This is a genomic window from Delftia acidovorans SPH-1 (assembly GCF_000018665.1).
Classification (GTDB): domain Bacteria; phylum Pseudomonadota; class Gammaproteobacteria; order Burkholderiales; family Burkholderiaceae_C; genus Comamonas; species Comamonas acidovorans.
Genome location: NC_010002.1, coordinates 1,756,605 through 1,981,220, shown reverse-complemented (window position 1 = coordinate 1,981,220; position 224,616 = coordinate 1,756,605). Strand labels below are relative to the sequence as shown.

The 224,616-nt window shown below is 63.2% G+C and carries 219 protein-coding genes, 1 tRNA gene, 4 pseudogenes, 1 riboswitch and 1 other annotated feature (2 of these 226 running past the window's edge); of the genes and pseudogenes, 94 read left to right on the top strand and 130 right to left on the bottom strand.

Annotation, left to right across the window (positions count from 1 at the left end):
• From DACI_RS08865 to acs, 21 genes are all read left to right on the top strand, one after another.
• Positions 1–326, top strand: the final stretch of a protein-coding gene (locus DACI_RS08865; protein ID WP_012203708.1) for a methionine ABC transporter ATP-binding protein. The gene continues 868 nt to the left of window position 1, outside the view; the window shows 326 of its 1,194 coding nt (coding positions 869–1,194); the start codon falls outside the window, past its left edge; its stop codon occupies positions 324–326.
• On the top strand, positions 298–960 hold the full coding sequence (locus tag DACI_RS08860; protein WP_012203707.1) for a methionine ABC transporter permease: 663 nt from the start codon (positions 298–300) through the stop codon (positions 958–960). The genes DACI_RS08865 and DACI_RS08860 overlap by 29 nt, the downstream gene beginning before the upstream one ends.
• Before the next feature lie 83 nt (positions 961–1,043).
• Positions 1,044–2,336, top strand: a complete 1,293-nt coding sequence (locus tag DACI_RS08855) for an SfnB family sulfur acquisition oxidoreductase (protein ID WP_012203706.1) — start codon at positions 1,044–1,046, stop codon at positions 2,334–2,336.
• A 5-nt stretch (positions 2,337–2,341) separates the two neighbouring features.
• Positions 2,342–3,619: an SfnB family sulfur acquisition oxidoreductase gene (locus tag DACI_RS08850; RefSeq protein WP_012203705.1), complete on the top strand. Its 1,278-nt coding sequence runs from the start codon at positions 2,342–2,344 to the stop codon at positions 3,617–3,619.
• Between the two features lie 25 nt (positions 3,620–3,644).
• Entirely contained in the window at positions 3,645–4,469 is an 825-nt protein-coding gene (locus DACI_RS08845) for a MetQ/NlpA family ABC transporter substrate-binding protein (protein WP_012203704.1), read from the top strand.
• 25 nt (positions 4,470–4,494) lie between these two features.
• A complete protein-coding gene (locus tag DACI_RS08840; protein WP_012203703.1) occupies positions 4,495–5,859 on the top strand; it encodes an LLM class flavin-dependent oxidoreductase in 1,365 nt (454 codons plus the stop codon).
• Between the two features lie 152 nt (positions 5,860–6,011).
• Positions 6,012–7,322 carry an acyl-CoA dehydrogenase family protein gene (locus DACI_RS08835; protein WP_012203702.1) on the top strand — a complete coding sequence of 437 codons (1,311 nt, stop codon included), beginning with the start codon at positions 6,012–6,014 and terminating at the stop codon, positions 7,320–7,322.
• A gap of 271 nt (positions 7,323–7,593) precedes the next feature.
• A complete protein-coding gene (gene msuE / locus DACI_RS08830) occupies positions 7,594–8,223 on the top strand; it encodes an FMN reductase (RefSeq protein WP_012203701.1) in 630 nt (209 codons plus the stop codon).
• Entirely contained in the window at positions 8,220–9,401 is a 1,182-nt protein-coding gene (locus DACI_RS08825; RefSeq protein WP_012203700.1) for an acyl-CoA dehydrogenase family protein, read from the top strand. Before msuE ends, DACI_RS08825 begins: the two co-directional genes overlap by 4 nt.
• A gap of 9 nt (positions 9,402–9,410) precedes the next feature.
• Complete coding sequence (locus DACI_RS08820) at positions 9,411–10,571, top strand: sigma 54-interacting transcriptional regulator (RefSeq protein ID WP_012203699.1); 1,161 nt, start codon at positions 9,411–9,413, stop codon at positions 10,569–10,571.
• The gene (ssuD, locus tag DACI_RS08815) at positions 10,568–11,722 is read left to right on the top strand and encodes an FMNH2-dependent alkanesulfonate monooxygenase (RefSeq protein WP_012203698.1); all 1,155 of its coding nucleotides are present in this window, start codon (positions 10,568–10,570) and stop codon (positions 11,720–11,722) included. Before DACI_RS08820 ends, ssuD begins: the two co-directional genes overlap by 4 nt.
• 101 nt (positions 11,723–11,823) lie before the next feature.
• Entirely contained in the window at positions 11,824–12,738 is a 915-nt protein-coding gene (locus DACI_RS08810; protein WP_012203697.1) for a LysR family transcriptional regulator, read from the top strand.
• A 167-nt stretch (positions 12,739–12,905) separates the two neighbouring features.
• Entirely contained in the window at positions 12,906–14,279 is a 1,374-nt protein-coding gene (locus DACI_RS08805; protein ID WP_012203696.1) for an SLC13 family permease, read from the top strand.
• 65 nt (positions 14,280–14,344) lie between these two features.
• Positions 14,345–16,027: a malonate decarboxylase subunit alpha gene (gene mdcA, locus DACI_RS08800; protein WP_012203695.1), complete on the top strand. Its 1,683-nt coding sequence runs from the start codon at positions 14,345–14,347 to the stop codon at positions 16,025–16,027.
• Between the two features lie 10 nt (positions 16,028–16,037).
• Positions 16,038–16,370 carry a malonate decarboxylase acyl carrier protein gene (gene mdcC, locus DACI_RS08795; RefSeq protein ID WP_012203694.1) on the top strand — a complete coding sequence of 111 codons (333 nt, stop codon included), beginning with the start codon at positions 16,038–16,040 and terminating at the stop codon, positions 16,368–16,370.
• A complete protein-coding gene (locus DACI_RS08790; RefSeq protein ID WP_012203693.1) occupies positions 16,367–17,284 on the top strand; it encodes a biotin-independent malonate decarboxylase subunit beta in 918 nt (305 codons plus the stop codon). Before mdcC ends, DACI_RS08790 begins: the two co-directional genes overlap by 4 nt.
• A gap of 5 nt (positions 17,285–17,289) precedes the next feature.
• Entirely contained in the window at positions 17,290–17,991 is a 702-nt protein-coding gene (locus DACI_RS08785) for a biotin-independent malonate decarboxylase subunit gamma (RefSeq protein WP_012203692.1), read from the top strand.
• A gap of 14 nt (positions 17,992–18,005) precedes the next feature.
• Positions 18,006–18,701 carry a malonate decarboxylase holo-[acyl-carrier-protein] synthase gene (gene mdcG / locus DACI_RS08780; RefSeq protein ID WP_225971063.1) on the top strand — a complete coding sequence of 232 codons (696 nt, stop codon included), beginning with the start codon at positions 18,006–18,008 and terminating at the stop codon, positions 18,699–18,701.
• The gene (gene mdcB / locus DACI_RS08775; protein ID WP_012203690.1) at positions 18,698–19,558 is read left to right on the top strand and encodes a triphosphoribosyl-dephospho-CoA synthase MdcB; all 861 of its coding nucleotides are present in this window, start codon (positions 18,698–18,700) and stop codon (positions 19,556–19,558) included. Before mdcG ends, mdcB begins: the two co-directional genes overlap by 4 nt.
• On the top strand, positions 19,555–20,466 hold the full coding sequence (locus DACI_RS08770; RefSeq protein ID WP_012203689.1) for an acyltransferase domain-containing protein: 912 nt from the start codon (positions 19,555–19,557) through the stop codon (positions 20,464–20,466). Before mdcB ends, DACI_RS08770 begins: the two co-directional genes overlap by 4 nt.
• A gap of 106 nt (positions 20,467–20,572) precedes the next feature.
• Positions 20,573–22,555, top strand: coding sequence for an acetate--CoA ligase (gene acs, locus DACI_RS08765; protein WP_012203688.1), 1,983 nt, complete (start codon positions 20,573–20,575; stop codon positions 22,553–22,555).
• A gap of 35 nt (positions 22,556–22,590) precedes the next feature.
• Here the strand turns inward: acs and DACI_RS08760 are convergent, their stop codons facing one another.
• The 4 genes from DACI_RS08760 to DACI_RS08745 form a co-directional block, all read right to left on the bottom strand.
• Positions 22,591–23,928, bottom strand: coding sequence for an MmgE/PrpD family protein (locus tag DACI_RS08760; RefSeq protein WP_012203687.1), 1,338 nt, complete (start codon positions 23,926–23,928; stop codon positions 22,591–22,593).
• Positions 23,929–23,999: 71 nt separating this feature from the next.
• A complete protein-coding gene (locus tag DACI_RS08755) occupies positions 24,000–26,102 on the bottom strand; it encodes an acetate--CoA ligase family protein (protein WP_012203686.1) in 2,103 nt (700 codons plus the stop codon).
• A 4-nt stretch (positions 26,103–26,106) separates the two neighbouring features.
• On the bottom strand, positions 26,107–26,898 hold the full coding sequence (locus tag DACI_RS08750; protein ID WP_012203685.1) for an enoyl-CoA hydratase/isomerase family protein: 792 nt from the start codon (positions 26,896–26,898) through the stop codon (positions 26,107–26,109).
• Positions 26,899–26,931: 33 nt separating this feature from the next.
• Positions 26,932–27,909: a tripartite tricarboxylate transporter substrate binding protein gene (locus tag DACI_RS08745; RefSeq protein ID WP_012203684.1), complete on the bottom strand. Its 978-nt coding sequence runs from the start codon at positions 27,907–27,909 to the stop codon at positions 26,932–26,934.
• A gap of 276 nt (positions 27,910–28,185) precedes the next feature.
• Here DACI_RS08745 and DACI_RS08740 point away from each other — a divergent pair, with 276 nt between their 5' ends.
• Both DACI_RS08740 and DACI_RS08735 read left to right on the top strand, forming a co-directional pair.
• Positions 28,186–28,974, top strand: coding sequence for an IclR family transcriptional regulator (locus tag DACI_RS08740; protein ID WP_012203683.1), 789 nt, complete (start codon positions 28,186–28,188; stop codon positions 28,972–28,974).
• Between the two features lie 348 nt (positions 28,975–29,322).
• A complete protein-coding gene (locus tag DACI_RS08735) occupies positions 29,323–31,458 on the top strand; it encodes a helix-turn-helix domain-containing protein (RefSeq protein WP_012203682.1) in 2,136 nt (711 codons plus the stop codon).
• Between the two features lie 173 nt (positions 31,459–31,631).
• On the opposite strand, the gene DACI_RS08730 is transcribed toward DACI_RS08735, so the two are convergent.
• The gene (locus tag DACI_RS08730; RefSeq protein ID WP_012203681.1) at positions 31,632–32,792 is read right to left on the bottom strand and encodes an IS30 family transposase; all 1,161 of its coding nucleotides are present in this window, start codon (positions 32,790–32,792) and stop codon (positions 31,632–31,634) included.
• Positions 32,793–32,992: 200 nt separating this feature from the next.
• Here DACI_RS08730 and DACI_RS08725 point away from each other — a divergent pair, with 200 nt between their 5' ends.
• From DACI_RS08725 to DACI_RS31090, 4 genes and pseudogenes are all read left to right on the top strand, one after another.
• Positions 32,993–34,270 (top strand): hypothetical protein, encoded by a 1,278-nt coding sequence (locus DACI_RS08725; protein WP_012203680.1) that lies wholly within the window; start codon positions 32,993–32,995, stop codon positions 34,268–34,270.
• Positions 34,267–34,722 (top strand): three component ABC system middle component, encoded by a 456-nt coding sequence (locus DACI_RS08720; RefSeq protein ID WP_012203679.1) that lies wholly within the window; start codon positions 34,267–34,269, stop codon positions 34,720–34,722. Before DACI_RS08725 ends, DACI_RS08720 begins: the two co-directional genes overlap by 4 nt.
• Positions 34,719–36,569: a DUF3732 domain-containing protein gene (locus DACI_RS08715; RefSeq protein WP_012203678.1), complete on the top strand. Its 1,851-nt coding sequence runs from the start codon at positions 34,719–34,721 to the stop codon at positions 36,567–36,569. Before DACI_RS08720 ends, DACI_RS08715 begins: the two co-directional genes overlap by 4 nt.
• A gap of 302 nt (positions 36,570–36,871) precedes the next feature.
• A pseudogene (locus DACI_RS31090) lies at positions 36,872–37,590 on the top strand (IS3 family transposase); the annotation flags it as partial.
• Positions 37,088–37,218 (top strand) — a sequence feature (AL1L pseudoknot). (Overlaps the previous pseudogene by 131 nt.)
• Before the next feature lie 366 nt (positions 37,591–37,956).
• Here DACI_RS31090 and DACI_RS08705 read toward each other — a convergent pair.
• Together DACI_RS08705 and DACI_RS31895 are read right to left on the bottom strand one after the other, a co-directional pair.
• Positions 37,957–38,457, bottom strand: a complete 501-nt coding sequence (locus DACI_RS08705) for a hypothetical protein (protein WP_012203675.1) — start codon at positions 38,455–38,457, stop codon at positions 37,957–37,959.
• 70 nt (positions 38,458–38,527) lie between these two features.
• The gene (locus tag DACI_RS31895) at positions 38,528–38,764 is read right to left on the bottom strand and encodes a hypothetical protein (RefSeq protein WP_012203674.1); all 237 of its coding nucleotides are present in this window, start codon (positions 38,762–38,764) and stop codon (positions 38,528–38,530) included.
• Between the two features lie 942 nt (positions 38,765–39,706).
• On the opposite strand from DACI_RS31895, the gene DACI_RS08700 reads away from it, so the two are divergent.
• Both DACI_RS08700 and DACI_RS08695 read left to right on the top strand, forming a co-directional pair.
• The gene (locus tag DACI_RS08700) at positions 39,707–41,878 is read left to right on the top strand and encodes a GNAT family N-acetyltransferase (protein ID WP_012203673.1); all 2,172 of its coding nucleotides are present in this window, start codon (positions 39,707–39,709) and stop codon (positions 41,876–41,878) included.
• Entirely contained in the window at positions 41,862–42,347 is a 486-nt protein-coding gene (locus tag DACI_RS08695; RefSeq protein ID WP_012203672.1) for an ASCH domain-containing protein, read from the top strand. The genes DACI_RS08700 and DACI_RS08695 overlap by 17 nt, the downstream gene beginning before the upstream one ends.
• A 368-nt stretch (positions 42,348–42,715) precedes the next feature.
• On the opposite strand, the gene DACI_RS08690 is transcribed toward DACI_RS08695, so the two are convergent.
• The 5 genes from DACI_RS08690 to DACI_RS08670 all read right to left on the bottom strand — a co-directional run bounded on the left by DACI_RS08690 (position 42,716) and on the right by DACI_RS08670 (position 49,195).
• On the bottom strand, positions 42,716–43,090 hold the full coding sequence (locus DACI_RS08690; RefSeq protein WP_012203671.1) for a hypothetical protein: 375 nt from the start codon (positions 43,088–43,090) through the stop codon (positions 42,716–42,718).
• A 66-nt stretch (positions 43,091–43,156) separates the two neighbouring features.
• Positions 43,157–46,288: an efflux RND transporter permease subunit gene (locus DACI_RS08685; protein ID WP_012203670.1), complete on the bottom strand. Its 3,132-nt coding sequence runs from the start codon at positions 46,286–46,288 to the stop codon at positions 43,157–43,159.
• A 17-nt stretch (positions 46,289–46,305) separates the two neighbouring features.
• On the bottom strand, positions 46,306–47,415 hold the full coding sequence (locus tag DACI_RS08680) for an efflux RND transporter periplasmic adaptor subunit (RefSeq protein ID WP_012203669.1): 1,110 nt from the start codon (positions 47,413–47,415) through the stop codon (positions 46,306–46,308).
• On the bottom strand, positions 47,412–47,996 hold the full coding sequence (locus tag DACI_RS08675; RefSeq protein ID WP_012203668.1) for a hypothetical protein: 585 nt from the start codon (positions 47,994–47,996) through the stop codon (positions 47,412–47,414). Before DACI_RS08675 ends, DACI_RS08680 begins: the two co-directional genes overlap by 4 nt.
• Positions 47,993–49,195 carry a TolC family protein gene (locus DACI_RS08670; protein WP_012203667.1) on the bottom strand — a complete coding sequence of 401 codons (1,203 nt, stop codon included), beginning with the start codon at positions 49,193–49,195 and terminating at the stop codon, positions 47,993–47,995. The genes DACI_RS08675 and DACI_RS08670 overlap by 4 nt, the downstream gene beginning before the upstream one ends.
• A 586-nt stretch (positions 49,196–49,781) precedes the next feature.
• Between DACI_RS08670 and DACI_RS31080 the strand changes: the two genes are divergently transcribed.
• Positions 49,782–50,834: a DMT family transporter gene (locus DACI_RS31080; protein WP_012203665.1), complete on the top strand. Its 1,053-nt coding sequence runs from the start codon at positions 49,782–49,784 to the stop codon at positions 50,832–50,834.
• A gap of 588 nt (positions 50,835–51,422) precedes the next feature.
• Here DACI_RS31080 and DACI_RS08655 read toward each other — a convergent pair.
• The 3 genes and pseudogenes from DACI_RS08655 to DACI_RS31075 all read right to left on the bottom strand — a co-directional run bounded on the left by DACI_RS08655 (position 51,423) and on the right by DACI_RS31075 (position 54,538).
• Entirely contained in the window at positions 51,423–52,271 is an 849-nt protein-coding gene (locus DACI_RS08655; protein ID WP_016453766.1) for an HNH endonuclease, read from the bottom strand.
• A complete protein-coding gene (locus DACI_RS08650) occupies positions 52,264–53,718 on the bottom strand; it encodes an ATP-dependent nuclease (protein ID WP_012203663.1) in 1,455 nt (484 codons plus the stop codon). Before DACI_RS08650 ends, DACI_RS08655 begins: the two co-directional genes overlap by 8 nt.
• Positions 53,715–54,538 (bottom strand): annotated as a pseudogene (locus DACI_RS31075) (IS5 family transposase). Before DACI_RS31075 ends, DACI_RS08650 begins: the two are co-directional and overlap by 4 nt.
• A 170-nt stretch (positions 54,539–54,708) precedes the next feature.
• Positions 54,709–54,775: riboswitch (Fluoride riboswitch) on the top strand.
• Between the two features lie 77 nt (positions 54,776–54,852).
• Between DACI_RS31075 and DACI_RS08640 the strand changes: the two are divergent.
• From DACI_RS08640 to DACI_RS32495, 3 genes and pseudogenes are all read left to right on the top strand, one after another.
• A complete protein-coding gene (locus DACI_RS08640; RefSeq protein WP_012203660.1) occupies positions 54,853–56,148 on the top strand; it encodes a voltage-gated chloride channel family protein in 1,296 nt (431 codons plus the stop codon).
• On the top strand, positions 56,148–56,558 hold the full coding sequence (locus DACI_RS08635; RefSeq protein ID WP_017405063.1) for a DUF190 domain-containing protein: 411 nt from the start codon (positions 56,148–56,150) through the stop codon (positions 56,556–56,558). Before DACI_RS08640 ends, DACI_RS08635 begins: the two co-directional genes overlap by 1 nt.
• Before the next feature lie 186 nt (positions 56,559–56,744).
• Positions 56,745–56,998: pseudogene (locus DACI_RS32495) on the top strand (chromate transporter); the annotation flags it as partial.
• 171 nt (positions 56,999–57,169) lie between these two features.
• On the opposite strand, the gene DACI_RS31070 reads toward DACI_RS32495, so the two are convergent.
• Together DACI_RS31070 and DACI_RS31890 are read right to left on the bottom strand one after the other, a co-directional pair.
• A complete protein-coding gene (locus DACI_RS31070) occupies positions 57,170–57,793 on the bottom strand; it encodes a winged helix-turn-helix domain-containing protein (RefSeq protein ID WP_225971062.1) in 624 nt (207 codons plus the stop codon).
• 122 nt (positions 57,794–57,915) lie between these two features.
• Positions 57,916–58,323, bottom strand: a complete 408-nt coding sequence (locus DACI_RS31890; protein WP_012203656.1) for a hypothetical protein — start codon at positions 58,321–58,323, stop codon at positions 57,916–57,918.
• A gap of 109 nt (positions 58,324–58,432) precedes the next feature.
• On the opposite strand from DACI_RS31890, the gene DACI_RS31065 reads away from it, so the two are divergent.
• The 3 genes from DACI_RS31065 to DACI_RS30715 all read left to right on the top strand — a co-directional run bounded on the left by DACI_RS31065 (position 58,433) and on the right by DACI_RS30715 (position 62,158).
• Positions 58,433–59,241, top strand: a protein-coding gene (locus tag DACI_RS31065) for an IS5 family transposase (protein ID WP_085930546.1) whose coding sequence is annotated in 2 segments (ribosomal slippage) — positions 58,433–58,763 and positions 58,763–59,241 — 810 coding nt in all. Because the reading frame shifts where the segments join, the coding sequence is not laid out codon by codon here.
• Positions 59,242–60,651: 1,410 nt separating this feature from the next.
• A complete protein-coding gene (locus DACI_RS08615; RefSeq protein WP_012203653.1) occupies positions 60,652–61,698 on the top strand; it encodes a porin in 1,047 nt (348 codons plus the stop codon).
• Positions 61,699–61,831: 133 nt separating this feature from the next.
• Entirely contained in the window at positions 61,832–62,158 is a 327-nt protein-coding gene (locus tag DACI_RS30715; protein ID WP_012203652.1) for a CzcE family metal-binding protein, read from the top strand.
• A 44-nt stretch (positions 62,159–62,202) separates the two neighbouring features.
• Here the strand turns inward: DACI_RS30715 and DACI_RS30710 are convergent, their stop codons facing one another.
• The 10 genes from DACI_RS30710 to DACI_RS08590 all read right to left on the bottom strand — a co-directional run bounded on the left by DACI_RS30710 (position 62,203) and on the right by DACI_RS08590 (position 75,086).
• Positions 62,203–62,616 (bottom strand): diacylglycerol kinase, encoded by a 414-nt coding sequence (locus DACI_RS30710; protein ID WP_012203651.1) that lies wholly within the window; start codon positions 62,614–62,616, stop codon positions 62,203–62,205.
• Entirely contained in the window at positions 62,591–63,199 is a 609-nt protein-coding gene (locus tag DACI_RS30705) for a phosphatase PAP2 family protein (protein ID WP_225971096.1), read from the bottom strand. Before DACI_RS30705 ends, DACI_RS30710 begins: the two co-directional genes overlap by 26 nt.
• Before the next feature lie 249 nt (positions 63,200–63,448).
• Positions 63,449–65,917 carry a heavy metal translocating P-type ATPase gene (locus DACI_RS08610; RefSeq protein WP_012203649.1) on the bottom strand — a complete coding sequence of 823 codons (2,469 nt, stop codon included), beginning with the start codon at positions 65,915–65,917 and terminating at the stop codon, positions 63,449–63,451.
• A 72-nt stretch (positions 65,918–65,989) separates the two neighbouring features.
• On the bottom strand, positions 65,990–66,265 hold the full coding sequence (locus DACI_RS32780; RefSeq protein ID WP_012203648.1) for a double zinc ribbon domain-containing protein: 276 nt from the start codon (positions 66,263–66,265) through the stop codon (positions 65,990–65,992).
• A gap of 28 nt (positions 66,266–66,293) precedes the next feature.
• On the bottom strand, positions 66,294–66,683 hold the full coding sequence (gene flgB / locus DACI_RS30700) for a flagellar basal body rod protein FlgB (protein ID WP_012203647.1): 390 nt from the start codon (positions 66,681–66,683) through the stop codon (positions 66,294–66,296).
• 101 nt (positions 66,684–66,784) lie between these two features.
• Entirely contained in the window at positions 66,785–68,479 is a 1,695-nt protein-coding gene (locus DACI_RS08605; RefSeq protein WP_080518178.1) for a phosphoethanolamine transferase, read from the bottom strand.
• 170 nt (positions 68,480–68,649) lie between these two features.
• Positions 68,650–69,000: a DUF4148 domain-containing protein gene (locus DACI_RS30695; protein ID WP_012203645.1), complete on the bottom strand. Its 351-nt coding sequence runs from the start codon at positions 68,998–69,000 to the stop codon at positions 68,650–68,652.
• A 188-nt stretch (positions 69,001–69,188) separates the two neighbouring features.
• Positions 69,189–72,377, bottom strand: coding sequence for an efflux RND transporter permease subunit (locus DACI_RS08600; RefSeq protein WP_012203644.1), 3,189 nt, complete (start codon positions 72,375–72,377; stop codon positions 69,189–69,191).
• 20 nt (positions 72,378–72,397) lie between these two features.
• Positions 72,398–73,768: an efflux RND transporter periplasmic adaptor subunit gene (locus DACI_RS08595; RefSeq protein ID WP_012203643.1), complete on the bottom strand. Its 1,371-nt coding sequence runs from the start codon at positions 73,766–73,768 to the stop codon at positions 72,398–72,400.
• Positions 73,769–73,784: 16 nt separating this feature from the next.
• Positions 73,785–75,086 (bottom strand): TolC family protein, encoded by a 1,302-nt coding sequence (locus DACI_RS08590; RefSeq protein ID WP_016453760.1) that lies wholly within the window; start codon positions 75,084–75,086, stop codon positions 73,785–73,787.
• A gap of 185 nt (positions 75,087–75,271) precedes the next feature.
• Between DACI_RS08590 and DACI_RS31050 the strand changes: the two genes are divergently transcribed.
• From DACI_RS31050 to DACI_RS08585, 4 genes are all read left to right on the top strand, one after another.
• Positions 75,272–75,955, top strand: a complete 684-nt coding sequence (locus DACI_RS31050; RefSeq protein WP_012203641.1) for a response regulator — start codon at positions 75,272–75,274, stop codon at positions 75,953–75,955.
• Positions 75,952–77,340, top strand: coding sequence for a heavy metal sensor histidine kinase (locus DACI_RS31045; protein ID WP_012203640.1), 1,389 nt, complete (start codon positions 75,952–75,954; stop codon positions 77,338–77,340). Before DACI_RS31050 ends, DACI_RS31045 begins: the two co-directional genes overlap by 4 nt.
• A gap of 36 nt (positions 77,341–77,376) precedes the next feature.
• Positions 77,377–79,032, top strand: coding sequence for a sulfatase-like hydrolase/transferase (locus DACI_RS31040; protein ID WP_012203639.1), 1,656 nt, complete (start codon positions 77,377–77,379; stop codon positions 79,030–79,032).
• 202 nt (positions 79,033–79,234) lie between these two features.
• Positions 79,235–79,516: an H-NS histone family protein gene (locus DACI_RS08585; protein WP_012203638.1), complete on the top strand. Its 282-nt coding sequence runs from the start codon at positions 79,235–79,237 to the stop codon at positions 79,514–79,516.
• Between the two features lie 386 nt (positions 79,517–79,902).
• Here the strand turns inward: DACI_RS08585 and DACI_RS32485 are convergent, their stop codons facing one another.
• The 11 genes and pseudogenes from DACI_RS32485 to DACI_RS08545 form a co-directional block, all read right to left on the bottom strand.
• Entirely contained in the window at positions 79,903–80,229 is a 327-nt protein-coding gene (locus DACI_RS32485; RefSeq protein WP_012203637.1) for a hypothetical protein, read from the bottom strand.
• 111 nt (positions 80,230–80,340) lie between these two features.
• Positions 80,341–81,477, bottom strand: a complete 1,137-nt coding sequence (locus tag DACI_RS08575) for a hypothetical protein (RefSeq protein WP_012203636.1) — start codon at positions 81,475–81,477, stop codon at positions 80,341–80,343.
• A 277-nt stretch (positions 81,478–81,754) separates the two neighbouring features.
• Complete coding sequence (locus tag DACI_RS31035; protein WP_012203635.1) at positions 81,755–82,240, bottom strand: DUF6328 family protein; 486 nt, start codon at positions 82,238–82,240, stop codon at positions 81,755–81,757.
• Between the two features lie 1,234 nt (positions 82,241–83,474).
• Entirely contained in the window at positions 83,475–84,059 is a 585-nt protein-coding gene (locus DACI_RS08560) for an HAD domain-containing protein (RefSeq protein WP_012203634.1), read from the bottom strand.
• Positions 84,060–84,510: 451 nt separating this feature from the next.
• The gene (locus DACI_RS32775; RefSeq protein ID WP_016453758.1) at positions 84,511–85,278 is read right to left on the bottom strand and encodes a TniQ family protein; all 768 of its coding nucleotides are present in this window, start codon (positions 85,276–85,278) and stop codon (positions 84,511–84,513) included.
• Positions 85,275–85,631, bottom strand: a complete 357-nt coding sequence (locus DACI_RS32480; RefSeq protein ID WP_012203632.1) for a hypothetical protein — start codon at positions 85,629–85,631, stop codon at positions 85,275–85,277. Before DACI_RS32480 ends, DACI_RS32775 begins: the two co-directional genes overlap by 4 nt.
• A gap of 234 nt (positions 85,632–85,865) precedes the next feature.
• A pseudogene (locus DACI_RS32770) lies at positions 85,866–86,327 on the bottom strand (TniQ family protein); the annotation flags it as partial.
• Entirely contained in the window at positions 86,239–87,207 is a 969-nt protein-coding gene (locus tag DACI_RS08555; protein ID WP_012203631.1) for a TniB family NTP-binding protein, read from the bottom strand. The pseudogene DACI_RS32770 and the gene DACI_RS08555, both read right to left, overlap by 89 nt.
• Before the next feature lie 2 nt (positions 87,208–87,209).
• Positions 87,210–89,162, bottom strand: coding sequence for an integrase catalytic domain-containing protein (locus tag DACI_RS31020; RefSeq protein ID WP_012203630.1), 1,953 nt, complete (start codon positions 89,160–89,162; stop codon positions 87,210–87,212).
• A complete protein-coding gene (locus DACI_RS08550) occupies positions 89,128–89,787 on the bottom strand; it encodes a TnsA endonuclease N-terminal domain-containing protein (RefSeq protein WP_016453756.1) in 660 nt (219 codons plus the stop codon). Before DACI_RS08550 ends, DACI_RS31020 begins: the two co-directional genes overlap by 35 nt.
• 151 nt (positions 89,788–89,938) lie before the next feature.
• Positions 89,939–90,208, bottom strand: a complete 270-nt coding sequence (locus DACI_RS08545) for a DNA-binding protein (protein WP_126313170.1) — start codon at positions 90,206–90,208, stop codon at positions 89,939–89,941.
• Positions 90,209–90,263: 55 nt separating this feature from the next.
• Between DACI_RS08545 and DACI_RS31015 the strand changes: the two genes are divergently transcribed.
• The 3 genes from DACI_RS31015 to DACI_RS08530 all read left to right on the top strand — a co-directional run bounded on the left by DACI_RS31015 (position 90,264) and on the right by DACI_RS08530 (position 92,674).
• Entirely contained in the window at positions 90,264–90,734 is a 471-nt protein-coding gene (locus DACI_RS31015; RefSeq protein WP_012203628.1) for a helix-turn-helix domain-containing protein, read from the top strand.
• A gap of 1 nt (position 90,735) precedes the next feature.
• Positions 90,736–91,401, top strand: a complete 666-nt coding sequence (locus tag DACI_RS08535; RefSeq protein WP_225971061.1) for a hypothetical protein — start codon at positions 90,736–90,738, stop codon at positions 91,399–91,401.
• A 316-nt stretch (positions 91,402–91,717) separates the two neighbouring features.
• Entirely contained in the window at positions 91,718–92,674 is a 957-nt protein-coding gene (locus DACI_RS08530; RefSeq protein WP_012203626.1) for a helix-turn-helix domain-containing protein, read from the top strand.
• Between the two features lie 420 nt (positions 92,675–93,094).
• On the opposite strand, the gene DACI_RS31010 is transcribed toward DACI_RS08530, so the two are convergent.
• Positions 93,095–93,541, bottom strand: a complete 447-nt coding sequence (locus DACI_RS31010; RefSeq protein WP_225971060.1) for a helix-turn-helix domain-containing protein — start codon at positions 93,539–93,541, stop codon at positions 93,095–93,097.
• A gap of 177 nt (positions 93,542–93,718) precedes the next feature.
• Between DACI_RS31010 and DACI_RS08525 the strand changes: the two genes are divergently transcribed.
• Positions 93,719–94,150, top strand: a complete 432-nt coding sequence (locus tag DACI_RS08525) for a hypothetical protein (protein WP_012203624.1) — start codon at positions 93,719–93,721, stop codon at positions 94,148–94,150.
• Here DACI_RS08525 and DACI_RS31005 read toward each other — a convergent pair.
• Positions 94,114–94,449 carry a helix-turn-helix domain-containing protein gene (locus DACI_RS31005; protein WP_197968063.1) on the bottom strand — a complete coding sequence of 112 codons (336 nt, stop codon included), beginning with the start codon at positions 94,447–94,449 and terminating at the stop codon, positions 94,114–94,116. The two genes, DACI_RS08525 and DACI_RS31005, sit on opposite strands and share 37 nt — an antisense overlap.
• Positions 94,450–94,515: 66 nt before the next feature.
• Between DACI_RS31005 and DACI_RS31000 the strand changes: the two genes are divergently transcribed.
• From DACI_RS31000 to DACI_RS08480, 10 genes are all read left to right on the top strand, one after another.
• Positions 94,516–94,992, top strand: coding sequence for an HAD domain-containing protein (locus DACI_RS31000; protein ID WP_012203623.1), 477 nt, complete (start codon positions 94,516–94,518; stop codon positions 94,990–94,992).
• 1,308 nt (positions 94,993–96,300) lie between these two features.
• A complete protein-coding gene (rpoH, locus tag DACI_RS08520; RefSeq protein ID WP_012203622.1) occupies positions 96,301–97,245 on the top strand; it encodes an RNA polymerase sigma factor RpoH in 945 nt (314 codons plus the stop codon).
• Between the two features lie 97 nt (positions 97,246–97,342).
• Positions 97,343–98,335, top strand: a complete 993-nt coding sequence (locus tag DACI_RS08515) for a Bug family tripartite tricarboxylate transporter substrate binding protein (protein ID WP_043780969.1) — start codon at positions 97,343–97,345, stop codon at positions 98,333–98,335.
• A 19-nt stretch (positions 98,336–98,354) separates the two neighbouring features.
• Positions 98,355–99,101, top strand: coding sequence for a sterol desaturase family protein (locus DACI_RS08510; RefSeq protein ID WP_012203620.1), 747 nt, complete (start codon positions 98,355–98,357; stop codon positions 99,099–99,101).
• Complete coding sequence (locus tag DACI_RS08505) at positions 99,098–100,033, top strand: fatty acid desaturase (protein ID WP_012203619.1); 936 nt, start codon at positions 99,098–99,100, stop codon at positions 100,031–100,033. Before DACI_RS08510 ends, DACI_RS08505 begins: the two co-directional genes overlap by 4 nt.
• Before the next feature lie 15 nt (positions 100,034–100,048).
• Positions 100,049–102,001, top strand: coding sequence for a StlD/DarB family beta-ketosynthase (locus DACI_RS08500; RefSeq protein WP_012203618.1), 1,953 nt, complete (start codon positions 100,049–100,051; stop codon positions 101,999–102,001).
• Positions 102,001–102,978 (top strand): DUF6999 family protein, encoded by a 978-nt coding sequence (locus DACI_RS08495; protein WP_012203617.1) that lies wholly within the window; start codon positions 102,001–102,003, stop codon positions 102,976–102,978. Before DACI_RS08500 ends, DACI_RS08495 begins: the two co-directional genes overlap by 1 nt.
• A gap of 235 nt (positions 102,979–103,213) precedes the next feature.
• On the top strand, positions 103,214–103,897 hold the full coding sequence (locus DACI_RS08490) for a Crp/Fnr family transcriptional regulator (protein WP_043780967.1): 684 nt from the start codon (positions 103,214–103,216) through the stop codon (positions 103,895–103,897).
• Between the two features lie 47 nt (positions 103,898–103,944).
• Positions 103,945–104,241 (top strand): type II toxin-antitoxin system RelE/ParE family toxin, encoded by a 297-nt coding sequence (locus tag DACI_RS08485; RefSeq protein ID WP_012203615.1) that lies wholly within the window; start codon positions 103,945–103,947, stop codon positions 104,239–104,241.
• Positions 104,238–104,534, top strand: a complete 297-nt coding sequence (locus tag DACI_RS08480; protein ID WP_012203614.1) for an addiction module antidote protein — start codon at positions 104,238–104,240, stop codon at positions 104,532–104,534. Before DACI_RS08485 ends, DACI_RS08480 begins: the two co-directional genes overlap by 4 nt.
• 28 nt (positions 104,535–104,562) lie before the next feature.
• Here the strand turns inward: DACI_RS08480 and DACI_RS08475 are convergent, their stop codons facing one another.
• The 5 genes from DACI_RS08475 to DACI_RS08455 form a co-directional block, all read right to left on the bottom strand.
• Positions 104,563–106,320 carry a putative bifunctional diguanylate cyclase/phosphodiesterase gene (locus tag DACI_RS08475; protein ID WP_012203613.1) on the bottom strand — a complete coding sequence of 586 codons (1,758 nt, stop codon included), beginning with the start codon at positions 106,318–106,320 and terminating at the stop codon, positions 104,563–104,565.
• Positions 106,317–107,894 carry a methyl-accepting chemotaxis protein gene (locus DACI_RS08470; RefSeq protein WP_012203612.1) on the bottom strand — a complete coding sequence of 526 codons (1,578 nt, stop codon included), beginning with the start codon at positions 107,892–107,894 and terminating at the stop codon, positions 106,317–106,319. The genes DACI_RS08475 and DACI_RS08470 overlap by 4 nt, the downstream gene beginning before the upstream one ends.
• Positions 107,895–108,055: 161 nt before the next feature.
• Entirely contained in the window at positions 108,056–108,670 is a 615-nt protein-coding gene (locus DACI_RS08465; protein WP_012203611.1) for an SCO family protein, read from the bottom strand.
• 209 nt (positions 108,671–108,879) lie between these two features.
• Entirely contained in the window at positions 108,880–109,569 is a 690-nt protein-coding gene (locus DACI_RS08460; RefSeq protein WP_043783264.1) for an SCO family protein, read from the bottom strand.
• Entirely contained in the window at positions 109,556–110,329 is a 774-nt protein-coding gene (locus tag DACI_RS08455; protein WP_012203609.1) for an SURF1 family protein, read from the bottom strand. The genes DACI_RS08460 and DACI_RS08455 overlap by 14 nt, the downstream gene beginning before the upstream one ends.
• 29 nt (positions 110,330–110,358) lie before the next feature.
• On the opposite strand from DACI_RS08455, the gene DACI_RS08450 reads away from it, so the two are divergent.
• On the top strand, positions 110,359–110,601 hold the full coding sequence (locus tag DACI_RS08450) for a twin transmembrane helix small protein (RefSeq protein WP_012203608.1): 243 nt from the start codon (positions 110,359–110,361) through the stop codon (positions 110,599–110,601).
• 75 nt (positions 110,602–110,676) lie between these two features.
• Here the strand turns inward: DACI_RS08450 and DACI_RS08445 are convergent, their stop codons facing one another.
• From DACI_RS08445 to DACI_RS08415, 7 genes are all read right to left on the bottom strand, one after another.
• Entirely contained in the window at positions 110,677–111,558 is an 882-nt protein-coding gene (locus DACI_RS08445; RefSeq protein WP_012203607.1) for a cytochrome c oxidase subunit 3, read from the bottom strand.
• 70 nt (positions 111,559–111,628) lie between these two features.
• Positions 111,629–111,841 carry a DUF2970 domain-containing protein gene (locus DACI_RS08440; protein WP_012203606.1) on the bottom strand — a complete coding sequence of 71 codons (213 nt, stop codon included), beginning with the start codon at positions 111,839–111,841 and terminating at the stop codon, positions 111,629–111,631.
• Positions 111,838–112,458, bottom strand: coding sequence for a cytochrome c oxidase assembly protein (locus tag DACI_RS08435; protein ID WP_013803985.1), 621 nt, complete (start codon positions 112,456–112,458; stop codon positions 111,838–111,840). Before DACI_RS08435 ends, DACI_RS08440 begins: the two co-directional genes overlap by 4 nt.
• Before the next feature lie 24 nt (positions 112,459–112,482).
• Complete coding sequence (locus tag DACI_RS32470; protein ID WP_012203604.1) at positions 112,483–112,590, bottom strand: cytochrome oxidase small assembly protein; 108 nt, start codon at positions 112,588–112,590, stop codon at positions 112,483–112,485.
• Positions 112,591–112,613: 23 nt separating this feature from the next.
• The gene (gene ctaD, locus DACI_RS08430) at positions 112,614–114,284 is read right to left on the bottom strand and encodes a cytochrome c oxidase subunit I (RefSeq protein WP_012203603.1); all 1,671 of its coding nucleotides are present in this window, start codon (positions 114,282–114,284) and stop codon (positions 112,614–112,616) included.
• Between the two features lie 35 nt (positions 114,285–114,319).
• Entirely contained in the window at positions 114,320–115,501 is a 1,182-nt protein-coding gene (gene coxB / locus DACI_RS08425) for a cytochrome c oxidase subunit II (protein WP_043780962.1), read from the bottom strand.
• 664 nt (positions 115,502–116,165) lie between these two features.
• Positions 116,166–117,068, bottom strand: a complete 903-nt coding sequence (locus DACI_RS08415) for a class I SAM-dependent methyltransferase (RefSeq protein WP_012203600.1) — start codon at positions 117,066–117,068, stop codon at positions 116,166–116,168.
• Between the two features lie 89 nt (positions 117,069–117,157).
• Here DACI_RS08415 and DACI_RS08410 point away from each other — a divergent pair, with 89 nt between their 5' ends.
• The 3 genes from DACI_RS08410 to DACI_RS08400 all read left to right on the top strand — a co-directional run bounded on the left by DACI_RS08410 (position 117,158) and on the right by DACI_RS08400 (position 118,931).
• Positions 117,158–117,892, top strand: a complete 735-nt coding sequence (locus tag DACI_RS08410; RefSeq protein WP_012203599.1) for a ComF family protein — start codon at positions 117,158–117,160, stop codon at positions 117,890–117,892.
• 52 nt (positions 117,893–117,944) lie between these two features.
• A complete protein-coding gene (gene trmL, locus DACI_RS08405; protein WP_012203598.1) occupies positions 117,945–118,442 on the top strand; it encodes a tRNA (uridine(34)/cytosine(34)/5-carboxymethylaminomethyluridine(34)-2'-O)-methyltransferase TrmL in 498 nt (165 codons plus the stop codon).
• 183 nt (positions 118,443–118,625) lie between these two features.
• On the top strand, positions 118,626–118,931 hold the full coding sequence (locus DACI_RS08400; RefSeq protein WP_012203597.1) for a DUF4148 domain-containing protein: 306 nt from the start codon (positions 118,626–118,628) through the stop codon (positions 118,929–118,931).
• 154 nt (positions 118,932–119,085) lie between these two features.
• Here the strand turns inward: DACI_RS08400 and DACI_RS08395 are convergent, their stop codons facing one another.
• Together DACI_RS08395 and DACI_RS08390 are read right to left on the bottom strand one after the other, a co-directional pair.
• The gene (locus DACI_RS08395; RefSeq protein WP_034390662.1) at positions 119,086–119,550 is read right to left on the bottom strand and encodes a MaoC family dehydratase; all 465 of its coding nucleotides are present in this window, start codon (positions 119,548–119,550) and stop codon (positions 119,086–119,088) included.
• Between the two features lie 341 nt (positions 119,551–119,891).
• Positions 119,892–120,521: a LysE family transporter gene (locus DACI_RS08390; RefSeq protein WP_012203595.1), complete on the bottom strand. Its 630-nt coding sequence runs from the start codon at positions 120,519–120,521 to the stop codon at positions 119,892–119,894.
• Positions 120,522–120,818: 297 nt separating this feature from the next.
• Between DACI_RS08390 and kefC the strand changes: the two genes are divergently transcribed.
• Entirely contained in the window at positions 120,819–122,702 is a 1,884-nt protein-coding gene (gene kefC / locus DACI_RS08385) for a glutathione-regulated potassium-efflux system protein KefC (protein ID WP_012203594.1), read from the top strand.
• Between the two features lie 10 nt (positions 122,703–122,712).
• Here the strand turns inward: kefC and DACI_RS08380 are convergent, their stop codons facing one another.
• Positions 122,713–123,603, bottom strand: a complete 891-nt coding sequence (locus DACI_RS08380; RefSeq protein ID WP_012203593.1) for a LysR family transcriptional regulator — start codon at positions 123,601–123,603, stop codon at positions 122,713–122,715.
• A gap of 106 nt (positions 123,604–123,709) precedes the next feature.
• Here DACI_RS08380 and DACI_RS08375 point away from each other — a divergent pair, with 106 nt between their 5' ends.
• Together DACI_RS08375 and DACI_RS08370 are read left to right on the top strand one after the other, a co-directional pair.
• Complete coding sequence (locus DACI_RS08375) at positions 123,710–124,309, top strand: short chain dehydrogenase (RefSeq protein ID WP_012203592.1); 600 nt, start codon at positions 123,710–123,712, stop codon at positions 124,307–124,309.
• A gap of 78 nt (positions 124,310–124,387) precedes the next feature.
• On the top strand, positions 124,388–124,846 hold the full coding sequence (locus DACI_RS08370) for a DUF1841 family protein (RefSeq protein ID WP_012203591.1): 459 nt from the start codon (positions 124,388–124,390) through the stop codon (positions 124,844–124,846).
• 92 nt (positions 124,847–124,938) lie between these two features.
• On the opposite strand, the gene DACI_RS08365 is transcribed toward DACI_RS08370, so the two are convergent.
• Positions 124,939–125,613: a c-type cytochrome gene (locus DACI_RS08365; RefSeq protein ID WP_012203590.1), complete on the bottom strand. Its 675-nt coding sequence runs from the start codon at positions 125,611–125,613 to the stop codon at positions 124,939–124,941.
• A 116-nt stretch (positions 125,614–125,729) separates the two neighbouring features.
• On the opposite strand from DACI_RS08365, the gene DACI_RS08360 reads away from it, so the two are divergent.
• The 6 genes from DACI_RS08360 to DACI_RS08335 all read left to right on the top strand — a co-directional run bounded on the left by DACI_RS08360 (position 125,730) and on the right by DACI_RS08335 (position 134,939).
• Complete coding sequence (locus tag DACI_RS08360) at positions 125,730–126,584, top strand: AAA family ATPase (RefSeq protein WP_012203589.1); 855 nt, start codon at positions 125,730–125,732, stop codon at positions 126,582–126,584.
• Positions 126,585–126,595: 11 nt separating this feature from the next.
• The gene (locus DACI_RS08355) at positions 126,596–127,306 is read left to right on the top strand and encodes a GNAT family N-acetyltransferase (RefSeq protein ID WP_012203588.1); all 711 of its coding nucleotides are present in this window, start codon (positions 126,596–126,598) and stop codon (positions 127,304–127,306) included.
• Between the two features lie 31 nt (positions 127,307–127,337).
• The gene (locus tag DACI_RS08350; RefSeq protein ID WP_012203587.1) at positions 127,338–128,525 is read left to right on the top strand and encodes a vWA domain-containing protein; all 1,188 of its coding nucleotides are present in this window, start codon (positions 127,338–127,340) and stop codon (positions 128,523–128,525) included.
• A gap of 4 nt (positions 128,526–128,529) precedes the next feature.
• Positions 128,530–130,452, top strand: a complete 1,923-nt coding sequence (locus tag DACI_RS08345; protein WP_012203586.1) for an autotransporter assembly complex protein TamA — start codon at positions 128,530–128,532, stop codon at positions 130,450–130,452.
• Between the two features lie 2 nt (positions 130,453–130,454).
• Positions 130,455–134,786 carry a translocation/assembly module TamB domain-containing protein gene (locus DACI_RS08340; RefSeq protein ID WP_012203585.1) on the top strand — a complete coding sequence of 1,444 codons (4,332 nt, stop codon included), beginning with the start codon at positions 130,455–130,457 and terminating at the stop codon, positions 134,784–134,786.
• 78 nt (positions 134,787–134,864) lie between these two features.
• Positions 134,865–134,939 (top strand) — tRNA-Arg (locus tag DACI_RS08335).
• Positions 134,940–135,099: 160 nt separating this feature from the next.
• Here DACI_RS08335 and DACI_RS08330 read toward each other — a convergent pair.
• The 32 genes from DACI_RS08330 to DACI_RS30675 form a co-directional block, all read right to left on the bottom strand.
• Positions 135,100–135,369: a hypothetical protein gene (locus DACI_RS08330; RefSeq protein WP_012203584.1), complete on the bottom strand. Its 270-nt coding sequence runs from the start codon at positions 135,367–135,369 to the stop codon at positions 135,100–135,102.
• Positions 135,366–135,644: a hypothetical protein gene (locus DACI_RS08325; RefSeq protein WP_012203583.1), complete on the bottom strand. Its 279-nt coding sequence runs from the start codon at positions 135,642–135,644 to the stop codon at positions 135,366–135,368. The genes DACI_RS08330 and DACI_RS08325 overlap by 4 nt, the downstream gene beginning before the upstream one ends.
• The gene (locus DACI_RS08320) at positions 135,641–135,925 is read right to left on the bottom strand and encodes a hypothetical protein (protein WP_012203582.1); all 285 of its coding nucleotides are present in this window, start codon (positions 135,923–135,925) and stop codon (positions 135,641–135,643) included. Before DACI_RS08320 ends, DACI_RS08325 begins: the two co-directional genes overlap by 4 nt.
• On the bottom strand, positions 135,922–136,287 hold the full coding sequence (locus tag DACI_RS08315; RefSeq protein ID WP_012203581.1) for a hypothetical protein: 366 nt from the start codon (positions 136,285–136,287) through the stop codon (positions 135,922–135,924). Before DACI_RS08315 ends, DACI_RS08320 begins: the two co-directional genes overlap by 4 nt.
• Entirely contained in the window at positions 136,284–136,760 is a 477-nt protein-coding gene (locus DACI_RS08310) for a glycoside hydrolase family 108 protein (RefSeq protein WP_012203580.1), read from the bottom strand. Before DACI_RS08310 ends, DACI_RS08315 begins: the two co-directional genes overlap by 4 nt.
• Entirely contained in the window at positions 136,757–137,056 is a 300-nt protein-coding gene (locus DACI_RS08305) for a hypothetical protein (RefSeq protein WP_043780949.1), read from the bottom strand. Before DACI_RS08305 ends, DACI_RS08310 begins: the two co-directional genes overlap by 4 nt.
• On the bottom strand, positions 137,053–137,448 hold the full coding sequence (locus DACI_RS08300; RefSeq protein WP_012203578.1) for a hypothetical protein: 396 nt from the start codon (positions 137,446–137,448) through the stop codon (positions 137,053–137,055). The genes DACI_RS08305 and DACI_RS08300 overlap by 4 nt, the downstream gene beginning before the upstream one ends.
• Before the next feature lie 69 nt (positions 137,449–137,517).
• Entirely contained in the window at positions 137,518–138,225 is a 708-nt protein-coding gene (locus tag DACI_RS30990; RefSeq protein WP_012203577.1) for a hypothetical protein, read from the bottom strand.
• On the bottom strand, positions 138,222–138,893 hold the full coding sequence (locus DACI_RS08295) for a DUF2793 domain-containing protein (RefSeq protein ID WP_012203576.1): 672 nt from the start codon (positions 138,891–138,893) through the stop codon (positions 138,222–138,224). The genes DACI_RS30990 and DACI_RS08295 overlap by 4 nt, the downstream gene beginning before the upstream one ends.
• Positions 138,890–142,612: a phage tail protein gene (locus DACI_RS08290; RefSeq protein ID WP_225971058.1), complete on the bottom strand. Its 3,723-nt coding sequence runs from the start codon at positions 142,610–142,612 to the stop codon at positions 138,890–138,892. Before DACI_RS08290 ends, DACI_RS08295 begins: the two co-directional genes overlap by 4 nt.
• Positions 142,612–143,022, bottom strand: coding sequence for a C40 family peptidase (locus DACI_RS30690; RefSeq protein ID WP_012203574.1), 411 nt, complete (start codon positions 143,020–143,022; stop codon positions 142,612–142,614). The genes DACI_RS08290 and DACI_RS30690 overlap by 1 nt, the downstream gene beginning before the upstream one ends.
• The gene (locus DACI_RS08275) at positions 143,019–143,951 is read right to left on the bottom strand and encodes a DUF2163 domain-containing protein (protein ID WP_012203573.1); all 933 of its coding nucleotides are present in this window, start codon (positions 143,949–143,951) and stop codon (positions 143,019–143,021) included. Before DACI_RS08275 ends, DACI_RS30690 begins: the two co-directional genes overlap by 4 nt.
• A gap of 1 nt (position 143,952) precedes the next feature.
• The gene (locus DACI_RS30685) at positions 143,953–144,567 is read right to left on the bottom strand and encodes a DUF2460 domain-containing protein (protein WP_012203572.1); all 615 of its coding nucleotides are present in this window, start codon (positions 144,565–144,567) and stop codon (positions 143,953–143,955) included.
• 3 nt (positions 144,568–144,570) lie between these two features.
• A complete protein-coding gene (locus tag DACI_RS08265) occupies positions 144,571–147,045 on the bottom strand; it encodes a hypothetical protein (protein ID WP_012203571.1) in 2,475 nt (824 codons plus the stop codon).
• Position 147,046: 1 nt separating this feature from the next.
• Positions 147,047–147,298, bottom strand: coding sequence for a phage tail assembly protein T (locus tag DACI_RS08260; protein WP_012203570.1), 252 nt, complete (start codon positions 147,296–147,298; stop codon positions 147,047–147,049).
• 56 nt (positions 147,299–147,354) lie between these two features.
• Positions 147,355–147,717 carry a hypothetical protein gene (locus DACI_RS08255; RefSeq protein ID WP_012203569.1) on the bottom strand — a complete coding sequence of 121 codons (363 nt, stop codon included), beginning with the start codon at positions 147,715–147,717 and terminating at the stop codon, positions 147,355–147,357.
• Positions 147,714–148,367: a phage tail tube protein gene (locus tag DACI_RS08250; protein WP_012203568.1), complete on the bottom strand. Its 654-nt coding sequence runs from the start codon at positions 148,365–148,367 to the stop codon at positions 147,714–147,716. The genes DACI_RS08255 and DACI_RS08250 overlap by 4 nt, the downstream gene beginning before the upstream one ends.
• Positions 148,368–148,433: 66 nt before the next feature.
• Positions 148,434–148,817 carry a DUF3168 domain-containing protein gene (locus DACI_RS08245; protein WP_012203567.1) on the bottom strand — a complete coding sequence of 128 codons (384 nt, stop codon included), beginning with the start codon at positions 148,815–148,817 and terminating at the stop codon, positions 148,434–148,436.
• A complete protein-coding gene (locus tag DACI_RS08240) occupies positions 148,814–149,272 on the bottom strand; it encodes an HK97-gp10 family putative phage morphogenesis protein (RefSeq protein WP_012203566.1) in 459 nt (152 codons plus the stop codon). Before DACI_RS08240 ends, DACI_RS08245 begins: the two co-directional genes overlap by 4 nt.
• A complete protein-coding gene (locus tag DACI_RS30680; RefSeq protein WP_080518175.1) occupies positions 149,265–149,603 on the bottom strand; it encodes a phage head closure protein in 339 nt (112 codons plus the stop codon). Before DACI_RS30680 ends, DACI_RS08240 begins: the two co-directional genes overlap by 8 nt.
• 1 nt (position 149,604) lies before the next feature.
• Positions 149,605–150,084 carry a head-tail connector protein gene (locus tag DACI_RS08230; RefSeq protein ID WP_012203564.1) on the bottom strand — a complete coding sequence of 160 codons (480 nt, stop codon included), beginning with the start codon at positions 150,082–150,084 and terminating at the stop codon, positions 149,605–149,607.
• A complete protein-coding gene (locus tag DACI_RS32345; RefSeq protein WP_192812312.1) occupies positions 150,081–150,527 on the bottom strand; it encodes a hypothetical protein in 447 nt (148 codons plus the stop codon). The genes DACI_RS08230 and DACI_RS32345 overlap by 4 nt, the downstream gene beginning before the upstream one ends.
• Positions 150,524–150,790: a hypothetical protein gene (locus tag DACI_RS31885; protein ID WP_157059635.1), complete on the bottom strand. Its 267-nt coding sequence runs from the start codon at positions 150,788–150,790 to the stop codon at positions 150,524–150,526. Before DACI_RS31885 ends, DACI_RS32345 begins: the two co-directional genes overlap by 4 nt.
• Positions 150,791–150,854: 64 nt before the next feature.
• Positions 150,855–152,072: a phage major capsid protein gene (locus DACI_RS08220; protein ID WP_012203563.1), complete on the bottom strand. Its 1,218-nt coding sequence runs from the start codon at positions 152,070–152,072 to the stop codon at positions 150,855–150,857.
• Positions 152,073–152,081: 9 nt separating this feature from the next.
• Positions 152,082–152,945, bottom strand: a complete 864-nt coding sequence (locus tag DACI_RS08215) for a head maturation protease, ClpP-related (RefSeq protein ID WP_012203562.1) — start codon at positions 152,943–152,945, stop codon at positions 152,082–152,084.
• Positions 152,946–152,948: 3 nt separating this feature from the next.
• Complete coding sequence (locus DACI_RS08210) at positions 152,949–154,145, bottom strand: phage portal protein (protein ID WP_225971057.1); 1,197 nt, start codon at positions 154,143–154,145, stop codon at positions 152,949–152,951.
• A gap of 89 nt (positions 154,146–154,234) precedes the next feature.
• Complete coding sequence (locus DACI_RS08205; protein WP_012203560.1) at positions 154,235–155,995, bottom strand: terminase large subunit; 1,761 nt, start codon at positions 155,993–155,995, stop codon at positions 154,235–154,237.
• On the bottom strand, positions 155,943–156,380 hold the full coding sequence (locus DACI_RS08200) for a hypothetical protein (RefSeq protein ID WP_012203559.1): 438 nt from the start codon (positions 156,378–156,380) through the stop codon (positions 155,943–155,945). The genes DACI_RS08205 and DACI_RS08200 overlap by 53 nt, the downstream gene beginning before the upstream one ends.
• A 225-nt stretch (positions 156,381–156,605) precedes the next feature.
• Positions 156,606–156,866: a hypothetical protein gene (locus tag DACI_RS08195; protein WP_012203558.1), complete on the bottom strand. Its 261-nt coding sequence runs from the start codon at positions 156,864–156,866 to the stop codon at positions 156,606–156,608.
• 3 nt (positions 156,867–156,869) lie between these two features.
• Positions 156,870–157,097: a DUF2158 domain-containing protein gene (locus tag DACI_RS08190; RefSeq protein ID WP_043780933.1), complete on the bottom strand. Its 228-nt coding sequence runs from the start codon at positions 157,095–157,097 to the stop codon at positions 156,870–156,872.
• 10 nt (positions 157,098–157,107) lie between these two features.
• Positions 157,108–157,428: an ogr/Delta-like zinc finger family protein gene (locus tag DACI_RS08185; protein WP_012203557.1), complete on the bottom strand. Its 321-nt coding sequence runs from the start codon at positions 157,426–157,428 to the stop codon at positions 157,108–157,110.
• Positions 157,429–157,439: 11 nt separating this feature from the next.
• Positions 157,440–158,201, bottom strand: a complete 762-nt coding sequence (locus tag DACI_RS30675) for an HNH endonuclease (protein ID WP_012203556.1) — start codon at positions 158,199–158,201, stop codon at positions 157,440–157,442.
• Between the two features lie 207 nt (positions 158,202–158,408).
• On the opposite strand from DACI_RS30675, the gene DACI_RS08175 reads away from it, so the two are divergent.
• Positions 158,409–158,963: a hypothetical protein gene (locus DACI_RS08175; protein ID WP_157059634.1), complete on the top strand. Its 555-nt coding sequence runs from the start codon at positions 158,409–158,411 to the stop codon at positions 158,961–158,963.
• A gap of 149 nt (positions 158,964–159,112) precedes the next feature.
• On the opposite strand, the gene DACI_RS08170 is transcribed toward DACI_RS08175, so the two are convergent.
• The 9 genes from DACI_RS08170 to DACI_RS08140 all read right to left on the bottom strand — a co-directional run bounded on the left by DACI_RS08170 (position 159,113) and on the right by DACI_RS08140 (position 164,946).
• A complete protein-coding gene (locus tag DACI_RS08170) occupies positions 159,113–159,790 on the bottom strand; it encodes a hypothetical protein (protein ID WP_012203554.1) in 678 nt (225 codons plus the stop codon).
• Positions 159,753–159,986: a hypothetical protein gene (locus DACI_RS31880; RefSeq protein ID WP_157059633.1), complete on the bottom strand. Its 234-nt coding sequence runs from the start codon at positions 159,984–159,986 to the stop codon at positions 159,753–159,755. Before DACI_RS31880 ends, DACI_RS08170 begins: the two co-directional genes overlap by 38 nt.
• Positions 159,987–160,311: 325 nt before the next feature.
• Entirely contained in the window at positions 160,312–161,241 is a 930-nt protein-coding gene (locus DACI_RS30670; RefSeq protein WP_012203553.1) for a PriCT-2 domain-containing protein, read from the bottom strand.
• Entirely contained in the window at positions 161,238–162,800 is a 1,563-nt protein-coding gene (locus tag DACI_RS08160; RefSeq protein ID WP_080518174.1) for a DEAD/DEAH box helicase, read from the bottom strand. The genes DACI_RS30670 and DACI_RS08160 overlap by 4 nt, the downstream gene beginning before the upstream one ends.
• Positions 162,797–163,711 carry a hypothetical protein gene (locus DACI_RS08155; protein ID WP_012203551.1) on the bottom strand — a complete coding sequence of 305 codons (915 nt, stop codon included), beginning with the start codon at positions 163,709–163,711 and terminating at the stop codon, positions 162,797–162,799. Before DACI_RS08155 ends, DACI_RS08160 begins: the two co-directional genes overlap by 4 nt.
• Positions 163,708–163,884, bottom strand: a complete 177-nt coding sequence (locus DACI_RS31875) for a hypothetical protein (RefSeq protein WP_157059632.1) — start codon at positions 163,882–163,884, stop codon at positions 163,708–163,710. Before DACI_RS31875 ends, DACI_RS08155 begins: the two co-directional genes overlap by 4 nt.
• Positions 163,881–164,366, bottom strand: coding sequence for a phage regulatory CII family protein (locus DACI_RS08150; RefSeq protein WP_012203550.1), 486 nt, complete (start codon positions 164,364–164,366; stop codon positions 163,881–163,883). The genes DACI_RS31875 and DACI_RS08150 overlap by 4 nt, the downstream gene beginning before the upstream one ends.
• Complete coding sequence (locus tag DACI_RS08145; RefSeq protein WP_043780927.1) at positions 164,363–164,689, bottom strand: hypothetical protein; 327 nt, start codon at positions 164,687–164,689, stop codon at positions 164,363–164,365. Before DACI_RS08145 ends, DACI_RS08150 begins: the two co-directional genes overlap by 4 nt.
• Before the next feature lie 2 nt (positions 164,690–164,691).
• Positions 164,692–164,946, bottom strand: a complete 255-nt coding sequence (locus tag DACI_RS08140; RefSeq protein ID WP_012203549.1) for a helix-turn-helix domain-containing protein — start codon at positions 164,944–164,946, stop codon at positions 164,692–164,694.
• A gap of 82 nt (positions 164,947–165,028) precedes the next feature.
• Between DACI_RS08140 and DACI_RS30665 the strand changes: the two genes are divergently transcribed.
• The 14 genes from DACI_RS30665 to DACI_RS08075 all read left to right on the top strand — a co-directional run bounded on the left by DACI_RS30665 (position 165,029) and on the right by DACI_RS08075 (position 175,864).
• The gene (locus DACI_RS30665) at positions 165,029–165,742 is read left to right on the top strand and encodes a LexA family transcriptional regulator (protein WP_012203548.1); all 714 of its coding nucleotides are present in this window, start codon (positions 165,029–165,031) and stop codon (positions 165,740–165,742) included.
• Between the two features lie 9 nt (positions 165,743–165,751).
• A complete protein-coding gene (locus tag DACI_RS08130; protein WP_043780924.1) occupies positions 165,752–166,291 on the top strand; it encodes a hypothetical protein in 540 nt (179 codons plus the stop codon).
• Between the two features lie 262 nt (positions 166,292–166,553).
• Complete coding sequence (locus tag DACI_RS08125; RefSeq protein WP_043780920.1) at positions 166,554–166,832, top strand: hypothetical protein; 279 nt, start codon at positions 166,554–166,556, stop codon at positions 166,830–166,832.
• Positions 166,829–167,275, top strand: a complete 447-nt coding sequence (locus DACI_RS08120; RefSeq protein WP_043780918.1) for a hypothetical protein — start codon at positions 166,829–166,831, stop codon at positions 167,273–167,275. The genes DACI_RS08125 and DACI_RS08120 overlap by 4 nt, the downstream gene beginning before the upstream one ends.
• Positions 167,272–167,406 carry a hypothetical protein gene (locus tag DACI_RS32700; protein WP_264080304.1) on the top strand — a complete coding sequence of 45 codons (135 nt, stop codon included), beginning with the start codon at positions 167,272–167,274 and terminating at the stop codon, positions 167,404–167,406. The genes DACI_RS08120 and DACI_RS32700 overlap by 4 nt, the downstream gene beginning before the upstream one ends.
• Before the next feature lie 17 nt (positions 167,407–167,423).
• Entirely contained in the window at positions 167,424–168,218 is a 795-nt protein-coding gene (locus tag DACI_RS08115) for a hypothetical protein (protein WP_043780913.1), read from the top strand.
• 81 nt (positions 168,219–168,299) lie between these two features.
• The gene (locus DACI_RS08110; RefSeq protein WP_012203544.1) at positions 168,300–169,115 is read left to right on the top strand and encodes a hypothetical protein; all 816 of its coding nucleotides are present in this window, start codon (positions 168,300–168,302) and stop codon (positions 169,113–169,115) included.
• On the top strand, positions 169,112–169,930 hold the full coding sequence (locus tag DACI_RS08105) for a hypothetical protein (protein WP_012203543.1): 819 nt from the start codon (positions 169,112–169,114) through the stop codon (positions 169,928–169,930). The genes DACI_RS08110 and DACI_RS08105 overlap by 4 nt, the downstream gene beginning before the upstream one ends.
• Positions 169,917–170,324, top strand: a complete 408-nt coding sequence (locus DACI_RS08100; protein ID WP_043780909.1) for a hypothetical protein — start codon at positions 169,917–169,919, stop codon at positions 170,322–170,324. The genes DACI_RS08105 and DACI_RS08100 overlap by 14 nt, the downstream gene beginning before the upstream one ends.
• Positions 170,325–170,331: 7 nt before the next feature.
• On the top strand, positions 170,332–171,243 hold the full coding sequence (locus tag DACI_RS08095; protein WP_050771828.1) for a ParB/RepB/Spo0J family partition protein: 912 nt from the start codon (positions 170,332–170,334) through the stop codon (positions 171,241–171,243).
• Complete coding sequence (locus tag DACI_RS08090; RefSeq protein WP_012203541.1) at positions 171,240–171,782, top strand: hypothetical protein; 543 nt, start codon at positions 171,240–171,242, stop codon at positions 171,780–171,782. The genes DACI_RS08095 and DACI_RS08090 overlap by 4 nt, the downstream gene beginning before the upstream one ends.
• A gap of 217 nt (positions 171,783–171,999) precedes the next feature.
• The gene (locus tag DACI_RS08085; protein WP_012203540.1) at positions 172,000–173,127 is read left to right on the top strand and encodes a site-specific integrase; all 1,128 of its coding nucleotides are present in this window, start codon (positions 172,000–172,002) and stop codon (positions 173,125–173,127) included.
• Positions 173,128–173,614: 487 nt separating this feature from the next.
• Positions 173,615–175,096: a tyrosinase family protein gene (locus DACI_RS08080; protein ID WP_012203539.1), complete on the top strand. Its 1,482-nt coding sequence runs from the start codon at positions 173,615–173,617 to the stop codon at positions 175,094–175,096.
• A gap of 9 nt (positions 175,097–175,105) precedes the next feature.
• Positions 175,106–175,864 carry a copper chaperone gene (locus DACI_RS08075; RefSeq protein WP_012203538.1) on the top strand — a complete coding sequence of 253 codons (759 nt, stop codon included), beginning with the start codon at positions 175,106–175,108 and terminating at the stop codon, positions 175,862–175,864.
• 19 nt (positions 175,865–175,883) lie between these two features.
• Here the strand turns inward: DACI_RS08075 and DACI_RS08070 are convergent, their stop codons facing one another.
• A complete protein-coding gene (locus DACI_RS08070; protein WP_225971056.1) occupies positions 175,884–176,456 on the bottom strand; it encodes a helix-turn-helix domain-containing protein in 573 nt (190 codons plus the stop codon).
• Positions 176,457–176,563: 107 nt separating this feature from the next.
• Here DACI_RS08070 and DACI_RS08065 point away from each other — a divergent pair, with 107 nt between their 5' ends.
• The 3 genes from DACI_RS08065 (at position 176,564) to DACI_RS08055 (ending at position 178,193) form a co-directional block, all read left to right on the top strand.
• Positions 176,564–177,244 carry a hypothetical protein gene (locus DACI_RS08065; protein WP_012203536.1) on the top strand — a complete coding sequence of 227 codons (681 nt, stop codon included), beginning with the start codon at positions 176,564–176,566 and terminating at the stop codon, positions 177,242–177,244.
• A 79-nt stretch (positions 177,245–177,323) separates the two neighbouring features.
• Positions 177,324–177,947 (top strand): glutathione transferase, encoded by a 624-nt coding sequence (yfcF, locus tag DACI_RS08060; protein WP_043780904.1) that lies wholly within the window; start codon positions 177,324–177,326, stop codon positions 177,945–177,947.
• A 21-nt stretch (positions 177,948–177,968) separates the two neighbouring features.
• Positions 177,969–178,193 (top strand): hypothetical protein, encoded by a 225-nt coding sequence (locus tag DACI_RS08055; RefSeq protein WP_012203534.1) that lies wholly within the window; start codon positions 177,969–177,971, stop codon positions 178,191–178,193.
• A 36-nt stretch (positions 178,194–178,229) separates the two neighbouring features.
• On the opposite strand, the gene DACI_RS08050 is transcribed toward DACI_RS08055, so the two are convergent.
• A complete protein-coding gene (locus DACI_RS08050; RefSeq protein WP_012203533.1) occupies positions 178,230–179,234 on the bottom strand; it encodes a Bug family tripartite tricarboxylate transporter substrate binding protein in 1,005 nt (334 codons plus the stop codon).
• Positions 179,235–179,294: 60 nt separating this feature from the next.
• A complete protein-coding gene (locus DACI_RS08045) occupies positions 179,295–180,233 on the bottom strand; it encodes a dihydrodipicolinate synthase family protein (protein WP_043780901.1) in 939 nt (312 codons plus the stop codon).
• A gap of 92 nt (positions 180,234–180,325) precedes the next feature.
• Between DACI_RS08045 and DACI_RS08040 the strand changes: the two genes are divergently transcribed.
• Positions 180,326–181,138 (top strand): IclR family transcriptional regulator, encoded by an 813-nt coding sequence (locus tag DACI_RS08040; RefSeq protein ID WP_012203531.1) that lies wholly within the window; start codon positions 180,326–180,328, stop codon positions 181,136–181,138.
• Positions 181,139–181,160: 22 nt separating this feature from the next.
• Here the strand turns inward: DACI_RS08040 and DACI_RS08035 are convergent, their stop codons facing one another.
• Positions 181,161–181,694 (bottom strand): DUF2939 domain-containing protein, encoded by a 534-nt coding sequence (locus tag DACI_RS08035; RefSeq protein WP_043780899.1) that lies wholly within the window; start codon positions 181,692–181,694, stop codon positions 181,161–181,163.
• A 487-nt stretch (positions 181,695–182,181) separates the two neighbouring features.
• Here DACI_RS08035 and DACI_RS08030 point away from each other — a divergent pair, with 487 nt between their 5' ends.
• Positions 182,182–183,789 carry a methyl-accepting chemotaxis protein gene (locus DACI_RS08030; protein WP_012203529.1) on the top strand — a complete coding sequence of 536 codons (1,608 nt, stop codon included), beginning with the start codon at positions 182,182–182,184 and terminating at the stop codon, positions 183,787–183,789.
• A 95-nt stretch (positions 183,790–183,884) separates the two neighbouring features.
• Here DACI_RS08030 and DACI_RS08025 read toward each other — a convergent pair whose 3' ends face one another.
• From DACI_RS08025 to DACI_RS07975, 11 genes are all read right to left on the bottom strand, one after another.
• Positions 183,885–184,916, bottom strand: coding sequence for a GGDEF domain-containing protein (locus DACI_RS08025; protein WP_012203528.1), 1,032 nt, complete (start codon positions 184,914–184,916; stop codon positions 183,885–183,887).
• A gap of 170 nt (positions 184,917–185,086) precedes the next feature.
• Positions 185,087–186,550 carry an ATP-binding protein gene (locus DACI_RS08020; protein ID WP_012203527.1) on the bottom strand — a complete coding sequence of 488 codons (1,464 nt, stop codon included), beginning with the start codon at positions 186,548–186,550 and terminating at the stop codon, positions 185,087–185,089.
• Complete coding sequence (locus tag DACI_RS08015; RefSeq protein ID WP_012203526.1) at positions 186,547–187,221, bottom strand: response regulator; 675 nt, start codon at positions 187,219–187,221, stop codon at positions 186,547–186,549. Before DACI_RS08015 ends, DACI_RS08020 begins: the two co-directional genes overlap by 4 nt.
• A gap of 60 nt (positions 187,222–187,281) precedes the next feature.
• On the bottom strand, positions 187,282–187,686 hold the full coding sequence (locus DACI_RS08010; RefSeq protein WP_012203525.1) for a hypothetical protein: 405 nt from the start codon (positions 187,684–187,686) through the stop codon (positions 187,282–187,284).
• A gap of 36 nt (positions 187,687–187,722) precedes the next feature.
• Complete coding sequence (locus DACI_RS08005) at positions 187,723–189,246, bottom strand: phosphatase domain-containing putative toxin (RefSeq protein WP_012203524.1); 1,524 nt, start codon at positions 189,244–189,246, stop codon at positions 187,723–187,725.
• Between the two features lie 308 nt (positions 189,247–189,554).
• Positions 189,555–191,117 carry a Do family serine endopeptidase gene (locus tag DACI_RS08000; RefSeq protein ID WP_012203523.1) on the bottom strand — a complete coding sequence of 521 codons (1,563 nt, stop codon included), beginning with the start codon at positions 191,115–191,117 and terminating at the stop codon, positions 189,555–189,557.
• Positions 191,118–191,212: 95 nt separating this feature from the next.
• Positions 191,213–191,581 carry an arsenate reductase (glutaredoxin) gene (gene arsC, locus DACI_RS07995; RefSeq protein ID WP_043780895.1) on the bottom strand — a complete coding sequence of 123 codons (369 nt, stop codon included), beginning with the start codon at positions 191,579–191,581 and terminating at the stop codon, positions 191,213–191,215.
• A 31-nt stretch (positions 191,582–191,612) separates the two neighbouring features.
• Positions 191,613–192,929 (bottom strand): nucleobase:cation symporter-2 family protein, encoded by a 1,317-nt coding sequence (locus DACI_RS07990; protein WP_012203521.1) that lies wholly within the window; start codon positions 192,927–192,929, stop codon positions 191,613–191,615.
• A gap of 206 nt (positions 192,930–193,135) precedes the next feature.
• Positions 193,136–194,521 (bottom strand): 8-oxoguanine deaminase, encoded by a 1,386-nt coding sequence (locus tag DACI_RS07985; protein ID WP_012203520.1) that lies wholly within the window; start codon positions 194,519–194,521, stop codon positions 193,136–193,138.
• A gap of 111 nt (positions 194,522–194,632) precedes the next feature.
• The gene (locus DACI_RS07980; RefSeq protein ID WP_012203519.1) at positions 194,633–195,541 is read right to left on the bottom strand and encodes a LysR family transcriptional regulator; all 909 of its coding nucleotides are present in this window, start codon (positions 195,539–195,541) and stop codon (positions 194,633–194,635) included.
• A 57-nt stretch (positions 195,542–195,598) separates the two neighbouring features.
• The gene (locus tag DACI_RS07975; protein WP_012203518.1) at positions 195,599–197,245 is read right to left on the bottom strand and encodes an ABC transporter permease; all 1,647 of its coding nucleotides are present in this window, start codon (positions 197,243–197,245) and stop codon (positions 195,599–195,601) included.
• Positions 197,246–197,457: 212 nt separating this feature from the next.
• Between DACI_RS07975 and DACI_RS07970 the strand changes: the two genes are divergently transcribed.
• From DACI_RS07970 to DACI_RS07955, 4 genes are all read left to right on the top strand, one after another.
• Positions 197,458–198,555 (top strand): ABC transporter ATP-binding protein, encoded by a 1,098-nt coding sequence (locus DACI_RS07970; protein ID WP_043783243.1) that lies wholly within the window; start codon positions 197,458–197,460, stop codon positions 198,553–198,555.
• Positions 198,556–198,652: 97 nt separating this feature from the next.
• Entirely contained in the window at positions 198,653–200,032 is a 1,380-nt protein-coding gene (locus tag DACI_RS07965) for a SpoIIE family protein phosphatase (protein WP_012203516.1), read from the top strand.
• Complete coding sequence (locus DACI_RS07960; protein ID WP_012203515.1) at positions 200,029–200,661, top strand: DUF6272 family protein; 633 nt, start codon at positions 200,029–200,031, stop codon at positions 200,659–200,661. Before DACI_RS07965 ends, DACI_RS07960 begins: the two co-directional genes overlap by 4 nt.
• Positions 200,662–200,698: 37 nt before the next feature.
• Positions 200,699–201,085 carry a DUF1987 domain-containing protein gene (locus tag DACI_RS07955; RefSeq protein ID WP_012203514.1) on the top strand — a complete coding sequence of 129 codons (387 nt, stop codon included), beginning with the start codon at positions 200,699–200,701 and terminating at the stop codon, positions 201,083–201,085.
• A 26-nt stretch (positions 201,086–201,111) separates the two neighbouring features.
• On the opposite strand, the gene DACI_RS07950 is transcribed toward DACI_RS07955, so the two are convergent.
• The 7 genes from DACI_RS07950 to DACI_RS07920 form a co-directional block, all read right to left on the bottom strand.
• Positions 201,112–201,588 (bottom strand): GNAT family N-acetyltransferase, encoded by a 477-nt coding sequence (locus DACI_RS07950; RefSeq protein ID WP_012203513.1) that lies wholly within the window; start codon positions 201,586–201,588, stop codon positions 201,112–201,114.
• 14 nt (positions 201,589–201,602) lie between these two features.
• Positions 201,603–202,352: a lysophospholipid acyltransferase family protein gene (locus DACI_RS07945; RefSeq protein WP_012203512.1), complete on the bottom strand. Its 750-nt coding sequence runs from the start codon at positions 202,350–202,352 to the stop codon at positions 201,603–201,605.
• A gap of 2 nt (positions 202,353–202,354) precedes the next feature.
• Positions 202,355–203,650: a dihydroorotase gene (locus DACI_RS07940; protein WP_012203511.1), complete on the bottom strand. Its 1,296-nt coding sequence runs from the start codon at positions 203,648–203,650 to the stop codon at positions 202,355–202,357.
• 244 nt (positions 203,651–203,894) lie between these two features.
• On the bottom strand, positions 203,895–204,857 hold the full coding sequence (locus DACI_RS07935; protein ID WP_012203510.1) for an aspartate carbamoyltransferase catalytic subunit: 963 nt from the start codon (positions 204,855–204,857) through the stop codon (positions 203,895–203,897).
• Between the two features lie 2 nt (positions 204,858–204,859).
• Positions 204,860–205,378 (bottom strand): bifunctional pyr operon transcriptional regulator/uracil phosphoribosyltransferase PyrR, encoded by a 519-nt coding sequence (gene pyrR, locus DACI_RS07930; RefSeq protein ID WP_012203509.1) that lies wholly within the window; start codon positions 205,376–205,378, stop codon positions 204,860–204,862.
• Complete coding sequence (gene ruvX, locus DACI_RS07925) at positions 205,375–205,833, bottom strand: Holliday junction resolvase RuvX (RefSeq protein WP_012203508.1); 459 nt, start codon at positions 205,831–205,833, stop codon at positions 205,375–205,377. The genes pyrR and ruvX overlap by 4 nt, the downstream gene beginning before the upstream one ends.
• Positions 205,830–206,429 carry a YqgE/AlgH family protein gene (locus DACI_RS07920; RefSeq protein WP_012203507.1) on the bottom strand — a complete coding sequence of 200 codons (600 nt, stop codon included), beginning with the start codon at positions 206,427–206,429 and terminating at the stop codon, positions 205,830–205,832. The genes ruvX and DACI_RS07920 overlap by 4 nt, the downstream gene beginning before the upstream one ends.
• A gap of 24 nt (positions 206,430–206,453) precedes the next feature.
• Between DACI_RS07920 and DACI_RS07915 the strand changes: the two genes are divergently transcribed.
• Positions 206,454–207,935, top strand: coding sequence for a cryptochrome/photolyase family protein (locus DACI_RS07915; RefSeq protein WP_012203506.1), 1,482 nt, complete (start codon positions 206,454–206,456; stop codon positions 207,933–207,935).
• A gap of 63 nt (positions 207,936–207,998) precedes the next feature.
• Here DACI_RS07915 and DACI_RS07910 read toward each other — a convergent pair whose 3' ends face one another.
• From DACI_RS07910 to DACI_RS30980, 6 genes are read right to left on the bottom strand one after another with little or no spacing between them, the layout of a single operon-like run.
• Positions 207,999–214,418 (bottom strand): Hpt domain-containing protein, encoded by a 6,420-nt coding sequence (locus DACI_RS07910; protein WP_043780891.1) that lies wholly within the window; start codon positions 214,416–214,418, stop codon positions 207,999–208,001.
• Between the two features lie 50 nt (positions 214,419–214,468).
• Entirely contained in the window at positions 214,469–216,718 is a 2,250-nt protein-coding gene (locus tag DACI_RS07905; RefSeq protein WP_012203504.1) for a methyl-accepting chemotaxis protein, read from the bottom strand.
• An 18-nt stretch (positions 216,719–216,736) separates the two neighbouring features.
• Positions 216,737–217,264: a chemotaxis protein CheW gene (locus tag DACI_RS07900; protein WP_012203503.1), complete on the bottom strand. Its 528-nt coding sequence runs from the start codon at positions 217,262–217,264 to the stop codon at positions 216,737–216,739.
• A gap of 15 nt (positions 217,265–217,279) precedes the next feature.
• Complete coding sequence (locus DACI_RS07895) at positions 217,280–217,645, bottom strand: response regulator (protein WP_012203502.1); 366 nt, start codon at positions 217,643–217,645, stop codon at positions 217,280–217,282.
• On the bottom strand, positions 217,645–218,043 hold the full coding sequence (locus DACI_RS07890) for a response regulator (protein ID WP_012203501.1): 399 nt from the start codon (positions 218,041–218,043) through the stop codon (positions 217,645–217,647). The genes DACI_RS07895 and DACI_RS07890 overlap by 1 nt, the downstream gene beginning before the upstream one ends.
• Positions 218,044–218,090: 47 nt before the next feature.
• Complete coding sequence (locus tag DACI_RS30980) at positions 218,091–218,243, bottom strand: rubredoxin (protein ID WP_013804031.1); 153 nt, start codon at positions 218,241–218,243, stop codon at positions 218,091–218,093.
• 115 nt (positions 218,244–218,358) lie between these two features.
• On the opposite strand from DACI_RS30980, the gene thiD reads away from it, so the two are divergent.
• Both thiD and hemL read left to right on the top strand, forming a co-directional pair.
• Positions 218,359–219,315 (top strand): bifunctional hydroxymethylpyrimidine kinase/phosphomethylpyrimidine kinase, encoded by a 957-nt coding sequence (gene thiD, locus DACI_RS07885; RefSeq protein ID WP_012203499.1) that lies wholly within the window; start codon positions 218,359–218,361, stop codon positions 219,313–219,315.
• A 60-nt stretch (positions 219,316–219,375) separates the two neighbouring features.
• Positions 219,376–220,692, top strand: coding sequence for a glutamate-1-semialdehyde 2,1-aminomutase (hemL, locus tag DACI_RS07880; RefSeq protein WP_012203498.1), 1,317 nt, complete (start codon positions 219,376–219,378; stop codon positions 220,690–220,692).
• Positions 220,693–220,763: 71 nt separating this feature from the next.
• On the opposite strand, the gene DACI_RS07875 is transcribed toward hemL, so the two are convergent.
• The 5 genes from DACI_RS07875 to purH all read right to left on the bottom strand — a co-directional run.
• A complete protein-coding gene (locus tag DACI_RS07875) occupies positions 220,764–221,162 on the bottom strand; it encodes a hypothetical protein (RefSeq protein WP_012203497.1) in 399 nt (132 codons plus the stop codon).
• Positions 221,163–221,581: 419 nt separating this feature from the next.
• A complete protein-coding gene (locus tag DACI_RS07870; RefSeq protein WP_012202886.1) occupies positions 221,582–222,769 on the bottom strand; it encodes an IS481 family transposase in 1,188 nt (395 codons plus the stop codon).
• 236 nt (positions 222,770–223,005) lie between these two features.
• A complete protein-coding gene (locus DACI_RS07865) occupies positions 223,006–223,605 on the bottom strand; it encodes a DNA-3-methyladenine glycosylase I (protein WP_012203496.1) in 600 nt (199 codons plus the stop codon).
• Positions 223,606–223,607: 2 nt separating this feature from the next.
• Positions 223,608–224,147: a c-type cytochrome gene (locus tag DACI_RS07860; protein WP_012203495.1), complete on the bottom strand. Its 540-nt coding sequence runs from the start codon at positions 224,145–224,147 to the stop codon at positions 223,608–223,610.
• A protein-coding gene (gene purH, locus DACI_RS07855) for a bifunctional phosphoribosylaminoimidazolecarboxamide formyltransferase/IMP cyclohydrolase (protein ID WP_012203494.1) crosses the window boundary here: on the bottom strand, positions 224,147–224,616 show its 3' portion. Its footprint extends 1,129 nt past the window's final position; the window shows 470 of its 1,599 coding nt (coding positions 1,130–1,599); its start codon lies off the right edge, out of view; the stop codon is at positions 224,147–224,149. Before purH ends, DACI_RS07860 begins: the two co-directional genes overlap by 1 nt.

Sequence of the window (224,616 nt, the reverse complement as noted above, 5' to 3'; positions counted from 1 at the left end):
AGCACGGCCTGCCCGACGACCTGCGCCAGCGCCTGCTGCCCGACGCGCCCGCAGGCCGCCACGAACGCATCCTGCAGCTGACCTACCGCGGCGAGGACGGGCTGGAGCCCGACTTCCCGCGCATCGCCCAGGCCCTGGGCGGCCGGGTGCGCCTGCTGCATGGCGGCGTGGACCGCATCCAGGGCCATGCCCAGGGGCAGCTGCTGATCGCGCTGGGCGGCGGCACGGCCGCGCATGACTGGCACACATTGACGCAGGGCCCGGCGGCCATTGCGCATGACATCAAGGATCTCGGATATGTCGCTGAATCTGTCCATTCCCATTGAGCGCTACGGCAACGCGCTGGCCGACACGCTGATGATGGTCGGCGTCTCGGGCGGCATCGCGCTGGCGGCGGGCATTCCGCTGGCGGTGCTGCTCATCGTCACCGCGCCCGGCGGCTTCCTGGCCTCGCCGCGCACGCACCGTGCGCTGGGCAGCGTGATCAACGGCTTCCGTGCCACGCCATTCATCGTGCTGCTGGTGGCGCTGATCCCGTTCACGCGGCTGGTGACGGGCACCACCATCGGCGTGTGGGCGGCCATCGTGCCGCTGGCCATCAGCGCCACGCCGTTCTTCGCGCGCATCGTCGAGGTCAGCCTGCGCGAGGTCGATCCCGGCCTCATCGAAGCCGCCCAGGCCATGGGCTGCCGCAAGTGGGACATCGTGCGCCACGTCTACCTGCCCGAGGCCCTGCCCGGCATCGTGGGCGGCTTCACCATCACCCTGGTGGCGCTGATCAGTTCCTCGGCCATGGCCGGCGCCGTGGGCGCGGGCGGCCTGGGCGACCTGGCCATCCGCTACGGCTACCAGCGCTTCGACACCCAGGTGATGCTGCTGGTGATTGCCGTGCTGATCGCGCTGGTCACCGTGGTCCAGGTGCTGGGCGACCGCTACGTGCGCCGGCTGCGCAGCCGCTGACGCTGAAAACAGGCACCACGCCTTTCCCTCCGGGGCCGCCGCCTGGCGGCCCTCTCCCCACCGACTCAGCAACGAGGCACGGAATGACCACACCGGATGCCCTGGGCGCAGCCTTGCCCGGCAACACACACCACACCCCGGGCGGGGCGCTGCGGCGCCTTCCCCTGCCGCCCTCCACCCCGCACCGCATCACCAGCGAGGCCGAGGCCCTGCAGGCCGCCCAGACCCTGGCCGATGAATGGCGCGTGGACGCAGCCGCCCGCGACCATGAGCGGCGCCTGCCCTGGCAGGAAATCGAGCGCTACACGGCCAGCGGGCTGGGCGCCATCACCGTGCCCCGCGCCTACGGCGGCCTGGGCGCTTCCTACGAGACGCTGGCCCAGGTCTTCGTCACGCTGTGCGCGGCAGACCCTTCGCTGGGCCAGATTCCGCAGAACCATTTCGCCGTGCTGCAGAACCTGCGGGACATGGGCAGCGAGTCCCAGAAGCGCCGATGGTTCGCCGACGTGCTGGCCGGCCACCGCCTGGGCAATGCCGGGCCGGAGCGCAAGGGGCGCGCGGCCCATGTGCTGGAGGCCACGGCGCGCCTGTCGCGCGATGCCGCAGGCGGCCTGCGCGTCAGCGGCACGCGCTTTTACTCCACGGGCTCGGCATTTGCGCACTGGGTGCCGTTTCGCGCCCAGGACGAGGAAGGCTGCATCGTGCAGGTCTGGGTGCGGCGCGATGCGCCGGGCGTGACCGTGTTCGACGACTGGGACTCCTTCGGCCAGCGCACCACGGCCAGCGGCAGCGTGCAGCTGGACCAGGTGCAGGTACAGCCCGAGGACGTGGTGCCTGCCTGGCAGTTCGAGGCCACGCCCTCGCTGTCCGGCCCGGTGTCGCAGCTGATCCAGGCCTCCATCGACGCGGGCATTGCCCAGGGCGCGCTGCGCGACGCGGTGGACTTCGTGCGCGACAAGAGCCGGCCCTGGATGGACTCCGGCGTGGCGCGTGCCAGCGACGATCCCCACCTCATCCACGAGGTCGGCCAGCTGCAGATCGAGGTGGACGCGGCCCATGCCGTGCTGCTGGAGGCCGCGCGCACGCTGGATGCGCTGGCTGCAGCGGCTGGTGGCGCGGTGGACGAGCAGGCCAGCGCCCAGGCCTCGGTGGCCGTGGCCGAGGCCAAGATCCTCACCACCGAGGCCGCGCTGCAGGCCGGCGAGCACCTGTTCGCGCTGGCCGGCTCCTCGGCCAGCCGCGCCGCCCACCGCCTGGACCGCCACTGGCGCAACGCCCGCGTGCACACGCTGCACGACCCCGTGCGCTGGAAATACCACCTGCTGGGCAACTACCTGCTCAACGGCGCCCTGCCGCGCCGCCACCAGTGGAACTGACCGCCATGACACAGACATCGACCCAAGAGTTGCAGGCCCTGGCCTCCACGCCGGGCAGCCAGCCCGCGCCCGCCGCGCCTCCCGCCCGGCCCGCCCACATCATCGGCAGCGAGGCCGAGGCGCTGGAAGCGGCCCGCAGTTTTGCCGCCCTCATCGCCCCCGGCGCCCTGGCGCGCGACCGCGACCGCCTGCTGCCCTGGCAGGAGGTGGAGCAGTTCAGCCAGAGCGGCCTGTGGGGCATCACCATTCCCCGGGAGTACGGCGGCGCGGGCGTGTCCACGGCCACGCTGACGCGGGCCATTGCCCTGATCGCGGCGGCCGATGGCAACTTCGGCCACATTCCGCAGAACCACTACTACTCGCTGGAAGTGCTGCGCGTGGGCGGATCGCCCGCGCAAAAGGCCTTCTTCTATGACCGTGTGCTGCGCGGCGAACGCCTGGGCAATGCGCTGGCCGAGATCGGCCACCGCGACTTCCAGCGCCGCACCCGGCTGCTGCGCGACAGCGGCGGCTGGTTCGTGCAGGGGCGCAAGTTCTATTGCACGGGCGCCCTGTTCGCGCACTGGATTCCCACCCTGGTCAGCGCGCAGGAAGAGGCGCCGGGGCAAGGCGAGCGCATGTATCTGGTCTTCATCCCGCGCGATGCGGCCGGCGTCACCGTCACCGACGACTGGGATGGCTTCGGCCAGCGCGTGACGGGCAGCGGCTCCGTGCAGTTCGACCGCGTGCGCGTGGAGCCCGAATGGGTGGTGCCCTTCACCAGTTCCTTCGAGCGGCCCACCACCATCGGCCCCTTCGCCCAGATCATCCATGCCGCCCTGGACGCGGGCATTGGCCACGGCGCACTGCAGGCCGCCCTGCCCTTCATCCGCGAGCATGCGCGGCCCTGGGTGGACGCGGGCGTGGCCAGCGCCACGCAGGACCCGCTGCTGCTGCAGCAACTGGGCAATGTCCACGTGCGCCTGCGCGCCGCCGATGCCCTGGTGGCCCGCGCGGCCCTGGCCGTGGACGCCGCCCAGCGCACGCCCACGGACGACAGCGTGGCCGCTGCCTCGGTGGCCGTGGCCCAGGCCAAGGCGCTGAGCACCAGCGCCAGCCTGCTGGCCGGCAGCAAGCTGTTCGAGCTGGCGGGCACGGCCTCCACCCTGGCGGGACAGGGCCTGGACCGCTTCTGGCGCAACGCGCGCACCCACACCCTGCACGACCCCGTGCGCTGGAAATACCACGCCGTGGGCAACTACGTGCTCAACGGCATACGCCCGCCGCGCCATGGCGCGCTCTGACCTTTATCAACGACACAGGAATGCAATGATGACAACGACCTCCCCCACTCTCTGGCCCCGGCTGGCCGCCTTCCTGGGCGCTGCCCTGCTCGCGGGCAGCGCCCTGGCCGCTCCCCTGAAGATCGGCGTGGTGCCGGGCATCTTCGCGGACTCGGTGGAAGCCGCCGCCAAGGAAGCCAAGAAGCAGGGCCTGGACGTGCAGGTGGTGGAATTCACCGACTGGGCCACGCCCAACGTGGCGCTGGACGCGGGCGACATCGACCTCAACTACTACCAGAACAGCAACTACCTGGCCAATGCAGCGCGCAGCAAGGGCTTCAAGTTCACCAGCGTGCAGGCGGGCATCCTGTCCTACCTGGGCCTGTACTCCACGCGCCACAAATCCCTGGCCGACCTGCCCACGGGCGCCAAGGTGGCCATTGCCAGCGACCCCGTCAACGTGGGCCGCGGCCTGCGCCTGCTGCAGCACGCGGGCCTGATCACGCTGCGCCCCGACACCGGGCTGCTGGGCACCCAGGCGGACATCGTCTCCAACCCCAGGAAGCTGCAGTTCGTGGAGATCGAAGGCCCGCAGCTGGCGCGCACCACGCCCGACGTGGACCTGGCCCAGGGTTTTCCGTATTTCATCATCGCCTCCAAGGCCTTCGATGCCAGCAAGGGCCTGGCCTACACCAGCTACGAGGACGACTCCTGGGCCATCCAGTTCGTGGCCCGCAGCGACCGCGCGGCCGACCCGCGCATTGCCCGCTTCCTGGACATCTACAAAAACTCCGACGTGGTGCGCAAGACCATCCACGCCTTCTACCTGAACGACCAGAAGCTCTACCGCCTGGCCTGGTTGAAGAACTGACGCAACGGACTGCAGGACCCGCCCCATGACGCAAGCCAAGCGCCACATCCACGTCAACGCCTTCAACATGAACTGCGTGGGCCACATACACCACGGCCTGTGGACCCATCCGCGCGACCGCTCCACCGAGTACGGCACGCTGGCCTACTGGACCCACATCGCCAGGGTGCTGGAGGAAGGCCTGTTCGACGGCATCTTCATCGCCGACGTGGTCGGCTACTACGACGTCTACCAGGGCGGCGTGGACCTGACCCTGCGCGAAGGCATACAGCTGCCCGTCAACAACCCCTGGCTGCTGGTCTCGGCCATGGCGGCGGTGACGCGGCACATCGGTTTCGGCCTCACGGCCACCGTGGGCGCGCACCAGCCCTATACCTTCGCGCGCGACGTGACCACGCTGGACCAGCTGACCAACGGCCGCATCGGCTGGAACATCGTCACCGGCTATGTGGACAGCGGCGCGCGCGGACTGGGCCAGAACGGCCTGGCCGAGCACGACAGCCGCTACGACCGGGCAGACGACTTCCTGGAGCTTTCCTACAAGCTCTGGGAAGGCAGCTGGGAAGAGGGTGCCGTGATCGCCGACAAGGCGCGGCGCATCCACGCCCTGCCCGGCAAGGTGCACCCGGTGGTGCACGAGGGGCCGTTCTACCGCGCCAACGCCATCCACATGAGCGCGCCCTCGCCCCAGCGCACGCCCGTGCTGTTCCAGGCCGGCACCTCGCCGCGCGGGCTGCGCTTTGCGGGCCGGCATGCCGAGGGCATCTTCATCGGCGCGCGCACGCCCGAGGCCGCGCGCGAGGCCTCGCGCCAGCTGCGCCAGGCCGCCGTGGACGCGGGCCGGCGTCCCGAGGACATCAAGATCTACGCCGGCGTGGCCGTGGTGCCCGGCCGCACCGAGGCCGAGGCCCGCGAGAAATACGCCGACTACCTGTCCCACGCCAGCGCGGAAAGCGGGCTGGCCCACTTTGCCGCCAGCACCGGCGTGGACTTTGCGCAGTACGGGCTGGACGACCCCATCTCCTTCGGCAACACCAATGCCATCCAGTCGGCGGCCCAGGCCGCGCAGAAGCAGGGCTGGACCACGCGGCGCAAGCTGCTGGAGCAGTTCACGCTGGGCAGCCGCTACGCCACCATCGTGGGCGACCCGTCCCAGGTGGCCGACGAGCTGGAGCGCTGGATCGACGTGGGCGAGATCGACGGCTTCAACCTGACGCGCATCGTCGCGCCCGAGACCTGGGAAGACTTCGCCCGCCTGGTCGTGCCCGAGCTGCAGAACCGGGGCCGCTACCGCACCAGCTACGGCGAGGACGCCACGCTGCGCCAGCGCCTGTTCGGCCAGGGCGACCGCCTGCCCGCCAGCCACGCCGCCGCGCGCTGGCGGCGTTGAAGGCGTTGAAGGCGTTGAAGGCGTTGAAGGCGTTGAAGGCGTTGAAGGCGCTGGCAGCGTTGCAGGCCTTCGCCCCCCTCTCCCCACCGGCCCGTGGCCCGGCCCTGCCTTGCAGGCAGGCCGGGTTGGCGGGCCTTTGAATTTGCAAAGCCATGACCACCACCCTCCCCTGCGCCACCGAGCCTGCGGCCTACGCGGCGCCCGGCCCAACCACAGACGGCCCGGCCGATCCCGACGCGCCCTCGCTGCCATCCCTGCAGGCGCGCTTTCGCCCTGTGTTCGACCGCATCGCCCAGGGTGCGGCCGAGCGCGAACGCACGCGCAGCCTGGCCCATGAACCCATCGCCTGGCTGCGTGACAGCGGCTTCACCGCGCTGCGCGTGCCGCGCCGCCTTGGCGGGGCCGGCGCCAGCGTGGAGCAGCTGTTCGCGCTGTGGACCGAGCTGGCCGAGGCCGACTCCAACGTCGCCCAGATCCTGCGCCCGCACTTCGGCTTTCTGGACCGCGTGCTCATCGACCGCGATGCCGCCACCCAGGCCCGCTGGCTGCCGCTGGCCGCGCGCGGCGCCGTGTTCGGCAATGCCACCACCGAGGTCGGCGCAGGCACCCTGGGCACGCTGCAGACCACCCTGGTGCCCGATGCGCAGCCCGGCTGGTGGCGGCTGGACGGGCGCAAGTTCTACAGCACGGGCACGCTGTATGCCGACTGGGTGACCGTGGTGGCGCGCGCGGTGGAGCCGGGCAAGGAAGACCAGACCGTGCACGCCGTCGTGCCCACCTCGGAGGCCGGCGTGCAGCGCTTCGATGACTGGCGCGGCTTTGGCCAGCGCCTGACCGGCTCGGGCACCACCGTGCTCAGCCAGGTGCGCGTACCCGACGACGCCGTGATCCGCTTCCCGCGCGCCCAGCCCACGCCCCTGGTGGCCTATTTCCAGCTGGCCCACCTGGCCACCCTGGCCGGCATTGCCCGGGCCTTGCAGCGCGATGCCATCGCCTATGTGCAGGCGCGCCGCCGCGTGTTCAGCCACGGCAGCGCCACCCTGCCCAAGGACGATCCGCTGGTGCAGCACATCGTCGGCCAGCTGGCCGGCACGGCCTACATCGCAGGCCTGGCCGTGGCCGACGTGGCCGCCGAGCTGGGCCGCATCGCGCGCGAGCGCGAGGCCGGGCGCGAGGTGCCGCTGCAGCAGCTGCATGCCCTGGAGCTGCGCACGGCCCAGGCCCAGGTGGCCGTGGTCGATCCCGTGCTGCAGGCGGCCGCGCGGCTGTTCGAGGTGGGCGGCTCCAGCGCCCTGTCCGAAGACCTGGCACTGGACCGCCACTGGCGCAATGCGCGCACCCTGGCCTCGCACAACCCCGTGCTGTACAAGGCCCGCTCGGCGGGCGACATCCTGCTCAACGGCGCCGACCCCATCTACTACTGGCACGTGGGAGTGGCGGGCGTGGCGGCAGTGGCGGGCTGAAGGCCCTTGCGCGGCCGCGCTGCGCAGGGACGGGCGCAACGGCCGTGCCCATATCGCCAGAACGCATTAGCACATGCCATGCGCCACAAAATTCCTTTCAGAAACAAGCACTTGCCAAGGCACCCAAACCGATAAGCAAATGCGTTAAGTTTCTTTCGCCATACCGGCGTTCGGCCCTGTAATGAAGGCATCCATCCCACCTCGTCCGGGCTGGCAGTCTTCGCAAACCGCATGCCGCGCTGCCTCCTGGAACCCACGCCAAGGAGTTTCCATGAGCCGATCGCTGAAGACTGTCATCGTCAATGGCAGCCTGAGCCGCCCCTCCCGCACCCGTGTCCTGCTGGACGCCCTGCATGCCCGCCTGGGCCAGGAGCTGCCGCTGCAGGCACAGGTCATCGACCTGCTGGACCTGCAGCCCCACCTGGGCGCGGCCCTGTCCAAGAACGACCTGCCGCCGGCCACGCTGCAGGCCATCGAGGCCATCGAGCAGGCCGACTTCCTCATCGTCGGCGCGCCGGTCTTCCGCGCCAGCCTGCCGGGCCTGCTCAAGCACCTGTTCGACCTCATCGACCTGGACGCGCTGCAGGGCACGCCCGTGCTGCTGGCCGCCACCGGCGGCAGCCCGCGCCACGCACTCATCCTGGACCACCAGCTGCGCCCGCTGTTCGGCTTTTTCTCGGCCCTCACCCTGCCCATTGGCGTGTACTCGACGCCCGAGGACATCCAGGACGGCCAGGTCCACAGCGAATCGCTGCGCCAGCGCATCGAGCTGACCGTGCAGCTGTCGGCCCCGGTGCTGCGCGGTGCGCTGCAGCAGCTGGTGCAGGCCCAGGCCCAGGCCGAGGCACAGCGGCCCGTTCCCGAAGCCGCCGACCTGGCCCTGGCCGGGCAGCCCGCGTGAGCCAGGCAGAGGCCGTCCCTGCGGACCCGATAGCCACTGCGCAGGATCTGGCGCAGCGCCTTGCCGCCACGGCGGCCCGGCGCGATGCCGCAGGCGGCACGCCCAAGGCCGAGCGCGATGCGCTGCGCGCCAGCGGCCTGCTGGCACTGAGCATTCCGCGCGAGCTGGGCGGCCTGGGCGCGGACTGGGTGCAGACGCTGGAGACGGTGCGCATCCTGGCCACGGCAGACGGCTCGCTGGCCCATGTCTACGGCTTCCAGCACCTGCACCTGGCCACCGTGCAGCTGTTCGGCCAGCCCGCCCAGTGGCGGCCCTGGCTGCTGCAGACGGCACGCCACCGCTGGTTCTGGGGCAATACGCTGAACCCTCTGGACCGCCGCACCACGGCCACGCGCCAGCCCGGCCACTGGGAGTTCTCGGGCAAGAAGAGCTTCACCTCGGGCGCGCTGGACTCGCAGATGCTGGTGGCCTCGGCCATCGATGCCGACAGCGGCCAGCTGCTGATCGGCGTGGTGCCCACGGAGCGCACGGGCATCACCTTGCTGCGCGACTGGGACAACATGGGCCAGCGCCAGACCGACAGCGGCTCGGCCCTGTTCGAGCGCGTGCGCGTGGAGGCGGCCGAGCTGCTGCTGGACCCCGGCCCGCTGTCCACGCCGCATGCCGCGCTGCGCCCGCTGCTGGCCCAGCTCATCCTGGCCCATCTGTTCCTGGGCATTGCCCAGGGCGCGCTGGAGCAGGCGCGCGGCTACACGCTGAACGAGGCGCGGCCCTGGTTCAAGTCCCCTGCCGATGCGGCCGGCGCAGACCCCCACATCCAGGCGCTGTATGGCGAGCTGTGGGCCGCGCTGGAAGGCGCGCGCCTGCTGACCCTGCAGGCCGCGCAGCGCTTTGACGCCGCCTGGCGCCGGGGCCCGGCGCTGACCGCCCACGAGCGCGGCGAAGTCGCCGTGGCCGTGACGGCCGCCAAGATTGCCACCACGCGCTCGGGGCTGGACCTGTCCAGCCGCATCTTCGAGGCCACGGGCGCGCGCGCCACGCACGCGGCGCTGCGCTTTGACCGCTTCTGGCGCAACCTGCGCACGCAGACGCTGCACGACCCGCTGCACTACAAGCTGCAGGAGCTGGGCGACTGGGTGCTCAACGGAACCCATCCGCAGCCCAGCTTCTACTCGTGACGCCGCGCCATGAACACCCGTCTGCCCACCTGGCCGCCCGGCAAGTCCTCGGCAACACCTGCGCCCGTACCTGCGCCCGCGCCCGCAGCCTCTGCCGCGCACGATGACGGCGCCGCGCCCGCGCCGTGGATACTGCAAGACCCGGCCTCGCAGGCCCTGCTCAAGACCATGGGACAGGTGGCCGCCAGCGAGGCCGGCGTCCTCATCCTGGGCGACAGCGGCGCCGACAAGGAAATGGTGGCCCGCCACATCCACCGCCTGAGCCCGCGCCGCCGTGGCCCCTTTGTCGCCGTCAACTGCGGCGCGCTGTCCGAGGCCCTGATCAACGCCGAGCTCTTCGGCCATGAAAGCGGTGCGCTGACGGGTGCCTTCGGCAACCTGCCCGGCCGCTTCGAGGACGCCCACGGCGGCACCCTGCTGCTGGACGAGATCGACGACCTGCCCCTGCACATCCAGAGCAAGCTGGTGCGCGTGCTGCAGGACAAGGCGGTCACCCGCATCGGCGCCAGCCAGCGCACGCCGGCCGATGTGCGCGTGCTCGCGGCCAGCAGCGCGCCGCTGCACACCAAGGTGGCGGCGCGGCGCTTTCGCGAAGACCTGTACTACCTGCTCGATGTCGTCACCCTCACCGTGCTGCCGCTGCGCCAGCGCCCGGCCGACATCCTGCCGCTGGCGCGCCACTTCATCGCGAGCTACTGCCAGCGCATGCGCTACGCGCCCATGGCACTGAGCCAGGACGCGCAGCGCAAGCTGCTGGAGCACGACTGGCCCGGCAACAGCCGCGAGCTGGAGAACGTCATCCACCGCAGCCTGCTGCTGACCCAGGGCATGCACATCGGCGCGGGCGACCTGCACATCGCCAGCAGCCAGGGCGAGCCCGATCCCGTCCCCACACGCGAGGCCGAACACGGCGCCCAGGCCGCCGCCGCCGAACTGGCCCTGGGCGAAGCGCTGGACAGCCTGTGCGACGTGCATGCCGAAGGCCTGGAGCAGCACGTGCTGGGCGCCCTGCTGCTCAAGGCCTGGCAGCGCAACCGCGGCAACCAGGTGCAGACCGCACGCCAGCTGGGCATCAGCCGCAGCGTGGTGCGCGCGCGGCTGCAGCGCCTGGGCCAGGTGCCGGGCGAGGCCGCGCCACCGTCTTTCCCATCGTCCCCGGAGATCCCATGAGCCAAGACCCCCACGCATCGCCAGACATCTTCTGGTTCCTGCCCACCTCGGGCGACACGCGCTACCTCGGCACCTCCGACTTCGGCCGCGCCCCCACCAACGCCTACATGCGCCAGATCGCCGTCACGGCCGAGGAGCTGGGCTACGACGGCCTGCTGATCCCCACCGGCAGCTCCTGCCTGGACCCCTGGGTGGTCGCCTCCAGCCTGGTGCCCGTCACGCAGCGCATCAAGCTGCTGGTGGCCCTGCGCACCTCGCTGGGCGCGCCCGTGTCCAGCGCGCGCCAGGCCGCCACGCTGGACCAGGCCCTGGGCGGGCGCCTGCTGCTCAACGTGGTGCCAGGGGGCGATGCCACCGAGCTGGAGGCCGACGGCATCTTCCTGGCCCATGACGAACGCTATGCCTATGCCGATGAGTTCCTCACCATCTGGCGCCGCCTGCTGGCCGGCGAGGCCGTGGATTTCGACGGCAAATACTTCAAGGTCAAGCAGGGCCGCAACTTCTTTCCTCCGGTGCAAAAGCCGCATCCGCCGCTGTACTTCGGCGGCTCCTCGGACGCCGCCCACGACCTGGCCGCGCGCCAGGTGGACGCCTACCTCACCTGGGGCGAGCCCCCCGCCGCCGTGGCCGAAAAGTTCGCCGACATCCGCCGCCGCGCCGCGCAGCAGGGCCGCCAGGTCCGCCTGGGCGTGCGGCTGCACGTCATCGTGCGCGAGACCAACGAGGAGGCCTGGGCCGATGCCGAGCGCCTGATCAGCAAGCTCACCGACGAGGACATCGCCCGCGCCCAGGCCGGCTATGCGCGCATGGACTCCGTTGGCCAGTCGCGCATGGCCGCGCTGCACGGCGGGCGGCGCGACCGGCTGGAGGTGGCGCCCAACCTCTGGGCCGGCGTGGGCCTGGTGCGCGGCGGCGCGGGCACGGCCCTGGTCGGCGACGCGGCCACCGTGGCCGAGCGCCTGCGCGAGTACGCCGCGCTGGGCGCGGACAGCTTCGTGCTCTCGGGCTACCCGCACCTGGAGGAGTCCATCCGCTTTGCCGAACTGGTCTTCCCCCTGCTCGGCAAGCGGGCCGTCACCACCAGCGACCAGGCGCAGACCGGCGGCGCCTTCGACATCCGCAGCATCCAGCGCAGCCAATCCGCATCGTGAGCCGCCCGGGGCCCCGGCCCCCGGACAGACCGGAGTCTGTGCACGCAACGCGATCAACGCCACAATCCGCCCGTCCCCCACGATGAGAGCGTGACGTTGCCATGAGCCTGAGAATCGATGACGAAATAACCTTCCGCAGACTGGAGGTGCTGCTCGCCTTCCTGGAGACAGGCAATCTCGCCAAGACGGCGGAACGGCTGGAGACCAGCTCGGTCAGCGTGCACCGCGCCCTGCACGCGCTGGAGGCCGGCATGCGCTGCGCCCTGTTCCGGCACGAGGGGCGCAACCTCAAGCCCACCGAGGCAGCGCAGACCCTGGCCGATGTCGCCAGGGAAGTGCTGGCCACCATGTCCGAGGGGATACGCGCCACGCGCGAGGTCGCGGGTTACTCGGCGGACCGCATCCGCATCGGCTCGCTGTACTCCCTGACCAACCGCACCGTGCCGGCGCTGGTGATGGCGCTGAAGCTGCGCCGCCCCGATCTGCAGACCGAACTGGTGCTGGGCTCGAACGCCGGCCTGCTGGAGCGGCTGCGCAACGGAACGCTGGACGCGGCGCTGATGGCCATGCCGGACAACGCCGCCGACATGCAGACGCAGCTGCTGTTCGAGGACGACATTTTCTTTGCCGCGCCCGTGGGCTCGCCCTATGCGCATCTGGCCGAGGTCGATCTGGGCGCCATGGCGCGCGAGAACTTCGTGAGCCTGGGCGAAGGCTTTGCGACCTATGGCGGCTTCATCGAGTCCTTCCGGGTGGCCGGCTTCACGCCCAACGTGGTGATGAAGACGGATGACATCTTCTCGCTGATGAACCTGGTCAGCGGCGGCGTCGGCTACACGCTGCTGCCCGGGCGGGTGCGCGGCGTGATGCCGCAGAAGGTGCAGCTGATACCGCTGCAGGCCAGGTACCTGATGCGCCAGACCATCGTGCTGACCTTTTTGCGCTCCCGCGAACGCGACCCCAACCTGCTGGCCCTGCTCAGCGTGTGCCGCCTCGCGGACGGGCAGCTCGGCTGACCCGCCATACCGAGGGCGACAGCCCCGCTTCGCCGGGTTAACCCTTCATTGTTTCTCTCTGCGTAATTGTTGGCGCTCGCGCTTTATTGATGCGCTCCGGGCCGCCGCGTACCGTGCATACCAGCATGCACACGTATTGCAGGCGCATAAAAAACCGGAGACATCGCATGAATTCCCATTGGATATCGATTGGCGCGTTGATAGGCATGTTCGTCCTGGCGACGGCACTGCCCATCAACATGGGCCTGCTGGCCTTTGTCGGGGCCTTCCTGGTCGGCACCCTGGTGGCCGGCATGGGGACCAAGGCCATCATTGGCGGCTTTCCCGCCGACCTGTTTCTGACGCTGGCGGGCATCACCTACCTGTTCGCGCTGGCGCAGAACAACGGAACCATCGACTGGCTGGTCCGCATGGCGGTGCGCGCCGTGCGCGGGCGAATTGCCGCCATACCGTGGATCATGTTCTTCATTGCGGCCCTGCTGACGGCGGTGGGCGCCGTCAGCCCTGCGGCCGTGGCCATCATCGCGCCCATTGCCCTGGGCTTTGCCGCCAAGTACGGCATCAATCCGCTGATGATGGGTCTGCTGGTGATCCATGGCGCGCAGGGTGGCGGCTTCTCGCCCATCAGCATCTACGGCGGCATCACCAACAAGATCGTGGCCAAGGCGGGCCTGCCGCTCAACGAGATGGCGACCATGCTGGCCAGCATGGGGGTCAACCTGGCCGTGGCCGTGCTGCTGTTCTTCCTGATGGGCGGCGCCCGGCTGATGCGCATGAAGGCCGATGCCGATGGCAGCGTGCCCGCCACGCCGCGCGTCTCGCATGCCCAGGGCGGCGCCCAGGTGTATGGCGACGCCGAAGGCGAGGCCCTGTCCGAGGAGCGCAACACGGCTGCACGCTCCAGCGACTCGCTGATGCGCGCCGCCCCTGAACAGGACGCCGCCCCGCAATCGCGCAGCTACCAGGTGGCCACCGTGGTCGGCCTGCTGGCGCTCGCGGTCCTCACCCTGTTCTTCAAGCAGGACATCGGCTTTGTCTCCATCACCATCGGCCTGGTGCTGACGCTGATGGCGCCCAACCTGCAAAAGCGCGCGCTGGGCCAGGTGTCCTGGCCCGAGATCATGCTCATCGTGGGTGTCAGCACCTATGTGGGCGTGATGGACAAGATGGGCACCATCGACTTCGTAGGCCACAGCGTGGCGCAGCTGACCTCGCCCCTGGTGGCGGCCTTGCTGCTGTGCTTCGTGGGCGCCGTGGTGTCGGCCTTCGCCTCCTCGACGGCGGTGCTGGGCTCGCTGATTCCGCTGGCCGTGCCTTTCCTGCAGGGCGGCTCCGATGTGAGCGCCGTCGGCTTCATCGCGGCCATGGCCGTGTCCTCGACCATCGTGGATGTCAGCCCCTTCTCGACCAACGGCGCCCTCGTCCTGGCCAATGCCAAGGGCGTGGACCGCGACCGATTCTTCCGCCAGCTGATGGTCTACGGCGGCCTTGTCACCCTGGTGGCGCCGCTGCTCGTGTGGCTGCTGTTCGTGGTCCTCTAGCCAGGCACTTCGACCGGGACGCCCGCCCCCTGCCCCCTCCATGTCACGCCAACCCCTGATATCCCATGACTGACCCCTCCTGGAACCTCAAAGCCGGGGAGCGCGCCGCCAGGCTGGCGCGCGCCCGGGCCGCCCTCGGGCCGCGCCTGGCCGGCAAGCGCGTCGATGCCGGCGCCATCACCGAGCTGCTGCACGCCGTGCTGGCGCCCGGCGACCGCGTCTGCCTCGAAGGCAACAACCAGAAGCAGGCCGACTTCCTGGCCGGCGCCCTGGTCCAGCTCGATCCGCAGCAGGTGCACGACCTGCACATGGTGCAGTCGGTGCTGGCGCTGCCGGAGCACCTGGATGTGTTTGAAAACGGCATCGCGCGGCGGCTGGACTTCAGCTTCTCCGGCCCGCAAGGGGCGCGGCTGGCCAAGCTGGTCTCGGCCCGGCAGCTGGAGATCGGGGCCATCCACACCTACCTGGAGCTGTTCGCGCGCTACTTCGTGGACCTGACGCCCAAGGTGGCCCTGGTGGCGGCCCACGCGGCCGATGCCCAGGGCAACCTGTACACCGGCCCCAACACCGAGGACACGCCGGCCATCGTCGAGGCCACGGCCTTTTCGGGCGGCATCGTCATCGCCCAGGTCAACGAGATGGTGGATGGCACCACCACGGCGCTGCCGCGCGTGGACATTCCCTCGGACTGGGTGCATTTCGTCGTGCAGGCGCCCCGGCCCAACGTCATCGAGCCGCTGTTCACGCGCGACCCGGCCCAGATCAGCGAAATCCAGGTGCTGATGGCCATGATGGCCATCAAGGGCATCTACGCCGAGTACGAGGTCCAGCGCCTGAACCATGGCATCGGCTTCGACACGGCGGCCATCGAGCTGCTGCTGCCGACCTATGGCGAATCGCTGGGGCTGAAGGGCCGCATTGCGCGGCACTGGGCGCTGAACCCGCATCCGGCGCTGATACCGGCCATTGAGGCCGGCTGGGTGGAGTCCATCCATTCGTTCGGCTCCGAGCTGGGCATGGAGGACTACATCCGGGCGCGCTCGGACGTGTTCTTCACCGGCGCCGACGGCAGCCTGCGCAGCAACCGCGCCTTCTGCCAGGCGGCGGGCCACTATGCCTGCGACCTGTTCATCGGCTCGACGCTGCAGATCGACCTGGACGGCAACAGCTCCACCGCGACGCTGGGGCGCATTGCCGGCTTCGGCGGCGCCCCCAACATGGGCGCGGACGCGCGCGGCCGGCGCCATGCCAGCGCCGCCTGGCTCAAGGCCGGGCGCGAGGCGCGGGCGGGCCGCAGCGGCGCGGCAGGCACGCCGCGCGGGCAAAAGCTGGTGGTGCAGATGGTGGAGACCTTCCGCGAGCACATGCAGCCCGCCTTCGTGGAGCGGCTCGATGCCTGGACGCTGCAGGAGCAGGCCGGCATGGACCTGCCGCCCATCATGATCTACGGCGAGGACGTGACCCACATCCTGACGGAGGAAGGCATTGCCAACCTGCTGCTGTGCCGCAGCGATGAAGAGCGCGAGCAGGCCATCCGCGGCGTGGCCGGCTACACGGCCGTGGGCCTGGCGCGCGACCGTCGCATGGTGGAGAACCTGCGCGACCGCGGGGTGATCCGCCGTCCGCAGGACCTGGGCATCGACCCGCGCCAGGCCACGCGCAATCTGCTGGCCGCGCGCAGCATGCGCGATCTGGCCCAGGCCTCGGGCGGGCTGTACCAGCCTCCCCGCCGATTCAGGAACTGGTAGGAGAGACGATATGAGCGAGATACCCGCAGGGCTGGAGTCCCTGAGCTATTGCTTCGCAGGCGGCCGGCCGGCCGGCGCCTTTGCCCCCGTCCTGGTCGGCGTGGTCGGCTCGGGCAACCTGGAGGTGATGCTGGAGAGCACGGGCGGCGATGGCTGCGAAGTGCAGGTGCAGACCTCGGCACACGGCTTCGGCGCCATCTGGCAGGCCGTGGTGGAGGATTTCCGCGAGCGCCACCCCGTGGGCGGCGTGCGCGTGTCCATCAACGACATGGGGGCCACGCCGGCCGTGGTCAGCCTGCGGCTGGACCAGGCCCTGGCCGAACTGCAGGGAGGCCAGCCATGATCAGCTACGCGGAATGCACGGCGCGCGAGCGCCTGGCGAAGCTGCTGGATGCCGCCAGCTTCCATGAATGGCTGCCGCCCTCCGAGCGGCTGACCAGCCCGCATCTGGCACAGCTGGGCGTGCCCAGCGCCTTTGACGACGGCGTGGCCATCGGCCGGGGCCTGCTGGGCGGGCGCACGGTGTTCGTGGCCGCGCAGGAGGGCGAATTCATGGGTGGCGGCGTGGGCGAGGTGCATGGCGCCAAGCTCGTGGGCCTGCTGCGCCGCGCCCTGCTGGAGCGGCCCGCGGCCGTGCTGCTGCTGGCCGAGTCGGGCGGCGTTCGGCTGCATGAGGCCAATGCCGGGCTGATCGCGGTGTCGGAGGTCATGCGCGCCCTGCTGGACGTGCGCGCCTCGGGCATCCCTGTGGTGGTCCTCATCGGCGGGGCCAACGGCTGCTTCGGCGGCATGGGCATCGTGGCGCGCTGCGCCGACCAGGTGGTGATGAGCGACATCGGCCGCCTGGCCATGTCGGGACCGGAGGTGATCGAGGCCTCGCACGGCGTCGATGAATTCGATGCGCGCGACCGCGCCCTGGTCTGGCGCACCACGGGCGGCAAGCACCGCTGGCTGTGCGGCGACTGCGATGCGCTGGTGGCCGACGATGTCGAGGCCTTCCGCGCCGCCGCCATCGCCGCGCTGGACCACTCCCGTCCGGTGAGTCTTGAAGGGCTGCTGCAGGAGCATGCGCTGCTGCGCGCGCGGCTGGACACCCTGGACGCCCTCAAGGCGGGCAGCGCCATCGGCCCGCAGGACGAGGCCATGCGCCTGTGGCAGGCCCTGGGCGTGCCCGACGCCTGGCGCGTGCCCGACCTGGACGCCGCCGCCGTGCGTGCCTTGCGCACGACGCCCGCCACGGGCATTTCACAGGAGTAGCCGCCATGCAATGGAACACACTTGCCGAGCACCTGTTCGGCCCGGGCCACCAGATCCACGCCAACGGCGATTTCCTCGAAGGCCACGCCGTGTTCGATGGCCAGACCCTCGCCATCGTCGGCACCACGGGCCACGCGCCCATCGGCGTGCGGCTGGCCCTGGCCCAGGCCCGCGTGGTGCTGGAGACGGTCGGCGCGCACCCTGGCCGCCCCATCGTGCTGCTGATCGACACGCAGGGCCAGCAACTGCGCCGCCATGACGAGCTGCTGGGCATCAACCGCGCCATGGCCCACCTGGGCACCTGCATCGACCTGGCACGGCGCCGGGGCCACCGCGTCATCGGCCTGGTCTATGACCAGGCGCTGTCGGGCGGCTTCATCACCTCGGGCCTGATCGCCGATGCCTGCTACGCCCTGCCCGAGGCCGAGATCCGCGTGATGCGCATCCCCGCCATGTCGCGCATCACCAAGCTGCCCGAGTCCCTGCTCAATGCCCTGTCCGAGTCCAACCCGGTGTTCGCCCCCGGCGTGGGCAACTACGTGGCCATGGGCGGCGTGCGCGGCCTGTGGCAAGGCGACCTGCAGGCGGCGCTGCGCGACGCCCTGGCCCACAGCCCGCGCGAGGACATGCGCGCCCTGGACGGCGCCGAGCGCGGCGGCCGCAAGCTGGCCGCCGAGGTGGTGCAGCGCGTCCTGGCCGCTGGATGAAGGCAGGCCGCAGCATGCTGGACACCCTGCACCGCCACCAGCTGGTGGACCTGGGCCCGCAGGCCTGGGCGGACCTGCTGGAACGCCCCCGGGATGCGCAGGCGCGCGAGATCCTCACGCACTGGCGCGACCATGCACTGCCGCTGGTGGTCGCGCGGCAGTCGGCCGAGCATGCCGCCGCCGGCCTGATGGCGCTGGGCCTGCCTGCGCCCGGGCGCTGGCAGCGGCGGCGCATGGGCTTCGATGTGGCGCGCGGCGCGGCCATCGGCACCCGCGAATTTCCCTCGCTGGACGAGCTGATGGCCTCGCCCCTGGCGGTGTCCGGCGCCCTGCAGCAGGCGCTGGACTCCTTGCAGCAGCGATTGCATACGGCCGGGGCGACGGGCTTTGTCTTCGGCAGCCACGGGTGGCAGTGCATCACGGGCCTGCCCTATCTGCGGCCCGGCTCGGACATCGACCTCTGGGTTCCGGTCGATGGCGCCGAACAGGGCGATCGGCTGGCCCGCCTGCTGCAGGCCATGCCGCAGGAAGGCCCGCGCGTGGATGCCGAGCTGGTGTTTCCCGGCGGCTGGGCCGTGGCCTGGCGCGAATGGGCCGCCTGGCGTGCAGGCGGGGTGCGATCAGTCCTGGTCAAGGGCCTGCACGGGGTGGCACTGCGTGAAGACCATGAATGGTGTGCGTCGGCTGCGGCGCCTGGAGTTCCTGCATGAAATCTGCCCTTCTCCACCCTGCCCGGGCCTTGCCATCGACCGGGCATATCGGCCGAGCGGCCACGCTGGCCCTCTACGACGAGCTGTCGCTGACGCCCAAGCCCGGCCTGGTGACCCTGGTGGACCGCGGCAGCCATGACGACATGGATGCCCACAGCTTCATGCGCAGCCTGTTCGCGCTGCGCAGCTACTTCCCCAAAATGGCCCAGGCGGGCAGCCAGGGCGCATCGTTTCCCGTGCTGGAGCGCCTGGGCATCGAGGCGGAGCAGCGCATGCTGGCCGCCACCGGCGGCATCAACACCCACCGTGGCGCCGTCTTCATGCTGGGCCTGCTGTGCGCGGCCGGCGGCGCGGTGCTGGCCGAGCAGGCCTGCATTCCCGGCGCTGCATGGCTGCGCGAGGCCCTGTGCCGCCACTGGGGGGAGGCGCTGCACCAGCGCAGCCTGCGGGCCTCCGCCCTGCCCGGCGGCATCGCCGCGCGCCGCCACGGCCTGCGGGGTGCATCGCAGGAGGCGGCCCTGGGTTTCCCCGTCCTGTTCGAGACCGCCGTGCCGGCGCTGGCCAGAGCGCATGCCAGCGGGCTGCCCGCTCCTTTGGCGCGGCTGGAGGCTCTGTTCCACATCATGGCGGTGCTGGACGACTGCAACCTGGCCCACCGCGCGGGCATGCAGGGGCTGCGCCATGGCCAGGATGCCGCGCGCCGCTTTCTCCAGGCCGGCGGCTGCGCGCATCCCGAAGGCCTGTCCAGGGCGCAGGCCATTTGCGACGATTTCGTGGCGCGCCGCCTTTCACCGGGCGGCGCGGCCGATACCCTGGCGGCGGCCTGCTGGGTGCTGCGTGTCTGCGAGCGGCCATGAGCTTTGCACTGCTGTTTTCGGGCCAGGGTACGCAGCATCCCGCCATGCTCCCCTGGCTGGCGGACGATGCATGGACACAGGCAGTCTGCGAACAGCTGCAGGTTGCGCACTGGCGCGACAGGTTGGCCGATGCGCCGTGGGCCGAGTCCAACGCCGTGGCCCAGCCGCTGCTGGCGGGCCTGGCCATGGCCGCGTGGATGCAGCTGTCCCCGCAACTGCCCGCGCCTTCGGCCGTGGCGGGCTACAGCGTGGGGGAACTGCCCGCATTCGGTGCCGCGGGCGCGCTGGATGCCTGCGACATCGTTGCCCTGGCCGCGCGCCGCGCGGCGGCCATGGACCGCTGCTCGCAGCAGATGCCCGGCGGCGGACTGCTGGCCGTCAGCGGCCTGCCGCCCGCACGCATGGCCGCCTTGCTGGAGACGACCGGGCTGGCCGTGGCCATACGCAACGGCCCCGAGAACCTCATCCTGGGCGGCCCCCATGCGGCGCTGGAGCAGGCGCAGGCGCTGGCGGCCCGCCAGGGCGCGCATGCCACCCGGCTGCGCGTGCAGGTGGCTTCCCACACCCCGTGGATGCGACAGGCCGCACAGGCCTTCGCAAAGGACCTGGGCCAGGTGGCCGTGCACGCGCCCGCCGTGGCGCTGTTCAGCAACACGGCCCGGCGGGTGCGTGACGCCGCAGGCGCCCGGACGGCGCTGTCAGAGCAGATAGCGGGCACGGTGCACTGGGACGACTGCATGGACAGCGTTGCCGCACGCCAGGTGCGCTGCGTTCTGGAAATCGGCCCCGGCCAGGCGCTGGCACGCCTGTGGAACCAGCGCCATCCGGACATTCCGGCCCGCTCCTGCGACGACTTCCGCAGCGCGGCGGCCATTGCCAGCTGGATAGGCCGGCACTGCGGGGACTGACGCCCCGGGGCCTTTCGCCTGAGCCTTTGCGCCGAAGCCTTTGCGCCGGAGTTTTTTTGCGCCGGCTTCGTGCCACCTTGATTTCTAGACCCAGGAGACAACCACCATGAGCCAAGACCTTGCACCGTCCCTTGCACCGTCCTATCCCCCATCTGCAGAGCTGGCCCGCAATGCGCGCGTGAGCGGGCGCGCCGCCTATGACCGGCTCGTCGCGGAGGCGGACGCCGATCCCCAGGCGTTCTGGGGCCGGCTCGCACGCGAGTTCGTCGCGTGGAAGCGCCCGTTCACGCGAGTGCTCGATGAAAGCCGCGCCCCGTTCTACGAATGGTTCAATGACGGCACGCTCAACGCCAGCTGGAACTGCCTGGAGCGCAACATCCAGCGGGGGCTGGGCGAGCGCACGGCCCTCATCTTCGAAGCCGATGACGGCGCGGTGACGCAGGTGACCTATGCGCAGCTTCTTGTCCGGGTCAATCGCCTGGCCAACGCCCTGCGCAGCCTGGGTGTCGGCAAGGGCGACCGCGTCGTCATCTACATGGCCATGTCGATTGACGGCGTGGCCGCCATGCAGGCCTGTGCACGCATAGGCGCCATTCACTGCGTGGTGTTCGGCGGCTTCTCCGCCACGGCGCTGCGCGACCGCATTGCGGACACGGGGGCCTGCGCCGTCATCACGGCAGACCAGCAAGTGCGGGGAGGACGGCAATTGCCCCTCAAGAGCATCGTGGACGAGGCCCTGGCCCAGCCCGGCTGCGAGCAGGTCCGCCACGTGCTGGTGGCACGGCGCACGGGCGGCGCCATCGCCATGCACCAGCCCCGGGACCTGTGGCTTGAAGAAATCACTGCAGCCCAGAGCGATGTCTGCGAACCGGAATGGGTGCAGGCCGAGCATCCGCTGTTCCTGCTCTACACCTCGGGCTCCACCGGAACCCCCAAGGGCGTCCAGCACGCCACGGGAGGCTATCTGCTGCATGCCGCCGTGACCTGCGCCTGGACCTTCGACCTGCAGCCCTGCGATGTCTTCTGGTGTACGGCGGACATCGGATGGGTGACCGGCCATACCTATATCGCCTACGGCCCGCTGGCGCTGGGCGCCACGCAGGTGGTGTTCGAGGGCGTGCCCACCTACCCGGACGCGGGACGCTTCTGGAAAATGATCGAGGCCCATGGGGTGACGGTCTTCTACACGGCGCCCACGGCCATTCGCTCGCTGATCAAGGCCGCCGACGCCGATGCGCAGGTGCATCCCGCGCGCTACGACCTGGGCAGCCTGCGCATCCTGGGGTCCGTGGGCGAGCCGATCAATCCCGCCGCCTGGCACTGGTACCACGAGCAGGTGGGCGGGGGCCGCTGCCCCATCGTCGATACGTTCTGGCAGACGGAGACGGGCGGGCACATGATCACGCCGCTGCCCGGAGCCACGGACCTGGTGCCCGGCTCCTGCACGCTGGCCTTCCCGGGCATTGCCGCCGCCGTGGTGGACGAGGCCGGCAACGAGCTGCCCTGGGGCGACAGCGGCATCCTGGTGATCAAGCGCCCCTGGCCCTCCATGATCAGGAACATCTGGGGCCATCCCGAGCGGTTTGTCGCCAGCTACTTTCCCGAAGAATTCAAGGGCCGCTACTACCTGGCGGGAGACGGCGCGGTCCGCGATGCGCGCACCGGCTACTTCACCATCACCGGCCGCATCGACGATGTGCTCAACGTCAGCGGCCACCGCATGGGCACGATGGAGATCGAGTCCGCCCTGGTGGCCATGACCGACCTGGTGGCGGAGGCCGCCGTCGTGGGGCGGCCCGATGACACAACAGGAGAGGCCATATGCGCCTTCGTCGTCCTCAAGCGTTCGCGGCCCAGCGGCGCCGAGGCGGCAGACATCGCCCGGCTGCTGCGGGAGTGGGTGGCCAAGGAGATCGGGCCGATCGCCAAGCCCAGGGACATCCGGTTCGGAGACAACCTGCCCAAGACCCGCAGCGGCAAGATCATGCGGCGATTGCTGCGCAGCATTGCACGCGGCGAGCCCATCGTGCAGGACACCTCCACCCTGGAGAACCCGGCGATCCTGGAGCAGCTGTCACAGGCCTGCTGAAGACCAGGCTGCAATCCACAAGCGATGCAGCCCTGTCAGGCTGCGAGGCCTGCAAGGCAGCCCGCCCGTTCAAGCTCCCAGATGTTGGAAAGCAGCTGCCGGGCACGTCCCTCGCCGGCGACGGGCGCGGCAAGCTCGATGAACTTGTCCTCCAGCTCCCCATCCGACAACGGCAGCTCGGGATCGCCCTTGCGGTCCGGCTGGAACCAGCCATGGCAGCGGCCATCCCTGGTGACGATCTCCACGCGCGCCGATCTCTTGCCAGGGAAGGCCCGGTCGATCTGCGGGTCCACGGCCACCTGGACGCGCTCGAGCATCGCGCGCACGGCAGGATCGGCCAGGCGCTCCGGGGTGTACGCCGAAAGCCGCACGCTGCCATGGACCAGGGCCGTGGCCACCACGAAACGAAGACTGAAGCGGGCTTCGTTTTCCGTCGCAGGATCGGTGTAGCAGGCGATATCCAGGGCCGGGCCATAGGTGGCCACGGCCACGCTGCAGATGTCGTCCGCCCGCAGGGCATGCTGGCTGCGCAAGGCCAGCGCGGCGTCGATGGCGGCGAACGCATGGCCGCAGCCGACGTGGTTCTTGAAGGTGAGCCGGGTGATGTGGAAGTCGCTGCCCAGCGTCGCACCGATGTCTGACCAGTCGGGTCCGTCGCTGACTGCGCGGCCCAGGCCCAGTTCTCCATCCAGCACGTCCAGCGATCCCGTCACCCCCTGGTGCGCAAGCTGCGCGGCCAGCAGGCCGGCCTCCGCTGCGCGCCCGGCATGCAGGGGCTTGGACATCGAATCCATGCGAAATGCCTGCTGCAACCCGGCAGAGAAGGTGGCCGCCGTGGCCAGTGCATGGGCGAATTGCCCTGCATCCAGCCGCAGCGCATACCCTGCGGCAGCCGCTGCCCCGAAGACGCCCACGGTGCCGGTGTTGTGCCAGAAGCGGTAGTGGGCCCGGCCCAGGGTCACGCCGATGCGGGTGGAGACCTCATAGCCCAGCACCACGGCACGCAGGAAGTCCAGGCCCCTCGCCCCTGCCTGCTGGCTTGCCGCCAACGCCGCCGCAATGGTTGCGGCCCCGGGGTGGTACATGGCATCGCGGAAGCTGTCGTCCACCTCGGCGGCATGGGCCGCCGAACCGTTGAACAGTGCCGCCGCCCGCGCCGTGGCCATGCGGCCGTTTCCAAGCCGGCAGGAGCCGCGGTCCAGGTCCTCGGCAAGCACCTGCTCCAACTGTGCAAGAGGGGCCGCGCCCAGCCCCGGGAACAAAGCGGCATACCAGTCGATCACGGCACGCTTGGCATGGTGGATGACGGTTTCGGGAAGCTCGGTACGGTGGTATCGAGCGGCAAACTGCCCGAACACTTCGGTCGCATGCATGTGTGGTTTCCTTGGATTGGCCCTCAATGAGGCCGTCTTTTTCTGGAAGAAATGTGCAGTACCTGGCACCCTCAGGCCAGAACCAGCACACCATCGGCAGCGCACACGCCCTGGCCCTGCGGCAGCACGAACACCGGGTTGATCTCCGCCTCGATCACGCGGTCGCCCAGTTCGGCGGCCATCGCAGAGAACGCGACGATGGCATCGGCCAAGGCATCGACATCCGCCTTGGGGCGGCCACGAAAGCCGTCCAGCAGCGGCCAGGTCTTGAGCTCCCTGGCCATGTCCAGCGCTTCTGAGCGGCTCAGCACACCCAGTTGTGTCCCATCGTCCGGCAGCAGGCGCAGCGTGGTGTCCTGGAACAATTCGGCCGCAACGCCCCCCATGCCCAGCATCACGGCGGTGCCCAGCGCATCCTTGTGCAGGCCAAGAATCAGCTCGGTGCCACCGGCCACCATCTGCTGCACCAGGAACCGGTCCGGGCGCACGCCCGCCCTGGCCTGCACGTCGGCCACCATCGCGCCCAACCGGGCACCTATGGTTTGCGCCGTCAGGCCGACGGCGACACCGCCCACATCGCTCTTGTGCGTGATCCGGGACGAAAGGATCTTGAGCACCACCCGGCCGCCCAGTTCGCGCGCGGCGGCTTCGGCCTCTTCGGCGGTGCGCACCACACGCTCGGCCGCGCACGGCACGCCGAAACGGCGGAAAACGGCCTTGGCCTGCGCTTCATCGAGGCAGCCAACGGGCAGGTCCAGTTCCTGCAGGGTGTCCTTGCCGACGACCGGCTCGGAAGGCGCACCCTGGAAGCCGTTGACGTGCAGCATGCCCGCCAGCGCGGCCGTGCAGCTTTCCGCCGCAGCGAAGGCCGGCACGCCGCGTTGCGTGAGCAGCGCGCCGATCTCCGGCGCATGCGGGCTGACGTAGGCCAGCACCGGCTTGTCGGAGTGGGGCAGGCAGTCCTGGATGGCACCGGCCAGCAGCTCGGGCATGGCCAGGCTGGAGGAGCCGACGATGATCACCAGCGCGTCGTAGCTCGGGCTTGCCAGCAAGGCATGGATGGCGCCGCGCAGCAGGTCGGGACGCAGGCCCGCCAGGGTCACGTCGATGGGGTTGCGGTCCAGCACGGCCTCGCTGCCGGTCTGCAGCGCGCGCAGTGCATCGGCGGTCGCCTGGTCAGGGGCCGGCGTGTCGAATCCGGCCACGCCCAGATCGTCCGACACCAGGGTGCCCGCACCGCCGGTGGACGTCAGGATGGCGATGCGCCTGCCGCGCAGCCTGCGGCCCGTGGCCAGCGCAGCGGGCACGTCCAGCAGGTCGGCAAAGCTTTGCGCACGGATCACGCCGACCTGCCGGAACAGCGCGTCGTACATGCGATCCGCTCCGGCCATGGCGCCCGTGTGCGATACGGCAGCCTTGGCGCCGGCCTCGGAGCGGCCGATCTTGAAGGCCACCACGGGCTTGCCGGCACGCGCGGCCTTCAGGCAGGCGGCACGGAACCTGGCGGGATGGCGCACCGTCTCCACATACAGCGCGATCACCTTGGTGGCCGGGTCATCGGCCAGGTGGTCTATGAAGTCGGCCAGTTCCAGATCGACTTCGTTGCTGGTGGAGATGAGCTTGGACAGGCCGATGCCACGCGCGGCGGCGCGCGACAGCAGCGAGCCCAGGATGCCGCCGCTTTGCGAGACGACGCCGATGCCTCCGACGGGGAACTCGTCCATCTCCAGCGCGCCCGAGGGAGACAACACGATCCGGTCGGTCAGGTTGACCAGCCCGATGGTGTTGGGCCCCAGCAGGCGCATGCTGCCCGCCGCCTCGATCAGCTGCCGCTGGCGGTGCGCCCCGTCCTCGCCCGTTTCCGTATAGCCGCTGGCCAGCACGATGGCTGCCGCGCAGCCCAGCGCCGCCAGCTCCCTGACGGCCTGGTGCGCACGCTCGGCGCCCAGCAGCACCACGGCCACATCAGGCACTTCAGGCAACGAGGCCACATCGGGATAGCAGGCCAGATCGCCAATGCGCTCCACGCGCGGATTGACGGGAAGAATGCGGCCGGCAAACCCGTGCTTTTGCAGGTAGGCCACCGGGCGGCCCGTGGTCTTTTTCAGGTCGGCGGAGGCGCCTATGACGGCGACGCTGCGCGGCGACAGCAGCTTGGCAATGGCTTCGCTCATGGCATCACTCCTTGCCGGCCGTCTTGGCCAGGAAGGCCTCCACCGATGCGCGGTGTTCACTGCTGGTGTAGCAGATGCCCTGGGCCTGGCTGCCCTGGGCGAAGACATCGTGCGAAGACAGCTCGAAGCTCTGGTTCAGGATGGTCTTGGTCAATGCCAGCGCGGTGGAAGAAGCCGAGGACAGCTCGCGCGCCCAGGCCTGGGCGTCTGCCACCAAGGTCTCGGCACTGGCCTGGCGGTCCACGATGCCCAGGGCCAGGGCTTCCGGCAGCTTGACCTGGCGCCCCGTGAAGATCAGCTCCTTGGCCTTGGCCAGGCCCACGCGGCGCGGCAGGAAGTACATGCCGCCGCCGTCCGGGATGATGCCGCGCAGCACATAGCTCCACGCGAAGCTGGCCCATTCGCTGGCGATCACGAAGTCGCAGGCCAGCGCCGTGTCCGCCCCCAGGCCCGACGCTGCGCCGTTGACGGCGGCGATCACGGGCTTGGGCATGGTGTGCAGCAGGGCCTGGACATGGTGCACGCGCTGCTGGCGCTGCCAGCCGTTGAAGCCCACCTCGCCCGCAGGAGCATTCATGCGCCTTTGCATTCCGGCAATGTCCCCGCCTGCGCAAAATCCCTTGCCCGCGCCCGTCAGCACCAGGGCCTTGATGGCCTTGTCTGCCGCCACGCGCTCCAGGGCATCGATGAACTCGGTGCGCATGTCGTCACTCATGGCGTTGCGCTTGTCGGGGCGGTTCAGGGTCAGGGTCGCCACCGCGTCGGCGACATTCAGTAGGATCAGTTCGTAGTTCATGGCGTGCTCTGAAAGCGATCGCAGGCCGTGCGATCAATCGGGATGGATGTTGTTTTGCTTGACGATCTGCGCCCAGCGCTTTTCCTCGGCCTGCACATAGGTGTCCAGTTCCGCCGCAGGTCCGGCATTGACCATCAGGCCCTCGTGCTCCAGCTTGCGAACGAACTCCGGCGATCGGGCCGCCTTGCGGGCTGCGGCGTTCAGGCGATCGATCACGGCGGCGGGTGTGGCTGCCGGCGCGTACAGGCCGTACCAGCTCTCGACGCGGTAGCCCGGGACGGTGACGGCGATGGGTGGCACGTTCTTGAAGGCCGCAGACGGCTCGGCCGTGGTGACACCCAGCACGCGCAGCTTGCCGTTGTCGATGAAGGTGGATACCGCCGCCGCCGTGGCGAACATCATGTCCACCTGCCCGCCCATGAGATCGGTGAGCGCCGGGCCTGCGCCGCGGTAGGGCACATGGGTGAGCCGGACCTTGGCAAGGTTGGCAAACAGCTCGCCCGCCAGATGCGCCGAAGTCCCGGCGCCCTGCGAGGCATAGGTCAGCTTGTCGGGACTGGCCTTGGCGGCGGCCATCACGTCCGCCACCGTCTTGTACGGGCTGGCGGCGGGCACCACCAGCACGTTGGGGCCGCGGCCGATCAGGATCACCGGGGCAAAGGCCTTGTTGCTCCCGTACGGCAGCTTGGCCTGCAACGCCGGATTGACGGCGTGCGCGAACGAAGCCACGACCACGGAGTAACCGTCCGGCGCACTCTTGGCAACGTTGTCGGTGCCGATGATCGTGCCGGCACCGGGCTTGTTGTCCACGATGACGGGCTGGCCCAGGTCCTTGGCCATCTCGGCCCCCAGCGTGCGGGCGATCAGGTCCGTTCCACCGCCTGGCGCAAAGGGCACGACGAGGCGCACGGGCTTTTCCGGGAAGGCTGCAGATGCTGCGCTGCAGACGGTCGCGAGCACGGCAATGAACGCAATGGCCCTTGCACAACGGCGGGCGGCGAAACTGGGCATGGTGTGTCTCCTGGTTCTATGGACAGAGGTCCGGTCACTGCGCCAGCGTTGCGATGACGTTGGCGACTGGCTTGTGAAAGCTTAGGGAAACGCACCGCGCTTGTGACCCCCCATGTTCCAACCAGTGAAATTCCAAAGCAGGCGCGCCAGAGCCTGCGGCTGCATTTCCCTTGCATTCGGTGGAATACTTGGCTTCCATCAGGCGCCCGTACCCGGGCAGGAAGAACACAGCTTTCGACACCGGGGCAAGCGCGTCCTCCCACCAGCGGCAGCAGCATGACGAACAGGCGATCCCCCATCCTCCATGACAAGCCGGGACAGTCCCCGAGCAACCGCTCCCTGGAAAGAGGCGTCGAAATACTCCGTGCGTTCAGGCCCGGCTCGGAACTGCTGGGCAACAGCGACCTGGCGGAACGCACCGGCCTGTCCAAGGCCACGGTCACCCGGCTGACGCAGACCCTGGTGGGCTGCGGCATGCTGCAGGCCGACCACCCGAGCCGGGCCTTTCGCCTGGCCCCGGCGGTCCTGAGCCTGGCGCACGCCATGCGCACGGGCTCGACGGTGCTGTCGATTGCGGCGCCCCTGATGCGCACACTCGCCGAGACACGCAGGATCAACGTGGGCCTGGCATGTCCCGACAGGGACGAGATGGTCTACCTGGAATCCATCCGCTACAACCGCCGGATCGTGCTCAGGCATGTGGTCTCGGGCCAGCGCGTTCCCATGGAACTGACATCACTGGGGCGCGCCTACCTGGCAGCGGCGCCATCGGCCAGGCGCAAGGCCTTGCTCGACAGCTTCAGGCTCAAGAGGGGCGCCCAATGGCCTGCGCTGGAGCAGCAGATCCAGGCGGCGATCAAGTCCGTGAAAAGCCAAGGCTTCTGCGCCGCATCGTGGCAGCCGGAAGTGGTTGCGCTGGCCACGCCGCTGGTGACACCCGATGCCATCTATGTACTGAACTGCAGCGTCTCCACCACGGAGCCTTTGCCGACCATCGTGCAGGAGCTGCACCCGGCCTTGCTGCAACTGGGCCGGCAGATTGAAAGCCTGCTGGAAAAACTGTAATTGTCGAGTCTCTTCGAGGCTTGAACCTTGAATCAAGGTAGATCAACCACTTGGCTTACCTCGAGCAGCATAGTTTTGAACTCCCGGATCGCTCAGTTTTGAACTTCACCAGAAGTTTTTCACTAAGTTTTGAATTCTTCCTTCACCGAATACTGACGTCAGTCTTTTCGTTCTCGTCGATAGCGCTTGGCTTTACCTGGTAGTGGTGCGGCAGCTCTACGCTCGCAAGTCATGGCGCAGAGCGCAGCCGGCGGCATGTATGTATGCGAGCCCGAAGACATAGAAACGTTGCCATTGACATTGCAGCAATGTTGCAGGATGATTTCCAAACAATTTCGGAGGGCATCCATGACACGCGACATCGCCGTTGGAAAATACATCGCCACCCTGCGCGAGCAGGCGAGACTGAAGCAAGCCGAACTCGCACGCAAGCTCACCTGGAGCCCCGCCGTACTGTCCCGCGTCGAGAGCGGTGAGCGCACGCTCGGCGGCGACGAGCTGGCTACGATCCTCAACGGCATCGGCACTCCCGAAGCTCTCAAACTACAGGAAATGCTCGCCCGTGAATGGAAGATCCTTTCTGAACCTCCGCTCGGCGACCCGGATGCCGACCTCCTATGGAGCGCTGAGCAGACGGCCCAACAGGTTCATGACCTGGCCGAGCGGCCGGACGTCAAGCAGTTCTTCGAGCGCCGCCTGGTACGTTATCAGGACGAGCTGAAAACAGCCGCCGCGCGCGTGGCCGACAAACGCTTCCGCGCCGCCTTCATCGGCACCATCGCCGTCGGCAAGTCGACAGCAATCTGCAGTGCGCAGGGCCTCGAGATTTCGACGGGAAAGGGCTTGCCAAAAGCGGTGCTTGAGACCGGCACCGGGCGCATCACGCTTTGCGAGGTTCACGTCCGGCAGGGTCCAGGCTACGGCCTGATGGTCGAGCCCTGCAGCGATGACGAAATCCGCCGCCACGTTTCTGACTTTGCGAGTTTCCTGCTCCGACCGACGCAACCGGTGCCGCAGGATGACGACGAAAGTGAATCCGCTTCACCTGGCGTGTCCGGCGAGATTGAGCGCGCCATCCGCAATATGGCAGGCCTGCGCCGCCGCCGAGCGGAGCGGAAGCAGGACGGCACGGTCGTGCCCGCCAGCGACGAAGCCCGGGCGCTGGCAGCAACGCTGACAGACTCGAAGGCGCTCGCGGTCGAAATCCTCTCGCGCATGGAGCTGCACCGGCGCGCAGAGCGCGATATGTGGCACAGCGCCGACAGCGGCACAAACCCGCTGGAGTGGCTACAGGACGCGTTCGAGCGCATCAACAACGGCCGCCACTCGGATTTCACGCTGCCCCGGCGCATTGAACTATTCGTACCGCAGACCATCCTGCAGGAGAGTGAGGTCGATCTCACTCTGATCGACACGCGCGGCATCGATGAGTTGGCGGAGCGTCGCGACCTTGAGCAGCACTTTGACGACCCGCATACAGTCGTCGTGCTGTGCAGCCGGTTCGATGAAACCCCAGCTCTGCCGGTCCGGCAGCTGCTGACGCGCGCTAGGGAGGCCGGGGTACGCACCCTGGAGAGCCACGCAGCGATCCTGGCGCTGCCGCGGCCGGGCGAGGCGACGATGGTCAAGGAAAACGGCGTCTTGGTCCAGGACGCGGCGGAAGGTCGCGAGGTCAAGGGCTTCGAGGCTGCAGATCGTCTCCAGCAACTCGGCGTTGGCACAATACCGATCGAGTTCTTCAACGCATCGGAGGATGACCCGGAGGATCTACGCAGCTTCGTCTGCAGGCGTATCCGCGTAGTCCGGCAGTGGCAGCGCGACGCCTTGGAGGAGATCATTTCGGGAGCGCAGGCGCTGCTAGAAAACCATGAACGGGCCCAGGCCCGCGAGGCGATGCAGGCCGCAGCGCGCAGACTGCAAACTTGGCTCGAAAACAATGCCGCGCTGCCCAAGAGCACAACGCGGCACGTGCATGACAGCCTCGTCAAGGCGGTCGAGGCCGCCCATCCGCGGACGGTCTACGCTGCCATCGTGCGCGACGGGGATTGGTTGAACCTGCACTACGGGCATCAATTGAGTCACGGCGCACGCCGGCTCGCCGCAATTCTCACAGAGCCGAAGCTAAACGAGTTTCGGGCGATTGCGAACAACCTGCTCCAGGACGATCAGTTCGCCGACGCACACGGCCTCGTGCATCAGACCATCAGGTCCGTGGAGGCCGGCTTTGACGCAGTGATCCGCAAGGCCCAACTGGTCGGCGAAAGTGTGCACGCCGACGAGATGCGAGGGGACTCCGACTTCTGGCGCGATTGCAGCAGCCAGTGGGGTCTGGGGAAAGGCTATCGGGAGCGAATCAATGTGCGCAATCATGACTGGTTTTGCGTCAAGCACGATGGCGAGGCGGATGCGCGAGTGCTGGCCGCGGTTACAGAGGCCTGGGACGACGCGATGGCATCGGTGCGCCATCTGCTGATCCAAGGCTGAACCCGGGCGGCCGTTGCCGTTCGCCTAGTTGGCAGCAGTCCCTCGCGCCAAACAAATCTTCAGTCCGCACTGTAATCCGCAGCAGTCGTTGAAGCCTTAGGCTGAGTGTCCGAAATCAGTTCTGGGGCCGCCGGTAGCGGCTTTGGGGCGAAAGACTGCTGACGGCGGTGGATTCAACCGGTCAACGCAACACACTCATCAAACATTTCAGCAGGTGTGCTGAACCCCAGTGTCTTCCTGGGACGTTGGTTCAATTGCCTTGCAATCGCATCCAGTCCTTCCTGCGAGTAGCCTGACAGATCAAGCCCTTTGGGGAGGTACTGCCTGAGCAACCCGTTCGTGTTCTCGTTGGTACCCCGCTGCCATGGATGGTGCGGGTCACAGAAGTAGACCTGGATGTCGGTCGCCAACGTGAAGCGCTTGTGCCCTGCCATTTCCGAGCCGCGATCCCAAGTCAAGGAGCGGTAGAGCTCATGCGGCAGGCTCCTGGCATGCCTGGCCAGGGCCGCAGCCACGGTGTACGAGTCTTTGTCCACCAGCTTGATCAGCATCACATAACGCGTGTGTCGCTCCACCAAGGTCGCGATCTGGCTATGGGCATCGCCGAACAGCAAGTCTCCCTCCCAATGCCCCGGCACGGCTCGGTCCTCAATGCAGGCTGGGCGTTCAGCGATGGGAACGGCATCGACGATTCGGCCATGAATGCTGGTCTTCTGCGTGTAGTGCCGTGAACGACGCATGCCTCTGGTGCGCCGCAGATGCTCGAGAAGTTCCTTCTTCAAGGCACCCCGCGTCTGGACAAAGAGCGTGCGATAGATGGCTTCATGCGACAGCTGCAAGTCCCTTTCCCCCGGGTAAGTCTGTTTAAGCCATCCTGCGATCTGTTCCGGCGACCATTGATGCTGCAGTTTGCCCGCTACGATCTGTGCCAGGGCTGGATTGCTCGCCAGCTTGCAAGGCTTGTGGCGGTGTGCACGCTCCCAGGCAGCTTCGTCGGCCCGAGCAGCCCTGTAGCAAGTCTTGCCACCGTTGCGGTGAAGCTCACGGCTGACGGTGGATGCGGCTCGACCCAAGCGTGCAGCCACGCAGTGAATGGATTCGCCCACTGCCAGAGCTCGCGAGATCTCCTCGCGCTGAGTGAGGGTCAGTGCCAATCGGGACCGATGGCGCGCTGGCGAGCGGATTCCGCCGGTTGCGGCCAGGATGTTCTGAATGGAGGTATGTGGTCGATCGAACAGCTTGCCGATCTGGTGCAGGGTATCGCCCTTGCTCCAGCGATCCCACATCATCGCTTTCTGTACTTCGGTGTAGTAGATCCGAGGTCTTTGCTGCATGGCCAGCACTCCTTGCGCCAGGTGCAGTCATTGTGTTGCATCGACCGGTTGAATTCGCAGCCAGGAGCGGCCGATTGATTCCACCGCTAACTGGTCATCCAGGCGGCGGCTTCACGACGGGAAGCGGACACTGAGGGGCTAATGCACGCCTGGACGGTACCTGTGGTCATCATGCATAGCCACGCGTCGATCCGGACGTTATGATCGATCATGCGATATTGCGCCTGCGTTCGCAGCATGGGCATCATTCATTAAAATTGCTGTACAACGATATAACAAATATGGGCCATCTAGACGCAGTTTCGGCAGACAAAACCTCACTCGGCTTTGAATTCCAGGATCTAGTGTTTATCGAAAAACTCCTGGAACTCAAGCCTGGCGAATCACTGGGGCTCGAAGTCTTAGATGACATCCACCTCGAGACGATATCCAGCAAGTTCCTCCTGTATCAGGTCAAGCATAGCCTGTCCGGAGGCAACATCACTGATCGTGACTGCGACCTGTGGAAAACGCTCGCCAACTGGCTTAAAGCGTTACCCGAACTGCCGCAGCACGGCGAGGTCGGTTTTCGAATATATACGAATAAGGCGTTGAACAGCCAGACACTTATCAGTCTGCTCAAGGCACCCAAAAAAGACATCGAAGCGATCATCACGCATATTCGTGAGACACACCATGACATCGCTGCTACAGACGCGCAGAAAGCCCCCGAGGCATCTCCCAATCCAATCGCGGGCTACGCCAGGGCACTGGCGCAAGCATCCGATGTCGACCTGTGCTTTCTTTTCGAACGCTTCGAGTTCCATGCGGACAACAGCGGGATCCTCGCACGAATCGACTCGCTCCTGACCTACCTCTCAGTGCCGGATAGCCGGCTCCTAGCGACCCGCCAAGCCTTGATCGGGGCTTTCAAGGAGTACAAGTTCAAGACCATCTGTGCCAACGAGAAGGTTAGCATTTCCTTCGATGATTTCCGAAAACGGATGGGATTCAGGCTGATTCTGACGGCCGCGAGGACTGACGAAGCAAATTTTGAGGAGTTTGTGGATCGCCATTATTCTTATCGCCGTCCGCAAGAACTGTCCTTCTTGAACAGTAAGTTCCAGGCGCAGCTTGCCGCGCTCAATATCGCATCCGAAGAAATCATCGATCGCGGCATTGAGATGAAGGTCGCCGAAGACTTCATCGAGGAACTGTGCGACCGCGGACTTTTTGGGCAAGTTGAAAATCTTCGGCTGGAAAACAGCGCGCACGGTATCTGGACAGAGATCCATCGGGATACTCACCGCGATGCGCATGCCGACGAGGCAGCACACCGCCAAGCGGCTTATGCCTGCTACAAGCAAACCATCAAGGAGTCGCTGACTGCCAATAAAAATTCGCTGCCGATCGCCATGAGCCGTGGCAAGTTCATTAGCCTGTCGGATCAGCCGAGAATCGGCTGGACGAAGGACTGGGAGGCGAAATTCAAATCATGAGTACCCTGTCCACCAACGAATTGCTCGGTGCAGTTGCACTGCAGACAGCTCTGCAGTACGCACCAGACAGGCGACTCCCGCTCTCCAAAGCGTTCCTCGTCTTGCCTCTCCTGTTCGACCGCAGCATTCGCAAAATACTCAAGGATCAGCGCAGCGCCATCGTGAGTTGCAAGGATCTAATCCTGTCGCACCCCGAAGCTTTCACCACCGTCAGCGCACGCTTCAGCGATCTGTCTCTGACCTCACTCAACACTATATTGCTTGCCTGCGAGATGGGCATGACCCAGCTGGTTAACAGTGAAATTGTGCTTGAGAAAGTCTTTTTCGACGATAACAAGCCGGCACGCGTCGGCAAGACTGCCAGTGACATCATGGGCGCCGGTCCGCACCTGGCCACACTATTGCGGGAGCCAGCCGTTGATCTGTATCAAACCTTTCGGATAGCGCTGTGAGCAACATTCAGATATCGAACATTCTCCTTTGGCAGAAAGACCAGCAGTTCAGAAATCTGGAATTTCGACACAACCACGTCAACGTAATTACCGGTGATGCGGGCAAGGGAAAATCGTCCATCCTGTTCATCATCGATTATTGCCTGCTGGCCAGTGAAACCAAGGGTATATCCAAGACCAATATCGATTCCAAGGTCGACTGGTATGGCATCAGGCTTACCATCGACGGCAAGGAACTGGTCATCGCCCGCCCTTCGGAGGCGCAACAGGACAGAGATCGCGCCTACTTCAGTGAGGATGGAATCATCCCAGAGCGGCCGACACCGAATATCCGTATCGATAACCTCAAGCGGGTCCTCAACAAGGCTTTCGGGATCGATCCCGAGTTGAAGGTTCCTTACGGCGGCAAGTTCATACAGGCTGGTCAGAAGGTCTCGTTTCGCAACTTCCTGGCGCATTGTTATCAGGATCAGACGACCATCATCGCCCCAGATTATCTGTACATTCGTCCAAGTGATGGCCGATACCAGGAAGGGATCGAACGGACTTTTCGCATGGCCATCGGTGCAGAGAACGTCAAGACAGCGCTCGCGCGCAGTCAACTGGCTGACCTCGAACGCAAGAAGGCCGCGCAAGCGAGAAAGCAGGGGATTTATGACAAGGCGGTCCACGCGTTCTCCGACGAGCTTGAGCAGCTCGGCCGGGAAGCCATGTCTTTTGGCCTAGTCGACAACTTCCCGGATACGCCTACGGAACAGATCAATGCACTCCGGCTAGCGCTCGACATGGCCGATATCTTGCCAGCACAACTCTATGAAGAAGATCGAATTGAGGCCGAGATTTTTGAGCTACGCACGAAGAACCGCCGGTTGGTGGCTTTCGTCGAAAACGGAGACCACCATAAAGGTGCGCTCCGGAACATGGCCGATGCGCTTAAACCGGCCAGCATATTCGACGCCGATTTAGAGCAGGTGTTTCCGTCGTTCCTGGCCCATCAGGTGGTTTCGCGCCTTCAGAGGGAACTGAACGATATTCAGCGAACTATCCGCAGCCGCGACACCTTCCCCTTTCTCAAGGAGGTGCAAACGCTGATCGATGATAACGAAAGGCGCATCGTCGATCTACGTGCTAGACAGGCGGAATTACAGCAAAGTCAGGCGATGCGCCGGAGTCCGCAGACCTACCATCGGTATCTTGGCCGGCTCGAGTCGAAGCTTGAGCTCTACGCCAGACGCGACGACTTGCGCCAACCAGTTATCAACGACGACCTCGATGCGCCGATCCGAGAACTGCAGGAAGCAGTCGACGCTAACCTGCAGAAGACTGCCCACACCAAGGAAGAACTCAACCGACGCATCAACGCACGTTTGACGCGGCTGAAACTCAAGGGTTACGAGGGCTTTTTCGCGCATCTTGCCGAGCGGGAACGCCTGATCACCCTGTACTCCCCGGATCTCTCGCAGACAGAGAAAATGCCGGACATTGGCAGTGCGTCGAACTACCTCTACCTACATGTCGCCTATTTTCTTGCACTGCACGAGATCGCCAAGCTTCAGCGCGTACCCTGGATGCCATCGTTCTTGGTGCTGGACCAACCCAGTACGCCGTATTGGACCGACGGAAAGCCGACCGACGATATCGTCAGCCTTGACGTCGTGCTAAGCGAACTCAACGGCTTCGTCAAGGAAATGGACGCGCATGGAGGCTTTCAAATCATCGTGCTGGAACATATCGAAGAGACTCATTGGACAGGCCTGGGGTTGGAACGATTCCACCTAGTTGATCGTGAACTGCGCGAGGATTATGGATTGATCCTACGCAGACCCGCCTCTCCAGCGAAGGAATAGTTGTCTTGGTCAAGCCGGTGAGCGGCACCAAACCGCTCACTACGAATACGACCGACCTCTTCGTGGCGCAACATCCCGAAGCGAGCTGAACATGGTTAGTCGCGCGCTCAACTAAGAGTGGCTAACACCACTGCCCCAGAGGGTCCGTCAGAGTGGTTATGCTCAATGCCCTCATAGCACGACGACCGGTAAGCAAAGAACTGAACCGCCCCGGTTTTCGCAGATGCTCAACACTCTGAGAGGATTGAGCCACGAGCAAATCGAACAAGTTCTCGCCCGAGGTCCGTGAGCGTCCGGGGAGGATGGTTCGGGAGCACCGTGGGGAATACCCGTCGCTGTGAGCGACCATCGAGTCCATCGCTCTCAAGATTGGCTGCGTGCCGCAGACCCTGAACGAATGGGTCAAGCGCGCCGAGGTCGATGCCGGCGCGCGTGAAGGCATCACGACCGGCGAGACGCAGCGGATGAGGGAACTGGAGCGTGAGAACAAGGAACTACGCGGGGCCAACGAGATATTGAACGTTTTTCGCCCAGGCGGAGCTCGACTGGCAAGCCCCCTACGCCGACTGAAGTCGTAAAGGCTTTCATCGACCAGCACCGCCACGCCTTCGGGGTCAAGCCGCTCTGCAAGGTTCTGCAGGTTGCTCCGTCGGCATATCGGCGGCATGCCGCGCTGCTGCGCGAGCCCCACAGGCGCTGTGCCCGAGCCAAACGCGAAGAACTACTGCTGATGCCGCAAATTCAGCGCGTCTGGCGGGCCAACATGCAGGTCTAAGGTGCCGATAAGGTGTGGCGACAGATGGCACGCGAAGGCGTCGTCGTGGCCCGCTGCACAGTCGAGCGGTTGATGCGCAGCATGGGACTGCGCGGCGTGACGCGCGGCAAGGTCGTGCGTACCACCATCGGCGATGCCAAGGCCCCATGCCCACTGGGCCGGATGAACCGGCAGTTTCTTGTCGAGCGGCCCAACCAGCTATGGGTCAGCGACTTCACGTACGTCTCTACTTGGCAGGGCTGGTTGTCCACGAAGCACTGCTGAAATTGGCGGCAGCGATCATCTGCACACGCTTCGTGGATCGGTGGTGTTAGCCAGTCTTAATGGAAGGACAAGGTGCCCGTGCCACGCCGCTCAATGTGCCCCGCCTACTTCTTTTGAATTGCACGTTGTGTCAGTGCCGAACCCGCAGCAGTCTTTGTCGACTTGCTTGATCCCGCGCTACGCAACGCGGCAGATGCGGCAGTCGCTGCCTTTGTGGATGTGACCTTTGGTGGTGCTTTGTGCTGAGACAAGGCAGATCCGGCAGCGGATTTCGCAGATTTACTTGAATCGCTGCTTCGTAGCACTTTGGAAGCGGCCGTAGCGGCACGCTTGCCGGTGACTTCGGGCCTAATTGCCATGTTCCACTCCTACGGAAGATTGATTTGACTTCTTCACCATTTCGACTGGAGATGTGTCATTGAACACCAGGAATGCGACCACGGTGAGGATGGCTGCAAACAATAGTGCGCTAGTAAGACCGCCCGCCACGTTTACTCCGAACTGCGGCCAGAACTGCTTCAGCTCTTTGATCTCGCCGACCACGATTCCGTTTTCGATTTCTTTCCGATACTCCGCATCTAACTCGGCGGAAACCTGTTCTGAGTATGCAAGCAAGGCATTCTCTGCAGTACCCTTTGCACGCAACAGGGCGCCCGGTGGTTGCTGCTCGTACCAGCCATGAACCTGATCCGCAGTCGGCAGAGCGCCGTGGCTCTTCTCGTAGTGTCGCATCCATTCAACGCGCTGCTCTTCAACGACAGCAAAAGCTACGAGACCCAAAAGCCAACTCTCATTTGATTCTTCGACGAGTTCGCGATAAGTGTCTTGCGCGCCTGCATATTTGGTCATCTTGCATCCACCTCCTGTTTGCGGTGTCGCCGATCTGATCTCGAGTACCTAACGCTTGAGTGAAGCCGCTTCAACGACGAGCCTCAAGATTTGCCCTCAAGGCATCAAGCGCAGCCACCTGGTGGGCTGGCATTGCTGCGCTGTTATACAACAAATTCGTATCTAGGTAACCCACTACATTCTCGACCTGGTCATCCGGAATGCCTGATGAGCAAACTTCCGAGAGGGCTGAATCGATGATCCTTGCATCGTCTGCCGTGATTGAGCCGCCATCTTTTGAGGCGAAGAGAATGCTTAGGCCAGTCATGAATTTATCCTGCGGCATAACGGATTATGGATCGCAAAAAACGCAGATCATATCTGATGCTTGCGATCTAAATCGGCACTTAAAAGAAGCAGCAAGCGGCTTGTAGCCTGGCCTTGTTGCAGGTGTGCTGAATGAAAATACAGTACCAAACGCAGCCATAAAACCCACCGCATCTCCTATGTTACGCACCACGTAGTTGTTGAATAAGATCTGCGAGCGAATTCGTAACAAGCACTATAGCCTACGCACGGAGCAGGTCTATGGTAACAGCGCGGCAATCCCATGTTGACCGTCGCAGGCAACACAGGCATTGATCAGGCGGCGCCCTCAGCCTGCCAGCGATACAGCAGCAATTCTTCGGTCCGGCTGGCACGTGTGTGGGCAGGCGCGTGAGCACGTCCTTCAGGTAGAGGCATAGGGGCCATGCCCGTTCAACCCCGCTCCCGCTCCGCAGAAGAACGCCTTCGTAGCGGCAGAGTCTAGGGGCTGGGTTTGGTGTGCATCGCTCCATCGGCAACCAAGCTCGAGAGCTCGCCGTCCTGATGAAGCTCCCGCAACACAGCAATGAGGTCTTCGGCTTGGCGATGGGGCGCCCCTGTCCCGGTCGCGCCGCCTTTAAGCGGGAGCTCTGCACCAGCTTGATGCTCTTCGGACTTGACCAATGTACTGTATTTATATACAGTTACCTCTATGGAAGCATCACCCATACCAAAACCCTCTCCGGGATCTGTATGCGTGACAGGCCGCCAGCGCGGTCTCAATCAGGCGTTGGAGGTACCCACATGCAAGCATAAGGTGAGAGCTTCTAAAGGCAAGCGCATCTATCGCCTCCCGACTTTGATTCATTGCAGCTTAGCGCCCCTTGCTCTACTGGCGGCTTTCATACGTAACAGCTTTGATACAGTCCTGCCCATCGACTTAAAAAGGTGGAGCGTTGACTGCATGGAAACCCAAAAGCTCACGATCGACTTACTTTCGAAACGCCAAGATGTCCTGCCATATGTTGCTCAGGTGGTTGAGGCCGCTGAAACTGTCCGTGATGCGTTGGGTTGGTTCCCGTTCAAGGTCTACAACGAAGCTGCAACCGGTGAACGGCTTATCGTGGCGGTTGCTCGCCAAGCTAATGAGGCACGTTATGCGGGGCACCTTCTGTTTGCTACGCGGTTTCCGCGGGGCTACGTCATGCAGATCCATGTCGATTCGAGGTGCCGCCGCCACAACGTCGCAAAGACAATGCTCGACTCGCTCAAGGCACATTTGAGCGCGTTGAACTACATCGCCATTGATGCTCGGGTCGCTGAAGACCTTCGCTCCTCCCAGGAGTTTTGGCAAAGCCAGGAGTTCTATGCATATCGCACCACGCCAGGAGGGAAGACAAGGGGCCGGACGCTGGTGGTGCGCAGCCACGAACTACCGACCCAGCAGCTTTTTGCGCCCAGTGGACTGAACCATCGAGATCCTCTGGGCCTTGCTGTCGAGCCCTCTGCAGCCACCAAACTCTATCTGCTGGACCTTAACGTCATGTTCGACCTGGGTCCGCGCAGAGCACGGCATCAGGATGTTGTCGACCTGTTTGCGCTAGAGCGCTTGGGCGTGTGCCGCCTCGCATTGAGCACCGAGTTTGATACAGAGCTCAAGCGGTCGGCAACAAGCGGAAAGACCGACCCCATGCAGGGTCTAGGACAAGTTTTCCCGAAGTTCGCAGTGCCCCCTGGCGATGTCATGACGCAGCTCACCAACGAACTTGCTCCCGTTATTTTTGCGGAGCGTTTCGCAGCAGGTGCCCTGACAGCAAACGACCTCTCTGACCTGCGGCACCTTGGCACAGTGATACATCACAAGTTAGCAGGGTTGGTGACCAGCGATGGTTCCATTCGCGATGCATCGGCCATGCTTCGCCTGCGGTATGGAATCGAAGTGCTCTCCCCATCTGCGTTTCAGATTTTGGGGGAGATTGACCCGGAGCTTGGCGCCATCACAGCCAGCACACGTGACACGCTGGAGCTGAAGGAGCTCACCTGTGGCAACGAGGTTGCGGTCCGCGAACTCCTTGCGCGCCTGGGCGTAGCTCTGGTTGATCAGTCCACTGCCTGGGCTGCAGATGATGGCAACAGCCGGGCCCGCCATCGCTACATCGTTGTGCAAGAGGATCAAACTATTGGGTATCTGATGTGGCCCAGTGGTCTCAGAGGAGGCACTTGCGATGCCTACCTCGCGGTCGATGAACGGGTTACGTGCGCACATGACGCAGCACGCCTGATGCTCGTTCACTTGATGGGAAGGGCTGAAAAAGAGGTTCAACGCATTCGGCTGAACCTCGCTCCCCAGCAGGCGTCTGTCAGGGAGGTTGCACTTGAGATCGGCTTCACCGGCACGAACAAGGCGCAGGAGCTGCACAAGGTATCGCTCTACAGCGTGGTCCTTGCCCAGAACTGGTCTACACACCGCTCGAAACTTCAAAGCGCGAGCGAAATCGGCCTGCCAACGTCGATGCCGATTTTCCGAGATCCAGACCAATACATCGAACTCACTCGGCCCGATGGTCAACGCACCCAGCTGACAGCTTTCGCTTTGGAAACTTTGCTCTCGCCAGCGCTGATTTGCATGCCTGGCCGACCTGGGGTGCTCGTGCCTATCCTGCGAGACTATGCAGAACATTTGCTGGATCACCTAGATCAGATGCAGCTGCTGCCGAGCGCCAAAGCTCTGCTCTACCAGCAACGCCACTATTTGAGTTCGCCGCAGACCCTAAAGGCGTTCCGACGTGGGAGCTTGATGTTCTTCTACGAATCTGGGCGCCACAAAGGACTCAAAGCCGTGGTGGCTGTTGCACGGGTGACAAACGCTTACCTGAGTGCTGAGGGGATGGTCGACAAAGGGGACTTGGACCGATCGGCGCTTGAGGAAGTCGATCTATCAACCATCGGCAAGTCAAAAATCAAGGCCGTCGTGGCCTTCAGCAACCTTAGAAAACTGCCAAACCCTGTGCCGCTGGCGCGCCTTAAGAGGCTCGGTTGTGGCGAGCCTACCCAACTGCTGACAAGTCGATCGCTCACATCCGAGCAGATCGAAAACATTCTCCTCGAAGGATTTCCGCATGAACGCCCCGCATAACTTCCTGATCTCTCTTGAAGAACGGCATGCGAACAGGATTCTGCAGGGCACCAAAACCGTTGAGCTCCGTCGTCGGCCTATGCACGTAGCCCTTGGATCAACGGTCTGGTTCTACGTAAAGATGCCGGTCGGCAGCATCGTCGGCTGCGCCACTGTCACAGGCCTGCACACGCTCGCCCCCAGCACACTGTGGAGGCGATTTGGCACCGTATCGGGCCTCAAGCGCCAAGAATTTTTCGAATACTTTTCAGGTATTTCGAAAGCCTTTGCATTGGGCCTGAGTGAGCCTACTGAGCTCACGTCCCCCATCCCGCTGAGCAAGCTGCGCGACGTGTCGGGAGGCTTTCACCCACCACAGTTCTTCGCCAATGTCGCAAATGATGGACCTTTACTGCACGTGATGAGCCAAGCTCTTCACGGCAGGCCCGCGACGTCGCAAAATCTGCAGACTGAGCTGGAACTGGCCTGAGGCGCCCCATGGAAACAAACGCCTCAAACACCCTCAGGCTCTGCTACGGCCTGAGCGAGCTTGCGTTTGCAGTATGGAACCATCTGCGCGATGAGATCTTTACAAACCTCGAAAGCATTCAACACCTCAGAGGGTGAGGTGCCGGGTGTATAGAACTTCCCGCCTTCCTCGATCAGGCCTAGCTTGGGGCGAGCACCGGCAACTGCGGAAGTCATCTCGCTGATGGGAAATTCTGGCGGTATGCCTGGATAGTTGGCTCGCTCAATGGTCTTGTCCGCTCCTTGCAAGACTCCCCTAGAAACGCATCTGGCACAGAAGTGCAAAAAAACTGATTTCGGGCTGTGGACTTCTGCCCCGATGCGCCCAGCTTACTTGGCTTTGAATCGGACCGTGATGACCTTGCCTTCAGCCGTGGTCACCGTCGCAACGACGCGAGCACCAGACACCAACTTCGTCGTAGCCTCGAGCTTGTTGCCCCCGACCGGTTTGAGTTCGACCTCGCTCTTCTCGGTGCCATTCAGAATGGCCAGCTTGCCACTCATTTTGCTGGCGTCTGCAGGCGCATCGTGGTCCACGATGTACAGCGCAGCCTTATCGCCTTCGTTCGCAAGCTCAAACGACAGGTCGCTAGCGGTCTGAACCACGCCTCCATATTGGGCCTTGCTAGGGCCATGGGCGGAAGCATTGAAGGCCAACGCAGACAAGCCGAGCATGACGGCCAGGGCAGTTTTACGATTCATCATTTCCATCTCCAAGTTTCAAGTTGACCGCAAGTTGAGGCTGCGGTGTCGCCTATCTGAGTGCACGCGTCAGTACGCGTGTTGAACGTCGTGAGATTCTTCCGGTTGGTCGGTGATGAGACGCTCTGTCGCCTTGCGACCGAACCGCAGGTACATCAGCGGTGTCATCAATGTGTCGAGTAGCGTTGAACTCACCAAACCGCCGAAGATGACGACAGCCACTGGGTGCAGAATTTCCTTGCCGGGTGCGTCGGCAGACAGCAGCAAAGGAGTCAGAGCAAACGCGGCAACGAGCGCAGTCATCAGGACTGGAGTCAATCGTTCCAGTGAGCCGCGTACAACCATGGCCTGGTCAAACGTCTCCCCCTCGAACTTGCAGAGGTTGATGTAATGGCTGACCTTGAGGATGCCGTTGCGCGTCGCGATGCCGGCCAGCGTGATGAAGCCCACCATTGAGGCAACAGAGAGGCTGATGTCTCCAATCCACATGGCGACCACACTGCCTATCAAGGCGAGGGGGATGTTCGCCATGATGATGGCCGCCAGCGTGACAGACTTGTACCGGGAGTACAGGACCAGGAACACCAGCAACAGGGACAGCACGGATAGACTGGCAATCAGTTGCGCGGCCTGCTCCTGAGCTTGGAACTGTCCCTCAAGGCTGATGAACGCGCCAGCCGGCAGCGTCACCCCGCCAATCACGCTCCGGATATTGCTCACGATGGAGCTCATATCGTTGCCATCCGTGTTCGCGTAGACAACAATGCGGCGCCTCCCGTTCTCCCTGCCAATCTGGTTTGGGCCGTCGTTCTGCTCGACCGTCGCGATGGAAGACACAGGGATACGTCCCGACGGAGTATCGATGAGGGTACGCTCCAGGTCCTGGGGCGTTCGAGCCCCATCTGGCAAACGCAGCACCAACTCGTACCGCTTTACGCCATCGACAATTTGCGCGCTGTGTGCTCCATCTGTCAGGGCTTGGAGGATACGGACGGCTTCCCCGGGAGAGATGCCTGCCTGCGCTGCCTTGCGCTGGTCGATGCGCACCGTGATTTGGGGAATAAGCACCTGTTTCTCAACAGACAAGTCCACCACGCCAGGAATGGTCGACATCCCCAGGCGTAGTTGCTCCGCCAAACCACGTAGGGTGTCAGTGTCGTCACCGAAAACTTTGACTGCAATCTGCGCGCGAACGCCCGACAAGAGATGGTCCAACCGGTGTGAGATGGGCTGGCCAACGGCAACTTGCGCGGGCAAGACGGAAAGCTTGCCGCGGATGTCAGCCATGATGGCTTCTCGGTCCCGCTGACTACGGCGAAGGTCGACATCGATTTCTGCAGAGTGCACACCCTCCGCATGCTCGTCCAGCTCCGCACGTCCGGTACGACGCCCCACCTGCGTTACCTCTGGAACCTCCTTGATGAGTGTTTCAGCCAGTGAGCCCATCCGGTTAGCCTCTGCCAGTGATGTCCCGGGGTTGAAGACCATTCCGAGAACCAGGGAGCCTTCGTTGAAAGCCGGCAGAAACGCCCTCGGGAAGAATGGCACGCTCGCTGCTGCACCGGCAACGGCCAAAGCTGCCGCGCAAAGCAGTATCTTGGTGCGCGGAAAGGACCAGCTCAGCAGCGCCTCATCCCAGCGCTTCAAATGCGTGACCAATGTGCTGTCACCATGGTCAATACGGCGCATCTTTGGCAGCAGGTAGGAGCTCATCACCGGCGTGACGGTCATGGACACCAGCATCGATGCCAGGATGGAGACGATGTAGGCAATGCCCAGCGGTGTGAAGAGCCGCCCTTCGATGCCGGGAAGAGCGAACAGAGGAACGAACACCAGACACACGATGATGGTGGCGTAAACGATGCCTGAGCGCACTTCGATACTGGCGTGGCGTACCACCTCCATGGTCGACAGTGGCCTGGGCAACTGGCGGTTCTGCTTCAGCCGTCGCAGGATGTTTTCCACGTCCACGACAGCATCGTCGACCAGCTCGCCAATGGCGATGGCCAGGCCTCCCAATGTCATCACATTGATGGACTGTCCGAGCAGCTTGAAGACTACCGCCGTCACCGCCAGCGAGAGCGGGATGGCGACGAGGGAGATAAGTGTGGTCCGCGCTGATAGCAGGAACGCAAAGAGCACGATGGCTACCATGATGGCGCCGTCACGGAGCGCTTCACTGACGTTCCCCACGGACGCCTTGATGAAATCCGCCTGCTTGAACAACACACGCGGCTCTTGCAGGCCAGCTGGGCGGCCTTGCTTGAGCTCTTCCAAAGCCGACTCGATGGCTTGCGTCAGAACGACTGTGTCGCCCGCAGGTTGCTTTTGCACACTGACGACCACAGCAGGCGCGCCGTTGTAGCCGCCATCACCACGTTTCATACCAGCGGCAAAGGAGACCTGTGCAACCTGCTCCAAGAGAATGGAGCGACCGTTTCTCCATGCAACAGCAATGCCCTGCAAGTCTTCAACACGGTTCGTTCGTCCTACATGCCGAATGAGGAACTCACGACTGTTCAGGTCGATAAAGCCGCCCCCCGCATTGGACGAGAACCCGCGCAAGGCGTCCTCGACCTCCGTGAGCGACACTCCAAACTGCGCCATCCTTGCGGTGTCGGGCTCGACCCGGAGCTGACGTACATCGCCCCCGATGGGGATCACCTGTGAGATGCCAGGAATCGACAACAGCCGTGGTCGCAGCACAAAGTCGGCGTACTCCCGTGCCTCCATCGGCGTGGCCGTTCCTCCCTCAGTGCCCTGCAGCGGAAGCGCGAGCAGCATGATTTCGCCCATGATGGATGAGACTGGCCCCATCATCGGATTGACGTCGGCAGGGAGTCGCTCGCGAGCGAGTGAAAGTCTCTCCGATACCAACTGTCGGTTGCGGTATACGTCGGTGCCCCAGTCGAACTCTGCGTAGACGATGGACAGACCCACTCCGGACATGGAGCGAACCCGTGTCACGCCGGGCATCCCGTTGAGCGCCGTCTCCAACGGAAAGGTGACGAGTTGCTCCACTTCTTCAGGGGCCATGCCGCCGGCCTCGGTGAGGACGGTGACAAGCGGCTTATTGAGGTCCGGGAACACATCCACCGGCGTGCGCCAAGCGGTAATGGCTCCATAGACCAGCAAAATGGCCGCAAAGACCAGTACGAACAGCCGGTTGTGGAGGCTATTTCTAACGACCCAGTTGAACATGAGTGTGTCTCCTGGGCTCAGCGGATTTGTGCAATCAGCGGTGCACCCTGGACCACGACCCGGTTGTCGCTGCCCAGACCTTGCGTGACCACCACGCGCTGGGCATCCAAGGGGCGAAACTGCACTGGCTGCGGTATGTACCGCTCGGCTCCGGACTTAATCCAAACGACGGGCTCATTCGCAGCGTTCCGGGTAACAGCTTGCGCCGGCAGGACATAGCCCTTGGTCGTGTCTTTGCGGGTGGCCAGCACTGTGACCGGCTGACCCACAGCCACGGCAAGCGCCTGCTTGGAGCTCAATCGGAACGTGAGTGGCAACACGCCATCGCGCAAGGCGCGCGCGGCTCCAATGAGTTGGAGTTCGGCATCTGGAATGCCTGACAAGGAGGCGGAGGACAGCTTGCCCGCCAGCGCTGCATCGGCTGTCGATGCCTCCACCAGTACACGGCCCGGGTCAACAATCTCATACACCACATCGCGTGGCTCAATGAACTGTCCTGCCACGGCATCCGCGCGGGAGATCACTCCGGTTATCGGAGCCACCAACCTCTCCCGTGTGCTCAGGCTGGCCCCCACTGCGGATGACCGAGCTTCCAGACCTGAGCGTTCCGCTCGAGCTGCGTCAATGTCTTTGCGAGGTACAGACCCTTCGAGGCCTTCAAGCCGTTTGACTCGTTGGCGAGCCAATTCCAGGCCGCTGCGGAGCTCTGCCAAGGCTGCATGCTGGTTCGCCAGTGCGATGGGGTCTGGCTGGTGCGCGACAACGGCGAGGACATCTCCTTTGCGTACCGCTTGCCCCGCGACAGGCAACCCTCTGGGACCTGCCTCAATGCGGCCGCCCAGCGCCGTCTGCACTCGACCACCTGCATTGGGGTCCATGACAATGCGAGCAGGCAGTTGCACCGTCACGCCGGCATCCTGCTCGGTGATGAACGTGGTCCGAATCGCCAATCGTCGTTGGGCGAGCATCGGTACGTTGACGCTACCGTCAGGCAATCGGCTCAGGCTATTGGACGTTGTGGGGACGGAGGGGCCGTCAAGATGCTCGCCATTGGGGCCATGCGCACCAGGAGCGGCGTGAACGGAGGCGCACAGTGCGACCATGAGAGCTGAAAGGAAGTACTTCATTGGGAAACTCCAGCCTTCTTGGCGGTAGCTTTCCGACGCATGACTGCCCAGCCAATCAAGAACAAAAGTGCCAGGCCTGCAACGATGGCAGCCTTGATGGCGTTTGACATGTGGTGACCGTGGCCGTGTTCGGCACTTTCTGACAGAACAACCAGCGTTCCGTCGAGCAGGTCTGCCTCATTGCCTGCCGTGACCATGATGACCATCGCGTGCTCACCAGGGGCGGCAAGCGCTTTGAGGAAGGCCTCGTCAGCGACTGCATAGTCCCCTTGGTCTGCATGGAATGGCGCGGTGGCCTTGAGGTTGCCCAGCTCCAGTTCCACCTGCGCATTCAGCACGGGCTCGTTGGTCTCATACCGATTGATGAACATAGAGAATTCGCTAACGCTGAGACGCCCAACCATTTCGAACGACTCGGAGCGTGTCTCCAGGCGCGGAGCGCTGCTGCCCTGGACCTGAGTAGCGGGCCCGTCAAGATGCTCGCCATTGGGACCATGGGCACCAGGGGCCGCGAGACTGACATCGGCGAATGCAAACAGGGCTGCAGCAACGTACCCCATGCAGTGTTTTTTGAAATTCATGGGGTAACTCCTAGCGCTTGCAATACCTTGGCACGGGCAAGACCAACCGCCGCCTCCTGGCGCTTGGCTGCTGCGGCAGCGTCCTGCGCTGCGGACAGGGCCCTCAGCGTCTCAGGCAGCGCGCCTTCACCAGCCGCGAATGCCCGCTCCATCAGTTGGGCCCGCTCAGACAACAGGGCCGCCCGCTTGCGGTCGTCTTTCAGTTGTCGTTGTGCGTTGGCCTCGGTCAACCTTGCCGTTGTCAGTGCCGCCTGTTGCCGGTCCTTGAACTGGCGCTCGGCCGCCTCAGCGACATTGAGCGCTGTCATTGCCGCTTCGACCAATGGCGCGTTGCGTTTGGATGCTCCGAGGGGAATGCGCACGGCCAGTCCAAACGAATGGCTGCTGGCCTCGGCTCGGCCGGAGGTGTCTTGACGGACTCGGGCAATGAGCTCCGGTGATGCCGTCGACGACGCAGACACTGCCTTCAGGCGGCGTTGCGCCGCTTCGACATGCAACCGGGCGAAGCGCAAGGCTGGATGCTCTTCCGGACCGATGACATCAGGCTCAAGCGTCGGTTCCGGTATTGCGGTCAAGCCTGTTAGCACTGACCACTCCTGGGTTGCAGCCTGGAGTTGCTGCTCTGCGGCCAGAACAGCAGCTTGCGCTCCTAGCATCTCTGCTCGCGCCGCCAAGCCATCGGCCCGAGCCAACTCTCCTGCGTCGACTCTTCTCCCAACGTCCGCACTGAGGGACCGCAAGGCTGACTGCCGTGCCTTGGATACCTCTAGCTCGGCTCGCTGGATTGCGATGTTCCATGCTGCCTCGCGTACGGCGCCTGCCGTACGCAATCGGCCCGCTGCTATGGATGCTTCTGCGGCATCTCGGTCTGCCTGCGCTGCGTCCAGGCGGGCGCCGCGCTGTCCAGGCCTCCACAACGGAAGCGCTATGCCGAGTTCGGTCTCCTTCGCTCCGCGGTTCGATTGCAGCCGGTCGTCTCGGTGGCCAATCTCAAGTGTGGGAGCGGCTGACCAGAAGGACCTGGCGACCTCCAGCTCAGCACCTGCACGACGGACCTGGCCAGATGACTCCTGTGAGTCGGTGGTGCGCTGCCAAGCCGCATCAACAGCTTGCGACAACGTCACATATTGGGCGTTGGCAAAGGGCATGCCAGCGCCCAGGCCGATGGCGATGCCAAAGGCCAATAAAACGGATTTCAAGGTACACCTCGTGACTTAAAGCAGTGACGAGCACGCGTTCAAACGCGCACGCCACGGGCTCGGCAAGCCATCAGGCATGCCGACCAATAAGTTCAGAGGAGGAGACGGGGAGGTCTTCGCAATCGGTGCGGAGACGGGCTGGGGAACGCAGCGTCGTGCAGCGTCAGCACCTGCCCAGCATCTGCAGGAGGAAGACTGAGAGACATGGAGGGCAGCAGGGCCGAGAGGCTCAACACTGCGTCCAGAGCGACGTGCTGGCTGGCGTCGTCCGAATCAGCTTCGTGGAAGGACCCATCATCGTGATGATGGTGTCCTGCCTCAGACCAGTGCATGAGCGTGTGCTCGAAATCCTCTCCATAGACAGCCGAGCCTGCTATGGCAAGACTTTGCCAGAGCATCCCGAAGAGCACTGCTACGAGGATGAGTGATTTACGCACGGGGAGGGAGTCTACCTGTTCGTGTGCAAAAAGCTGTATGCCAATGACTCGCTAGGGCCATTTTGGCAAACGGGGTATGCCGAACATCGGGCAGGCCCTTCGGTGGGGGACCCTTAGGATTGAGAGCAATCAGCTCCAAAGTTCATCCCATGTCCGTCCGCTCAGCATCTCCTGCCCTGGCTGCGGCCCTCCTTTTCGGTGCCAGCACACCTTTCGCTAAGCTCCTCGTTGGAGATGTGCCGCCATTGTTGTTGGCGGGACTGCTGTACCTCGGAAGCGGCATCGGTCTTGGTGCATTGCTCGCCATCCGGCAACTTTGGGACAGGCCCGACCAAGCGCCGGCGGTTGGTATCTCGAAGAAGGACATCCCATGGCTCCTTGGCGCAGTACTGTTCGGCGGGATGCTGGGCCCGGCGCTTCTGATGTGGGGCCTTACCGAGACATCGGGTGCGACAGCATCTTTGCTTCTTAATGTCGAAGGGGTGCTTACCGCCGTGATTGCATGGGTCGTTTTCAAGGAAAACGCTGACCGGCACATCGTGCTCGGCATGGTCGCCATCGTCGTGGGTGGTGTGCTCCTTTCCTGGCAACCCGGTGGCGCTTCACTTTCGCCCCATGCATTGCTCGTCGTGGCTGCTTGCCTTTGCTGGGGCATCGACAACAACCTCACGCGCCAAGTGTCTTCGAATGATGCAATGGTCATTGCGTGCTGCAAAGGTCTGTTGGCCGGAGTCTGCAACACTGCGTTGGCTGTCTACATGGGAGCTCAGCAACCCGAGCCCGCAGCTGTCATATCAAGCATGGCTGTGGGGTTCCTGGGCTATGGACTCAGCTTGACTCTCTTCGTTGTCGGACTCCGAACCCTTGGCACCGCTCGTACCGGCGCGTACTTCTCCGTCGCACCGCTGTTCGGTGTGGCACTGTCGTTCGCCATTTTGCAAGAAGCGCCCTCCACGCTGTTCTGGGCGGCGGCAGTGTTCATGGGCATCGGCGTTTGGCTTCACCTGCGAGAGCGTCATGAGCATGAGCACTCGCATGAGCCGATCGTGCATACGCACAGCCACCGACATGATGAGCACCATCAACATGGCCATGGCGCTGAATGGGGCGGCAAAGAACCTCATGTCCATGCCCATACGCACGAGGTGCTGACTCACAGGCATCCGCACTACCCGGACATTCATCATCGGCATGTGCATTGAGCAATGCCTGCTCGACGTTGCGCAAGATTCTCGCATCGTGATTGCAGCCTCCTGTCCCGCAGGGGTAGAGGGTGTCACGCTCCAGCGCTGGAGATGCTCAATGGAGTTTCCAGCGCGCTCAAACGGTTGCTTTAGCCGCAAGCCGACGCTATGCCCGCGCCGGCTGTTCTTGGGTTAATTGGAAACTGGGATCCAGCATTCATGCGGCCTTCGTACGTCCGCGACGATCGATGGGCCTAGCTAATGTCGGAAACACAGGCAGACATCCGCCGCACGCAGCATCACCTGCTGTGCCGAGAGCAAATCGCACAGAGGATGGATGATTTAAAAAACGCAACCATCGGCGAAGCTCCCCGCCACTGCTACCTCTGACCGGCGCTAGATCTGAGACGCTTGAACGCGCCTCGGCTTGAGGCTGGGGTTTGTCTACTAGACCGGGACCACTCCATATGGCAGCGCTGCAGCTGTTCTTTGAGCTCCCGCTGAACGTCGGTATCGGACAGACCCGCCGTTCCGTCGCAGGCGATCGGGTGGTGCCGATACACCGCAGGCCAGTCTCCCCTATCAGGGACAGTCCAAACTGTTAGCCTATGGCTTGAGGCAAGTCTGCAGGAAGTCTGTGTGTGCAATCAGCGCTCGGTAGAGCGAGATGCGCCAGTTCAACGGTCCCAAAGTCTGCTCCCAATTCTTGACAAATTCTCCCAAAAACCGACGCAGCACCACTACAGTCTTCGCCTCTCTGGAAAGCGCAGCATTTCGAATGGCAAGGAACTCAGTGTGCGCCTGGTCCTTGTACCTTGCGAGCAAACCCAGCTTCTGGAAGTGATTCGAGACGAGCTGGAACTCAGCTGCTCCAAACCCAGCTGGACAGACTAACTGAAATATCGACACCGGGACGAGCTTGCCGTTCTTCACTGACCATTGAACCGTGACGTCGAGCATCGGCACTGCAGGCAAAGAGTCGAGATAAAAATTGATGAATGTCCGGGTGTTGTTGGGCTGCAGCCAGATATCGGCCTTCTTGCCATTGCAGACGCCACAGCACGGCACCAAGTTGTACGAGTGGACGCTGTACTCGGGGAACTTCTCTTTTGGCAAATAGTGGTCAAACTGCCTGGGGCCACCGATGCCGCAGTAAGGGCAAACCTCTCGAATGCCTTCCGGCTGGCTGTCTAAAATCAGCGTCTTCAGTTGCTGCAGAGCCTTGGCCGTGGTCTCATAGCAGTGCAGCAGGTCTTCACGTTCAGTCTTCGTCCAAGTGCCCTGAGCCACACCACTGATGTCCGCCACTGTATAGGCAGCCTCAAAGACTCCATAGTGAGCTTGGACTACCGGTAGCATGTCCGTCAATCGGGCGCCTCGGTCACCGCTTTTCCCATCGACGATACCGGAAAAATGCTCTCTCGGGAGACCGGCTGCAAGGGTAAGCTTATGCATCCCCGTCCTCGTACAGCGAGGCAAGGTACGCCGTTGCGTGCAGGCTTAGCTGTTCGTCGAACATCTTGGCGACCGTGTCGAAATCGTGTTTCTTGGCCAGCGCCTGTAATGTCTTCTTATAGAAATTTGGAATCTCGACAGTCTCAAACACCAGGCGGGTCAGCTCGGCGATATTCTCCCCAAATGACTCATGGCCGAGGGGACTGCCAGTGGTGATGTTGCCTTCACGCTCAAACCGAATGACCCGCTTGCGGGGAACCTCCTGGATCACCACCGGTGAATGGGTCGCGATGATTGCGTACGAGTCGAACTCCTTCAGCAGTGCCTGCAAGGTCTGCATCAGCAGCGCAACTGCATTGGGATGCAGGTGAATTTCGGGCTCGTCGAAGATGACCAGCGACCCTTCCTTGAGGTAAGCCAGTGCAGCCGAAATGAAGTAGGCCAGGATGGACTGCCCGGAGCTCATGGTGGGCGGCAGGCTCTTCTCAAGCTCCTCGATGTGCTCCGTAATGGAGATAATTTTCTTCGGAACGCCCATTACGTTCGCAACGTGCTGCTCCCAATGGTCCTCACGGTCTTGTTCAACGATGCGCTTTAGGTACTCAAGGTGCTTCGCTTCAAGTGCTCGCCTAGAAATTCCGCCGCTGTCATCACGCACCCCGCAGTAGATATAGCTGAAGTACTTCTCCGGCTCGGGGCGCTGGAACTTGTCGAATGCGCTGAAGGACAACGCGATGACTCGTGAGAAAAGAGGTCTGGCAGGCTCAAAAGCAGACTCTACTTGGCTGGCTGTCTCTATCGACACCCGCTTTGTCGTCGCAAGGTCTCGTGCAAGCTGGGCTAAAAATTGAGTCTTCCCCACTCCGTTGCGACCAATGATCGCGAGGATTCGGCCTGGCACAGGGTCATCTGGCTGAAGGTCCACGTCTATGGACACTCCCTCTTCAGCGCCTGGAATCTTGCCCGAGTACATGAACCTATAGCCCTTCTCCAAGGGCCGCTCCTCAAGCGTTGCCAGTCCGTCGCGCAAAGCTAGCTTAGCATCATTGAATCGAATCAGCGAATTGCGGAAGCCACTCGACGTTTCGATTTCATCGAGCAACTGCGGCTTCACGACGACGTCGTTCAAAGCATCCAATACCTTGCGATGGGTTTTCGGGAGATGCTTGCGCATGTTCTCGTAGTACTCCAAGTCCTGACCAAGGCTAAAGAACTCAGGACCAAGAGAAGGGAACGAATCGGGGATCTTGGTGTTCCGACTGTTGGTCTGGAGAATCTTCACATCCCCAAGAACTTCTTTGCCCCCGCTCTTTTTGAACAGACAGAGGTGGTACAACGTCTCGAAGTTGTAGTCGTCCCAGTTGTCTACGATGTAAACGACACACGGGAGTTCTGCTCCCTGCGGCAGGACGTAGTCGCGGTTTTTAGTACTCTTGTAGAAATTCATCTCTCCTCCCTAAATTTTATTATATCTGGGCTTAAGACTGGCGAACACCACCGATCCACGAAGCGCGCGCAGATGACCGCTGCCGCCAATTTCAGCAGCGCTTCGTGGATATCCAGCCGTCGTTCAAAGCGGATTCGCAGCTTGCCAAAGCCTGCAAACCAGCTGTGCATCCACTCCACCACCCACTGGTGTTTGCCCAGGCGCTCGCTGCTCTCAATGCCTCGTCTGGCAATGCGGCCAATGATGCCCCGCTGCCTCAGGTGGGCTCGGCATCGCTTGAAGTCGTAGCCTTTGTCGGCGTGCAGCTTTGCCGGTCTTCTACGGGGACGTCCTGGCAGGCCAGCAATCGCAGGAGTCGCGTCCACGCACTTCTCGAATATCGTGGAGTCGTGCCGGTTCGCGCCGCTGACCAAGATCACCAGCGGGATGCCTCTGGCATCTACGACGATATGCCGCTTGGAGCCGAGCTTGCCTCTGTCAGTGGGGTTTGGGCCCGTTTCCTGCCCCTGGGGCTTGGTACCGAGGAGTCATCAATGCTGGCCCGGCTCCAATCGATTTGGTCATGTTCACGCAAGCAAGTCTGCATGGCTTAGTGCAGCGGCTCCCAGACACCAGCGGCGTTCCAGTCGCGCAAGCGCCCCCAGCAAGTCATGCCGCTGCCGTAGCCCAGCGATTGGGGAAGGTCTTCCCATGGAATGCCTGTTTGCGGCACGAACAAGATGCCGTTGAGGACGGCTTCATCGCTGACTGCGAGTTTGCGCGCATCGCCTTTGGCAGAAGGCACGAAGGCTGGGATCAGGGGTTGTAGCTGTAGCCACAGTTCTTTGCTTACGGGTCGTCATGCCATGAGGGCAGCGAGCGTAACTGCTCTGCGGGGGCCTGTGACGAAGTGGTGTTAGCCACTCTTTAGCATGTTTACGACTTTAATAAATCAAAACACCGGCCATCTCGCGGCGCGTACTGCACAGCATCCATGCTTTTTCCTATAATGCAGCGCAAAGAGATGGCGTGCCTCTAAAACCGCCGCACTAGTGCGGCTGATGACGCCTACAGAACCTGGCTTGTTCAGGGCTGTAGGCGCTCGCGCATGCAACTCGTCGTTGGTCAGGCCGATTAATTCGAGCTACCTGACCAATGCGCAAATTCCCCCATTTCGAACAGCTTGAACTGCTTCCCTATCTGGGCAAGTGGTTCATCTTCGCCACCCTCGTGGCGGCCCTGGCCGGCACCGCTTCCGCGTTCTTCTTGCTGTCCCTGGACCTGGCGACGGCCTGGCGTGAGGCCCATCCCTGGATCATCTGGCTGCTGCCCTTCGCAGGCATGGCAGTGGGCCTCGTTTACTTCCTGTTGGGCAAGCGGGTGGACGGCGGCAACAACCTGTTGATCGAAGAGATTCACGACCCCAAGCAGGTGGTGCCGTTACGCATGGTGCCGCTGGTACTGGGCGGCACCGTCATATCCCATCTGTTCGGCGCATCAGTCGGGCGCGAGGGCACCGCCGTGCAGATGGGGGGCGCTCTGGCCGACCAGCTGACGCATGTTTTCCGACTCCACCAAGACGATCGCCGCGTGCTGCTGATGAGCGGAATCAGCGCCGGCTTCGCTTCGGTCTTCGGCACGCCGCTGGCCGGGGCAGTCTTCGGTCTGGAGGTGCTGGCCATCGGCCGTATGCGCTACGACGCGCTGTTTCCCTGCATCGTGGCAGCCTTCGTAGCCGATCAGGTCTGCACCGCCTGGGGAGTCCACCACACCCACTACGCCATGAGCGCCGTGAACAATATCGATGCTTGGAGTGTGGTCGCCGTCATCATCGCCGGCATTCTCTTTGGCCTGGTCGGAATGCTCTTTGCCACCGCCGTGCACAAGATCGGCGCGCTGGTCAAACACCTGATCGCATACCCGCCACTGCGGCCTTTCTTCGGCGGCCTCGTCATCGCCACGGCGGTTTGGGCGCTCGACGCCTACCGCTACATCGGCCTGGGTATTCCGGACATCGCTCGCTCCTTCCAAGAGCCCATGCTGCCATGGGACTTCTTGGGCAAGCTGGTGTTCACGGTCGCCTCGCTGGGGACGGGCTTCAAGGGCGGCGAGGTGACACCGCTGTTTTACATCGGTGCGACCATGGGCAACGTCCTGGCGCCTTTGCTGCATATGCCGTTCGCGCTCATGGCCGCCATCGGCTTTGTTGCAGTATTCGCGGGGGCGGCGAACACGCCCATTGCTACTACCTTGATGGCGATGGAGCTGTTCGGCGCTGGCATCGGACCACTGGCGGCTATCGGCTGCGTCACCGCCTACCTGTTCTCCGGGCATGCAGGCATCTACCACGCCCAGCGCATTGGCCACAGCAAGCACCACAGGCGCAGCCTGACCGGGGCCGAAGTTCCACGCCGCGATGTGGAGGCAACCAAGACCAAGGATCCAGCATGATGAGCACCAAACCGGCCACGCTGGCAGCTCTGCGTCTGTACTTCCCGGGCGCTAGCACGGCCAAGGCCACGCGCTTCTGGCACCGCCTGAGCGCGCCTGCGCTGGCTCATCACCTGCTGGTTGCAGCAAAGAACGCGCACATCCGCCAGGCCATGCTGCATCGGGTCAGCTCGGGCTACCTGCCGGGCGAACGTCTCTCGCACAGCCATGCCGAAGTGCTCGACATGCGACATCCTCAATGCCTGGAACTGCTGGACTCTGAGCAGCGCTTGCGCGCCTTTATGCATGAGCACGCAGGCGAGCTGAACAAGGTGCACGCGGTCTTGCTTCTGGCCGAGCTTCCGCTTGGGCCGTTCCGGTTTCCGGGGGAGGCGCGCCGGGGTACCAAGCCGCCGCCGGATGAACAATGACGGCGAGGTGAGCGGCAATTGTTCGTTGTGAACCTGTTGTTGGTGCACAGATTCTGAGCGGCTGCAGCGGCTCGCATGCAGACCTTCACGAGCCCTTGACGGCCGCGGCGCATCAGCCCAGAGCCCCGTGCTTTCGCCGATCGCTCACTCCTCCCCCGTTCGGGAGGGGGCACAAACTAAAGTGCAGTGGCGCACCGAGTGCTCAGAGCCATTACGCACGTGCGCTTTCGGGTGAAGATTGGCTTCATCAGCGTTGGAGGTCCTGCTGGCCAGATTTCCACATGCAGGAGGAACTGGTGGGCTGCCGCCGCTGGATTTCCAAGAAGCGGTTCCTGCATGCGCTGAACTACAGCATGTTGCTGACCGGTCCGGACGCGCACCAGCTGGAGATCTACATCGGTTGGCTGTTGCACCGCACCTGGGGCGTAATCTTGGCGGGCGCGCATTGGAAACATCGAGTCTCTACAGTTGCGAAATAAGAGCTGGGCTAGTTCTGTTGGCGAGGTTTGATTTAAGCGAGTGTGTGGGATCTGCGTCGATTTAATTGACTCAACTCTCTGCGAGGCAGCACAGTTACACCCAATATACGAAACGGCGCACCACTTTTTCGTTCAAGGCGCTTGTGTCTCTGAATCTCGAGTGGATGATTCCGGCTCCAATTCTTTGGCTGCGGGGACTTCTAAAATATATCCCACACCCCTTCGAGTATGGAGTAGCTTCAACTCATGATTGTCGTCTAGCTTCTTTCGTAGTCTGCGTACTGCAACATCAACCATATTTTTCGTAAATTCGCCTTCTTTCTTCCAAACATGTACCGCCAGATACTCTCGGGATAAAACCCGTCCTGATCGACGCATGAATTCCAATAGCAACGAAAACTCACCTTTGGTTAGGTCAAGTCTCTTACCACCACGTTCTGCTCTTTGTTTCGACAAATCAAGCACGAGATCTTCTAAATTATAAAACTCTCTGTTTCTCAAGTCGCGCAGCAAGCCGGCTTTGATTTTTTCAACAATTTTTATGATCTCTTCGTTGTTTTTGATACGCGACATTGATAATGTCTTTTTATCTCTTAAAAATAGCTGGTGGCCAGTGTTATGTGTGATTTTTGTGATGGCCGAAACTGGGAGATATTTATCAGGGCCTTGCCTGCAGAATAACTCTACCTTCTCCAAATATGACTGTTTCTCATAAACCAGTATGATGGCAATATTATTGCTTATGGCGAACTTCATACCTGAGTCATAGTCGATAAATTCTTCTATTGTGAGCTCGAAATTATGCAAAGTCTCTCTGAGATATTGTGGAAAATCTTCATAAGATCTAATTACAACTATTCGCATTTATACATTTGCACCTAGAAGGATTCTTTTAGGATTTCTTTTTGCACCTTTGCCCATTTAGCCCCCACTCTGGTGCTTTCTCTTTCTTGGGAAGACGCTGAAGAAAAGAAAATTTTCTCCTGTACATGCAACTTCTGGAGCAACCTCCTCAGTTGCAGCGATCTCGCTCTAAGCGATCCTTCAAATATCGTGCTCTCCAACGAATTAGATGTAAAAAGAGCTGATGCGATATCAAGGCAGTTCATCGCATAAGTGCTAGTTGCAGGAATAACTCTTGGTTCGGAGAGCTTTCCCTTCGCAACGAGGGTGTTCTTTTCTAAAACCAAACCCCATGGCCGAATGGTGGTTGTAATATTCATGGACAGGGCTTCGAGCTTTGTCAGTCCAAAAGCTCTTGCCAGTCGCAGTCGCATCGCCAGCATGGGAGTAACGCTTTGGATTTCTAATATTGCTGCTTCGGCATCTTCTTCTAAGAGTGGCTAACACCACTTCGTCACAGGCCCCCGCAGAGCAGTTATGCTCGCTGCCCTCATGGCAAGACGACCCGTTAGCAAAGAACTGTGGCGACAGCTACAACCCCTGATCCCAGCCTTCGTGCCTTCTGCCAAAGGCGGTGCGCGCAAACTCGCAGTCAGCGATGAAGCTGCCCTCAACGGCATCTTGTTCGTGCTGCAAACAGGCATTCCATGGGAAGACCTTCCCCAATCCCTGGGCTACGGCAGCGGCATGACTTGCTGGCGGCGTCTGCGCGACTGGAATGCCGCTGGTGTCTGGGAGCAGCTGCACCAAGCCATGCTGACTCGCTTGCGTGAACATGACCAAATCGATTGGAGCCGGGCCAGCATTGATGGCTCCTCGGTACCAAGCCCCCGGGGGGCCAGGAAACGGGCCCAAACCCCACGGACAGAGGCAAGCTCGGCTCCAAGCGGCACATCGTCGTAGATGCCAGAGGCATCCCGCTGGTGATCTTGGTCAGCGGCGCGAACCGGCACGACTCCAAGATGTTCGAGAGGTGCGTGGACGCGATTCCTGCGATTGCTGGCCTGCCAGGACGTCCCCGTAGAAGACCGGCAAAGCTGCACGCCGACAAAGGCTACGACTTCAAGCGATGCCGAGCCCACCTGAGGCAGCGGGGCATCATTGGCCGGATTGCCAGACGAGGCATTGAGAGCAGCGAGAGGCTGGGCAAACACCGGTGGGTGGTGGAGAGGACGCACAGCTGGTTTGCAGGCTTTGGCAAGCTGCGAATCCGCTTTGAACGACGGCTGGATATCCACGAAGCGCTGCTGAAACTGGCAGCGGCGATCATCTGTGCGCGCTTCGTGGATCGGTGGTGTTAGCCACTCTAAGCCAGAAACAGGAAGTACGAAGGAGCAAAGCAAAGTCTTAGCCAGTGAATCCCCTTTGTGGGCAGAAGAATGAAGTAACTTCATTCCGGTTGCCATTGAATCTATATCCAAGGATTCTCTGAGAATAATTATTCCGAGGCAGCGTTCTGCTTCTACAATTCCATGTTTTGCCGCCTTTTCGAGGCAAAATTTTGCCATTGTTGGATTTGCTACAGAGCTGCGGTAATCGGAGCAAATTCTAAATAGATGCAGCCAAGCGATAGACATGCCAGCATCGGCGCATCGCAAGAGGAGTGCAACGGATTTCCTGAGATTTTGTGAGCGCACAAGTCGATCCGCCGGTAAATGACCGCATGGATATCCGGCTAGTGATCTTCCCAAAATATGGCACGCATTGAGATCGCCATTTGCAGAGCATCGCTCTAAGCTCTGCTCGATCATACTCTTGGATAGACAACCCAAATCGCGCCTAAATTTCTCTGCATACGCAACAATGTCGCATATCAGCTGATGAAAAACTGGGTCAAGCGCAACAGATCGGCAGCTCATTGAGAGCATTGATATCATCTGTATGCTCTTGTCGAGGCGATTTTCATCTAGTGCGGATCGAGCCTCGCTTTCGATGACATAAGAGACATCTTTCGGATTAATAACACGTAGTGCATATAAGGATTCCAATATCTTGGAAACAGATGGAATTTGACTATCGATAGCATTGCTCTCAATAAGTCTGGTCTGGCATCGGCGTAGCCAGGAAATTCCCATATCTGGCTCGCAACGAAGAAAGTGCCAGGCTGACAACTTTAATCTAGCGATCTCATCCACTTCAGCAGCTTGCCTAAGAGCGAAAGCCAGGTCCTCGCTGATGAGCTCTCGGAGCGATAGATTTTTTGCTAAGCAGGAAGCAACTCTTTGTTCGGCTTTTGGGATCGCCAATCTGAGATAAGAAATCCCGATGGAAGTATTTTTGGCTATCCCAGGTGAGCCTGTTAAATATGCTTCACCAAGCTTTAAGCATGCCTCTGTATCCCCAGTCTTCGCAAGCTGCCTGAGCTGTAAATCCTCTCTCCGCATCACATCTCCCGGAATCACTATAAGTTGAGCAAAAAATCCGAATCCTAGTTTTTCAAAGACACTAACAAATTTGTGATGGCATATTCCACTCAAAAAAATGACATATTTGCAATTTTCATGAAACGCTATGCCTCGGAACTATCAGAAATCAGATCTGCAGCTTGAGATGTTGGAAAGAGGGTTCATGAACGATGGAAATGCGCAGTTTTGGCTTGCGCAAACATGCTCATTCCTTTTCACTGAGCGATATTTTTTTGTGTGACGTTTAGGATTCCGTTTGATGGCCTAAGCAGGCATCAACCTACCGCTTTCTTAAGGAAACTGATCATGAACCTCAAACATATAGTTGCGTTGTCGCTGGCAGGCATTGCTGCAAGTGCAAGTGCTCAATCCTCCGTCACCCTGTTTGGTATCGTTGACGTGAACACGCGTTACGTGAACAACAGCAATCTTCCAAGCAACCTGACGATGAACAACAGCGGTCTGTCGTCCGGCCGCTTCGGTTTTCGTGGCGTAGAAGATCTTGGCGGAGGCCTGAAAGCTGGTTTCTGGCTTGAGTCTGACGTTAATGCCGATACCGGCACCTTCAGCTCGACGGGAAAATTCTTCCAGCGTCGCTCGACGATCAGCCTGATGGGCAATTTTGGTGAAGTTCGCCTGGGTCGCGATTTCTCGCCTGCTTCCATCAATGCAACCAAGTTCGATCCCTTCAATGTGATCGGCCTGGCCGGCTCCAACGTCACCAGCCGCTTGCCTGGCACAATCGCGTCGTACTATCGTTACGACAATGCCATTCAGTACTTCTCTCCGAAGTTCGCGGGTTTCCAAGCGGAAGCAATGTACGCTATGGACGAAGATCCGCTGACCAAAGTTGGTCGACACATGGCTGGGCGTTTGGCCTATGACAACGGTCCTCTGAGCCTCTCGCTTTCGTACGGTGCAACCGATGTCACGACTGCTGGTGCCAAGCTCAAGCAATATGGTGCAGCAGCGTCGTACAACTTCGGTGTAGCGACTCTGATGGGTTATTTCCAGCGTGACGATCTGCCCTTTGGAACTTATGGCTCTCGTGCTGCGGGCTCAGAAGATCGCTGGCAAGTTGGTGTGACGGTGCCTGTGGGCAAGGACTACATCCGAGCTTCTTATGTGCGCACCGATTCGCGTAAGGGCCCCGTTGGGTACAACCAGAGCGATGCTAACAAGTACGCAATCGGCTACGTCCACAACATGTCGACTCGTACGGCTGTCTACGGCACTATCGCCCGTATCACGAACAAGGGTGGTGCGAACTTCAGCTTGGTCGGCGGGGCGTCTGGTCTGGCTGGAGGCGGTAGTTCTACTGGCGCAGAAGTCGGTATTCGTCATTCCTTCTAAAGAGCCAGGTTTTCAGTCTGCAATGTGACAGGAAAGTAACTGTCCAGCTTGCAAATTTAAATGTTGGCTCGGTTACAGTGAATGCCATGGAGTTAGCGCTCCATGGCATTTTTTTATAGGAAAGGAGTCTCCAATGAAGTCCACTCTGTCGCTTGCCGCTGTTGCCATGATGCTCGTTACGAGCCAAGCATGGGCGGATACTTTCCCTACCGGAAAGTCTTACTACGGCTCTGAGGTTCAGTCTCCGAATTTTCGAACGATAGACCTTTCTCAGAAAAAACCAATAAACATAAATTGTGGAGAAATTATTCAGTTTTCGAGCAACGGAAAGACGTTCATCTGGAAGGCTGATTCAATTTACCATTCTGAAGTACCGATTGCAAAATTTGCTCCCAAGGGTTTTGATGCCCAAGGCAGGTCGATGTTTGTTGCCCCCAATGAATATGAGTATGGTGGGTAATCTGTCTGCCATCTAAAAAATAGCCCACCGTAGGTGGGCTATTTTTAATTGAAAAGTCGGATGTTGTTGTATATGGTAGCCGTCCATAGCGCCAAGCATAGCAGTATGCCCATCAGCACTGCCGCACTACCTAGGTCCTTTGCTCTTCTAGAGAGTTCGTGCTCTTCGGAGCCTACCCTGTCTATTGCAGATTCGATAGCAGAATTGAGAACTTCTATTAACATCAAGACCCAGATGCTTGCGATAAGTAGAAACTTCTCCAGCCAACCGTTTCCAATCAACAATGCCAAAGGTGTGGATATGACAAATATCTTGCACTCTAGCCTGAATGCTTTTTCATGCCAAGCATCTAGGATGCCTCGCCAGGAGTAACGCGTTGCGTGAATTAGTCGGTTTAGTCCTTTTCGGCTCTTCTGCTGATTGACGAAAATATTAGGCTTGGTAGAGTTGTTTTTCACAATAGTGGCTGCGGGGGTGAGATTCAAATTTTGAGAAGAAGGTGTACATCAGTGCTGATATGTACCAGCAGATTGCTAAAGACCAGAGGTCATGGGATGCAAAATGAGCGCCTCGAAACTGCTGCGTCAGGCCAAAGATCAATCCGGACAATATTCCAATGGCGAGGCCCAGCCATCGGTACGATGGTTTAACCATTAGGTAGAAAAAATAGAGACTAATCCATGCATATCCAGCACTAGCATGCCCGGCAGGAAAGCATTTTCCTCGCCCGAGGCCTGAGGGCCTGGTCTCAAATAGCCCTACAAATGGGCGATCCCCTCCGTAGTCCACCAGGCTCCAAGGGCAGTCCATGTTAGTTAGTGATTTTAATAAGCTTATTGCTACCACACTCGCTATTATGGTAAGCAGCAAATAGCACAATGGCGTTCTCCACAACCGAATGTATGGCGCACATTTAAGAAAAGATATAGTGTAGAGGCAGAAAACTGTTATTGCTGCAAGGATGCTTGCAATCTTTCCACCTCGATGAAGTATTGTTGACGCGAGCCAGTTATCGACAAACCTCCATTCATGGCCTTGCATTCCGTATATAGAATCAGCAAGCCATTGATCACCTCCTCCTGCCATGAGCACATATGACATAGCAATTATTGGGAGGAATGGTGTGAAGATATGGGTGATCAGAAACTGGTGTCGCTGGGAATCTATATAATTTCCCAATTGTTCTTGAAACATATTTTTTATTCTGAGGCCGCACTGCAGGGCCGATGCCCCAATTAGAACTGGCCCGTATCGAAGGGCCAGTTTTTCAGACTATGTGGTCAGCACCGATCAAACCTGCTGCTTCTTGTAGGCTAGCAAACGTAGTGCATTGAAAACCACTAATAGGGTTGATCCTTCATGGACCGCAACCGCAGCACCAATACTGAGTCCCATAATAGTAGCCGGAACTAGAACCGCGACTATGCCTAAGCTCACGAAGACATTCTGTCGTATGACTGATCTGGTGTGTCGACTCAGGCCTACCGCAAAAGGCAAGTGCTTTAGATCATCTGCCATTAATGCGACATCTGCTGTTTCTAGAGCCACGTCGGAACCGGCAGCTCCCATTGCAATTCCTACAGTGGAGTTCGCCATGGCGGGGGCATCGTTAACACCATCTCCAACCATGGCGACTTTAGTATTTTTCTTTAGATCCCGTATTGCCTTAACTTTGTCTTCTGGCATGAGGTCACCCCAAGCCTCGTCTAGGCCCACCTCTTTAGCAATCGCATCCGCAACCTTTTGATGGTCACCAGAGATCATTATCATTCTGGAAATACCTAGACGACGCAGTTCTTGCAGTGCTTCCTTCGCTCCAGGCCTCGGAGTATCTAGTAGACCGATAGCTCCTAGCTCTTTATCATCAAACCGAACAAACATTGTTGTTCGGCCATCTTCTCGGAGTTTGTCTATTATGAATTTTGACTGACTGCTTAGACTGGGAATTCCCTCAGTGCCGAACATCTCGGCCTTACCGATCCAAACCGGTTTGGAGTCGATGGTCGCCTTCACTCCACGGCCAATCAAATTGTTGAGATCGACGGCATTCAGGCGGACCGGCACGGTGATGCGGGCGCCTGCATCTTTCACAATTGCTACAGCAAGAGGGTGATCGCTGAGAGACTCAACTGCTATGGCCACTTCTAGCAGTTCTTCCTGCGTAACTCCTTCCAGCGGTACTACATCGGTAATCCTTGGCTGACCTTCGGTCAATGTTCCGGTTTTATCAAAGGCAATTGCGTTCAGCGATCCAAGTTCTTCTAGAGGAGCTCCACCTTTGATCAGTACGCCTCCTCGAGCTGCGCGGGCTATACCGGACAGCACAGCGCTTGGTGTGGCTATTGCGAGCGCACATGGGCTGGCGGCGACCAGTACAGCCATCGATCTGTAGAAGCTCTCTCGGAATGACTCGTCAACAACAACCCACGCAAAAAGCAGTAAAAATGCGAGCAGCAGAACCGCTGGGACAAATACCTTCTCGAATTTCTCGGTGAAGCGCTGAGTCGGTGACTTCAAGGTCTCGGCTTCGCTAACCATTTTCACGACTCTGGCCAGTGCTGAGTCTGAGGATTTTTTGGTTACCTCAATTTCGATACCACTAGCTCCATTAATCGTTCCGGCAAAAACCTTTGATTCCGATCCGACAATATCGGGCTTTGCTCTGGCTCTATCAATATCAGCAACAGCTCGTTTGTCAACTGGAATGCTTTCGCCGGTAACTGGAGCTTGGTTGATGGCAGAGTTGCCGCGTACGATGAAGCCATCGGCCGCAATGCGCTCATTTGGCTTAATGAGGACAGTGTCGCCTACGACCAGTTCTTCGACAGGAATTTCGCGGGCCTCGCCGTCTCTCCGAACTGTTGCTTTATCAGGTGCTAGCTCTGCGAGTGCTTCAATTGCACGCTTGGCGCGGCCCATCGCGTAGTGTTCGAGGGCATGACCAATGCTGAAAAGAAAAAGTAATAATGCACCTTCTGCCCAAGAGCCCAGAGCAGCAGCGCCCGCTGCAGCTACAAGCATGAGGGTATCTATTTCAAACCTCTTAAGTTTGAGGTTCTCTATTGCTTCTCTTAAGGTGAAGAATCCACCAAAAAAGTATGCTAATACGAAGCAGCTAATTGGTAGCCAAGATGGTGCATTGGCTACAAATTTTTCAATGACCACCCCCAATCCTAGTAGCGCGCCGCAGGTGATCGCGAAAATCATCTCGGCATTTTCTCCCAAAATGCCATTCCCATGATCATGCTTATGATCCGATTCGGATTTTGAATGCTCGTGACCCTTTGGGGCAGAAGGATTAGCAGCCTTCGACCGAACTGGCGTAACGTTCAACTCTTTTAGTGCCTCCAAAATATCAGCTTCTTTTATTTTTGACTTGTCGAAGTCGATATGAACTTGTCCAGTTGCGCTTACTTGCACTTCCAGAACACCACTCAATTCGCTGAGTTTGGCCTCAACGGTTTGGGCCTTGCGCGCGTGCTTGATTCCATCTAACTCGAGCAGAAAATGGCCCCATCGGTCGGTGATCCTGGAGCCAGCTGCTTGAACTAGTTCGCGTATCCGAACTAATGACAGCTTATCTGAATCATAGTGTATGCAAAGCTTAGGCCATTCACCATCCTGTCCAGGCTCAAGATGTACTTTCTCAACCCCATCCCTTCCTTCAATATCATTTAACAATCTTCTTACTAGAAGATCCTCGCTCGAGGAAATCGATGGCAGCACTACTGGTATGTCTAGACGCAGTTTTTTTGTCATGATGTTTAGGCGAAGACAGGAAGAAATCGATACTTGCTTCGCAGCGTACTAGTTGGCGCAGGCAACGTCAACTTAGGAAGCCGCGCGTCCGCATTGAGGGCAAAATTTTGCGCCAGGCGTGATAGTTGCATCGCAACCTTGGCAAACTAATGAAAGTCCGCATTGTCGGCAGAAGCGGCTCGTCGCTGAATTGATCGTTCTACAGGTTGGACATGCATATCCGACTTCTCCATAACTCCCCCTTTGTGCGGGCTGATTGTATTGATTGTGATGACCGCCATTTTTTTGGTGATGGCCACCATTATTGTTATGTTGAATTTTTCCAAATAGCCATTTACTGATACCCATGATTCAATTTCCTTGAAGCGAGATTTAATTATTTAATCATTTTGGCTAGCATATCGCCAATTTCAGAATACTCTTCTACCGCTTGTTTCATTGCAAGCTCTGTCCGAATTGCATTGTCAATAAAGCTGGCTCTTTCTTGGTCTAAGTCGACAGTATTTCTGTCGAGAGAATTTTGTGATGCCGGACGGAAGGCGACTTGTGTGTCATAAATAGATTTCATCTCAGAGCTGGGAATGTGACCCTTGCTGGTGCTACTAACGGACAGCATTGTTGCGTTGCTCCGTTCAAGTGCTTCTTTGAAATCAAGGTCCTTTGCCTGGTACCCAGGTGTATCTGCGTTGGCTATATTACTTGCAATAATCGCAAGTCTTTGAGTTCTTATCTTTAGAGCTATATCTTCAAAACGAACTTCACTCATTTCATGCCTCCAGTAAAATCCTCTTTCGAGGTGATTGCCATTTCATCGTTGACGGTCAAAGACTGGTTAAATATGATAGTGGACTGGCTAATTTGATTGGGTTACATATTTGTTATGTTGGCGACCGACTCTTTCTTCATGCATGGTGCAGTGATGTCTAGAGATTTCTCATAAACAGCTGTTTGAACGTTCATTAATCCAAGTACAGTATGAAAGTAGTTATCATGACTAATGGCTCTGTCGTTGTTTTTCTCTGCAATGCAGGATAGGTTTTTTTGTCTGGATGCCATCATGGATTCGGAGAGCCAAACTATCCACGGTATATTTTTCTGTACGTTGGGCGCTATTGAGTATGGGAGGCCGTGAAGATATATGTTATTTTCACCCAGTGATTCTCCATGGTCAGAGACGTAAATCAATGCAGTGGGGGTTGATGGGAATTTGTTTTTCAGCCACTCGATAGAGCTATTTATGAAGTGATCCGTTTCGACAATACTGTTGTCGTAGGCGTTTATAACCTCTTGCTGTGTACATTGCTGCAGAGATGCTGATTTGCATTCGGGCTGGAAAGGCTTTCTCTGCATGCTTGATCTCTTGTAATAGGCGGGTCCATGGCTACCCATCTGGTGAAGCACGATCACCTTGCCTTTATCTCCTGTATTTGTTGGAGGCCATTTAATACGCTCTTCAAGAGAGTCCAGCATGGCTGCATCTTGGCAAACACCTTCTTTGTCACATAGAGGGTTGTTTGGTTGATGCTTGAATTGTTCGTTTGCGACCCTTGCGCAAATGCCCTTGCACCCGGACTGGTTGTCGAGCCAGAAGACGGATAGCCCGGCGCGACTCAAGACATCGAGCATGTTTTCGTAATTTTGCTTTCTGGAGAAATATTTTTCTCTACTCATGTGAGAGAACATGCAGGGAAGCGACTCAGCTGTACTCGTCCCGCAAGACCAAGCATTTTTCGATGAGAAGATATCTGTACGTTGGGACAACTGCGGAGTTGTATTCCTTTCGTACCCGTTTAATCCAAAGCTTTCTGATCGTGCAGTTTCACCGACTACTAGTAGTAGGATGGGCGCGGCTGTAGTTTCTGCAGGGGGTGTAATTATTTTGGCGTCTTGGCCTATTTTAGAAAGCTCAGCATTTGTCCGTTCTAATGGATTTGTGGCAACCTTAATTGTTGAGTAAAAGGTATTTAGTGGGTTTATCAGATATCTCATCTTTGTATGATTTCTCATCGTCGAGGAGAATGGCTGATAAATTAAAAATATGCACAAAATTGAAAATACTAAGCCCGTTGCTGACAAAGCAATGGAGGTGGCTAACGACCCAACTGCAGTAGTCTTCTTTACATTCGCAAGACATATGAACGCGATCGGTACTGCAGAAAGCATAACTACGGTAAGCAGCATTTGTACGCTTACGAGATCGCTCGCCTCAGCCACATCCGTTTGTATTGTGTTCCTCACCATGCCGGGATCAATGACTATCCCGTAGTTCAGCATGAAGTAGCTTGTGATAGACGCTGTAAGTATCGAAAAAATCAACACTGGCTTTAGCAGCCGTCCCCAGGCGAAGATTGCGATGAGTGATATATTTAATGCAGCGACTGCCGTTAGAAACCCTGTAAAGAACTTGGCATCGACACCTTCAGGCAGTTGGCTCAGAGCTTTCCACAATGGAATATTTCCAATGGTCGCGATCCACAGTCCTGTCGCAATGATTAAAAGAGCTGGGCCAACTGTCAGGTGCGCTGATATTTTCTGTAGAAAGCTTTGATTATTATTTTTCATGACTAGCTCTTTTGCTTGAGCCAAACGCAGAAAGCCTTCCTCAAGAGAACGTTGTTCTAAAGAGGAAGGCATAATCTGCTTTTCTATGCGCGACTATTTTGTCATTGCTGATGACAGATAGCCACGTCTTTTTTGATGGTATACGGCTGTCGTGTTAAGCGATTTCGTGCTTAACCGCCCATCGAACGCTGACGGGCGTCGCGCTCAGCAGGAGTTTCCCTCAGCAGCTCGTTAATTACTTCTTCGCGTGTCTTGCCTGTAGTAGGTTGCTTCGAGGCCGCCGGGTAAACTCCCGTATTAAAACGATTGGTACCACCCTCACGGACAGCCGCTGCAGCTTCAGCTTGAACTTGTTCACGGGTTTTTTCGCCCTTGAAATGCTCCGGGTAAGTCTTCACCCCCGCTTCGTTGTTGGCAGGGTGCTGGTAGCTTTCTGCCGAGGCGGTACCAGGGAGAACGAACGCCGCCGAAGCGACCAATGCTGCAATAAAAGATGCAGAGTAAAAACGACGGTGCTTCATTGGATTTCCTTTCAACAGAGTTTTGATTCTCTTCTCGAGATTTGGATCTATCTCAAGTCGATGGCTCTACTGTAGAAAAATGCCCCCCACAGGACGCACACATTGCAGTGACAAAGCTGTAATCTTGTTGACACAAAAAAAGGCCATGGCATTAAGCCATGACCTGTAAAAGGCGATCGCTGTCCCAGTTACACGATCGCCACCTCGCCAGAGGACGATGCTCCACTCTCGGGGTTCCCTTGACCTTCACTTTCTGAAGGGTCGTTCCTGTGTATGAGTCGGTACAGCAAAGGCAGCACTAAGAGCGTGAGGATCGTTGAGGACAGAATCCCTCCGATCACCACGGTGGCCAGGGGACGCTGCACTTCAGCTCCAGTACCCGTGGCGATGGCCATGGGGACGAACCCAAGTGAGGCGACCAGGGCGGTCATCAAGACCGGCCGCAGCCGGGTCAGGGCTCCCTCAGTCACGGCGTCAGCTACGTTTCGACCCTCTTCACGCAATGTACGGAAGTAGGAGATCATCACCAGGCCGTTGAGCACTGCCACACCGGATAGCGCGATAAAACCCACAGCTGCCGTAATCGACAACGGGATGTCGCGCAGCCATAGCGCCAAGATGCCTCCCGTTAGCGCAAACGGAATACCCGTGAAGACGATGAGGCCGTCACGAACGTTGCCGAACATTGCGAAGAGCAGCACGAACACCATCAAAAGTGCAACGGGTACGACGATCAGAAGTCTCTGTCGAGCGGACTCCAGGTTCTCAAACGTACCTCCCCAACGGGTCCAGTAGCCAGCCGGCAGTTGCAAGCTCTCCAGGCGCTGCTCTGCTTCGCCCACAAAGGACCCGATGTCACGTCCGCGCACGTTTGCGCTGACGACGATGCGTCGTTTCCCATCCTCTCGGCTGACTTGGTTGGGACCAGGCGCCGTCTCAAAGGTCGCAACGGAAGACAAAGGGACGAAGCCAACTCGGCCATCTGCTCCCTTTGGCAAGGCGATGGGAAGGCGGCTCAGCGCTTCCACGTCATTGCGGATGTTCTCCGGCAGGCGCACTTGAATGTCGAAGCGCTTATCGCCTTCGAACACGATCCCCGCTTCTCCTCCGCCCAACGCAACGCTGATGGTGTCCTGTACGTCACCCATGTTCAGCCCATAGCGTGAAGCCTTCTCACGGTCAATTTGAACGGTGAGCATGGGCAGGCCTGTCGTCTGTTCAACCTTAACCTCAGAGGCGCCTTGGATCTGCTGAAGCATCCCTGCCACTGTTTGGGCGTTCTTCTCCAGGACGGCCATGTCGTCACCAAAGATCTTGACGGCGACGTCGCTGCGCACGCCCGAGATCAGTTCGTTGAAGCGAAGCTGAATCGGCTGCGAAAACTCATAGTTGTTGCCTGGCACTCCGTCAGCAGTCTTCTGGATGGCAGCGAGCAGGTCATCGCGTGAACGAGATGGATCTGGCCACTGGTCCTTGGGCTTGAGCATGATGTAGCCGTCGGAGATGTTGGGAGGCATCGGATCCGAAGCGATCTCGGCAGTACCTGTACGAGCGAACACTCGATCGATCTCGGGGAACTCCTTTTTCAGAGTATTTTCGATCTGGATCTGCATCTCCAAGGACTGCGTGAGGCTGGTGCCTGGTATGCGCAGCGCCTGTATGGCGAAATCACCCTCGTTGAGATTAGGAGCGAACTCGCTACCAAGGCGCGTCGCAAGCAGAAGGCTGAGCGCGACCGCCACGCCTGCTGCTGTCAACACCACTGCTGGAGCCGCCATAACGCGGGCAAGCACAGGCGAGTACGCCTGCCGAGCCCAGCCCATGATGCGGTTTTCCTTTTCGGCCACTTTGTCGCCCATGAACAGGGCCACAGCCGCAGGAATGAACGTGATGGACAGCAGCATGGCGCCGGCCAAGGCAATGACCACAGTCAACGCCATGGGATGGAACATCTTGCCTTCCACCCCTGTGAGGGCAAAGATGGGCAGATAGACCACCATGATGATGAGCTGGCCGAAGAGCAACGGACGCCGAGCTTCCTTGGCGGCAGCAAACACTTCATGAAACCGCTCACTGCGAGTCAAGGGGCGGCCGCGCGCTTCTTGCGCATGGGCCAAACGGCGTACACAGTTTTCCACGATCACCACGGCGCCATCGATGATGATGCCGAAGTCGAGAGCTCCCAAGCTCATGAGGTTGGCACTGACTTTGTAGTACACCATTCCGGTGAAGGTGAACAACATGGACAGTGGGATGATCAACGCTGTGATCAGCGCCGCGCGCAGGTTACCCAGGAACAGGAAGAGGATGACCACCACCAGGGCGGCGCCTTCGAGCAAGTTCTTTTTGACGGTGGCAATGGCCTTGTCCACCAGGTTCGTACGGTCGTAGACCGTTACGGCTTTGACGCCTTCGGGCAAGTTGCGGTTAATTTCCCGCATACGAATATCGACGGCCTGGGAAACCTTTCGGCTGTTCTCTCCAATCAGCATGAACACCGTTCCCAGCACTACCTCGCGACCGTTGTCGGTGGCTGCGCCAGTGCGCAGCTCGCGGCCGAGGCCCACTTCTGCCAAGTCACGGATGCGAATAGGCTGACCCTGTGCAGAGCCAACGATGACCTCACGGATGTCTGCGATGCCCTTAACTTGACCAGGCGCACGGATCAAATATTGCTCGCCTTGGCGCTCGATGTAGCCAGCGCCGACGTTTGCATTGTTGCGCTGCAGCGCCGCCACGATGTCGGCCAGTGTGAAGCCGTAGGCAGAGAGCTTCTCAGGAGAGGGCGCGACGAGGTACTCCTTCGCGTAGCCACCAATTGAGTTGATCTCAGTAACGCCTGGCACGTTGCGCAGCTGAGGTTTGATCACCCAATCCTGGATCTCCCGCAAGTCCATAGGAGTGTAGGGAGACCCATCGGGCTTTTTGGCGTTTTCCTCCGCCTCAACGGTCCAGAGATAGATCTCTCCTAGGCCAGTCGATATCGGCCCTAAGGTGGGAGACACGCCGTCTGGCAGGCTCTCTCGGGCCTGTTGCATGCGTTCGCCCACGAGCTGGCGCGCGAAGTAGATGTCCGTGCCGTCCTTGAACACTACGGTAACCTGAGACAGGCCGTAGCGCGACAGCGAGCGCGTCTGCTCCAGGTTCGGCAGTCCAGCCATCACCGTTTCTATCGGGTAGGTGACGCGCTGCTCAGTCTCCAGCGGAGAGTAGCCGGGAGCCTGGGTGTTGATCTGCACCTGGACATTGGTGATGTCGGGCACAGCGTCGATGGCCAGGCGCTGGTAGCTAAAGATGCCCAGTGCTGCCATGCCGAAAACGGCGAGCAGCACAAGCCAGCGCTGCTCAATGGCAAAGCGGATGATGCGTTCAAACATGTAGTTCTCCGGTCCCCGCCTCAATGAGCATGTTCAGCCGTGGCTTTGCCGAGCTCCGCCTTCAGGAGGAAACTCCCTTCGGCCACGTACGCTTGGCCAGGCTTGAGGCCTTCCAAGATTTCCGTATTTTTGGAGTCCGTACGTCCGATTCGAACCGGCTGTGCCCGGAAGCCGCCTTGCACTGGAACGAACACCACTGTCTTTTGGTTTTCGATGCGCTGAATTGCGGTGGACACAACGGTGAGCGCGGCTTCCTGCGAGGATGCTGTGACCTCCACATTCACAAACAGACCTGGGCGCCAGGCACCGTCTGGGTTCGGCAAGGTGATACGGGCTGGGGCAGTTCGCGTGTCCTGTCCGATGAGCGCGCCGACATAGGAGACTTCGCCCGTCGCTGCAGATTCAAATGCTGTCGCGCGAACCGTTGCCTTTTCGCCAACACGCACTGAGGGCAGATCGGGGGCGGAGACTCTCATCTCGGCCCACACAGAACGAAGGTCGGAGATCGTGAAGACTTGCGTGGTGTCCTGAACGGCCTCACCGATAGACAGGTGCTTCTCCACGATCACACCGTCAAATGGTGCCCGTAGTTCGAAGCGATTGAGCCCTGCGCCCGCGCCAGCGCCTGCACCAGTAGCTGCCAACTTTTGCTGAGCGTTGGAGACCGCGATCTCAGCTTCGCGTAGTACCTGTTGGGCCTGCAGATAGTCCTGCTCCGCCGAAACCTTTTCCTCCCAAAGCTGCTTTTCACGCTGATAGGTGGTTCGGGCGAGTGCCAAACGCTTTTGCGCGCCCAACAGTTCGCTGCGCTGCTCCGACACTGCAACGCTGCTCAGAACAGCCAGCAGCTGGCCCTTCTTAACGTTTTGACCTAAGTTGGCTGGCACGCTTTCCGCGACGCCGGCAACGCGGGGTACCACGTGAGCGGTGCGGTCTTCGTTAAAGCGAATCTCTCCAGGCAGTTGCAGCACGCTACGGATAACCGATGGTCCAGCTTGAGCGGCCTTGAGGCCGGCAACCTGGATGCGTTGGGCATCCATCGGGATCAATCCTTCATCTTCGTCATGACCAGCTTCGGCGCCGGGCTTGGCGGAAGCTTCTGGCTTGGCCTTGTTGCCATCGCCCTCTTCATGATGCTCACCATCAGCATGGCCCTTGTCATCGCTGTGGGACTTGGCAGCCTTCTCCCCATGATGTTCTTGATCAGCATGGCCTGCGGCCTCACCATGACCATGCTCCTGGGACTGGGGGGTCTTTCCGCTGGATTCGGGGGAGTTGGAGTTGCCTGATCGCAAAATCAGAGTCGCTGCGAGAACCCCTACAGACAGGATGCTCACAATCGCTATGACGGTTGGCGTACGGCTAGAACTTGAAGAAGAGTTCGTTTTCATTTGGCGGCTCAATGGTTTACTGATCAGCTTGCGATCCGAGCAGACGTTCGAGGTCCGCGACGGCGCTATGGGTGGACAGCAGCTGGCTTAGATACTGGCTACGCGCGTCGAACCATGTGCGCTGTGCGTCCAGAACGTCGAGGTAGCTAAACTTTCCAAGTGAAAAGCCCTTCACGGCTGCTTCATAAGCAGTTTGTGCTGTGGGCAGTACTTGGGTTGATAGCTGTTGTGCAAGGCGACGGCTGGTTTCCAACTGCTCACGGGCTTGAAACACATCTGTCTGCATCTGGACGCGCAGCGCTTGAAGCTTCTCTTCAGCTTGATCGGCAAGGCGCAGTGCTTGGATCTGGTTACCGCGGTTGGTGTCCAGCACCGGAAGTGGTATCGAAATTCCAAAAACAAGTTGGTTACGCCCCACCTCCTGCGCGCGCTTCACACCCAAGCTCAAGGTCGGATCAGGCAAGCGCTTTGCTCGCTCTAGATCTGCTGATGCGCGGCTTTGCTCCAGCGTAGAGCGCGCCTGCCTGATGGATGGGGAGTCCTCCAACTGGGCCAACAATTCCGATGCAGCAGGTGCTTCAGGAGCGATCTCGAAGGTCCCGAGCGCTGGTCCAAAGGAGAAGTCTTGTCCTCCTAGAAGTGCCTGCATCTGCTGCCGAGCAACACGAAGGTCCGACTCCGCTTTACCCTGCTCGAGTTCAGCCCCAGACTCAGCAACCTTTGCCCTGCTTTCTTCAAGCGGAGCTACTTTGCCGGCCGCAACGCGTTTTGCTGCCGCTTCGCGGGCACTCCTAACTATCTCCACTGTTTGCTTGGCAACAGTCACCCGCTCCTGGGCCGCTAAAAGACTGTAGAAAGTTGCGCGCACGTCGGCACGGATGTTTGCACGGGTGGCGGCCACCCCGGCTTGAGCGACGTCACGCCCGCGTTCCGCGATGCGCATGCGTGCGTCTCGCTTGCCTCCGACTTCAACCAACTGATTCCACTGAACGGTTGATGTTTTGGTACGGCTGCGTGTATCTTCTTGAGCGTAGGAGAGCTCGGGGTTGGGGCGAGACTTGCTTTGAAGGACTGCGCCGTCGCTGGCCTCAAGTCCGAACTGAGCCGCACGCAAGCTCGGATGAGTTGCTAAGGCTTGAGCGACCGCGACAGACAATGTCAAGGGCGCCGCCGGTGCTTCGCTTGAGGCCGTTGTGAGGCTGCTTGAGCTCGTGGGTGCGGCGTGGACTAGGCCTGCCCCTACCAACATGCTGACAAGCAAGGTTTGGCAGAAGCTCGTGCGAAGCCTCTCCTTGCCACGTGTGGTTACCAAGATCATGTATGAAACTCCTGCCCGGACAGAATCCATGTTCCTGTCGGTCGCTGTAGTGCCCTGAAATATTTATGCGCAAGCGCAAGGTATGGGCGAAGGGCACTATAGAGGAGCGTTCCCGGCGGCTTCCTGATAATCAGATGACAAATTTATCATCCAAGTGCCAGGGCCCTGGGATCACAATCCGCCCCATGAGAATCCTAATAATTGAGGATGATGAAAAGTTGGTAGACCAGCTTGTCAGAGGGTTGGACGACGAAGGGTTTACTGTAGATTTTGCACTTGATGGGATCTCAGGACTAAATAAGGCGGCTACCCAGGATTTCGATGTAATTATTCTTGATGGCATGCTTCCTGGAATAGATGGCCTTGCTGTTTTAGCGGCTTTGAGACAGTCAAAGCAAACAGCTGTTTTGATGCTCACTGCAAGAGATTCAGTTGAAGACAGAGTGACCGGCTTGAAAAGCGGTGCTGATGACTATATGGTCAAGCCGTTTGCATTTTCCGAATTGGTCGCAAGAATAAAGGTATTGCTCCGCAGGAATCCTTCATTGAGCAGTGCGGTGAATGTTGCGACAATATTGAGAATGCACGACTTGGAAATAGATCTTGCAAGGCAGCGTGCCTTTCGTGCGGGGAAAAAACTCGATCTAAGTGCGAAAGAGTATAGCTTGCTGATATTGTTGATACGTAGACAAGGAGAGGTGATTTCTCGAGCTGAGCTAGCCTCTCAGGTCTGGTCAATAAATTTTGAGTCAGAGTCAAATGTCGTTGAGGTGGCCATTAGAAGGCTAAGAATGAAAATCGATGAGCCGTTCGATAAGCCATTGCTGCACACCATTCGCGGAATGGGCTACATTTTGGAATCAAGATGATTAAACAAGGAAGAGCAAAAAAAGCGACGCGCCCTTTGTCGGCGCGTTTGTCTATTTCTCTGGCTCTGCAAACTATTTTTGGACTAGGAATAGTGTGCGTGGCTGTTTATCTGGTCATATCGCAAACGCTCTATTTGAAGCAAACCGATGCTCTTGATCATAAACAAGTAGCGTTGGAGCGCCTGCTCAATGAGAGTAAGCTACACATAAATACCGAATCGTTGCAGAGTTCACTGTTGGATTTTTTGAGCGGGCACGACGATTTGTCATTGGTGGTGCGAAAATATGGCGTGAATGGGGAGGTTCTTTTTGAACTGCTGCGTCACAGAGAAAATACCATTGAACGCGAGTTCTCTGTGAAAGTTTCAAGTCAAGATTCTAGCCCTCAAGAAATAGCTGTAACACTCATATTGGATCGTGGTCCGGATAATATGATTTTGCGTCATTTGGCATGGACGCTTGGCATCGCAGCTATCGCTAGCACTTTGATTGTTTCTATTTCAAGTATCTGGTTGGTGAAGAAGGGGCTGTCGCCAATTAACCTTTTGATCACACAGACGCGACAGGTATCTGCTCAAAATTTGATAAAGAGATTGGACGATAGCCAGCAGCCTCAAGAGTTGATGCCCTTGATACGGCAAATTAATGACCTCTTGGATAGGTTATCTGTTGCTTACAGGCAGATGGAATCTTTTAACGCGGACGTGGCACATGAGCTGAATACACCTTTGTCAACTTTGATAAGTAGCGCGGAGCTGGCACTACGAAAGCGGAGAACATCGGATGAACTGGTTGATGTCCTATCTTCCAATTTGGAGGATTTGCATAGAATGGCCAGCATCATTGCCGATATGCTTTTCCTCTCAAACGCAGATAGAGGGAATGGTGCTCAGCGAATGGCGGTAAGCAGTCTCGCTGAGCTCGCTCGCGAGGTTATTGAATTCCACGAAGCGTCTCTTCTGGACGCTGGTTTAGAGGTAGCCATACAGGGCGAAGCAAAAGGCATCTTGGATGCGAGCTTATTACGTCGTGCACTTTCGAATCTTTTGGGGAATGCTACGCGCTATGCCTCAAAAGGTAGCAAGATAATTGTTGATATCCGAATGGTTGCTTCTGATCGAAACCCATTCACCATGAATGCACAGCATATCCAATTGACAGTCACTAACGAAGGCCAGACCATAGATCCCTCTCATCTTCCGAGACTATTTGATCGATTTTACAGAGCAGACTCCTCTAGGACGCAGGCTAGAAGTAACCACGGACTAGGACTGGCAATTGTTGCCGCAATTGCCAGGCTGCATCAGGGTAATGTATTCGCAAGATCTGAAGCGGGAGTGACTAGTATTGGGTTGATATTCCCGCAGATCAGTGATGACGCATAATCAATTTTCGTCAGAATATGATGCCCTGAGCGTGAGATGATCGAGATGGTGAAGAATTTTGGGGATAGAGTGTGGCGCGCAATTAAGAAACCGGAACTTGTATTTGCAATAATACTTCTTTCAGTTTTTTCTGCATTAAGTATTGGTCATGAAGGACTGAGGTTGGTAAAGCTACTGGTTTTGTACCTGCCATATTGCTTTCTGATTTTTCTTTTTGCAAAAAATGGAAATCCGTCTTGGATCGGCAAGACCTTCGTTTGGCTTGTGACCTTGGCATTTTATGTGGATGGAATCGCTCGATATTATCTGAGAGAGGCCTATGACGCCGCGCCTGATAGCGCACTTGTTTTAAATGCAGTAGCGAATACCAATCTCCGAGAGGGCATTGAATATGCATTTGCAAATTCAGTGTTGTTGATATGCTTGGGGTTGCTGTTGTTTTTTCTGGCGACCCTTTCTTTGGTTCTCTTGATCTCGGTTGATTCAGCGCCAAGGAGCTACTCGAGGGCTATTTGGTGCATCGTCGTCTTGCTGATGACGTTTAGTTTGGTTGCCCATGTCAATAAGCCCTGGAGGAAGTTGCATCCAATAGTTTTCTGGAAAAACTGGCAGGAGTCTATTTCACTTGTTCAGGCAGAATGGGCAAACCAAGTTGCCATCCGTGAAGAGCAGTTCACGAGAGCGAAGACACTGGCGCCAAAAGTTGAGCGCAAAGGGAGCTCCACAATTGTTCTCGTAATTGCGGATAGTATTAATAGAGATAATTTGGGGATATATGGCTACCCAAGAAATACCACGCCGATGCTCTCGCTAAAGCGGAGGGATGCGGGTAGAAATATGGTGATATTCCGTAATTCTTGGTCATTGGATGCAAGCACAATACCTGCGTTTGAACGGATGTTTTCATTGCAGGCCGCTTCTACTGATAATTCATTGCACCTTTTGGCCATGGCTCGAGCCGCGGGTTATAAGACGTGGTGGGTAAGCAATCATGATGATGTTGCAATTGAATCGCGGCATGCAAGCTATGCAGACATAGTCGAGTTGATCAACCGCACGCCTGGTCGCTCATCATCCTCATTGGATGGCGAGACTCTGAATCTTTTGGAAGAAGCTCTAAAGGATGGGGCGGAGAATAAATTTATTGTTGTGCATTTGCTTGGTGCACATCCTCATTACAGTCTTCGCTACCCGAAAAATGAGAACCCTTTTGATGATACAACTGATGATGTAGATCGGGAGATGGAGGCTAAGCATAGATCATTTTGGGTGCGTGGTTTCAGAGAGCAGTATGACGCCGCACTCTTGTATCATGATTCGGTAATTGCCAAAACACTGGATCTGATGAAAACTTCAGAAAGTAGTTCAGATTATCAGGCCTGGATGTACCTATCTGATCATGGCCAAGAGGTTGGACATCTACTAAATAAGGTTGGTCACAGCCCTTCAACTGAGTCTGGCTATCGTATTCCGACCATAATTTGGCGCAATAAAATTGAGAGTAATAGTCCGGATAACCTTGGTGATAGAGGATTTAGGTCTGACTGGGCCTCTTGGACAATTGCGGATTTACTCTCGCTGCAATGGGAGGGAAAAAGTAGTAAGTTAAATATCCTGGCTGAAGACTATCAATGGATTGCTCCGAAGCTTCCATTTCCGTTGACGGAGGCCACGCCCAGCATGCGACCATGAGCGAACATGAGCGAACATGGTCGTTAGCATGACATTTTTGTCCTGCTCAGATTGGGTGTATGACTCTCGTGTGTGTGAGGTGTGCTTGAGTATGAGGCGGGCGCAGCAAAATTTCGCTCTCTAGCCCCGCTGAAATGAAAGCATCCTTGGCTAGAAACCCTTAAAATTAGCAATTTGCTAGCATGCAAATTTAAGGAACACCATGACATCCGATTACAAGACACTTCTTCAGCAGAAGGCTGAACTTGAAGCCAAGATTGCCCACGCTCTGGCCACAGAAAAGTCTGGCGTGGTCGCCCGCGTGCGCAGCCTGATCGAGGAATTCCACCTGACTCCAGACGATGTGTTCGGAGGCTCCAAACGCAAAGCTTCGGCTGGCGCGGCCAAGTACCGCGATCCTGGTACCGGCGCTACGTGGACGGGGCGTGGCAAGCCGCCCAACTGGATCAAGGATGCTGCGGATCGGACCTCTTTCGAGATCTGACGGGCGGCCAGGAGCACGCGAGCTTGAACGCGTAAACGCCGTGATCGATGGGGTTTGTGCCTTTGGTCGAAATGCCTTCCTGGCCAAGATGGATCGCGAGGTGTGTCGTTCGAGTTCCAGACATTTCGATGAATGGCTCTTTGCTCGATCTCGACATCGCGGTCAGCCTTGATGTCCAGCACTAATCCTGTAGCGAAGGCCAGTGTAATGTGCGCATCAAGACTTAGTCAGCGATGTTGGGTGCCAGTGGCCTAAGCCTGCACAAAGCCCTTGAGCTTGGGATAGAGCGAGTTCGTCGCGGATAGCACGTTCGTCGAAGTGAGTGATCAGATCAAGCATCACCATGCAACGATCCTCCTGGCAATTGAAAGGGTGCTCGAATGATTTCACACCGAACAGCCCATGAGCTCGCCGTCGCCATCCAACAACCCCTCACGCTTGCAGGCCTCGCGAAACGTTTGCCGATTGAAGTCCAGTCTGCCCTGCGCAAGCCACTGAAAGGCAACTTCGTCATACACGAAGCTGCTCTCGCTCACGGGGATTCGGCGTAGATCACGGCTCTCGAGCAGCAAGGCCAGATTTTCCCGATGGCCTTCCAATGACGTGGAGTCCGTATCCAGTGACAAAGTCCGTGGCAGCAGCAGGAGTTCCTGATCATCAATGCTCAGGTGTGCCCCCCAGAGCTCCCTGACCTTGCGGGCGTGTGAATTCAACTGGTCGATACAACACGATGACCGCCTGAAGCTGTCGCTCGGAAGTCTGCCAGTGCCGACCGCTCTTAGCCGAGAACTGCTGCGGCGCGAGACTCGCTCGCAAATGGCCGATCAATCGCCGGGCGGCGATACACCGAACTTCGCACGTAATGCCGCCTCCACCACGACTCGCTCGGCCTTGATGTCGATGTCTTTCGGCACCTGGATGTTCAGGTCCTGCAGCTTTTTTAGTGCGGCCCAGGCTTCGTAGTCGTGGAAAGGGTTCAATCCCATTACGTTCCCGAGCTGCTGGTCTGCAGTACCCACCGCCGGTGAGATCTTGGCGAAATCTGCGATCGCCTTGCTGATATCCCAGTCTCGTCCGAACAGCAGCAATGCTGACAAGGCGAGCACACTGCCCGTGCTCGAACTAGTGTCTTTGACCGCATTCAATGGGGGGTGCGTATGAGCGATGAATTCCGACAAGGCCAGGGTCTTCCTATATTCGGAGGCCAGCACCGTAGGGTTGAAAACTGGCCTGCCGGCGTAGCGCCTGGCCAAGCTCTCCGACCGCTTTCCGCTCGCGCCGAACAGGCCAATGTGCTGGTCTATCAAAGCGCGCATGTTCGCCTGGTGCTGGGGATAGCGGGCTTGAACTAGGCGAGCTGCCTGGGCCCTCCAGTTAAAGTTGGGCAGTTCGGCGATCTCTGGCGTGATCTCTACATCCGTCGGCAAGGCGCCGCGAGCGTGAAATGCGTTCTCCCGCAGTGCATCGATCCACGGATACGTTCGCGGGTCTAGGGAGACCACAAACATCGACTCGACCTTCTTGTTGAAAAACCAATCCCGCATGGAACGAATGGAACCTTGGCTGAAGCTGCCTACCTCGATCCCGGTGCACACAAGATCCCTCACCGCTCGCGTCAGATTCGACCGTGACTCACTGAAAGCTACTAGGGTTTCGGGTACGGCATTCGTCGCATCTGGGTTGGCGTAGTCGCAAAAGGGGTGGTGACCTGGTGTCGTGAATCTGAAGAATGACTGCCTTTTGGGCTTACCGGACTTGCCCGCGACGACGGAACGAACAACCTCGGCCCCTGTCACCGAGCAGTCTGGGCACTTGAGATCAGCGCGAAGATGGGCTCGCCACTCATCAGGAATTCTCTCAACGGACATGTAGGCATGGCCTGTTTCTGCACTAAGTTTTTCCAGAATTTGGTCGACGTCGAACTCGCCGGTGCGAGTAATTGAGAAGGCTGTTAGCGTCATTGCTCTCCCTTCGCGGAAATATTAGCTCAACGAAAAATAGACGATCGCCACTTGAGTCGATAGCGAGCCTGCGGGCGGCACTCGGTGAACCCCCTTTCTTGGCTGATTCCAACTGACTCCCTTCCAGCCACTACGGGGCACCGAAGGATAGAACGGTAACATGGTTGACGCTGGATCCAACGTGCAGCAACAGACCAGCTTACACAGTACCGATAAATGAGAGCCCGAGCACGATTTTTGCCAGATATACCTCAGCGACAAGAGAAAGGGAATTCTCTCATAATCTTCCAGCCTCTTTCCAGTGACGCGGTAACCACCACCATGTCGTAAGAATCAAAACAGCGATCAACGCCGCAGCTATGCTGCCCACGAAATGACCAAATATGGTTGAAAGAACAAGTTGTGTGCCTGATATCAGCGCGATAGCAAGCGTTACCGCGCCCGCCAGAATCTGACGAGATGCAAATGTTTTGAAGCGAGGTCTGTCAATCAGCGGTCGAATTAGTCGATGCTGGACGGCGGTTGCACTTAGTAGTATCAAGCTCATCACTGCCAAGAGGAATGTCGCCAAGAATACCCATTTTTCCGTGTAAGCGATTGCATCGAATCTTGGCATGAAAGGTACTGTTATCAAAAATGCGGACAGTAGCTGTGAGCTAGGAAGTAGAATGCGGAGTTCTCCAAGTAGATCTGTCAAATCTCCATCGTTGTTTATTTCAGACATTTCTTTGTCTGCATGTGTTTGATTGTGTTCAGATTTCATTAAAAATACATCCTATTTTGCAACTGATAATTTTTCTTGGGTACGTTTTTTGGTTTTATAAGGTGATCATCAAACCCACTATTTCTTGCATTTTCGTCACGCCAGTGTCATTTTCTCGTAATTTAGGGTAAAGCCTCTGTTGTATTTTTTGAAAATGGTGGTCAACTTGGGTCTCCCTTCAGTGCCACTTCAATGTGGCCGAAGATCCCCATCATTTCTGTAGGGTACTGAGTTCTGTTGATTTGAAATTTATTATTTCGCGAATCGCCTCGCGAACGTGAAATTTCACAATTTATTTCATGATTACATATTTGTAGTCATTGCACAAATTCGCTCTTCGTAAGGTCGCCGATACCCGGGTAACCGAGCCACTTGCATGCAAAGCAACGCGAGAAACCGATCTGCAGGAGGGTGAATTGGTCCATGACCATCAGCCGCTTACCCTTGGCGAGGGGATTTCTCCGCTGACTGATCACGTCCTCCGTGTTCAGGCGCAGAGTAGGATGCAAATCCAGCACATGAAAGCTGTTCGCAACTGCCTCCTACAGCTCTAGCTGTACTGTTCAGAACCGGTGCTGCTTGAGCTGGTACCGGTTTCGATGACACCTTGTTATTGCACATGAAACCGGCAGCAGCCCAGTATCATCCAGGCCGTTGATGGGTTGTCTGATCAAGTCGGACGCAAGCGCGCGATGCTGCCAATCAAGAATTCATCATCGCTTTCTGCCCGCGTGACTTTCGTCGGCTTGGCGCTGGCGGGGCGGCCATCCCGCAGACTTTGAAGACGCACAGTCTTAATGTCGGAAATGTTATAGGCGCGGATGAGACGGGGCATCTCCACACGATTCGCCGCCGCTTGCTCCGACAAGGCCAACTTCCCCGCATCTGGTCGGCACAACGTAGGCTTTATGTGGTCGCGATACCGGGCCTGGGCTCCCGTCGCATCGTGGGCTGGTCGATGCTGGTGAGTTGTCCTCATCACTGAAATTTCAACGGCCGACAGTACGACCGCGCATTTCAGGATCCACTGCTCAAGCGCTTGCAGACCGCAAGGCTGCTCAGCTTGAGCGCCCGCCTACCAGCAGGCCCATGGAACATGGGGAACGGGTGAAATAGCCAAATACTTAGCCGCAATGAGTTCCTTGGTTTTGCATAAAATCTCATAAAAATCATGGGCTTACACTGTTTTAGTGATCCGCAAATTTAGGCGCAATCTTTCACGCTCAGAGGCCTTTCATGCTGTCGCACTTTGCCTTAATTGCTGCCGTAGTTGATGTCGCACTTCCGGGTCGGAAAGCCCGGTGGTGCCGTCACAAGCTACCAAGTTGCTGATAGCGAGCGGAGGCCAGTCCTCAATGTCATCGTCCAGGGCGATCCAGTGGCGCGGTTTTCTCCGCTGCACGTCTGCCAAGATCTGCATGCCTCGCGGGGTGCTCTGGAACGACGCTAGGTTCCAAGGATCAGCCCCATGGACACGCTTGTGGTATGTGCCGCCGATGAATCGCGCGCGCAGTCGCTCAGGCAGCCGCTGAAGCGTCTTGGCGTAACCTGGGCGAATGCACCAGGTGCTGCTCAGCACCAAGGCCACAGAGGGATATGGCGCCAGTTCCTCTTCCAGAATGGGAAGCCACTCAAACAGCGCATGGCCAGGAGCTTGGTATGGGCTCATGTAGATGCCCTTGCGGGGATGCCAGAGTACCTTCTCATGGTGGACTACGCCATCAAGGTCCAAGTACAGGATCACATCCGCGCTGCGAGGCGTGGATGCCGGTACATAGGGCGCGTTGTGACCAGAAGTCATCGCATGTGCGTCACGCATAAGGGTAGCTGTTAGGCGGAGTCTGTAGCGGATGGTTGCGCGCTAGACCCATGCTACCAAGATCCTTCATAACATCCAGGGGCAGCCGGCAGCCGGCAGCCGAATACCGGGACGGCGTTCACGAGTCAGTCGCTCAGCCAAGCACTCTTATCAAAGCCCTGCAGATTTCCAGGCTCTTGGGCCGTGTGCTGGATGATCGCGGTGAGGGCCATGATGCCGTTCTCTGAACGTCAGATGGAAAGAAAGCAATCACTATCGCTATTCGCTTCCCGAATGCCTTTCTTGACGTGCTCGAGAAGCGCGTTCAGAGCATCGATCAGTTTGGCCAGGACGCAGTAAGCGGCGCTTTCTGGATCGCATGGCGATGCGCCAAGTCACCTCTCACTTAGTTTCAGGCCGTTTGACAACACTTTGATAGTCGGCATCAGCATAGACCTCCCGGTCGCTTCAACTAAAATCGCTGAGAAAATCTCCTCTCCAACAAAGAGCTAGGAATTTCAAAATATTCGTGAGGAAGAACTCCAAATTTTCTCATTGTCTCCAAGTAAGCAAGTGGTCGTCTTTTATCCGACTGATCCGAGTACACTGAGCGGTGAAGCAGAGCGGCCAACACCGCACGGCCATTCATTAAGAAAACCCGCTCTGCAGAGGTAAGGAGATCGTCGGCTACCGGATGGAAGATTTTTCCTAGCCCTGAAGATAGCGGATTAGCACACTGCAAACAGTATTGCAAAGTAGCGACGCCTTGCTTATCCGGCCCCGCGTTAATCATTGTATCTGGGAGAGTGACAGGTGCGCTGCAGTGAGCGCAGACGTCCTCTAGCAAGCAGTCGTGAACAGGACACCATCGCCACGCTTTAAAACGCCAATGCAGCGGGAAAAATTTACAACCAGGCTCTTCCAGACAAAGTGGACAGTATCTGTAGCGGGCTTTACGGCATTCAGTCCACAGTAGAAAATTATGCCCTAATGGATCAAGACTTCGCAGCCCAGCAAAGATGTGCTCCGCGAGCGCAAAGGATGACGCGGGCAACCCAGAGACTCTAGAAATCTTACAAATCGCGCCTCCAAAAACTGTTATGTCTGGGTCGCATCTAGTTGGAACTCCAAGATGTGACTTCAAGCTCGGTAAATTTACAGCCTGACTTAGCGCGGCGCGTGTAAGCCAGGATGCCGGGCTTTCGCCACAGCAAGTATCGGGCACACCAACCAATTTCATAGAGTTTCCTCGAACAGGCTCTTCTGCCCGAGTGCCGCGTGCCGGGATTTCAGCTGTTCAAGCTCACGTCGGCCGAAGATGGAGCCGTACATACCCAGTGCTATGCTTCTGTCCTGCGGTGTGACAGGATGGACAATGACTTTGATGAATGCGGCAGCCGCGACTACCGGAGCAAGTTTTTCACCGGCGTATGGATACTCGTTGGACCAAGCTTGAAGGCGCACCAAGCCTCGTGCAGCGATGGCTTTTGCATAGCCAGGTGATAGGCACTTGGCGAGCGCTCCTGCGCTTGTGGCAGCCCATGGACCATGGAGCAAGCCAAAAGCATACAGTGTGTGTATCAGACCATCCATGGATAACAAACCTATGCAAGGATGCAAGCTAAATTCCGCGAGTACTTGCGACAGTTGTTGCCTGTAGAAAACCCCATCAAGCAACCGCTGCACCTGCAGCTGTTTTCCATCTGCGACAGAGGTACCGGTTCGGCCAAGATGATGTCCACAGTGACCCCATTCCACTGATCTGCGGTCCCATCGAACTGCAGATCCGCAGCGAAGGCACTTGTCAGTGAAACCAAGCCCATGCTTAACACAGCAACTCGACAGGCCAATGTCCCAATGCGCTTTGAGATAGCCACTTTCCTGTATGCATAGAGCGCATAGCTGAGGACGGCTCATCCTCAGCAGCCCAGCAACTCTGAAAACATGCCCGTAGCATCGTCTAGGCACTCCAGGTGCAACGGTAGCAGCAATGGGAAGCCTGTAAGCAAGCCTTGAAGCATCCACACCAAGCAATGGGGCCAGTTTTTGTGCATGGACCGCATTGAACCTTACAGAGCGCCCTATACCCAACATCTTTCGTAGCAAGTGCAACTTGCCTCCATTGGTAGTCACGACACGCAGGCAGAAACCAAGACCAGATTCATCATCGAATAACTCTTGGCAAAATGGAAAGGGAAGATCAAACAAACGGATTACCTCGCACTGCCCCCGCACCAAAAACACCTTGAAAACCACGCTGGAGCGCTTTTCTATCCACTTGCCGATCATTGGAGTCGTAAGCAATGAGGACTGCCTCGGTAACTAAGCGCTTGAAAGCGCGTAGATTTCCCTCGCTGGCCATGTGCAAACGCATAGCCATCTGCACATCATTCATACAGGTCAGATCGAAAGATTGACATTGTTTAACGAATCCCCGAACAAATCCCACCCAATTCGCATCAGCGATGAAGTTATCCATACTCTCACGGCCACTAACGCGTGATGAAAGGTGGGGCGCCACCTCAGGCAAGTTGTCGAGTTCAGAAGTGCCAGCTAGAACCAGACTCAATTTACATTCGTCCACCAGCTCTCTAAGAAACTCGGTAGCATCGTTCTCCCATTCGTTGCTCATCTCGGAGCGCCGCTGATACAGCAGGTGCTGAGCCTCATCGAGCCAGATCAGCCTCGTTTTGTAGTTCTTGAGAGCGTCGAACAGGAGAGATCTACGCATGTACAGCTGCCGTGCTGAGCCCGAATTAAATGGGTAGCGGATCGCGTTGAGGATGGCTTGGACAAGGTGAGATGTCCTTGGCTTATTCTGCACCCGAACACTAATAGCAGCCATACCTTGCGCAAAAAGAGCTGAATTCGGCAATGATGCACGAAAATACTCAAAAGATGCCGTTTTTCCGACACCCGAAGGACCGACCAGTCGCATTCCCTGTGGCATATTAAACTCAGTGCCTAGCTGAAATAGCCTGTCGAGCGACGTGAGTGCTTGAACTGCAGCAGGAAATAGCACAAATGTCCGATCAACAGATTTTGCCACACGCAATGCATTAACCGAATATGTAGCCAACCTGCGTGCCTCAAGAAGTTCATCATCAGAAGCAATCGCATCGAATTGCATCGACTGATCAAAGTATTTATTTTTACCGCTATTTTCCATAGTCAAAATGAAAATGTTTCAAATTGCGGAATGTCTTTCTCAGACAACTTGTATTCCGACTCTGACAGCAACTGAGTTGCGCTCGTCTCCTTCGAGACGGATTGTGCGGAGCTTGGAGACATCACTTTGTGTGAAGTCAGGTCGGCATACCGTCCCGCCGTCAACGCGTCAACTCGGCCTCGCCGACTCGTTGCATCGAGCCAGTGGTCGTGCAAACGCTGCCGGGCGCGTGCAAGTGAGTCCATACGATCGACGGACTGAAGGTCTTCTTTAGCGAACTTTCTAATCAAGCGATGTTGATTGAAACTAAGGCCACTAGCATATTGCGGCCAACGACACTGCGCTTCATGCCATGTCACACCATCTGGATCTAAAAAATGCAATGTGGAAATATCATCAGGATCCCATTTGCACAAGAGCTTCAATTTACTTCCATGCCTCTTGAAAACGTCTTTAAACGCATAGCTACCGTAGGGCAATCCAGTGAATTCAATTCCGCCCTGATTCACAGTCAGCATCCTGGACATACCTGCTGCTAGCCGTAGCTGATCTAACGTCCCAGGATAGCGTGCTGGTGGCACACGTTCAATTCCTTCTTGAAACAAAGTAAAAGGAGTCGCCATCTTTCGCCAATTTGGCTGATGCGGATATACATCGACAACAAACATCAGCAGACCGTTAATCAAATCTGTGAAGGTGATCGCAGCATCTTTGTAGGGGTCTATCCTTAGTATGCTGCCTACAGACTTTGTCACGCGACCCTTGGTCAAAGTCAATGTATTTAGCGTGCTAAAAAACCGCTCTACGTGAGGTTTCAGCCAAGGCGTACGAACACGGCAAAACATCAAGTCTACGCCGAGACTCATTGCCATCGTTTTGAAGCCAAATGAATGAAATTCAAGACCGTTATCTATTACCCATTCGTCACCCAACCCGCAAGATAGCCATTCATTCTCCAACTTCAACGATTTAATCATGTCTGCTTTAGGTTGCAATGCATTGCGAACCACTCCGCAAACTGATGTTAGCCCCGGCCCATAAAAGGAGATGTAAAATCCAAGAATATAGCCAGAGAAAGCATCAATCATCACTGTTAGCGTGGGCCTCCCTAGGGGGAGGCCTGTTCTGTCACAGATCACAACCCAATTGAGTGGCGTATGGTCGATTTCCACTTTCTGATAGGGATAGGTAGCCACTCCCTCAGGGAACGCGCTGCGACACTGCATTCGCGCTTGCGTGGGGCCCTGTCGCGAGGCGATCCTGTGATAAAAATCTACGTCTTTGATACGGCGTGCCACTGTTTGGTAACTCACCGCCGCTTCGTCTGACTGCAGAATTCCCTGCTGATAAGCACGCTTGAGTGCGATTTCCAGCTGCCTGTGAGCATGCTTGATTGATTGCTGTTTCGTCGTGAAGTACTCGCGCTTGAGCACTTGCCAAACGATCTTTTCAGCCTCGTTCCTCAGTCGCTTGACCCTCTTTCCCACCCTGTGCTTATCAACAATAGCCAGCGGGTTGTTGCCGCTCCTTTCATAGTTTCGCACCCACATCATTACTGCAGATGCAGAGGGTGCTTTCTCCCCTCTAAATTCGGCAAATTTTTTTATGGCCAGCGCCACCTTTGCACGTTGTCCCTTCGAAATGCGTAAACGCCTCAATTGCTTGATGTACGCAAGACGCTGCTCTAACCCTTTGCGTTCGTGCTCTGTCAGTGAAGCCAAGTCAACGAGCGCTGGCCACAGATCGGGCCCGCGGGGTACCGGTTCTGAGCTATGTTTAATGAGCTGATATTTGCCATCGTGAAACCCGCTCACCAGTTGAGCCGCTGTGGCCGTAAAGGATCTACGAGTGATGACATCCTCAATCAGGTACTCGCTTTTGTCGAGTTCACGGACCAGCTCAAGCGTTCGTTGACCCTGCCTAAATGTCAAGCCAGCGACCAAACTGAAGTGCATGGCACGCTCCTTCCTCACCAACATTCGGCAAGTACACCAAGTCCTTAGATTCATAGCGCAGATCAGCGCCAAGCATCAGTTGCCTATGGGCTACCAGATACAAAATCACTTCAAGGGGCACGCCAGCCTCTCGGAGCGACATGATGCTCACGGTACCGCCAGCCTCTGCAACCATGGTTTTAGCCAACTGCTGGTCAGCAAGTCGGCAGACACCTTTCGCGTAGCGCCTGATGATCAATGCTCTCTCCATCAAGCCGCCATGCCGAAGCCTCGTGTCTCGAACAACGAAGAACAGCATTCCACGCTCCGCGAGCTGGCGTCGTGCGTGAGCGAACAACTCCTGGTAGGAGTCCACGAATTTTTCGGGCTTGACCTCGACGACAGCACAGGACCCATCTGCAAACTTCACCGCAAAGTCTGGGGTGTAGCTTGATGCTTTCAGGCTGAGCTTGAAAGGCTGCGCTTTGATAGCCCTGGTCAAGGTGAACAAAGCCGCACAATGCACAAAGTCGCGCTCGACAGACGAATCCGCCTCGATGGCTTCGTCTTGCAGGTGAGGAAGGTTTAGCAAGCGCACGGTGTGCGCGGGCGAGCGATGCACCACCTTGCGGGTAGCAGGTTGCATGTTTTCTCCAGACAACAGAATATCCTCCAACCTCATGCTTGAGGTCGGATTTTCTTGACAACCGGAGAGTGCTGGGTAGACTTAAGTTTGCGGCTGATATTTTTATCAGCACTCTGGCCGGTCAATTTCTTCGGGGATTGATCGGTTTTTTTTATGTCATGGGACGCTCCTGTAGCAGTTTTTGTTGGCGCCGATGAAGGTGAACATCGTTCACAAAGGCAGGGATGACCTCGACCTTGGGATGCTCAAGCATGCCCAAGGCGATGGCGATTTCGTAACTTTTCCCGCGCGACGCCTTACTTTTGCCTGCCAGAACGGCGTACACCAGTGCCACAGAGAATCCGCGTGCGAGCGCCCACTCTCTGACGGAGACACCGTGCAAAAGGAACTGTTCTCTGATCACTGACGATGCTTGTTTCACTTTTTCTCCAACTTCCTTCAATTCTATGCAAATTTTTCAAAACTTATAGAAGATCATGAAGTCGAAGATATCAAACATAAGAGATGGGGTAGCTACAAGACTGCGTGAAGCACGAGAACTTTTAGGCCTCAAACAAGCGGAGCTCGCAACCCTGACGGCCATCAGCCGCTCAACGCAGATTGCCTACGAAAAAGGCACTACAGAGCCCACAACTGGATACTTACAAGCAGCGCAGCGGGCTGGACTCGACATCGACGCAGTTCTGTTTGGACCGAGGGAAGAGATTGATCATGCGGCTCCTCCCCCAGCGCGCGGACAACCTGACTGGGTACTCATCCAAGAGTGCTGCGACACAGTGGACTTCTTCTGTCTACGCTTTGCGCCGACCTGTCCGGCCAGCTATCGCTGGAAGCTGATCAGGCAGCTGTATGAGGCGCTTTCTGCTGCACTCTTGCAGGAGCCAGAAGCACCACAACCACCGTCTTTAGAGGTACTTAGCAAGCTGTGGGCCGACTATGGAAAGTGATGTGCACCTGAGCGTAGAGGCGCAGAAGTTGTGGAACGCGACCCTGAAGTCTTTGAAACAGATGCGTGATCCGCGCAAGTCCATGCAGGACGTGATGAGCTTTCACGCGGCCTCCGTGGCGTTCTATGTGCCTAGCGCCAAGCTCTCTTCCAAGCAGTGGATCCGTCGTCCTCTTGCATGCTGGCGACTTAAAAAGCTGCAACATGACCTGAAGGTCGCTCCAACACCACTGCTACTTGCCAAGGCCGATGACCTGCTGAGCAGCATCGAATTTAATTCGCGACGCCTAGTCCCGTCGCAACGGCACCGGATTCGGCAGGCCTGCGTTCGCAAATCCATGGCGCCGCGCACCATGCACCTTGCGTTCACTGCAGCAGGAATTTTCCAGACAGCAAACAAAGTTCACATGTACAGCCTCCCAAATTGGCTGCATGTCTGCGCAGGCGCGCTTCGCAATGTCGTAGGTGCTCTGATACCGATACTGCTACTGGGGACAGCGTGGTCCATCGTTGCCAACGGACAGCTCGTACGAGAGACTTTTGTCCTGGGATTTTTGACCATCTACACAGGTTGGATGACATGGGCGCTGAACGTGATCGGCCCTCAATGGCAACACGCCCAGAACATCCGTATGCAACTGGGCCTGCAGCAGATCTGCAACACCTGAGAGATGCTGCGTACGGCGTGCGAGGACATAGATCATCCATGAAAGCCACTTTGCTCGCATAAATTGGGCTGATCCCAACCAACCTCATCGTATGAAGAAAGCAGCCCGAGGGCTGCTAAGCATCAGACACGGGTCCCCCATCAACTGGCCTGCATACATCTCCACCGACACTGCCTGCCAAGCCGCCAAGCTCCAGCGATAGAGAACATCTCAGATCACTGTGCGGCACCTGCTGGGGAAGGGCCATGCTTGCCTTTTCGGTGGCTTGCGTGTAGATTGTTAAGTAAATTCTACAAACAATTTACTTAACATTTTTATGACCACACCTTCATTGATCCAGCTCACTCTTGACACCTTGCGTTGCACCCAACGAGACCTGGCAGCCAAGCTGGGCGTTTCACCAGCACAGGTTAGCAAATGGAAGAAGGGTGAGTACATGTCAATCGAGATGAGCCAACGTTTGCGTGCTCTAACAGGGATCGGCGATATCGATCCTGACTTCATCTTGCTCGCTGGCACGATGGAAGACGCAAAAAAATGGCAACTACTGATTCGCCACTTGGCTGACACCGCTGTCCATTCAGCCGAAACTGGCTACGAAACGGTCCCCCTCACAGAGGATATTCAAGAAGACTCGTGCCCTATTTTTTTTGACACTCTTAAGGCTCTACAGGATATGGGCATAGAGATTCCTAGCCAGTACCCTGAAGAACTGGACATTAATTTCCAGAATGATGAGCAAGAAGAATTAATTTACAAGAACAATATTGTATTTATAATTAACGAGATATTCAACTCACTTAACAATGTCTATGGATTCTATTCCGCATTCGTTTCAGGAATCATCTACGACGAAGATCTAGATCTGATAGATACCCCAGTATGGGAACTGGAAAACGACATGCTAAGGCTAGCAGCCTCAAAAATAGAAATAGACAAAGACCTGACTCCAGAATTCATCAGATTCAAATGGACTATCGAGACGGAAGTTGCAAAAAAACTAAGTCTTCTTAAGGAGTATGCGTTTAAATCATGTATTCCACTGAAAGCAGAGTTACTTGATCTAGCATATGCTTCACACGATGAGCTTGGTCGAGAGGCAGATGCTCATAGTCTAGGCTTCACAAGAAATAAGATTCATCCAGATATTTACCTAAATGAGCTACTGACGGGCATGCGTGTAATACACCAAGTCCTACCAGTAATAATGAAAAAACTCGACATCTATGAAGACTTTAAAATAGACACATCAGAGTTGAGTGCAGAGCGATAAGTAATGCACAACATATCAGCCAAAGCATACTATGGATTCTCTCGGAATTTTTTGGCTGATTTTTTACACAGGTGATCGTGGGATTGCAGCGCTCGCCAAACTCCGGCCATTTCGGGAATCCGAGTCTTGTGACTACGAGCAATCAAAGCTGACTCGTTGAAGAGCGAATAACTCTCTAGAATGGGTCTACAGAATCCCTTTCTTTACCCACCAATCACTTACAACTTGTTGATTTAATTGATGTAATTTTTCATAAACAAGGATTCACCAAAGAGCACTAGGGATCACTATCAATGGCAAAACCATAATAATTCTCATGCGTCTGGAAGGTCTTGATGAATTCTTGAAGTTGCACGCAGCCATACGCGACTCTGAATAATCCCGCAGCATGTCTCATGAATTTTCGCTTAATCTGGCACCTTACCAAAATCCACGCTTCTCCAAATTTTCGAACAGATCTGATAAAACGTTGAAAGAATCTGATTCAGTTAAAAGCTGCTGAACCTCAACTGGAGTTTTTTCGCGCCTGCCAGAGAACCCATTTGCACGTCGCAGAACCTGCTCGACCAGCCTGGTACGTGGCACAAGCACGTAATGCACCTCACAATCCATTCCTTCAGCAAGTCGCGCCAAGGTATTGAGTGTAATTGTTCCGTTGGCTTCAGCTTGCTCTAACTTACGCACACCTTGAGCGGATATAGCAAGGCGGCGCCCCAAAGCACCCGAGCTCATACCCAAGGCAAGCCTTATGGTCTTTGCCCATCCACATCTTGGCGTCGCACTTCGCTGCATTTTTGCAAACTCGCCAAACTGGCGATCTAGTTCAGCAAGGCGAATAAGATCTATTCTATTTTTCAACAAATTCAAAACCCCTCTGCATTGGGCAACAGATTGGTTGCCTGCATCATTCGGTCAGGCAACTCACGGCTTCCTGTTACTTGATGCGCGAGCGCGCAAGACGCAACCGCTCGCCGTACTGCGCTATCTTCGCATGCATCACTTGTGCACGAGACCAAATAGTCTCATACGAACGGATGAACGATCATGCTTACAGTTGAGAAAAGTCTTCTTGGGAAATTTGATGAACACGAGCTTGCCAAGTGCATCAGCGCCCATGGCTGGCAAGCAGCCCTGCCTGATGCCTTGAAGGACCACCAGTTGCTCCTGCTTTCAGACCAGCTCCGAGACCTGCTGGCGGGCAAGGGATGGAACTCAAAGCATGGCGATGGTAGTGCCGCCCTGTCTTTGGGCCTTCTGCTCTTGTCCAAGGCAGGTGCTTCCCTGCCGGAGGATCTTTCCAGAGAAGCGGATATGGCCAGTTTGCACGAGGTCTTGACGCTGCTGAGCATCTCCGTAGACCATGAAATAGTCAGCAGACTACTTCGTCGAGAAGATGGGACATCGGGGGCAGGATTCATGCAAAGCCTGCGCGAGCTTGTTCAGCTGAACTCACTCACAGAGCCATTCTCTATGTGATCCTGCACCATGCGTTGAAGATCAAGCTGTACTGTATCTGTGATCAGCTTGATCGACGCCTCGTCCAAGTTAACGCAGTATGCAGCTGCGATGAGCGTCAATGGATGAATTTGCAAGCTTTCGGCCAATGCCTCAATAACGCGAACGCTCGGTATCTGATGGCCTTGCTCAACTCTGCTCATGTGACGCCTGCTGGTTGCCATCAGCATGTCCTCTTGCGTCAAACCGCGCAGGGCACGCAGCTGTCGAAGCGCGTGGCCAAAGTCGGCTCGAGTGGGAACATGTTTGCGAGGCTGCATCGCCTCGATTTCCGCCCAGTGAGACCAAAAAGACCACGACCAACTAGTCTCATCTAAGGTTTTGCTATGTCCCTGCCATCAATCGCAGCCCCCATAGTTTTCCTTGACTTCGATGGGGTGCTGCACCCTGAGTTCTGTCACGAGTCAAAGCACTTCTGCTGCCTGCCGTTGATGGAAGATCTCCTGCGTCAAGCGTCGACATGTTTGGTGGTGATTTCAAGTACCTGGCGCTTGCAAGCGCCAGTTGAGAAGCTTCGAAAGCACTTCTCACCAGACATCGCGGACAGAATTTTGGGCGTCACCCCCCACTATCCCGAGCTGCGTGATGTTCCAAACACTTTGCTGGGCTACCACCGTCAAGCTGAATGCCGGGCTTGGCTGTGGGCTAACAATTCAGCCCACCTGCCTTGGCTGGCAGTGGACGACCGTCCTTGGCTGTTCATGCCATTTTGCGGCTCCCTGTTCGTGACCAACGGCCTCGAAGGCGTTACTGAAGGCGTCGCACCACAGCTTGCTGCTCGCCTTCATCGGCTCACCAGCTGATGACATCCACACTGAAATGTGGCCGCATAGCGCCTGCACTCAGACACCGTGATCTGCTGAAAATTTAATCACAACCTGCGGATAGTTCAACACTCAGTGAGAAGCGGCGGGAAGAGTTCAAAATTCAGAGGGTTTCCAGCCGAGGAGTTCAAAACTGAGAGGCAAAAAGCGTTGTCGAGATAAGGACCTGCGTTCGCCCCGCTGAGCGTGTGAACCTTTCGATATCCCTCAGGGATCTGCCATAGAAGGTGCAAAAAATGCAGCCGCACCGAGGTGATCCAGTGTCGATGTTCACCGAGGGTTGTCTCTGCACATGAGGCAGATCAGGGACTTACATGTACCTGGACCGCCCAGTCTGGACCCGCTGTGACTCTCATAGCGAGTTGAACTTTTCGCAACTCCTGACCTGTCGGAGCCTGGGAGGGCGTCTTACCGACTGATTCGATGCTCCCACAGAGATCCGCTGCTGCGCAGGGCGCAGGGCGCAGGGCGCAGGGCGCAGGGCGCAGGGCGCAGGGCGCAGGGCGCAGGGCGCAGGGCGCAGGGCGCAGGGCGAAGGGCGAAGGGCGAAGGGCGAAGGGCGAAGGGCGAAGGGCGAAGGGCGAAGGGCGAAGGGCGAAGGGCGAAGGGCGAAGGGCGAAGGGCGAAGGGCGAAGGGCGAAGGGCGAAGGGCGAAGGGCGAAGGGCGAAGGGCGAAGGGCGAAGGGCGAAGGGCGAAGGGCGAAGGGCGAAGGGCGAAGGGCGAAGGGCGAAGGGCGAAGGGCGAAGGGCGAAGGGCGAAGGGCGAAGGGCGAAGGGCGAAGGGCGAAGGGCGAAGGGCGAAGGGCGAAGGGCGAAGGGCGAAGGGCGAAGGGCGAAGGGCGAAGGGCGAAGGGCGAAGGGCGAAGGGCGCAGGGCGCAGGGCGAAGGGCGAAGGGCGCAGGGCGCAGGGCGCAGGGCTCGCGAATGTAAGCCATGGGATAGGCACCTCAAAACTTGGCATTTCTCGGCCCTGATCACTCGCCAGGCAAGTTCAGAGTGCAAAAATATTCATTTAAATCAATGACTTACGAAGCGAATCGACAAGAAATTAGTTCAAAACTGAGTGAGAAAAGTTCAAAACTCGGTGGGAATCGACAGTAATGCTCTCCCAGCAATATGCGCCCACCGCTGGCAAGCAGGGTTTCCAAAAATCGCTCAGACTAGGCACAAACGACTTTTGGCACTCCAAAAATGAGTGCAACCGTCTGAAAAACCCACGGAACTTTGGCTTTAGCACTCGGTCATAACGAGTGCTAATATGAAGGAATGGAAGAAAGGAACTCTGCAATGACAAACGCCTCCGGCTCCATTGCGACCACCTTGGCACCCGCTAACCCCTGGGCCCTGGTGCCGCCTCTGGGCAATCTGGATGCCTACATTTCCGCGGTCAACCGCCTGCCCATGCTCACCCTTGAGGAAGAGCAGGACTACGCCCGCAAGCTCAAAGAACACAGCGATCTGGACGCCGCAGGGCGTCTGGTGATGTCCCACCTGCGTCTGGTGGTGTCCATCTCGCGCCAGTATCTGGGCTACGGCCTGCCGCACGGCGACCTGATCCAGGAAGGCAACGTGGGCCTGATGAAGGCCGTCAAGCGCTTCGACCCCGATCAGAACGTGCGTCTGGTGAGCTACGCCATGCACTGGATCAAGGCCGAGATCCACGAGTACATCCTCAAGAACTGGCGCATGGTCAAGGTCGCCACGACCAAGGCCCAGCGCAAGCTGTTCTTCAACCTGCGCTCCATGAAGCAGGGCCTGAAGTCCGACGCCGCCATGGCCGAGGACGGCGCCATGCTGCGTGACACGCTGACCTCGGGCGAGATCGACGCCGTAGCAGAGAAGCTCAACGTCAAGCGCGAAGAAGTCATGGAGATGGAAACGCGCCTGGCCGGTGGCGACGTGCTGCTGGACCCCTCGCCCAGCGACGATGGCGAGCAGGCCTTCGGCCCCATCGCCTACCTGGCCGATGGCGCCCACGAACCCACGGCCATGATCGAGTCGCGCCAGCGCGACCACTTGGCCACCGACGGCATTGCCATGGCGCTGGATTCGCTGGACGACCGCAGCCGCCGCATCGTCGAGGAGCGCTGGCTCAAGGTCAACGACGACGGCTCGGGCGGCATGACGCTACATGAGCTGGCCGCCGTCTACGGTGTCAGCGCCGAGCGCATCCGCCAGATCGAGGTGGCTGCCATGAAGAAGATGAAGAAGGCCCTGGCCGAGTTCGCCTGATGGCCTGACGGCCTGGGCTGACAGGCCGCTTCACGACAAACCCGGATAATCTCCGGGTTTTTTATTGCCCGCAGCCTTTGCGGCCCCCACGTACCCCATGCCCGCCAGCGCCATCTCGCCACTACGCCGCCTCTTCGCCAATGCCTTGGCCACCGCCCTGGCCTCGGCCCTGCTGCCTTGCGCTGCCATGGCGGGCGACAACTGGCCCAGCAAGCCGCTGCACCTGATCGTCGGCTTTCCCGCAGGATCTTCCCCGGACCTCACGGCTCGCGCACTGGCCGAGCCGCTGGAAAAGCGTTTGGGCCAGCCCGTCATCGTCGAGAACAAGGTGGGCGCAGGCGGCAACATTGCAGGCGAGCAGGTGGCCCGTGCGCGCGACGGCCATACCTTCAGCGTAATGATCAACGGCAACCTGACGATTGCCCGCCTGCTCAACCCCGCTGTGCGCTACGACCCCGTCAAGGACCTGCAGCCCGTCAGCCTGATCGGCGTGGCGCCCCTGGTGCTGGTGGCTCCGGCCGGCGCGCCCGAGGGCCGGGCCTTTCTGGAAGCGGCTGCCCAGGCCGGCAGCCGCTGGAGCTACGGCTCCCCTGGCGTGGGCACGGTGGGCCACCTGGGCATGGAGCTGCTCAAGAGCCGCTCCGCGCTCAGGCCCGAACACATTCCCTACCCCGGCTATCCGCAGGTGTTCAACGCCATCCAGGGCGGCGACCTGCAGCTGTCCATGCTTCCGCCCGCACTGGCCATGGCCCAGGTGCAGGCCGGCAAGCTGCGCGGCGTGGCCGTGACCTCGGCCGCGCGCAGCCCGCTGGCGCCGGGACTGCCCAGCCTCAAGGAGCTGGGCGTGGGGGATTTCGATCTGGAGATCTGGAACGCCGTGGCCGCGCCCAAGGCCATGCCAGCCGCCCATGTGCAAAAGCTCGCCGAAGCGGTCAGCGAGATCGCGCGCTCGCCCGAGATGCGTGCACGCCTGGCCGCCCAGGGCTGGCAGGCTGTGGGCAGCTCGCCCGAGGGCCTGTCCCTGCGCATACGCCAGGACGTGACGGCACTGGGCCGCATCATCCGCGAACAGGGAATCCACGCACAATGACGTGCTCGATCACACTGCCATGACCGCTGCCCAAGCCTTCACCGAACTCAACGCCTGGCAGGTCATGGCCTGGGGCCTGCTCTTCTTCGGCGTGCTGTACACGGCCGGCGGCTGGGGCATGACGGCGCTCACGCGCTGGCTGCAGCGGCGCGGCGTGGGCCGCGTGCTGGACACGCGCCCGCTCAAGCCCGACCAGTTGCGCCGCGAATGGCGCCAGTCGCTGCATTCGGTGCTGATCTTCGGCATCGGCATGATCGTGCCCTGGGGCCTTCTGCAATTGGGTTGGGCGCGGCTGGAGCCCGATGCAGGCCCCTGGCGCATTGCCATCGAAATCGTGGTGCTGCTGATCTGGAACGATGTGCATTTCTGGATCAACCACCGCCTGCTGCATACGCGGCTGCTGGGGCGCTTTCATGGTGACCACCACCGCTCCATCGTCACCACGCCGTGGTCCACCTACAGCTTTCACCCAATCGAGGCGCTGATGCTGGGCAACGTCATCCTGCTGCCCATGGTGGTGCACGACTTCAGTTTCTGGTCGCTGGCCTCGGTGCCGGTGCTCAGCCTGCTGCTGAACGTCATAGGCCACTCCAACTACGACTTCTTTCCCGGGGTGTCCGACACGCATGCGCTGGCCGCCAGCCGACGCCACCATCTGCACCATGCCCGGCCCAATGGCAACTACGGCTTTGCGCTGGCCTTCATGGACCGGCTGATGCGCACGCGCGTGGCACTGCCCGCCACGGCCCGGCCCAGGACGGAATGAGCCGACCGCCTGCTCACCACGTCCAGCCACGGCTGCCCCGGCTGCGCCACTGGCGCGACCTGCAGTCGCTGGCCTATCTGGTGGCGCTGCCGCTGATCGTGTGGTGGCAGTGGCAGCATGGCTGGAACCTGTGGCTCTACGGGATCGAGCTGTTCCTCACGCTGGGCGTGGGCGTCATCCACCACAACCACACGCATTTGCGCATGTGGCGCGGGCGCTGGGCCAACCGCATCACCGACTACTGGCTGACCCTGCTGCAGGGCCACCCGACCTTTGTGTTCTGGCCCGCCCATGTGGCCAACCACCACCGCTTCCGCCACGGCCCGCGCGACATGGCACGCACCTACCGCTTCGGCGGCGACCACAACCATCTGCTGGGCTACCTGCTCCACCCGCTGCAGGCCGGCTGGGTGCTGTACCCGCTGTTCCTGCGCTGGCTGGGCCAGCTGCGGCGGCATTGGCCCGGCGCCTTTCGCTACTGCATGGGCCAGTACCTGCTGTGGCTGGGCAGCTGGGCGCTGCTGCTGTCGCTGGATTGGCAAAAGGCCTTGCTGCTGGTGATCGTTCCCCAGCTGCATGGCCTGCACTGGCTGCTGGCCACCAACTACCTGCAGCACGCCCATGCCGATGGCCGGCCGCTGACGCGCGGCCAGCGGCTGGACAGCGCCACACCACTGAACTACGCGCGCAACTTCGAGGGCTGGGTCAATCCGCTGCTGTTCAACATCGGCCTGCACACGGCCCACCACGAGCGGCCCCAGGCCCACTGGTCCGAGCTCACGCGCCTGCACAGCGAACACTACCGCCAGCGCGTGGCCCCTGCGCTCAACGAAGGCGGACTGCTACCCTACATGGCCCGCGTCTTCGTGCTCGGCACGGTCTGGCCGCCGGCGCGCACGCGTGCGCAAATGCCTCCCGGAACATACGACTGATACGACCCTGAACCCATGCCCGTCGCCTATTCCAACGTCTATCTGCATGCCGCAGGCATGTTCCTGCCCGGTGAACCCGTGGACAACGCAGGCATGGATGCCTACGTGGCGCCGCTCAACCGCCTGTCCGAGCGCCTCAAGCGCCGCATCCTGGCCGAGAACGGCATTGTCCAGCGCCACTACGCCATAGACGCCGAAGGCCGCACCGTCCACAGCAACACGGCCATGGCCGCCCAGGCCATCCATGACTGCCTGGCACAGGCCGGGCGTGCGCTGGGCGATGTCGGCTTCCTGGCCAGCGGCTCGTCGGGCGGCGATGCGCTCATGCCCGGCTTTGCCAACATGATCCAGGGAGAGATGGCCGCGCCGCCCATGGAGACCCTGTCCGTGCACGGCGTCTGCGCCGCCAGCGTGGGCGCGCTGCAGGCTGCGGCCCAGGCCGTGGACCGCGCGCCCGACTCGCTGGCCCTGGCCGTGGCCAGCGAAATGCCCTCGCGCCTGTTCAAGCGCTCGCGCTTCGCGGCCCAGGGATACAACACGGATTTCGACGCCCACTTCCTGCGCTGGATGCTGTCCGATGGCGCAGGCGCCGTGCTGCTGGGCGGCCCGCAGGCCCTGCCCCAGGCGCCGGGCCTGCGCCTGAAGCTGCGCTGGACGCACCTGCGCAGCTTTGCCGGCGACTACCCGGTCTGCATGCAGCTGGGCCTGACGCCCGACCGCGCCACCAGCCACCTGGACTTTGCCGCCTGGGGCGATGCCGAGGCCGCAGGCGCGCTGTCGCTGCGCCAGGACATCCGCCTGCTGCCGCACCTGTTCGATGTCTGCATCCACGAATACGCCCACCTGGCCCACACGGGCTGGGTGCCCGAGCGCGGCATCGACCATTTCCTGTGCCACTACTCGTCCGAACGCTTCATCCCCGTGGTCGATGAGCTGCTGGGCAAGGCCCAGCTCGGCATCCCGCGCGAGCGCTGGTGGAGCAACCTGGCCTGGCGTGGCAACACGGGCGCGGCCTCCATCTTCGTGATGCTGTCCGAGTTCCTGCGCACGCAATCGGCACGCCTGAAGCACGGCGATACCGTGCTGTGCTTCATTCCCGAATCGGGCCGCTTCACGGCCGGCTACATGCTGCTGGAAGTGGAGGATGCGGCCCAGGCTCCCACCACCACCCCGGCCAAGGCCGCAGCGCGCAGTGCCACCACCGAAGCTCCCGCTGCCCCGGACCTGCTGCCCGATGTCTCCACCATCGCCCCGCCCCACGACCCGAACCAGGCCCCGGCCACGCTGGCGCCGCTGCTGACCGAACTGGCCAGCCTCTGGCAGGACTACCGCTCGCGCGTGTGGCGCACGCCGCTGCTGCAGCGCATACGCACAGGCAGGCTGCAGACCGCCGACTACGTGCGCTGGATGAGCCACTGGGTTCCCCAGGTGCGCGAGGGCAGCCTGTGGATGCGCGAGGGCGCGGCCTCGCTGACCGGCGAGCACGCGGCGCTGGCCGCGCTGATCGACGTTCATGCGGGCGAGGAGCAGAACGACTTCCGCATCCTGCACGAGGACTACCTCAAGGCCGGCGGCACCGAGACCGACCTCACCCGCCTGCGCCGCAACCCCGGCGGCGAGGCGCTCAACGCCTATCTGCACGGCCTGGCCGCCACGTCCAATCCGGTCGGCCTGCTGGGCGCCATCTACATCATCGAAGGCACGGGCCAGCGCATCGTGCCCAGCCTGCTGCCACTGCTGCGCGCCAGCCTGCCGCTGCCGCCCGATGCCTTCCGCTTCCTGGAATACCACGGAGCCAACGACGAACACCACCTGGAGCGCTGGCTCATGGCCGTGCAGATGGTGATGGCGCTGGACGACACAGACGGCAGCGGGGGCACGGCGGCGCAGGCCATCGTGCGCACCGCGCGCCACACGGCGGCGCTATACCTGATGCAGTTCGAGCATGTCCTGCCCGAGGAGCACTGATGCAACCACCAGACTTCATCGAACCGCCCCACGACGAGCGCGACCCCAGCCCCTGGCGCGCGCTGTACCTGGACCAGAGCACGCCGCTGCCCGACGACGTCAAGGCCGCCTGGCTGCGTGACTGCAGCAGCGGCTCGCGCCAGTACCTGCTGCCCTTCCTGCGGCCGCTGGCACGCACCAGCATCGTGCTCATCCAGATCCTCAAGGTGCTGCTGCCGCGCAACTGGGCGCACTCCAGGCTGCTGCACCGGCTGCTGGCCTTCAGCATGAACCGCTTCGTCTCGCCCGAGGCCAACTGGCTCATCCTGCGCCATTTCCACCTGGGCTCGCAGATCCTGGCCTTTGTCGCGGCCAATGCGCCCACGCCCGTGTCCACCACACCGCTGGAGCCGGACAGCATCGACGACATCAAGGACGACCTGTTCCTCAGGCACGACCTGAACCTGTTCAACTTCGTCATCCGCCTGAACAACGCCCTGCGCGCCGCAGGCCAGGAACTGCAGCCCGTGGCCGAGCCCGACTTCGCCATGCTGCGCAACCCGCCCCTGCGCCTTGAGGACATGCCGCGCGGGCGCCTGAACCTGCTGGACCTGCAAAGCGCCATCGAGGTCTACACGCCCGTCTACCAGCTGCTGCTGACCGACAACGACTTCTGGCGCGCCAGCAACTCGCTGCAGCTGGACGAGACCGTGGCCATCTATGCGGCCAAGATCCTCGCCTCGCCCGAGCACCTGGTCATGCTCAACAACAAGCACCCGCTGGTGCCCCTGTCCACCCTGCGCGCCGGCCACCGCCTGGTGCTGCACGGCCTGTCCACGGAAATGCTCCACTGCCTGCTGATGAAGGTCGCCAGCGGCGACATCCCGCTGCCCGCACGCGAGCTGGCACGCATGCGCGAGGCGGCCCGCGCCCACGGCAGTGGCAGCAGTGGCAGCAGCGGCAGCGCCAACAACGCCGACAGCACCGCCGCCGTCTGACCCAGGTCAAGAAACAGCGGCAGATGGCCGCCATCACGCGCGAAACGCGTTACATCGCGTTGCATTCAACGGCATAGCCCGCTAGCCTGCACGGCTTCTCCCGGGGCGCGCCGCCCGGGTCCACTGCCGGTGCCCTGGGTGGCTGTCTGCCCGCCCAGGCTGCGGCGCATCCTAGCCTGCGTGCCCCATGCCATCGTCGTCCTCCACGCCTTCAGCGGTTCGCTGCAGCGAATGCATGCGTTCGTCCCATTGCCTGCTGGGCCAGTTGCCCGAGCCCGCATTCCAGCAATGGCTGCCGCACATCCGCGAACGCGGCCTGGCCAAGGGCCAGAAGCTCCAGGCGCAGGGCTGCGTCGCCCATGAATTCCAGGTGATCAAGATCGGCTTCGTCCTGGCCATCCGCCGTGGCGGCGACGGCGTGCAGCGGCCCGTGGCGCTGTTCGGCAACGGCCACGCGCTGGGCAGCCCGGGCTGGCTGCAGCAGCCCTCGGCCATGCACTTCGAGGCACTGGGCCCGGGGCGCATCTGCTGCGTGGACATCGCCACCATCACGCGCCGCGGCCTGGTCGATGCCGCCTTCGTGCGCGCGCTGGCCACCAGCTACACCTGCAACAACGCCCTGCTGGCGGAATGGGCCTACATCGTCCGCATCCCCGGCGTGCTGCGCCAGCTGGCCGCCACCCTGATGCAACTGGCGGCTCTGCAGTCAAGCCTGCTCGTGCGCCTGCCCAGCCAGGGCGCCCTGGCCGCCCTGCTGGCCACCACGCGCGAAACCATCGCGCGCAGCCTTGTGCGCCTGGTGCAGCTCGGCGCGCTGGAGCGGCCGGATCGATGGCATTGCGTGCTGCAGCCTGCGGTGTTGTTGAGGATCAGTGGGGGTGGGGTGAAGGATTTGGAGTACCAGGGGATGGGAGGCTGAACACCCATACCAGGCTTCTTTTGTAGCCAACTGGCTACAATCCAACCATGTACAGCGTCATCGAAACCGAGGCGTTTGCTGATTGGGTAGACAGCATTCGTGACATACCAACTCGTATCCGCCTGCGTCGTCGCCTGGGCAAAGCCATGCGCGGAAACCTGGGAGACGTGAAATCCGTTGGCGAGGGCCTATGGGAGATGCGCGAGTTTTTTGGGCCAGGTTGGCGCATGTACTACATCCAACGCGATCATGTTCTGATCGTGATGCTTGGCGGCGGAGACAAGTCCAGCCAGGCACAGGACATTGCTGCGGCCAGGGCGATGGCCAGGGAGATCAAGCTATGAGCAACATCAAGATGCGGCCATTCGACATGGCCAACTACCTCGGCACCGAAGAGGAAATCGTGGAGTACCTGCGCCAGGCGCTGGAAGACAACGATCCGGCCGAACTGGCTGCGGCGCTGGGCGACATCGCACGCGCGCGCGGCATGACTCAGCTCGCTCGCGACACCGGACTTTCTCGGGAAAGCCTCTACAAAAGCCTGTCTGGCGAACGGGCGCCCAGTTCCGAGACGCTGTTCAAGGTGATTCAGGCCATGGGCTTCAGGCTCACCATCGCTCCTGCCGCATCGCAGTAGCCAGCAGCCTGACACTCGGACCACCCGCTTACTGCACCAACACCGCCTCTGCAGGCCTTTGCAACAGAGGCGGAATCTGCTCTGCCGGCATGGCGCGGGCGAAGAGCCAGCCCTGGTAGGCGTCGCAGTCCAGGATGCGCAGCAGGCGCAGTTGCTCGGCCGTTTCCACGCCTTCGGCGACCACCTGCAGGCCCAGGGTTCGGGCCAGCGCGATCACGGCCTTGACGATCTTGGCATCGGCCGGGCTGTCGAGCATGGGGCCGATGAAGGTGCGGTCTATCTTCACGCGCGAGACGGGCAGATCGCGCAGGTGGGCCAGCGAGGAGTAGCCGGTGCCGAAATCGTCCAGCACCACGCAGACGCCGGCCGCCAGCAGGCTGCCCAGCAGCTCGCGCGCCTGCAGCGGGTCGGTCATGGCAGCGGACTCGGTGACCTCCAGCTCCAGCAGGTGCGGCGGCACGCCATGCCGGGCCAGGCTGGCCATGAGGCGCTGCTGCAGGTCGGCCTGCCGCAGTTGCTGGGCCGAGAGGTTGACCGCCACGCGCAGCGGCATGCCTGCGCGCAGCCAGTCGCCGGCCTGGCGGCAGGCAGCATCGATCACCCACTCCCCCAGGGCCAGGATCAGGCCCGTGGATTCGGCCACGGGCACGAAGCGTTCGGGCGAGACCCAGCCCATCTGCTCGTCGTTCCAGCGCAGCAGCGCTTCCACGCCCTGGACCTGGCCGCCCAGCACCTGCACCTGGGGCTGGAAGTGCAGGCTCAGCAGGCCCCGGTCCAGGGCACGCTTGAGGCGTTCGTGCAGCAGCACTTTCTCGGCCATGGCCTCGCCCATGGCGCTGGCATAGCGCGCATAGGAGGAGCGGCTGCGCTGCTTGGCGTCGTACATGGCCATGTCGGCATAGCGCATGAGGGTGGCCGCATCGCCCGCGTCCTGGGGATAGAAGGCTGCGCCCACGCTGGCACCGAAGTTCAGCGCGTAGTGGCCTATGGTGCAGGGCCGGCACAGCTCGTGCAGCAGCGCGTCGATGCGCTGGCGCAGATCGGGCTCGTTGCAGGGCTGCAGCAGGGCGGTGAACTCGTCACCGCCCATGCGCGCCAGCGTGGCCGAGCCGCCCAGCGCGGCCTGCAGGCGGCGCGCCACCTCCTTGAGGACCTGGTCGCCCACGTCGTGGCCATAACCGTCGTTGATGGCCTTGAAGTTGTCGAGGTCGAGCAGCAGCAGCGCAAAGGACGCGGGGCCGGCGCCCGATTCAGACTGCGCCTGCGCCTGCGAGATCGCCTGTTCCACCTGCAGCCCGAACTGCCAGCGGTTGAGCAGGCCCGTCAGCGTGTCGTGGGTGGCGTGGTAGTGCATGCAGGCTTCCATCTGGCGCAGCTGCGACAGGTCGCGCACGAAGGCCACGGCCACGCCGCTGCCGTGCGGCGAGTGGCCCAGGGCGATGTCCACCGACAGGCGCTTGCCGTCCTTGCGCAGCAGCCACAGGTCCCGCCCCTGGCCCATGGGCCGGCGCGCGGGCTGGGCGAAGTAGGACTGCAGTTGCGGCCCGTGGGCCGCCTGCGCCTCGGCCGGCAGCAGCATCTGCAGCGAGTGGCCCAGCAATTCGGCGGCGCCATAGCCGCTCATGGCCTGCATGGCGGGATTGGCCAGCAGGATCCGGCCGCTGCGGTCCACAAGCAAGATACCGTCGGGCGCGGCCTCCATGGCCACGCGCTTGAGGTCTTCGTCCAGCGCCTCGCCCGGTGCGGCGGGATCGCCGGCAACCATGCTCCAGCCCGCCGCCATCATGCGGACGCCCCGCTGCCGTGAAAGACCGATGCCGCAGCCTCCAGCGCCTGCGCCTGTCCGGCCAGCAGCTGTGCGTGCCCGATGGTGTCGCGCGCCAGGGCGGCATTGTGCTGGGTCATCTGTTCGAGCTGCTGCACGGCGGCCTGCACCTGCTGCACGCCGCCGGCCTGGGCCTGGCTGGCGGCCTGCATGCCTTCGGCCAGCACCAGTTGCTCGCGCATATCGGCCTGCACGGCCAGCATGGCCTCGCCCACTTCACGCGCCATGGCGCAGCTTTGCGCCACCTGCTGCTGCGATGCCTCGATCAACGCCTTGATCTGGCGCGCGGCGCGGGCGCTGCGCTGGGACAGGCCGCGCACCTCGTCGGCCACCACGGCAAAGCCCTTGCCGTGTTCCCCCGCGCGTGCCGCCTCCACGGCGGCGTTGAGCGCCAGCAGGTTGGTCTGGAAGGCGATGCCGTCGATGAGCGAGCTGATCTGCCCCACCTGGTCGCTGGTCTGGGCCACGCCGCGCATGCCCTGGTCCAGTTGCACGACCATGCGGCTGCTCTGCCCTGCCATGTCCACGCCGTGCCGCGCGCGGGCGGCGGCCTCGCCGGCTTGGGCGCTGCTGCGCTCGATGGCGCTGGCCAGGGCCTGCATGGCCTGGGCCGACTGCTCCAGGCTCGCGGCCGCGGCTTCGGTGCGATCGCTCAGTTCGGTGCTGCCCTGCTGCACGGCCAGCGCGCAGCGGCGCACCTGGTCGCTCTTGCCCTGGATGTCGCCGACCAGGGAGACCAGGTTGAGCCCGGTCTGCCGCACGGCGCTGCCGATGGCACCGATCTCGTCCGTGCGCTGCAGGAACCGTGCATCGGTCTGCTGCCCGCTGGCCACGGCCTGTGCCTGGCCACGCAGCGCCGCCAGGGGCATGAGCAGCCGGCTGCGCAGCCACTGCCCGGCCGCCACGCAGGCCAGGCTCCAGATCAGCCAGGCCGGCCAGACCTGGGCCAGCGGCACGGCCGATGCCTGCAGCACGGAAGACCACAGCCCGGCCGACCCCAGCAGCCACAGGCCGGCCACCACGGCCTGCACGCGCCAGGCCAGTGGCCGAAAGCGCCACCACCGCTGCAGCGCGCCCACGGCGCCGCGCCCCACGGGAAAGCCCCGGTGCAGGCCAAGCGAGCGCACACCGGCATTGATCTGCTCATAGAGCGCCGCATGCTGCTGCACCTCGCACGGCTCGGGCCGGGTGCGCACGGACAGGTAGCCGACCACGGCGCCCGCATGGCGTATGGGACTGGCGTTGGCGCGCACCCAGTAGTGGTCGCCGTTCTTGCGCCGGTTCTTGACCAGGGCGCTCCAGGGCAGCCCGCGCTGGATGGTGGACCACATGTCGGCAAAGGCGGCGGCCGGCATGTCGGGATGGCGCACGATGCTGTGGGCCTTGCCGTAGAGCTCGGCGGCCTCGAAGCCGCTGACGCGGATGAAGGCATCGTTGGCATAGACGATGCGCCCCTTCAGGTCGGTGACGGAAAGAAGCGTCTCTCCTTCGCTCAGAGGGTACTCACGCTGGGTGACGTACACGTTTCGCCGCATGGATCAGGTCTCTCGGAGATGGGCGGGGCGTCGGCATGACACCCCCAGGCGGGGCCCACTCTAAGCAGTCCTGAGGCGATGCACATCAGGGATGGTGTGCTGCAGCGCACCTAAACGCAGTCAATGTGACGGGGGTCACATTGGCTGCGGCACGCGCAGGATCAGGAGCGTTTTTCCTGCAGCAGGGCCTTGACGTCGGCGCCCAGCACCTGCGGGCCGCCGCCGTATCGCTCATACACGCGCAGGCGGCCGGCCGTGTCATAGACATAGCTGCCGGCCGAATGGTCCAGCGTGTAGGCGCCTTCGGTCTTGCCGGGCACTTTCTTGTAGAAGAGCTTGAAGTCCTTGGCCACGGCCGCCGTCTCGTCCGGCGTGCCGTGCAGACCGACGAAGCCGGGGTCGAAGTTGCCCAGGTAGGCCTTGAGCACCTCGGGCGTGTCGCGCTCGGGGTCCAGGGTGACGAAGACGCCCTGCAGCCTGTCGCCGTCGGCGCCCAGCTGCTGCTTGACCTCGACCAGCTCCTGCAGGGTGGTGGGGCAGACATCGGGGCATTGCGTGTAGCCGAAGAAGACCACGACGACCTTGCCCGCAAAGTCCTTGATGCTGCGCTGCTTGCCGTCCACATCGCGCAGGGGAATGTCCTTGGCGTATTCGGCGCCCGTGACATCGACACCCTGGAAACTGGTCTTTGCCTCGCGCGAGCATCCGCTCAGCGCCAGGGCGCCCCATGCCATGGCGGTCAAGCCCAGAACGCGCAGCGCTGTCCGTTTGTTCATGCTTCCTCAACAAGGTAGTTGCCGCAGGCTGCGTGGCCGCAAAGGCTGCGCGCCGGCCCGGGCTGGAAAGGGAAAAGGCGAAAGCGTCCGCTGAAGGCGCTTTCGCACAGCCGCAAACCATAACCCATAACCGCAAGACCCCGGCGCTGCGGGGCCTGCCTGCCGGCCTGCCGGGCCTACTGAGGCCTATCGGGACCTACTGGCCAGCCTTACTCGCCGTCGCCCGGACGCCCTGCCGTGTCCCAGGAAGCCGATGCACGCAGCAGCCGGTCCAGGTCGCGCTTGGCCTTGCCGGCATCGGCCATGCCCAGGCCTGCGGGCATGCGCATCATCCAGTGGCCCTGCGGGTCCACCACGTACAGGTGGTCCTGCAGCGCATGGCCGGGCGCCGGCTGCAGCCAGCCGCGCAGCACGGCCTCGGGCACGCGCAGCACCGTGGCCTGGGCCAGCGCGGGGCGCAGGTGCGCGGGCACGGGTGCGTCGTCGGAGATGAGCCAGACCCGGTCCAGCCGGTCCTTTTCGCGGCCCAGTGTCTCGCGCAGCTGGCGCTGCAGATAGAGATGGCTTTCGCAGGCGCTGCCGCAGGCACCGCCCGCCACGCTGAGCAGCAGCCACTGGCCCTTGAGCGACTGCAGCGGCAGCGGCGCGCCGTCCAGCGTGGTGGCCGTGGCCGAAGGCAGGGCCGGCTGGGCGGCGATCAGCTCGCCAAAGCTGCGCTGCTGGCCAGGCCGCAGCACGTAGTAGGTGAAATAGGAGGCCACCACGGGCGCGGCGCAGACCGCGAACACGGCCAGCATCTTCCAGCGGCCGCTGCGCGTGCGCTGCGCGCCGGCAAGGGCCGGCTGCAAGGGTGGCAGGCCATGGACAGTCATCTCCAGGGGAGTCTCAGGAGCGGGCATGGCGCGGGCGGACAAAGCGTCGGACGATTTGGAACCAGACATACAAAAGCGTGATCAGGGCCGCAAGTCCAAACCATTGGAACGCATAGCCATGGTGTTTCTCGACACCGGCCGTCACAACGGGCCAGTCGCGCCGCAGGCCTTCGCTGGCTTCGCCGGTCTGCAGCAGGCTCCATTCGCGCAGCGGCAGCCCGGAGGCCACGGCCCATTCGGCAATGTCCACATTCTGTCGGATGCGCGACTTTTGCCCATCAGGGTCTGCCCCTGCACGGCCGAATTCGTAGAGCCGGGACGGCGCGGCCTCCATGCGCCCCTCAACGGTCACCAGGCCTTCGGGCGTCTGCACTTCGGGCAGGGCCGTGCGGTCCAGGAAGTTGCGCGGCACCCAGCCGCGCTGCACGGCAATCACCACATCCTCATGCGGCGCGGCCAGCCGCAGCGGCGTGAGCACAAAGAAGCCCGGCTGGCCCTGCATCTGGCGGTTGTCCAGGTACAGCGATTGCCCGGCAATCCAGTGGCCCTGCAGTCGCACGGGCCGGTGCAGCCAGGGCGCCGCCTCGGTGTTCAGGGCAGCACCGGGCTGCATGGGCGCCAGCTGCGCGTTGTCCAACGGCGGCAGGCCCTGCTGGCGCTGCACGGCATCGAACAATTGCTGCTTGTAGGCCGCGCGCTGCAGTTGCCAGCGGCCCAGGGACAGTGTGATGGCCACGCCGATCAGCGCGGCCAAGGTGATCAGTACAAACCGCCAGCGGTCTGGCATTCTGGAAACACGCACCGGATAATCCACCCATGAAATTCGTGATCGTTCTCGCCCTGCTGGCCATTGTCGCCAGTCTGGGCAGCGCCTTGTTCTTCATGATGCGCCGCAATCCCGAAGACCAGGAGGGTGCGGGCGACGACAGGCGCCGCAGCCGCGCCATGTTCCGCGCACTGGCGCTGCGCGTGGGCCTGTCCATCACGCTGTTCCTGTGCGTGCTGCTGGCGGCCAAGCTGGGCTACATCCATCCCACGGGCTGGACCGCCGGGCAATAGGCAAGCCCCCTGCCCCCGCAAACAAAAAGAAGCGCCCTGGCGCTTCTTTTTGCATGGGGCGGGCAGGTCAGGCCCTCACATCCAGTACACAAGGACGTAGAGGAACAGCCAGACCACGTCCACGAAGTGCCAGTACCAGGCGGCACCCTCGAAGCCGAAATGCCGCTCGGAGGTGAAGTGTCCCGCATGCAGGCGCATGGTGATGAAGAACAGCATCAGCATGCCCACGAAGACGTGGAAGCCGTGGAATCCTGTGAGCAGGAAGAAGGTCGAGCCGAACACGCCCGAGGACAGCTTGAGGTTCAGCTCGGTGTACAGGTGGTAGTACTCGTAGCCCTGCACGCACAGGAAGACGAAGCCCAGGACCACCGTCATCCACATGAAGGCGATGGTGCGGGCGCGGTGGCCAGCCTGCAGCGCATGGTGGGCGATGGTCAGCGTCACGCCCGAGGTCAGCAGCAGCGCCGTGTTGATGGTGGGCAGCCAGAACGGGCCCACGGTCTGGAAGGGCTCGACGCTGTTGGCCGGCGAGGCCGTGGCGCCGGCCGCCATGCTGGGCCAGACCGCCTTGAAGTCGGGCCACAGCAAGGCGTTGTCCAGGCTGCCCAGCGCGGGCACCGAATGCGAGCGCGCCCACCACAGGGCGGTGAAGAAGGCGCCGAAGAACATCACCTCGGAGAAGATGAACCAGCTCATGCTCCAGCGGAAGGACAGGTCGATCTTGCGCCCGTACTTGCCCGACTCGCTCTCATGCGCGGCTTCCCGGAACCAGAAAAAGAGCACGGCCAGCCACCAGACCAGGCCAAGGCCCAGGCTGTACATGCCCCATTCATGCCCATTGATCCAGTTGCCCGCGCCCAGGATCACGAAGAACAGCCCCGCCGCCGCCATGACGGGGTGGCTGGACTCGGCCGGCACGTAGTAGTAAGGCGTTTTGCCGTGGGTGGTTGCACTCATTGCTCAGCTCCTGAAATTCTTGGTTCTCGGTTTCCCGTCTATCACTCTCTGTCCCCGATGGCCGCGCCGCTCAGACCACGAGCTTGACCAGCGCGATCAATCCCAGCACCAGCACGAAGATGGCCGCCAGCCCCACCGCAATCACATGCAGCGGCGTGATGCGCTCCCCGTCCTGCTGGTACTCGCTTCCCCTGCGCACGCCGAAGAGCGACCAGGCCACGGCGCGCACCGTGCGCCACACGCTGGGCGGGCGGCGCGGCTCCCGTGGCTGCGGCTCATTCATGAGGCGGGCTCCTGCTTCGGCCCTGCCGCCACCGGCGCCTCGCCCGTGGGTGCGGCCGGCGTCCTGCCGCCCACCTCGAAGAAGGTATAGGACAGCGTGATCGTGGTCACATCCTTGGAGATGCGCGGATCGATCACGAAGGCCACCGGCCATTCGCGCTTTTCTCCGGGCTCCAGCGTGTACTGCGAAAAGCAAAAGCACTCCAGCTTGTTGAAATGCGCGGCCGCCTGGCGTGGCGCATAGCTCGGTATCGCCTGGGCCGCCATGCGGCGGTCCTGCACATTCTGGAACTCGTACATGACCGTGGCCAGCTCGCCCGGATGGACCTGGATGGAGCGCTGCGCCGGCTTGAAGTCCCAGGGCCCGCGCGCATTGGCGTCGAACTCCACGGTGATGGTGCGGCTCTTGTCCACCTGCGAGTTGGCGGGCAGCTTCACATCGCGCCCGGCCGTGCCGTTGCCCGGCACCTGGCGCTCGGACAGCGACAGGATGTTGATGCCCGTGAGCTCGCAGATGTGCTTGTAGATGGGAATCAGCACGTAGCCGAAGGCAAACATGCCCAGCGCCACCACGGCCAGCTTGCCCACCATCTTCGCGTTTTCACTGCGCACGCTCACGGACATCCCTCCTGTTGCCGGCCCTCAATGGAGCACGGTGATCTTGATCACGAAGCCGGCCAGAAAGACCAGCGCCACCGATACCAGGATCAGCGCCAGCCGCAGGTTGGCTTTTCGTTGCTGTGCGTCCATGTGCATCTCCCTTGGGGCTTGCATCAACCGATGATGCGGGTGGCGGTGGCATCGAGCTTGGGCGGCGTCTCGAAGGTATGGAACGGCGCCGGCGAAGGCACTTCCCACTCCAGGCCCTCGGCGGCCTCCCAGGGCTTTTGCGGAGCCTTCTCGCCCTTGCCGCGCATGGCGGGCACGACGACGAAGAGGAAGAAATACACCTGCATCAGGCCGAAGCCCAGCGCGCCCAGCGAGGCCACCATGTTGAAGTCGGCGAACTGCATGGGGTAGTCGGCATAGCGGCGCGGCATGCCGGCCAGGCCCAGGAAGTGCATGGGGAAGAAGGTGACGTTGAAGAAGATCAGCGAGCCCCAGAAGTGGATCTGGCCGCGCGTCTCCGAATACATCACGCCGGTCCACTTGGGGGCCCAGTAGTAGTAGGCCGCGAACATGGAGAACAGCGATCCGGCCACCAGCACGTAGTGGAAGTGGGCCACCACGTAGTAGGTGTCCTGCAGCTGGATGTCGATGGGCGCCATCGACAGGATCAGGCCCGTGAAGCCGCCCATGGTGAACACGAAGATGAAGCCCACCGAGAACAGCATGGGCGTCTCGAAGGTCATGGAGCCGCGCCACATGGTGGCCACCCAGTTGAAGATCTTCACGGCCGTGGGCACCGAGATCAGCATGGTGGCGTACATGAAGAACAGCTGGCCCGTGACGGGCATGCCGGTCGTGAACATGTGGTGCGCCCACACGATGAAGGACAGGATGGCGATGGACGAGGTCGCATACACCATGGAGGCATAGCCGAACAGCTTCTTGCGGCTGAAGGCCGGCACGATCTGGCTGATGATGCCGAAGGCCGGCAAGATCATGATGTAGACCTCGGGGTGGCCGAAGAACCAGAAGATGTGCTGGTACATCACCGGATCGCCGCCGCCTGCGGGGTTGAAGAAGCTGGTGCCGAAATGGCGGTCCGTCAGCGTCATGGTGATGGCGCCGGCCAGCACGGGCATGACGGCGATCAGCAGGTAGGCGGTGATCAGCCAGGTCCAGGCGAACATGGGCATCTTCATCAGCGTCATGCCGGGCGCGCGCATGTTCAGCACGGTGACGATGATGTTGATGGCGCCCATGATGGAGCTGGCGCCCATGATGTGCATGGCCAGGATGGAGGTGTCCATGGACGGGCCCATCTGCAGCGTCAGCGGCGCATACAGCGTCCAGCCCGCGGCGGGGGCACCGCCGGGCATGAAGAACGAGCCCACCAGCATCAGGCCGGCCGGGATCAGCAGCCAGAAGCTGAAGTTGTTCATGCGCGCGAAGGCCATGTCGGAGGCGCCGATCTGCAGCGGCAGCATCCAGTTCGCAAAGCCCACGAAGGCCGGCATGATGGCGCCGAACACCATGATCAGGCCGTGCATGGTGGTCAGCTGGTTGAACAGCTCGGGGTTGACGATCTGCAGCCCGGGCTGGAACAGCTCGGCGCGGATCAGCAGCGCCAGCACCCCGCCCACCATCAGCATGGTGAACGAGAACAGCAGGTACAGCGTGCCGATGTCCTTGTGGTTGGTGGCGAACATCCAGCGCCGCCAGCCCGTGGGCGTGGCGTGGTGGTGATGGTCGTCATGCCCGTGTCCATGCTCGTGCTCATGCGCATGTTCGTGGCCCTCGCCCGCAGGGCTGTGGATGGGGGGAAGTACGGCGCTCATGCTGTTATCTCCAATCGCTCATCTGTCTTGCGGGCTCACTGGCCGGGGAACTTGCCGGTGCGGGCGGCCACGAACTCGGCCGGCTGCACCAGCTGGCCGGTCTTGTTGGACCAGTGGTTCTTGGCAAAGGTGACCACGGCGGCCAGCTCGGTATCGCTCAGTTGTTTCCAGGCGGGCATGGCGCCGTTGGCACGGCCTTCCAGCACCACATGCATCATCTCGGCCGTGGGACCCAGGACGATGGGGCTGCCGTCCAACGGCTTGATGGGACCGGCGCCCTTGCCGTTGGCCTGGTGGCAGGCCGCGCAGTTGGCGGCATAGACCTTCTCGCCGCGTGCCATCAGGTCGGGCAGGCTCCAGACCTTGCTGGGGTCGTCCTTCTTGGCGGCGGCGATCTTCCTTTGCTCGTCCACCCAGGCCTTGTAGCCGTCGCTCGACAGCACCTTCACGTGGATGGGCATGTAGGCATGCTCCTTGCCGCACAGCTCGGCGCACTGGCCGTAGTAGTCGCCGGTCTTTTCGGCACGGAACCAGGTGTCGCGCACAAAGCCCGGGATCGCATCCTGCTTGATGCCGAAGGACGGCACCATGAAGGAGTGGATCACGTCATTGGCCGTGGTGATGATGCGCACCTTGCGGTCCACGGGCACGACCAGCGGGTTGTCCACCTTGAGCAGGTAGTCGTTGGGTGCCTTGGAGACATCGCCGCTGTCGGACAGCGCGCGGTGGCTGCTGTCCAGCGTGGAGATGAAGCTCAGGCCCTCGCCTTCGCCGTTGATGTAGTCGTAGCCCCATTTCCACTGGTAGCCCGTGGCCTTGATGGTGACATCGGCGTTGGTGGTGTCCTTCTGCGCCACCAGCACCTTGGTGGCCGGCAGCGCCATGAGCACGACGATGATGAACGGCACGATGGTCCAGACCACCTCGACCGTGGCCGATTCGTGGAAGTTCGCGGCCTTGGCACCGCGCGATTTGCGGTGCTTCCAGATCGAATAGAACATCACGGCGAACACGCCGATGAAGATCACCGTGCAGATGATCAGCATCATCCAGTGCAGGTAATGCTGCTCATGCGCGATGCGCGTGACCGCCGGATGAAGGTTGAGCTGATTGACGGCCGGGCCGCCTGGCAGATCTGTCGTCGCATGCGCAAGGGAGCCTCCCCCTGCCACACTCATCAAGCCCCAGAGAACCAGCTTGGTGGAAATGCTTTTCATAGTTTTCACTTACATCTAAGCCTCGGGTTATCCACTCGCTCCGCTGCGCCGGCGTGGGGGCCGCGCAGCCAGACCGTTCAACGCCTGCCCAAAGGGCAACTCCCGGCCTCAACTGTCCGAGCATGCATGAAAGCGCCGCAGATGTGCCTGCGCGCAATCACCAATAGCGTGCCAGCCGGCATCAACGGCAGCTCGGACGTGGGACCAGGATTCGGGCGTACAGCCATCCCCGCCTGCGCCTGCAGGCGCATGAATTCGGAGGACAGCAGCAAGGTGGACGGAAGAATGCGCGCACGCCGGCCATTCAGGGCATGTGTGCCATGGGGGCCGGGAGCGGATTGGAAAAGGGGGCGCATGCGGCCCGGCATGCGGCACAGAAGGGGGGACAGCAGGGACAGAAAGACCAGTGCCCGCTCCCAGAGGAACAGGCACTGCTGCAGCCGGTGATGATCAAACTCGTGGGCGGGCCGCTCCTGGATGGGTCGGCCCGTTCTCGTTCCCGTGGCAAAACGAAACACCAAATCGTCTCCCCTTTCGGCCTGCGGACCGCTGGTCTTTTCCCGGCCCGGGAAAGCGAGCCCAGGGAAAAGCTGTTGTCTCTGTCAGCTCGGGAAAAGTGTAGACGTTTTTGTTTTCGATCAATGACCGGAAAGCGACATTGGGGCTATCGCAAACCCGTGTTGCGCGGCTGGCGCAGCATGCTGCGCATGTCCTCCAGCGATACGGCGCTGCTGGACTCCAGGCGCACGCGCGGCTGCGGCTTGTAGGCGTGGCCGTAGACGATCTCGAAGGTCAGCGCCAGCTGCCCGTCGGGGCCGGCCAGGCGCTCGCGCAGGGCATCGTGCAGGCGCTGCTGCCAGCGGCGGCCGCGCAGCGCGGCAAAGCGCTGTGGATGGAAGTTGCGGCCCAGCTCGCGCAGCTCCTGCAGCAGCCGCTCGGGCGTGGCAAAGGTCAGCGTGATGTGCTCCATGTCCATCACCGGCTCGCTGAAGCCTGCGTGCACCAGCATGTCGCCCCAGTCATGCATGTCGGTGAAGGCCTGGCCGGCGGGCGGCCAGCCCAGCTGGGCGTAGATGGCGTGCAGCTCGCGCAGCGTATCGGGCCCCAGGCAGGAGAACATCACATAGCCGTCCACGGACAGCGCCTGGTGCCAGCGCGTGATCAGCGCCTGCGGGTCGGCCTGCTGGTGCAGGGCCATGTTGGCCCACAGCATGTCCACGCCGGCAGGCTCGGGCTCGCCGAAGCGCGTGGCGCCCCCGGTCCAGCGCGCGGGCTGCCACCAGCGCGCGCCCAGCTGCTCGCGGGCTGCGGCCTCGTGCAGCGGCGAGGCTTCATAGACCAGGCATTCGGACTGCGCATAGCGCTGGCGCAGCAGCGCATGGGCCTGCAGGCCGCCGCGCACGGGCTGCCAGTGGCACCAGCGCTGGGGCGGCTTGACGATCCAGTCCAGCCGCTCCTGCATGCGGCGCGCCACCTCCTCATGCAGCCACGGCGAGGCCGCAGGCGCGGCCTGCTGCCAGCGCAATGCGGCGGCCGGATCGATGGTGGGGGGCAATTCGTGGGACATGGCTGGGCGGGGAATCCGGGCTCCTCGAAAGACAGGCGCCCGGCCCCGGAGCAAAGGGGTGGCGGACGCGGCGCGAGTATATTGACTCCATGCCCAACCTGCCTGCGTCATGGCTTTCGCACTGGCATGCCGGCCTGCCCAGCCAGTGCGCCGTCTGCCGCCGCTGGCCGGCGCAGCGCCTGTGCCAGGACTGCCGCTTGCGCTGGGCCAGGCCGCTGCCGCGCTGCGGGCTTTGTGCCATGCCGCTGCCAGCGGGGCACGGCGCCAGCGGCGGCCAGCAGGTCTGCGGCGCCTGCCTGGTCAAGCCCCCGCCACTGACGCACTGCCTTGCCGCGCTGGACTACGCCTATCCCTGGCACACGGTGATCGGCGACTTCAAATTCCGGGGAGACACCGGCCTGGCACGCAGCCTGGCCGCCCTGCTGCTGGAGCAGCACGGGGCCCGCGAGCAGCTGGAGCAATGCGATCTGCTACTGCCCATGCCCCTGTCTGCCCAGCGCCTGCGCGAACGCGGCTTTCACCAGGCCCTGGTGCTGGCCCGTGCGCTGTCCGGCCCATCCACCCGCGGCAAGCTGCGGCACCAGGCCGTGCAGCGCGCCCACACGGCACAGGCCCAGCATGACCTGCCGCGCGCCCTGCGCCTGCGCCAGCTGCGCGGGGTCTTTGCGGTGCCGCCGGCGCAACTGCCCCATGTGCGCGGCCGCAGGGTCCTGCTGATCGACGATGTGATGACCACGGGTGCCAGCCTGCATGCGCTGGCCACCTGCCTGCGGCGTGCAGGCGCGGCCGAGGTCAGCGCCCTGGTGCTGGCGCGCACGCCCTGATCGTGGGGGCTCGGGGCCCGGGGGCATAGGCCGCCGCGAGACAATACGGGCCATGTTCCATATCGTTCTCGTCGCGCCGGAGATCCCGCCCAATACCGGCAATGTGATCCGTCTGGCCGCCAACACCGGCTGCAGCCTGCACCTGATCGAGCCGCTGGGCTTTTCCATGGAAGACCGCCTGATGCGCCGCGCCGGCCTCGACTACCACGAGTACGCGCCCGTGCGCCGCCATGCCGACTGGCAGGCCTTCCTGCAGGACTGCCAGCCGGACCGCCAGCGCATGTTCGCCATGACCACGCACAGCAGCAGCCCCGCCCACGCCATCGGTTTTCAGCCTGGCGACTGGCTGGTGTTCGGCTCCGAAAGCAAGGGCCTGCCCGCCGAGGTGCGCGAGCAGTTCCCGCCGCAGCAGCGCCTGCGCCTGCCCATGCTGCCGCAGCAGCGCAGCCTGAACCTGTCCAATGCCGTGGCCGTGACCGTGTTCGAAGCCTGGCGCCAGCATCAATTCGCGGGCGCTGCCCTGGCCGAGGGAGCAGCCGGCGCGGCCTGAGCGATCGGCCGGACCGGGCGAAAAGTTCCCGGCCGATTGTTTCAACAGCTGAAAAAGCGCATTGCCAATCCAAGGGTTTTTCCCGATTCCAAGCCGTCCTACATTTGAGTCATGGGCTCTACGTTACCAAGCGATTTCCGCAAAGAACGCCCTGTCCCAGAAACAAAACAAAGGACTTGAATCATGAAGAACACCCGCCGTTTTGCCGTCCTGGCCGCCCTCTCCATCTCCGCCATCGCCGCCCAGGCTGCCGGCTTCGACTACGCCGACAACAGCAGCTACCCGCCCGAAGTGAAGACCCAAAGCACGCTGACACGTGCCCAGGTCACGGCCGACCTCAAGGCCGCCCAGGCCAACGGCACCATGCCCTCCGTCGCAGAAGGCTACCTGCCCATCCAGAACACTGCCACCGCCACCGTGAGCCGCGATGAAGTGCGCCGCGAAGCCGCCGCCGCCGAGCGTTCGGGCCAGCTGAACTTCGGCGCCTGAGCCTCAGCCCCCCGCAACCGCTGCCACCACGCAGCCAGCCCGCAGGTGCCCCCTGCGGGCTTTTTTCATCGCCGGGCCGCCCCAAGATGAAAAGCGCCCCTTGGGGGGGCGGCGGACCTTGCGTAGCAAGGGCAGCGTGGGGGTCAGTTTTGATTCAGGCCTTGGCGCCGTAGTTGCGGGCCACGGACTCGGCCACGCAGGCGGGCTTGTCGGCGCCTTCGCGCTCCACGGTCACCAGCCAGGTCATCTGCAGGCCACCGGGCTCGATGGGCTCGGCGGCCTGCAGCGTCAGGCGCGCACGCAGGCGGCTGCCCACGGGCACGGGAGAGGTGAAGCGCACGCGGTTGAGGCCGTAGTTCACGCCCATTTGCGCGCCTTCGATGTGAAAGCAGTTCTGGAAAAACTGGGGGATCAGCGACAGCGTCAGAAAGCCGTGCGCAATCGGCGCACCGAAGGGGCCCTTGGACGCGCGCTCGGGGTCCACATGGATCCATTGCTGGTCACCCGTGGCATCGGCGAACAGCTGCACCTGCTGCTGGGTGATGGTGATCCAGTCGCTGACGGCGACTTCCTGCCCCACGCAGGCACGCACTTCGGAATAGGAATGGAAGGTTTTCATGCCCCAAATGGTAGGGGCCGGTGCCGCGCGCTCCATGTCGGGCGCGCGACAGCTAGGGTCTGTTGACGTTAATTTGTGGATCGCGTTGCGCGGTTGCGGGGTTGTATGCAAGGCGCTCATGCGCAGCAAGGCCCATGCCTTGCGAGTGTGAGCAACGCGGCAGACGGCCCCGCAACCGCGCAACCCGAAGGGAAGCAGCCTGCCAGCGCGCCACTCGGCGTTGCACTCCTTGTGCGTGTAGGCACACGCACGGCGTCGCGCGCCTTGATTGGCACGCTGGCAGGCTGCTTCGCGTCCGCAAATTAACGTCAACAGACCCTTGGGTTAGTCCAGGGTGGATGTCACCTGGACGCGCGCTGAACAAAGAACAGGCCTGTGCCCACGGCCATCAGCAGCGCGCCGAAGACCCGGTTCTGGCTGCGCACCGCACGCGCGCTGCGCATGAAGCCGCGCAGCGCGCTGGCGCTGGCCGCATAGCCGTGCATGACCATGGTGTCCACGGCCAGCATGGTGGCGGCCAGGATCAGCAACTGCAGCCACAGCGGGCGGCTGGTGGTCATGAACTGGGGCAGCACGGCCACCATGAAGATGATGCCCTTGGGATTGGTGGCGTTGGTCAGGAAGCCCGTGAGCACGCGGCGGCGCACACTGAGCTCGGGCATGGATTCCTGCGTGGCCAGGGGTGCGGCACCCGAGCGCCATTGGCTGATTCCGAGGTAGATCAGATAGCAGGCGCCGACGATCTTGACGGCGTTGAACGCCCATTCGGAGGCCAGCAGCAGCGAGCCCACGCCCGCACCGGCGATCAGCAAGATGGTCAGCAGCCCCAGCTGCAGCCCGAAGATGGTGGCGCTGCTCTTGCGCACGCCATACGACAGGCCATGGCTCATGGACAGCACGGCGCCCGAGCCCGGGGAGACCGCAATGATCCAGCAGGCCACAAAGTAGGCGATCCAAGTATGCCAATCCATGCCAAACACCTTAAAAATACGGAGCAGGCCGGCATCTTAAAACCGTGCAGCCGATGTGGCGCACTGCCGCAGCAAAGCCGGATGGGGCGATGAAGCATTCGGTGGCATTTTTCATCGCCGGGCCGCCCCAAGATGAAAACGGCCCCCTCAGGGGGCGCCCGGCCAGGGGCAGCGGACCTTGCGCAGCAAGGGGAGCGTGGGGGGAATTTTCAACCCTGTCAGGAAGCTGACCCGGCTGTGAGAGTGACACAATCAATTACCCCAGGGTAAACACCAACTCCAACATCCCGAGCTCCCATGGAACACAGCGCCCCCATCTGGCTGACCTACGGCTTTCTCTATCTCACCGCCGCCGTGCTGGCCGTGCCCATTGCGCGTGCCCTGGGCCTGGGCGCCATCATTGGCTACCTGGGTGCCGGCATTGCCATGGGCCCCTGGGGACTGTCGCTTGTCAGCAATGTGGATGACATTCTTCATTTCGCCGAGTTCGGCGTGGTGCTGATGCTCTTCGTGATCGGGCTGGAGCTGCAGCCCAGCCGCCTGTGGGAGTTGCGCCGGCCCATCCTGGGATGGGGGCTGGCGCAGATGCTGGCCTGCACGGGCGTGCTGTTCCTGGCGGCCTGGGCCTTCGGCTTTTCCTGGCGCGTGAGCCTGATCGCGGGCATGGGCCTGGCCCTGTCGTCCACGGCCATCTGCCTGCAGGTCATGGCCGAGCGCAACCTCATGCGCACGCCCAGCGGCCAGGCCAGCTTCTCCATCTTGCTGTTCCAGGACGTGGCCGCCATTCCCATCCTGGCGCTGATCCCCATCCTGGGCGCGGTCAAGGCCGCCAATGCCACGCACACCGACAGCCACCTGTGGCTGCAGGTGCTCAAGACCGTGGGCACCATCGCCGCCGTGGTGGTGGGCGGCCGCCTGCTGCTGCGCCCCCTGCTGCGCTGGATCGCGCGCAGCCGCACGCCCGAGATCTTCACGGCCACCTCGCTGCTGCTGGTGGTGGGCATTGCCATGCTGATGGTGCAGGTGGGCCTGTCCATGGCGCTGGGCGCCTTCCTGGCCGGCGTGCTGCTGGCCGACAGCGAGTACCGCAGCGAGCTGGAGACCAACATCGAGCCCTTCAAGGGCCTGCTGCTGGGCCTGTTCTTCATGGCCGTGGGCATGAGCATCGACTTCGGCGTGCTGCTGCGCGCGCCCTGGGCCATGGCGGCCATGGTGCTGGGCTTTCTGGCGCTCAAGGGCGCCGTGCTCTACACCCTGGCCCGCGTGCTGAAGCTGCCCTGGCGCGAGCGCCCGGTGTTCGCCCTGCTGCTGGCCCAGGGCGGGGAGTTCGCCTTCGTGGTGTTCCAGACGGCGGCGCAGTACAAGGTGTTCCACCACAGCATCTCGTCCATGCTGGTGGCCGCCGTGGCCCTGTCCATGCTGATCGGCCCGCTGGTGCTGGTGCTGATGGACAAGCTGCTGCTCAAGCGCTTTGCCGACATGAAGGATTGCCAGGTCGACGGCGCGGGCCAGACTGCCAGGCCCCATGAAATATCGGAGCCGCAGGACGCGCAAATCATCATTGCGGGCTTTGGCCGCTACGGCCAGATCGTGGCACGCGTGCTGCTGACACAGGGCGTGCCGGCCACCATCCTCGACCACAGCGTGGAGATGCTGGAAGTGGCCCACACCTTCGGCTACCGCGTGTTCTTCGGCGATGCCACGCGCATGGACCTGCTGCGCATTGCCGGCGCGGACAAGGCGCGGGTGCTGGTCATCGCGGTGGACTCTTCCGAGCAATCGCTGAAGATCGCCGCCCGCGTGCGCAAGCGCTTTCCGCACCTGGAGATCGTGGCCCGCGCGCGTGACATGGCCCACTGGTACCAGTTGCGCGACCTGGGCGTGCACCATGTCGAGCGCGAAGTCTTCGAGTCCAGCCTGGTGTCGGCGCGCACCGTGCTGGAACTTGCGGGCCACAGCCCTGCCGAGGCCCAGCGCACCACCACGCGCTTTCGGGAGCACAACCTGGAGCTGATCGAGCGCATGTACCCCCACCACAAGGACCAGGCCCAGCTCATTGCCGTGGCCAAGCAGGGCCGCCAGCAGCTGGTCGAGCAGATGGCCAAGGAGCGGCAGGAGGCCCAGGCGCAGCAGGAGAAGGACCAGGCGCCGCAGGAAGCCCCGCCGCCGCCCGGCCCCTGAAAACCGGGCCTCAGGCCGCGCCCAGCGCCCGCACCATGTGGTCCACGAACTGCGCCAGCTTGGGCAGCTGGCGGCGGTCCGGCAGATAGACCAGGTGCACCGGGCGCGGCAGCGGCACGCAGTCCTGCAGCACGGGCACCAGCCGACCCGCGGCCATGTCGGCGGCCAGCAGCACCTCTGGCTGCAGGATCAGGCCCAGGCCGCGCAGCGCCGCATGGCGCAGCCCGTCGCCGCTGTTGCAGCGCAGGCGGGCGTCTTCGGGCCACTGCACCGAACCCGAGCCGTCGCCGCGCAGAATCCATTCCGAGCGTCGCTGCCAGACCGCGTAGCTCAGGCAGTCATGGCGCGCCAGATCGTCCACGCCACGCGGATGCCCGCGCCGCCGCAGGTACGAGGGCGCCGCCGCAATCACCATGCGATAGGGCTGCAGCGGCCGCGCCACCAGGCCTTCGCCGCCCACGGGGCCGATGCGCACGGCCACGTCGATGTTCTCGCCCACCAGGTCGGCCATGCTGTCGCTCAGTTGCAGGTCCACGCGCACCAGCGGATTGGCCAGCTGGTAGTCGGCCACCAGCGGCGCGATCACATGGTTGCCCAGCGTGGTCGGCGCGCTGATGCGCAGCAGGCCCTGGGGTGCGCTGCGGCTGCGCTCCACGGCAGACTCGGCCCAGCGCAACTGCTCGAAGACCTGGCGGCTGTCCTCGTAGAAGCTGCGCCCTACCTCGGTCAGGCTGTGGCGACGCGTGGTGCGCTGCAGCAGGCGCGCGCCCAGGTGGGCTTCCAGTTGCTGCACATGCTTGCCCACCATCACGGCCGAGATGTCCAGGCGCCGCGCGGCCTGGGCAAAGCTGCCGTCCTCGACCACGGCCATGAAGACCTCCATATTGCGCAGCTTGTCCATGGATTGCTAACCAATGCTTAGTAGTACAAAAAGATTTCGCTACTTTATGGCATAGGCAATTTGCAAAACACTGCAGGCCTGTTCACTCCTTCCGAAAGAAAACCACATGAAGATCCTGCTCATCGGCGCCACCGGCACCATCGGCCGCGCTGTCCACGCCCTGCTGGCCCCGCGCCATGAGATCGTCACCGTGGGCCGCAACAGCGGCGACCTGCGCGCCGACTTCACGCAGCCCGAAACGCTGCAGAAAATGTTCGAAGCCGCCGGCCAGGTGGACGCCATCGTCAGCACGGCCGGCAAACTGCACTTCGGCCCGCTGTCCGAGATGACGGCCGAGCAGTTCAACTCCGGCCTGCAGGACAAGCTGCTGGGCCAGGTGCGGCTCGCCCTGCTGGGCCAGCGCTGGCTGCGCGACGGCGGCTCCATCACGCTGACCAGCGGCGTTGCCGCCACCGAGCCCATCCGCCACGGCGCCAATGCATCGACGGTGAATGCCGCCCTCCACGGCTTCGTCACCGGCGCCGCGGTCGAATTGCAGCGCGGCCTGCGCATCAATGCCGTGAGCCCCACCCTGCTGACCGAATCGGCCCAGGCCTATGGCTCGGTCTTCCCCGGCTTCGAGACCGTGCCCGCCGCGCGCGTGGCCCTGGCCTACCAGCGCAGCGTGGAAGGCGCCCAGACCGGCAGGGTCTTCGAAGTGCTCTGATCCCTGTCTTGCGGCGGGCCCTCGGCAAAGTCCTTGCGTGCCCGCCCAAAAAGGCTGCGTGCTACGCTGCGCGCCACCATGTTCAACCCCACCCAAGCCGATGTGCGGCGCTTTTTCTGCGGCGTGCGCACCAAGATGCTGAACGGCGCGCCGATGGAGGCCATAGAGACGCTGGCCAGCCTCTGGATTGCCGAGCATCCCGAGTATTTCGATGACCTCGCCGACGTGGACGCCGCCCTGCTGCGCGACTACGACGCCACGCCCGGCGTGACCAATCCGTTTTTGCACCTGTCCATGCACCTGTCCATCAGCGAGCAGTGCAGCATCGACCAGCCGCGCGGCATACGCCAGGCGGTGGAATTGCTCAGCCGCCGCCTGGACTCGCTGCACGACGCCCACCACGCCACCATGGAATGCCTGGGGCAGATGCTCTGGGAAAGCCAGCGCTCGGGCCGCCCGCCGGACGGCGAGGCCTACATTGCCGCCGTGCAGCGCCGCGCCACCAGCGACGGCGCCAAGGCCACGGGCGGCGCATAGTCCCGGCCGTTCAGCGCCTCAAGACAAAGCCCGGAACAAAGCCCGAAAAAAGCCCGCAATTGCGGGCTTTTGCCTTGGAGGAAAGGCGCGACCTACTGCGATTTCTGGCCCAGGCGGAAATGGGGCTGGGGCAGGGTCTGCAGCTCGCCATCCAGACTGCCGATGTAGTTGGCCAGCGCCTTGAGTTCGCTGTTGGTGAACTGCTTGGCAATGCCGGCCATCACGCCATTGCTGCGGCCGATGTGGGGGTTGCCTTCGGTCTTGTAGGACTTGAGGGCAGAGTACAGATAGTCCGCATACTGGCCTGCCACCTTCGGGTAGCTGGGGTCGATGGGCTTGGAAAAACCCTGGCCGTGGCAGGAGACGCAGGCCCCTTTTTGCAGCAGCGCGGCAACCTGGGTGCTGGGCTCGCGGACCTTGGCGTCGGCGGCCTTGGCCACGCCATGCTCGGCGTAGTAGGCGGCCACGTCGGCCATGTCCTGCTCGGTCAGCGGATCGGCGATGCCGCGCATGGTGGGGTGCTTGCGCTCGCCCTTCTGGTAGGCCTGCAGCGCGGCCACGATGTAGGGTGCGCCCTGTCCTGAAATCTTGGGGACCTTGTACACCTCGGGGAAGCTGGCCTGGTAGCCCTGGATGCCATGGCAGCCAATGCACATGGCGATCTTCCCCTCCCCTGCCTTTGCGTCACCTTTGCTTTGCTGGGCCTGTGCCACAGGGGTCACAGATGCGACAGTCAGCGCCAATACCGTGGTCAAAGTTTTTATCATTTTGCGCGCACAATCCTTCAAGAGTTCTGACGGATGCCTACTGCTGAGCGGGTAGCGCGAACGATTATGGCAGTCACCGTCAAGCGTCCCCATCAATACTTACGCTGATACCGCCCATGAAATTTCAAGGTTCCGAGAACTACGTCGCCACCCAGGATTTGATGCTCGCGGTGAATGCCGCAGCCACCTTGCAGCGCCCGCTGCTGGTCAAGGGAGAGCCCGGCACGGGCAAGACCATGCTGGCCGAGGAAGTGGCCGCAGCGCTGGACATGCCGCTGCTGCAGTGGCACATCAAGTCCACCACCAAGGCCCAGCAGGGGCTGTACGAATACGACGCCGTCAGCCGCCTGCGCGACTCGCAACTGTCCGACATCGACGGCGGCGAGCGCGTCAAGGACATCCACAACTACATCATCAAGGGCGTGCTGTGGCAGGCCTTCACGGCAGACCGGCCCGTGGCCCTGCTGATCGACGAGATCGACAAGGCCGATATCGAATTCCCGAACGACCTGCTGCGCGAGATCGACCGCATGGAGTTCTACTGCTACGAGACGCGCGAGATGATCCGCGCCAAGCACCGGCCGCTGGTGTTCATCACCTCCAACAACGAAAAGGAGCTGCCCGACGCCTTCCTGCGCCGCTGCTTCTTCCACTACATCAAGTTCCCCGACGCCGACACCATGCGCCAGATCGTGGCCGTGCACTTCCCCAAGCTGCAGGGCGAGCTGCTGACCGCCGCGATGAAGGTGTTCTACGACGTGCGCAATCTGCCCGGCCTCAAGAAGAAGCCCTCCACCAGCGAGCTGATCGACTGGCTCAAGCTGCTGGTGGCCGAGGACATTCCCGTGGAATCGCTGCAGACCGCCGAGGGCAAGGTCGCCGTGCCGCCGCTGGTGGGCGCCCTGCTCAAGAACGAGCAGGATGTGAGCCTGTTCGAGAAGCTGGTCTTCATGAACCAGCGCAACCGCTGAGGCCTGCGCCCATGCCCCATCCAGAACACACCAACGACACGGGCGTGCCGGCCCTCACCGGCCAGGTGACGACCATTCCCGTGGCCGGCGCGGTGGCGCACCAGGGCTTTGTGCGACCCGTGGTCATGCGCTTCAACGGCGTGCGGCTGGAGCCCCTGGCCCTCGCCCATGAAGCCGGGCTGCGCGAGGCCGTGCAGGACGGCCAGCTGTGGCGCATCCGCGTGACCTCGGCGCCCGAGCCCGGTGATGTGCGTGCCTATATCGAAGCCGCGCTGGAGCAGCGCAGCCAGGGCAAGCGCTTCGCCTTTGCCGTGCTGGACGACGACAGCGGCAAGGTGCTGGGCACCAGCAGCTACCACGACATCCTGCCCGAGGTGCGCCGCGTGGAGATCGGCTACACCTGGTACGCGCGCAGCGTGCAGCGCACCCATGTCAACACCTCGGCCAAGCTCATGCTCATGGGCCATGCGTTCGACACGCTGTCCTGCCATGTGGTGGGCTGGCGCACGGACTGCTTCAACTTCGCCAGCCAGCGCGCCATCGAGCGCCTGGGAGCGAAGAAGGACGGCGTGATCCGCGGCCACGCGCTGCGCCGCGACGGCACCATCCGCGACACCGTGATGTACAGCCTGCGCAGCGGCGAATGGCCCGAGTCGCGCGCCCAGCTGCTGGACCAGCTGCAGCGCCATTCGGACGGCAGCACCGCCGTGGCGCGCACATGAGGGCGCGTACGCCGGGCCCCTGGGAGATGCCATGCTGATCGACTTCTTCTACACCATGCGCGCGGCCAAGCTGCCCGTCTCGGTCAAGGAGTTCCTGACCCTGCTGGAGGCACTGCAGGCCGGCGTGGTCGGCCCCAAGAGCGACGACGCCTGGAGCCTGGACGACTTCTACCACCTGGGCCGCACCGTGCTGGTCAAGGACGAGAAGCACTACGACAAGTACGACCGCGCCTTTGCCGCCTACTTCAAGGGCGTGGAGATGGTGGCCGACCTCACGCGCGAAATTCCCCAGGACTGGCTGAAGAAGCTGCTGGAGCGCGAGCTCTCGCCCGAGGAAAAGGCCGCCATCGAGGCCATGGGCTGGGACGAGCTGATGGAGACGCTCAAGAAGCGGCTCGAAGAGCAAAAGGAGCGGCACGAAGGCGGCAACAAATGGATAGGCACGGGCGGCACCAGCCCCTTCGGCCACGGCGGCTACAACCCGGCCGGCGTGCGCATCGGCGGGCCGGGCCGCAACAAGAGCGCCGTCAAGGTCTGGGAGCAGCGCGCCTACCGCGACTACGACGACACGCAGGAGCTGGGCACGCGCAACATCAAGGTCGCGCTGCGCCGGCTGCGCAAGTTCGCCCGCGAAGGCGGCGAGCTGGAGCTGGACCTGCCCGACACCATCCGCAGCACGGCCGCCAACGCGGGCTACCTGGACATCAAGATGATCCCGGAGCGCCACAACAACGTGAAGGTGCTGCTGCTCATGGACGTGGGCGGCACCATGGACGAGCATGTGCAGCGCGTGGAAGAGTTGTTCTCCGCCGTCAAGAGCGAGTTCAAGCACCTGGAGTTCTACTACTTCCACAACTGCGTCTACGACTTCATGTGGAAGAACAACCGCCGCCGCTTCGCCGAGAAGTTTCCGACCTGGGACATCATCCGCAAGTACAACAAGGACTACAAGCTGATCTTCGTGGGCGACGCCACCATGAGCCCCTACGAGATCCTGCAGCCCGGCGGCAGCGTGGAGTACATGAACGAGGAGCCCGGCGCCGAATGGCTGCAGCGCCTGACGCATGCCTTCCCGCGCTTTGCCTGGATCAACCCCGAGCCGCCTGGCGTCTGGCAGTACCGCCAGAGCATCAGCATCATCCAGCAGCTCACGGGCAACCGCATGTACCCTTTGACACTCAAAGGTCTGGAAGACGCCATGCGCCTGCTGTCAAAATAGGCCGATGCCCAAGCTCCCCCCCGCAACAGCGCCGGCCCGAGGGCCGGCGTTTTTGTTTCTGTTGAGTGCAGCCCTGATGCTCGGTGGCTGCAGCCTCCTGCCGTCCAAGAATGATGACAAGGACACGGACCCGTCGCTGATTGCAGCGACCGGCGACCCGGCCTTCTCGCTCGTCGTCGATGCGCCCAAGGAAGTGCGCGAACTGCTGGAAAAGCACCTCGAACTGCGCCGCTACCGCTACCAGAGCGATCTGCAGCGGCGCGAGCTCACGCGGCTGCTGGGCGCCACCGACGCCAACGTGCGCGACCTGATCGGCACGCTGGGCTACTTCAGCCCCACGGTCACGGTGGAGATCAAGGAAACGCCCGAATCCGAAGAGGCCCCGCTGGAGGTCACCGTCAAGGTGGACCCGGGCGAGCCCGCCACCATTGCGCGCAGCCAGGTGCGCTTTGCGGGCGTCAACGCCGACGATCCCGATGGCGCCTCCCAGCGCGCCACCATCGAAGAGGACTGGCCGCTGCAGCCCGGCCAGCGCTTCAGCCAGTCCAGCTGGAGCCAGGCCAAGAGCCAGGGCCTGCGCACGCTGCAGTCGCGCCGCTACCCGCTGGCGCGCATCGACTCCAGCCTGGCCGACATCGACGCCGACACGCATGAGGCCGATGTCAGCGTGGCCTATGCGCCCGGCCCGGCCTACACCTTCGGCCCGCTGCGCATCGAAGGCGCCCAGCGCTACGACCCCGTGGGCACGGCCCGCATCGCACGCCTGCCCGAGGGCGAGGAATACGACCAGACCGCCCTGGTCGACGCCCAACTGCGCCTGGCCAGCAGCGGCTACTACGACTCCGTCTTCCTCACGCTGGCCAACGTACCCCAGCAGGGAGAAAGCGCCGCCGAGGATGAGGAGGCCCTCAAGCGCAAGGGCGCCCAGGTCACCACGCCCGTCATCGCCCAGGTGCGCGAGGCCCAGATGCAGAAATGGGTCTTCGGCGTGGGCATGAGCACCGACACCGGCCCGCGCCTGAGCGTGGACCACATCCACAACCGCCTGCCCTGGCTGGGCTGGCGCGCCGTCACGCGCATGCGTTTCGACCGCAAGAACCCGCTGATCTCCACGCAGTGGACCGCCCTGCCCGATGAAACCCTGTGGCGCTGGTTCACCACGGCCAAGGCCGAGCGCGCGCCCTCGGGCGACTTCGATGTCAACAGCCTGCAGCTGCGCGCCGGCCGTACCAAATCCGAAGACCACATCGACCGCAACTACTACCTGCAGTACGACTACGCCAAGACCCAGGGCGAGGGCGCGCCGCCCTCCAGCTCATCGGTCACGGCCAACTACGGCTGGACGGGCCGCTACTTCGACAGCACGCTGGCGCCCTCCTCGGGCTTCGGCTTCGCCTGGGAAGTCGGCGCGGGCACCACGCTCACGCCCCAGCGCACGCCGTTCGGCCGCGTCTCGGGCCGCTGGCTCAGCCTGATTCCCATCGGCGAGGTCGATCCCGAGACCAAGCGCCGCAGCCGCCTGGCGCTGCGCGCCTCCGGCGGCGCCCTGCTGGCCCGCAAGGATGCCGACCTGCCCGTCACCCAACTGTTCATCACCGGCGGCGACAACACCGTGCGCGGCTACGGCTACCAAAGCATCGGTGCGCGCACCGACAGCGGCAAGGTCATCGGCGGGCGCTACATGGCCGTGGGCAGCATCGAATGGCAACGGCCCATCGTCATCAAGGGCAACACGCAGGACTGGGAGCATGCCGTCTTCCTGGACGCCGGCACCGTGGGCGATGCGCCCGACTCCATGTACATGCGCGTGGGCGTGGGCACCGGCCTGCGCTGGCGCAGCCCCGTGGGACCCGTGCAGGCCGACATCGCCTGGGGCGCCCAGGAAAAACAGCTGCGCCTGCACCTGCGCCTGGGCTTCAACTTCTGACCATGGTGGATTCCCGTTTGAATACCCCTGCCTCCTCCGCCGCGCCAGATCAAAGCCCCCAGGCGTCCCCTCCCCCGCCTGCGCCCGCGCCCCGGCGCCGCCGCCGCTGGCTGCGCGCCCTGCTCTGGTTCTTCCTGGTCCTGGTCCTGCTGCTGGCCGCCCTGCTGAGTTCCGCATGGTGGTGGGCCGGCCGTGCCGATTCGCTGGCCTACACCCTGCAGCGCGTGGCCGGCTGGCTGCCCGCAGGCCAGAGCCTGCAGGCCAAGGAAGTCACCGGCACCGTGCGCCAGGGCGGGCGCATCGGCTGGCTGCAATGGCAAAGCCCCACCATGAAGGTGGAGCTGCGCGACGCCACCATCGGCTGGCAATTGCGCCCCCTGCTGTCGCGCACCGTGCGCCTGGGCGAAGTGCGCATCGCCGAGCTGAGCATTGCCAGCACCCCCGACCCCGAGGACAAGAAACCCGTCGAGCCACTGCAGCAGCTCGTGCTGCCCGTGAAGATCGACGTGCCCTTCCATGTGGAGCGCATCGTCTGGCAAGGCCCGCCCCAGGCCGAGGTGCTGGGCCTGCAAGGCCACTACGTCTATGACGGCAGCGAGCACCAGCTGGACGTGCGCGACCTGCAATGGGCCGATGGCAACTACCAGGCCAGGCTGCGCCTGCAGGCCCGTGCACCCATGGCCATCCAGGCCCAGCTGCAGGGCGACCTGCAGGCGCCGGCCCTGGCTTCGGACGACGAGGCCTCCACGGCCAAGGCCCCCAAACCGGCACCGCTGGCCGTGCAGGCCAAGGCACAGATCGACGGCACCCTGGCCACCGCCGCTGCGCAACTGGGCATCAAGCTCCAGGTTGATGCCAAGCCCGGGATGGTGTCCGAGGAAACGCCTGCCCCTGCCGCCGTACAGAAATCCGCCAAGGCCGATGGCAAGAATGGCAAGGCCAGGGAGCGCAAGGAAGCCGCCCCCGTGTCCGAACCCATGCATGCGGACATCGAGGCCAGCATCCGGCCCTGGCAGCCCCAGCCGCTGCAGACCGCGCGCGCCCAGCTCAGCCAGATCGACATCGCCGCCTTCTGGCCCCAGGGACCGCGCACCCGCATCAGCGGCGAATTGCAGGCAGGGCCGGATGGCAAGGCAGCTGATACAGCCCGGGCACCAGCCACGGAACAGGCATCGGACCAGGCACCAGGCTCGGCCATCGCCACCACCGCCTGGCAGCTGACGACACGCCTGAACAACGCCATGCCCGGTCCCTGGGACCGCCAGCGCCTGCCGCTGGACCAGATCGAGGCCGCGGTGCGCTATGACGGCCAGCAGTGGCTGCTGGAGCAGGCGCAGATCGCCATAGGCTCGGGCAGCATCGACGCCCAGGGCCGCTTCGAGCCCGCCACCAAGGTCTTCGAAGGCCAGGCCAAGGTCCAGCGCCTGGACCCCGCCGCGCTCTACAGCATCCTGGAAGCCGCACCGCTGCAGGGCGAGCTGCGCGCCAGCACCACGGCCGAGCAGCAGGTGGACTTCAGCGTGGACATCCAGGCCGCAGCCGCGCCCGCAGGCGGCAAGCGCCAGCCCCTGCGCATAGAGAAACTCGCCACCAAGGGCCGCTGGGCCCAGCCCGTGCTGTCGCTGGAGAACCTGCAGCTTGATGCGCTGCAGGCCTCGGTGCGCAGCCGCAGCCTGCAGTTCGACACCGAACAGCAAAAACTGCAGACCGTGCTTAAGGCCGAGCTGCCCGGCGCCGAGCTCTCGCTGGACGGCCACATCAGCCCCGCCGCAGGCCAGGGCAGCAGCCAGCTCAAGCTGTCGTCACTCACCGCCCTCACACAGTGGCTGCGCAAGCTGCCCGGCATGAAGGACCCGCTGGCCGGCGCCCTGGTCGAAGGCCAGGCCCAGCTGGACGCCAGCTGGCGCGGCGGATGGGGCGCACTGCAAAAGCGCATGAAGGCCGCCGTGGGCGACCCGCTTCCCGCCAGCGGCCTGCAACTGCAGGCCGACCTGCAGGCCGCCAAGCTGCGCTACCTGCCCGCCAACACGCCGCCCGAGCAGGCGCTGGAGCTGCCCGAACTGCGCCTGGCACTCAAGGGCTCGCCCGAGCAGGCCAGCCTGACCCTCACCGGCCAGGCGAAGCGCGGCACGCAGACCGCGCAGATCGACACGGCCCTGCAGGCCGGCCTTGCCACGGCGCGCGGTGCCGCGCCCCTGGACTGGCAGGCCAGCATCGACAGACTGCAGGCCCGGTTGAATCCAGGCCAGGACCTGCCCGGCCCGTGGCAGGTGCAACTGGCGGGCAAGCAGCCCGTGCAGATCGCCCAGCGCACCACGGGCCGTACCGTGCTGTCCACCACGTTCACGGCGTCGGCCGGCAGCCTGCAGGTCACGCCGCCCACGCTGGCCCAGCGCCGCGCCAATGCCGAGGCGCCGCAGCCCGTGCTGCTGGCCTGGGACGACACCCGCGCCACCCAGGGCGGCGACGGCCGCTGGGCCCTGCGCAGCACCGGCCGCGCCCAGGCCCTGCCGCTGGCCTGGGTTGATGCCCTGTCCATGGCCGAGGAGCCTCCGCTGGCCGCCATGGGCCTGAGCGGCGATCTGAGCTTCAACGCCCGCTGGGACCTGGACACCACCGGCCCCGCGCTCAAGGCCGAACTGCTGGTCGAGCGTGCCGCCGGCGACCTGCGCCTGGCCGTGGAAGACGGCTCGGGCACCACCGTCATCCACACCACGGGGCCGCGCTCCAGCAAGCCTGGTGAAGTGCGCACGCATACCGTGCGCGGCGCCGGCATGCGCGCCCACATCAAGCAGGCCCGCCTGAGCGTGCGCGCCCAGGGCGACGACGTGCAGGCCAAGCTCGACTGGGACAGCGAACGCGCCGGCACCCTGACTGCGCAGCTGGGCACGCGCCTGGCCCAGCAAAACGGCACCTGGACCTGGCCCGAGAAGGCCCCGCTGTCCGGCCAGATCGACGCCCGCATGCCCGACATCGGCATCTGGGCGCTGTTCGCCCCGCCCGGCTGGCGCGTCACCGGATCGCTGCAGGCCAAGGCCGAGATCAGCGGCGACCGCCAGAACCCGCAGTGGCAGGGCAATCTCTCGGCCGACGGCCTGAGCATCCTGTCCGCGCTGGACGGCATCGACCTGCAAAACGGCGTGCTGCGCGCCCGCCTGCAAGGCAACCGGCTGGACCTGACCGAACTGCGCATGCAGGGCGGGCGCGGCAGCAATGCGCGCATCCTGGGCTACAGCGGCAACCTCACCACGGCCCCGCGCGAAGGCGGCGAACTCACGGGCTCGGGCTTCGTGCGCTGGGACCCGCCCAACGCCGATGGCAGCAACTCCGGCCTGAGCATGGACCTGCGCGCCCAGGCCACCAGGCTGCAGGTGCTGGTGCGCGCGGACCGCCAGGTCAGCATCTCCGGCGGCCTGCAGGCCAAGCTGGAGCAAGGCCAGTTCACGCTGCGCGGCGACCTCACCACCGACCGCGCCACCATCATCCTGCCCGAGGAATCCGCCCCCTCGCTGGACTCCGACGTGGTCGTGCACTCGGCCGCCTCGCGCAAGGCCGAGCAGGAAGCGGCGCGCAAGCAGCAGCAGGCCGACCGCAAGGCCCAGGCCCGCGCGGAAACCATCAAGCTGCCCGACATCCTCGTCAAGCTCGACCTGGGCCGCGACTTCGCGCTGCAGGGCTACGGCATCACCACCCGCCTGGAAGGCGCGCTGGAAGTGCAAGGCCCCACCGTGGCGGGCGGCCCGCCGCGCATCACGGGCGAGATCCGCACCGTGCAGGGCCGCTACCGCGCCTGGGGCCAGTCGCTGGACGTGGAGACCGGCCTCATCCGCTTCAACGGCCCCTACGCCAACCCCTCGCTGGACATCCTGGCGCTGCGCCCCAACATCGCCGTGCGCGCAGGCGTGCAGGTGCAGGGCACGGCCAATGCCCCGCGCGTGCGCCTGTACTCCGACCCCGAAATGCCCGATGCCGAAAAGCTCTCCTGGGTGGTCATGGGCCGCGACCCCGCCACGGGCGGCGCCGAAAGCGCCCTGCTCCAGCAGGCCGCGCTGTCCCTGCTCAGCGGCGGGCGCAACAACAGCGGCAAGATCGCCAGCAACCTGGGCCTGGACGAGATCGGCTTCAAGGGACCGGGCGGCGAAGGCTCCACCGGCGCCGCCCTCACCCTGGGCAAGCGCCTGTCCAGCGACCTCTATGTCACCTACGAGCAAAGCCTCTCGGGCGCCATGGGCACGCTGTACATCTTCTACGACCTCTCGCGCCGCCTCACCCTGCGCGGCCAGACCGGGGAAACCAGCGCGCTGGACCTGATCTACACCGTGCGCAAGGACTGACGCCCCAGCGCCCCGCATGCCGCCCTCCCGGCGGTGCGCGGGACGGGTCCGGCGTGGGTTTACAATCGCCGTTTGCTCCTCTCCGTAGTTCAATGGATAGAACGGGCGCCTCCTAAGCGCCAGATACAGGTTCGATTCCTGTCGGAGGGACCACCACTTTACCAATGATGACAACCACTTACAGCGCATTAAGTGGGTGTCTGGGACATAAGTGGGACATGAGCAGCAGCTGGCAGGGTCGGATTTCACGTCCAACCCTTGCCCAACTTGCCCAGATTTCAGGTCTGACCAAGCCGGGTTTTGACCTATCCACCTACCCGCCGAACTGGGAATGCAGGCTCACCAGCCGCTGCGCCAGCGTCTCGGCGTCGTGGCGCATGACGTAGAGCGACGTGGTGCCAATGGAGATATGGCCGTACCAGATATGGAAGCCGTCGAGGCCCTGCAGCGACGCTCCCGCACAGTCGCGAATAGCTTCGGAAATCGTTCCGGACTGGAACTCCTCAACTTCAGCCTGGCCATGCAGAACACGCGCCGTGTAGAGGCCGGGTTCTTCCTTGTCTATGTGCAGTGTGAGGATCATGGCTTTCGGCCTGGCACCAGCTGGATCGAGCCCGTCCCATGCTCCCGCCGCGGCGAGATCCAGTAGACCCACAGACCCCGGCCCCATGCGCAGGCATAGATGATCGACACGGCGAAGATGCCCCACTGCTCAGCCTGCCAGCTGGCATAGAACCAGAAGGGCTGCCCCAGCATGCCGAACACCGGAGCCCACTTGCGCGAGCTCTCTCCCCTGGCCTGGGAGAGCCAGGCCGCCAGGGCGCCCAGCAGGGCAATTGCGATCTGATCGAAGCTCATGGCTGCATGGTACGTGAGAGCGGCTGCGTGCACGCCATCAGCGCGGCCAGCAGCCGCACCTCGTAGCCCTCGCGTCTATCGATCTCAGCCAGGGCGGCGCGAAGCAGCTCGAAGGGGTCTGCATCGTCGGCCAAGCCATCCGTAGGCATCGCGGGCCTGTCCGGGATCGGTTCGCGGCACTCCACGGGCACGGGAACCTTGACCTCTTGGATTTCGACACGCGGCACGGAGCCGCAGCCGGCCAGGGCCAGCGCAGCCAGCAGCAGGATGGCGCGCATCATGGCTTGGCCCTCCCCTTGAGCCAGTCGGCGCCCAGAGCCTGGAGCGCGGCGCAGCTGTCACCTTGCGCGGGCTGGCGGGACAGCGTGTAGTCGGCGCGGGCGTTGAGGGCGGCGGCCTGGCCAGCGGCAGCAGCACGGGCCGGCGCCGCCTCTGCAGCACGCTGCGCGGCCACGGCGCCCAGGGCCTCGGTGGCCTCGCTGCATGCCTGCGCGCCCTTGAGCGCGCCGTCACGCTGCTGTTGCATGCCCACCAGCTCGGCGCGGGCCGTGGCCGTGTCATCGCGCGCAGACAGCCAGGCCCAGCCCAGCAGCAGGTTTCCGGCTGCGAGCACGGCCACGATGGCTTGCGTGGGCGTGATCATGCTCCGACCCTCTGTAGGTTGCTCGCGACACGCCGCGCCCAGCCACGCCCGAACGTGTCCCAGGTCGAGAGGCGCGTCATGAAGTCCAGCCGGTGGCCGCTGTAGCGCGCCTGGATAGCCTCCGGGTCGGCGCGACGCACAGCCGCGAGGGTCAGCGGCCCCACGATTCCGTCATCGGCAACGCCGGCCGCGCGCTGCAGCCAGCGAATGGCCTGGCCAATCCCGGAGTTCACCGCGCCATCGAACACATCGAAGGCCACCCCGTGCGGCAGTTCATCGCATCGCGCGCGATCCCAGTAGTCGCGCCGGTATATGGCCTTGGCCTCGGCCAGCGTCAGCGCCTTGATGTCCACGCCTGGATAGGCGCGCTTGCTGATCCCGAACTTGGTCTCGCCGCCAGGATCCTTGGGATTGCTCACGTAGCCGCCCTCATGGCCGATCAGCCTCTCGAAGCAGTCATCGAAGTAGGTCATTGGTCGTCACTCCGTCGCATGGGGTGGCCAGCGCCATGCCAGCGCGCCACGTTGATCAACAAGCCCGCGAGCACGCAGGCCGAGAAAATGGTGTCGCCCACTGTGGTCCAGGTGCCCCAGAGGGCCGGCTGCATGCCCGAGGCCAGCGCGCCGGCCAGCAGCAGCGCGTACCTGGCGCGGGCCAGCTTGTGAACGCGGGCAACGTGGGAGTTGAGGCGGCAGATGCAGGCCCAGCCGATGGCCAGGCAAATGCCCAGGTTGAGCATCGCGAGCAGTTGGTGGGATTGCCATGTCATGGAGCACCTCCTTCGCCGCCGCCTGCCTTGCGCTCCAGCACGCGGGCGGCGCGCTCGAAGACCCAGCGGCCCAGGCGCGGCCAGTCGTCGCCCACGCCGCCCACCAGGAGCGCGATGGGTGCCAGCATCCAGTTGGTCTCATCGAAACCCAGCCAGCGGCCCGCCAGCGTAGCCAGGCCCACCGTCACGAGCAACGCGGTCACGTTGAGCCGCAGGAAGTACCCAGCAGCGCCCAGGCGCGCACTCGGGTCACGCCGGCCCAGCGCCCAGGCCGCGCCCACGGTGGACGCGATCAGGATCACGGCATACGGACCCACAAGGGCGGCCAGCGTCGGCCCGAACAACACCGAGGCCAGCGCGATGGCCACATTCGTCGGTTCCAGTTGATTCATCAGCTCCTCCTCCGGGCTGTTTTGGGCATAAAAAAACCCGCCGAAGCGGGTAATAAAATTGTTGAATTTTCAGAATCCAGGAGATCCACCAACAACCATTCTTATATTATCTATATATCCCTTTATTCCCTCTTTTGGCACGTTCCCCTCATTAGAGTAGGTTCCTGCTCCAAATCCTAGTCCCGCATTATTTGCAGTTCTTTGGACGGGGAGATTGCTGGTTACTTCATAAAGCAATACTCCATTAGTTCTCACTCGGAATTTATCGCTTCTTCTTGATATTAAAACCTCAACCCATTCATTCATATTCATACTACCTATAGGTACAAAATATGATATATCTGGCGCACCAGAAGTTTGAGAGCTCCTCAATGCGAATAACAGTTGTCCAGTGGATAAATAAGACAATGATATGTTTGGCCAAGAATAATTCAAACCTCCTCCATGGGATATGATGTACCCAGTGGAGCCGCCATCTTGGAAACCCTGTACAAAAACATCGCAGGATATTGAGAAATCCTTGTCATAAGGATTTATAAGTGCATTAGGATCAGTGCAAGGAACTCTTATAGCTCCAGATCCTCCGGAGAAGAAAGCACTCGCATCTCCTGTGGTCTTCTCATCTGTAGAAATAGCAACATCACCAACAGCTACAGGAACGTTTATCCCTGTGGAATCAGAGAAGCCGGTGCTGGTATCAAGATGCATTCTTAGCACCTCAGTGCCAGCCATTTGCTGTTTGAGCAAAATACCTTGATGACCGATGATCCCGCTCATGACCGCCCCTTGCTCAGAGTCGCCTGCCATGTCACTCCGTTGTCGAATGTGGTGATCGCTAGCAAATCTACAGCGCCGCTTGCCGTGGATATTGCGGGGGCGGCACCCTCCCATCGGAACGATGATGGCCAAGCGAGTGTGCGGGCCGTTGAGTCCTGTGTGAAGCGCAGCATCAGGCTTGCGCCGTGGCCGCTGCCGGGCAGCCCGCTGAACGACAAGCTGGTCACGTTTGCGTTTAGCGCGAGTGTGAAATAGTCCCCAAGCGAGCAGTCAACGACGACGGTCCCGGAAGAAATCGACAGTGCCGTGACTGTGCTTCGATCCGAGCCTCCACCGCCGCCCGAGATCTCTTCCCACGCAGCTCCGTCCCATTGCTGGAGGCTCCCCGACATGTGGACCACCACGCCCGCGACTGGCGCATATGCGTACCAAGTGCCACCCCGGAAGATCGCGAGATCGCCCGCGCCGAAGGTTGACCACATCGCCCCCGTGGCGCCGGCCGGGATGATGTAGATCGCGCCATCGACGCCAACGGGCTGCGCGGCTGTGGTCTTGCTGATGACACGGCCCGCGAGGATCTCGGAGCGTAGCGCGTTGTCGTTTGCCGGCAGCGAGGCCTGGTTTGTCCCGGGCTCCCAGACCGCGAATGGAAGTATTGGTGTGCTCATATCAAGTCGTAGTAAGCAGTCCAGTCAAATCCCCCCGCGACAAAGCGCGTGGGCGTGATGAGCGATGCAGTGGGCGGCTGCACCTGATTTGGGTTGTCCAGCGGTATCGAGAAACTGCCGATCACGGAATCCGTGAGCGTGTTGACGGCGAAGCTCACGCGGCCGCCAACACCCAGCACATCGCCCGTAATTGCCAGCCGTCCAGGCGTCGATGTCACTTCCAGCTCAAATGCCTCTTTCGCACCAGTGCCAGCGTCGTGCTTGTAGAGACGCACCGGCAGGTCGTGAAGGCAGATCACCCAGAGTTTTCCGCCGTGGACCACAAGATCAGCCGGGTAGCCGGCAGTGGGGAACGTGGCCACAAGCGCTCCAGTGGACCCGTCGAGCTTGTATATGCAGTTGTCTGCACGGCTCGCGCCGTACAGATATGACCCATCAGTGACCAGGCTGTTGATGCGTATCCCGGACACAGTGGCCTGCACCGCAAGCGTAGAGGGATTGAGCTTTTTGACAGCCGGCTCATAAGGCACCGACACCCACAGGCTACCGCCGCAGAGAGCCAGGCCCTGGGCATCTCCAGTGAACCCGACTTGAGCCTGGGCTGTCTCGTTGAGATCAGCATCCCATTTGCGCACAAGGCCATCGCTTCCGCCGTATAGGCTCGCGCCGTCATTGATAACCGTGAACAGGAACGGGCCCGCATACGCTGCCCTGATCACTTCCAGAGTGTCTGCACGCAGCTTGAACAACTGCCAGGATGCGCCAGAGTTTTGGGCGGCGAACAGATCTCCGCCCATGAGCTGCCCATAGGCTCCTGCACGCGCAGATCCGTACATCGCAATGCCGCGCTGGAACGTTCCATCGCCCACGGGCGTCTCACCACCAGGATCCTCCTCAGGCGGTCCATCGCCCTCACCGCTCGTACCATCTGTGCTGACCCAGCGCCACGGGCCTGCGCCTGTGATCGCATTAAGGGCAGCCACATGCACCCGGATTGGCCATGTCATTCCGCCGAGTTGTAGGGTATGCGTCTGAGCCGTCACATCGGCTGTCATTGACAGCCCACCAGCATCGGTCGCGTACACCCTAAATCCCCTGAAATACTGGCTCGCCACAGGCAGTATGTCTGTCCCGAGTCGATGACGCGGCGCCCAACTGGCAACGATGCTGCCGCCCACCGGGCCACCAGTCGCGGCGATGCGCAGCGATGCAACAGGCCACTCACGTTGCGCACGGCCTGCATACGTCATGGATTGAGGTGTAGCTGTCTCCACGGCTCCGCCAAAACTTGGAGCTCTATGCGTCAAGACGCGGCTCAGCCATGCCGATTGCGCAGATATGCGGCTCACGTCATCAAGCAGCACCAGCATCGCGCCAGCCGCGTGCGCCCCTGGCACGGTATTGAGCTGCCCCCGATGCAATGTGCTCAGTCGGTAGCGCAAGCCACTGACATGCTCTGCATCGCGGTACTGTGCGACCTCCCAAGACCCGTCTGCCAGTTGCAGCGCCACGGCGCCTGCACGCTGCAGGAACTGGGCCGCAGTCACGCTGTCCAGGCTGTCGCCGTCGCGGATCAGGTCCACGTCGATCACGTTTGTGCTGTCTGTGTACCAGGGGGACGCACTGGGCAGTTCGGCGCGCAGCCGGCCCATCGTTGCAGGGAAGCTGATGCCCAGAGCATCGACATAGGATGCTCCGCCATCCAGGCTGCGTTGCACCTGGGCGCCGCGCCATGCAGAGCGGTCGCCAGTGACTGCGGCGTAGTAGTAGAGGGCGTCATCGTCATCTCGCAGCAGTGGCACGTCCAGCACGGCCAGCACGGTGTCGCCTACAACGCTTGAAGGGGGCTTTGTGGGCTCCGGCAGCGGCACGTATCCAACAGTTGATGCATAAGCGCTGCGGCGGTCCACATGCCCAGTAATCTGCATCACCCCAGCCGACATTTCGATCCCGTCGATGCGCACGCGCCGCGCCGTGTCGCGCGGCTTGAGCACAACGCAATCGCCTGGCACAAGGCGCAGCCAAGAATCCGGCAGCGAGAATTTGACCTCGCCCTCTGCCTCGGACCAGGACACTTTGTGCAGCATGGCCGCTTTCTGTGCGGCAAGCTCCGAGGTCATCACCACAGCAACCTGCATCGCCGATTCTCCAGTGACGCGCACATCAGGAGAGACCCGCTCACTCGTTGCTTGCGCTGTCTGGTAATTGACGGCAGCACTTTGAAACGTCAGGTGCAGCTTCCTCGGATACTCAATTTGCGCTTGCCGCTCACTATCGTCAGGCTCTTCAACCATGTCAGCCATGGTTATTTCAGCGACAGATGCTTTACCTCGCTTGTGATACCAGATCTTTCCGCCATATTCTGGGCAGTCGAAGAAATACGGCGCCCGCAGGCTATTGATAGCGTCTGCTCCACTATAGCCAGCACTGGCCATAACAAATCCGTCCACCATATCAACAAGCTCGGACGTGTCGTAATTCTCCGGCCCAACGTTGCAGCGCTCACTGATGGAAGTCACTATCTCATGCAATGGCACTGGAGAAATTTTCACCGTTGTCCCGCCAGCCTCGACAGCCTCTTCAGTCAGCACATTTGCGCCCCATGACCATTCCGGCGGGTACTGAGGGATATCCATGTGCATCGTGAATAATTTCTCGTCTTCATCAAGAAATAACCCATAAAGCGGGTCGCCTGACAGAACTACATCAGCAGAATTTGCAGGTGTATATATCTTTGTTGAATCAATTGCCTGCCATGTTAAATGGAATTGCCCTCCAGAAGGAGGAGTACACCTCATTCCAACAACGCAAATATCGGATCTGTTTTGATGTCGAAATTGAATGCAATGGTACAGCCTATTATCTGCAGAAGCATCTCCTGAAAAATTGTAGACCTCTAGGCCGTTTATCTCTATATAGAAAGTCGCATTAACAGCCGGCTGCCCAAATGTTGGCTCAACATACCACCCGATAAAGTACGTGTTATTTACAGAGGTATCCATAGAACTACCGGGTAGTCTTGCCGAAGCAAGATCGCCTCCCCCAGTAGTGCCCTGAACAACATATCTGCCTTCGGATGGGATCGGGTCCCCGGGATTTCCCAATCGGTTTGCCTCAGCACGACCAACAACGAACTCGTATTGAGGAATAGACCCGCGACGGTCTGTCACATCGTCGTCAATGAAAACAATGTATGAGCTTCCGCGATACGCGGGCACTTCGCCTGCGCCGTGAATAGCTTCGAGGTCTGGGTCGGGCAGTTGCTGCTCATCACCCTTGTAAATTCGGCAGCCGGCCAGGAATTTATCGTTGTCGTCCTGGAACTCGGGGTCACGGGCGTCATAGACGATCTTGCCGTCTTTCTTGGCCATGATGATCCCAGCGATGGGCTCGGCAATGCGGATCGCATATGTGCGCAGCAGGGCCTCGGTCTCAACAGATGGGCCGCCCTTGCCTTGTCGCTCTTTGCGCGTGATCTTGCGCGTGCGGCCAGCGTCGATGACGTTGCCAGTTACCAGCGCGGTGCCGAAGACAACGGCACGAGGAGCGCCCTCTTGGGTTGTTTGCGCCCCCGTTTCCTCGATGCTTGGACCACGTATTGTTTGCGGCACCAACGAGCCCAACAGTGATCCACCGAGCCAGCCCCACTGGGCGCCAGCTGGGCCGCCGATGGCAAAGCCCAGGGCGGCGCCGCCAACAGAAAGAGCGAGTCGAGCCATTACAGAGGTCTCCGGTACACAGCAACGATCCTCGCGCGCCAGTCCTCGCTCAGCCGGTGCTCTACGACACGGCCATGCATGGAGTCGGCGTGGATCATGGTCAATTCGTCCGCATACGGAGCCTTGGCGATCAAGGCGACGTGGTGCGGGTCTTTGTCAAAGCGCATGACGACGACATCGCCAGGCAGTGGTCCGTCATCAACGGGGTCTCCCAGGGCCGCGCGCAGCCCTTCCATGAGACCGTTCTTGAAAGGCTCACGGCCATATGCACGCACGTCGGGCACATCGATGCCGCAGTCGCGGTATGCGAGCACGCCCAGGCCGGCGCAATCCAGGCCTGCTGCCGTGCGGCCGCGATGTCGGAATGGCACGCCCAGGTACTTGCGCGCTGCGTCGATCAGATCGCTCATACGCTGGCCCCTGGGGCGTTGATCTGGCCCGTGTCGCCGACGGGGATGTACGGCTCTCCACGGTAGTGCAGCACCCAGTTGGCGCCGAACCAGTGCTTGCAGCCGTTCGGGCCATCCTTCCACTTCGTGCAGTCGGGGCGGACACGAAATTCATCGCCCGCTTGGACAGGGAACATGGCCCCGAAGGTGAGCGACAGCACCCCGGCCTTGTGCTCCTCGACCTCGTAGACGCGGCCCGCGTTTGCCCCCGTGACCCATCGCAACATGCCGGGCTTGAAATAGCCATCCGGCTCAGACAGCGCAGTGCTGAAGCTGACTGTGTTTTCCTCCCCTGGTGCAACGACGTGTGATCCCACAAAGAGACCATCAACCTCACGCCCGCAGTAGAAGAGCTGAGTCACTGTGGCGCCAGGGGTGCCTAGCGGCTGGCTGCCGAAGATCGCACGGCAGCGCAGCGAGTCTTTCTCAACCACGGTCTGCTTGAGACGCTTTGTCAGCCCCAGCATCTCGAAGGTGAACGACATGCCTTGCGACACGCGCACTTGGCCCAGCTCGCCGCGCGCCAGCTCGACAAACTGCGTCGTGTCCTCGAAGTTCACAAGGTAGCTGGTCCAGCGGGCGTAGTCGTAGGCGCCTGCCACCAGGTCGCGCTCCGATACTGGCACGTCGAACTCCGGCACAAGGCTTGTGCCCTCTGCGTTGTCCACTGCCATGTCCGAGCTGCTCACGCGCGCGCTGGAGTCAACACCCACGGCCGCGCGGTACAGCAGCGCACCCGTGCCGGCGTCAAACAACACGTCACGGTCCAGCGTGGTCACGCCCACCGGGTCAAACCCAGGCGCCACAGGGTCGATACGCACCAGCAGGCAGACAGTGGTGGCGTCGCCGTCCAGGTGCTGCTGCAAGGCAATTGGAATCACACGGGGCATGTCATGGCTCCGGAGGTGGCGGCGGCACTTCGATGAGCGTCACCGATCCATTGATGAACTTGTCCCCGCGACCGTTCGCGTTGTCCAAGGAAAAGGGTAGATAGTCCTGGTCGAACCTCACCCACACGTCAAACTCCCCGGACCAGGCCAGCGCAACGCCGACGGCTGGAGGCGCCGCGAACGTCACGGTGCCGCGCAGCATGTCGATCACCGGATCTGCTGGATCGTCACCAGCAAGCACAGAGGCACTCTTGATCGCGAAGCAGTTCCGCGTGTAGCTGACGCCATCGATGGTCGATACCTTGGCCAGTTGGAAAACGGTTGCGACACCATCCCCCACGGCAAAAACATCGTCATGTGCCGCATGGTCCAGCTCGTCTCGGAATCGGAATGCGTGCAACCTCCCCTGGCAGGTGAGGTGCATCTGTTTGATGCGCCGGTATGCATCCCTCTTGATGTTGAGGAATGGCGCCTCGAACCTATGCCGGGCCTGTGCCCAAAGCGCGTTGCGCCTTTCTCGGCCGCTGGCCAGGTCCACGATCTGTGTGGAGAACTCTGGGCCGCCCTGCCAGCCGAAGCCGGGACAAGGCCCCAGGTATGCGTCGAGATGTGCCATGTGTCAGCCCAGCCGTGCAACGGCAGTATTGGTGCTTCGGCGGGTCTGGTCCGCAATCTGGCTTTGCGTCCTGCGGTCAATACCACCGGGCACCGTGAAGTTGTTGACCTGGTTGAAGCCGCCACTACCGCCGAAGGCTTGGCTGTTGGGCACGATGCGACCACCACGGCCGCCCGTCATCAGGTACGTGCGTCCGCCCTGTTCCAGCAACTCGCTGCCGTTCTCGTTGACCTCGTACATCTTCCCGGGGGAGACGCGCCCGCCCACTGCGCGGCCGCCGCCGAAAAGGCTGCCGAAGAGATCGCCGAAAAAGCCAGTGCTGCCGCCCGAACCAAGCAGCCCTTTGCCTCCAAATAGAGAGGTCCAGGCCGACTGCGCAACCAGGCGTGTGATCTGCGAACTGACGCTGTTGAGCAGATCCGTGGCCGCATCCTTTGCCGACTTGGCGCCAGTGATCCAATCCGCGAATGCGTTGCTGCCAGCATCCGAAAACATCGTGTCGAACCGCTGCGCCACGAGGTTGGATTCGGCATTCAGCCGCTCCAGTGCTGCGCGGGCTTGCTCGGCTTGCAGGACGAGCTTCGGGTTGTCGCTCGCCCGCGCAATGGCTTCCAGCGCCAGTACCTGGGCCTCCATCTGCTTCACCGCAGCGCGGCGCGCCTCAGTCGCCTGCTGCAAGCCGGCAAGCTCGCCAATGGCGCCCAGGTTGCGGGCCAGGTTGATGCGATCCTCCTGCATCTGCAGGCGCGTAAGGATGTCTGAGTTCTCCGTCTGCTTCTGATTGAAATCTGCCTGTGCAGTTGTCAGGTCTCGCAGGCGGGAAAGCTGTTGCAGGCCAGTTGTGTCACCCTCGGCCTGCAACCGCTCCCGAAGGTCCTTGTTCGAGTCATCGAAGCGGATGCGCGCCGCCTGGCCGCTCAGGCCAAGCATCTCCAAGATCGATGCGTTCACGCCATTCAGCGAGCGCTGGAGGCCGTCATACGCCTTCGCCTCCTGAGAAGCCAGCACAACAGCCTCGGTCGCTGCATCGCGCTGCAGCCGCCCTTTACGCTCGATCAGATCGTTGATCTTGCCCTGGGCTGCCTCACGCTCCGTAGCCTTGGCCGCCGCAGCTTTGTACGCCTGCAGCTTGGCAATTTCCTGGTCAAGCAACGCCGTCTGGTTGCGCAACGCCTCTTCAGCAGCTGCGCGACGGCCGGCGTAGTAATCACGGAACGCGATCATGTTTTCGCCGTTCACCAGGTCGAGCATCTTGTTGCGATCACGCAGCAGCTCGTCCTCGCGCTTGTAGGCGTTTTCCAGGATCTTCAACTCGTTGTCCAGTTGCTTCTTGAGCAACTCGGCGGCGCCGCTCCCCTTCATGGGCGGCGTGTAGGTGAGCGTCTTCTTGGGCGCAGATGCGCCACCAGACGCGCCAGCGGCAGCCTGGGCTGCGATGCGCTCCCGGACGCGGTCGGCGAGAGACGGAGCGTTCCAGGACTTGAGCATGTCCTGGCCAGACTGGCGGGCCGCGTCGATGATGTCGCCGATGGCGCCGAACTCACCGCGCTTAGCCGCTGCAGCAATTGCGGCAGTGGCGCCGATGGTCTTGCCGACGTACTCAAAGCCGAATCCAACGGCCTTTGTCATGTCCACAATCTGCGCCAGGAACACCGCAGCGTCGTTCGCAAACTCGCGAATGCTGGTGTTGTTCTTCAGGTCTGTCGCACCATTGCTCAGGCCCAAAGTTTCCCGAGCGGCATCCTTGAATGCACCGATCAGCGCCGACACGGCGGGCAGGCTTTCAGCCACGACAACCTGCACCATGGCCGACAGCTCGCTCTTCTGGCGCGCAATCTCCTTCGTGAACTCGTCTGCACGCGAGATCTGCTCATCGGTCAGGCGGATCGCATTGCTCTGAGCCTCGGCCTGGTCATTCAGGAACGGGATCAGGTTGGCGCCAGACTCGCCAAACAGCGCGACGGCCACAGCGGTCTTTTGCGCGCCGTTCTCGTACTCGGCCAGCGACTTGGCCACCTTGTCGATTTGCTCGACGGGAGACAGCTGCTTGAACTCTTTCACCTGGATGCCGATGGCTTTCAGGCCCGATTCAATCTTCTTCGCCTCGTCGCCACCCTTGGCAAGGCCTGCGGTCAACTTGACCGACGAGGCCGCTACCGTGTCAAGGGCCACCCCGCTCAGATCTGCAGCCAGCTGCAGCGACGTGACGCGGGAAGCTGTGTCGCCGATCTTGTCGGCTAGGTCTTGGTACGCCGCAATGTTGTTGGCCTGCCGGTTCAGCACCACCAACGCCCCGGCGCCTGCGGCGCCAAGGGCGGTCAATGCGGCGGCTGCCACCTCGGCCGACTTGCGAATGCCGGTGCCGATGGCGTAGCCGAAGTCGTATGCCTGCTTTTTCGCCTTATCCATGCCGGTCGTGAACTGGACCGCATCCAGGCCCAGAAACACCGTCAGATTGCCAAGTCCACCTCCAGACATATCACCCTCTCTTTCGTCCTTGCCCGAGCTTTCGCACGCCCGCGCCAGCCAGATCCGCCATGGACTCAGCCGCCTCGCCCAACTGGGTGCGCTGCTCGGCACGCGGGTCGAATAGATCCACGTCCTGCAGCGTGTGCCTGTTGCCGTTGACCTGCGCCAGCATCGATGTCAGCTGCGCCAGCATCAGCTCCAACCTGCGCGGCCACAGCGGCTTTCCCCTGGACCGCCACAGGTTGAATTCGTACTCGCTCATCTGCCCGACAACAGCGAGCGGTACGCCGAGCGCTTCGGCCAGGTCGAGCTGCGCCTCTACGCGCCGGGGGAGCCGTTTCCCGGTTCACCGCCCTCGGGCACGGCGGTGCCCTGGGCCTTCGCCAGGATCCCACTGAGGTCGGCCCAGGGCAGCGTTGCGATGGACTTCACGTCCTCCTCGCTCGCCGGGTCAAACAGCAGCACGCCGTCTTCGTCGCACAGCACCTGCGCCACGCCATGGGCCAGGCGCATCTTTTCGCCCTCGGGAGGCTTCGCGCCATCCACGTCGGCGCAGGTCAGAACGCGCAGCCAGAGGCGCCCCCAGGCAGGGGTGTCCACCGGGACCGGCTTCGGGTTCGCGCTGGCCAGGATGCGGGCGCGCATCTGCTCGGCCGTGGTCATGGTCTTTTTCTCGCTCATGCAGCCTCCAGCACGAAGATTTCGCCAGTGAGGCGGATGGTCGAGGAGCCAGTCCACAGGCCGCCATTGCTGCCCTGGAAGCTGGATTGCTGGACATAGCCGATCATCACGATGGTGCCGCCATCCTTGGGCAGCTTGATGCGGATGGCCACCTCTTCGCCCGATTTCTTTGCGGCGCGGAAGCTGGCTTGCACGCCAGTGTTGGGCGCGAAGTTGTAGTCCAGCGTCAGCGTGCCGCTGTCGCCAAGGCCAACCTCGAATTCCTTGGCGGTCGAGCAGATGCTGGTGGCCTCGATTTCGTCGGCCTGGCCATCCTGCTGGTTCGCTCCGGTCAACTCGCAGAAGTTGGTATAGGTCAGCGGCGATGCTGTGCCGCCGTTGGCATAGGCGGAATAGCCGGACGCATCGATGTTCGCGGCCTCGAAGTCTCCCGCCTCCGGGTTGTCCACCACGGCCAGTTGCCCGTTGATTTCGGTCATGCCGACCACGGCAGCGATGCGGGCAACATCGCCCAGCACGAAGCCGTGCGCAGCGGCGGCGATCACTGCGGGGTTTTCCTGCGTGATGCCGGTGATGGTCTTCGCGGCGCCAACGCCCGTCGAAACCTGCAGGGTCGTGCCCTGGAACTTGAAACGCTTTCCAGCAGACATAGCCGCCTCCTTGGGAATAAAAAAGCCGCCTCAGAGGGCGGCGGTTGGTTGGTGATGGGAAATGGCCTAGTTGGATTGGTAGACCATGAAATCGAGCTGCGCCCGGTTGGTGTCGGTCTCAGCGTCGTAGGTGTCGCTCTGACCGGCCCAGGAAAACGTCGGGCCGAGGGCGCTCATTGCCGCAAGGATCTGCGCTCGCAGCTCCTGGAATTTCACCTCGCCGGCCTTGCGCGAATTGGCCAGGTCAATCTGCACCCGGTAGTCGGCTGCATCGTCGCCGCCGTCTCCGCATATCGTTTCGGCCATGCTCGCGGAGACAAAGACGAAGCGCACTGCGGGCCACTCGGGCAGCTTGCCACCAGACTGCAGGAAAGTCCGCTGGTAACACCGGCCCGCAACGATGGGGCCGAGAGCCGCTGTGATCTGCTGGGAAACAGATAGCTGTGTCATTTGCCGCCCTTTTCTGCCTTAGCTACTCGACGCTTCAAGGTTTTAACGATGACGTCCAGCGCCGGCCCCTTGCCCTCATCGAACGCTGGTCGCATGAACGGATTGGGATCCTGCTTAACCGTGCCGAACTCCTGCAGCTGTCCGACACGGTTGGCATAGCCATCTTTTCGCTTGCCACGCACAGCCACAACATGCTCCGACGTTAGCCGGCGCTTCGACTTCGGCACCTGCTTGACAACGATCTGCTTGGGCAAGTTGCCGCGCGGCACCTTCTGGCCCTCGACCTCGTAGTCGGCCGGCGCAATCGGCGCCTTCTGCTTGGCCAGGTTGCGGATGACGCGAGCGCCAGCCCCGGTTGCCGAGACTGAGGTCTTGCGTGTCATGTCATCGCCCAACGCCTCCATACGCTTTGCCAACGCACTCAGGCCTTCAACTTTCTTCCAGGTCTCAGCCATCGCTCAGGCCCTCGTTGCAGTAGATCTCAAGCTCGCGGTGCCTGCTCTTCAGGTCCACAGGCGGCCTGGTGATCGGGTGAGGCACGCCGCCGATAACCAGCCGGTCCAGGGCGGTCAGGCCTTCGGCGCCGGGCGCCCAGCGAGTCACAACCCGCTTATCGAGGTCAGCCAGGCGCTGGCCCGCACGCATCTGTTCGCGGCCCGTGGTCGGCGTCACCTCGGCCCAGAACTCGGCCACGACAGCCCAGGTCTCGACAACGCCGCCAGCACCGTCAGCGGTTTGCGTGGGGCGCTCGGCCACCACGCGCGTTCGGTATCGTCCAGAGGCCATTTCAGATCCCCCAATCGACCCGCGACGGGCGCAGGAAGTAGATGGCCCCCATGGGCAGGTCTGCCACGCTGATACCCCGCGCTACCGTCTCTCGGTTCTCGTCCAAGTGCCCCAGGATGAGCAAGATCCCGTTGCGCACATGGGGCTCGATCACCATGCCGCGCGCAACGCGCCTCTGCTCTGCCACGGCATCGGCATAGATGGCGTGAGCCTGCTTGGTGAGCATCTCTCGCGCAACGCAGTCGGCGACTTGGCGCGCGGCCTCAAGGGCGTCGTCCCGGGCTTCGGCAGCCGTTTGCAGAGAGGCAACCATGCTCTGCCTGGCAACGTCCAGCTCGGCCTGAGTTGCGAACACTCGCCGGTTCAGGTATCGCTGCGCAAGGGACTCGGCGCCTTCGAGATAGGGCAGCACCTGCTCTGCAGGGTAGTCAGGCTCTACGCGCAAGTGATGGCGGGCCTCTTCAATGCTGATGATGGTCATGCCAACGCATCCTCCAAAGTGGCGCGAGGGAATAGGCTCAGCGCCGTTTCACGCGTGGCGTTCACCACTTCAACGCCCGAGAGACGCGGCAGGATCCTGAGAAACTGTGCCGGCCATTCAGCCACGCTGTGCGCGTCGCCCAATCCCTTGGGATGGCTGCCATGCCAATGCGTCGCGCCGCCTGTGTGCTGGCAGTCGTACCCCAGCAGCACCACACGGCGCGCGCGCCAGTAGGCCGCCTGCGCCAGCACTGCTGCCCCACTGTTGGTTTTTGCTCCGTCCAGCCACGCAAGCTCCTGGCGCACACCTGGCACCTGCTGTGGCGACACAAGAAGTCCGCCGAACATTTGCCGTGCACGCGCCAGGTGCATACGCCACCAGTCGAGGTCCAGGGCATAGAGCACATCTGCCCACGGGCATCGCTGGTATGTCGTGTTGGTCACGAAGACTGCGCGGCCTTGCTTCCGGCCCCGCCACTGCCGCGCTTGCTTGCAGTCGGCTTCGGTGAGGCTGGGGCCGCTGGCGATGCAGATGACTTCTGACCAGCGGCCGCAGTAGGGTTTTCCTCGCTCGGCTCATCGGCAAGTACGAGGACAAGGCCCTTCTTCTTCAATGCCTCGGCTTGAGGCTCGGGAACACGGAAGCGGTCGCCCCGCCGGTAGCTTCCGTTATGGGTGAAACCCATCAACGCTTCAACTTCTTTCATGAGTTCCTCCAGTTCAAATAAACAGGCGGGGCCATGAAAGCCCCGCCTAGTTATCGCCCTGTGATCAGGACGATGCGGGCGGCTGGGGCGCCACGCCGGTGAATGCGCCCTTGACGAACGAGGCAGGACGGAACACGGTCAGCGCAATGCGCTCTTCGCACAGCACCGTCGCCATGTTCTTGACGAAGTTGTCGCGGTCCTCGAACGAGATCGACACGCTCACGTCCTCGCGGTCCCAGCCCTGGGCGGCCAAGCCGCCGCCGAATGCGCCCACCAGGAACTCGGCTGGGTCCATGGCCTGCGTCGGCACCACGTTGCGACCCCACAGCGACGGCAGCTCCTGGGTGCGGGGGTTGGTGAACAGATAGGCGTTGTCGGCGGTCTTGGTCAGCTCAATGGCCGCCCAGTCCAGCGGGCTGATGACGATGCCATCGGCCCAGTAGTCGGCCAGCTCGACCTGCAGCAGTGCGAGACGCAGACGGTCAATGCGCGTTTCCGCCTGCACCACGACACCAGGGTTCACGTAGGGCGTCGCCTGTGTGTAGATGCCGTCCATGTTCAGGCCGACGCCAGAGCCCTTGAGCAGCTGCAGCTCTTCCTTGAGCTTCAGGCCATAGCGCAGCCGGCCATCGATGTACGACTGCAGCATGGGCACATCGCTCAGCACCTGCTTGGATGCCGGCACCCAGTGCGCGATGGTGACAACGGGCACCTGGGCCGCCTCGAACGTGATGTTCGACTCCGGCTTTCCGCCGCTCGGGTTTTCGCCCACCGGGCCGGCGTTGTTGGTGAACACCAGTTCGCGTGCGAAGTCCACCGCATTCGAGCCGGTGCGACCCCAGTTCAGAAGATCGCGGATGGTCAGTCGGCGCAGGCCCGGGGCCACGATGCCGGGCACGCGGTCCGGGACGATCAGATCGCCGGCCGAGCCGCTGCCACTGGTGATGGCCGCCTGCACAGGCATGCGGAAGCTACCACGGGGGTTGGCAGCGAAGGCCTTGAAGTCCTCCGAGTCGGTGACCTGCATGCCCATGGTCTGGGGTTGCTGCTGGCCACCACCGCCGCCGTTTGCGAGCTTCGCCAGCAGTTGCTCGGCCGTGGCCAGATTCGCGCGCAGCGTGCCCTGCTCGGTGAGCAGTTCATCGACCTTGGCACGGGTCTCCCGGCTGAGCTGGGCGTGTGCCTTGATCTCCTTGTCGGCCTTCTCGGCCTGGGCCTTGATCTGTTCGCCCACTTCGCGCAGGCTGGTGTTGATCTGTTCAATGTCTTTTTCGATCGGCATGGCGATTCCTTAGAAGAGATTTTTCAGGGATGCGGCGAGTGCCGCGGTTTGGCTGAGGTCGGCCACAGGGCCGCGCTCGGTGGGATCGCCCTCACCGCTGCCGGACGGATCACCCGCACCGGACTTGAGTTCGCTGATGAGGCGCATGGCCTCGGTCTTTGGCAAGCCGCTCGACCGCAGAGCGGCCTCGACGCGTCTGGCGGCACTGGCATGCGCTTTCGCATCGCCCTTGGCCACCTGGTCAGAAGGCAAAAGCTCATCTGCAAAGCCCTGCTCGACAGCTGAGCTGCCGCCTAGCCAGGACTCCGCATCCATCAGCTTGGCCATGGCTTTCTGTTCCGCGCCAGTTCGCGCCGCATAGATGTCGGCCATCGCGGAATCAAAGGGCTCCAGCCAGTCCGCGATTTCTCGGAAGTCGTTGCGATTGCCGGCTGCGATCACCCACGCGTTGTGGATCATCAGAAAGCCGGCACGGGCGATCTGCACCGTGTCGCCCGACATCGCGATCACGCTGGCCGCCGAGGCAGCCAGGCCGAGCACCTTGACGGTCACTTGGCCCTTGTGTTCGCGCAGCAGGTTGTAGATGGCCAGGCCCTCGAACATGTCGCCGCCGGGGCTGTTGATGTTGACGGTCACGTCACCAGGGCCAAGGCTGCGCAGGGCGCCTGCAATGCGCCTGGCAGTCACCCCGTCCCCGGTCCAGTAGTCGTAGCCGATCACGTCATAGACGCTGATGCTGCGGTCCTCTTCGGACTCTTCCAGGGCTGCGCGCAGGCCTGGATTCCATCGCTCAAATGCACGCGGCAGGATTTCACTGCGCACGCTAGCGCTCGGGCGGCCCATGGGGGCGCCCGGCAGGGCTTTGATACTCATGATTTAGCCTTTCTGCGGCTGCTCGTCGAACCCAAGGAAAGCGCGCAGCGCCGCTCGGGCCTGTTGTGAATCCGTGGACTGCCCGATGGCGTCCAGGGTCGTCATGGCGGACTGCACTGTGAGAACCGCCGCGTTGCCCCCCATGGGCTCACGATCCTCCAGCTGCCGCACCTCATCACGGGTCAGGACACCGTTGTTCACCATGGCTGCATAGAAGGCCGCGCGCGCCGCGCTGTCTGCGCGCAGAAGCCCTTCAACGGCGAACTTCGGATAGAACCTGAGACGCTCTGCAGGCGTCAGCAAGTCCTTGCTGATGGACTGCTCCAGCCGCTTCAGCCACGGCCCCAAGGTGAAGGTCAGAAAGCCGATCATTTGCTGCTCAATGCCCGTGCCCCAACTGGTGGACTTCTCGCTGTGGCCCACCATGAAAGGCGGCACCCGGAACCAGCGGCAGATTTCTTCAACGCTGAAAGAGCGCGACTCCAGCAGCTGCGCATCCTTCGGGTTGAGGCCGACTGCCGCCACGTCGATTCCACCCTCAAGCACAGGCCGCTCACCGCGCTCCACGGAGTCCTGTATGTTCTCCTTGAATTCCTTGCGCTGCGCTGGCGACATCCAGTCCTTCAGCTTGTAATACAAGGTCTGCAGCAACCCGTCCTTGAATGTTTTCGCAGCCGTCTGGTCAGCAGCCAAGGCTTGGCCAAAGACCTCGGCGCCGTAGCGAATGGCGGAAACCCCGTTCACACCATCGATGGAAAAGCCGGGGATGTACCAAACGCGATCCCTCGGGATCACCCGCTGCCGCCCGTTTTCATCGGTGTATCTGTACTCCTTCAGGCCGTTGGCGTTGCGGGACCAGGTGAGCCGACTGGGCGCGAGAAACTGCAGACCCACAATTCGCGGTCCGATCATGAGCTTTTCACACCGCGCACCATCACGCAGCAGCATTGCAGCGACCACGGCTTCCCAGAACACAGATGCCGTGCTGTCCGCATTCGGTTGGTCGTGAATGATCGCGTGAAGCCAGTGGCCAGATGCCGTGCGCTTGCCGGTGGGCGTGCGCTCGTACATCGATAAGGGCAGCGTGGCGATGGTTTCCGAGATCAACCGGACACAAGCCCAGACGGCCGACAGCTTCAGGACGTTCTGAGAGGTGACGCTGACGCCACTCCCTGTGCTTGACGCGAAGATCGCGGCCATCCCTTCTGCATCTCCAATCGACACGGGAACCCCGAGCCAATCGCGTATTGCCGACCGGATTGGCCCGATGCGGCGCTGCTTTGGTTTCTTCATCGACCCACCTTGATCGTGTTGCCCAGGAAACCGCCGAGGCCGTTCTGAACTTCGTTTGTGATGCTTGCGCCCGTCGCCATGAGCAGCGAACACATGTCGTCAATCTTTTCCATGGACCGGCGCTTGTCCGGCGCGGCATTGAGGTTCTGGTCCCTGCGCGCAACCAGGTTCGAGGCGTTCCAGTTCAGCACCTGATCGTTCCCGTGCGCCAGCTGGCCGCTCAGGTAAGCCCGCTCCAGCTCCTGCATGGCGGGGTGATAGCTCTTCGGCCCCTGAATGAACTGCACCATTGGCACCCCGCCGCCCTTGAGCCGCTGCACCGTCTGGGCCGCGTTCCACCCGTCGTATGCGCAAGCCACCAAGTTGAACTCCTCCTTCACCTGCAGGATCTGCTTCTCGATTGGCGCGTAGTCGATGACTTCTTCACCTGACTCGATGAGCAGCCCTGCATCAACCCAATGCCGATAAGGGACATGGCCCCGCTGCGTGCGCGCCCGCACTGCAGCCGGCGGCACCCAGCGCCAGCCATAGGTAAGGATCCAACCGTCCAGGCGCCACACCAGCCGGAACGAGCACAAGTCGGTCGTACTGGACAAGTCCAGGCCGCCCCAACACGGCAGCGCGCGCAGGGCTTCCAGATCAACCAGGCCCTTGCAGGCCCGCCACTTCGTCAGGTTGACCCACCCCCCAGCGACGGAACTAGCCCGGTTCAGGCGCTTGATCTTGAATTCGCCGTGCGTCCCAGGCTTTTCCTTGGCCTCAATCGCCGCCTTGCGAATCTCAGCCAACAGGAACGGGTTAACCGCCAGCAGCGGGTTTGCCTTATGCCACGCCTCCTCATCGAAATCGTCGTCGGCCTCGGTGCCAAGGTCCTCGTCCTTCTCATCCACCGCGTAGTAGATGGCCAGGTAGTGATCGGCCTCCACGATGCCGCGCAGCACCTTCTTCGCAAACTCCCTCTCCTCGCTCCATGGCCCGGGGTTGTCGTAGCCCTCTGTCGTCAGATACAGCCACAGCGGATTGCCGCGCCCGCCAGCTGCGGACTTCAGCACGTTCATCAGGTCATGGTCCTTGTGAGCGTGCAGCTCATCGAGGACTGTGCAGGAAGGGTTCAATCCGTCCTGCGTGCTCGCCTTGGCGTGCAGGGCCTTGAACGTGCCCCCGTTGCTGTAGCTGGCAATCGCCTTCGCGAAGGCCTGCAGGTTGAAGGCTGAGCGCAGGTTGGCTTTCGCCTCAACCATCCGCTTGGCCACCTTGAAAACAATCGATGCCTGATCGAAGGTCGTGGCGGCCGTGATGACCTGAGGCCCCACCTCATCCTCGCAGCACTGGCAGTAGAGAGCGATGATCGCGGCCAGGGTGCTCTTGGCATTCTTCCGCGCAATCGCAAAAAGCGCCGTCGTGAACCGGCGCGTGCCGTCAGGCTTGCGGAAGCCGAACAGCTGCACCAGAAAGAAGACGTGCGACTCATGCAGGACGATGTTCGGCGTGTCCCATTTGCCCTCAACGTGCGGCAGCTTTTCCGCGAAATCGCACACGTCATTCGCGTGCCACTCATCGAAATAGAACGGCGCGCCTCGCTTCTTGCCCCGCTTCAAATCGCTGAGGAATCGCTGGGCAGCCAGACGGATCCAGATCCCGAAGCGCTTGCGGTTCTTCTTGTCTATCGCCTTGCGCGCATACGCTTCGGCAATCGCTACAAAGTCACGCGGCCCTTGGCTTTCGGCCGGGGCGCTGGCCGTTGTTCTTGAACTCATTTTCTGCAGGCCCCTCCCCCACGGGCTTGACCTTGCCCTGGGCCACTGGCGTCAGGCCAAAGTCGTTCATGAGGTTGCGCAGCTGCGACACCATCGAGGCATTTGGGGCTTCGCCCGCTGCATAAAGCTGTACGACCTTCCCGTGCAACGCGCACAATTGCCCCAGCGCAGAAATGCCGCCATCCGTCAGCAACTTGTTTGCGACAAGGATGGGGGCCAACCGCTTCCACTCCTTCACCGCGTGAGCGTTGGGAAGCCAGTCAGGCGGATCGGGCGCCTCGCCCAACGTGGGCAAATTCAGCGCGTCGGCGGGCGCATCGCGGTCCTTGCGGTCCGTGCCCGCGATCACCTTGAGGGAGGCGGGCTTTTTTCCGGGTCCTGGCATAAAAGCACCTCCCTAAAAAACGAAATTTCTATCTTGACCGTGCGAAAAAAGCGGTCAGGCCGCTCGGGTTCCCGTCGATCCGTCTGGACTTTTTCCCCACCCCTGCCTGTTGCGTATTTACAACATTCCGTTGTTTTTTAACAACATGCACTAAAAAGGTGCAAAGCCCGGTTTTGTTTCTAAAAAACAACAGATAGCAACCACTAACAAACCATCAATTGCGAATCAATCTCGTTTGATAGATTGCTCGCCATTGACTCGGTAGACCCACAGCAGCTCCTGCAGTGAGAACAGCACCGACACGGCCCTTTCGAGGGAGAGGCGCCTGCAGTCCTTGGGAGCCTGCTTGTCCCTTGAGACGAGCCAGCGGTAGCGCGCGTATGCCAGCTGAGCCTCGGCGTACTGCTGAAGCCAGCCAGGCAGTCCGCGCTTAACGCACAGATTGCGCTGGCGCTCGACCTGGCGCAGGAGGACGGAGTAGTTCATCGACTACCTCGCACCAAAGCATGTGAGCGTTGCAATGTCGAACGTGCGCGAACCTATCTGGCCCTGCCCCGCCTCCCACCAGCACGTCACCTGATCGCCATCGACCTGCATCACGATCATCTCGGGACCACCAGACACCAGCTGCACCCTGTTGCCGGGCCACACCTTGGCCAGCATCGGTGCGCGCGGCAGCTTCACCAGCTGCCCTGCGTCGAACGCGTCTGACTCCATCTCCTGCTCCTCAGTGGCGGGCCTCGGTGCCCTGGTGCGACGTGGTGGCGGTCGGCGCGGCGTGGGAGCCGGGCTGGTACGGCGAGGACGGCATTGCGTCCAGCTGGGACTGCAGCAGCTTGCGCTTGATGTGCGTGCTCATCGGCAGGACCACCGCAGGGTTCGGGATGGCGCTGGGGCTGATGGTGCGGTTGATCTCGGTCACCGCAGAGAACACATGGCCGCATTCGTAGTTCCGGCACTGAAAGATCGTCTCGCGGCTGGTGCTGGTCAGCTGCAGGCTGGTGCGGGTGTAGGCATGCTCTTGGCAATGCGGGCACATCATTCGCATGGTCGTCGTCCTCAGTCTTCAATGGGGAAGCCGTCGAGCCCGATGGTCCGCCGTCTCCCGCTCTTCGTGGCCCGGCCTGCAGCTGCTGCAAACCAGTCGCCCACAATCCCCAGAGCCGCGCGCTTGGCGGGCTCTGGGCGCCTTGCATCCGCGTGGATGCGTGAAATGCATGTGGCCTCGCTCGTCTCCATCACGACGACACGGGCTGGCTCCAGCTTCGTCTCCCACCATGCGCGGTCATCGCCTATGGCTGTTGTGATGAACCAGGCGGGCGGGTGGCCTGGCCTGGACAGCGCGCCGAGCCTGCGGTTGCGCAGGCGGGCGGCGGCAGCAAGGTGGTTCGGTGGCACCTGGTAGATCGGCAGGCCCGACACCTCGCACATCAGCAGGTCAAGGTCGATGAGCCGGTCGCCGGGCTGCATGTGCTGCTGGGCATACGTGGTCTTGCCAGAGCCCGGCGGCCCGATGACCATGGTCAGGTGGCATGCCGCTGGCTTCAGCCAGGTCGGGTAGAACGAGGGCTGCAGCATGCTCAGCTCCCGCTCTGTCTTCTCCTTGTGGCAGGGGATGCACAGTCCCTGCAGATTGCTCCAGTCGTCTGAGCCGCCCTTGTGCAGCGGCACGATGTGGTCCAGCTGATCCCATTCGCGTACGAAGCCCCTGGCCTGGCACGCCACGCACAGCGGCTGGAATCGCCGGTACTGCTCGCGGCGCTGCTGCAGTGCCCGTCCGCGCAACCGCTTCTTTGCTGTGCTGCTCTCACTCCATCCCATAAGGGAGCCTCCATAGGACTACAGGGCTTGGTCTGGCCCTGCTGAAGGCTGCCTGCGCTGTCCAGCACCACAGCTCACGGTTAAGAGGACCCGCACGCCTCCAGGGAGCGCGCGGCCCCGGCTGGCTCGGGGGATGGCCAACAAATGGAGGGCGGTAGGATGCGGTCCATCCCACCAACGAGAGAGGACACCGTGAAAACGCTACTCATGGCCGCGCTCATCTGCTCAAGCGCAGCAGCTTTGGCCGAACCCATCGCATACAGGGGCTTGCCTCTGGGCAGCTCAAAGGCCGAGCTTCTGAAGCAGTACCCCGATTTGGTCTGCAAGCCTTCGCCCACTATGTCCACGATGCTGGGCCAGGAAACCTGCAAGACAGAAGGCATGTACACGCCCACAGAAAGCGCCCGCCCCCTCTTCAGCTACGGAGGGAGGCCGGTAGCGCGCCCGACGTTCTACTTGATCGATGGCCGCTTTGAATCGTTCACGGCGGCGTTTTCTCCAGCGAACTACACGGCGATCCGCAACGCTCTTGAAGAAGCGCATGGCGCCGGCAAGGAGCGCACAGCAACGCTCCAGACGATGGGCGGCGCCAGCATCGAATCCAAGCGCTGGAGTCAGGCTGTGTCGGGCGGCACATTCGCCCTGTTGGAACACGGGACAAGCATCGACTTTGGCGCCTTGCAAATCTCGTCGGATCGCTACCTGGAGTATTCGCAACGCAAGCGAACTGGGGACCCAAAGGAGGGGGCAAAGGACCTGTAAAAGCAAAAGCCCGCTGGCGAACCTAGCGGGCTTTTTTCTGGGCGAACTCCTCCATCGAATCTGTGTCTTGCCAGGCTCACCGCCTGGGGACGTTTCCGATGTGAGGAAGGCGGTTTATTTGCGCCTGCGCTCTAGGGACGCAGTATACATCACCCTTTCCCGGCTGCAACCACCTTCAGCCCCTTCATGCGCTTGAGCGCGGCGACGGTGCCAGAGCGTGCGCGGTCCACATGCTCTGCGATGTGCTCGGAGATCAGAAGGCCCTCGGCTTCGTGCGGCACGTCGCGGGTGCCGAACCCTTTGCAGGTCTCGCAGATCGCCATCTCGCCCAGCTTGACCCCGCCACAGCCTGGGCACTTGCGGTCGCACCACCAGAGCAGCACGTCGGTCAGCTTGGCGCGGGCGTCCTTGATGCCCTGCGCCAGCACCCAGGGCAGGAACCCGGCGTGCGCGTCCACCAGGCGGGCGTACTGCGGCAGGCCGCGCAGGATCTCCATGCGGCGCTCCATGTGCCAACGGCCCTCGGCCACGCGGGCGCCCACCATGTCGAGACGGCCCCGGCTCTTGCGGGGCATCTGTTCGGCTACGCGCTGCAGCTGCTCGTCGGTCAGCGGGCGCGGCTTCTCGCGGCGGTCCCATTCGCAGATCAGCTGCTGGACCAACCGGCCCAGGCCTGCGCGCTGGATGCCGGCGGCGATCAGGTAGTCCGCGTCGCCGCGCTTCTCCAGATCGACGGACAGGTCGCTGCTGGTGCTGGCGCTGGTCAAGCGCTCTGCGACGGTGGGCCGCTCAGCGGCTGCGGGCTTGGTTGGTGCGTCGATGTTCATGCGGTCCTCTTGTGGTTGGTGTTTTCGTTGTGGCCAGCGCCAGCATGGCGGCGGTCAATTGGCGCGGCAGGTCTGCCAGCACCCCATGCGAGTCGGCCGCGTATCGTTGCGCGGCCGACCAGGCGTAGTGCCTGTCCAATTGCGCGAGCCGAATGCAGTGCTCCAACATCTCGCGCCTGTGTTTCTCGTAGTCCATTCATCGCTATTCCCTATTTCTGTTAAAGCCCTGTATTCACTTGAGGCAAGGTTGAAGACCCGGAGCAAAGCGCATACCACCCCTTACCCATGGGGCTCCATGGGTTCGTGGTACGCGCTAGAGGCAGTGGCAGTTAGCCCATCGCTTCGCGCCCCGTGGTGGCCGATGCGCCCCAACAGGTAACCCAGACTTACAGCCTCTGCATCGAGACCCTGCGCGCGCTCTAGGTACTCCACCCACGCTTCGGCTTGCACATCCCGGGTAGCCGATTTCTTGGCCCATGCCCCCGCGTATTGAGCCGCTGGCATGGGTTGCACATGAGGGCCTACATGGAGGCCTCCGTGCGGGCTTGGGACAGCCACCGGCGCAATGCCTGGGAAGCTCGGAAAGCACCGTCCTTGCGGTGCATGTCGTTGAAGTCGCCTTGCGGTGGCAGGAAGTACGGCAGGCCCGTAGCCTTGGCGGCGGCCTCACCGGTGCCGGAAGCATCGTTGTCGGCCACCACCATCCCGCGGTTAGCCATGCGCTTGAGATTTCCAGCGCTGAAGCAGATGTGGATCCGATAGCGCATGCGCAGCGCCTGCAGGCAGTCGCGCAGGCTCAGCCCGGTTGCATACCCCTCGACCCACCAATCCAGTGCGCCCGGGCCGCTGTTGTCGATGCAATAGGAGGCGCCGCTGGTGCGCTGCCCCCGCAGGTACTTCTTTTCGCCCCTCCGATCGATCATCTGGATCCCGACAAGGGTCGAACCAACGCGCATGGGGATACACAAGAGATTCGAGTCCTCGGCGGCCCACCAGACGCTGCCCGTAGCCTCGGGCCATCCCTTGGAATGGAGGTAGGCGTGCTGTTCATGCTTGCACTGGTGCAGGATCCATCCAGCTTTACGCGCCGCCTTTTCCTGATCCTGCCGTCGTTGAGCCTGCTCAGCCGCCAGTCGCGCGTCTCGCGCCTTCTGCTGGGCCTGCAACTGCGCTTCTGTCAGGGGCTGAAATGCAACGTCGTCGCGCGGCGTCCAACCAGCAGCGGTTGCCTCATGAAAAAGCGATCCAACTGTGACGCCAGACCCTCGAAAGGAACGCCAGGAGGCGCGAGCCGCCTTCGGGTTGTAAGAATCCGCGCGCCGGCTCCATTCGTCCCAGAGGTCGAAGCCGCTCTCGCCGATTTCGGCCTTGATGGCCATGCCCGCCATGATCCAGACCTCGCGGTCGTCGTGGTTCAGGTACTGCAATGCGTTGCGAATGCGGTCGGTCATGCGGCCACCCGCTTCCGGTCAGCGGCATTACGGATGTTGCGACTCACAAGCCAGCGGCGGACCTCTTCTCCAACTGGTGCGGGCTCAGGCTTGGGTCCGGAAGGCCCTACCCCAAATTTCTCGACATAGCGGTGGTATGCGCTGCCGGGGTTGTGTCCGCGCTGCAGGGCGTTGCCGAGCAGTTGGGCGTAGAAGTCGCGCTTGTACTCGGCGCTGAATTTCTCGGCCTTCGGCTTTTTCGATGCGCCCACCTCGACCACTTCACCGGCGACGGTTTCGACGGCGTTGTGCTTGGCTCGGACATGCCCGCAGTTGCTGCAGGTGTCGGTCTTGGGCGGCCAGAATGCGGAGCACTTCGGGCACTTGGCTGCCTCCTTTTCCTTGGGAGTCGGCTCCTTGCGCGGCTTCGTGTCTGTGCCCGGGCCTAGGCTTTCCACACCGTCGTTGAACAGCTTTTCCCAGTCCTCCTGAAAGCGCAGCCAGTTCCCGCTGTGGTCCTGGATCACGCAGAACTGCTTTCCGGCATGAGGCCTGGCTCCGCGCCCGACCATCTGGACATGCTCCGAAAAGCTCTTCTTCAAAGGTCGCGCAAGGATCACATGCTCGACGTCTGTCTGGTCAAAGCCCCGGCTCAGGATGGCTACGGAGATCACCACCTTGAGGTCGGTGTCTGGCCGCGCGAACTCTTCCAGCACCTGATCGCGATACTCCTCCGCATCCTCAGAGCTGATCTGCACTGCATTGACCCCAGCATCGATAAATCGCTGGGCCAGTTCTGCACCATGCTCCACGCCGCAAGAGAAGCAGATGGTTTTGCGGTACTCACCGAAGACCTCGTGCGAGATGCGCACGTAGTCCGCCACTACGTCACCCACGATCTGGCGGCCTCGCTGCTCCAGATCGTCCTTCTTCCATTCACCCGCCACGACCTTCAGGCCTTCGGTGCTGACCTCGCGGGCCACAAATACACGGAATGGCACAAGGTGCCCCTCATCGACCAGGCGCGACATGGTGATCGTGCTCACGACGTTCGTGAAATGCCGCCCCAGGGCAGGATGGAACGGGGTTGCGGTCGCGCCGATGATGCGTAGGTCTGGCTGCGCCAGCATCAGGTTGATGACGAACTGCCGCATGCAGGCATGAACCTCATCGATGAAGATCAGGTCCACTTTGGGCAAGGTCTTCATGCGCTCCAGCGTCTGCACGCTTGCGATCTGTACCTGGCACTGCGGCCGAAAACGCCAGTGCTTTGCCATCAGCACGCCGTGGTCGATGCCGGCACGGTCGAGGTGCTTGGAGAACTGCTCCACCAAGACCCGGCGCTCGCACACGAACATGATCCGAGTGCCCTTGGCCTGGACCCCATGGATCATGTGCTCCATGACTCGGCTCTTGCCGCCGCCAGTGGGAAGGGTCAGCACCTGGCGCGTGTGCTTGGCCCTGAAGCCATCGCGCAGGCCCTCAACGCTGTTGACTTGGTAGTCACGCAACACCAACTGAGACATATCAACTCCTGAACGGTCGCCATCACAGGCCGGCGACGTGGCCCATGTGGTCATGCAGACTCAGACGCCTTCAGGCGTGTGATTTCCCTGCGTTGCGCAGCCATCTGCGCCTTCATCTGCGCGTTCTCCTGAAGCAGGAAATCGCGGCTGCTGGTGACGGCGCGCAGCTGGGCCTGCAGGGACTTCACGTCGGCCTGCAGGGACGCAATCAACTCAGCCGCTTGCTGGCGGTCCTCTTCGGATGCGCTACCCAGGTTCGCCAGCGCCAGCGCCGCCTGCAGATCGGCTATCTGGTCCTGCGCCCGCTCCAAATCGCTGTACTCGGGTGGTGGTGGATCGGCGGGCTCCTGGCTGCTGGAGACCTTTGGCGCAGGGTCGTCCTCAAGCGGCGGCATCACGGGCGTCCTGATCTCACGCACGGGCTTGTCGATGGCCTGCGCCTGCTCGTCCTGAGGCAGCTTTGCAATCGCTGCAGCCTTGGTCAGCCCCATGGCGCCAGAGCGCACAGCTTCAACAACCTCAGGGACCGCGCTGCTCTGCACGGCCTTGGCCTGCTCGATGGTGCGCACACCGACGCCGGCAGCCTCGGCCAGTTCCTTGGTGCTTTTCGGAGCCTCCGCACTCAGTGCGGACCCTCCGTGCTGGTTGCTGCCGACAGGCCGCCACTCGTAGACGGCTGTGGTGGCCAGCGCCAGTTGCGCCTGCGTGACATGGCGCCGGGCCTTGTTCTGGGAGAGGACAAACTCGCGCGGATCAATGTGCTCTTCAATCTCGCGGGTCGGGCACTCGAAGCCCAGCTCCTGGGCCGCGCAGTAGCGATTCCACCCATCAAGGACTTGCCCTTCGTAGATGGTGATTGCGTTCTGCACGCCCAGGTTTTCAATGCTGTCTTTGAGGGTCTGAAACTCCTCATCGCTCAGCGGCGGGAAGGCGGCAGAAAGAGGGTGCTGCTGGAGGACGGTCAAGCTGCCCCCTTCTTTGCGCAGTCCACCTCGGCGCGCTCGTAGTCGCGCAGCCACTGCGCGCTCGTGAGTTCGTCATGGATGCCTTTGAGGATCTGTACAGCCTCAATGAAATCGGACTGCAGCTGTTCCACGGACTTCGGGGCGGTCCCCGGCTTGCTGTCGTGGCTGGTCATGCAGCCTCCCGCTTCGGCTTGCCTGCAGCATTCACGGCGCGCGCGGCCTGGCGCAGCTTGCGCAACACCTCTTCGGCCTGGGCGATCTCGCGCTCGATCTGGGCCAGCTCGTTGTCCGAGATCACGCCGTCTTGCATGGCCTCTATCACCGCACTGGTGATGTGCGAGGTCTCCAGCACCAGCTTGGACACCTTGTCCACGGGGCTGGCCAATGCGGGGCTGGCACCATCGATCAGCTCGAAGCGTCCGCCGCATTCCTGGGCGACATAGCTGGCCAGGTCGTAGCAATGTGGGGTCTTCAGTTCGCAGCACATCGCTGCGATGGCTATGCCGTCGGCCAGCCCCAGCTTGTGAGAAGCGATACCCGAAAGCTCTTTGCGCACCGAGTCATCGGACTTGCCGGGGAACAGGCGGGCAATCAGGGCTGCGCGTGCTCCGGGATAGTGGTGAGCGGCACGGCTCACGCAATCAACTGCACTCATGTCCTGCTCCTCAAATTTTGGACATAGACGGGAAAGAGGGGAACGCCGAACATCGCGGCCATGCAAACAAACACCACACCAAAGGGAGCCGCCATGAACCTCAACACCCAGCCTTTCCACGCCAGCACCAGGACCAGCGTCAGCACCAACGTGAACCCCGAGACCAGCGCGCGGGAGCAGACGTTGACGACGAGCCAACTGGAGCTGTCATGGAGAGCGGGGGAGCTGCACATCCGCTGCCGGTCGAGCCGGGTCGTGATGTGCGGGGAGCGCGAGCTGGCGACAGCGCGCGGCGAGCGGAGGGAGTCCTGACGCAGTGCCATAGTCAGACTTCCTTGAGAGATACGGCTGGCTGCACCAGATCGGGCAGCGGCACGTCTGATGGCCCATAGACATGGGCGAAGTCGATGGGCAGCCCTCTCGACTCGGAGAATTCGATGAGTTTCCGGGCTGTCTCGGGAAGGAGCGTTGTCTGACCCGACTCGATGTTGGAAACGTTCGCTTGGCAGCAACCCAGGCCGGCAGCAAGCACCTTTTGGGTCACACCAAGACGCTCGCGGATGCGCTTGAGGTTGTGCATGCCCAATTATGAGCGGCACTTATTTCAAAAGTCAATGAGTGCCGCTGATCGAGCTCGGCAGCGTAGATGGATACTTCTACCCATGGAAAAAGGGAGCCGTAAGGCGATAGTCACCGACTTGCACCGACAGGAGGCGCAAGCACTAAGGGAAATCTGGGACCGCCACAAGCCGAACCAGGCCGAATTCGGTCGAGAGTTTGGTATCGGCGGGCAGACGGCTGTGAGCAATTTTTTGCGAGGCAAGTCGGCTCTCAGCATGAAGGCCGCAACCGGCTTCGCAACCGGGCTGGGCTGCGATATCGGAGAGTTCAGTCCAAGACTTGCAAGGGAGGCCAGCCACATCGCGGAGGTGGTCGCAGCTTCGGACCCGTCGAACCCAAGCGAGTTTGTCCCGGTCCGCCGTGTTGATGTGCGATTTTCGAATGGCCACGGCAAAGTCATCTACACAGAAGATGATCACCCACCCCTGGTTTTTAGACGCGATTTCCTGAACTCGGTTGGCATACGTAACGGTGATGCTGTAGTTGTAGAGGCCGAGGGGGTAAGCAACGAACCAAAGATCATGGACGGATCCGCCGTTCTTGTGAATAGAGGGGACAGGGAGCGGCTCGCAGGCGACTTCTTTGCTTTCCGAGTGGATGGGGAACTCATGATCAAGCGACTTGAGCGGATCGATGGTGTGGGCATACTCGCCACTGCAGAGAACAGCAGTTTCCGGCCTAAGTCTCGCATCTACACGAAGGCTGAGGACTTTGAGATCATTGGCCGTGCTGTTTGGGTGGGCTCTCTACTCTGAGGAAGATCAATGGCTCTGAAGGCGTGCAAAGAATGCAATGGGAAGGTGTCCACCAAGGCGGCGACTTGCCCGCACTGCGGCGCACGCATCGGCAGCAGGACCTCAATCACCACTTGGGTTTTCGGCGGTATGTTCGCGGCGGTTGTTGGGTCCTGTGTCATGAATGGGGCTGACCGCGAATCCCGAGTATCTGCAGCGCAGGCAGAACGGGAGGCAGCAGAGGCAGCCAAGTCGCCTGAGCAAAAGGCTGCGGAAGCCAGCGTAAAGGCTCAGCGCGATCGAGAAATGAATATCGTTCTATCAGGCGCGAAACTGCTAAAGCAGTCAATGAAGAAGCCGGAGACATTTGAGCTGAAGAGCGCCATCCTGGTCGATGGGAAAACCGTTTGCTACGAGTACGAGGCACGCAACTCGTTCAATGACAGGGCGCGTGAGTTCTACGTGCTGAGCCTGACCGACAAAGCCACCGGCAGCGACGCATCAGTATGGAATAAGCGCTGTGCCGACAAGCAGGGCACCGATTACACGAGCGTCCGAGTGATGCTCTAGCCCAACTTCATCGCAGTCGAGAACGAACTACGTACGTTTCTACGTAGTTTTATTATCAGCGGCACTCATTGACTTTTGTATGAGTGGCGATGATAATTTTTCCCAGAGCAGCACCACGTACCAAGACCTCGGCAAGCGATACGAAGCCGGTAAGCCCACAAGGATGCAGAGGGCAGGTCCAGGGATGAACTCCCGCCAGCGAGGTGTTGCAAAGGGGGTGTCAGTTTGGGCATCCGCTTCCACCAACCTGTTGGAGTGAACGATGACCAGTACCACGCACCCACCGGTCCAGCGCATGCTGCTGCAGCGTGATGCGGCCTTCTACCTGTGCAGCGCGATCAGCAGCCTCACCTCGGCTGACTTGCTCCATGCGCTTTTCTGCCGCCATGCCGAAGGCCCTGAAGCAGACGCCATCTGGGATGGGCACTGGGCGCTCCTGCACCAGGCACAGGACAGCATCAGTGGCTTGCGCGACAGCGGCGGCCTCCTTTTCTTCGGTCAACAGGCTGCGCTCGAAGTGGCTAAGGCTGTCGCGGCATGACGCTCGACCGCTCGCACGACAGCATGGAGGCGGTTGCCGCCCGCGCCGCCAAGGATGAGGCTCTCCAGCTCCGCAGGACTGAAGCGCTTCTGAAGGTCCGCTTGGATGCGCGCCATGGGCGCAGCGGATTTACAGAGGGCTGGATCCGCTACATCTGCCGTGAAAACTTCCTGAAACCCAGCGAGGTACGGTCTGCTTGGCGTCAGGGCCGTGAACTGCGCGCCAAAGGCGTGCCCTGCATGTGCTCGCACTGCGGCTTCGGCGGCAATGGTCAGATCGAGGACCGCGAGCTTGTGCGTCAAGCATATGCCGCAGCCCGTCGTGAGCAACTCATCGCAGCTGGCGTGCCACCCGAGGTGCGCGAGCAAACCATCCAGGCCGAGATCGACGCGGGCGCCGCGTTCCAGGCCCTCCCCATCACCATCAAAAGGAGCACCTCATGAGCCAGGCCGCATGCCTGTTTCGTCTCGTCGCCATGCGCCGCCGCGCTGGCGGCACCCTGCCGCAGTCCATGGCCTGGGCCTTGGGCCTGCTCTGGCGCAATCACCGCGCATCGCAGCGCCAGCACCTGTAATCCCCATCGAGATCAACATGCAAGACAACCAGGCGTTCCGCGCCCTCTTCACACTGCCGCCCGTACAAACCAGCGCCAGCACAGCGCTCTCGATACCGGAGACACCCGCCCCAAAGAACGAGACCGGCGACCGCGAGTTGGATGCTGTGCTCTGGCTGCGCGACTGCATCAAGACCGCTCACCCGGTGTTGATCGACAAGGCGCTGCTGGCCTTCAAGCAGATCAAGACCCCCGCCAAGGACCTTGAGGATCGATACCGCCAGTACGTCGCCCGCGTCTCCAATGGCCACTTCGCGGCTGTGCTCATGACCTTCGGTTTCGCCGACATGGAGTCGCTCGCGAAGCGCACTCTGGAGCGGCAGGCGCGGAAGGATGAGGCAATGTCCCGATTCGGCACCGTGGAAGGCCTTTTCGCCGACACGCCGTCTGAAGCCGCATGCAAGGCTGCGCTGAAGGGCCTGAGCAAAAAGAAGGGCTCCACCTGGGAATACGACACAGCCAAAGCCGATGCACGTTTCCTGAAGCACCCAGCCCTTGTCCCGGCAACGCTTGCGGATTGCCTACACGCCCAGGCGTATGAGCGCACCCTCTATCGGCTGCGCAGTGCCAGCGTGGACATGGCTGGCGACCACTGGCCGGAGTTCCAGGAGCACGTCGATTTCTGCTTTCGCCAACTCGCCCAAATCAAGCCGCGCTCCAAGGCCGAGGCCCTGGCGGTATTCGATCACCTGGAGGAGCGCGAAGCTACCGACCGGAGGGAAGGTCCAGACATCATCCGCAACCTGATAAGCGGCGGGTGGCCCGCAGATTGACGCCACCAAAAGGCGAAGCCCCGAAGCAGGTGAGAGCGCTTCAGGGCTTCTAGATCCGAAACCCGTACAAGGAAACGAATCATGTCGAATGATGCCACGTTAGCACCCGCTCGAAAAACAGCGACATCGCGAGCGACTCAGAAGCCGGCGACAGAAAGCCGCTCGGACGTTGCCGCCACCGAGGCAGATGCCCTAGCTCGAAAAGCAGCTGCATCGCTGTTCTACGCGGTGCTGAACACCACGCACTGCGGCGCTGAAGAGCGCTATCGGTGCCCACACATGGATCGTGCCGGCGTGCTCCTGGGGCACCTGGAGGAGCCAGACGTCTATGAAGTGGACGACGTAAAGGGCCTGGACGCCAGCAGCATGGCGGACATGCTCAGCCACATCAACAACAATCTGGAGCTCGCCCGGGAGCAGTTCAACCCCGACGCCTGCGCCTCGGCTGGCGAAGCCGTCTACGTCTCGATGTTGATCGACCACGCAGAGGACTTTTCTGGGCGGCTTTGCGTGGCCTACGCAAACAGCAAACAAGACCTCGGCGAGTTGCGGGCCATGACGACCTACGCGGGCGCCAGGCCGTGCCAGACCCGCCCAATCCCGCCTATCCGCAGGGCACCAGAAGCGGCGCAGGAGGTGGGGGTCACGTACTCGCGCGCGCAGCTGGCGGCGGTCCTGGAAGTCGTCGCGGGCAATATGGCCACGCTGGGCAGCATCCTTGCAATGGCCTTGACGAGCGATGGCGAGTGGGAGCGGCTCAATCTGATCAGTGCAGCTCAGTCCATCACCACAAGCGTCGGCAGCGTGGCAGATCATGCTGTGGGCGACTCTGTGATCGGAGACATTGGCCGCTGGCACGGCGGCCCCAACTTCCACGACCTGGGAGCCCAAGCATGAACGCCGTTGCCGAAAAGCCTAAGGCCCGCCGCCAGGCCGGCGCGGTCGCATCATCGTCCACAGCAACGCCTGCAGTCCATGCGTCCGCGCCCACTTTCGAGGAAAGCTGCGCGCTGTTCCGGATGGCCTCCCAAGCCCTGTATGAAGCGAGCAGGACCGATGAGCCCCATGGATTCAGCGGCGAATCAGACCGCCTGCTCCGGATTGGATCTGGTATAGCGCTGCAGGCATCGACGGCGAACAAGGTGGAGCACGAGTCTGCAGCCTATGACGTTGCGGCGTGCATCAATGCCGCGCGTCTCGTCCCGGGCGACACGGAATCAGCAGCGCGCACGGCGTTCATAGCGACAGCTGCCGCCGCACTTAGCCAGGTGACGGGGGATGCGCCTGAGCAGATCGTATTCACTGACGTAAAGCGGCCCCAGAAGCGGGGGAAGCACCCCTTCGAACCGACAGAAAAGGAAATCGAAGACACGCACTTCGATGCGATGTGCTGGACGGGATGTGCAAAGGCCGTCCTGGAGTTCTATGCCAAGCATTCAGATAGCGACTTGGTGCTCGGCATCAGCGATTTGGTAGCCATGTACTACCAAAAATCCGAAGCGGAAGGCGATGAGATGGGGCCAGGCACAAGAGGCGACCTGATCACTGGTCCACTGCCTGCTATGGGCGTGCGAATTGGCGCCGCACTTGAGGTTGTCTACAAAGTCAATGACGACGACATCATGCTGCATTCCGCCGCCTATCTCCTTGAGCGCGCGATGCACATCGCCGGCGGGGAGCTGCTGGAGGCCTCGCGAGATGGTGACGCCTGAGCAAACCGAAGTCTTCCCCGGCGTGCTGCGCCATGTGGAGTACCGCATGGCCGTCTACGTGGGCCAGGCCCAGGCCCTGATCGCTGCCGGCCTGGTCATGCGCCAGCAGCTGCCGGGCCAGGCTGGCAACGGCCGAGGCATGTGCACCTACGACGCCGACGGCAGCAAGGTGCACCGAGGCTGCTCACGCAGCGCCAGCGCTGGCCGCAAGTACATCGTGGCCAAGCGCTGCGCCGAGGGCCTGCTGATCGAGATCCGGCTGGTCCTCAGCCCCGAGCGCCTGGAGGCCATCGATGCCCAGCGCGTGCGCGCCTCAGTCTGCTGGCCCTTCCCTGTGGTCGTCGGCCACATCCCCAACACCCCCACGCGCCCAGCACCGCTGCGCGCTCGATAGGAACACCATGACCAACTCCGTACGCAAGATGCTCGAATCGAAAGAGGCAAAGCGGGCAGACGCCGTGCATGTGCGGTATGAGAGCCTGCATGTCGAACCCGGCTTCAACCTGCGCCAGCAGGACCAGGACCTGGAAGAGAGCATCGAGGCCCTGGCCCTTCACATCATCGATGGTGGGAAGTATCCGCCCCTTGAGGTGCGGCCCCGTGACGACGGCGGCATGTGGATCGTGGACGGCCATCGCCGGCATGCCGCCATCGGCCGCGCCCTGGCCCGCAACGCCCCGTTGCGTAGCCCCAAGGATGGCGAGGCCTGGATCCACGTCGTACTCTTCGAGGGCAACGAAGAGGACCGGATCGCGCGCATCATCACCAGCGCCAACAACAAGCCACTGACGCCGGCCGAGATCGCCGAGGGGTACAAGCGGCTGAAGGCCTTTGGCTGGACGCCCGCGCAGATAGCCAAAAAGGTCGGCCGCTCCGCGCAGCATGTGCAGGATCTGCTGGCCCTGGGCAACGCGCCGAGCCCGGTGCGCGAAATGGTGAAGGCTGGCCAGGTGTCGGCCACCCGCGCCGCCAAAGCCGCACGCAAGCATGGCGACAAGGCCACGGCAGTGCTGGGCGAGCAGCTGCAGCAGGCCCAGGCCAAGGGCAAGAAGCGGATCACGGCGGCCACGGCCGAGGCCCGCAAACCCACCCCCGTTGATGCTGATGGAGAGCGCTACCGCTGGCTGTTCGGCGCCCGCACGGCCGAAGAACTGGAGGCAATGACTGCGGATTCCGGGCCGCCACTGGACAAACCGCAGGACGTGGTCATGTGCGAACTGATGACCAACTACATCACCAAGGCCTACGCGGATGAAATGATCGACGCCGCCCGCGCAGCCCAAGCGGCAATCAAGAGCGGGGACGCACCATGACCTACCGCCCCAACCCCGAGAGCCTGGCCGCCCGTGTGCTTGGCTACCTCGCGCTGCACCCCGGCGCCAGCCTGACCCTGGCCGAAGTGGCCGCCAAGTTCGTGGAGCCCGAGGACGGACGCAACATCCACACCCAGCTCATGATCGCGTGCGATCACGACATGCTGATCTACGACCCCGAGCAGGACAGCTACTGCAAGGGGCCGGTGGACGTGCCATCCGCCTTCGAGAAGACGGCGGACGACGAGCAGGCCTCGCTGCTGGTGAAGGCCCTGGACGAGCAAGCCGCACCGGAACCACCCAAGCCCGCGCCGAAGCGCAAGGCAGCCAGCGCCACCACCAAGCCTCGGCGCCAGGAGGCCGGAGCACCAGGTAGCCTGGAGCGCATGGCTCGGCAGGCCGGCGTCTGGGTGCCGCTGTCCGGCGCCAAAAAGGAGACTGCCCTACAGCGCCTGCAGGCCTTTGCGGCGCTCATCGAGCGCTCGGTGCTGGATCGCCTGCAGGCTGAGCAACAACCAGCAGGAGGGCCAGCAGCATGACCAGGTGGGTCACTTTTGAACGAGCGTCAGATCTCACAGGGCTGCCTGTGACCTATTTCCACGAGCGCACCGGATCCTCTGGCAAATGGCCGGAGGGTCGCCTCTGGAAATGGTTTGAAGGCCGCAAGATGATCGATAGCCAGGCTCTGGATGAATTCATCGATGAACGGCCCAGCTCACCCAGCCAGCGAGGACGGCGCAAGAGCGCCGAATACACATGCCAGGCGTGATCGTTCGCGACAAGTACCTGCAGATCGACCTCCGCGCCCACGGCTTCGGCCGTGAGCGTCTGGAGCTGCAGCCCACGCCCGCAAACATCAGGCACGCCGAGCGCATGCGGGCCGAGATCCTGGGGAAGATCGAGCGCGGCACCTTTGTGCTTGGCGACTACTTCCCAGACAGCCCACGCGCCCGCGCTGATGTGCCGAGCATGACGGTGGGACAGTTGTTCGGGGAATGGCTGGACGTGAAGAAGCCAGAGCTGCAGCACAGCACCATCCACAGCTATCAGCAGACCATTGATAGCTATCACTTCGACGGCGTTCGGCGGGATCTTGTTGGGAATTTCACCTTTCGTTCCCTCAAACGCCTGCTGGCCAGGCTGCCCGCGAACCCGAAAACGTTCAACAACGTGGCCAGCGTGCTGCGCCAGGTGCTGGAGTACGGCTACAAGGCCAAGATTCTGACCGAGCCGCTGCACGAATCCATTGAGATGCGCCGGCGCCAAAAGCCCGAGCCGGACCCATTCACGCTTGATGAGGTGGAGGTGCTGCTGAGCAAGATGAAGGCGGAGGCCGCCAGGAACTACTTCGAGTTCGCGTTCTTCAGCGGCCTGCGCCCGTCCGAACTGATCGCCCTCACCTGGTCAAAGGTGGATTTGCGATCAGGCACTGTCATGGTCGATTCAGCGCTGACGCGCGGGCGAGTGAAGGGCACGAAGACGAGCGAGGTCCGCAAGGTAGAGCTGCCTGGCCGCGCCCGCGATGCGCTGGAGCGCCAGCGGAAGGTTTCGCAGCTGGCTGGCGGACGGGTGTTTCTCACCGTGGCAGGCGGAGAACTGGAGAACACCGATATGCCCTTGGATTCATGGTGGAAGCCCGCCATGAAGGTATCCGGAATCCGTCACAGGGATGCGCGCCAGACGCGCCACACCTACGCGACCATGATGCTGATGGCGGGCGTGACGCCGGCCTACGCGGCCCGGCAGATGGGGCACGGCATTGAGATGTTCCTGCGTACCTACTCGAAGTGGATCGACGGTGCGGACAAGGGCGCCGAGCAGCGAAAGCTGGACTCGTTCATCAGCGCCAGCAAGCCCAAAGCTGGGACACAGACTGGGACATGAACTGCGAGTTCCGCGAAGTTCCACTTAATTCCACAGAGGGAAGGCTGTATGCAAATACAGCCGAATTAAGCGGAACTCTGGCTTTAATGGGTTCGATTCCTGTCGGAGGGACCAACCGGACGTCGTGAAGACGCTCAGGACATCACAAACCCGCATGCTCACCGGCATGCGGGTTTTTTGTTGCCCGGCGGGGTCCAGGCCTGCCGTCTTCTGCAGTTTCTCAGTCCATCCTTGACGATTCCATGTAAGAAAACGGAAATCCAGTCTTCATTGCAAAAACACAAATCCAGCCAATTAGACCAACACACTTCATTAGTCAATACCTGAAATCAGTCAATTTCCAACCATTGCGGCATCCGCAATGGAAAACGCACTCTCAATATCAAGAAATCCCACTCAGGCAAACCCAATAAAAAGAAACAATATCTTGCAAAACCCAATCCGCCTTCATACACTCCAGTCTCCAACTTTCATGGAGGAGAACGCAATGACTGGGATTCGTCGTGATGTCAATCAAGGTGGAACTGTCTGGAATGAAACTCTGATCTGGTATTCCAAGGCCGTGGGGCATCTTTACTCTCTTCCCATTACGGACAGAACCAGCTGGAGATATCTTGCCGCCATTCATGGCATCAACAAGGGTGGCTGGATCAGTGCCGGCGTGCTTTCGGCAAAGGACCCTTTGCCACCCACCTCTGAAACCGAGGAGATGTGGGACCAATGCCAGCATGGCACCTGGTACTTTCTTCCCTGGCATCGCGGCTATCTCGCCGCATTCGAAGCCATTGTGGCGAAGACCGTCAAGGAGCTCGGCGGCCCTGCGGACTGGGCGCTTCCCTATTGGAACTACCTGAATTCCAGCAATCAGGCCGCACGCAACATACCCCAGGCTTTCCTGGAAGAGAAATTGCCGGATGGCTCTCCCAATTTCCTGGCCAAGGCCAGGCGCAATGGGTCAAAGCGCCTGGGACCAACGCCTGACATTCCCCGTGATATCACGCTGGGTTGCCAGGACTACCACCGCTTCACCAGTGCTCCCGGCACCTTGGAATACGGCGGAGGCATCACCGCCTTTTCCCATGACGGCAGCGACACTGGCGCCATTGAGTCCAATCCGCACAATCTGGTTCACATCATGGTCGGCGGACTGCAGGAGCCCTATGGATTCATGTCAGACCCCGACTATGCCGCCCTGGACCCGATTTTCTGGGTGCACCATTGCAATGTGGACCGGCTTTGGGCCGCCTGGCTGACCCAGCCCGGCAACATCCAGGACAACAGCGCCGCCTGGAGCAACGGCCCTGCCGGCCGCGGCTTCGTGATGCCGGACACCGAAGGAAAGCTGGCCTCCTATGATCCGGGTGAAACCCTGCCGGGCGGTGCGCTGGCCCCTGACTATGACAATCTGACCAGCGGCACGGGCGCCACCATGCTGACGGCCAGCACAGCAAGCGTCACACCGCAGGAGATCGACATGCCCGCAGAATTCTCGACGGTCCCGCCGCCCGCGCCGCGTGTACTGGGCTCCAATGCGGAGCGGGTCATCGTGGGCCGCACGCCGCGGCTGACCACCGTATCGATCGCGGACCCCGGTGCAGCAAAGGTCGAGTTGCTGCAGGCAGGCGCCGCGCTGCCGCGGCCACAGCGCTACTTTCTTCACCTGGAAGGCATTCGCGGCAATGCACCCAGCGGCGTGCTGACGGTCTCCATCGGCTCGCCCGGAGCGGCGGCACGGCATGCCGACACCGTGGCGCTGTTCGGATTGGCCAAAGCCTCGGCCAGCGATGGACCGCATGGAGGCAACGGACTGGGTGCCACCATCGACATCACCGATGCCACGCAGGCCATCCTGGACGCAGGCGGCAGTCTGGACCAGTTGAACGTGGCCATCGAACAGCCCGAAGCCGATCCCGGGCGTGAAATCACCGTGGACCGCGTGAGCGTGGTCGCACAGGACGCCACCCGCTAAGGCCCGCGTATGGACGCGCTGCTGAGAGACCTGCGGACCGCTCCCGCGCCAGCACTGATGGCCGTGTCGGGGGCAGGCTTCATCAGCCTGGCCATCAGCCCGCCTGCCACGCCCGGCCTGTCGCTGTGCGGCTCGCTGTCCTCGGTCACGCTGGCCGACCTGTCGCCGCTGGTGCTGGACGGGCACACGCTCGGCATCCTCGGTGTGGCGTGGCTGGCCATGGTTCTGGCCATGATGCCGCTGCTGGCACTGCGGCAGGTGCGCCACGCCATGCGATCGAGCGTGGCCCGCCGGCGCCTGCTGGCGGCGGGCCTGCTGCTTGCCGGCTATGCGCTGGTGTGGATGGCGGCCGGGCTGGTCATGGTGCCGCTTGCCGCCCTCTTGCACGCAGCAGCGCATCCCGCGCTCATTCTTGCCTGCATTGCCGTGGCGGTCCTGTGGAATTCATCGCCCGCAGGAACGCGCGCCCACAATGCCTGCCACAGGCTGTACCCCGTGGCCGCCAGCGGCCCCACGGCCAACCGGGACAGCCTGCAGCACGGACTGCGAACCGGCGTGGCATGCGCCACGGCATGCTGGCCGTGGATGCTGGCGCCCTTCGCCTTTCCCGCGGCCTGGCACCTGCCGGCCATGGCTGTTGCAGCGGTTTTGCTCTTTGTGGAGCGCACTGGCCCATCGCTGCGGCCTGCCTGGCGCCTGCCCTATGTCCTGCGGCGCCTTCTGCACGGCAAGCCGCGCACGTCGCTGGGCCGGGCGACAAGACACTGAACCTTGTGGAGGGCGAGCCTCACCCCCGCCCGGCCAGCTCCGCCACCCCTCGCACCAGCGCACGCCCAGCGTCCGTCGCCTTGCCGTAATGCGCCAGCAGTGCCTGCACATCGGCGTCGGGCGCATGGGAGCGCAGGGACAGCAGCACGTAGCCGATATCGACGCCGGCAAGGTGCAATTGCTGCAGCGCCGTGGCGTCGGGGACGAGGGCGCCGGACTCGAATTGCTGCAGGACCTGTTTGGCTTGGCCGGCCTTGCGGGCGAGTTCGGCTTCGCTGAGGTTCAGGCGCTGGCGCTCCTGTTGCAGGCGGGCGGCGAGGGTAGGTTCAGGGCGCTCATGCTGGATGGCGTTCGGGTCAAACGAGCGGAGGCCGGTCAGAACAAATGAAATGTCCAGGCCATGCGCAGAAATCCGTGCAAGAAACTCGGCGCTGACGGTTGCCACGTCACGCTCCCAGTCCTGATAAGTGCGCATTTTGGTGCCGCCCAGCTTGGCCATGTCCGCTTGAGACAGGCCGAGACGCTCGCGCTCTTGACGGAGGCGTTCACCAAAAATTACACGGATTTCTGCATTCATCTTGTTGACGACCACGGATTTCCGTGTGATAGTCGATATACCTTGTAGACCTTGACTCCAAATACTACCTGACCCCTCAGGCGGCTCCTTTGCTGCGCCTGTACGTTGCTCGAAGGAGGTCCATGAAGCACGCTGCCGCGAAACCATCGCGCAAGAAGATCGCCAAGGCGGACCGCGCGCTGTTCCTGCAGGCCGCTGAAGCACTCAAGCAGGCCGCGATGACCGACGAGACGCACCGGCACAGCGGGGAATCCGACCGTCTGCTGCGCATTGCCAGCGATGTGGCACGCCACGCGGCCCAGCCCGGCTCGACGTGCGATCTGCAGAACACGGCGTTTGATGTGGCCGCCTGCATCAATTCGGCGCGGCTGGTGCCCGGCGATGCGGAGTCCGCCCCACGCACTCGCCTGCTGGCAGAAGCGGCCCAGGCGCTGGCGCAGATATCAGAGACGCCGGTGGACGGGATCGTGTTTCCGCGCACCACGCTGCACGAATTGCAAGCCAGGCTGGACACCGGCGCAACGCCATCGCAGTGGCGCGAACTGGCCCGCGAGGCCAACTACGAGGTCCAGCAGTTGGCGCAGGTGCTGATGCAAATGGGCGACCACCAGAACACGGAGAGCCATATCGTGGCGCACGGCATGGCGGCACGCATCTCGCAGTTGTCGGAGATCGTTTACGTGGCGGCCGCCCTGCATGGGGAGCATCGCGATGAATGGGGTTCGCAGACCCTTCGTGACGTGCGCGATGTCTTTGAAGGCGGCATGGGCCGCATCTGCGGCGATCCCCCGGACGGCGCATGACCGATCATGGCCGATGCGCCCGGGCTGCTCGGCTACCATCAGTGCCCCAATCACTGATGCAGTCTCCCGAAAGGCCCTCATGCTGCTGTACGCCGATTCGCAATTCGCCTCTCCCTATGCCATGTCCGTGTTCGTTGCGCTGAAGGTCAAGGAGATTGACTTCGAGCTGCGCACGCTGGACCTTTCGGCGGGGCAGAACACCGGGGCGGACTATGTGGCCGCATCGCTGACGGCACGGGTGCCCACGCTGGTGGATGGCGACTTCAGTCTGTCGGAGTCTTCGGCGATTTGCGAGTACCTGCAGGACCGCTTTGGCGGCGCCCCGCTCTACCCCCAGGATGCGCAAGCGCGCGCCCGTGTGCGCCAGGTCCAGGCCTGGCTGCGCAGCGATCTGATGGCCTTGCGCTCGGAGCGCAGCACCGAGGTGGTGTTCTACCGCCCCACGCCCACGCCGCTGTCGGATGCGGGCCAGGCTGCGGCGCGCAAGCTGTTCTCGGTGGCCGGTGCCTTCATCCGCTCGGAAGATGACCACATTGCCGGCCCATGGTCGATTGCCGATGTGGATCTGGCGCTGATGCTCAACCGCCTGGTGCTCAACGGCGATGCCGTGCCCGCGCCGCTGGCCGCCTATGCGCGCCGGCAGTGGCAGCACCCCGCCGTCCAGCAGTGGCTGGCCCTGCCCCGCCCGCCCCTGGCAGGCTGATCCGAACGGATACGGCAGGCCATGGACAGCCTTCTCTACATGGGCGTGCGGATCACGCCCGCATCACTTCCCAGCGATGCCTCGCCAGGCGCCTGGCTGCCGCGCGCCACCTTGCTGGAGGTGGCCAGCGGCAAGGCCCTGGAGGCCGTCACCGATGACCAGCCCTGCGACACGCAGCCAGAGGCCGATGCCCGCGCTCTGCGGCTGGGCAAGCGCCATGTGATGAAGGTGCTGCATCAAGGCTGAGCGCCCCGCCCCCCCCCGTGCAGCCCGTGCGGCCCGTCATTGGGCCTTGATGCCCTTGTCGTCGATGAGCTTGCGCCAGCGCTGCGTCTCTGCCCCGATGAACCGGCCCAGTTCGACGGGTGTGCCACCTGCCACGTTGGCGCCCATGGCAGAGAGGCGCTCGCGCGTTCTGTCGGCACCCAGCACCTGGTTCACGGCTGCATTGATCTGCTCGATCACGGCCCCAGGCGTGCCGGCCGGGGCCAGCAGCGCAAACCACGAGCTGACGTCAAAGTCCTGGTAGCCCAGCTCCTGCAGCGTGGGGACTTCTGGCAGCACGGGTGAGCGCACGTTGGTGGTGACGGCCAACGGCTTGAACTTGCCCGCGCGGATGTGCGGCAGGGCCGTGGGCACGACATCGAAGAGAAAGTCCAGTTGGCCGCCGAGCAGGTCGGTGATGGCCGGCGCACTGCCCTTATAGGGCACATGGGTGGCCTTGAGGCCGGCGCTCCCCAGAAAGTATTCGCTGACCAGATGGGTGATGTTGCCGTTGCCTGCCGAGCCGTAGTTCAGCGGCGCAGGCGCGGACCTGGCCCATTGCACGAATTGCCGCACATCGCCGACCGGCGACGTGGGACGGGTCACGAGCACGGCCGGGGTCTTGGCCAGCAGCACCACGGGCGCGAGGTCCTTGCCCACGTCGTAGCCCACGGGGCCCAGGCCGGGGTTGATGGTCAACGGGCCCACGGAGCCCAGCAGCAGCACATGGCCATCAGGCACCGCGCGGGCCACGGCCTGTATGCCGATGGCGCCGCCCGCGCCCGGCTTGTTTTCCACCACCACGGGCTGCTGCCAGGCCTCGGACAGGCCCGCGGCCACGGTGCGCGCCACTATGTCCACGGCGCCGCCCGGGGTGAAGGGCACGACGATGGTAACGGTCTTGCCGGGAAAGGCCAGCGCCAGCGCCGGCCCGGCCAGGGCCAATGCCAGGGCGGCACATGCGTGCCAGAGGCGGCGCAGCCCTGCCCCGTGCTGCCGGCCGGTGGAGTGATCTCGGTTCATGGTGTGTCTCCTTGGGTTCTTGCAGAGTTGCGGCCTGCCGCGCCTGCCGCAGCGCCTTGTTCAGAGCAGGCCGGCGCTCACCAATGCCTGGCGCACGCGCTGGCGCTCGGCATCGCCCAGGTCCACCCAGGGCAGGCGCACGCGGCTGCTGGGCAGGCGGCCCAGCAGGACCAGGGCTTCCTTCATGCGGGTGTGCATGTCCAGCATGGGGGCGCTGTAAAAGCAGCTGGACAGGGGATGGATGCTGTCGTTGATGGTGCGCGCCGCGGCCAGGTCGCCTGCCTGCACGGCCTCCCACAGCGCCACATGCAGGTCGGCATGCACGCTGCCCGAGCCAGAGAGGATGCCCTTGCAGCCCAGGGTGAGCGAGGGCATGAGCCAGGCGCTGTGGGTGGTGAGCACGTTCACGGGCCGGGGCAGCGACTGCAGCACGCGGATGTTGCGCTCATGCTCCACGGGGTTGTTGCTGCGGTCCTTGATGGCCTTGACCGAGGGCACTTCCTCGGCCAGCCGCACCAGGGTGTCCAGCGGATGGGCCATGCCGGTGGCGGTTTCGTACTGGAAGACGATCAGCGGCAGGTCGGTGGCATCGGCGATGGCCTTGTAGTTTCCCAGGGTCATCTGCGGCAGCATGGCCGCGCCGCGTGCGAAGACGGCGGGCGGAAAGACCAGCAGGCAGGAGGCGCCGCCGGCCTCGGCCTGGCGGGCGATCTGCGCGGCATCGAGCGGGCCGTGCGCGTAGACGCCATGCATGAGGGGGATGCGGTCGCCGACCTCGTCGGCCATGATGTCCAGCGCGCGGCGCTGTTCGTCCAGCGTCAGGCCTGGCACCTCCTGGGAGACGCCGTTGACGCACAGGGCCGAGATGCCGCGCACGGCGGCAAGGTCGCGCATGTGCCTGCGCAGCGAGGTCTCATCAATGGACAGGTCTTCATTGAAGGGCATGAGCGCCGCCGGGATGACACCTGCGGGGACGTAGCCGGGGAAACGGGCAGCCATGGGGTATTCCTTCCAGTCAAAAGCTTGCAAATCGCGTTTGGACTTTATGAAAATCGCCTTCGGCGCTCCATCCAAATGTTCACACAGTAAAAATGACTACATCGCCCTCCGGCACCGCCAGAGACACAGCAAAGTCACTGGGCAGATCCATTGCGATCCTGAAGGCGCTTTCTGCGCCCAGCCGCCATGGATTTCCACTGAGTGAACTGTCCAGGATGACCGGGCTGCCGCATCCGACCACGCTGCGGCTGCTGCGCCATCTCACCGAGTCGGGCATGGTGGCCTGCAACGTGCAGACCAAGCTCTACCGGCTGGGCCCCCTGGCTTTCGAACTGGGGCTGGCGGCAGCCGAGCATTGCGACATCCGGGGACTGTGCGGTGAATCCATGGACAGATTGCAGGCCGAGACACAGGACACCTGCTATCTGACGCTGCGCAGCGGCTTCGATGCCGTCTGCCTGGACCGGCGCGAGGGCCTGTCGCCCATACGTGTGTTGACACTGGACGTCGGCAGCCGCCGCCCGTTGGGCGTGGGCGCCGCAGGACTGGCGATACTGCTTCGCCTGTCCGATGGGGAGGCCGAGTCGCTGATCCAAGCGGCCGGACCCAGGCTGGCACGCTACAACCGCATGGACATGGACACCATGCGCACGCTTCTGACCGAAAGCCGCGAGCGTGGCTACGCAGTCTGCGGCAACTGGGTGACTCTGGGGGTGACCGCAGTGGCCATGCCACTGTGTACCGCTGATGGCCGGCCGCTGGGTTCGCTCAGCATCTCGGCCGTCAACCATCGCATGCCTAAGGAACGCTGGCCGCAGTTGGCGGCCTTGCTGCGGCAGGAGGCGGACCTTATCCAGCGACGCCTCAACAACCCTACGCCCGCTCAGGGTGTCCGGCTGCCGTGAAGCCGACCGGCCGGCGCGCCCCTCAATCCATCTTCACGGCCACCAGTTTCCACCCCATCAGGCCTTCTCGCCTGAAGATGAAGCCGCCCGGCTCGCCGCGCGGGTGCACGAAGACCTTGGACCAGCCCTGGTACTCCACGGAGTAGTCCTTGCGCGGCGGCCCGCCCTGGGTGTCCACGCCCACGCCTGCGGCGGCCACGTCCGTGGGTTTGCCGGGCTTGCCTTTTTCCAGCATGAGCATGACACCGTCGGGCGAGACCAGCGCCTCGGTGAACTGGCTGACCAGGCCCTGGGCCAGTTGCTGGCCAAAGCCGGCCAGGGGGTTGGAGGCGCCGTCGCCCGAGCCGCCCATCTGGGACTGCAGCCTGGCCATCATCTGGCCCTTGATGCTTTCGCGCAGCGCAGGGAAGTCCACGTAGCCGGACAGGGCCTGGGCGTCGCGGCGCTCCACGGCCTTGCCGATCTGGTGCAGGGCGATGTAGGGCGATGCGTAGAGCAGTCCGGCCGCAGCCACGCAGAGGGCGGCCAGCGCGCGGGCAAGGGTTTTGGGTTTCATGGATCTCTTTCGTGAAGGCAGGCCAGGGGCCTCGCGCAAGCGCGGATGAACGCGCATGAACCGCGCATGCACAGCGCATAAAGGCGGATTCTAGGCGGGCCGTTCGGCGCCGCAGCCACTGCCAGGGCCGTTGCCGCCTGTATTTTTCATAGCGAAACAATAGCGAAGCAATACGCAGAGAACCCCTATCAGGCCAAGGCCAATGCCTGAAAAACTGGTATTGCCTGGCCCATTCGATTCATACTATAGTTTGTAACAAATAGTTTACAAACCAATACAACATGGATCGCCATTGGCCACGCAGGCCATCGGCAAGCCAGCATCGCCGTTTCCGGATGCCTGTGAGCATTTGTGCAGACCGGGCATTTTCCGTTAGTGAAATCTCATTTTCATTACCGATTCCGTTATGAGAGATGCGAGTCATCACGGGGCGGCCTGACAACGCAAGTACCCACCAACCATCCGCAATTCATGCAGAGGACGCAGTATGAATAATTTCAAGTTATCGACTCGCCTGACCGCCTTGATTGGTTTTCTCTCACTGCTCATGATCATGATCGGCGCTTTTGGGCTGTATGGAATCAGCGAGTCCAATCGCCGATTCAAGGTGGTCTATGAAGAGCGCCTGGTCGCACTGGGCCACTTGCTGGAAGTGCAGCGGCTGCTGCTGCGCAACCGCAATGCGGTCTCGGGCGCCATTGCGGTGCACCTGCCCGAGTACACGCAGCAAAAGCAGCAGGAGATACAGATCAACATCGACGATGTGAACAAGGCCTGGGCCTCGTTCCGCCAGACCCGGATGACCGATGAGGAGGCGCAGTTGGCCGACCGTTTCGAGGTCGTGCGCGGCGCATTTTTGCAGGGGTTTCTGAAGCCGGCCCAGCAGGCGCTGCAATCCGGTGACCTGGAGCTGGCCCGGCAGCTGCTGATCGACAAGGACGAGGCGCTGTACGCGCCGCTGCGCGACGTGATCGTGCAGTTGACCGGGCTGCAGACCCGCGTCGCCAAGGAGGAGTACGACGCCGCGCAGTCGCTCTACCAGGTGATTTTTGCGGTGGCCGTGGGCTCCATCATCGCGGGCGTGCTGCTGGGGGTGCTGCTGGGCTGGTCCATCATCCGCAACATGGCACGGTCTCTGCGCCTGGCCATTCACACGGCCGATGCCGTGGCGGCGGGCGACCTGACACGGCACATCGATGTGCGCGGCAAGGACGAGGTGTCCATGCTGCTGCGCGCGCTGCAGACCATGCAGGAGGGGCTGCGCGGCGTGGTGCGCCAGGTGCACCAGGGATCGGTCAGCGTGGCAGCGGCCAGCGGGCAGATCGCGCAGGCCAACCAGGACCTGTCATCACGCACGGAAAGCCAGGCCAGCGCGCTGCAGCAGACGGCCGCCTCCATGGAGCAGCTCAGCTCCACCGTGCGCCAGAACGCCGACAACGCGCAGATGGCCAACCAGCTGGCGCTGGGCGCATCCACCGTGGCCGAGCAGGGCGGCGAGGTCGTGCGGCAGGTGGTGGACACCATGCGCGGCATCAGTGATTCCAGCCGGCAGATCGCCGACATCATCAATGTGATCGACGGCATTGCCTTCCAGACCAATATCCTGGCGCTGAACGCGGCCGTGGAAGCCGCGCGCGCGGGCGAGCAGGGCCGGGGCTTTGCCGTGGTGGCCACCGAGGTGCGCGGCCTGGCCAGCCGCAGTGCCGAGGCCGCCAAGCAGATCAAGCAACTGATCACCGACAGCGCCAGCCGCGTGCACAACGGCAGCGCGCTGGCCGACCAGGCCGGCACGACCATGGCCGAGGTGGTGGACGCCATACGCCGCGTGACGGATCTGATGGGCGAGATCAGCGCCGCCAGTTCCGAGCAAAGCTCGGGCGTGGCCCAGATCGGCCAGGCGGTCACGCAAATGGACCAGGCTACCCAGCAGAACTCGGCACTGGTGGAGGAGATGGCCGCCGCCGCCTCCAGCCTGCGCGGCCAGGCCGGCGACCTGGTGCGCACGGTGGGCGCTTTCAAGCTGGAGGCGGCAAGCGGCCATCAGCATGCCGCCGTGGAACTGCAGCGCAGGCAGCCCATGCTGGCAGCAGGCTGAGACGGCAAGAAAAAAGAGCGCGCGCGAGAAGCAGCGAGGCAGGCCGGAGCAAGGCAGCAACAGGTCTTGGCCGCCGGGCCAGGCCTGCGGCTGGCTCAATGCAGCGCGTTGCCCCTGGCTTCGCGGCTGCGCGCCATCTTGACGCGGTACATGGCCGCATCGGCCTTTTGCAGCGCGTCGTCGGCGTCAATGGAGTCCGGCCGCAGGCAGACCACGCCCACGCTGGCGCCGCCGTAGTCCAGCGTCTTGCCATCGGGCAGATCGACCTGGAAGGCCGAGGCATCCGACAGGCGCTGCTGCAGTTCACGCGCCACGGCATCGGCCTCGCTGCCGAACAAGGGCCCCACGCCGATGAAGACGAACTCGTCCCCGCCAAAGCGCGCCAGCATGTCGGCGCTGCGCAGGTGGGCGGACAGGCGTTCGCCCATGGCACGCAGCAGCGCGTCGCCGACCTCGTGGCCGTGCTCGTCGTTGACGTTCTTGAAGCGGTCCAGGTCGATGAAGCCCACCACCACGCATTCCTGGCTGCGCGCACACCGGGCGATGAGCCGGCCCAGCTCATCGGTGAGGCAGCGCCGGTTGGGCAGGCCGGTCAGCGGGTCCAGCAAGGCCAGCGCCGCCAGCTCCCGGTTGGTCCGGTTCAGGCTGGCGATGAGCTGCTCGCGCTCCACGCGCTCGGCAATCAGGTTGGCGAACAGGCGCAGCATGCCTTCGGCCTCGCTGCTCAGGGCCTGCGAGGACTTGCTGGCCGCGCACAGCGTGCCGTAGAGCTGGCCATCCGAAAAACGCACGGGCGCGCTGGCGTAGGTGCGTATGCCCAGTTCACGCGCGGCCTCGGAGTCTCCCCAGCAGTCGCCCACATCGGGCGTGTACATGCGGCCCTCGTCCAGGGCGCGCTTGCACAGCGTGTCGCCCCAGGGAACGACCAGGCCCTCGGGAATCTGCATCTCGCTGGCGTTGCGCGCGTAGAGCACGCGCTGCTGGCCCTGTTCTTCGTTGATGGTGGTGAGATAGGTGGACTCCAGCTGCGTGCTCTCTTCGAGCATTTGCAGCAGGGGCCGCGTCAACTCTTCCAACGAATGCGCCTGGGTCACGGACTGGGACAGGCGCTGGACAAGGGACTCCATGAAATACCTCTCGAAATAACTACGGATGCAGACTGCCCGCGCGCCTGATGAGGGAATGGCAAGGCAGGCGGGCCGGCACCAATTTGGGGATTGTGACCCGGCCGGACGCAGGCGGGAAGCATTCCCGCCGCGCGCTACACGCCGATAGGCCTGCGCGCCACGCGCCGCTGTCAGCGGCCCGACACAGGCGGCCACATCACCTGCACGCGCAGGCCGCCCAGCGTGGGCGAGCAGTCCAGCAGCAGGCGTGCGCCATGCCGCTCGGCAATGGTCTGCACGATGGCCAGGCCCAGGCCGCTGCCCTGCGCCTGCTGGCCCGCAGAAGTCGCTGAAGGCCCACGCACAAAGCGCCGCAGCACCAGTTCGCGCTCGCTTTCGGCAATGCCGGGGCCCGAGTCCTCGACCACCAGGGCGCGGCCCTGTGCATCGCTGCGCCAGCCGACATCGACGCGGCCGCCTTGCGGAACGTACTTGACGGCGTTGTCCAGCAGGTTGCGCACCAGCATCTGCAAGGACTGTGCGTCGCCCGCCACGGCAAAGGACTGCCGCAGTTGCGGGGACTCGCTCAGGCCCATGTCCAGGCCATGCTGCTGGGCGGCCACGGCCTGGTCTGCCAGGGCCTGCTCCACCACCTCGCGCAGGTCCACGTCGGCAGGTGCGGCCGCGGCAGCGCCGTGCTGGCCCTGCATGCCCTGCAGGCCTGGGGCCGTGCCTTGTACCGTGCCTTGGGCTTCCTGCCGCGCCAATGTCAACAATTGTTCGACGAGCCGTGTGGCCCGGTCTATGCCGGCCGAAAGACGCTGCACGGCCTCGTCATGCGCGGCCACATCGGGCGCCCGCTGCAAGGCCACCAGTTGCAGCTTGAGCGCGGCCAGCGGAGAGCGCAGCTCGTGCGCGGCATCGGCCACGAAGTGCTGCTGCGCCTCAAAGGCCTGGCCCACGCGCTGCAGCAGCGCGTTGAGCTCGGCCACCAGGGGCCGCACCTCGTCGGGCAGGCCCTCGGCAGGCACGGGGGCCAGGTCCTGCGGGCGGCGCGTGGCCAGTTCGCGGCGCACGCGCTGCACGGGCGCCAGCGAACTGCGCACCACCCACCACACGGCCAGCGCCAGCACGGGCGCCAGCAGGGCAATGGGCAGCAGGCTTTGCCAGGCGGCGTCGCGCGCCAGGGTGCGGCGCACGCGCATGTCCTGCGCCACCTGGATCACCTGCGAGCGCGTCTGCAGCGAGAACACGCGGTAGACGGTGCCGCGCGCGGGCACATCGGCAAAGCCCAGCACGGCCATCTGCGGCAATGCCGCACCCAGCGCGGATTCGAAAATGCGCAGGCCTTCGTTGGTCCAGACCTGGACGATAAATTCGTGGTTCTCATCCTCGGGCGGCGTGCCCTGAGGCCTGCCGCGCGCATCCACCGGCAGGCCGGCGCGCAGCGCAAAGGCGGTCTGCTGCATCTGGTAGTCGAACAGGGTGTCGGTCTGCAGCAGCGCATTGCGGTAGGCCAGCAGGCCCTGCAGCAGCGCCGTGAGCACGATGGCCGCGCCCAGGAACAGGAGCAGCCGCGTGCCCAGTGCACCGGGCAGGCGGCTGCGCGCCCGGGCGACAAGGGAGGAAACAAGGGAGGAAGCCGGCGCCTTCATGGCTTGGGCACCATGTAGCCCACGCCGCGCACATTGAGGATCAGCCCCGCGCCCAGCTTCTTGCGCAGGCCGTGGATGTAGACCTCGATGGCGTTGCTGCTGACCTCGTCGCCCCAGCCGTAGAGCTTGTCCTCGATCTGCTGGCGCGACAGCGTGCTGCCCGGGCGTGCCAGCAGCGTCTCCAGCACCGCCCATTCGCGGCCCGAGAGCACCACGTCGCGCCCATCGACGCTGGCCTCGCGCGTGGCGGGGTTCAGCCGCACGCCCTCGCGCTCGTACAGCGGGTCGGACCCGCCAGAGGCACGCCGCGCCAGCGCGCGCAGGCGCGCGAGCAGCTCGTCCAGGTCATAGGGCTTGACCACGTAGTCATCGGCCCCCGCATCCAGCCCGGCAATGCGGTCGCGCACGGCATCGCGCGCCGTGGCCACCAGCACCGGCGTGCGGTCGCGGCGCCCGCGCAGATGGCGCAGCACCTGCAATCCGTCCTGCCCGGGCAGGCCCAGGTCCAGCAGCACCATGTCATAGCCATGGCCGCCACCCGGGCCGGGGCACAGGGCCGCATCGGCCTGCAGGCCGTCACGGACCCAGTCCACCGCATGGCCCTCGCCGCGCAGCAGGGTCTGCACGGCCTCGCCGATCATGGCGTCATCTTCGACAAGCAGTAAGCGCATGGTTGAAGAATAGCTCCCTGCAAGGCTGGCTCAGTTGGCGACTCAGGGGGTGAGCGGCGGCTACACCGCCGCTTCAATCTTAGGCATGGCCATCCGGGCCTTGGTCAAGGCCATGCCCAGGTTGGCCGTGCGCCGGCAGACGAAGACGGCCACGTAGTCGGGCATGAGCTTGCCGCGCAGGAAGACGTGGATGAGGTTGTCGCTGTTGACGATGAGTTCCTGGAAGTAGTGGTGGCCGTCGTCCTTGAGGCCGCGCGACTTCTTGAACAGGCTCTCGATCATCGAGACATTGGGGCCGTTGAACAGGTCGGCCGTGGCAGCGGCCACCAGGTCGATGACTTCGCGCGGATGCGAGTCCACCGTGCGGATGGCCAGCAGCATGCCGGAGGCGGCATCCACGTAGCCGATGGCCAGACACTCGGGCACGGACCCGGCCACCTCGCTCAAAACGTTATCCAGGCTCATTGCAGCTTTCCTTTTTTTGTGAATGGATGTGATCGGTCAGCCCATCTTCAGCAGCAGTGCCACTTCGTACGCGTAGAGCAGGTCCTCCTGGGCCTGGGACTGCACGTACTGGGCGTCGATGAGGCGCACGCGGCGCAGCGCCTCGTCGGCGGTGAGGCCCTCGCGCACCAGCCATGCGGCCAGCACCGTGCCCGTGCGGCCCAGGCCGGCCAGGCAGTGCACGGCCAGCACCTCGCCCGCGCGCAGCATGGCCGACATGCGCGCCAGCAGCATCTGGATCTGGGCCACCGTGGGTGATTCGTGGTCGCGCACCGGCAAGTGCAGGTTGCGCAGGCCGTGCCGCTGCAGCGGCTCTTGCGGCAGGTCGTTTTCGGTCAGCGTGATCAGCACGGTGACACCGCAGCCGCGCAGGGCCTTCAGGTCAAAGTCCATGGACTGCACCACGCCGGGCTGCGGCGCACCGGCCAGCCGGCCCGGCACCAGCCAGGCAAAACCGTTGGGGCCGCGGCTGGCCGGCACGGCCTGCGGGTCGGCGGCCAGCGGCTGCCAGTCCACCAGCACGGCGGGATTGACGGCGCGCGGCCGGGCAGCGGCAGCGGCAGCGGGTGTCGGTGTCGGTGCGGATACCGGCGCAGGCATGGATGCAGGCACGGGCACGGGCTCAGGTGCAAGTGCAGGTGCAGGCATGGGCTCGGATGCAGGCTCGGCGGCCACTGCATCCGACAGAAATTCGGAGATCGCGGCCACGGCCGCTGCAGGCAGCGGAGGAGGCAGGGGCACGCCCTCCTCCAGGTCTTCGGCCCGCGCATCGGGAGAGGCCACGGCACAGCTGCCGGTGCGCAGGAACTGCTGGCCCGCCAGCGACAGCGGCGCACGCTGAAAGGCTTCCATGGATTGCGCCTCGGCGATGCGGCCGCCGGCCAGCAGCAGCATGTCCTGCGCCACGGCCTGTGCGTGCTGCTGGTGGTGCGTGCTCATCAGCACGGCGCTGCGCTGCGCCACCTGGCGCAGCAGTTCCAGCAGCACGAAGGCCTCGTAGCCTTCCAGCTCGGCCGTGGGCTCGTCCACCATCAGCAGCGCCGGCTCGGCCAGCGCCTCGCGCAGGATGGCCACGGCCCGCTGCTGCACGGGGGACAGCTGCAGCGCCGGCTGGTCGAACATCAGCGCAAGCTCGGGAAAGCCGAAGGCCTGCACCTGGGCGCGGCACCAGTCGCGCAGCTCATGCGGCACCAGCTTGAGACGGGGGCGCGCCAGCTCCACGATGGCATCGAAGGTGCTGGCCATCATCAGCCTGGCCTGCTGCTGCACCAGGCGCGGCGCCTGCAGGCCGCTGCGCCATGGCTGGCCCGCATAGCGCGTGCTGCCCCAGCGGCGAAAACGCGGGTTGGCGGCATTGAGATCGGCCAGCGTGCGCAGCAGGGTGGATTTGCCCGATCCCGAAGGCCCCAGCAAAACGGTGACGCCCCGGGCGGGCAGTGCGAAGTCCACCTCAGCCAGGATGACGCGCGCACCGAACGATGCGCCCAAACCCGCCACCTGCAAGCTGTAGTCCTGATTCAAAGCCGTGCCCCTCCTGTGATGCGTTGCGCCCCCAGGGGCCGTATTCCGTGAATCAAGACGGTCAGCGCACGCCTCGATGGGCCGGCAGTCTAAGCGGTTTCCCTTACATCAATCCGTCACAAAAGGAAACATTACTAACGCAAACGGGCGTCATTTCACACGATACAACCATCACATTGGCGTACCGCTCCTTGGACCGCTGGCATTTTTCTCTGGGTTTTCCCAAAGCGATAGCCCCGGCGCATTCACGCCGGGGCCGTGCGATCAATCAAGTGTGTGGATGCTTCTGGTCCCTTACCTCCTTTCACTTACCCGAGACGTACGGGGACAAAGATCCTGTTGCCATCGCGCCAGATCAGCACGGCCACGGTCTTGCCGGCCTTGGCCATGGCGGCGCGCACGGCCTCGACATCACCGGCAGGCGTGCCATTGATGGACAGCAGCACATCGCCCTGGGTGATGCCGGCCTCGGCGGCCGGGCCCGCGGCGTCGGCCACAACCAGGCCGTCCTTCACGCCGATCTGCTGCTTTTCCTCGGGCTGCAGCGGGCGCAGGGCCAGGCCCAGCTTGCCCTTGCCGGCGTCGGGCTTGTCCTTGGCCACCTTGGCGGCCTTGTCGCTGGCATCGCCCAGCACGGCATTCAGGGTACGGGCCTCGCCGTTGCGCCATATCTCCAGCGTGACCTTCTGGCCCGGCAGCGCCTGGCCCACAAAGGCCGGCAGATCGCCCGATCCCACGATGGGCTGGCCATCGATCTTGCGCACCACGTCGCCGGGCTCCAGGCCTGCCTTGGCGGCAGGGCCGCTCTTGTCCACGCTGGACACCAGGGCGCCTTCGGGACGGTCGAGCTTGAAGGAGTCGGCAAAGGCCTGGTTCACCTCCTGCACGGCCACGCCCAGCCGCGCATGCTGCACCTTGCCCGTGGCCACGATCTGCTGCTGCACGCGCGTGGCCACCTCGATGGGAATGGCGAAGGACACGCCCTGGTAGCCGCCCGAGCGCGAGTAGATCTGGCTGTTGATGCCCACCACCTCGCCGCGCGCATTGAACAGCGGGCCGCCCGAGTTGCCGGGGTTGATGGCCACGTCGGTCTGCAGGAAGGGCACGAAGGAGTCGTCAGGCAGGGTGCGGCCCTTGGCGCTGACCACGCCGGCCGTCACGCTGCTCTCGAAACCGAAGGGCGAGCCGATGGCCAGCACCCAGTCGCCCACGCGCAGATCGGCCGTCTTGCCCAGCGAGACGGTGGGCAGGTTCTTCGCCTCGATGCGCAGCACGGCCACGTCGGTCTTGGGATCGGCGCCCAGCACCTTGGCGCTGAACTCACGCCGGTCGGTCAGCTTGACAGTGACTTCCTTGGCGCCGCGCACCACGTGGGCATTGGTCAGGATCAGGCCGTCGCTGGAGACGATGAAGCCCGAGCCTTCGCCGCGCGTGGGCACATCGCGCTGCGGCTGGCCCTGGCCCATGCCCGGCATGCCGGGCACGCCGAAGCGGCGGAAGAATTCAAAGAACGGATCGTTGGGGTCCATGCCCTGCAGGCCCTGACCTTGGCCCTGGCCCTGCCGTGCAGCGGCCTCGTCGCCATCCTCGCCCATGGCGCGCGAGCTGCCGACCACGCTGATGTTGACCACGGCCGCGCCGTTGCGCGCCGTGATGTCGGCAAAGTTGGGCGCCGCCACGGCGGCGGCGGGGGAAGCTGGAGAAGCGGTAGAAGCAGGCTGTGCTGCAGGCGCAAACAGCGACGTGGCGGCACGCGCATCGCCATGCACCACACCAACCAGACCGGCGCCCGTGGCGCCCAGGGCGCCGATGGCACCTGCGGCCACCAGGGCCAGCACCAGACGGCGGGGAGTGGACAGAATCTTGTTCATCGCAGACCTTTCCTCAAAAGCAGCGTTCCTTGCTGCGTTGGGGAGAAGTCTGAAGGGGCAGACTTAGGCGAGGCTTAGAACCCTCGCCGTGCATCTCAGATCAGCGCCAGCACCTTCTCCGGCGGGCGGCACAGCGCCGCGCCCTTGGGGGTGACGACGATGGGGCGGTTGAGCAGCACGGGGTGCTCGGCCACGGCGGCGATGAGCTGCGCATCGCTGACGGATGCATCGCCCAGGCCCAGCTCGGCGAAGACGGCTTCCTTGCTGCGCAGCAGCTCGCGCACGGGCACGCCCAGCCGCCGGACCAGGGCCTGCAGTTGCGCAGCGTCCAGGGGCTGGGCGATGTAGTCGACGATGGTCGGCTCCACGCCGTTGTCGCGCAGCAGGGCCAGCGCGCCGCGCGAGTTGCTGCAGCGGTTGTTGTGGTAGATGGTGATGTCGGTGCGGGGTGCGGTGGTGTTCATGGGCCGCAGTGTAGGCCCATGAAAATGCGCATCAGGCCACGGCTTCCTCGGGATGGGCATCGACCTCGCGGCCGGGCAGCAGCAGGTTCAGCCCCACAGCGACCAGGGCGCCGACGGTGATGCCCGAGCCGAAGACTTCGCGCACGAAGGCAGGCATGCGGGACAGCAGGTCCGGGCGCACCGTGACCGCCAGGCCGCAGCCCAGCGAGACCGCGATGATCAGGCTGGCGCGCCGCGAGTGCTCGGCGCCGCTGAGCATGCGGATGCCGGCCGAAATGATCATGGCAAACATCATCAGCCCCGCGCCGCCGAGCACGGGCTGCGGAATCGTCACCACCAGTGCGCCCAGCACGGGAAAGAGTCCGGCCAGCAGCAGCATGACGCCCGTCAGCATGACCACGTGGCGGCTGGCCACGCCGGTCAGCGAGACCACGCCCACGTTCTGGGCGAAGGTGGACAGCGGAGGGCTGGACATCACGGCGGCGAAGGCCGAGCCCACGCCGTCGCACAGCATGCCGCTGGACAGGCGCTTGCCGTCGATGCGCGTCTGCGTGGCCGCACCCAGGGCCATGAAGGTGCCCGTGGTCTCGACGATGGTCACCAGAAAGGCGATGGACATGGCGACGATGCCGGCCACCGGGAACGTCATGCCGAAGGTCAGCGGCTGCGGGATGGCGAAGACCGCGGCCTCGCTCACCTGGGTGAAGTCGATCAGGCCCAGCGCCAGGCACAGCACATAGCCGCAGGCGATGCCCAGCACCACGGCCGAGGCAGAGACGATGCCCCTGCCCCACTGCACGAAGCCGATCACCAGCACCAGCACGAAGCCGGCGATGGCCAGGTGGCCGATCGCGCCGTAGTCGCTGCGGCCCACGCCGCCCGCAGCCCAGTCCACGGCGACGGGGGTCAGCGACAGGCCGATCATGGTCACGACCACGCTGGTCACGGTGTGCGGAAAGAAGCGGCGGATCACGGGCATGAAGTAGCTGCCCACGATCATCACCAGCGACCCTACCAGCGAGGAGCCCAGGATGCCGGCCACGCCATGCTCCAGCCCCACGCTGATGCCCGCGCCCACGAAGGCGAAGCTTGTGCCCATGACGCAGGGCAGCCGTATGCCCACGGGCCCCACCCCCCTGCACTGGACGATGGTGACCACGCCCGAACCCAGCAGCGCTGCATTCACCAGCGCCACGATCTGGTCGGCCGGCAGCTTGAGCGCCCCGCCGAAGACCAGGGGCACGGCGATGATGCCGCCCAGCGCCGCCAGCAGGTGCTGCAGCGACAGAAGGACCGTGGTGATGAGCATTGGCGGACGGTCTTCCACCTTGTAAAGCAGTTGTTCCATTGTCTTGTCTCCTTGTGTCCTGGCCGTTGGCCTCTTCAGAGGCGCTTGTATGTATGTCGGGGCGGTGGTGCCGGAAAAGGGTGGGGGTCCTGAAAGTGCTGTCCGGGTCTTCGAGCCTCCTGGAGATGCTTCGGGGGAATGGCGCAGCGCGGCAGGCCAGCACCCGCGATGGCCTGGGTGCCGGCCTGCCGCGCTGCAGGGATATGTCAGTGGCCCGCTGCGCGCTCGAACAGCGTGCGGGCCAGTTCGCGGTGGCGTGTCAGCACGCGCGGCAGGTCGGCCGTGAGCAGGTGGCCGTCGCGGACCACGACGCGGCCGTTGATGACGCTGGTGGACACGTCGGTGGGCGTGCAGAACACCAGCGCGGCCACAGGGTCATGGCCTGCGCCCGCGTAGCCCACGCCCGACATGTCGAAGGCCACGAAGTCGGCCGACATGCCCGGCGCCAGCGCGCCGATGTCGTCGCGCCCCAGCACGCGCGCGCCGCCCAGCGTGGCGATCTCCAGCGCCTCGCGCGCGCCCATGGCGGCAGGGCCGTGGCCCACGCGCTGCAGCAGCAGGGCCTGGCGCGCCTCGCCCAGCATGTGGGCGCCGTCGTTGGAGGCGCTGCCGTCCACGCCCAGGCCCACGGGCACGCCCGCATCGCGCATGGTGCGCACGGGTGCAATGCCCGAGGCCAGGCGCATGTTGGAGCACGGGCAATGCGCCACGCCCGTGCCCGTGCGCGCGAACAGCGCAATGCCCTCGGCATCGAGCTTGACGCAGTGGGCATGCCAGACATCGGGGCCGACCCAGCCCAGGCTTTCGGCGTACTGCGCGGGAGTGAGGCCGAATTTCTCGCGCGAGAAGGCGACGTCGTTGTCGTTCTCGGCCAAGTGGGTGTGCAGCGACACGCCGTGCGCACGCGCCAGCACGGCGGACTCGCGCATCAGCTCGCGCGTCACCGAGAACGGCGAGCACGGCGCCAGCACCACGCGCAGCATGGAGTGGCGTGCGCTGTCGTGGTACTGCTGGATCAGGCGCAGGCTGTCGCGCAGGATGGCTTCCTCTTCCTCCACCACCGCGTCGGGCGGCAGGCCGCCCTTGCTGCGGCCCAGGCTCATGGAGCCGCGCGCCGCATGAAAGCGCATGCCCATCTGCTGCGCCGCGGCGATGGAGTCGTCCAGCCGAGCGCCATTCGGATACAGGTACAGGTGGTCGCTGGTGGTGGTGCAGCCCGACAGCATCAGCTCGGCCATGGCGGTCTGGGTGGAGACGTGGATCATCTCCGGCGTGAGGTGCGACCACAGCATGTACAGGTTGGTGAGCCACGAGAACAGCTCCGCATCCTGCGCGGCCGGAACGGCGCGCGTGAGGCTCTGGTACATGTGGTGGTGCGTGTTGACCAGGCCCGGCATGACCACGCGGCCGCGCATGTCCAGCACCTGGGCCGTGCCGTCGTCCACCATGCGGCGGTACTGCGGCGGCAGCTCGGCCGTGGCGCCCACCCATTGCACGGCCGGGCCGTCGGCCACCAGGGCGCCGTCGCGGATCTCGCGGCGCTGCGCATCCATGGTGACGAGTACATCGGCGTTCAGTGCGATCAAGGTCATGGCGTTCTCTTCTTCGAAATGGAAAAGCCGCCAGTCTAGGAAGGACAAGCCATTGCCGATAGCGCTGAATTCCGCCCGATGTGTCCACAAAAAGTGGACAGTGCCAAAGACTCACCGCCCCCCGGCAAACAGCCTTGCCAGCGCCTGGCCGATGGACTGGGCCATCAGCTCCCCCGCCGCGCTCAACTGCCCCCTTGCCCGGCCGGTCAGCACCAGCGTCTGCCGCCGCAGATGCGCATCGCGCAAAGGCACGAAGACCAGGGCATTGCGGCTGCGCTCCTCCATCACGTCCAGCGGATTGAGCAGGGCAATGCCCTCGCCCAGCATGACCAGGCGCTGGATCAGCGCCATGGAGGTGGACTCGGCCACCGGCGTGACCTCGATGGCGTTGCGCGCAAAGGCTTCGTCCAGCAGGCTGCGGATGGACAGCGGCGGCGCGGGCAGGATGAGCGGATGGCCTATGCACTCGCTGAGCAGCACGGACGATTGGCGCGCCAGCGCATGCCGGGGCGGCACGATGGCGCCGATCTGCCATTCGCTGGTGGCCAGCGCGCGCAGCGCGGGGCGTTCGGACAGGTCGTAGGCCAGGCCCAGGTCGGCGTCGCCGCCTTCCACGGCGGCCGCGATGTCGCTCAGGGGCAGGTCGATGATGCGCACCACGATGCCCGGGTGGCGCTGGCGGAATTCATGCACCAGCGAGGGCAGCAGCGAGCCGGCCAGCCCCGTGGTCGCGGCCACGGTGATCTCGCCGCTGCGCGCGCCCTGCAGTTCGGCAATGCGCTCGCGCAGCGCCGCATGCTCGCGCAGCGTGGCGCGCACATGGGCCAGCACCATCTCGCCCGTCGGGGTGAGGCGCAGGCGCTTGTGGATGCGCTCGAACAGGGGCGTGCCCAGCTCGGCCTCCAGGTCGAGGATCTGGCGGTTGACGGCCGTGGGGGCCACGTGCAGATGTTCGGCCGCCTTGCGGATGGAACCGCGGCGGACCACTTCGTCGAGATAGCGCAGGACTCTGGCGTGCATGGCGCGAGCGTAGCGGGGTTTGCCGGGCCGCGCTTTGCAGCACCCGGCAGCGCAGGCTCAGCGGGCCGTGCCCGGGCGCTCGGCGCGCAGCGTGCGGCTGAGCATGATCACGGGGATCAGGCCCACCAGCACCAGGGCCAGCGACGGCAGGGCGGCCTCGCCCAGGCGTTCGTCGCGCGCGAGCTGGTAGGCCACGACGGCCAGGGTGTCGCTGTTGAAGGGGCGCAGCACCATGGTGGCGGGCAGCTCCTTCATCACATCGACGAAGACCAGCAGCGCCGCCGCCGCCGTGGAGCGCCTGAGCAGCGGCCAGTGCACGCGCGACAGCATGCCCCAGGCGCCCGTGCCCAGCATGCGGGCCGAGTCGTCCAGGCTGGGCGCGATGCGCGCATAGCCGCTTTGCATGGACTGCAGGGCCACGGCGCAAAAGCGCACCAGGTAGGCCCAGACAATGCCCACGGCGGTGGCCGTGACCAGGCCGGCAAAGCCCCATTCGGGCCGCACCTGCTGCACCCAGCCCACGGGCAGCAGCAGGCCGACGACGACGACGGCGCCCGGCACCGCATAGCCCAGGCTGGCCAGTTGCACCACGCCGCGCGTGACGGCCGACTCCTTGTGGCGGCGCACGGCAAACGCCAGGGCCACGGCGATGATGACGGCCAGCACCGAGGTGATGGTGCCCAGGCGCACGCTGTTGAGCGCCCAGTCGAGGAAGCGGTCCCAGGGCAGCACCGACCAGTCGGCCGCCAGCGGGCGCAGCATGAAGAACACGGGCGCGACAAAGCCCATGAGCACGGGCAGCAGGCACACCAGCCAGGCCAGCGCGCAGCGCCAGCCGCGCAGGCGCAGCGGCTGCGCCTCGGCCGAGCTGGCGCGGCCCGTGCTGCCGGTGACGAAGCGCATGCGCCGCTGGGCGCGCAGCTCCAGCTGCAGCAGCAGCACGACCAGCACCAGCAGGAAGGTGGCCAGCTGCGCGGCTGCAATGCGGTTGTCCATGGACAGCCAGGCCTTGTAGATGCCCGTGGTGAAGGTCTGTATGCCGAAGTAGCTGACCACGCCGAAGTCGGCCAGCGTCTCCATCACCACCAGGGCCACGCCAGCGGCCACGGCCGGGCGCGCCAGCGGCAGCGCCACCGACCAGATGCGCCGCGACAGCGGCGCGCCCATCAGGCGCGCGGCCTCCATCAGGTGCGCGGCGCGCTCGCCCAGCGCCGTGCGCGCCAGCAGGTAGACATACGGGTAGAGCGAGAAGATGAAGACCCAGACCGCGCCGCCGAGGCTGCGCACCTCGGGCAGGAGACGGCCTTCCAGGCCATAGGTGTCGCGCATCCAGGTCTGCAGCGGACCGCTGAACTGCAGGAAGTCGGTATAGGCATAGGCCGTGACATAGGCCGGCATGGCCAGCGGCAGCAGCAGCAGCCATTCGAGCTGGCGCCGGCCCCGGAAGTCGAACAGCGTCACGGCCGCCGCCGTGCCCGTGCCCACGATGGCCGCGCCCAGCGCCACCAGCAGGCCCAGCCAGACCGTGGTCCACAGGTAGCCGGGCAGCACGGTGGCCGCCATCTCGCGCAGGATGGAGCCGGCCAGGGCATCGCCCTGCCCCACGGGCAGCCAGGAGCCGAGCACGGCCAGCACGGGCAGCATCAGCACCAGGGCCAGCAGGAGCAGGGGAAGGGAGCGGAGTACGGACGACAGACGGCGCAAAGCGGAGGTCTCGGCTAGAGGATGAGGGGGAGGATCTGGCTGCCGGGCTATGGAACGGGCCGGGATCTGCGGCTGCCGCCGGCCTGTGGGCCGATGTGCCGCCGAGACCGGACGTGCCTGCAGGCTGCTGGAGTCGGCGGGCTCCGGGCATGCCCCTGGCCCGCCAATGCAAATGCGAATTCTATTCATTTGCGCGGTTCTACAATCGCCGCATGTTTTTGACCGTCTCCCAACTCGAGGTGCGCTACCCGGGCCGCGACAGGCCCGCCGTGCAGGGCGTCACGCTGAATCTGGCCGCTGGCGACATCGGCGTGCTCATCGGCCCCTCGGGCTGCGGCAAGACCACGCTGCTGCGTGCCGTGGCGGGCCTGGAGCCCGTGAGCGGCGGCGAGATCCGCATCGACGGCCAGCTCGTGGGCAGCGCGGATTTCTCGCTCCCTCCCGAGCAGCGGCGCATCGGCATGGTGTTCCAGGACTATGCGCTGTTCCCCCATCTGAACGTGGGCCGCAACGTGGCCTTCGGCATCCACCATCTTCCCAAGGCACGCCAGGCCGAGCGCGTGGCCGAGGTGCTGGAGCTGGTGGGCCTGGCCGGCAGTGCAGGGAGGTTTCCGCACGAGCTGTCGGGCGGCCAGCAGCAGCGCGTGGCGCTGGCCCGCGCGCTGGCGCCCAGCCCGCAGCTGATGCTGCTGGACGAGCCCTTCTCCAACCTCGACGTGGACCTGCGCGAGCGCCTGGCGCATGAGGTGCGCGGCATCCTCAAGGCCGCAGGCGCCACGGCCCTGTTCGTCACGCACGACCAGCTGGAGGCCTTTGCCATTGGCGACATGATCGGCGTGGTCCACCAGGGGCAGCTGCAGCAGTGGGACGATGCCTATTCGCTGTACCACCGCCCTGCCACGCGCTTCGTGGCGGACTTCATCGGCCACGGCGTCTTCGTGCCGGCCACGCTGGCGCAGTCGGGGGCCGGCGGCGTGGTGGCGCGCACGGCGCTGGGCGATCTGGTCGATCCGGCCACCTGCCCGCTGCCTGCGCAGTTTCCGGGGGGCGAATGCGATGTGCTGCTGCGCGCCGACGATGTGGTGCACGACGATGCCTCGCCCGTGCAGGCACGCATCCTGCGCAAGGCGTTTCGCGGCTCGGAGTTCCTCTACACGCTGGAGCTGGCCAGCGGCCACAGCGTGATGGCCCATGTGCCCAGCCACCACGACCATGCCGTGGGCGAGTGGGTGGGAATCCGGCTCGACATGAATCACGTGGTCGCCTTCCCGCGAGAAACACAGGGCGCCCCGCAGTCCGCTGCAGCCTGAACCAGCGGCGTCCGCCGCGCCGTCCGGGCTTTGTCATTCGACGGTCACGGGTGGAACCCAGAATCAGTCACATCTTGTGACAATTCAAGGCCACCCCATGTTTGCTCTGGACCCCTCCTCCACGCAGCACCCTGCAGCGGATCAGCTACCTGACCCTGCACCCGTTCCCGCGCTGGCCCCGGCGCCCGCCGCGCCGCGCCTTGTGGCCCGTGCAGGCCAGCTCAGCCAGCCCACGGCACCGATCCCCCCCGAGGCCAGCAACGAGGATGTGCACCGGCTGTTCAGCGAGCAGCCCCTGCTCGAAACCCTGGCCGTGGTGGCCGATGACCGGCCGCTGGGCCTGATCAACCGCCAGCGCTTCATGGAGCAGTACGCGCGGCCCTTTGCGCGCGACGTGTTCGGCCGCCGCAGCTGCCTGGTATTCACCGACACTGCGCCCATGGTGGTGGCGGCCGGCCTGCCCATCGACCAGCTGGTGCAGCAGGCGCTGGCCAGCGGCAGCCGCGTGCTCAAGGACGGCTTCATCACCGTGGAGGAAGGCCGCTACGCAGGCATAGGCACGGGCCACGCGCTGATGGCCGCCATGTCCGACATCGAGGCCGACAAGACGCGCCAGCTCATGGCCAGCATCGACTACGCCAGCCTGATCCAGCGCTCGCACCTGGTCGAATCCGACCGCGTGCTCGCCAGCCAGCTGGCCGACCACGGCCTGCTGTGGGAGCCGCGCGACGTGGTGGGCGGCGATGCGTATTTCTTCCGCGCCACACCGCAGGGCCTGCTGGGCTGCATGTTCGACTGCACGGGCCACGGCGTGCCGGGCGCCTTCATGACGCTGATTGCGCTGTCCTTTCTCGAACAGGCCGTGGCGCCTGCAGGTATCGGCACCGGCACCGGCGCCGTCATCGACCCCGGCGCCCTGCTGGGCCAGATGAACCGCTACATCAAGCGCGTGCTGCAGCAGCGCAGCCGCGACGTCCAGCCCGCCTGGGGCGCACCGGCAGCGCCCGCCGATGGCCTGCCCGCCGAAAAATCCTCCAGCGACGGCCTGGACGCCGCGCTGTTCCTGCAGTCGCCCTGCGGCACGCAACTGCGCTTTGCCTCGGCCCGGCTGGACCTGCTGGTGGCGCCGCCCGGCGCGCAGGAGGCGGCCCAGGTGCAGATCCATGCCGGCGACAAGCTGGGCATAGGCTATGCGACCACGCCCGACGACGCGGCCTGGAGCACGCAGGAGCTGGAGGTCGCGCCCGGCTCGCTGCTGATGGTGGCCACCGATGGCGTCATCGACCAATTGGGCGGCCCGCGCCAGATCGCCCACGGCAGAAAGCGCCTGGCGCGCTTCCTGCACGAGCAGCACGACCGCCCCGCCGCCCAGGCATGCGCCGAATTCCGGCAGGCCTTTGCCCAGTGGCAGGGCACGCAGCGCCGCCGCGACGATGTCTCGCTGCTGGTGTGGCGCAACCAGGCCCTGCAGCCATGAGCCCGTCCGAATTCGCGCACCTGCGCGCCCAGGCCGAGCACAACGGCCTGCTGCTGTACTACGCGGGCACCTTCAACCCCAACGTGATCCAGGCGGCGGCCGACACGCTCAAGTGCCGGCTGGCCAGCGAGGACGGATCCAGCAGCGCCAAGCGCAAGCTGTTTTCCACCTTCATCGAAATGGCGCAGAACGTGCTGCACTACGCGGCGCCGCTGCCTGCCTCTGACGCCGGAGCCAGCCAGGCACTCGGCGAACCCGTGGCGCAGGGCGCCATCGGCGTGGGCCGCATCGATGCACCGGCCGGTGCCCCGGACGCGGAGGCCGATCAGGCACAGGCGCGCTTCTGGATTGCCTGCAGCAACGCCGTGCGCCGCGAACATGTGCCGCGCCTGGCCGCCAAGCTGGATGCCGTGCGCGCCATGAGCCACCCCGAAATCAAGGCCGCCTACAAGGCCCAGCTGCACAACACCGACCACGGCGCCAGCGATGACATCAGCCGCGGCGCGGGCCTGGGCTGGCTGACCATTGCGCGCGACGCCTCGGCACCGCTGCAGTACCACATCGCCACGGGAGAGGACGCCGCAGATACCGCGCCCCATGCCGTGTTCCACGTCAAGGCGCTGATCTGAGCGCCGGGACCCCTTCCCGAATCCGAATGACGCCGCCATGCAAGCACTGAAATCCGAACGCACTTCCGTCACGCCCGAAGTGGTCTTCTCGCCGGCCGAGCAGCTTTTGCGCATCGAAGGCGAGTGCTATCCCGAAAACCCCCTGCCCTTCTTCAACCCCCTGCTGGCCATGCTGGGCCAGTACTTCGAGGCCAGCCAGCCCGCACGCTTCGTGGCCGAGGTGAAGCTGCAGTACATCAACAGCGCATCGACCATGGGGCTGCGCTCGCTGTTCGAGCTGCTCGACCATGCAGGCAGCAAGGGCACGGACATCCGCGTGCTCTGGGCCTTCGACGAGGAAGACGACGCCATCGAGGAACTGGGCGCCGACCTGGTGGAGGACTTCGCCAACCTGGTGCTGGAGCGACAGCCCTACAGCAACTGAGGGCGGGCCTGCTCCGCCCTGGCCTTTCAGGCCAGCGGCTTGCCCATGAGCACCGTGGTCAGGCCGCAGTCCCATTCCTCGTCGGGATAGGTGTCCAGCGTGGCGTAGCCCTGTGCCGTGTAAAAGCCCAGGGCCTGGGTGTTGAAGCTGTCGGTCTCCAGGCGCACCTGGGCGCGGCCGTCGGCGCGCAGAGCCTGCTCGGCATGGGCCAGCAGCGCACGGCCCACGCCGCGCCCCTGCCAGGCCGGCAGCACATGCAGGGCGCCGATGAAGTCATCCACCCAGTCCACGAAGCCGGCGACCACGCCATCGCATTCGGCCACCCAGAACAGGTGGCCGCGCGACTGCACGTACTGCGCGGTCTTGCCGGAGGCACAGAACTGCGCATGCTTGTCCGCCGTCAGCTGGGGCTTCCAGGTGCTGTCGTAGGTGGCCCAGAGAACGGCGTTCAGGGCGGGAAGGTCATCAGGCCGCGAGGGCCGGAGCGTGAGGGTGTCTGTCATATCGCTGGCAGCGTTCAGGCCTGGCGCAGCCGGTCCACCTCGGCATGCAGGTCCTGGGCCCAGACGCGGCGGTCACGGCCTTCGGCCGTCTGCGGCTGCCCATAGTGGACGACGGCCACCAGGTCGTCGGCGCACAGCGTGCGCCAGATGGAGCCCAGCAGGGTTTCGTCGCCCTCGTAGCTGGGTGCATGGCTGATCTGCCCTGTGGCGCCGTCGATGAAGCGCAGGCCCACGGGCAGCACGGGCGCATCGATCTGCACGGCCGCCTGCAGCAGGTTGGCATGAAAGGGCAGCAGCTTGCGGCCGTCGCCCGTCGTGCCTTCGGGGAAGATGGCCAGGATCTCGCGGCGCTGCAGGGATTCCTCCATGCTCTGCACCATGCGCCGGGCATCGCGGCGCGAGGTGCGCTCGATGTACAGCGTGCCCGCCGCCGTGGCCAGCGTGCCGATCAGCGGCCAGCCCTTGACGTCGGACTTGGAGATGAAGCGGCAGTGCCGCGCCGCATGCAGCACGGGAATGTCGAGCCAGGAAATATGGTTGCTGACCATGAGCATGGGGCCCTGGCGCGGCGGCTCGCCCTGGATCTCCAGGCGCACGCCCGCATGGGCCAGCAACTGCAGGGCCCAGGCCTGCACATGGGCGTGCTGGCGCGCCTCGGGCAGCTGCGGAAAGCGCAGGGCCACGATCCACAGGCCCTTGCACACATGGCCGAACAGGCGCGCTGCGCGCAGCGTGGCGCGCCCTCCCCTGCGCAGACGGCTCATGTTCAGCGGCGTTCGAATGCCACGCGGCCATCGACCAGCGTGCAGCGCACACGGGCCGGCAGCTCGTAGCCGCCGAAGGGCGTGCTCTTGCCCTGGCTGGCCAGTTCCTGGGGCTTCACGGTCCAGGCCGCCTGCGGATCGACGATGCACAGGTCGGCCACGCCGCCCTCGGCCAGACGGCCCAGTTGCTCCTGCAGCTCGCCCAGCGCCGATCCCAGCACCTGCACGGGCGATGCCGTGATCGCGGCCAGTGCGCGGCTCAGGGGCACACCGCTTTCCTGCGCCCACTTGACGGCCAGCGACAGCAGCAGCTCCACGCCCGTGGCGCCGGGCTCGGCCTCGGCAAAGGGCAGGACCTTGGCGTCTTCATCGACGGGCGTGTGGTCGGAGACCAGGGCGTCGATGGTGCCATCGGCCAGCGCGGCAGACAGCGCATCGCGGTCGCGTTGCTGGCGCAGCGGGGGCGTGACGCGCGCGCTGCTGTCGAAGTAGCCGATATCGGTATCGGTCAGGTGCAGCGAGTTGATGGACACATCGGCCGTGACCTGCAGGCCTTCGGCCTTGGCACGGCGCACCAGTTCCACGCCTGCGGCGCTGGACAGGCGGCACAGGTGCACGCGCGCCTGGGTGCCGCGCATCAGCTCGAAGATGGTGTGCAGGGCAATCGTCTCGGCCGCCACGGGCACGCCGGACAGGCCCATGCGCGTGGCCAGCGGGCCGCTGGCGGCCACGCCCTTGCCCAGGTACAGCTCCTGCGGGCGCAGCCACACGGTGTAGCCGTAGGTGGCCGCATACGCCAGCGCGCGCTGCAGGGTCTGGGTGCTGGTCATGGGCACTTCGGCCTGGCTGAAGCCGATGCAGCCGGACTCGGTCAGCTCGGCCATCTCGGTCAGCACTTCGCCCTTGAGGCCCAGCGTCAGCGCGCCCAGCGGGAACAGGCGCGACTGGTGCAGCTTCTCGGCGCGGAACTTGAGCATCTCCACCAGGCCCTGCTCGTCGAGCACGGGGTCGGTGTCGGGCGGGCAGACCAGGCTGGTCACGCCACCGGCCACCGATGCAGCCATCTCGGACTGCAGCATGCCTTCGTGCTCGTGGCCGGGCTCGCGCAGGCGCACGGCCAGATCGACCAGGCCCGGCAGCACCCAGCAGCCGGCCGCATCGATCTCGCGTTCTGCGGCAAATCCCTCGGGCGCCTTGCCGATGGCCAGCACCTTGCCGCCATCGATGGCCACGTCGGCCTGCTGGTCCAGGCCCCGTGCCGGGTCCATCACTCGGCCGTTGCGGATGAGTATCTTCATGGTTTGCTACCCCGTAGACCGCAGGCGGCGCATGGGCTGCGGCCTGCGGCGATCAAAAACATTTGCATTCACAAAAAGCGCCTGGACTCAGTCCAGGACACCGGGCATGGAAAAAGCACGGCCCATCTCAGGGACGCCGAGCAAAGGCCGCCCTGCAGCGAGGGCGTCGCCGGCTGCCCGTACGCCCCCCTCCCGCGTAGCGAGAGAGGGGGAAGCGACGCAGTCGCTCAGGGGGTGCTTCATTTCAAGCCTCGTTGCCGGCGACGATGGACATGACGGCCATGCGGACCGCGATGCCGAAGGACACCTGCGACAGGATCACGGCCTGCGGGCCATCGACCACTTCGGAGTCGATCTCCACGCCGCGGTTGATGGGGCCCGGGTGCATGACGATGGCGTCCGGCTTGGCCAGGCGCAGCTTCTCGGCCGTGAGGCCGAAGCTCTTGAAGTATTCCTGGCTGGACGGCAGCAGGGCGCCGCTCATGCGCTCGTTCTGCAGGCGCAGCATGATGATCACGTCGCAGTCCCGGATGCCCTCTTCCAGCGTGTGGAAGACGCGCACGCCCATCTGCGCCAGGTCCGGCGGCACCAGGGTGCGCGGGCCGACGACGCGCACTTCGGCCGCGCCCAGCGTGGTCAGCGCATGGATGTCGGAGCGCGCCACGCGCGAGTGCAGCACATCGCCCACGATGGCCACGCGCAGGTTGGCGAAGTCCTTCTTGTAGTGGCGGATGGTGTACATGTCCAGCAGCCCCTGCGTGGGGTGGGCGTGGCGGCCGTCGCCGGCATTGACCACGTGGACATGGGGCGCCACATGCTGGGCGATGAGGTAGGGCGCACCCGACTCGCTGTGGCGCACGACGAAGATGTCGGCGGCCATGGCCGAGAGGTTGGCGATGGTGTCCAGCAACGACTCGCCCTTGCTGGCCGAGCTGCGCGCGATGTCCAGGTTGAACACGTCGGCCGACAGGCGCTTGGCCGCGATCTCGAACGTGGTGCGCGTGCGCGTGCTGTTCTCGAAGAACAGGTTGAACACGCTCTTGCCGCGCAGCAGCGGCACCTTCTTGACCTCGCGGTCATTGACGCTGACGAAGTTGGCCGCCGTGTCCAGGATGTGGGTGAGGATGTCCTTGGACAGTCCTTCGGTGGACAGCAGGTGGATCAGTTCGCCGTTCTTGTTGAGCTGGGGATTGCGCTTGTACAGCACGGTCAGGCCTCTTGGATGCGGAATTGGAAGACGCCGGCGTCATCGCGCGCCAGCGACAGCAGGCGGTCGGCCGGCAGCGCGATGCGCGCGGCGGCAAAGTCGGCCTGGAAGGGCAACTCGCGCCCGCCCCGGTCCACCAGCACCGCCAGGCGCACGCAGGCCGGGCGGCCGTAGTCATAGAGTTCGTTGAGCACGGCGCGCACGGTGCGGCCGGTGTAGAGCACGTCGTCCAGCACCAGGATGTCGGCGCCGTTGACGTCAAAGTCGATCTGCGTCTGGGCGCTGGTGGCCATGCCGCGCTGCGCGAAGTCGTCGCGGTGCAGGGCCGAGGACAGCACGCTGGGGTTGCCGGGCAGGTTCAGGTCCTTGTGCAGCCGCTCCACCAGCCAGGCGCCGCCCGAGGTGATGCCGGCCAGGCGGGTTTCAGGCCCCATGAGGCTGCGCACGCCGCGCAGCAGTTCGCGGTACAGGGCCTCGGCGTCCAGCACCAGGCTGCCGGCTCCCGCAATGGTTTCACTCATGGAAGACTCCTCAAAAACTGTTCAAGAATGATGCAGGCCGAGGCCGCATCGGCATCCCTTGCGCCACCGGCCAGGGCCTCGGTGGTGCTGTAGCGCTCGTCCACCTCGTAGACAGGCAGGCCGAAGCGGCTCTTGAGCTGGCGGCCGAATTTCTTCGCCCGCGCCGTGTTCTCGTGCGCATTGCCGTCGGGGTGGTAGGGCACGCCGATGACCAGCGCATCGGGCTGCCACTCCTTGATGCGCTCGCCGGCCTGGGCCAGGCGGGCCTCGCCGGCCTCGGCGCGGATGGTGGGCAGCGGGTTGGCCGAGCGCAGCATGCGCGTGCCCACGGCGCAGCCCGTGCGCTTGGCCCCGAAGTCGAAGGCCACGAAACTCTGGAAATGGGAGGGAACGGTGGGCGGCACGGCCGTGCCGGCTGCCGCTGCTGCCTGGGACTCGGGAGCGGGCAGGCTCATGCGCGCCCCGCCTCGGGCGAGATCATCCAGCGCTGCAGGCCCAGCAGGCCCAGGGCGCGGTCATAGCGGTCGTCGACCGGGGTGTCGAAGATGACGTTGGCGTCGGCGCCCACCGTGAGCCAGGCGTTTTCGGCCAGCTCCGACTCCAGCTGCCCCTCGCCCCAGGACGCGTAGCCCAGGGTGACCAGCAGGCGCTTGGGGCCTGCGCCGTCGGACAGGGCTTCGAGCACGTCCTTGGAGGTGGTCATCTCCAGGCCGCCGGGGATGGTCATGGTCGAGGCGTAGGCGGACTCGTCGTCGGGCGCGCCTTCGATGACCATGGGATCGTGCAGCACAAAGCCGCGATCGGTCTGCACGGGCCCGCCGTTGAAGACACGGTTGCCGCGAAGGTCCTCGCGGCCCAGGGCCAGATCCACCTTTTCCAGCAAGCCTTCCAGCGTAAGCTGCGAGGGCTTGTTGATAATCAGACCGAGCGCACCGCGCTCGCTGTGTTCGCACAGGTAGATCACACTGCGCGAGAACGCTTCGTCTTCCAGGCCAGGCATGGCAATCAGGAAGTGGTGCGTCAGATTGATAGGCGCAGTTTCAGCAGACATAACCACGGATTTTACCGGCGATCCATGCCACCTTCTTACCCTGTGGGCTTGGTCTGGCTGCGGCGCGACCTGCGCCTGGCCGACCATGCCGCTCTCTACCACGCGCTGCGCCAGTGCAGGCAGGTGCATTGCGTGTTCATCTTCGACGACGACATCCTCGCCCCCCTGCCCTGTGCAGACCGGCGCGTGGAGTTCATCTGCCAGAGCCTGAGCGGGCTGGACGATGCGCTGCGCCAGGCCTCGGGCCGCGCCGACACCGGCCTCATCGTGCGCCGCGGCCAGCCCGCAGAGCAGATCCCGGACCTGGCCCGGCAGCTCGGCGCCCAGGCCGTGTTCTGCAACTGGGACGACGAGCCCGACGCCCTGGCCCGCGACACCCGCGTGCGCCAGGCCCTGGCCGCCGAGGGCGTGGCCCTGCACAGCTTCAAGGACCACATGGTCTTTGCGCGCGACGAGGTGCTGACCCAGGCCGGCGCGCCGTTCTCGGTGTTCACCCCGTACAAGAACGCCTGGCTGCGCCAGATCACACCCTTCTTCCTGTCCGCCTATCCCAGCGAGCGCGACCTGCCCGAGCGCCTGGCCCCGCGCCCCGAAGGCGAACGCCGCCCCGTGCCCACCGCAGCCGACCTGGGCTTCGAAGCCGGCACGCTGGACGGCCTGCGCCTTCCCACGGGCTGCGCTGGCGCCGAGGAACTGCTGGCCGACTTTCTGCCGCGCCTGCCGCGCTACAAGCAGGCGCGCGACTTTCCCGCCGTCAAGGGACCCAGCTACCTGAGCGTGCACCTGCGCTTTGGCACGGTCTCCATCCGCCGCCTGGCAAGGCTGGCCTGGGAGCAGACGCAGAGCCAGCCCCATGATGCCGAGGGCGCCGCCACCTGGCTGTCCGAGCTGATCTGGCGCGACTTCTATTTCCAGATCCTGGCCCACCATCCGCACGTGGTGCACGCCAGCTTCAAGCCCGCCTACGACGCCATCGTGTGGGATACCGGCCCCGAGGCCGACGCGCTGTACGCCGCCTGGTGCGAGGGCCGCACCGGCTATCCGCTGGTCGATGCCGCCATGCGCCAGCTCAACACCACGGGCTATATGCACAACCGGCTGCGCATGGTGGCGGCCAGCTTCCTGGTCAAGGATCTGGGCATAGACTGGCGCCGGGGCGAGGCCTGGTTTGCGCGCCAGCTCAACGACTTCGACCTGGCGGCCAACAACGGCGGCTGGCAGTGGGCGGCCTCCACGGGCTGCGACGCCCAGCCCTGGTTCCGCATCTTCAACCCCGTCACGCAAAGCCAGAAGTTCGATGCCGACGCGCGCTTCATCGAGCGCTACGTGCCCGAGCTGGCCCGCCTGCCCGCCGCGCTGCGCCACGCGCCCTGGCAGGCCCGGCCGCTGGAGCTGGCCGAGGCCGGCGTGGTGCTGGGCACGGACTACCCCCATCCCGTGGTGGACCACGCAGCCGCGCGCGAGCGCACGCTGGCCCGCTACGGCGTGGTCAAGCAGGCCAGCTGAAAAACCTGCTGGAATAAAAAAAGAGCAGCGGATGCTGCTCTTTTTTGTTCAGGCCACCAGCCTTCAGGCCCCTTCGCCCAGGGGCTCGCTATCCGCCTGCAGCGCCTGCTGCGCCTGCAGCGACTGCGGCGCCAGCGGGCCGCCGCTGATGCTGCCGCCCTGCAGGGAGTAGTGCTGGATCAGGCCCAGCAGTTCCTCGTCCGAGTAGGGCTTGCCCAGGTAGTGGTTGGCGCCCAGCTGGCGCGCCATCTCGCGGTGCTTCTGGGCGATGCGCGAGGTGATCATGACCACGGGCAGGTCGCGCAGGGCCTCGTCGGCGCGGATGTTGCGCAGAAGGTCGAAGCCGTCCATGCGCGGCATCTCGATGTCGGACAGCACCAGGGTCGGGCGTTCCTCGGCCAGGCGCTCCATGGCCTGCAGGCCGTCGGCCGCCAGGGCCACGCGGTAGCCTTCGCGCTGCAGCAGGCGCTGGGTGACGCGGCGCACGGTGATGGAGTCGTCCACCACCAGCACCAGCGGCACCGAGGCCGGCCCTGCGCTGGCCAGCACGGTTTCGCCGTCGCCTTGGCCTGCGGCGCGCTCGGCCTCTTCGGTCCGGGCGCGCACCTCGTCGCCATAGACGTTGGCCAGCGCCACGGGGTTGTAGATCTGCACCACGGCGCCCGAGGCCAGCACCGACATGCCGGTCAGGCCGGGCAGGCGGGCCAGCTGGGGGCCGAGGTTCTTGATCACCACTTCCTGGTTGCCCAGCACTTCGTCCACGTGCAGCGCAATGCGCTGCGCCGCGCTGCGCAGGATGACCACGGGCCGGGTGCGGCCCACGGTTTCCTCGCTGCGCAGCGAGGACTGCCACAGCGCGCCGGCCCAGTAGAAAGGCAGGGTCTCGCTGCCGTCTTCGAAGCTGTGGCTGGCATAGGCCTGCTGCAGCAGCTCCAGCGGCGCGCGGCGCACGATTTCCACCAGGCTGGCGGGCACGCCGACCAGCAACTGGCCCGCGCGCAGCATGACCACCTGGGTGACGGCGGTCGTCAGCGGCAGCACGAGGCGGAAGGCACTGCCCCGGCCCGCCTCGCTGTGGGTTTCGATGCGGCCGCCCAGCGCGTTGACTTCGGAGCGCACCACGTCCATGCCGATGCCGCGCCCGGCCACGCCGGTCACCTCGGTGGCCGTGGTGAAGCCGGGCTCGAAGATCAGGCGGCCGGCGTCCTGCTCCGTCAGCGTCTGGTCCTCGGGCCACAGGCCCTGGGCCACGGCCTTGTCGCGGATGCGCTGCAGGTTCAGGCCGGCGCCATCGTCCTCCACCGACAGCGCCACGTCGTTGCGCTCCTGGCTCAGGATGATTTCAATGGTTCCCATGGCGGGCTTGCCTGCGGCGGCACGCTGCTCGGGCGACTCGATGCCGTGGGCCACGCAGTTGCGCAGCAAGTGCTCGAAGGCCGGCATCATGCGGTCCAGCATGCCCCGGTCCATTTCAATGGTGCCGCCCAGGATGTTCAGCCGCACCTGCTTGCCCATCTCCTTGGAGGTCTGGCGGACCACGGCGTACAGGCGCTCGGCCAGGGAGTCGAACTCCACCATGCGCGTGCGCAGCAGGTCGCGCTGCAACTCGCGGGCCTGGCGGCCCTGGGCGACCAGGTCGTCCTCGGCGCCAGCCATGTCGCGCTGCAGGTTGCGCTGCACGGTGGCCACGTCGTTGACCGACTCGGCCATCATGCGGGTGAGTTCCTGCACGCGCGTGAAGCGGTCGAACTCCAGCGGGTCGAAGCCCACGGCCGAGTCCTTGGACAGGGCCAGGCGCGACTGCATCTGGCTCTCGGCCTGGACCTCGATGTCGCGCAGCTGCATGCGCAGGCGCTCCAGGTTGCCGGCCAGCTCGTCCAACGAGCCACGGGCCTGGGCCAGGCGCGCATCGACACGCGAGCGCGCAATCAGCACCTCGCCAGCCTGGCTGATCAGGCGGTCCAGCAATTGGGCGCGCACGCGCACCGTCTGCTGGGCACCGGCGCGCAGCGGCGCAGTGACAGGCGCTGGCACAGGGGCCGCAGCCGCCGGTGATCCAGCCGCTGCCGATGCGTCGGAGGCCGCAGCCGCTGCGGGCTCGTCGTGGGAGATTTCATCGCCCAGGTCCAGCGGCGCTTCCTGCGCCTGCTCACCGGCCACGCGCAGCACGTCGAAGCCGGCCTGCAGCGCGTCGAAGCTGCCCAGCAAGGGCTCGATCTGCTCGGCGGTCGGAGATTCGCCATCGACCCGCTCCACGGCAGATTCAAGGCGGTGGGCCATCTCGCCCAGGCGCATGGCGCCCGCCAGCCGGGCACTGCCCTTGAGCGTGTGCAGGGCGCGCAGGGTTTCGTGGCGCGCCTCGTCCAGCGAGGGCCGGCCATGCCAGCGGCGCAGCGCGGCGCCCAGGCGGGGCAGCAGCTCGATGGCCTCTTCCTCGAAGATGGGGAACAGGTCGGGATCGACCTCGTCCAGCGCATCGATGTCATCGTCCAGGTCGCTGCCCACGGCCACGGCATGGGCGATGGCCTCGTCGATGCGGCGCTGCAGCTCGGCTTCGTGGCGCGCATCGTTGACCAGGGGGCGCATGGAGTAGGCCAGGGGCGCCACCGACGGTGTCTGCGCCTGGGCACCGGCGTCGAGCACGGCGTCCGTGCCATCGCTGGCGTCCTGAGGCTCCAGTTGGTCCAGTTGGTCCAGCTGCTCCAGCGCGTCCAGGCGGCTGTCCGGCGCGTCTGCGGCCTCGATGTCCAGCGCCAGCAGCGCCTGCAGGGCTTCTTCCACGCCCGGCTGGGGCGTCTTGAGGAAACCGGCGGCGAACTGGTGCAGCAGGCGCTGCACTTCGTCGGAGGCCGCCACGCAGGCGGCAACCTGGTCGGGCGTGCCACAGCGCTGCGGCTGCAGATGGGTCAGCGTATGTTCCAGCAGGCGCGCCAGGTCCGACAAGGCCTTGAAGCCCACGGTGGCCGAGCTTCCGGCCAGCGAATGCGCAAAGGCGACGGCGTCGTCGGGCACGGGCTCGCCGGGCTCGGTCGCCCATTGCTGCAGCGTCAGGTCCAGGCGGCGCGACCATTCGTCGGCCTCGTTGAGGTAGACGTTGTACAGCGGCGCGCTGATGCGCAGGCCATCCACGATCTTGAAGCCATCGGCGTCGATGCCGGACAGATCCTCGTCGCCGGACTCTTCGGCCTGCGGGGTCTCTGCCTCGGGCACCTCGGGCGCCTTGACCAGCTCGACTGCGTCGGATGCTTCAACCGCTTCAACCGTTTCTGGCGCTTCGACCGCTTCGACCGCCTCAACCGTTTCTGGCACCGCGATCATCTCGATCGCTTCGGCGGGTGCCGCTGCCGGTGTCAGGCCCAGATCCAGGTCCAGCCCTTCGAAAGGCGCCAGGGGCACGGCGGCTTGCGGTGCTTCAGTTTCAGTTCCAGCTTCGGCCTCGATGGCTTCGGCTTCGATGGCTTCGGCTTCGATGGCGGCGGCCTCGGGCAGCGCGGGCGGGTCGCCCGCGACGACGGCCAGGGCCTCCTGCTCGCTGTCGCGCATGGCGGCTTCGAAGGCCGCAAAGTCCAGTTCCTCGACGGCGTCGGTGGCCAGTTCGGCAGGCGCCTCGGCGGCTTGCGGCGTCAGTGTCTCCAGCGACTCCTGCGGCGCGGCGGCCGAAGGCTGGGGGTCCGGCTCCAGCAGGTCGAAGTCCAGCGCAAAGTCCAGCTCGCCAGAGGGCTGGACGGGCTGGGCGGGCGTGGCCTGCTCGGGCGCATCCAGGTGTTCTGCCTGCGGCTCCTGGGCCACGGGCGCGAATTCCTCGATTGCGGCGGGTGCGGGTGCGGGCTCGAGTTCGGGTTCGGGCTGTGCGAGGGGCTCGGCACGCGGTGTGCGCGGCACCAGGGCCACGTCGGCGCGCAGGCCTTCCAGGCGCATGGCATCGGCCGCAGCGCGGAAAGGCGTGGCCTGCCAGGCGTCGGCCTGGTGGCGCTCTATGGCCGAGGCCCAGGCGCCAAAGGCGCGCAGCGCATCGCTGGCCAGCTCCTGCATGGGCTGGGGCATGGACTTTTGCTCGGCCAGCCAGGCGTTGAGCATCTGCTCCATGGCCCAGCCGGCTTCGCCGAATTCATCCAGGCCCACCATGCGCGAACTGCCCTTGAGCGTATGGAAGGCGCGGCGCAGCGTGGTCTGCTCGCTGAGGTTGCCCGGCTCGTCGGCCAGGGCGCGCAGGGCCTGCAGGCCGTTGTCCACCACCTCGCGGGCCTCTTCCAGGAAGATGCCCAGCAGTTCGTCGTCCGAGTCTTCTTCCGAGACCGACAGGCCGGCCGGCGGGGGCACGGGCACGGGCTCGGACACGGATGCAGAGACGGTTTCAGGCGCAGATTCGGCTGCGGGCTCTGGCTCGGCCAGGGACTGATCCAGCTGGAAGACCGGCTCGGCCGGCGCTTCGAGGGCCTTGGCGAATTGCGCCAGTTCCGCGGCATCGGCCAGCGCGTCCTGCTCGGCGGCCGCGGGCTGCGCCAGCGGCTCGGTCGCGATGTCCACGGGAGCCGGGGGCGGCGGGGGCGGCGGGGGCGGCGTGGAGGGCGCGGCAAATTGCGGCTCGGCGATGGCGTCCTGCGGCACGGGCAGCGGCTGGGCCACGGCAACGGCTTCGCGCTGCGGCGGCACGGCGGCGGTATCCAGGGCGGGCAGTTGCTCGGGCGCCTTGCCCGCATCATCGGCCCGGTGGCCGCGACGGCCCATGAGGATGCGCAGGCCGCCTTCGGCCTCGTCATAGACGAAGAGCTTGCGCGCCATGCTGCGCTGGTAGCTCAGCATGTCGATCAGAAAGCCCATGGCGCCCAGGCTGTTGCCCAGTTTCTCGAACACCTGCGGACGCTCTGCGTCGTCGATCTCACCCAGCACCAGCCGTTCCACGGTCTCGCGCATGCGCTGCATGGCCTGCGTGGCCTGGTCCAGGCCCAGCACGGACAGCACGCCGCGCATCTGCGCCATCTGGCCCGAGACGGGTGCCAGCACGGTGGCATCGGCAGGATTGCGGAAATACTGGTCCAGGTGCCGCTCGGCCTCGGCCAGCGTGGCACGCAGCTCGCCCACGACCGAGCCCATGGTCTGGTGGTCGCTGGCCTGGCGGTACAGCTCCTCCATCCAGGGCTCCAGCGGACGCGCGGGCGCGCCCTGCAGGGATTCCTCCAGGCGCTGGACCAGGTTGGCGGACTGCTCGGCCAGTTCCTCGTCGCCCATGTCCATGGTGGCAAAGGCCGCCTGCAGGTAGAGCACGGAGGTGGCCACTTCCATGGCCAGTTCGGCCGGTGGCGGCTCGCCGATGCGGGCCACGGTTTCGGCCACCTTGATCAGCATGCGCGCCAGGCCATGGCTGGCCGGGTGCAGCTTGACCAGGGATTCGGCCACCTGGGCGAACTGGTCCACCACGGTCTTGGTGCGGGCACGGTCGCCGCCGGCAAGGGCGGACCAGGTATCGGCTGCCGTGGTGATGCGCTTGCGCGCCTGCACCAGCACCGCCGGGTCGTAGCGGCCAAAGCGTGTCTGCTGGTAGTCCACCTGGGGCTGGGCCTGCATGCCGTAGGCCTGGCGCACCGCCTGCAGGGCGGCGCCAGCCTGCTCGGCAGGGCGGGCCTGGGCGCAGAAGAACAGCAGGTCCTGCAGCAGCCGCGCAGGCGGCGTGCGGTCGCCCTTGGCCATGGCCGCGTACTGCATGAGCACGCGCGAGGCCATGCGCTTGACGTACAGGTCGACCACGATCATCCCGCGCGACTGCGCGTCGAAGAAGCCGGCCGCCACCTTCCAGAAGCTGCGCGCGGTGACATCCTCGGTCTGGCCCACGGCAAAGCGCAGGCACAGGTCGCGCATCTGGGCGGCGGCCTCGCGGTCGTCGCTCTTGACCATGCGCAGCACCACGCCGTCGAGCAGGGCCCGGGCATCGGGGCCGTAGGCCAGCGGCTCGGGCTGGCGCGCCCACTCGGGCTCGCGCGCGCGGCGCTCGGCAGGCCACAGGTCGGCCGGATGCACCTTGTCATTGCCGGCCAGCGCCTGGGTGTCACGGTATTGGGGAAACAGGGCCACGGCCGAGACGGTCTTGCCGGCCAGCACGGTTTCCAGGTATTCGATGAGTGCGAAGCTGGCGCGCTCCAGCGTGGCGGCAGCCTGGTCGGTGCACAGCTCGGGGCGCTGCACAAAGCGCTGCACGGCGCTTTCCATGCCGCGCAGCACCAGGGCCGGAGAGCCCAGGCCCACCATTTCGAGGGCGCCGCAGGCCTGGTGCAGTTGCTGGCGGGCGATGCGCAGGGCCGAGGTGTCAAGTTCCTCAAGGTCCGAGGCGCGTGCCGCATCGGCATCGCGCACGAAACGGGCCACCGCCTTGCTCGCCCCTTCCAGCGACTTGCGCAGCTCATCGAGCACCCAGGCCAGCGGGCCCAGGTCCTGTTCGGTGTGCGCGGCCTGCGCCGCGCCCGTTTGCGATTCGTCAACCACTGACATGGACAGTTCCCCAAGCCCCTAGGGCCTGTGCATAGCTATGTTGGACCGGGTCAGGCAATCTTGAAACGCGCCACCGACTGGCGCAGTTCCTCGGCCATGTGCGAGAGTTCGCGCACCTGCTGTGCCGTGGTGCGCGTGCCTTCGCCCGTCTGCTCGGTCACCGCGAAAATGTGCTGGATGTTCTCGGCCACGTCGTTGGCCAGAACGGCTTCGCGCGAGGTGGACGAGGAGATCAGCTCGATCAGCTCGGCCAGATGGCGCGACACGGAGTCGATCTCGGTCAGCGCGGTGCCGGCGGAGTCGGACAGGCGGGCCCCCTCGACCACACCCTGGGTGGAGCGCTCCATGGCGGCCACGGCATCCTGGGTGTCGGTCTGAATCGCCTTCACCAGCGCCGCGATCTGGCGCGTCGCGTCGGCCGAGCGTTCGGCCAGGCGCTGCACTTCTTCGGCCACCACCGAGAAGCCGCGACCGGCTTCACCGGCCGATGCGGCCTGGATGGCGGCGTTCAGCGCCAGCACGTTGGTCTGCTCGGTAATGTCGGAAATCAGCTCGGTGATTTCGCCGATCTCCTGCGAGGATTCGCCCAGCCGCTTGATGCGCTTGGAGGTTTCCTGGATCTGGTCGCGGATGGAGTTCATGCCGCCGATGGCGTTCTGCACGGCCTTCAGGCCCAGGTCCGCAGCTTCCAGCGACTGGCGCGCCACCTGGGCAGATTCCTGCGCCTGGGTGGAGACCTCGTTGATGCGGCCGGCCATGTCCAGCACGGAGCGGCCGGTTTCGCGGATCTCGCGCAGCTGTTCGGTCGATGCGGCCAGCAGCTCGGTGGAGTTGGCATCCACCTCGGCCGTGGTCTGCGCCACGCGCGTTGCCGTGTTCTGCACGCTGCCCACCAGTGCGCGCAACTCTTCCACCGTGTAGTTCACCGAGTCGGCGATGGCGCCGGTGATGTCCTCGGTCACGGTGGCTTCCTGCGTCAGATCGCCCTCGGCCACCGACTGCAACTCGTTCATCAAACGCAAAATGGCGGCCTGGTTGGCGTCGTTGATGCGCTTGGCTTCATGCTCCTGCACGCGCGACTCTTCCTGGCGGCGTTCGGCAGCTTCCTGGCGCAGACGGCTGTCGAGCAGCTGCACGCGGGACAGACCCACACCGCACAGCAGCACCAGCACGGTGGCCAGGGCCAGCAGACCCATGGGCAGCGAGCCGATGCCGGCGCCGCTTTGCAGCTTGGTCTGCAGGTCTTCCAGCTGGCGGCGCAGCGGTTCGCTGTCGGCGTTGATGGCAGTCTGTGCCTCGCGGGCGGAGACCAGGCCCTGCAGGTTGCCCAGAATGGCGCTGGCCTCGGTGCGGGTCTCTTCGTAGAGCTTGATCAGTGCCTCGATCTGCTCGCGGGTCTGGGCGTCGCGCGTGGGGGGCAGGCGCAGTTCGCTGCTGCCGCCCAGCAGGCTTTCGGAGATTTCCTTGAACGAGTTCAAGTCCTTGCCCAGCAGGAACACGGCCTCGGGGCTCACGCCTTCGGCGGTCTGGAATTCGTTGGCCGACTTGCCGATACGCTGGGTCAACATCACCAGCTGGCCTGCGGCCGAGATCTCGGCGGGGCTGGCGCCCTGCTGCAGCTTGAGCGAGGAGATGGTTTCGGCGATCTCCAGCAGGTCCGAGGACTGGCGGTTGATGGTGCGCAGCGCGTCGCCAACCTGGGTCAGGATCTGCTTTTGCTCCATCACCACCTTGGCGCTTTGCTCGGCGCGCTCCATCAGCGGCATGATCTGGCCCAGCTCGTCGGCGTAGGCGCCGCCCAGCGGGCGCACGCCCATGGAGTCATCGCCCGAGGTGAGGGCGCGCACGTTGCGCGCCAGCACGCCCGCACTGTCTTGCACGTCCGCAAACGAAGGTGCCGCGCCGGTCAGCGCCTGCGACACCGACTTGGCAAGGCGCTGCGACTGCATCAGGGCCTGGCCGGTGGCGGCCAGCTGCTGCGCCGAGCCGTCCGCCTGGCGCAGAGCCCATGCCGCCGCCAGCACCAGGGCCAGCACGGAAACGCCCAGCAGCGTGGACAGCGTGCGCTGGTGGCGCGCGGCAGGCGCGCGGCCCAGCAGCGGCAGGACCACCGTTTCCTGGTCCAGGACTGCGCCGGCGTCGCCCGGCATGGCGTCGGGCGCGCCCTGCACGGTCATGGACGCATCGAGTGCGTACATATCCTGGGAGACGGTGTCTCCGAGCATGCTGTTGTCCGCGCCCGAGCCGGAGTCGGCCGGCTTGCGTTGGAAGCGATTTGCAAGACGTTGCAAGAATGACATGGGACGACCTTCAGAAACTCAGGCGCGAATGCTCAGAAACTCGGAGGTTTGGGACAGGCGCTGCAATTGCAGCTCCTGCCAGCGGTGGCCCGCTTCATCGATATGCACGGGGCCGAAAAAGGCGGGGGATTGCTCGGGCGCGGGCTCGGTGCGCACAAAGGCGTCGGCGCTGCGCAGGCCCTGCAGGCGGTCCACCAGCAGGGAGGCGTTCACTTCCAGCGCGGCATTGAAGGCCAGCAGGCTGGACTCGGCCAGCGCCGGTTCGCTGCGCGCCACGCCATGGCCCAGCAGGCTGGCCAGGTCGATCACCCCGGCCAGGGTGCCGCGCAGGTTGGCAATGCCCAGGAACCAGGGCTTTGTATAGGGCACGGGCTGTACGCCGGCCCAGGGAAAGATCTCGCCGGACTGGCCCAGCGGCATCAGGTAGTTGCGCCCGCCGGCCTGGACGGCCAGCCAGGCCGCCACCTTGACGCCTTCGCTGCGTGCGGCCTGGAGACGGCCGGCCAGACGGGATTGCAGATCGCGCAGTGCTTCACGGTTCGCCATGGCCAGCGCACCGCGTCAGTTCAGCGCCGCGATCTTGGCCTGCAGCTCGCCTGCATCCACCGGCTTCGTGATGTAGTCACGCGCGCCCTGGCGCATGCCCCAGACCCGGTCGGTTTCCTGGTTCTTGCTGGTGCACATGATGATGGGCAGGTCCGCGTACAGCGGGTCGCGCGTGATGGCGCGCGTGAGCTGAAAGCCGTTCTGGCCGGGCATGACCACGTCCATCAGGATCAGGTCGGGCCGCTCTTCGGCCAGGCTGCGCAGGGCTTCCTCGCCGTTCTCGGCCGTACGTACCTGCAGTCCCTGCTTTTGCAGCATGTCGGACAGAAACATCAGTTCGGTCTTGGAATCGTCCACGACCAGGACTTTGCGGATGGGCATCAAAGTGCTCCTATGGTTTGCTTGCCGAACTGCTCCACGGCCTGCAGCAGCTGGTCTTTGGTGAAGGGTTTCGTGAGGTAGTCCTGGCAGCCCACCATGCGCCCGCGCGCCTTGTCGAATACGCCGTCCTTGGACGAGAGCATGACCACGGGCGTATCGGAGAAGCGCGCGTTGCGCTTGATGATGGCGCAGGTCTGGTAGCCGTCCAGCTTGGGCATGAGGATGTCGCAGAAGATCAGCTGGGGCTGATAGTCGTTGACTTTGGACAGTGCGTCGAAGCCGTCGTCGGCCAGGAGCACTTCGTGCCCGCCCTGTTTGAGGAAGATTTCTGCGCTGCGGCGGATGGTATTGCTGTCATCCACCACGAGTACGCGCAAGGGTGCGCCCGATGTCGTCACTGAGAAACCTCCCGGAAATGTATGAGTCGGCGCGGGTGGTCCCGCGCTCAGATTTCGACCATCTCAAAGTCTTCTTTACGTGCACCGCATTCGGGACAGGTCCAATTCATGGGCACGTCATCCCAACGCGTCTGGGGTGCGATGCCATGCTCGGGGCAGCCTTGCGCCTCGTCATAGATCCACCCGCAGATCAAGCACATCCAAGTTTTAGGGTCGGTCACAGCTTAAAGGGCCTTCACATAGAATGCAACGATTGTATCTAGTCATAACCACCCGCCACGGCCTTCGCTGGCGGGGCGCAAACTGGGCTGAGCCATGGCATTGAACCCCTCCAACTCCCCCAGTCCCGACACCGAATTGGTGGACGAAACCGCTCCCGTATGCGTGCTGGTCTTCAACGCCAGCGACCCCAGCGGAGCAGGTGGCCTGTCGGCCGACATCGCCACCATCGCCTCGGTCGGCGGTCATCCGCTGCCCGTGGTCACGGGTGCCTACGCACGCGATTCGGCCAAGATCTTCGAGCATTTTCCCTTTGACGACGAGGCCGTGGCCGAGCAGGCGCGCGCCGTGCTGGAGGACATACCCGTGTCCGCCATCAAGGTCGGCTTCGTGGGCAGCCCGGGCAACCTGGCGGCGATCGCCGAGATAGCTTCCGACTATCCCGACATCCCCATCGTCTGCTACATGCCGGACCTGTCGTGGTGGGAGGAAGACCCGCTCGACCAGTACATGGACGCGCTCAAGGAGCTTGTGCTGCCGCAAACCTCGGTGTTGGTTGGAAGCCACAGTACGCTGTGCCGCTGGCTGCTGCCCGACTGGAGCAACAGCCGCAGCCCCACGGCGCGCGACATCGCCATGGCGGCCGAGGCCCTGGAAGTGCCCTACGTGCTGGTCACCGGCATCCCCCTGCCCGACCAGTTCGTGGACAACGTGCTGGCCACGGCGCAGTCCGTGCTGGGCAACAGCAAGTACGAGATGTTCGACGCCACGTTCACCGGCTCGGGCGACACCCTGTCGGCCGCGCTGGCGGCCCTGGTGGCCAGCGGCAACGACCTGGGGCTGGCCACGCAGGAGGCGCTGGAGTACCTGGACCGCAGCCTGGACAGCGGCTTTCGCCCCGGCATGGGCCACTTCATCCCGGACCGCATGTTCTGGGCTCAGCCCGAACCCGAGGACGAAGACGCCGAGGCCGCCGAGCCGCTCACCGAGCTCGACGCCGACACCCAGGCCATCGAAGGCTTCGTGATGCCGCCCCATGACACCAAGCATTGAGGCAGGCCGCCCCTGAGCGGCTGCGCCCTTGGCTTGGCGCCTCTGGCTTGTACCCCGCACATGGCAGACTCCTGCACTATGACCACTGACCTGAATATTCCCCTGTTCGAACGCGCCAAGGCCGTGATCCCCGGCGGCGTGAATTCACCCGTGCGCGCCTTCAACGCCGTGGGCGGCACGCCGCGCTTCGTGCGCCGTGCGCAGGGCGCGCATTTCTGGGACGAGAACGCCCAGCAGTTCACCGACTACATCGGCTCCTGGGGTCCGATGATCCTGGGCCATGGCCACCCCGAGGTGATGGCCGCCGTGCAGGCCGCCGCGCTGGAAGGCTTCTCCTTCGGCGCGCCCACGGAGCGCGAGGTCGTGCTGGCCGAGAAGATCCTCTCGCTCATGCCCTCCATGGACATGGTGCGCATGGTCAGCTCGGGCACCGAGGCCGGCATGAGCGCGCTGCGCCTGGCGCGCGGCTTCACGGGCCGCAACAAGATCATCAAGTTCAACGGCTGCTACCACGGCCATGCCGACGCGCTGCTGGTCAAGGCCGGCTCGGGCCTGGCGACGTTCGGCGCCTCCTCCTCGGCCGGCGTGCCGCAGGACGTGGTCAAGGACACCGTGGTGCTGGAATACAACGACGTGGGCCAGCTCGAAGAGGCCTTCGCCCAGTTCGGCGACCAGATCGCCTGCGTGATCATGGAGCCCATTGCCGGCAACATGAACTTCGTGCGCGCCAGCGTGCCCTTCACGCGCCGCATCCGCGAACTCACGCGCGAGCATGGCGCGCTGATGGTCTACGACGAGGTGATGACGGGCTTTCGCGTGGCCCTGGGCAGCGCCCAGAGCCTGTACGCCCAGCACATCGAAGGCTTTGCGCCCGACATCACCGTGCTGGGCAAGGTCATCGGCGGCGGCATGCCCATGGCGGCCTTCGGCGCGCGCCGCGAGATCATGGAAAAGCTCTCGCCCCTGGGCCCGGTCTACCAGGCCGGCACCCTGTCGGGCAACCCCATCGCCACGGCCTGCGGACTCAAGACGCTGGAGCTGATCAGCGAGCCCGGCTTCCACGACGCCCTGCACGCGAAGACCGGCCGCCTGATGGCCGGCTTCAAGGCCGAGGCCGACGCCGCCGGCGTGCCCTTCAGCGTGGACCACCAGGGCGGCCTGTTCGGCTTCTACCTGCTGCCCGAGCTGCCCAGCACCTGGACCGAGGTCATGAAGACCGATGGCGCACGCTTCAACCGCTTCTTCCACGGCATGCTGGAGCGCGGCCACTACTTTGCGCCCGCCCTGTACGAGGCGGGCTTCGTGAGCGCCGCGCACACGGACGCTGACATCGACAAGACCATCGAAGCCGCGCGCGAAGTGTTCAAGACGCTCTGATATCCGCAGATATCTTCCCTTGCACGCCAACGCCACCAACGCCGTGATCCGGCGCTGGCGTGCAGGTCACATCACTCGTCGTCGCCCTGGTCCACGAACTCCACCAGCTCCGGCAGCATCTCCAGCTGCTGGATGGCGTCCTTGAGCCGCAGGCCAAAGCGTGACTGAGGCCGCCCGAAGGCGCCCTGCGCCAGCCGCAGCGCCGCCGTTGCCTTGATCCACTCCACCTCGAAGGCATAGCGGTCCGCGTGCTGCTGGACACCCATGCGCTTGATGTGCTCCAGCGCCAGCTCCACGGCGCAGTCCACATCGACTTCGCTGTCGTCCCTGTCGGGGTCGTCGACCATCAGTTCGATCAACTGCTGCAGCGTGCTCTGCACCAGCCCCAGCGAGGCGTGCATGGCCTGCTGCCAGGTGGGCAGAAGAGGTGGTTGGGGAGAGGCTGCCTGAGCGGCGATGAGAGGGTGCATGTCTTGGCTCCTACTTGCGCGCACGAACGCGCCAGCCCCAGAAATCTGGGTACAACAGAACCCCACTTTTCGCTGGGGGTCACAAACGCTGTTGAAAAGATGCTTCGACACACCGGGCCTTTCAGCCTTCCGCAAGTGTAGTAGCTGGATGTTTTCAAAACCAGGCCGAGCGCAACGACGGCCCGCCTCCACCCCCCGTATGTCAGCGCCTGCGTCGGGCCGCCTGCGGGGTTGCAGTCCTGCCGAAGGACAGGACTGCTTCGTCAACTGACTCGCCGCAGTTGTTTGAACGGAGCGCGCAGCGCGCAGTGAGTTCTGCGGCGAACCCCGCAGGCGGCCCGACGCAGGTTGCCCGCAGCGAAGCGGAGGGTCGCGGACATTCGGGTTGTACGTGTCAAGGACATGGGTAACAACTCAGCTCACAGACATGGGTAACACTTCAAGCTCACATAGTCCTTCTGGGGTCCTCGCACATCCTCTTCGTTGAAGCAGCCCAGTCGCACCGGCCCCAGATACACATCCCACTGGCCAGCGGCCACCTCCTGCATCCCGATCCACTGCCCCGCCAGCAGGTAGCCGATGTAGACCCGCAGCGCTCGCCAGTAAATCAGGCCGTTGTGGCTGACTCGAACTCGTTCCCAATGCTTCGGGTACTGCAGCTCCGGTAGCTTTGAGGGGTATGGCCTGGCCGAGTCGCTGTAATGCTGGGCCGGCATGCTTTGCTGCAAGGCCTCATGCGGGCGCTGCTGGTTGTAGTGCTCCACAAAGGCATCGAGCTGCATCTGCAATGCCGCTTTGTCCGCCGCAGGCTCTTTGCCCAGGGCATGCTTGAGCGTGCGGTGCATCCGCTCGTGGCGACCGTTTTGCTGTGGCTTGCCCCTCTCGATGCGCTCCGGCCTGATGCCCAGCCTTATCCACCATATCGCCAGGCGTGACAGGCCCGCCACGCCAGTAGTCGCGAATGGCGGACCGTTGTCACTGCGTATGCGCTCGGGCAGTCCGTATTGCCGAAACACCTGTTCGAAGCTGCGTTTGGCATCCTCGTAGTTGGGGCTGTCGTAGACGTGCACGGCCAGCAAATAGCGGCTGGCGTGGTCCATGATGGTCAATGGATAGCACCAGTGACCATCGGCTGTCTTGAACTGGCCTTTGTAGTCTGCACTCCACACCCCATTGGGCTGCTTGCTCGTTCGCAAGGGCTGGGCCGTAGGCACCGAGCGTCTGCGTACACGCCTGCTGCAAACAAGCCCCTCAGCCTTCAGCACGTTGTAGATGGTGGTTTTGCTGGGTGTCTCCTGTGGGCCCCAACGCTGCAGGAGCAAAGCGTGCAGCTTCTTGGGCCCCATCTGTGACCTTTGCTGCGTGCGCAGCTCAATGATGGCCCGGCGCTGTGCATAGCTGATCGCCTGATTGTTCCCGTGGGGCCTGCGACTGCGTTCTTGCAATCCATCCATGCCCAGTTGGCGGTAACGCTCAACCCACTTGTAGGCCGTCTTGCGGCTGATGCCGTAGCGCCTGCACAGCTCGCTCAGCGGCGCACCACCGCGCAGGTGGTCGGCTATGAAGAGCAGTTTCTCGTCCATGGGTGCGCACTCCTTCCAGGGCATGGTGATCGCTCCTTGGCTGCTGTTGGCTCCAGCTGCCAAGCTTGGATCTGTTACCCATGTCCTTGTACTGATGTGTCACCTATGAGTGTGAGTCGTACCGGTCGCCTTCTTTGATCTGACCTTTCTTGGCGAATCAAGAAAGGGCAGTCGGCTGCCGGGCCGAGACCCGGGCTCAGAAAAATACCACCCGGCAGGGTCAAAAACGAAACCCAGCCCTTACCAAAGCGAAGGCCCGTTCAGCCCAAACGAAACGCAGCACGCGCCCGCTCCACCTCATCCCTCACCACACACCCCAAAACATGGTCATTGACCAACCCCATGGCCTGCATGAACGAGTAGACAGTCGTAGGCCCCACGAACTTCCACCCGAGCTTCTTCAACTCCTTGGACAGCGCCCGAGACTCGGCCGTCTCGGACACGGGCCCGCCACCGGTCACGGGTGCAGGCGCATGGCGCCAGAAGAAGGTCGACAGCGAGCCTTCCGCCTTCACCATCTCCAGCGCCCGCTGCGCGTTGTTGATCACGGCCTCGATCTTGCCGCGATGCCGCACGATGCCTGCATCGCCCAGCAGCCGCAGCACGTCGTCTTCGGTGAAGCGCGCGACCTGGTGGAAGTCGAAGCCCGCAAAGGCCGCGCGGAAGTTCTCGCGCTTGTTGAGGATGGTCAGCCAGCTCAGGCCGGACTGGAAGCCTTCGAGGCTGAGTTTCTCGAACAGGCGCCGGTCGTCGGTGACGGGAAAGCCCCATTCACGGTCGTGGTAGGCCAGGTAGCCGTCCGTGGCGGCGCACCAGTGGCAGCGCGGCCGGCCGTCAGGGGCGGTGAACAGGCGGGACATGGTCAGGATTTCCCGGACTCGGGAGAGGGGAGGGACAGCAGCCAGGCTGCCATCTGCAGGGATTGCGCCGTATCGAGGTGCGGGTGGCGCGGCATGATGGCGCGGCCCCATTCGCCGGCCCCGCCCTCGCGGATCTTGCGCGCCAGGTAGTCGGCGGCATCTTCGCGGGCCCGGTAGCGCTCGGCGATCTGCTGGAAGGACGGGCCCACGTAGTGGCGAACCAGGCCGTGGCAGCGCAGGCAGTCATTGCCCTCGACCAGGGCCTTTCCGGCAAGCAGCCGGGGGCCTGCATCCGTACCGGCCTCTGTACCTGCGCCTGCACCTGCATTTGGATCTGCAGCTGCCGTCACGGCAGCTGCCGGCAGGCCAGCAGCAGGTGCAACGGGCGCAACAGCCGGCCCGCGCATGATGCGCCAGCCGATGTTGAAGACACCCAGCGCCACCAGCAGCATGAAGACCACGAGCGCCCAGCCCAGCCAGCGGGGCCGGTGGGGGGCGTCGTCGCCCTCGTCGTCTGCGTCAGGAGGCAGTTGGCCGGCCATCAGTGGCGGAAGTGGCGCACGCCGGTGAAGACCATGGCGACGCCGCGCTCGTTGGCGGCGTCAATGACTTCCTGGTCGCGCATGGAGCCGCCGGGCTGGGCCACGCAGGTGGCGCCTGCGTCAACGACCACGTCCAGGCCGTCGCGGAAGGGGAAGAAGGCATCGCTGGCCACGACGGTGCCCTGCAGGCTCAGCTTGGCGGCCTCGGCCTTGATGGAGGCGATGCGTGCCGAGTCCAGGCGGCTCATCTGGCCTGCGCCCACGCCCATGGTCATGCCGTTCTTGCAGAACACGATGGCATTGCTCTTGACGTACTTGGCGACCTTCCAGGCGAACAGCAGGTCCTGCAGTTCTTCGGGGGTAGGCTGCTTGACGGTGACGACCTTGAGGTCGGCCAGGGCCAGTTCATGGTTGTCAGCGGTCTGCAGCAGCAGGCCCGAGCCGACGCGCTTGGCGTCCATGGCGTTGC

Excerpts from the sequence above, each read along its gene's own strand:
- DACI_RS08860 (WP_012203707.1), top strand. The coding sequence starts at position 298 with ATGTCGCTGAATCTGTCCATTCCCATTGAGCGCTACGGCAACGCGCTG.
- DACI_RS08855 (WP_012203706.1), top strand. The coding sequence starts at position 1,044 with ATGACCACACCGGATGCCCTGGGCGCAGCCTTGCCCGGCAACACACAC.
- DACI_RS08850 (WP_012203705.1), top strand. The coding sequence starts at position 2,342 with ATGACACAGACATCGACCCAAGAGTTGCAGGCCCTGGCCTCCACGCCG.
- DACI_RS08845 (WP_012203704.1), top strand. The coding sequence starts at position 3,645 with ATGATGACAACGACCTCCCCCACTCTCTGGCCCCGGCTGGCCGCCTTC.
- DACI_RS08840 (WP_012203703.1), top strand. The coding sequence starts at position 4,495 with ATGACGCAAGCCAAGCGCCACATCCACGTCAACGCCTTCAACATGAAC.
- DACI_RS08835 (WP_012203702.1), top strand. The coding sequence starts at position 6,012 with ATGACCACCACCCTCCCCTGCGCCACCGAGCCTGCGGCCTACGCGGCG.
- msuE (WP_012203701.1), top strand. The coding sequence starts at position 7,594 with ATGAGCCGATCGCTGAAGACTGTCATCGTCAATGGCAGCCTGAGCCGC.
- DACI_RS08820 (WP_012203699.1), top strand. The coding sequence starts at position 9,411 with ATGAACACCCGTCTGCCCACCTGGCCGCCCGGCAAGTCCTCGGCAACA.
- ssuD (WP_012203698.1), top strand. The coding sequence starts at position 10,568 with ATGAGCCAAGACCCCCACGCATCGCCAGACATCTTCTGGTTCCTGCCC.
- DACI_RS08810 (WP_012203697.1), top strand. The coding sequence starts at position 11,824 with ATGAGCCTGAGAATCGATGACGAAATAACCTTCCGCAGACTGGAGGTG.
- DACI_RS08805 (WP_012203696.1), top strand. The coding sequence starts at position 12,906 with ATGAATTCCCATTGGATATCGATTGGCGCGTTGATAGGCATGTTCGTC.
- mdcA (WP_012203695.1), top strand. The coding sequence starts at position 14,345 with ATGACTGACCCCTCCTGGAACCTCAAAGCCGGGGAGCGCGCCGCCAGG.
- mdcC (WP_012203694.1), top strand. The coding sequence starts at position 16,038 with ATGAGCGAGATACCCGCAGGGCTGGAGTCCCTGAGCTATTGCTTCGCA.
- DACI_RS08790 (WP_012203693.1), top strand. The coding sequence starts at position 16,367 with ATGATCAGCTACGCGGAATGCACGGCGCGCGAGCGCCTGGCGAAGCTG.
- DACI_RS08785 (WP_012203692.1), top strand. The coding sequence starts at position 17,290 with ATGCAATGGAACACACTTGCCGAGCACCTGTTCGGCCCGGGCCACCAG.
- mdcG (WP_225971063.1), top strand. The coding sequence starts at position 18,006 with ATGCTGGACACCCTGCACCGCCACCAGCTGGTGGACCTGGGCCCGCAG.
- mdcB (WP_012203690.1), top strand. The coding sequence starts at position 18,698 with ATGAAATCTGCCCTTCTCCACCCTGCCCGGGCCTTGCCATCGACCGGG.
- DACI_RS08770 (WP_012203689.1), top strand. The coding sequence starts at position 19,555 with ATGAGCTTTGCACTGCTGTTTTCGGGCCAGGGTACGCAGCATCCCGCC.
- acs (WP_012203688.1), top strand. The coding sequence starts at position 20,573 with ATGAGCCAAGACCTTGCACCGTCCCTTGCACCGTCCTATCCCCCATCT.
- DACI_RS08760 (WP_012203687.1), bottom strand. The coding sequence starts at position 23,928 with ATGCATGCGACCGAAGTGTTCGGGCAGTTTGCCGCTCGATACCACCGT.
- DACI_RS08755 (WP_012203686.1), bottom strand. The coding sequence starts at position 26,102 with ATGAGCGAAGCCATTGCCAAGCTGCTGTCGCCGCGCAGCGTCGCCGTC.
- DACI_RS08750 (WP_012203685.1), bottom strand. The coding sequence starts at position 26,898 with ATGAACTACGAACTGATCCTACTGAATGTCGCCGACGCGGTGGCGACC.
- DACI_RS08745 (WP_012203684.1), bottom strand. The coding sequence starts at position 27,909 with ATGCCCAGTTTCGCCGCCCGCCGTTGTGCAAGGGCCATTGCGTTCATT.
- DACI_RS08740 (WP_012203683.1), top strand. The coding sequence starts at position 28,186 with ATGACGAACAGGCGATCCCCCATCCTCCATGACAAGCCGGGACAGTCC.
- DACI_RS08735 (WP_012203682.1), top strand. The coding sequence starts at position 29,323 with ATGACACGCGACATCGCCGTTGGAAAATACATCGCCACCCTGCGCGAG.
- DACI_RS08730 (WP_012203681.1), bottom strand. The coding sequence starts at position 32,792 with ATGCAGCAAAGACCTCGGATCTACTACACCGAAGTACAGAAAGCGATG.
- DACI_RS08725 (WP_012203680.1), top strand. The coding sequence starts at position 32,993 with ATGATCGATCATGCGATATTGCGCCTGCGTTCGCAGCATGGGCATCAT.
- DACI_RS08720 (WP_012203679.1), top strand. The coding sequence starts at position 34,267 with ATGAGTACCCTGTCCACCAACGAATTGCTCGGTGCAGTTGCACTGCAG.
- DACI_RS08705 (WP_012203675.1), bottom strand. The coding sequence starts at position 38,457 with ATGACCAAATATGCAGGCGCGCAAGACACTTATCGCGAACTCGTCGAA.
- DACI_RS31895 (WP_012203674.1), bottom strand. The coding sequence starts at position 38,764 with ATGACTGGCCTAAGCATTCTCTTCGCCTCAAAAGATGGCGGCTCAATC.
- DACI_RS08700 (WP_012203673.1), top strand. The coding sequence starts at position 39,707 with ATGGAAACCCAAAAGCTCACGATCGACTTACTTTCGAAACGCCAAGAT.
- DACI_RS08695 (WP_012203672.1), top strand. The coding sequence starts at position 41,862 with ATGAACGCCCCGCATAACTTCCTGATCTCTCTTGAAGAACGGCATGCG.
- DACI_RS08690 (WP_012203671.1), bottom strand. The coding sequence starts at position 43,090 with ATGATGAATCGTAAAACTGCCCTGGCCGTCATGCTCGGCTTGTCTGCG.
- DACI_RS08685 (WP_012203670.1), bottom strand. The coding sequence starts at position 46,288 with ATGTTCAACTGGGTCGTTAGAAATAGCCTCCACAACCGGCTGTTCGTA.
- DACI_RS08680 (WP_012203669.1), bottom strand. The coding sequence starts at position 47,415 with ATGAAGTACTTCCTTTCAGCTCTCATGGTCGCACTGTGCGCCTCCGTT.
- DACI_RS08675 (WP_012203668.1), bottom strand. The coding sequence starts at position 47,996 with ATGAATTTCAAAAAACACTGCATGGGGTACGTTGCTGCAGCCCTGTTT.
- DACI_RS31080 (WP_012203665.1), top strand. The coding sequence starts at position 49,782 with ATGTCCGTCCGCTCAGCATCTCCTGCCCTGGCTGCGGCCCTCCTTTTC.
- DACI_RS08655 (WP_016453766.1), bottom strand. The coding sequence starts at position 52,271 with ATGCATAAGCTTACCCTTGCAGCCGGTCTCCCGAGAGAGCATTTTTCC.
- DACI_RS08650 (WP_012203663.1), bottom strand. The coding sequence starts at position 53,718 with ATGAATTTCTACAAGAGTACTAAAAACCGCGACTACGTCCTGCCGCAG.
- DACI_RS08640 (WP_012203660.1), top strand. The coding sequence starts at position 54,853 with ATGCGCAAATTCCCCCATTTCGAACAGCTTGAACTGCTTCCCTATCTG.
- DACI_RS08635 (WP_017405063.1), top strand. The coding sequence starts at position 56,148 with ATGAGCACCAAACCGGCCACGCTGGCAGCTCTGCGTCTGTACTTCCCG.
- DACI_RS31070 (WP_225971062.1), bottom strand. The coding sequence starts at position 57,793 with ATGAAGTTCGCCATAAGCAATAATATTGCCATCATACTGGTTTATGAG.
- DACI_RS31890 (WP_012203656.1), bottom strand. The coding sequence starts at position 58,323 with ATGCTGGCGATGCGACTGCGACTGGCAAGAGCTTTTGGACTGACAAAG.
- DACI_RS08615 (WP_012203653.1), top strand. The coding sequence starts at position 60,652 with ATGAACCTCAAACATATAGTTGCGTTGTCGCTGGCAGGCATTGCTGCA.
- DACI_RS30715 (WP_012203652.1), top strand. The coding sequence starts at position 61,832 with ATGAAGTCCACTCTGTCGCTTGCCGCTGTTGCCATGATGCTCGTTACG.
- DACI_RS30705 (WP_225971096.1), bottom strand. The coding sequence starts at position 63,199 with ATGCAAGGCCATGAATGGAGGTTTGTCGATAACTGGCTCGCGTCAACA.
- DACI_RS08610 (WP_012203649.1), bottom strand. The coding sequence starts at position 65,917 with ATGACAAAAAAACTGCGTCTAGACATACCAGTAGTGCTGCCATCGATT.
- DACI_RS32780 (WP_012203648.1), bottom strand. The coding sequence starts at position 66,265 with ATGGGTATCAGTAAATGGCTATTTGGAAAAATTCAACATAACAATAAT.
- flgB (WP_012203647.1), bottom strand. The coding sequence starts at position 66,683 with ATGAGTGAAGTTCGTTTTGAAGATATAGCTCTAAAGATAAGAACTCAA.
- DACI_RS08605 (WP_080518178.1), bottom strand. The coding sequence starts at position 68,479 with ATGAAAAATAATAATCAAAGCTTTCTACAGAAAATATCAGCGCACCTG.
- DACI_RS30695 (WP_012203645.1), bottom strand. The coding sequence starts at position 69,000 with ATGAAGCACCGTCGTTTTTACTCTGCATCTTTTATTGCAGCATTGGTC.
- DACI_RS08600 (WP_012203644.1), bottom strand. The coding sequence starts at position 72,377 with ATGTTTGAACGCATCATCCGCTTTGCCATTGAGCAGCGCTGGCTTGTG.
- DACI_RS08595 (WP_012203643.1), bottom strand. The coding sequence starts at position 73,768 with ATGAAAACGAACTCTTCTTCAAGTTCTAGCCGTACGCCAACCGTCATA.
- DACI_RS08590 (WP_016453760.1), bottom strand. The coding sequence starts at position 75,086 with ATGATCTTGGTAACCACACGTGGCAAGGAGAGGCTTCGCACGAGCTTC.
- DACI_RS31050 (WP_012203641.1), top strand. The coding sequence starts at position 75,272 with ATGAGAATCCTAATAATTGAGGATGATGAAAAGTTGGTAGACCAGCTT.
- DACI_RS31045 (WP_012203640.1), top strand. The coding sequence starts at position 75,952 with ATGATTAAACAAGGAAGAGCAAAAAAAGCGACGCGCCCTTTGTCGGCG.
- DACI_RS31040 (WP_012203639.1), top strand. The coding sequence starts at position 77,377 with ATGATCGAGATGGTGAAGAATTTTGGGGATAGAGTGTGGCGCGCAATT.
- DACI_RS08585 (WP_012203638.1), top strand. The coding sequence starts at position 79,235 with ATGACATCCGATTACAAGACACTTCTTCAGCAGAAGGCTGAACTTGAA.
- DACI_RS08575 (WP_012203636.1), bottom strand. The coding sequence starts at position 81,477 with ATGACGCTAACAGCCTTCTCAATTACTCGCACCGGCGAGTTCGACGTC.
- DACI_RS31035 (WP_012203635.1), bottom strand. The coding sequence starts at position 82,240 with ATGAAATCTGAACACAATCAAACACATGCAGACAAAGAAATGTCTGAA.
- DACI_RS08560 (WP_012203634.1), bottom strand. The coding sequence starts at position 84,059 with ATGCGTGACGCACATGCGATGACTTCTGGTCACAACGCGCCCTATGTA.
- DACI_RS32775 (WP_016453758.1), bottom strand. The coding sequence starts at position 85,278 with ATGAAATTGGTTGGTGTGCCCGATACTTGCTGTGGCGAAAGCCCGGCA.
- DACI_RS32480 (WP_012203632.1), bottom strand. The coding sequence starts at position 85,631 with ATGGATGGTCTGATACACACACTGTATGCTTTTGGCTTGCTCCATGGT.
- DACI_RS08555 (WP_012203631.1), bottom strand. The coding sequence starts at position 87,207 with ATGGAAAATAGCGGTAAAAATAAATACTTTGATCAGTCGATGCAATTC.
- DACI_RS31020 (WP_012203630.1), bottom strand. The coding sequence starts at position 89,162 with ATGCACTTCAGTTTGGTCGCTGGCTTGACATTTAGGCAGGGTCAACGA.
- DACI_RS08550 (WP_016453756.1), bottom strand. The coding sequence starts at position 89,787 with ATGCAACCTGCTACCCGCAAGGTGGTGCATCGCTCGCCCGCGCACACC.
- DACI_RS31015 (WP_012203628.1), top strand. The coding sequence starts at position 90,264 with ATGAAGTCGAAGATATCAAACATAAGAGATGGGGTAGCTACAAGACTG.
- DACI_RS08530 (WP_012203626.1), top strand. The coding sequence starts at position 91,718 with ATGACCACACCTTCATTGATCCAGCTCACTCTTGACACCTTGCGTTGC.
- DACI_RS08525 (WP_012203624.1), top strand. The coding sequence starts at position 93,719 with ATGCTTACAGTTGAGAAAAGTCTTCTTGGGAAATTTGATGAACACGAG.
- DACI_RS31005 (WP_197968063.1), bottom strand. The coding sequence starts at position 94,449 with ATGCAGCCTCGCAAACATGTTCCCACTCGAGCCGACTTTGGCCACGCG.
- DACI_RS31000 (WP_012203623.1), top strand. The coding sequence starts at position 94,516 with ATGTCCCTGCCATCAATCGCAGCCCCCATAGTTTTCCTTGACTTCGAT.
- rpoH (WP_012203622.1), top strand. The coding sequence starts at position 96,301 with ATGACAAACGCCTCCGGCTCCATTGCGACCACCTTGGCACCCGCTAAC.
- DACI_RS08515 (WP_043780969.1), top strand. The coding sequence starts at position 97,343 with ATGCCCGCCAGCGCCATCTCGCCACTACGCCGCCTCTTCGCCAATGCC.
- DACI_RS08510 (WP_012203620.1), top strand. The coding sequence starts at position 98,355 with ATGACCGCTGCCCAAGCCTTCACCGAACTCAACGCCTGGCAGGTCATG.
- DACI_RS08505 (WP_012203619.1), top strand. The coding sequence starts at position 99,098 with ATGAGCCGACCGCCTGCTCACCACGTCCAGCCACGGCTGCCCCGGCTG.
- DACI_RS08500 (WP_012203618.1), top strand. The coding sequence starts at position 100,049 with ATGCCCGTCGCCTATTCCAACGTCTATCTGCATGCCGCAGGCATGTTC.
- DACI_RS08495 (WP_012203617.1), top strand. The coding sequence starts at position 102,001 with ATGCAACCACCAGACTTCATCGAACCGCCCCACGACGAGCGCGACCCC.
- DACI_RS08490 (WP_043780967.1), top strand. The coding sequence starts at position 103,214 with ATGCGTTCGTCCCATTGCCTGCTGGGCCAGTTGCCCGAGCCCGCATTC.
- DACI_RS08485 (WP_012203615.1), top strand. The coding sequence starts at position 103,945 with ATGTACAGCGTCATCGAAACCGAGGCGTTTGCTGATTGGGTAGACAGC.
- DACI_RS08480 (WP_012203614.1), top strand. The coding sequence starts at position 104,238 with ATGAGCAACATCAAGATGCGGCCATTCGACATGGCCAACTACCTCGGC.
- DACI_RS08475 (WP_012203613.1), bottom strand. The coding sequence starts at position 106,320 with ATGATGGCGGCGGGCTGGAGCATGGTTGCCGGCGATCCCGCCGCACCG.
- DACI_RS08470 (WP_012203612.1), bottom strand. The coding sequence starts at position 107,894 with ATGCGGCGAAACGTGTACGTCACCCAGCGTGAGTACCCTCTGAGCGAA.
- DACI_RS08465 (WP_012203611.1), bottom strand. The coding sequence starts at position 108,670 with ATGAACAAACGGACAGCGCTGCGCGTTCTGGGCTTGACCGCCATGGCA.
- DACI_RS08460 (WP_043783264.1), bottom strand. The coding sequence starts at position 109,569 with ATGCCCGCTCCTGAGACTCCCCTGGAGATGACTGTCCATGGCCTGCCA.
- DACI_RS08455 (WP_012203609.1), bottom strand. The coding sequence starts at position 110,329 with ATGCCAGACCGCTGGCGGTTTGTACTGATCACCTTGGCCGCGCTGATC.
- DACI_RS08450 (WP_012203608.1), top strand. The coding sequence starts at position 110,359 with ATGAAATTCGTGATCGTTCTCGCCCTGCTGGCCATTGTCGCCAGTCTG.
- DACI_RS08445 (WP_012203607.1), bottom strand. The coding sequence starts at position 111,558 with ATGAGTGCAACCACCCACGGCAAAACGCCTTACTACTACGTGCCGGCC.
- DACI_RS08440 (WP_012203606.1), bottom strand. The coding sequence starts at position 111,841 with ATGAATGAGCCGCAGCCACGGGAGCCGCGCCGCCCGCCCAGCGTGTGG.
- DACI_RS32470 (WP_012203604.1), bottom strand. The coding sequence starts at position 112,590 with ATGGACGCACAGCAACGAAAAGCCAACCTGCGGCTGGCGCTGATCCTG.
- ctaD (WP_012203603.1), bottom strand. The coding sequence starts at position 114,284 with ATGAGCGCCGTACTTCCCCCCATCCACAGCCCTGCGGGCGAGGGCCAC.
- coxB (WP_043780962.1), bottom strand. The coding sequence starts at position 115,501 with ATGAAAAGCATTTCCACCAAGCTGGTTCTCTGGGGCTTGATGAGTGTG.
- DACI_RS08415 (WP_012203600.1), bottom strand. The coding sequence starts at position 117,068 with ATGTCCCACGAATTGCCCCCCACCATCGATCCGGCCGCCGCATTGCGC.
- DACI_RS08410 (WP_012203599.1), top strand. The coding sequence starts at position 117,158 with ATGCCCAACCTGCCTGCGTCATGGCTTTCGCACTGGCATGCCGGCCTG.
- trmL (WP_012203598.1), top strand. The coding sequence starts at position 117,945 with ATGTTCCATATCGTTCTCGTCGCGCCGGAGATCCCGCCCAATACCGGC.
- DACI_RS08400 (WP_012203597.1), top strand. The coding sequence starts at position 118,626 with ATGAAGAACACCCGCCGTTTTGCCGTCCTGGCCGCCCTCTCCATCTCC.
- DACI_RS08395 (WP_034390662.1), bottom strand. The coding sequence starts at position 119,550 with ATGAAAACCTTCCATTCCTATTCCGAAGTGCGTGCCTGCGTGGGGCAG.
- DACI_RS08390 (WP_012203595.1), bottom strand. The coding sequence starts at position 120,521 with ATGGATTGGCATACTTGGATCGCCTACTTTGTGGCCTGCTGGATCATT.
- kefC (WP_012203594.1), top strand. The coding sequence starts at position 120,819 with ATGGAACACAGCGCCCCCATCTGGCTGACCTACGGCTTTCTCTATCTC.
- DACI_RS08380 (WP_012203593.1), bottom strand. The coding sequence starts at position 123,603 with ATGGACAAGCTGCGCAATATGGAGGTCTTCATGGCCGTGGTCGAGGAC.
- DACI_RS08375 (WP_012203592.1), top strand. The coding sequence starts at position 123,710 with ATGAAGATCCTGCTCATCGGCGCCACCGGCACCATCGGCCGCGCTGTC.
- DACI_RS08370 (WP_012203591.1), top strand. The coding sequence starts at position 124,388 with ATGTTCAACCCCACCCAAGCCGATGTGCGGCGCTTTTTCTGCGGCGTG.
- DACI_RS08365 (WP_012203590.1), bottom strand. The coding sequence starts at position 125,613 with ATGATAAAAACTTTGACCACGGTATTGGCGCTGACTGTCGCATCTGTG.
- DACI_RS08360 (WP_012203589.1), top strand. The coding sequence starts at position 125,730 with ATGAAATTTCAAGGTTCCGAGAACTACGTCGCCACCCAGGATTTGATG.
- DACI_RS08355 (WP_012203588.1), top strand. The coding sequence starts at position 126,596 with ATGCCCCATCCAGAACACACCAACGACACGGGCGTGCCGGCCCTCACC.
- DACI_RS08350 (WP_012203587.1), top strand. The coding sequence starts at position 127,338 with ATGCTGATCGACTTCTTCTACACCATGCGCGCGGCCAAGCTGCCCGTC.
- DACI_RS08345 (WP_012203586.1), top strand. The coding sequence starts at position 128,530 with ATGCCCAAGCTCCCCCCCGCAACAGCGCCGGCCCGAGGGCCGGCGTTT.
- DACI_RS08340 (WP_012203585.1), top strand. The coding sequence starts at position 130,455 with ATGGTGGATTCCCGTTTGAATACCCCTGCCTCCTCCGCCGCGCCAGAT.
- DACI_RS08330 (WP_012203584.1), bottom strand. The coding sequence starts at position 135,369 with ATGATCCTCACACTGCACATAGACAAGGAAGAACCCGGCCTCTACACG.
- DACI_RS08325 (WP_012203583.1), bottom strand. The coding sequence starts at position 135,644 with ATGAGCTTCGATCAGATCGCAATTGCCCTGCTGGGCGCCCTGGCGGCC.
- DACI_RS08320 (WP_012203582.1), bottom strand. The coding sequence starts at position 135,925 with ATGATGCGCGCCATCCTGCTGCTGGCTGCGCTGGCCCTGGCCGGCTGC.
- DACI_RS08315 (WP_012203581.1), bottom strand. The coding sequence starts at position 136,287 with ATGATCACGCCCACGCAAGCCATCGTGGCCGTGCTCGCAGCCGGAAAC.
- DACI_RS08310 (WP_012203580.1), bottom strand. The coding sequence starts at position 136,760 with ATGACCTACTTCGATGACTGCTTCGAGAGGCTGATCGGCCATGAGGGC.
- DACI_RS08305 (WP_043780949.1), bottom strand. The coding sequence starts at position 137,056 with ATGACATGGCAATCCCACCAACTGCTCGCGATGCTCAACCTGGGCATT.
- DACI_RS08300 (WP_012203578.1), bottom strand. The coding sequence starts at position 137,448 with ATGAATCAACTGGAACCGACGAATGTGGCCATCGCGCTGGCCTCGGTG.
- DACI_RS30990 (WP_012203577.1), bottom strand. The coding sequence starts at position 138,225 with ATGAGCGGGATCATCGGTCATCAAGGTATTTTGCTCAAACAGCAAATG.
- DACI_RS08295 (WP_012203576.1), bottom strand. The coding sequence starts at position 138,893 with ATGAGCACACCAATACTTCCATTCGCGGTCTGGGAGCCCGGGACAAAC.
- DACI_RS08290 (WP_225971058.1), bottom strand. The coding sequence starts at position 142,612 with ATGGCTCGACTCGCTCTTTCTGTTGGCGGCGCCGCCCTGGGCTTTGCC.
- DACI_RS30690 (WP_012203574.1), bottom strand. The coding sequence starts at position 143,022 with ATGAGCGATCTGATCGACGCAGCGCGCAAGTACCTGGGCGTGCCATTC.
- DACI_RS08275 (WP_012203573.1), bottom strand. The coding sequence starts at position 143,951 with ATGCCCCGTGTGATTCCAATTGCCTTGCAGCAGCACCTGGACGGCGAC.
- DACI_RS30685 (WP_012203572.1), bottom strand. The coding sequence starts at position 144,567 with ATGGCACATCTCGACGCATACCTGGGGCCTTGTCCCGGCTTCGGCTGG.
- DACI_RS08265 (WP_012203571.1), bottom strand. The coding sequence starts at position 147,045 with ATGTCTGGAGGTGGACTTGGCAATCTGACGGTGTTTCTGGGCCTGGAT.
- DACI_RS08260 (WP_012203570.1), bottom strand. The coding sequence starts at position 147,298 with ATGAGCGAGTACGAATTCAACCTGTGGCGGTCCAGGGGAAAGCCGCTG.
- DACI_RS08255 (WP_012203569.1), bottom strand. The coding sequence starts at position 147,717 with ATGAGCGAGAAAAAGACCATGACCACGGCCGAGCAGATGCGCGCCCGC.
- DACI_RS08250 (WP_012203568.1), bottom strand. The coding sequence starts at position 148,367 with ATGTCTGCTGGAAAGCGTTTCAAGTTCCAGGGCACGACCCTGCAGGTT.
- DACI_RS08245 (WP_012203567.1), bottom strand. The coding sequence starts at position 148,817 with ATGACACAGCTATCTGTTTCCCAGCAGATCACAGCGGCTCTCGGCCCC.
- DACI_RS08240 (WP_012203566.1), bottom strand. The coding sequence starts at position 149,272 with ATGGCTGAGACCTGGAAGAAAGTTGAAGGCCTGAGTGCGTTGGCAAAG.
- DACI_RS30680 (WP_080518175.1), bottom strand. The coding sequence starts at position 149,603 with ATGGCCTCTGGACGATACCGAACGCGCGTGGTGGCCGAGCGCCCCACG.
- DACI_RS08230 (WP_012203564.1), bottom strand. The coding sequence starts at position 150,084 with ATGACCATCATCAGCATTGAAGAGGCCCGCCATCACTTGCGCGTAGAG.
- DACI_RS31885 (WP_157059635.1), bottom strand. The coding sequence starts at position 150,790 with ATGAAAGAAGTTGAAGCGTTGATGGGTTTCACCCATAACGGAAGCTAC.
- DACI_RS08220 (WP_012203563.1), bottom strand. The coding sequence starts at position 152,072 with ATGCCGATCGAAAAAGACATTGAACAGATCAACACCAGCCTGCGCGAA.
- DACI_RS08215 (WP_012203562.1), bottom strand. The coding sequence starts at position 152,945 with ATGAGTATCAAAGCCCTGCCGGGCGCCCCCATGGGCCGCCCGAGCGCT.
- DACI_RS08210 (WP_225971057.1), bottom strand. The coding sequence starts at position 154,145 with ATGGCCGCGATCTTCGCGTCAAGCACAGGGAGTGGCGTCAGCGTCACC.
- DACI_RS08205 (WP_012203560.1), bottom strand. The coding sequence starts at position 155,995 with ATGAGTTCAAGAACAACGGCCAGCGCCCCGGCCGAAAGCCAAGGGCCG.
- DACI_RS08200 (WP_012203559.1), bottom strand. The coding sequence starts at position 156,380 with ATGCCAGGACCCGGAAAAAAGCCCGCCTCCCTCAAGGTGATCGCGGGC.
- DACI_RS08195 (WP_012203558.1), bottom strand. The coding sequence starts at position 156,866 with ATGAACTACTCCGTCCTCCTGCGCCAGGTCGAGCGCCAGCGCAATCTG.
- DACI_RS08190 (WP_043780933.1), bottom strand. The coding sequence starts at position 157,097 with ATGGAGTCAGACGCGTTCGACGCAGGGCAGCTGGTGAAGCTGCCGCGC.
- DACI_RS08185 (WP_012203557.1), bottom strand. The coding sequence starts at position 157,428 with ATGCGAATGATGTGCCCGCATTGCCAAGAGCATGCCTACACCCGCACC.
- DACI_RS30675 (WP_012203556.1), bottom strand. The coding sequence starts at position 158,201 with ATGGGATGGAGTGAGAGCAGCACAGCAAAGAAGCGGTTGCGCGGACGG.
- DACI_RS08175 (WP_157059634.1), top strand. The coding sequence starts at position 158,409 with ATGGCCGCGCTCATCTGCTCAAGCGCAGCAGCTTTGGCCGAACCCATC.
- DACI_RS08170 (WP_012203554.1), bottom strand. The coding sequence starts at position 159,790 with ATGAACATCGACGCACCAACCAAGCCCGCAGCCGCTGAGCGGCCCACC.
- DACI_RS31880 (WP_157059633.1), bottom strand. The coding sequence starts at position 159,986 with ATGGACTACGAGAAACACAGGCGCGAGATGTTGGAGCACTGCATTCGG.
- DACI_RS30670 (WP_012203553.1), bottom strand. The coding sequence starts at position 161,241 with ATGACCGACCGCATTCGCAACGCATTGCAGTACCTGAACCACGACGAC.
- DACI_RS08160 (WP_080518174.1), bottom strand. The coding sequence starts at position 162,800 with ATGACCACATGGGCCACGTCGCCGGCCTGTGATGGCGACCGTTCAGGA.
- DACI_RS31875 (WP_157059632.1), bottom strand. The coding sequence starts at position 163,884 with ATGACCAGCCACGACAGCAAGCCGGGGACCGCCCCGAAGTCCGTGGAA.
- DACI_RS08150 (WP_012203550.1), bottom strand. The coding sequence starts at position 164,366 with ATGAGTGCAGTTGATTGCGTGAGCCGTGCCGCTCACCACTATCCCGGA.
- DACI_RS08145 (WP_043780927.1), bottom strand. The coding sequence starts at position 164,689 with ATGGCACTGCGTCAGGACTCCCTCCGCTCGCCGCGCGCTGTCGCCAGC.
- DACI_RS08140 (WP_012203549.1), bottom strand. The coding sequence starts at position 164,946 with ATGCACAACCTCAAGCGCATCCGCGAGCGTCTTGGTGTGACCCAAAAG.
- DACI_RS30665 (WP_012203548.1), top strand. The coding sequence starts at position 165,029 with ATGGAAAAAGGGAGCCGTAAGGCGATAGTCACCGACTTGCACCGACAG.
- DACI_RS08130 (WP_043780924.1), top strand. The coding sequence starts at position 165,752 with ATGGCTCTGAAGGCGTGCAAAGAATGCAATGGGAAGGTGTCCACCAAG.
- DACI_RS08125 (WP_043780920.1), top strand. The coding sequence starts at position 166,554 with ATGACCAGTACCACGCACCCACCGGTCCAGCGCATGCTGCTGCAGCGT.
- DACI_RS08120 (WP_043780918.1), top strand. The coding sequence starts at position 166,829 with ATGACGCTCGACCGCTCGCACGACAGCATGGAGGCGGTTGCCGCCCGC.
- DACI_RS32700 (WP_264080304.1), top strand. The coding sequence starts at position 167,272 with ATGAGCCAGGCCGCATGCCTGTTTCGTCTCGTCGCCATGCGCCGCCGC.
- DACI_RS08115 (WP_043780913.1), top strand. The coding sequence starts at position 167,424 with ATGCAAGACAACCAGGCGTTCCGCGCCCTCTTCACACTGCCGCCCGTA.
- DACI_RS08110 (WP_012203544.1), top strand. The coding sequence starts at position 168,300 with ATGTCGAATGATGCCACGTTAGCACCCGCTCGAAAAACAGCGACATCG.
- DACI_RS08105 (WP_012203543.1), top strand. The coding sequence starts at position 169,112 with ATGAACGCCGTTGCCGAAAAGCCTAAGGCCCGCCGCCAGGCCGGCGCG.
- DACI_RS08100 (WP_043780909.1), top strand. The coding sequence starts at position 169,917 with ATGGTGACGCCTGAGCAAACCGAAGTCTTCCCCGGCGTGCTGCGCCAT.
- DACI_RS08095 (WP_050771828.1), top strand. The coding sequence starts at position 170,332 with ATGACCAACTCCGTACGCAAGATGCTCGAATCGAAAGAGGCAAAGCGG.
- DACI_RS08090 (WP_012203541.1), top strand. The coding sequence starts at position 171,240 with ATGACCTACCGCCCCAACCCCGAGAGCCTGGCCGCCCGTGTGCTTGGC.
- DACI_RS08085 (WP_012203540.1), top strand. The coding sequence starts at position 172,000 with ATGCCAGGCGTGATCGTTCGCGACAAGTACCTGCAGATCGACCTCCGC.
- DACI_RS08080 (WP_012203539.1), top strand. The coding sequence starts at position 173,615 with ATGACTGGGATTCGTCGTGATGTCAATCAAGGTGGAACTGTCTGGAAT.
- DACI_RS08075 (WP_012203538.1), top strand. The coding sequence starts at position 175,106 with ATGGACGCGCTGCTGAGAGACCTGCGGACCGCTCCCGCGCCAGCACTG.
- DACI_RS08065 (WP_012203536.1), top strand. The coding sequence starts at position 176,564 with ATGAAGCACGCTGCCGCGAAACCATCGCGCAAGAAGATCGCCAAGGCG.
- yfcF (WP_043780904.1), top strand. The coding sequence starts at position 177,324 with ATGCTGCTGTACGCCGATTCGCAATTCGCCTCTCCCTATGCCATGTCC.
- DACI_RS08055 (WP_012203534.1), top strand. The coding sequence starts at position 177,969 with ATGGACAGCCTTCTCTACATGGGCGTGCGGATCACGCCCGCATCACTT.
- DACI_RS08050 (WP_012203533.1), bottom strand. The coding sequence starts at position 179,234 with ATGAACCGAGATCACTCCACCGGCCGGCAGCACGGGGCAGGGCTGCGC.
- DACI_RS08045 (WP_043780901.1), bottom strand. The coding sequence starts at position 180,233 with ATGGCTGCCCGTTTCCCCGGCTACGTCCCCGCAGGTGTCATCCCGGCG.
- DACI_RS08040 (WP_012203531.1), top strand. The coding sequence starts at position 180,326 with ATGACTACATCGCCCTCCGGCACCGCCAGAGACACAGCAAAGTCACTG.
- DACI_RS08035 (WP_043780899.1), bottom strand. The coding sequence starts at position 181,694 with ATGAAACCCAAAACCCTTGCCCGCGCGCTGGCCGCCCTCTGCGTGGCT.
- DACI_RS08030 (WP_012203529.1), top strand. The coding sequence starts at position 182,182 with ATGAATAATTTCAAGTTATCGACTCGCCTGACCGCCTTGATTGGTTTT.
- DACI_RS08025 (WP_012203528.1), bottom strand. The coding sequence starts at position 184,916 with ATGGAGTCCCTTGTCCAGCGCCTGTCCCAGTCCGTGACCCAGGCGCAT.
- DACI_RS08020 (WP_012203527.1), bottom strand. The coding sequence starts at position 186,550 with ATGAAGGCGCCGGCTTCCTCCCTTGTTTCCTCCCTTGTCGCCCGGGCG.
- DACI_RS08015 (WP_012203526.1), bottom strand. The coding sequence starts at position 187,221 with ATGCGCTTACTGCTTGTCGAAGATGACGCCATGATCGGCGAGGCCGTG.
- DACI_RS08010 (WP_012203525.1), bottom strand. The coding sequence starts at position 187,686 with ATGAGCCTGGATAACGTTTTGAGCGAGGTGGCCGGGTCCGTGCCCGAG.
- DACI_RS08000 (WP_012203523.1), bottom strand. The coding sequence starts at position 191,117 with ATGAACAAGATTCTGTCCACTCCCCGCCGTCTGGTGCTGGCCCTGGTG.
- arsC (WP_043780895.1), bottom strand. The coding sequence starts at position 191,581 with ATGAACACCACCGCACCCCGCACCGACATCACCATCTACCACAACAAC.
- DACI_RS07990 (WP_012203521.1), bottom strand. The coding sequence starts at position 192,929 with ATGGAACAACTGCTTTACAAGGTGGAAGACCGTCCGCCAATGCTCATC.
- DACI_RS07985 (WP_012203520.1), bottom strand. The coding sequence starts at position 194,521 with ATGACCTTGATCGCACTGAACGCCGATGTACTCGTCACCATGGATGCG.
- DACI_RS07980 (WP_012203519.1), bottom strand. The coding sequence starts at position 195,541 with ATGCACGCCAGAGTCCTGCGCTATCTCGACGAAGTGGTCCGCCGCGGT.
- DACI_RS07970 (WP_043783243.1), top strand. The coding sequence starts at position 197,458 with ATGTTTTTGACCGTCTCCCAACTCGAGGTGCGCTACCCGGGCCGCGAC.
- DACI_RS07965 (WP_012203516.1), top strand. The coding sequence starts at position 198,653 with ATGTTTGCTCTGGACCCCTCCTCCACGCAGCACCCTGCAGCGGATCAG.
- DACI_RS07960 (WP_012203515.1), top strand. The coding sequence starts at position 200,029 with ATGAGCCCGTCCGAATTCGCGCACCTGCGCGCCCAGGCCGAGCACAAC.
- DACI_RS07955 (WP_012203514.1), top strand. The coding sequence starts at position 200,699 with ATGCAAGCACTGAAATCCGAACGCACTTCCGTCACGCCCGAAGTGGTC.
- DACI_RS07950 (WP_012203513.1), bottom strand. The coding sequence starts at position 201,588 with ATGACAGACACCCTCACGCTCCGGCCCTCGCGGCCTGATGACCTTCCC.
- DACI_RS07945 (WP_012203512.1), bottom strand. The coding sequence starts at position 202,352 with ATGAGCCGTCTGCGCAGGGGAGGGCGCGCCACGCTGCGCGCAGCGCGC.
- DACI_RS07940 (WP_012203511.1), bottom strand. The coding sequence starts at position 203,650 with ATGAAGATACTCATCCGCAACGGCCGAGTGATGGACCCGGCACGGGGC.
- pyrR (WP_012203509.1), bottom strand. The coding sequence starts at position 205,378 with ATGAGTGAAACCATTGCGGGAGCCGGCAGCCTGGTGCTGGACGCCGAG.
- ruvX (WP_012203508.1), bottom strand. The coding sequence starts at position 205,833 with ATGAGCCTGCCCGCTCCCGAGTCCCAGGCAGCAGCGGCAGCCGGCACG.
- DACI_RS07920 (WP_012203507.1), bottom strand. The coding sequence starts at position 206,429 with ATGTCTGCTGAAACTGCGCCTATCAATCTGACGCACCACTTCCTGATT.
- DACI_RS07915 (WP_012203506.1), top strand. The coding sequence starts at position 206,454 with ATGCCACCTTCTTACCCTGTGGGCTTGGTCTGGCTGCGGCGCGACCTG.
- DACI_RS07910 (WP_043780891.1), bottom strand. The coding sequence starts at position 214,418 with ATGTCAGTGGTTGACGAATCGCAAACGGGCGCGGCGCAGGCCGCGCAC.
- DACI_RS07905 (WP_012203504.1), bottom strand. The coding sequence starts at position 216,718 with ATGTCATTCTTGCAACGTCTTGCAAATCGCTTCCAACGCAAGCCGGCC.
- DACI_RS07900 (WP_012203503.1), bottom strand. The coding sequence starts at position 217,264 with ATGGCGAACCGTGAAGCACTGCGCGATCTGCAATCCCGTCTGGCCGGC.
- DACI_RS07895 (WP_012203502.1), bottom strand. The coding sequence starts at position 217,645 with ATGCCCATCCGCAAAGTCCTGGTCGTGGACGATTCCAAGACCGAACTG.
- DACI_RS30980 (WP_013804031.1), bottom strand. The coding sequence starts at position 218,243 with ATGTGCTTGATCTGCGGGTGGATCTATGACGAGGCGCAAGGCTGCCCC.
- thiD (WP_012203499.1), top strand. The coding sequence starts at position 218,359 with ATGGCATTGAACCCCTCCAACTCCCCCAGTCCCGACACCGAATTGGTG.
- hemL (WP_012203498.1), top strand. The coding sequence starts at position 219,376 with ATGGCAGACTCCTGCACTATGACCACTGACCTGAATATTCCCCTGTTC.
- DACI_RS07875 (WP_012203497.1), bottom strand. The coding sequence starts at position 221,162 with ATGCACCCTCTCATCGCCGCTCAGGCAGCCTCTCCCCAACCACCTCTT.
- DACI_RS07870 (WP_012202886.1), bottom strand. The coding sequence starts at position 222,769 with ATGCCCTGGAAGGAGTGCGCACCCATGGACGAGAAACTGCTCTTCATA.
- DACI_RS07865 (WP_012203496.1), bottom strand. The coding sequence starts at position 223,605 with ATGTCCCGCCTGTTCACCGCCCCTGACGGCCGGCCGCGCTGCCACTGG.
- DACI_RS07860 (WP_012203495.1), bottom strand. The coding sequence starts at position 224,147 with ATGGCCGGCCAACTGCCTCCTGACGCAGACGACGAGGGCGACGACGCC.